The organism is Roseicyclus mahoneyensis, from assembly GCF_003148775.1.
Lineage (GTDB): Bacteria > Pseudomonadota > Alphaproteobacteria > Rhodobacterales > Rhodobacteraceae > Roseicyclus > Roseicyclus mahoneyensis.
Genome location: NZ_QGGW01000006.1, coordinates 54,609 through 261,910, shown reverse-complemented (window position 1 = coordinate 261,910; position 207,302 = coordinate 54,609). Strand labels below are relative to the sequence as shown.

The 207,302-nt window shown below is 66.1% G+C and carries 210 protein-coding genes, 1 tRNA gene and 1 riboswitch (1 of these 212 only partly in view); of the genes, 113 read left to right on the top strand and 98 right to left on the bottom strand.

The features are described 5' to 3' along the window. Positions 1–94: 94 nt before the first annotated feature. From C7455_RS13775 to C7455_RS13765, 3 genes are read right to left on the bottom strand one after another with little or no spacing between them, the layout of a single operon-like run. Entirely contained in the window at positions 95–934 is an 840-nt protein-coding gene (locus C7455_RS13775) for a sulfite exporter TauE/SafE family protein (protein ID WP_109669146.1), read from the bottom strand. A gap of 1 nt (position 935) precedes the next feature. Further along, complete coding sequence (locus C7455_RS13770) at positions 936–1,805, bottom strand: NAD(P)-dependent oxidoreductase (protein WP_109669144.1); 870 nt, start codon at positions 1,803–1,805, stop codon at positions 936–938. 20 nt (positions 1,806–1,825) lie between these two features. After that, entirely contained in the window at positions 1,826–2,524 is a 699-nt protein-coding gene (locus C7455_RS13765; protein ID WP_109669197.1) for a fumarylacetoacetate hydrolase family protein, read from the bottom strand. A 224-nt stretch (positions 2,525–2,748) separates the two neighbouring features. Between C7455_RS13765 and C7455_RS13760 the strand changes: the two genes are divergently transcribed. From C7455_RS13760 to C7455_RS13745, 4 genes are read left to right on the top strand one after another with little or no spacing between them, the layout of a single operon-like run. After that, positions 2,749–3,777: an ABC transporter substrate-binding protein gene (locus tag C7455_RS13760; protein WP_109669195.1), complete on the top strand. Its 1,029-nt coding sequence runs from the start codon at positions 2,749–2,751 to the stop codon at positions 3,775–3,777. 2 nt (positions 3,778–3,779) lie between these two features. Further along, a complete protein-coding gene (locus C7455_RS13755) occupies positions 3,780–4,595 on the top strand; it encodes an ABC transporter ATP-binding protein (protein ID WP_109669142.1) in 816 nt (271 codons plus the stop codon). Beyond that, a complete protein-coding gene (locus tag C7455_RS13750; RefSeq protein ID WP_109669140.1) occupies positions 4,592–5,449 on the top strand; it encodes an ABC transporter permease in 858 nt (285 codons plus the stop codon). Before C7455_RS13755 ends, C7455_RS13750 begins: the two co-directional genes overlap by 4 nt. Position 5,450: 1 nt before the next feature. Continuing rightward, entirely contained in the window at positions 5,451–6,182 is a 732-nt protein-coding gene (locus C7455_RS13745) for a GntR family transcriptional regulator (RefSeq protein WP_109669139.1), read from the top strand. Here C7455_RS13745 and C7455_RS13740 read toward each other — a convergent pair. From C7455_RS13740 to C7455_RS13715, 6 genes are read right to left on the bottom strand one after another with little or no spacing between them, the layout of a single operon-like run. After that, entirely contained in the window at positions 6,179–7,798 is a 1,620-nt protein-coding gene (locus C7455_RS13740; RefSeq protein ID WP_109669137.1) for an FGGY-family carbohydrate kinase, read from the bottom strand. The two genes, C7455_RS13745 and C7455_RS13740, sit on opposite strands and share 4 nt — an antisense overlap. Further along, the gene (locus tag C7455_RS13735; RefSeq protein WP_109669135.1) at positions 7,786–8,514 is read right to left on the bottom strand and encodes an SDR family oxidoreductase; all 729 of its coding nucleotides are present in this window, start codon (positions 8,512–8,514) and stop codon (positions 7,786–7,788) included. The genes C7455_RS13740 and C7455_RS13735 overlap by 13 nt, the downstream gene beginning before the upstream one ends. Next, a complete protein-coding gene (locus tag C7455_RS13730; RefSeq protein ID WP_245904331.1) occupies positions 8,511–9,344 on the bottom strand; it encodes a sugar phosphate isomerase/epimerase family protein in 834 nt (277 codons plus the stop codon). Before C7455_RS13730 ends, C7455_RS13735 begins: the two co-directional genes overlap by 4 nt. 32 nt (positions 9,345–9,376) lie before the next feature. Continuing rightward, the gene (locus tag C7455_RS13725; RefSeq protein WP_109669132.1) at positions 9,377–10,153 is read right to left on the bottom strand and encodes an SDR family NAD(P)-dependent oxidoreductase; all 777 of its coding nucleotides are present in this window, start codon (positions 10,151–10,153) and stop codon (positions 9,377–9,379) included. Next, positions 10,150–10,701 carry an SIS domain-containing protein gene (locus C7455_RS13720; protein ID WP_109669131.1) on the bottom strand — a complete coding sequence of 184 codons (552 nt, stop codon included), beginning with the start codon at positions 10,699–10,701 and terminating at the stop codon, positions 10,150–10,152. Before C7455_RS13720 ends, C7455_RS13725 begins: the two co-directional genes overlap by 4 nt. Before the next feature lie 2 nt (positions 10,702–10,703). After that, positions 10,704–11,747 (bottom strand): NAD(P)-dependent alcohol dehydrogenase, encoded by a 1,044-nt coding sequence (locus C7455_RS13715; RefSeq protein ID WP_109669129.1) that lies wholly within the window; start codon positions 11,745–11,747, stop codon positions 10,704–10,706. Positions 11,748–11,898: 151 nt separating this feature from the next. Between C7455_RS13715 and xylB the strand changes: the two genes are divergently transcribed. Further along, positions 11,899–13,335, top strand: coding sequence for a xylulokinase (gene xylB, locus C7455_RS13710; protein ID WP_109669128.1), 1,437 nt, complete (start codon positions 11,899–11,901; stop codon positions 13,333–13,335). Here xylB and C7455_RS13705 read toward each other — a convergent pair. The 4 genes from C7455_RS13705 to C7455_RS13690 all read right to left on the bottom strand — a co-directional run bounded on the left by C7455_RS13705 (position 13,320) and on the right by C7455_RS13690 (position 17,481). Continuing rightward, on the bottom strand, positions 13,320–14,300 hold the full coding sequence (locus tag C7455_RS13705) for a sugar-binding transcriptional regulator (protein WP_109669126.1): 981 nt from the start codon (positions 14,298–14,300) through the stop codon (positions 13,320–13,322). The genes xylB and C7455_RS13705 overlap by 16 nt on opposite strands. Positions 14,301–14,372: 72 nt before the next feature. Beyond that, positions 14,373–15,194: a carbohydrate ABC transporter permease gene (locus C7455_RS13700; protein WP_109669125.1), complete on the bottom strand. Its 822-nt coding sequence runs from the start codon at positions 15,192–15,194 to the stop codon at positions 14,373–14,375. A gap of 4 nt (positions 15,195–15,198) precedes the next feature. Beyond that, the gene (locus C7455_RS13695; RefSeq protein ID WP_109669123.1) at positions 15,199–16,065 is read right to left on the bottom strand and encodes a carbohydrate ABC transporter permease; all 867 of its coding nucleotides are present in this window, start codon (positions 16,063–16,065) and stop codon (positions 15,199–15,201) included. Positions 16,066–16,137: 72 nt separating this feature from the next. Next, on the bottom strand, positions 16,138–17,481 hold the full coding sequence (locus tag C7455_RS13690) for an ABC transporter substrate-binding protein (protein WP_109669122.1): 1,344 nt from the start codon (positions 17,479–17,481) through the stop codon (positions 16,138–16,140). Between the two features lie 150 nt (positions 17,482–17,631). Between C7455_RS13690 and C7455_RS13685 the strand changes: the two genes are divergently transcribed. Then, positions 17,632–18,657 carry an ABC transporter ATP-binding protein gene (locus C7455_RS13685; protein WP_109669120.1) on the top strand — a complete coding sequence of 342 codons (1,026 nt, stop codon included), beginning with the start codon at positions 17,632–17,634 and terminating at the stop codon, positions 18,655–18,657. 11 nt (positions 18,658–18,668) lie between these two features. Further along, positions 18,669–19,376 carry an HAD family hydrolase gene (locus C7455_RS13680; protein ID WP_170119081.1) on the top strand — a complete coding sequence of 236 codons (708 nt, stop codon included), beginning with the start codon at positions 18,669–18,671 and terminating at the stop codon, positions 19,374–19,376. A 10-nt stretch (positions 19,377–19,386) separates the two neighbouring features. Here the strand turns inward: C7455_RS13680 and C7455_RS13675 are convergent, their stop codons facing one another. Then, positions 19,387–20,565, bottom strand: a complete 1,179-nt coding sequence (locus tag C7455_RS13675; RefSeq protein ID WP_109669194.1) for a lytic murein transglycosylase — start codon at positions 20,563–20,565, stop codon at positions 19,387–19,389. A 72-nt stretch (positions 20,566–20,637) separates the two neighbouring features. After that, positions 20,638–21,186 carry a CGNR zinc finger domain-containing protein gene (locus C7455_RS20375; RefSeq protein WP_109669116.1) on the bottom strand — a complete coding sequence of 183 codons (549 nt, stop codon included), beginning with the start codon at positions 21,184–21,186 and terminating at the stop codon, positions 20,638–20,640. 210 nt (positions 21,187–21,396) lie between these two features. On the opposite strand from C7455_RS20375, the gene C7455_RS13665 reads away from it, so the two are divergent. From C7455_RS13665 to C7455_RS13650, 4 genes are all read left to right on the top strand, one after another. Further along, positions 21,397–21,747, top strand: coding sequence for a hypothetical protein (locus C7455_RS13665; RefSeq protein ID WP_109669114.1), 351 nt, complete (start codon positions 21,397–21,399; stop codon positions 21,745–21,747). 154 nt (positions 21,748–21,901) lie between these two features. Beyond that, complete coding sequence (dgcN, locus tag C7455_RS13660) at positions 21,902–22,903, top strand: N-acetyltransferase DgcN (RefSeq protein WP_109669113.1); 1,002 nt, start codon at positions 21,902–21,904, stop codon at positions 22,901–22,903. Continuing rightward, positions 22,900–23,862 carry an N-acetyl-D-Glu racemase DgcA gene (gene dgcA / locus C7455_RS13655; RefSeq protein WP_109669111.1) on the top strand — a complete coding sequence of 321 codons (963 nt, stop codon included), beginning with the start codon at positions 22,900–22,902 and terminating at the stop codon, positions 23,860–23,862. Before dgcN ends, dgcA begins: the two co-directional genes overlap by 4 nt. Before the next feature lie 7 nt (positions 23,863–23,869). Beyond that, positions 23,870–24,724, top strand: coding sequence for a D-amino-acid transaminase (locus tag C7455_RS13650; RefSeq protein WP_109669110.1), 855 nt, complete (start codon positions 23,870–23,872; stop codon positions 24,722–24,724). A 92-nt stretch (positions 24,725–24,816) separates the two neighbouring features. Here C7455_RS13650 and C7455_RS13645 read toward each other — a convergent pair whose 3' ends face one another. The 3 genes from C7455_RS13645 to C7455_RS13635 all read right to left on the bottom strand — a co-directional run bounded on the left by C7455_RS13645 (position 24,817) and on the right by C7455_RS13635 (position 30,172). Continuing rightward, on the bottom strand, positions 24,817–27,873 hold the full coding sequence (locus C7455_RS13645; protein WP_109669108.1) for a calcium-binding protein: 3,057 nt from the start codon (positions 27,871–27,873) through the stop codon (positions 24,817–24,819). Between the two features lie 237 nt (positions 27,874–28,110). Next, complete coding sequence (locus tag C7455_RS13640; RefSeq protein WP_109669106.1) at positions 28,111–29,796, bottom strand: DUF6504 family protein; 1,686 nt, start codon at positions 29,794–29,796, stop codon at positions 28,111–28,113. 88 nt (positions 29,797–29,884) lie between these two features. Next, a complete protein-coding gene (locus C7455_RS13635; protein ID WP_109669104.1) occupies positions 29,885–30,172 on the bottom strand; it encodes a YggT family protein in 288 nt (95 codons plus the stop codon). 197 nt (positions 30,173–30,369) lie between these two features. Between C7455_RS13635 and C7455_RS13630 the strand changes: the two genes are divergently transcribed. From C7455_RS13630 to C7455_RS13615, 4 genes are all read left to right on the top strand, one after another. After that, positions 30,370–30,936: an acyl-CoA thioesterase gene (locus C7455_RS13630; protein WP_109669103.1), complete on the top strand. Its 567-nt coding sequence runs from the start codon at positions 30,370–30,372 to the stop codon at positions 30,934–30,936. Positions 30,937–30,954: 18 nt separating this feature from the next. Then, positions 30,955–32,358, top strand: coding sequence for an MFS transporter (locus C7455_RS13625; protein ID WP_109669101.1), 1,404 nt, complete (start codon positions 30,955–30,957; stop codon positions 32,356–32,358). Then, positions 32,355–33,278, top strand: a complete 924-nt coding sequence (gene mepA, locus C7455_RS13620; protein WP_109669099.1) for a penicillin-insensitive murein endopeptidase — start codon at positions 32,355–32,357, stop codon at positions 33,276–33,278. The genes C7455_RS13625 and mepA overlap by 4 nt, the downstream gene beginning before the upstream one ends. Before the next feature lie 137 nt (positions 33,279–33,415). Next, positions 33,416–34,015: an outer membrane protein gene (locus C7455_RS13615; RefSeq protein ID WP_170119080.1), complete on the top strand. Its 600-nt coding sequence runs from the start codon at positions 33,416–33,418 to the stop codon at positions 34,013–34,015. Between the two features lie 61 nt (positions 34,016–34,076). Here C7455_RS13615 and C7455_RS13610 read toward each other — a convergent pair whose 3' ends face one another. Then, complete coding sequence (locus tag C7455_RS13610) at positions 34,077–34,919, bottom strand: LOG family protein (RefSeq protein WP_109669096.1); 843 nt, start codon at positions 34,917–34,919, stop codon at positions 34,077–34,079. Positions 34,920–35,037: 118 nt separating this feature from the next. On the opposite strand from C7455_RS13610, the gene dapD reads away from it, so the two are divergent. Next, on the top strand, positions 35,038–35,865 hold the full coding sequence (gene dapD, locus C7455_RS13605; protein ID WP_109669094.1) for a 2,3,4,5-tetrahydropyridine-2,6-dicarboxylate N-succinyltransferase: 828 nt from the start codon (positions 35,038–35,040) through the stop codon (positions 35,863–35,865). Between the two features lie 42 nt (positions 35,866–35,907). On the opposite strand, the gene C7455_RS13600 is transcribed toward dapD, so the two are convergent. The 3 genes from C7455_RS13600 to dapE form a co-directional block, all read right to left on the bottom strand. Beyond that, on the bottom strand, positions 35,908–37,296 hold the full coding sequence (locus C7455_RS13600) for a lytic murein transglycosylase (protein ID WP_245904330.1): 1,389 nt from the start codon (positions 37,294–37,296) through the stop codon (positions 35,908–35,910). Between the two features lie 129 nt (positions 37,297–37,425). Then, on the bottom strand, positions 37,426–39,684 hold the full coding sequence (gene rnr, locus C7455_RS13595) for a ribonuclease R (protein ID WP_109669092.1): 2,259 nt from the start codon (positions 39,682–39,684) through the stop codon (positions 37,426–37,428). A 141-nt stretch (positions 39,685–39,825) separates the two neighbouring features. Then, positions 39,826–40,977, bottom strand: a complete 1,152-nt coding sequence (gene dapE, locus C7455_RS13590) for a succinyl-diaminopimelate desuccinylase (RefSeq protein ID WP_109669090.1) — start codon at positions 40,975–40,977, stop codon at positions 39,826–39,828. 269 nt (positions 40,978–41,246) lie between these two features. On the opposite strand from dapE, the gene C7455_RS13585 reads away from it, so the two are divergent. Both C7455_RS13585 and C7455_RS13580 read left to right on the top strand, forming a co-directional pair. Then, entirely contained in the window at positions 41,247–42,830 is a 1,584-nt protein-coding gene (locus tag C7455_RS13585) for a Hint domain-containing protein (RefSeq protein WP_109669191.1), read from the top strand. Continuing rightward, a complete protein-coding gene (locus C7455_RS13580) occupies positions 42,830–43,921 on the top strand; it encodes a Hint domain-containing protein (protein ID WP_109669088.1) in 1,092 nt (363 codons plus the stop codon). Before C7455_RS13585 ends, C7455_RS13580 begins: the two co-directional genes overlap by 1 nt. A 7-nt stretch (positions 43,922–43,928) precedes the next feature. On the opposite strand, the gene C7455_RS13575 is transcribed toward C7455_RS13580, so the two are convergent. Then, positions 43,929–44,261 (bottom strand): hypothetical protein, encoded by a 333-nt coding sequence (locus tag C7455_RS13575; protein ID WP_109669086.1) that lies wholly within the window; start codon positions 44,259–44,261, stop codon positions 43,929–43,931. A 104-nt stretch (positions 44,262–44,365) separates the two neighbouring features. Here C7455_RS13575 and C7455_RS13570 point away from each other — a divergent pair, with 104 nt between their 5' ends. Both C7455_RS13570 and C7455_RS13565 read left to right on the top strand, forming a co-directional pair. Further along, on the top strand, positions 44,366–44,956 hold the full coding sequence (locus C7455_RS13570; protein WP_109669084.1) for a Crp/Fnr family transcriptional regulator: 591 nt from the start codon (positions 44,366–44,368) through the stop codon (positions 44,954–44,956). Positions 44,957–45,024: 68 nt separating this feature from the next. Then, positions 45,025–45,216 (top strand): YgaP family membrane protein, encoded by a 192-nt coding sequence (locus C7455_RS13565; protein ID WP_109669082.1) that lies wholly within the window; start codon positions 45,025–45,027, stop codon positions 45,214–45,216. A 51-nt stretch (positions 45,217–45,267) separates the two neighbouring features. Here the strand turns inward: C7455_RS13565 and msrA are convergent, their stop codons facing one another. Continuing rightward, positions 45,268–45,948, bottom strand: coding sequence for a peptide-methionine (S)-S-oxide reductase MsrA (msrA, locus tag C7455_RS13560; RefSeq protein ID WP_109669080.1), 681 nt, complete (start codon positions 45,946–45,948; stop codon positions 45,268–45,270). A 148-nt stretch (positions 45,949–46,096) separates the two neighbouring features. Between msrA and C7455_RS13555 the strand changes: the two genes are divergently transcribed. The 8 genes from C7455_RS13555 (at position 46,097) to C7455_RS13520 (ending at position 53,586) form a co-directional block, all read left to right on the top strand. After that, positions 46,097–46,804 (top strand): sulfotransferase-like domain-containing protein, encoded by a 708-nt coding sequence (locus C7455_RS13555; protein WP_109669078.1) that lies wholly within the window; start codon positions 46,097–46,099, stop codon positions 46,802–46,804. A gap of 58 nt (positions 46,805–46,862) precedes the next feature. Further along, a complete protein-coding gene (locus tag C7455_RS13550; protein ID WP_109669076.1) occupies positions 46,863–48,677 on the top strand; it encodes an adenine deaminase in 1,815 nt (604 codons plus the stop codon). Beyond that, positions 48,674–49,447, top strand: a complete 774-nt coding sequence (locus C7455_RS13545) for a hypothetical protein (RefSeq protein WP_109669074.1) — start codon at positions 48,674–48,676, stop codon at positions 49,445–49,447. The genes C7455_RS13550 and C7455_RS13545 overlap by 4 nt, the downstream gene beginning before the upstream one ends. Continuing rightward, complete coding sequence (locus C7455_RS13540; protein WP_109669072.1) at positions 49,444–50,928, top strand: AMP nucleosidase; 1,485 nt, start codon at positions 49,444–49,446, stop codon at positions 50,926–50,928. The genes C7455_RS13545 and C7455_RS13540 overlap by 4 nt, the downstream gene beginning before the upstream one ends. A 134-nt stretch (positions 50,929–51,062) precedes the next feature. Continuing rightward, positions 51,063–51,353: an HU family DNA-binding protein gene (locus tag C7455_RS13535; RefSeq protein ID WP_109669070.1), complete on the top strand. Its 291-nt coding sequence runs from the start codon at positions 51,063–51,065 to the stop codon at positions 51,351–51,353. A gap of 161 nt (positions 51,354–51,514) precedes the next feature. After that, a complete protein-coding gene (locus C7455_RS13530; RefSeq protein WP_109669068.1) occupies positions 51,515–52,387 on the top strand; it encodes a DMT family transporter in 873 nt (290 codons plus the stop codon). Positions 52,388–52,450: 63 nt separating this feature from the next. Continuing rightward, positions 52,451–53,164: a cytochrome c biogenesis CcdA family protein gene (locus C7455_RS13525; RefSeq protein ID WP_109669066.1), complete on the top strand. Its 714-nt coding sequence runs from the start codon at positions 52,451–52,453 to the stop codon at positions 53,162–53,164. A gap of 20 nt (positions 53,165–53,184) precedes the next feature. Continuing rightward, positions 53,185–53,586 carry a thioredoxin family protein gene (locus C7455_RS13520; RefSeq protein ID WP_109669189.1) on the top strand — a complete coding sequence of 134 codons (402 nt, stop codon included), beginning with the start codon at positions 53,185–53,187 and terminating at the stop codon, positions 53,584–53,586. Between the two features lie 11 nt (positions 53,587–53,597). On the opposite strand, the gene C7455_RS13515 is transcribed toward C7455_RS13520, so the two are convergent. Both C7455_RS13515 and C7455_RS13510 read right to left on the bottom strand, forming a co-directional pair. Then, positions 53,598–53,936 carry a DUF2794 domain-containing protein gene (locus tag C7455_RS13515; protein ID WP_109669187.1) on the bottom strand — a complete coding sequence of 113 codons (339 nt, stop codon included), beginning with the start codon at positions 53,934–53,936 and terminating at the stop codon, positions 53,598–53,600. A 103-nt stretch (positions 53,937–54,039) separates the two neighbouring features. Next, a complete protein-coding gene (locus tag C7455_RS13510) occupies positions 54,040–54,909 on the bottom strand; it encodes a branched-chain amino acid aminotransferase (protein WP_109669186.1) in 870 nt (289 codons plus the stop codon). A gap of 192 nt (positions 54,910–55,101) precedes the next feature. Here C7455_RS13510 and C7455_RS13505 point away from each other — a divergent pair, with 192 nt between their 5' ends. From C7455_RS13505 to dxs, 6 genes are read left to right on the top strand one after another with little or no spacing between them, the layout of a single operon-like run. Continuing rightward, on the top strand, positions 55,102–55,617 hold the full coding sequence (locus C7455_RS13505; RefSeq protein WP_245904329.1) for a MarR family winged helix-turn-helix transcriptional regulator: 516 nt from the start codon (positions 55,102–55,104) through the stop codon (positions 55,615–55,617). Next, on the top strand, positions 55,614–56,327 hold the full coding sequence (locus tag C7455_RS13500; RefSeq protein WP_109669064.1) for a response regulator: 714 nt from the start codon (positions 55,614–55,616) through the stop codon (positions 56,325–56,327). The genes C7455_RS13505 and C7455_RS13500 overlap by 4 nt, the downstream gene beginning before the upstream one ends. 16 nt (positions 56,328–56,343) lie before the next feature. Further along, positions 56,344–57,276, top strand: coding sequence for a histone deacetylase family protein (locus C7455_RS13495; protein WP_109669062.1), 933 nt, complete (start codon positions 56,344–56,346; stop codon positions 57,274–57,276). Then, a complete protein-coding gene (locus C7455_RS13490; protein WP_109669060.1) occupies positions 57,273–57,518 on the top strand; it encodes an exodeoxyribonuclease VII small subunit in 246 nt (81 codons plus the stop codon). Before C7455_RS13495 ends, C7455_RS13490 begins: the two co-directional genes overlap by 4 nt. Positions 57,519–57,521: 3 nt before the next feature. Beyond that, a complete protein-coding gene (locus tag C7455_RS13485) occupies positions 57,522–58,388 on the top strand; it encodes a polyprenyl synthetase family protein (RefSeq protein WP_425450646.1) in 867 nt (288 codons plus the stop codon). Positions 58,389–58,419: 31 nt separating this feature from the next. Next, the gene (gene dxs, locus C7455_RS13480) at positions 58,420–60,339 is read left to right on the top strand and encodes a 1-deoxy-D-xylulose-5-phosphate synthase (protein WP_109669058.1); all 1,920 of its coding nucleotides are present in this window, start codon (positions 58,420–58,422) and stop codon (positions 60,337–60,339) included. A 48-nt stretch (positions 60,340–60,387) separates the two neighbouring features. On the opposite strand, the gene C7455_RS13475 is transcribed toward dxs, so the two are convergent. From C7455_RS13475 to hslO, 9 genes are all read right to left on the bottom strand, one after another. Then, positions 60,388–61,176, bottom strand: a complete 789-nt coding sequence (locus tag C7455_RS13475) for an ion transporter (protein WP_109669057.1) — start codon at positions 61,174–61,176, stop codon at positions 60,388–60,390. Between the two features lie 12 nt (positions 61,177–61,188). Beyond that, entirely contained in the window at positions 61,189–62,421 is a 1,233-nt protein-coding gene (locus tag C7455_RS13470) for a class I SAM-dependent RNA methyltransferase (protein WP_109669055.1), read from the bottom strand. Beyond that, positions 62,418–62,840, bottom strand: coding sequence for a VOC family protein (locus C7455_RS13465; RefSeq protein ID WP_109669053.1), 423 nt, complete (start codon positions 62,838–62,840; stop codon positions 62,418–62,420). The genes C7455_RS13470 and C7455_RS13465 overlap by 4 nt, the downstream gene beginning before the upstream one ends. A gap of 54 nt (positions 62,841–62,894) precedes the next feature. Then, positions 62,895–64,757, bottom strand: coding sequence for an ABC transporter ATP-binding protein (locus C7455_RS13460; RefSeq protein ID WP_109669051.1), 1,863 nt, complete (start codon positions 64,755–64,757; stop codon positions 62,895–62,897). Next, entirely contained in the window at positions 64,754–66,607 is a 1,854-nt protein-coding gene (locus C7455_RS13455; RefSeq protein WP_109669049.1) for an ABC transporter ATP-binding protein, read from the bottom strand. The genes C7455_RS13460 and C7455_RS13455 overlap by 4 nt, the downstream gene beginning before the upstream one ends. 40 nt (positions 66,608–66,647) lie before the next feature. Further along, positions 66,648–66,776, bottom strand: coding sequence for a hypothetical protein (locus tag C7455_RS20610; RefSeq protein ID WP_281269415.1), 129 nt, complete (start codon positions 66,774–66,776; stop codon positions 66,648–66,650). 92 nt (positions 66,777–66,868) lie between these two features. Next, positions 66,869–68,020, bottom strand: a complete 1,152-nt coding sequence (locus tag C7455_RS13450) for a CCA tRNA nucleotidyltransferase (RefSeq protein WP_109669047.1) — start codon at positions 68,018–68,020, stop codon at positions 66,869–66,871. Continuing rightward, positions 68,017–68,610 carry a CoA pyrophosphatase gene (locus C7455_RS13445; protein ID WP_109669045.1) on the bottom strand — a complete coding sequence of 198 codons (594 nt, stop codon included), beginning with the start codon at positions 68,608–68,610 and terminating at the stop codon, positions 68,017–68,019. The genes C7455_RS13450 and C7455_RS13445 overlap by 4 nt, the downstream gene beginning before the upstream one ends. Beyond that, positions 68,594–69,610 carry an Hsp33 family molecular chaperone HslO gene (gene hslO / locus C7455_RS13440; protein WP_109669181.1) on the bottom strand — a complete coding sequence of 339 codons (1,017 nt, stop codon included), beginning with the start codon at positions 69,608–69,610 and terminating at the stop codon, positions 68,594–68,596. The genes C7455_RS13445 and hslO overlap by 17 nt, the downstream gene beginning before the upstream one ends. Positions 69,611–69,757: 147 nt before the next feature. On the opposite strand from hslO, the gene C7455_RS13435 reads away from it, so the two are divergent. After that, on the top strand, positions 69,758–71,008 hold the full coding sequence (locus tag C7455_RS13435) for a glycosyltransferase family 4 protein (protein WP_109669043.1): 1,251 nt from the start codon (positions 69,758–69,760) through the stop codon (positions 71,006–71,008). 7 nt (positions 71,009–71,015) lie between these two features. On the opposite strand, the gene C7455_RS13430 is transcribed toward C7455_RS13435, so the two are convergent. Further along, on the bottom strand, positions 71,016–72,107 hold the full coding sequence (locus C7455_RS13430; protein WP_245904328.1) for a polysaccharide biosynthesis/export family protein: 1,092 nt from the start codon (positions 72,105–72,107) through the stop codon (positions 71,016–71,018). 249 nt (positions 72,108–72,356) lie between these two features. Here C7455_RS13430 and galE point away from each other — a divergent pair, with 249 nt between their 5' ends. From galE to C7455_RS13415, 3 genes are read left to right on the top strand one after another with little or no spacing between them, the layout of a single operon-like run. Then, entirely contained in the window at positions 72,357–73,370 is a 1,014-nt protein-coding gene (galE, locus tag C7455_RS13425) for a UDP-glucose 4-epimerase GalE (RefSeq protein WP_109669180.1), read from the top strand. Then, positions 73,367–74,383 (top strand): NAD-dependent epimerase/dehydratase family protein, encoded by a 1,017-nt coding sequence (locus C7455_RS13420; protein ID WP_109669040.1) that lies wholly within the window; start codon positions 73,367–73,369, stop codon positions 74,381–74,383. Before galE ends, C7455_RS13420 begins: the two co-directional genes overlap by 4 nt. A gap of 1 nt (position 74,384) precedes the next feature. Next, the gene (locus tag C7455_RS13415) at positions 74,385–74,780 is read left to right on the top strand and encodes a (R)-mandelonitrile lyase (protein WP_109669038.1); all 396 of its coding nucleotides are present in this window, start codon (positions 74,385–74,387) and stop codon (positions 74,778–74,780) included. A gap of 6 nt (positions 74,781–74,786) precedes the next feature. Here the strand turns inward: C7455_RS13415 and C7455_RS13410 are convergent, their stop codons facing one another. Continuing rightward, complete coding sequence (locus tag C7455_RS13410; protein ID WP_109669036.1) at positions 74,787–75,752, bottom strand: KpsF/GutQ family sugar-phosphate isomerase; 966 nt, start codon at positions 75,750–75,752, stop codon at positions 74,787–74,789. A 96-nt stretch (positions 75,753–75,848) separates the two neighbouring features. Here C7455_RS13410 and C7455_RS13405 point away from each other — a divergent pair, with 96 nt between their 5' ends. Continuing rightward, positions 75,849–76,298, top strand: a complete 450-nt coding sequence (locus C7455_RS13405) for an NUDIX hydrolase (RefSeq protein WP_109669035.1) — start codon at positions 75,849–75,851, stop codon at positions 76,296–76,298. Here the strand turns inward: C7455_RS13405 and C7455_RS13400 are convergent. After that, positions 76,295–77,218, bottom strand: coding sequence for a ribokinase (locus tag C7455_RS13400; protein ID WP_109669033.1), 924 nt, complete (start codon positions 77,216–77,218; stop codon positions 76,295–76,297). The two genes, C7455_RS13405 and C7455_RS13400, sit on opposite strands and share 4 nt — an antisense overlap. Before the next feature lie 128 nt (positions 77,219–77,346). Between C7455_RS13400 and C7455_RS13395 the strand changes: the two genes are divergently transcribed. The 10 genes from C7455_RS13395 (at position 77,347) to C7455_RS13350 (ending at position 88,147) form a co-directional block, all read left to right on the top strand. After that, positions 77,347–78,861 (top strand): class I adenylate-forming enzyme family protein, encoded by a 1,515-nt coding sequence (locus C7455_RS13395; protein WP_109669031.1) that lies wholly within the window; start codon positions 77,347–77,349, stop codon positions 78,859–78,861. Between the two features lie 152 nt (positions 78,862–79,013). After that, on the top strand, positions 79,014–79,829 hold the full coding sequence (locus C7455_RS13390; RefSeq protein WP_109669029.1) for a S49 family peptidase: 816 nt from the start codon (positions 79,014–79,016) through the stop codon (positions 79,827–79,829). After that, positions 79,826–80,020: a hypothetical protein gene (locus C7455_RS13385; RefSeq protein ID WP_109669028.1), complete on the top strand. Its 195-nt coding sequence runs from the start codon at positions 79,826–79,828 to the stop codon at positions 80,018–80,020. Before C7455_RS13390 ends, C7455_RS13385 begins: the two co-directional genes overlap by 4 nt. A gap of 7 nt (positions 80,021–80,027) precedes the next feature. Then, entirely contained in the window at positions 80,028–80,984 is a 957-nt protein-coding gene (locus C7455_RS13380) for a calcium/sodium antiporter (RefSeq protein WP_109669178.1), read from the top strand. A gap of 11 nt (positions 80,985–80,995) precedes the next feature. Continuing rightward, the gene (locus tag C7455_RS13375; protein ID WP_109669026.1) at positions 80,996–81,772 is read left to right on the top strand and encodes an SDR family oxidoreductase; all 777 of its coding nucleotides are present in this window, start codon (positions 80,996–80,998) and stop codon (positions 81,770–81,772) included. Between the two features lie 300 nt (positions 81,773–82,072). Further along, positions 82,073–83,941, top strand: a complete 1,869-nt coding sequence (gene uvrC / locus C7455_RS13370; protein WP_109669024.1) for an excinuclease ABC subunit UvrC — start codon at positions 82,073–82,075, stop codon at positions 83,939–83,941. 456 nt (positions 83,942–84,397) lie between these two features. Next, positions 84,398–86,728 carry a calcium-binding protein gene (locus tag C7455_RS13365; protein WP_109669022.1) on the top strand — a complete coding sequence of 777 codons (2,331 nt, stop codon included), beginning with the start codon at positions 84,398–84,400 and terminating at the stop codon, positions 86,726–86,728. Between the two features lie 39 nt (positions 86,729–86,767). Continuing rightward, on the top strand, positions 86,768–87,433 hold the full coding sequence (gene pgsA / locus C7455_RS13360) for a CDP-diacylglycerol--glycerol-3-phosphate 3-phosphatidyltransferase (protein WP_109669021.1): 666 nt from the start codon (positions 86,768–86,770) through the stop codon (positions 87,431–87,433). Beyond that, positions 87,430–87,681 (top strand): molybdopterin converting factor subunit 1, encoded by a 252-nt coding sequence (gene moaD / locus C7455_RS13355; RefSeq protein ID WP_109669019.1) that lies wholly within the window; start codon positions 87,430–87,432, stop codon positions 87,679–87,681. Before pgsA ends, moaD begins: the two co-directional genes overlap by 4 nt. 10 nt (positions 87,682–87,691) lie before the next feature. After that, complete coding sequence (locus tag C7455_RS13350) at positions 87,692–88,147, top strand: molybdenum cofactor biosynthesis protein MoaE (RefSeq protein WP_109669176.1); 456 nt, start codon at positions 87,692–87,694, stop codon at positions 88,145–88,147. Between the two features lie 111 nt (positions 88,148–88,258). On the opposite strand, the gene C7455_RS13345 is transcribed toward C7455_RS13350, so the two are convergent. From C7455_RS13345 to ubiA, 3 genes are all read right to left on the bottom strand, one after another. Next, positions 88,259–88,591: a hypothetical protein gene (locus C7455_RS13345; protein ID WP_109669017.1), complete on the bottom strand. Its 333-nt coding sequence runs from the start codon at positions 88,589–88,591 to the stop codon at positions 88,259–88,261. Then, a complete protein-coding gene (locus C7455_RS13340; RefSeq protein WP_109669016.1) occupies positions 88,588–90,561 on the bottom strand; it encodes an OmpA family protein in 1,974 nt (657 codons plus the stop codon). Before C7455_RS13340 ends, C7455_RS13345 begins: the two co-directional genes overlap by 4 nt. Before the next feature lie 68 nt (positions 90,562–90,629). Continuing rightward, entirely contained in the window at positions 90,630–91,592 is a 963-nt protein-coding gene (gene ubiA / locus C7455_RS13335) for a 4-hydroxybenzoate octaprenyltransferase (protein ID WP_109669014.1), read from the bottom strand. 12 nt (positions 91,593–91,604) lie between these two features. Here ubiA and C7455_RS13330 point away from each other — a divergent pair, with 12 nt between their 5' ends. Genes C7455_RS13330 through C7455_RS13320 form a run of 3 tightly spaced genes read left to right on the top strand, consistent with a single transcriptional unit; the run spans position 91,605 to position 94,304 of the window. After that, entirely contained in the window at positions 91,605–92,360 is a 756-nt protein-coding gene (locus tag C7455_RS13330) for a 16S rRNA (uracil(1498)-N(3))-methyltransferase (protein ID WP_109669012.1), read from the top strand. Next, positions 92,357–92,878 carry a hypothetical protein gene (locus C7455_RS13325; RefSeq protein ID WP_109669010.1) on the top strand — a complete coding sequence of 174 codons (522 nt, stop codon included), beginning with the start codon at positions 92,357–92,359 and terminating at the stop codon, positions 92,876–92,878. The genes C7455_RS13330 and C7455_RS13325 overlap by 4 nt, the downstream gene beginning before the upstream one ends. 55 nt (positions 92,879–92,933) lie before the next feature. Further along, positions 92,934–94,304 carry a glutamate--cysteine ligase gene (locus tag C7455_RS13320; RefSeq protein ID WP_109669009.1) on the top strand — a complete coding sequence of 457 codons (1,371 nt, stop codon included), beginning with the start codon at positions 92,934–92,936 and terminating at the stop codon, positions 94,302–94,304. 39 nt (positions 94,305–94,343) lie between these two features. Here C7455_RS13320 and C7455_RS13315 read toward each other — a convergent pair whose 3' ends face one another. The 10 genes from C7455_RS13315 to C7455_RS13270 form a co-directional block, all read right to left on the bottom strand. After that, complete coding sequence (locus C7455_RS13315) at positions 94,344–95,015, bottom strand: DUF805 domain-containing protein (RefSeq protein WP_109669007.1); 672 nt, start codon at positions 95,013–95,015, stop codon at positions 94,344–94,346. Between the two features lie 160 nt (positions 95,016–95,175). Next, complete coding sequence (locus tag C7455_RS13310) at positions 95,176–95,550, bottom strand: DUF805 domain-containing protein (protein ID WP_109669005.1); 375 nt, start codon at positions 95,548–95,550, stop codon at positions 95,176–95,178. Between the two features lie 148 nt (positions 95,551–95,698). Beyond that, positions 95,699–96,313, bottom strand: a complete 615-nt coding sequence (gene plsY / locus C7455_RS13305; protein ID WP_170119082.1) for a glycerol-3-phosphate 1-O-acyltransferase PlsY — start codon at positions 96,311–96,313, stop codon at positions 95,699–95,701. Beyond that, positions 96,313–97,596: a dihydroorotase gene (gene pyrC, locus C7455_RS13300; protein ID WP_109669001.1), complete on the bottom strand. Its 1,284-nt coding sequence runs from the start codon at positions 97,594–97,596 to the stop codon at positions 96,313–96,315. Before pyrC ends, plsY begins: the two co-directional genes overlap by 1 nt. Next, complete coding sequence (locus tag C7455_RS13295; protein ID WP_109669000.1) at positions 97,593–98,219, bottom strand: hypothetical protein; 627 nt, start codon at positions 98,217–98,219, stop codon at positions 97,593–97,595. Before C7455_RS13295 ends, pyrC begins: the two co-directional genes overlap by 4 nt. Next, positions 98,216–98,668 carry a hypothetical protein gene (locus C7455_RS13290; protein ID WP_109668998.1) on the bottom strand — a complete coding sequence of 151 codons (453 nt, stop codon included), beginning with the start codon at positions 98,666–98,668 and terminating at the stop codon, positions 98,216–98,218. Before C7455_RS13290 ends, C7455_RS13295 begins: the two co-directional genes overlap by 4 nt. Next, positions 98,668–99,171 carry a hypothetical protein gene (locus C7455_RS13285; protein WP_109668996.1) on the bottom strand — a complete coding sequence of 168 codons (504 nt, stop codon included), beginning with the start codon at positions 99,169–99,171 and terminating at the stop codon, positions 98,668–98,670. The genes C7455_RS13290 and C7455_RS13285 overlap by 1 nt, the downstream gene beginning before the upstream one ends. After that, positions 99,168–99,707 (bottom strand): hypothetical protein, encoded by a 540-nt coding sequence (locus C7455_RS13280; protein WP_109668995.1) that lies wholly within the window; start codon positions 99,705–99,707, stop codon positions 99,168–99,170. Before C7455_RS13280 ends, C7455_RS13285 begins: the two co-directional genes overlap by 4 nt. Then, the gene (locus C7455_RS13275) at positions 99,704–100,654 is read right to left on the bottom strand and encodes an aspartate carbamoyltransferase catalytic subunit (protein ID WP_109668993.1); all 951 of its coding nucleotides are present in this window, start codon (positions 100,652–100,654) and stop codon (positions 99,704–99,706) included. The genes C7455_RS13280 and C7455_RS13275 overlap by 4 nt, the downstream gene beginning before the upstream one ends. Before the next feature lie 63 nt (positions 100,655–100,717). Continuing rightward, positions 100,718–101,170: a hypothetical protein gene (locus C7455_RS13270; RefSeq protein ID WP_109668991.1), complete on the bottom strand. Its 453-nt coding sequence runs from the start codon at positions 101,168–101,170 to the stop codon at positions 100,718–100,720. A 55-nt stretch (positions 101,171–101,225) separates the two neighbouring features. Here C7455_RS13270 and C7455_RS13265 point away from each other — a divergent pair, with 55 nt between their 5' ends. The 5 genes from C7455_RS13265 (at position 101,226) to C7455_RS13245 (ending at position 108,120) form a co-directional block, all read left to right on the top strand. Next, a complete protein-coding gene (locus C7455_RS13265; protein ID WP_109668989.1) occupies positions 101,226–102,026 on the top strand; it encodes a uracil-DNA glycosylase in 801 nt (266 codons plus the stop codon). Continuing rightward, the gene (locus tag C7455_RS13260; protein WP_109668987.1) at positions 102,023–102,643 is read left to right on the top strand and encodes a LysE family translocator; all 621 of its coding nucleotides are present in this window, start codon (positions 102,023–102,025) and stop codon (positions 102,641–102,643) included. Before C7455_RS13265 ends, C7455_RS13260 begins: the two co-directional genes overlap by 4 nt. Beyond that, positions 102,640–103,182 (top strand): molybdenum cofactor biosynthesis protein B, encoded by a 543-nt coding sequence (gene moaB, locus C7455_RS13255; protein ID WP_109668985.1) that lies wholly within the window; start codon positions 102,640–102,642, stop codon positions 103,180–103,182. Before C7455_RS13260 ends, moaB begins: the two co-directional genes overlap by 4 nt. Positions 103,183–103,276: 94 nt before the next feature. Then, the gene (locus tag C7455_RS13250; protein WP_109668983.1) at positions 103,277–104,734 is read left to right on the top strand and encodes an efflux RND transporter periplasmic adaptor subunit; all 1,458 of its coding nucleotides are present in this window, start codon (positions 103,277–103,279) and stop codon (positions 104,732–104,734) included. A 2-nt stretch (positions 104,735–104,736) separates the two neighbouring features. After that, positions 104,737–108,120, top strand: a complete 3,384-nt coding sequence (locus tag C7455_RS13245) for an efflux RND transporter permease subunit (protein ID WP_109668981.1) — start codon at positions 104,737–104,739, stop codon at positions 108,118–108,120. Between the two features lie 9 nt (positions 108,121–108,129). On the opposite strand, the gene C7455_RS13240 is transcribed toward C7455_RS13245, so the two are convergent. Then, complete coding sequence (locus C7455_RS13240; protein WP_109668979.1) at positions 108,130–108,951, bottom strand: protein-disulfide reductase DsbD domain-containing protein; 822 nt, start codon at positions 108,949–108,951, stop codon at positions 108,130–108,132. A gap of 119 nt (positions 108,952–109,070) precedes the next feature. On the opposite strand from C7455_RS13240, the gene C7455_RS13235 reads away from it, so the two are divergent. Further along, positions 109,071–109,649 (top strand): YqgE/AlgH family protein, encoded by a 579-nt coding sequence (locus tag C7455_RS13235; RefSeq protein ID WP_109668978.1) that lies wholly within the window; start codon positions 109,071–109,073, stop codon positions 109,647–109,649. Between the two features lie 60 nt (positions 109,650–109,709). Then, positions 109,710–110,345, top strand: a complete 636-nt coding sequence (locus C7455_RS13230; protein WP_109668976.1) for an NAD(P)-dependent oxidoreductase — start codon at positions 109,710–109,712, stop codon at positions 110,343–110,345. A gap of 47 nt (positions 110,346–110,392) precedes the next feature. On the opposite strand, the gene C7455_RS13225 is transcribed toward C7455_RS13230, so the two are convergent. Next, positions 110,393–111,547 carry an alkane 1-monooxygenase gene (locus C7455_RS13225; protein WP_425450645.1) on the bottom strand — a complete coding sequence of 385 codons (1,155 nt, stop codon included), beginning with the start codon at positions 111,545–111,547 and terminating at the stop codon, positions 110,393–110,395. A gap of 30 nt (positions 111,548–111,577) precedes the next feature. Continuing rightward, complete coding sequence (gene mutY, locus C7455_RS13220) at positions 111,578–112,651, bottom strand: A/G-specific adenine glycosylase (protein ID WP_109668974.1); 1,074 nt, start codon at positions 112,649–112,651, stop codon at positions 111,578–111,580. A gap of 83 nt (positions 112,652–112,734) precedes the next feature. Between mutY and C7455_RS13215 the strand changes: the two genes are divergently transcribed. From C7455_RS13215 to C7455_RS13205, 3 genes are read left to right on the top strand one after another with little or no spacing between them, the layout of a single operon-like run. Then, positions 112,735–113,265, top strand: coding sequence for a DUF721 domain-containing protein (locus C7455_RS13215; protein ID WP_109668973.1), 531 nt, complete (start codon positions 112,735–112,737; stop codon positions 113,263–113,265). A gap of 15 nt (positions 113,266–113,280) precedes the next feature. After that, positions 113,281–113,958 (top strand): DsbA family protein, encoded by a 678-nt coding sequence (locus C7455_RS13210; RefSeq protein WP_109668971.1) that lies wholly within the window; start codon positions 113,281–113,283, stop codon positions 113,956–113,958. After that, a complete protein-coding gene (locus C7455_RS13205; protein ID WP_109668970.1) occupies positions 113,955–115,088 on the top strand; it encodes a CaiB/BaiF CoA transferase family protein in 1,134 nt (377 codons plus the stop codon). The genes C7455_RS13210 and C7455_RS13205 overlap by 4 nt, the downstream gene beginning before the upstream one ends. Before the next feature lie 16 nt (positions 115,089–115,104). On the opposite strand, the gene lpxK is transcribed toward C7455_RS13205, so the two are convergent. The 5 genes from lpxK to C7455_RS13180 all read right to left on the bottom strand — a co-directional run bounded on the left by lpxK (position 115,105) and on the right by C7455_RS13180 (position 121,540). Further along, on the bottom strand, positions 115,105–116,103 hold the full coding sequence (lpxK, locus tag C7455_RS13200) for a tetraacyldisaccharide 4'-kinase (protein ID WP_109668968.1): 999 nt from the start codon (positions 116,101–116,103) through the stop codon (positions 115,105–115,107). Beyond that, entirely contained in the window at positions 116,103–117,413 is a 1,311-nt protein-coding gene (locus C7455_RS13195) for a 3-deoxy-D-manno-octulosonic acid transferase (protein ID WP_245904327.1), read from the bottom strand. The genes lpxK and C7455_RS13195 overlap by 1 nt, the downstream gene beginning before the upstream one ends. Positions 117,414–117,819: 406 nt before the next feature. Continuing rightward, positions 117,820–118,605: a 3'(2'),5'-bisphosphate nucleotidase CysQ gene (locus C7455_RS13190; protein WP_245904326.1), complete on the bottom strand. Its 786-nt coding sequence runs from the start codon at positions 118,603–118,605 to the stop codon at positions 117,820–117,822. Continuing rightward, positions 118,592–119,938, bottom strand: coding sequence for a TldD/PmbA family protein (locus tag C7455_RS13185; protein ID WP_109668965.1), 1,347 nt, complete (start codon positions 119,936–119,938; stop codon positions 118,592–118,594). The genes C7455_RS13190 and C7455_RS13185 overlap by 14 nt, the downstream gene beginning before the upstream one ends. Positions 119,939–120,058: 120 nt before the next feature. Next, on the bottom strand, positions 120,059–121,540 hold the full coding sequence (locus tag C7455_RS13180) for a DUF2125 domain-containing protein (RefSeq protein WP_170119079.1): 1,482 nt from the start codon (positions 121,538–121,540) through the stop codon (positions 120,059–120,061). A gap of 224 nt (positions 121,541–121,764) precedes the next feature. Here C7455_RS13180 and C7455_RS13175 point away from each other — a divergent pair, with 224 nt between their 5' ends. Then, a complete protein-coding gene (locus tag C7455_RS13175) occupies positions 121,765–122,523 on the top strand; it encodes an SDR family oxidoreductase (protein ID WP_109668961.1) in 759 nt (252 codons plus the stop codon). Then, positions 122,520–123,146: an enoyl-CoA hydratase/isomerase family protein gene (locus C7455_RS13170; protein WP_109668959.1), complete on the top strand. Its 627-nt coding sequence runs from the start codon at positions 122,520–122,522 to the stop codon at positions 123,144–123,146. The genes C7455_RS13175 and C7455_RS13170 overlap by 4 nt, the downstream gene beginning before the upstream one ends. Here the strand turns inward: C7455_RS13170 and C7455_RS13165 are convergent. Further along, entirely contained in the window at positions 123,143–123,448 is a 306-nt protein-coding gene (locus tag C7455_RS13165; protein ID WP_109668957.1) for an HNH endonuclease family protein, read from the bottom strand. The genes C7455_RS13170 and C7455_RS13165 overlap by 4 nt on opposite strands. Between C7455_RS13165 and C7455_RS13160 the strand changes: the two genes are divergently transcribed. After that, positions 123,447–124,661 carry a TIGR03862 family flavoprotein gene (locus C7455_RS13160; protein ID WP_109669171.1) on the top strand — a complete coding sequence of 405 codons (1,215 nt, stop codon included), beginning with the start codon at positions 123,447–123,449 and terminating at the stop codon, positions 124,659–124,661. The genes C7455_RS13165 and C7455_RS13160 overlap by 2 nt on opposite strands. Before the next feature lie 124 nt (positions 124,662–124,785). Here the strand turns inward: C7455_RS13160 and C7455_RS13155 are convergent, their stop codons facing one another. The 5 genes from C7455_RS13155 to C7455_RS13135 all read right to left on the bottom strand — a co-directional run bounded on the left by C7455_RS13155 (position 124,786) and on the right by C7455_RS13135 (position 130,090). Then, a complete protein-coding gene (locus C7455_RS13155; protein WP_245904325.1) occupies positions 124,786–125,385 on the bottom strand; it encodes a glutathione S-transferase family protein in 600 nt (199 codons plus the stop codon). Then, entirely contained in the window at positions 125,382–126,413 is a 1,032-nt protein-coding gene (locus tag C7455_RS13150; RefSeq protein WP_109668953.1) for a DNA polymerase III subunit delta, read from the bottom strand. Before C7455_RS13150 ends, C7455_RS13155 begins: the two co-directional genes overlap by 4 nt. Next, on the bottom strand, positions 126,410–126,901 hold the full coding sequence (lptE, locus tag C7455_RS13145; RefSeq protein ID WP_109668951.1) for an LPS assembly lipoprotein LptE: 492 nt from the start codon (positions 126,899–126,901) through the stop codon (positions 126,410–126,412). Before lptE ends, C7455_RS13150 begins: the two co-directional genes overlap by 4 nt. Further along, positions 126,888–129,452, bottom strand: coding sequence for a leucine--tRNA ligase (gene leuS, locus C7455_RS13140; RefSeq protein ID WP_109668949.1), 2,565 nt, complete (start codon positions 129,450–129,452; stop codon positions 126,888–126,890). Before leuS ends, lptE begins: the two co-directional genes overlap by 14 nt. A gap of 107 nt (positions 129,453–129,559) precedes the next feature. Beyond that, positions 129,560–130,090, bottom strand: a complete 531-nt coding sequence (locus C7455_RS13135; protein ID WP_170119078.1) for a DUF3576 domain-containing protein — start codon at positions 130,088–130,090, stop codon at positions 129,560–129,562. A gap of 250 nt (positions 130,091–130,340) precedes the next feature. On the opposite strand from C7455_RS13135, the gene C7455_RS13130 reads away from it, so the two are divergent. Beyond that, a complete protein-coding gene (locus C7455_RS13130) occupies positions 130,341–131,324 on the top strand; it encodes a porin (protein ID WP_109668947.1) in 984 nt (327 codons plus the stop codon). A gap of 492 nt (positions 131,325–131,816) precedes the next feature. Here C7455_RS13130 and C7455_RS13125 read toward each other — a convergent pair. Further along, a tRNA-Lys gene (locus C7455_RS13125) sits at positions 131,817–131,892 on the bottom strand. 109 nt (positions 131,893–132,001) lie between these two features. Between C7455_RS13125 and dapF the strand changes: the two genes are divergently transcribed. From dapF to C7455_RS13080, 9 genes are all read left to right on the top strand, one after another. Next, positions 132,002–132,838 (top strand): diaminopimelate epimerase, encoded by an 837-nt coding sequence (dapF, locus tag C7455_RS13120; RefSeq protein ID WP_109668945.1) that lies wholly within the window; start codon positions 132,002–132,004, stop codon positions 132,836–132,838. After that, complete coding sequence (gene mtaB, locus C7455_RS13115) at positions 132,838–134,088, top strand: tRNA (N(6)-L-threonylcarbamoyladenosine(37)-C(2))-methylthiotransferase MtaB (RefSeq protein WP_109668943.1); 1,251 nt, start codon at positions 132,838–132,840, stop codon at positions 134,086–134,088. The genes dapF and mtaB overlap by 1 nt, the downstream gene beginning before the upstream one ends. 44 nt (positions 134,089–134,132) lie before the next feature. Then, positions 134,133–134,786 (top strand): FMN-binding negative transcriptional regulator, encoded by a 654-nt coding sequence (locus tag C7455_RS13110; RefSeq protein ID WP_109668941.1) that lies wholly within the window; start codon positions 134,133–134,135, stop codon positions 134,784–134,786. Between the two features lie 31 nt (positions 134,787–134,817). Continuing rightward, complete coding sequence (locus C7455_RS13105) at positions 134,818–135,099, top strand: hypothetical protein (RefSeq protein ID WP_109668939.1); 282 nt, start codon at positions 134,818–134,820, stop codon at positions 135,097–135,099. Further along, positions 135,096–135,701 carry a glutathione S-transferase gene (locus C7455_RS13100; RefSeq protein ID WP_109668937.1) on the top strand — a complete coding sequence of 202 codons (606 nt, stop codon included), beginning with the start codon at positions 135,096–135,098 and terminating at the stop codon, positions 135,699–135,701. The genes C7455_RS13105 and C7455_RS13100 overlap by 4 nt, the downstream gene beginning before the upstream one ends. 7 nt (positions 135,702–135,708) lie before the next feature. Beyond that, entirely contained in the window at positions 135,709–136,137 is a 429-nt protein-coding gene (locus C7455_RS13095; RefSeq protein ID WP_109668936.1) for a GNAT family N-acetyltransferase, read from the top strand. Between the two features lie 271 nt (positions 136,138–136,408). After that, entirely contained in the window at positions 136,409–136,984 is a 576-nt protein-coding gene (gene petA, locus C7455_RS13090; protein WP_109668934.1) for a ubiquinol-cytochrome c reductase iron-sulfur subunit, read from the top strand. 18 nt (positions 136,985–137,002) lie between these two features. Next, complete coding sequence (locus tag C7455_RS13085) at positions 137,003–138,358, top strand: cytochrome b (protein ID WP_109668932.1); 1,356 nt, start codon at positions 137,003–137,005, stop codon at positions 138,356–138,358. A gap of 16 nt (positions 138,359–138,374) precedes the next feature. Beyond that, entirely contained in the window at positions 138,375–139,190 is an 816-nt protein-coding gene (locus C7455_RS13080) for a cytochrome c1 (protein WP_109668930.1), read from the top strand. 97 nt (positions 139,191–139,287) lie between these two features. On the opposite strand, the gene C7455_RS13075 is transcribed toward C7455_RS13080, so the two are convergent. The 3 genes from C7455_RS13075 to thiB are packed head-to-tail and all read right to left on the bottom strand — an operon-like array spanning position 139,288 to position 142,485. Beyond that, the gene (locus tag C7455_RS13075) at positions 139,288–139,977 is read right to left on the bottom strand and encodes a thiamine ABC transporter ATP-binding protein (RefSeq protein WP_109668928.1); all 690 of its coding nucleotides are present in this window, start codon (positions 139,975–139,977) and stop codon (positions 139,288–139,290) included. Then, positions 139,961–141,529, bottom strand: a complete 1,569-nt coding sequence (locus C7455_RS13070; RefSeq protein ID WP_109668926.1) for an ABC transporter permease family protein — start codon at positions 141,527–141,529, stop codon at positions 139,961–139,963. The genes C7455_RS13075 and C7455_RS13070 overlap by 17 nt, the downstream gene beginning before the upstream one ends. Then, positions 141,505–142,485, bottom strand: a complete 981-nt coding sequence (thiB, locus tag C7455_RS13065) for a thiamine ABC transporter substrate binding subunit (protein ID WP_109668924.1) — start codon at positions 142,483–142,485, stop codon at positions 141,505–141,507. Before thiB ends, C7455_RS13070 begins: the two co-directional genes overlap by 25 nt. A gap of 45 nt (positions 142,486–142,530) precedes the next feature. Then, a riboswitch (TPP riboswitch) is annotated at positions 142,531–142,640 on the bottom strand. A gap of 94 nt (positions 142,641–142,734) precedes the next feature. Here thiB and aroC point away from each other — a divergent pair. Both aroC and C7455_RS13055 read left to right on the top strand, forming a co-directional pair. Continuing rightward, on the top strand, positions 142,735–143,835 hold the full coding sequence (gene aroC, locus C7455_RS13060) for a chorismate synthase (RefSeq protein WP_109668922.1): 1,101 nt from the start codon (positions 142,735–142,737) through the stop codon (positions 143,833–143,835). 246 nt (positions 143,836–144,081) lie between these two features. Further along, positions 144,082–144,732, top strand: a complete 651-nt coding sequence (locus C7455_RS13055; protein WP_146199999.1) for a hypothetical protein — start codon at positions 144,082–144,084, stop codon at positions 144,730–144,732. 18 nt (positions 144,733–144,750) lie between these two features. On the opposite strand, the gene C7455_RS13050 is transcribed toward C7455_RS13055, so the two are convergent. From C7455_RS13050 to C7455_RS13040, 3 genes are all read right to left on the bottom strand, one after another. Then, positions 144,751–145,599 carry a C40 family peptidase gene (locus C7455_RS13050; protein ID WP_109668918.1) on the bottom strand — a complete coding sequence of 283 codons (849 nt, stop codon included), beginning with the start codon at positions 145,597–145,599 and terminating at the stop codon, positions 144,751–144,753. Then, the gene (locus C7455_RS13045) at positions 145,596–146,987 is read right to left on the bottom strand and encodes a leucyl aminopeptidase family protein (protein ID WP_109669168.1); all 1,392 of its coding nucleotides are present in this window, start codon (positions 146,985–146,987) and stop codon (positions 145,596–145,598) included. The genes C7455_RS13050 and C7455_RS13045 overlap by 4 nt, the downstream gene beginning before the upstream one ends. A gap of 63 nt (positions 146,988–147,050) precedes the next feature. Beyond that, positions 147,051–147,434 carry a hypothetical protein gene (locus C7455_RS13040; protein WP_109668916.1) on the bottom strand — a complete coding sequence of 128 codons (384 nt, stop codon included), beginning with the start codon at positions 147,432–147,434 and terminating at the stop codon, positions 147,051–147,053. A gap of 148 nt (positions 147,435–147,582) precedes the next feature. On the opposite strand from C7455_RS13040, the gene C7455_RS13035 reads away from it, so the two are divergent. From C7455_RS13035 to C7455_RS13025, 3 genes are all read left to right on the top strand, one after another. Further along, positions 147,583–148,233 (top strand): carbonic anhydrase, encoded by a 651-nt coding sequence (locus C7455_RS13035; RefSeq protein ID WP_109668914.1) that lies wholly within the window; start codon positions 147,583–147,585, stop codon positions 148,231–148,233. 63 nt (positions 148,234–148,296) lie between these two features. Continuing rightward, entirely contained in the window at positions 148,297–149,274 is a 978-nt protein-coding gene (locus C7455_RS13030; protein WP_109668912.1) for a sodium-dependent bicarbonate transport family permease, read from the top strand. A gap of 3 nt (positions 149,275–149,277) precedes the next feature. Continuing rightward, positions 149,278–149,589 (top strand): P-II family nitrogen regulator, encoded by a 312-nt coding sequence (locus tag C7455_RS13025; protein WP_109668911.1) that lies wholly within the window; start codon positions 149,278–149,280, stop codon positions 149,587–149,589. A gap of 58 nt (positions 149,590–149,647) precedes the next feature. Here C7455_RS13025 and C7455_RS13020 read toward each other — a convergent pair whose 3' ends face one another. Together C7455_RS13020 and C7455_RS13015 are read right to left on the bottom strand one after the other, a co-directional pair. After that, entirely contained in the window at positions 149,648–151,300 is a 1,653-nt protein-coding gene (locus tag C7455_RS13020) for a DUF4139 domain-containing protein (RefSeq protein ID WP_109668909.1), read from the bottom strand. 179 nt (positions 151,301–151,479) lie between these two features. Then, on the bottom strand, positions 151,480–152,502 hold the full coding sequence (locus tag C7455_RS13015) for an aspartate-semialdehyde dehydrogenase (RefSeq protein WP_109668907.1): 1,023 nt from the start codon (positions 152,500–152,502) through the stop codon (positions 151,480–151,482). 331 nt (positions 152,503–152,833) lie between these two features. Here C7455_RS13015 and C7455_RS13010 point away from each other — a divergent pair, with 331 nt between their 5' ends. Further along, positions 152,834–154,129 carry a DEAD/DEAH box helicase gene (locus C7455_RS13010; RefSeq protein WP_109668905.1) on the top strand — a complete coding sequence of 432 codons (1,296 nt, stop codon included), beginning with the start codon at positions 152,834–152,836 and terminating at the stop codon, positions 154,127–154,129. An 11-nt stretch (positions 154,130–154,140) separates the two neighbouring features. Here the strand turns inward: C7455_RS13010 and C7455_RS13005 are convergent, their stop codons facing one another. Further along, positions 154,141–155,316: an MFS transporter gene (locus C7455_RS13005; protein ID WP_109668903.1), complete on the bottom strand. Its 1,176-nt coding sequence runs from the start codon at positions 155,314–155,316 to the stop codon at positions 154,141–154,143. A 185-nt stretch (positions 155,317–155,501) separates the two neighbouring features. On the opposite strand from C7455_RS13005, the gene C7455_RS13000 reads away from it, so the two are divergent. Beyond that, positions 155,502–156,518 (top strand): extracellular solute-binding protein, encoded by a 1,017-nt coding sequence (locus tag C7455_RS13000; protein ID WP_109668901.1) that lies wholly within the window; start codon positions 155,502–155,504, stop codon positions 156,516–156,518. A gap of 51 nt (positions 156,519–156,569) precedes the next feature. Here C7455_RS13000 and C7455_RS12995 read toward each other — a convergent pair whose 3' ends face one another. Then, positions 156,570–158,285 (bottom strand): ABC transporter permease, encoded by a 1,716-nt coding sequence (locus C7455_RS12995; RefSeq protein ID WP_170119077.1) that lies wholly within the window; start codon positions 158,283–158,285, stop codon positions 156,570–156,572. Positions 158,286–158,403: 118 nt separating this feature from the next. Here C7455_RS12995 and C7455_RS12990 point away from each other — a divergent pair, with 118 nt between their 5' ends. From C7455_RS12990 to C7455_RS12955, 8 genes are all read left to right on the top strand, one after another. Continuing rightward, complete coding sequence (locus tag C7455_RS12990; RefSeq protein WP_109668898.1) at positions 158,404–159,243, top strand: arsenate reductase/protein-tyrosine-phosphatase family protein; 840 nt, start codon at positions 158,404–158,406, stop codon at positions 159,241–159,243. Continuing rightward, complete coding sequence (locus tag C7455_RS12985) at positions 159,240–160,238, top strand: ArsJ-associated glyceraldehyde-3-phosphate dehydrogenase (RefSeq protein WP_109668896.1); 999 nt, start codon at positions 159,240–159,242, stop codon at positions 160,236–160,238. The genes C7455_RS12990 and C7455_RS12985 overlap by 4 nt, the downstream gene beginning before the upstream one ends. Next, positions 160,235–161,497: an organoarsenical effux MFS transporter ArsJ gene (gene arsJ, locus C7455_RS12980; RefSeq protein WP_109668894.1), complete on the top strand. Its 1,263-nt coding sequence runs from the start codon at positions 160,235–160,237 to the stop codon at positions 161,495–161,497. Before C7455_RS12985 ends, arsJ begins: the two co-directional genes overlap by 4 nt. Before the next feature lie 66 nt (positions 161,498–161,563). Continuing rightward, positions 161,564–162,397, top strand: coding sequence for an OmpA/MotB family protein (locus tag C7455_RS12975; protein WP_109668892.1), 834 nt, complete (start codon positions 161,564–161,566; stop codon positions 162,395–162,397). Positions 162,398–162,500: 103 nt separating this feature from the next. After that, positions 162,501–163,802: a flagellar hook protein FlgE gene (locus C7455_RS12970; RefSeq protein WP_109668890.1), complete on the top strand. Its 1,302-nt coding sequence runs from the start codon at positions 162,501–162,503 to the stop codon at positions 163,800–163,802. Positions 163,803–163,829: 27 nt separating this feature from the next. Beyond that, positions 163,830–165,293: a flagellar hook-associated protein FlgK gene (flgK, locus tag C7455_RS12965; RefSeq protein WP_109668888.1), complete on the top strand. Its 1,464-nt coding sequence runs from the start codon at positions 163,830–163,832 to the stop codon at positions 165,291–165,293. Continuing rightward, the gene (locus tag C7455_RS12960) at positions 165,290–166,300 is read left to right on the top strand and encodes a flagellin (protein WP_109668886.1); all 1,011 of its coding nucleotides are present in this window, start codon (positions 165,290–165,292) and stop codon (positions 166,298–166,300) included. Before flgK ends, C7455_RS12960 begins: the two co-directional genes overlap by 4 nt. Further along, complete coding sequence (locus C7455_RS12955) at positions 166,297–167,403, top strand: flagellar basal body P-ring protein FlgI (RefSeq protein ID WP_109668885.1); 1,107 nt, start codon at positions 166,297–166,299, stop codon at positions 167,401–167,403. Before C7455_RS12960 ends, C7455_RS12955 begins: the two co-directional genes overlap by 4 nt. A gap of 163 nt (positions 167,404–167,566) precedes the next feature. Here the strand turns inward: C7455_RS12955 and C7455_RS12950 are convergent, their stop codons facing one another. Genes C7455_RS12950 through fliF form a run of 5 tightly spaced genes read right to left on the bottom strand, consistent with a single transcriptional unit; the run spans position 167,567 to position 171,341 of the window. Then, complete coding sequence (locus C7455_RS12950; protein WP_109668883.1) at positions 167,567–168,025, bottom strand: hypothetical protein; 459 nt, start codon at positions 168,023–168,025, stop codon at positions 167,567–167,569. Positions 168,026–168,042: 17 nt separating this feature from the next. Next, positions 168,043–168,771 (bottom strand): flagellar type III secretion system pore protein FliP, encoded by a 729-nt coding sequence (gene fliP, locus C7455_RS12945; RefSeq protein ID WP_109668881.1) that lies wholly within the window; start codon positions 168,769–168,771, stop codon positions 168,043–168,045. Beyond that, the gene (locus C7455_RS12940; protein ID WP_109668879.1) at positions 168,758–169,039 is read right to left on the bottom strand and encodes a FliM/FliN family flagellar motor switch protein; all 282 of its coding nucleotides are present in this window, start codon (positions 169,037–169,039) and stop codon (positions 168,758–168,760) included. Before C7455_RS12940 ends, fliP begins: the two co-directional genes overlap by 14 nt. Then, entirely contained in the window at positions 169,039–169,659 is a 621-nt protein-coding gene (locus tag C7455_RS12935; protein ID WP_109668877.1) for a hypothetical protein, read from the bottom strand. The genes C7455_RS12940 and C7455_RS12935 overlap by 1 nt, the downstream gene beginning before the upstream one ends. Continuing rightward, positions 169,656–171,341, bottom strand: a complete 1,686-nt coding sequence (gene fliF, locus C7455_RS12930) for a flagellar basal-body MS-ring/collar protein FliF (RefSeq protein WP_281269414.1) — start codon at positions 171,339–171,341, stop codon at positions 169,656–169,658. The genes C7455_RS12935 and fliF overlap by 4 nt, the downstream gene beginning before the upstream one ends. Positions 171,342–171,458: 117 nt before the next feature. Between fliF and C7455_RS12925 the strand changes: the two genes are divergently transcribed. From C7455_RS12925 to C7455_RS12880, 10 genes are read left to right on the top strand one after another with little or no spacing between them, the layout of a single operon-like run. Next, entirely contained in the window at positions 171,459–171,956 is a 498-nt protein-coding gene (locus C7455_RS12925) for a flagellar basal body-associated FliL family protein (RefSeq protein ID WP_109668873.1), read from the top strand. Further along, a complete protein-coding gene (locus tag C7455_RS12920) occupies positions 171,957–172,430 on the top strand; it encodes a DUF6468 domain-containing protein (RefSeq protein WP_109668871.1) in 474 nt (157 codons plus the stop codon). 3 nt (positions 172,431–172,433) lie between these two features. Next, positions 172,434–173,075 (top strand): MotE family protein, encoded by a 642-nt coding sequence (locus C7455_RS12915; RefSeq protein ID WP_109668869.1) that lies wholly within the window; start codon positions 172,434–172,436, stop codon positions 173,073–173,075. Positions 173,076–173,120: 45 nt separating this feature from the next. Then, complete coding sequence (gene motA, locus C7455_RS12910) at positions 173,121–173,993, top strand: flagellar motor stator protein MotA (RefSeq protein WP_109669166.1); 873 nt, start codon at positions 173,121–173,123, stop codon at positions 173,991–173,993. Further along, a complete protein-coding gene (locus tag C7455_RS12905) occupies positions 173,990–176,131 on the top strand; it encodes a hypothetical protein (protein WP_109668867.1) in 2,142 nt (713 codons plus the stop codon). The genes motA and C7455_RS12905 overlap by 4 nt, the downstream gene beginning before the upstream one ends. Continuing rightward, complete coding sequence (locus tag C7455_RS12900; RefSeq protein ID WP_146199998.1) at positions 176,128–176,835, top strand: lysozyme family protein; 708 nt, start codon at positions 176,128–176,130, stop codon at positions 176,833–176,835. Before C7455_RS12905 ends, C7455_RS12900 begins: the two co-directional genes overlap by 4 nt. Beyond that, on the top strand, positions 176,836–178,914 hold the full coding sequence (gene flhA, locus C7455_RS12895) for a flagellar biosynthesis protein FlhA (protein WP_109668863.1): 2,079 nt from the start codon (positions 176,836–176,838) through the stop codon (positions 178,912–178,914). Further along, entirely contained in the window at positions 178,911–179,684 is a 774-nt protein-coding gene (locus C7455_RS12890) for a flagellar biosynthetic protein FliR (RefSeq protein ID WP_109668861.1), read from the top strand. Before flhA ends, C7455_RS12890 begins: the two co-directional genes overlap by 4 nt. Then, on the top strand, positions 179,684–180,772 hold the full coding sequence (locus C7455_RS12885) for an EscU/YscU/HrcU family type III secretion system export apparatus switch protein (protein WP_109668859.1): 1,089 nt from the start codon (positions 179,684–179,686) through the stop codon (positions 180,770–180,772). Before C7455_RS12890 ends, C7455_RS12885 begins: the two co-directional genes overlap by 1 nt. Then, positions 180,769–181,119 carry a hypothetical protein gene (locus C7455_RS12880; RefSeq protein ID WP_109668857.1) on the top strand — a complete coding sequence of 117 codons (351 nt, stop codon included), beginning with the start codon at positions 180,769–180,771 and terminating at the stop codon, positions 181,117–181,119. The genes C7455_RS12885 and C7455_RS12880 overlap by 4 nt, the downstream gene beginning before the upstream one ends. 15 nt (positions 181,120–181,134) lie before the next feature. Here the strand turns inward: C7455_RS12880 and C7455_RS12875 are convergent, their stop codons facing one another. Genes C7455_RS12875 through C7455_RS12835 form a run of 9 tightly spaced genes read right to left on the bottom strand, consistent with a single transcriptional unit; the run spans position 181,135 to position 185,697 of the window. Continuing rightward, positions 181,135–181,656, bottom strand: a complete 522-nt coding sequence (locus C7455_RS12875) for a flagellar basal body-associated FliL family protein (RefSeq protein WP_109668855.1) — start codon at positions 181,654–181,656, stop codon at positions 181,135–181,137. 8 nt (positions 181,657–181,664) lie between these two features. Further along, the gene (flgH, locus tag C7455_RS12870; RefSeq protein WP_109668854.1) at positions 181,665–182,402 is read right to left on the bottom strand and encodes a flagellar basal body L-ring protein FlgH; all 738 of its coding nucleotides are present in this window, start codon (positions 182,400–182,402) and stop codon (positions 181,665–181,667) included. Continuing rightward, positions 182,399–182,836, bottom strand: coding sequence for a flagellar basal body P-ring formation chaperone FlgA (gene flgA, locus C7455_RS12865; RefSeq protein WP_245904324.1), 438 nt, complete (start codon positions 182,834–182,836; stop codon positions 182,399–182,401). The genes flgH and flgA overlap by 4 nt, the downstream gene beginning before the upstream one ends. Then, a complete protein-coding gene (gene flgG, locus C7455_RS12860) occupies positions 182,836–183,621 on the bottom strand; it encodes a flagellar basal-body rod protein FlgG (RefSeq protein ID WP_109668852.1) in 786 nt (261 codons plus the stop codon). Before flgG ends, flgA begins: the two co-directional genes overlap by 1 nt. Before the next feature lie 13 nt (positions 183,622–183,634). Further along, positions 183,635–184,357 (bottom strand): flagellar hook-basal body complex protein, encoded by a 723-nt coding sequence (locus C7455_RS12855; protein ID WP_109669163.1) that lies wholly within the window; start codon positions 184,355–184,357, stop codon positions 183,635–183,637. A 5-nt stretch (positions 184,358–184,362) separates the two neighbouring features. Then, complete coding sequence (locus C7455_RS12850) at positions 184,363–184,629, bottom strand: flagellar biosynthetic protein FliQ (RefSeq protein WP_109668850.1); 267 nt, start codon at positions 184,627–184,629, stop codon at positions 184,363–184,365. Beyond that, entirely contained in the window at positions 184,629–184,919 is a 291-nt protein-coding gene (fliE, locus tag C7455_RS12845) for a flagellar hook-basal body complex protein FliE (RefSeq protein WP_109668848.1), read from the bottom strand. The genes C7455_RS12850 and fliE overlap by 1 nt, the downstream gene beginning before the upstream one ends. A gap of 16 nt (positions 184,920–184,935) precedes the next feature. Next, entirely contained in the window at positions 184,936–185,328 is a 393-nt protein-coding gene (gene flgC, locus C7455_RS12840) for a flagellar basal body rod protein FlgC (protein WP_109668847.1), read from the bottom strand. Positions 185,329–185,346: 18 nt separating this feature from the next. Beyond that, complete coding sequence (locus C7455_RS12835) at positions 185,347–185,697, bottom strand: FlgB family protein (RefSeq protein ID WP_211315488.1); 351 nt, start codon at positions 185,695–185,697, stop codon at positions 185,347–185,349. A 99-nt stretch (positions 185,698–185,796) separates the two neighbouring features. Between C7455_RS12835 and C7455_RS12830 the strand changes: the two genes are divergently transcribed. Beyond that, a complete protein-coding gene (locus C7455_RS12830) occupies positions 185,797–187,188 on the top strand; it encodes a FliI/YscN family ATPase (protein WP_109668845.1) in 1,392 nt (463 codons plus the stop codon). Between the two features lie 3 nt (positions 187,189–187,191). On the opposite strand, the gene C7455_RS12825 is transcribed toward C7455_RS12830, so the two are convergent. The 6 genes from C7455_RS12825 to C7455_RS12800 form a co-directional block, all read right to left on the bottom strand. Then, positions 187,192–187,989 carry a DUF1217 domain-containing protein gene (locus C7455_RS12825; protein WP_109668843.1) on the bottom strand — a complete coding sequence of 266 codons (798 nt, stop codon included), beginning with the start codon at positions 187,987–187,989 and terminating at the stop codon, positions 187,192–187,194. Continuing rightward, entirely contained in the window at positions 187,986–188,390 is a 405-nt protein-coding gene (flbT, locus tag C7455_RS12820) for a flagellar biosynthesis repressor FlbT (RefSeq protein ID WP_109668841.1), read from the bottom strand. Before flbT ends, C7455_RS12825 begins: the two co-directional genes overlap by 4 nt. Beyond that, a complete protein-coding gene (gene flaF, locus C7455_RS12815; RefSeq protein ID WP_109668839.1) occupies positions 188,387–188,761 on the bottom strand; it encodes a flagellar biosynthesis regulator FlaF in 375 nt (124 codons plus the stop codon). The genes flbT and flaF overlap by 4 nt, the downstream gene beginning before the upstream one ends. An 86-nt stretch (positions 188,762–188,847) precedes the next feature. Beyond that, positions 188,848–190,395, bottom strand: coding sequence for a flagellin N-terminal helical domain-containing protein (locus C7455_RS12810; RefSeq protein ID WP_109668837.1), 1,548 nt, complete (start codon positions 190,393–190,395; stop codon positions 188,848–188,850). A 219-nt stretch (positions 190,396–190,614) separates the two neighbouring features. Next, positions 190,615–190,953 carry a hypothetical protein gene (locus C7455_RS12805; RefSeq protein WP_109668835.1) on the bottom strand — a complete coding sequence of 113 codons (339 nt, stop codon included), beginning with the start codon at positions 190,951–190,953 and terminating at the stop codon, positions 190,615–190,617. Further along, positions 190,950–191,264 (bottom strand): rod-binding protein, encoded by a 315-nt coding sequence (locus C7455_RS12800; protein ID WP_109669160.1) that lies wholly within the window; start codon positions 191,262–191,264, stop codon positions 190,950–190,952. Before C7455_RS12800 ends, C7455_RS12805 begins: the two co-directional genes overlap by 4 nt. A 1,537-nt stretch (positions 191,265–192,801) precedes the next feature. On the opposite strand from C7455_RS12800, the gene fliK reads away from it, so the two are divergent. Further along, on the top strand, positions 192,802–193,287 hold the full coding sequence (fliK, locus tag C7455_RS20165) for a flagellar hook-length control protein FliK (protein WP_170119076.1): 486 nt from the start codon (positions 192,802–192,804) through the stop codon (positions 193,285–193,287). A gap of 19 nt (positions 193,288–193,306) precedes the next feature. Then, positions 193,307–193,972 carry a flagellar hook capping FlgD N-terminal domain-containing protein gene (locus C7455_RS12790; RefSeq protein WP_170119075.1) on the top strand — a complete coding sequence of 222 codons (666 nt, stop codon included), beginning with the start codon at positions 193,307–193,309 and terminating at the stop codon, positions 193,970–193,972. A gap of 7 nt (positions 193,973–193,979) precedes the next feature. On the opposite strand, the gene ubiB is transcribed toward C7455_RS12790, so the two are convergent. Then, positions 193,980–195,509: a 2-polyprenylphenol 6-hydroxylase gene (gene ubiB, locus C7455_RS12785; protein ID WP_109668829.1), complete on the bottom strand. Its 1,530-nt coding sequence runs from the start codon at positions 195,507–195,509 to the stop codon at positions 193,980–193,982. A gap of 1 nt (position 195,510) precedes the next feature. Beyond that, positions 195,511–196,266, bottom strand: a complete 756-nt coding sequence (gene ubiE, locus C7455_RS12780; protein WP_109668827.1) for a bifunctional demethylmenaquinone methyltransferase/2-methoxy-6-polyprenyl-1,4-benzoquinol methylase UbiE — start codon at positions 196,264–196,266, stop codon at positions 195,511–195,513. Positions 196,267–196,353: 87 nt separating this feature from the next. On the opposite strand from ubiE, the gene mutM reads away from it, so the two are divergent. The 10 genes from mutM to csgH form a co-directional block, all read left to right on the top strand. After that, positions 196,354–197,220, top strand: a complete 867-nt coding sequence (gene mutM, locus C7455_RS12775; RefSeq protein WP_109668825.1) for a bifunctional DNA-formamidopyrimidine glycosylase/DNA-(apurinic or apyrimidinic site) lyase — start codon at positions 196,354–196,356, stop codon at positions 197,218–197,220. A gap of 77 nt (positions 197,221–197,297) precedes the next feature. Beyond that, entirely contained in the window at positions 197,298–198,074 is a 777-nt protein-coding gene (locus tag C7455_RS12770; protein WP_109668823.1) for an enoyl-CoA hydratase, read from the top strand. Between the two features lie 175 nt (positions 198,075–198,249). Then, positions 198,250–198,516, top strand: a complete 267-nt coding sequence (gene rpsT, locus C7455_RS12765; protein ID WP_109668821.1) for a 30S ribosomal protein S20 — start codon at positions 198,250–198,252, stop codon at positions 198,514–198,516. A 602-nt stretch (positions 198,517–199,118) separates the two neighbouring features. After that, positions 199,119–200,531 carry a chromosomal replication initiator protein DnaA gene (dnaA, locus tag C7455_RS12760; protein WP_245904323.1) on the top strand — a complete coding sequence of 471 codons (1,413 nt, stop codon included), beginning with the start codon at positions 199,119–199,121 and terminating at the stop codon, positions 200,529–200,531. A gap of 136 nt (positions 200,532–200,667) precedes the next feature. Then, a complete protein-coding gene (dnaN, locus tag C7455_RS12755) occupies positions 200,668–201,786 on the top strand; it encodes a DNA polymerase III subunit beta (protein WP_109668817.1) in 1,119 nt (372 codons plus the stop codon). A 67-nt stretch (positions 201,787–201,853) separates the two neighbouring features. Then, entirely contained in the window at positions 201,854–202,963 is a 1,110-nt protein-coding gene (gene recF / locus C7455_RS12750; RefSeq protein WP_109668815.1) for a DNA replication/repair protein RecF, read from the top strand. After that, positions 202,960–203,580: a LysE family translocator gene (locus C7455_RS12745; RefSeq protein ID WP_109668813.1), complete on the top strand. Its 621-nt coding sequence runs from the start codon at positions 202,960–202,962 to the stop codon at positions 203,578–203,580. The genes recF and C7455_RS12745 overlap by 4 nt, the downstream gene beginning before the upstream one ends. Positions 203,581–203,695: 115 nt before the next feature. Beyond that, positions 203,696–206,113: a DNA topoisomerase (ATP-hydrolyzing) subunit B gene (gene gyrB / locus C7455_RS12740; protein ID WP_109668811.1), complete on the top strand. Its 2,418-nt coding sequence runs from the start codon at positions 203,696–203,698 to the stop codon at positions 206,111–206,113. Positions 206,114–206,532: 419 nt separating this feature from the next. Continuing rightward, a complete protein-coding gene (locus C7455_RS12735) occupies positions 206,533–206,970 on the top strand; it encodes a curlin (protein ID WP_109668809.1) in 438 nt (145 codons plus the stop codon). A gap of 71 nt (positions 206,971–207,041) precedes the next feature. Then, a protein-coding gene (csgH, locus tag C7455_RS12730; protein ID WP_146199997.1) for a curli-like amyloid fiber formation chaperone CsgH crosses the window boundary here: on the top strand, positions 207,042–207,302 show its 5' portion. 111 nt of this gene lie beyond the right edge of the window; the window shows 261 of its 372 coding nt (coding positions 1–261); its start codon is at positions 207,042–207,044; the stop codon falls past the right edge of the window.

Genomic DNA, 207,302 nt, shown 5'->3' with positions numbered 1-207,302 from the left:
GCCGCACGGTCGAGATCTGCGAGAAACACGAACGCCCCGTCGCCACTTGGGCGGAGGCGCGCCAGATCCTTGGGCTGAGGGTGCCGGTGGCGGTCTAGGTCGCCCCGAACACCAACGCGTAGACGAAGCGCAGCGCCACGAGCGCAAGGAAACTGCCGAAAGCGATCTCGAGGCTGCGGCGCGACATCTTGTGGGCCAAGGCCACGCCCAGCCGCGTTGTAAGCAGCGAGGTCGGGATGGTCAGCGCGAATGCTGCCCCCGACACGAAGCCCAGCGATGTCGGCGGCAACCCGTCCTGCCCCAGACCGGCCAGAATGTAGCCTATGGTTCCCGGGATCGCGATCAGCACGCCCACACCCGCCGAGGTGGAAATCGCCCGGTGGATCGGTACGCCATGCAGCGTCAGGTAAAGGTTCGACACCGCCCCGCCGCCGATGCCCATGATCGCCGAGACCAGCCCGATGACCGCGCCCGCCGCGCGCATCGCCCAACGACCCGGCAGCGTCTCGGCCAACTGCCAGCCCTTGCCGCCGGTCAATAGTTTGGTGGCGTTGATCGTGGCGACGATCACGAACACGATCTGGAACACCGCCGGCGGCGCAAAGCGCGCGATGACCGCGCCAAGGCTGACACCCACAAGGATCGGCAAGGCCCAGATGCGCAACGTGTCCATGTCGAGCGTTCCGCGCTTGCGGTGGCCCAGTGCGGAATTGACCGAGATCGGGATGATGACCGCCAGCGACGTGCCGACGGCCAACGGCATCGCGATCTCGGCCGGGTAGCCCAGAACCCTGAAGATCTCGAAGAATACCGGGACAGATATTGCCCCGCCGCCGACGCCGAAGAGGCCCGCCAGAAAGCCGATCGACGCACCAGCCAAGGCCAGCGCGCCGATCAGGGTCAGAAGTGTTGCGGGATCGCTGAGGATCTCCACCTCAGCGCTTGCCCAGAAGGTGGCGGGTCAGGCTGGACCCATCGAACCGGCCAAGCCCGGCGTCCTGTGCCGTACGGTAGCTGTCCAGCGCGCCTCGGGCCAGCGGCAGGGTTTGCCCCATGCTTTCGGCCTGTTTCAGAGCAAGGGCGAGGTCCTTTGCCAATCCTGCGATGTCAAACGTTCCGGGCTGGTCTGTCCCGTTCAGTGTGTCGATCACAACTTGTGCGCGGTTCTTGAGCACATTCGGCCCGCCGGAACTGTCCGCCAAAAGCGACACGGCAAGGTCTGCGGGAATGCCCGCCCCGGCGACCATCGCCAACGCCTCGGCCAATGTGGACCAGTAGACGGCAAGCGGCAGGTTCACGGCCAGCTTCATTGCCGCCCCGTTGCCTGCGGGCCCCATGTGTTCGACGCGCTTGCACAGCTGGTCGAGCACCGGTTTCGCGCGGGCAAATGCGGCATCCGACCCGCCTGCCATGCCCAGAAGCTGCCCCTTGAGCGCCGGGGCGACCGTGCCGCCCACCGGGCAATCGACGAAATCGGCCCCAGCCGCCGTGACACGGGCGGCCATAGCGCGGGTTTCCTCGGGCAGAAGCGTGGACAGGTCCACGACCAGCTTGCCCGCGATGCCTGCGGCGATCAGGGCATCGACGACCGCTCCCACCGCCGCCGCATCGGTCAGCGAGACAAGGATCACGTCGCAGCCTGCCAACGCCGCCACATCGGCGGCGACGCTCGCCCCCGTCTCGGCCGCGGCCTTGGTCCGGTCGGCCGTCCGGTTCCAGACGGTCACGGCATGGCCGCATTCGATAAGACGTTTCGCATAGGCCGTGCCCATGCGCCCCGTTCCTGCAATCGCGATCCCTGTCATCTTGTTCCCCTTTCCGCCGCTCAGGCCGCAGGCCCGCCGATCCGCACCTGCATCGGCTCCAGCCCGTCGACCGAGCAATCCAGCACATCGCCCGTTACCACGGCACCCACACCCGCGGGCGTTCCGGTCATGATGATGTCGCCGGCCTTCAATTCATGCTGCTGTGACAGTTTGGCGATGATCTCGTCGATCTTCCAGATCAGTAGCGAGATGTCGGCATCCTGTTTGGTCTGCCCGTTCACCTTGAGGCGCACATGGCCCGTGGTCATCACGCCGGTATCCTCGACCCGCGTGACCGGACCGACCGGCGCGGACTGATCGAAGGATTTCGTGATCTCCCACGGCAGGCCCTTTTCCAGCGCGGCGGCCTGATGGTCGCGCCGCGTCATGTCGAGACCCACGGCGTAACCGAAGATATGGCCCGACGCCTCGGCCTCGGGGATGTTGTAGCCGCCCGACTTCAGCGCCACGACCAGTTCGCACTCGTAATGAAAGTTGTTGGTGAAGACCGGATAGGGGATCTCGCCGCCGTTTTTCACCAGCGCGTCGGCAGGTTTCATGAAGATGACCGGCGGGTCACGCTCGTCGGCGTTCATCTCGATGATGTGGGCGACGTAGTTCTTGCCGATGCAGTAGATGCGGCGCACCGGAAACTTTTCGTCGGAGCCGGTGATATCGAGATGGGCCTGCGGCGGCGGGGTGACGGCAAAAGCGACCATGTTGAAAATCCTCAGATTGGGGCGACCAGGCTGCGCGACGGTGCGCCGGGCCGAGTCAGGACAGCCCAGCATTTAGCGGTTCGCCCCTCAGATCAAGATATGAAACGACCCTAAAGATCATTTCATATATTATTTTGCCATGCAGTAAGAATCATATAGGGTGACAAAAGGCCCTCAGATGCCTCGTGCCGCAGGGTCAACCAAGACATATGGGAGGAGACAACATGACCACTCGGACACTGTCCCGCCGGACGTTCGGCCAGCTTGCGGTCGGCGGTTTCGCAGCCGCGACGCTGGGCGCACCGTCGATCCTGCGCGCGCAGACTGCCATCACTTTTGCCGTACCCAACCCTTCGGCACTGACCTGGCTGCCCTACTGGGTTGCGGTCGGCGAAGGCTATTTCGCGGAAGAAGGCCTCGATCTGCGGCTTGAGGCGATCGACGGATCGTCGGCGGTCTTGCAGGCGATGACGGCCGGGCAGGCGCAGATCGGCGCACCGGGGCCGGGGCCGACGCTGGGCGCACGCGCCCGTGGCGTGGATGTGAAATTCATCTACAATCTTTATCCCAAGTCGGTCTTCGGCATCCTCGTCAAGGACGAGAGCACGTTCCAGACGCCCTCCGACCTTGCCGGCAGCGTGATCGGCGTGGGCACGGCGGATGGCGCGGAGGTGTCTTTCACCAGTGCGATCATGGCCGATCTGGGCATGGCACCGGGCACCGATTTCACCTACCTGCCCATCGGCGACGGCGGCACGGCAGCGGTGGCCTTCTTGCGCGATGACGTGGCCGCCTATGCCGGCGCCGTGTCGGATGCGGCGATCCTTGCGTCGCGGGGCATGAACCTGCGGGAAATCACGCCCGAGGCCTATCTGGGCTTTTTCGGCAACGGCATTGCCATGCTTGAAAGCCAGATTGCCGCCATGCCCGACCTTGCGCCGAAATTCGGCCGGGCGCTGGTGCGCGGCACTCGGTTCGCGATGGACCCGGCGAACAAGGACACCTGTCTGGCGCATTGCGCCACCGGCAACCCGCAAGAAGGCGAACAGGATTATGCCGCGTCGCTCTTCGACGGTGTGATGAACCGGATGACGCCGACCGACGCCTTCATGCCGCAGGGCTTTGGCTACCAGCCGCCCGAGCATTGGCAGGCGATCCACGACAGCGCCGTCGCCTCGGGCGCGCTGTCTGCCCCGCTCGACGATCTGTCGGCCACCTACACGAACGAGTTCGTGGCCGGTTGGAACGCCTGAGGATGCCGGTTGAAACCCGCCAATTGAAATCCGTCCCGGCCGCGTCTCAGACGCGGCCGGTCTACCAGATCGCGCGGCTGTCCAAGACCTATGCCCGCAACCAGCTGGTGGCGCTGTCGGATGTCCATCTGACGATCAACAAGGGCGAATTCGTCTCGGTCGTGGGGTCCTCGGGTTGCGGAAAATCGACGCTTCTCAAGATCATGGCCGGCCTTATGCCGCCGACCACGGGCCGCGTCGTGCTGGAAGGCGAGCCAGTCGTGGGGCCAAGGCGCGACATCGGGATGATGTTCCAGCAAGCGACTCTCCTACCGTGGAAAACCACGATCGAGAACATCTTGCTGCCCATCGAGATGCGCGACGGCCGCGCCGCCGCCCGCGATGCGCGCGACCGTGCCATGGACCTGCTGACGCTGGTGGGCTTGGGCGATTTCGCCAATGTCTATCCCGGCGAATTGTCGGGCGGCATGGCGCAACGCGCCTCGATCTGCCGGATGCTGGTCAGCGATCCGGCGATGCTGCTGCTGGATGAGCCGTTTTCGGCGCTCGACGAATTGACCCGCGATTTCATGAACATGGAGTTGCAGCGGATCTGTTCGGAACGCCACGCCACCGCGTTCCTTGTGACCCATTCGCTGGCCGAGGCGGTATTCTTGTCAGACCGCATTCTTGTGATGAAGGCCCGCCCCGGCCGCATTGTCGAGGATATCCGCATCGACCTGCCGCGTCCCCGGACGCTCGAGATGATCAACACGCCCGAGTTCGGCGAAATCGTCGCCCATATCCGCGACCTGCTTGGACGGGAGGCCTATTCATGACCGACGCGACACAACAGGACACCGACACCGACGCCGACACGATCTGGGTCGAACACGAGGCACTGATCGACCGTATCCCGCGTTGGGTGGCGATGACGCTGCTGTTCATCGTGGTCGTGGGTATCTGGGATCTGGCGACACGTCTGGAATGGGTGTCGCGGATCATCCTGCCCACGCCGGGCGAAACGCTCGATGACCTGATCTTCGTGGGTCGGAATCTGGCATCCGGCGGCTATATGCTAGAGGCGCTCTGGACCACGACGCGGACGGTCTTTTATGCCTTTGCCATCGCCATCGGCATCGGCTTTTCACTGGGCGTTCTGGTCGGAGAGACGAAATTCGGCGAGCGTGCTGTGATGCCTTATCTGGTCGCCATCGACACCATGCCCAAGGTGGCTTTTGCCCCGTTGTTCATCGCATGGCTCGGGTTCGACATCGCCTCCAAGGTGGCGCTGGCGGCCTTCATCGCGACCTTTCCCATCGTGGTCGCGACGGCTGCGGGCCTTTATGCCGCGTCCGAGAATGAACGCATGCTTTTCAAATCCATCGGTGCCACCCGGATGCAGACGCTGGTGCGGCTCAAGCTTCCCAACGGGCTGCCCTACATCTTCACCGGCCTCAAGATTGCCGCCGTCGGCGTCATGGCAGGGGCGATCACCGGGGAATTCCTTGGTGGCGGCAGCGGGTTCGGCGCGCTGATCCGGCAATCGGCCAGCCAGCTTGACACGCCGCGCGTTTTCTCGCTGATCCTCTATCTCAGCCTTCTGGGGCTCGCGCTCTATTTCATGGTGGTCTTCTTGCAGCGACGTCTTGTCTTCTGGAACAAGTCCCAAACCCCCGGCGGGATCGGCTGACATGGGCGGTGCCTCTGTCTCCGTTTCCGGTGTGCGTAACCTGTCGGAACAGGCCTATGACCAGATCCGGCGCGACATCTTGCAAGGCGATCTCTTTCCCGGTGACAAGCTGACGATCGAGGGGATGTCGGAGCGCTACGGGATCGGCGCGGTCCCCGTGCGCGAGGCGCTGAACCGTCTGTCGTCCGAGGGGCTGGTGGAACGGCGCAGCCATCGTGGCTTCAACGTGATGCCGATTTCCATGGCTGAGCTGGAAGAGCTGGTGAAAACGCGGATCTGGCTGGAAACGCTGGCCCTGACCGAGTCGATGAAGAACCATGACGAGGCATGGGAGGAACAGCTGGTGGTCAGTTTCCACCGGCTGGCCCGCACCCAGCGCCTGTTGCCCGACGACAGCAGCCGCGAGACCAGCGAGGAGTGGGAAGCCCGGCACAAGGATTTCCACATGCTGCTTCTGGCGCGTTGCGGGTCTTCGTGGCTCTTGGATTTCTGTTCCACGCTGATGGATCAGGCGGTGCGCTACCGCAACCTGTCGATGAACACCAACCCCAACAAGGCACGGCGCGAAGGGGCTGCGGCCGAACACAGCGCGATCCTTGATGCCGTGCTCGACCATGACACGGCGCGGGCCTGCGCGTTGCTGGCGGACCATTACGCGGTCACGCTGGACAGCCTGCGCACGGTTCTGGTGACCGATGCCGGGGCCGAGGCCATCGGGACGCCGGAGGTCTAGGCGTCCCGGGCGGCCTCACGGGCGAGCGCCTGAAACCGTTCGAACAGGTCGAACCGGCGGGCATGCCATTGTGCGGTGTCTGGCGCGGGGTCATGGCGTCGCGCGCAACTCGACATCGTCGCCATCGCGGATCCGCCATCGGGAAAGAGCCCTGCCGCCATCGCGCCCAGAATGGCGGAGCCGAGCAACACGGGTTCTTCGGTCTGGGGTGCTTCGACCGGAATGCCGGTCGCGTCGGCAAGAATCTGGCGCACCAGATCGCTGCGGCCCGCACCGCCGCTGATGACGATGGACTCGATCATGGCGCCCGCGCGGGCCTGTGTTTCGATGATCTGGCGCAGCCCGTAAGCCAACCCCAGAAGGCCAGCAAGATAGAGATCGACAAGGCTGTCGATGCTGTCCTCCATCCCCAGCCCGGCGACGACGGCGCGCGTCATGGGATCGGCAAAGGGGGCGCGATTTCCAAGGAATTCGGGCACAACATGCAAGCGGGCGGCGCGGCGCAAGATCACCTCGGGCGTGTCGCCCCCGGCCATCGCCCGACGCGCCAGCCAGTCGGGCAGGGACAGGCCATTGGCCTTTGCGGCGGCGGTGGCCTCAAGGCTGGCGGGATGGTGGCGCAAGAGATGCGCGATGGCTGCCCCCGCCGCCGATTGGCCGCCCTCGTTAAGCCACATGCCCGGCACCATCGCCGAAAAATATGGACCCCAGACGCCGGGCACAAAGACCGGATCGCGGGTGGTGGTCATGGTGCAAGACGATGTGCCGAAGACATAGGCCATCCGCTTCTCGGATGTCGCGCCCGGCGCGCCCACGGTGCCAAGGCCCCCCGCATGCGCGTCGATCAGGCCCGCTGCCACGCAGGTTCCCACAGGCAAGCCCATGTCGGCCGCCGCCTCGGGCGTCAGCCCTGCGCCCAAGGCTGTTCCGGCATCGACGATCTCGGTCCCGATCCGGGCAAAACCGTCCTCGGCCAGATCGCCCAGACCAACATCGCGAAAGAACCCCGCGCTCCAGCCGCCATCCTTTAGCACATAGGTCCATTTGCAGGTCACGGTGCAGATCGACCGCGCCAGCGAGCCGGTCGCACGCCAGGTCAGGAAATCGGTCAGATCAAGGAACTGCCAAGCGCGGCCGTAGCTGTCGGGGTTCTGTTCCTTGAGCCACAAGAGCTTGGGCGTCTGCATCTCGGGCGAGATGACGCCGCCGACATAGCGCAGCACGCCGTGCCCGCCCGCGTTGATCCGCGCGGCCTGATCCAATGCGCGGTGATCCATCCAGACGATGATGTCGCGCGCGGGGGCGCCACCGGGGCTGACCGGCAGGGGCGCGCCGCCCGGACCCAGCACCACGAGCGAACAGGTCGCGTCGAACCCGATGCCCGCCACGGTCGCAGGGTCGATGCCCGCCGCCGCCACGGCGCCGCGCGTGGCCGTGCAGACCGCTGCCCAGATCTCGGTCGAGCATTGTTCGACCCGGTGTCCGTCGCCATGGAACACGGTGATGTCCTGTTTGGCGGTGCCCAGAAGCTGCCCCTCAAGGTCGAATACACCGGCCCGCGCGCTGCCGGTTCCGACATCGACGCCGATGACATGGGCACCGCTCACAGGTCGCACCCGTGCGGCAGGATCGTGAGATCGCGGATCACCACGCCTTCGGGTCGGGTCAGCATGAAGAGCACGGCGTCCGCCACCTCGCGCGCCTCCATCAAGCTGCGGCTGGCCAGCGCCTCGTCCATCTTGGCCTTTGGCCAGTCATCCAGAAGGGCCGTGATGACCGGACCAGGCAGCACCGCGCCCATGCGCACATTGTGCGGGATCAGTTGACGCCGCGTGGAATGGACGAAGGCCTGCACGGCGAATTTCGAGGCGGTGTAGATCGGTTCCCACACCACCGGCACGACACCCGCGATGGAGGAGGTGAAGATCACGTCGCCGGATTTCTGCGCCACCAGATGCGGCAGCACGGCGTGGACAGACCGGAAGGCGGCGTTGACGTTGAGGGTCAGTACCCTGTCCCATTGGTCGGGGTCACCGTCGGTCACCGGGCCGCCGACATAGGCGCCTGCATTGGCGTGGAAGATGTCGAGCCGCCCGGTGCAGGCCAGCAGGCGCGGCAGCATCGCCGATACGGCCGCCCCGTCCAGCAGGTCGAGCGTCACGGCATGCGCGCCCGGACCCATTTCGGCGGTCAGAGCTGCAAGCGCCCCGGCATTGCGGTCGATCAAGATGACCTCGGCCCCCTCAGTCAGCATCGCCCGCGCGCAGGCAAGGCCGATGCCAGACGCCGCGCCCGTGATCGCCGCCGTCTTGCCTTGCAACCGCTCCGTCATGCCGCGCCTCTTTCCCGTTCGATCAGCCCGTATTGCCGCGCCTTGTTGCGCAAAAAGGGCAGGCCGCGCCCGATCACCTCCTCGGCGCTGTCGGCCACGGGCCGCCAGACCGACAGGCCATGGGCGATCTCCGGCGGCATGTTGACGAAGCTTTCCATCGCCAGCCCGCCCTCGAACCCGATGGCGGCCAGCGCGCCGAAAATCTCGTCCCAGTCGCAGGTCCCCTCGCCCGGCGTGCCCCGGTCCGATTCCGACAGGTGGATGTAGCGCAGGTGGTCGCGCCCCGCGATGATGCCGTTGGCGGCACCCTTTTCCTCGATGTTCATGTGGTAGGTATCAAGGTGCAGGAACAGGTTGTCGGCCCCCACCCTTTCGATCATCGCGACCCCTTGGGCGGCGGTGTTGATCAGGTGCGTCTCGTAGCGGTTCACCGGCTCTATCCCGAAGGCCAGACCATGCCCCCGCGCGATGCGCGCCGCGGCGTCGATCACGCGGGCGACGTTGTCCAACTCCGCCGTCGTCGGCGGCAGGCCAGACCGCTCTCCGATGCCGCCATAGGTCACGCCGGTCAGCGCCAGCGCGCCAAGACCCGCGCAGCGATCCAACGCCAGCGTCAGGAACGCGATCGCGCCGTCAGGGTTGTGCGACGCCCAGACGGCTTGCGGCAGGCCCAGCGAACAGACGGCAGGCAGGCCCGCCTGTTCCAGCAGACGACGGCCCAGCGCGGCATCGGTGGAGCTTGGGTCAAGCAGCGCGATTTCCAGAAAATCCATGCCCGATGCCTTGGCCGCCGCAATCGCGCGCGCGGCCCCTTCCGCATCCCAGCGCATGGTCCACATGCTGGTGTGAACGCCAAAGCCCTTCATATGCTGGAATACCCCCCTTCGATCATCACGATCTCGCCGTTCATCAGATCCGAAGCGGGCGAGGCGAGGTAGAGCGCCAGATCCGCAATCTCGACCGGGTCTCCGAAACGGCCCAGCGGCGTGCGGGCGATGAACGGATCGCGGCGGTCGGGCGCGGACCAGAGCTTTTGCCCCATCTCGGTCAGGACGACCGTGGGACAGATGGCGTTGACCTGCACATTATGCGGCGCGGCCTCGACCATCAGGGATTTGGTCAGCGCGTTCAGCCCGCCCTTGGAGGTGGCGTAGGCCGCGTGATCTTGCAGCGCGATTACCCCGGTCTGCGACGAGATGTTGATGATCTTGCCCATGCGCCGCGCCATCATGCCGGGCAACAGGGCCTGCGCCAGCACGAAGGGTGCCGTCAGGTTCACGGCGAGCGTGCGGGTCCAATCGTCAAGGCTGTAGCCCACCACCGGGCCGGTCAGCGCGATGCCTGCGGAATTGACCAGAATGTCGATCCGGGGCGCTGCCTCCAGCGCGTGGGTGGCGATGGCTTGGGTCTCACCCGTATCGGCAAGATCGCCAGTGATGGGCGTGAAGCTGCGCCCTTTGGCCGTCACCCGTGCGCCGGTTTCGGCCAATCGCACCGCATCGCGCCCCTGTCCGACGATATCGGCGCCCGCATCGGCAAAGACCGCCGCGATGGCCTGCCCGATGCCTGACGACGCGCCGGTGATCAGCGCGGTGCGCCCCGTCAGGCTGAAACGCCGGGTCCAGTCGGGCAGGGTCATTCAAGGTTCGTGTGATTGGCGCGCATCGCCTCGGGCGTGATGCCCAGACGGTCCCGCAGGTCGAGCACAAGCAGTTCGAAGACCAGAAACATCAGCGCCTCATAGAGCGAGCCCATCGGCAGGATCGAGGTGGTGGCTGTGCCCTGATCGGCGGCCATGGTCTGCGCCGGGATGTGCAAGACCAGATCGGCGGCTTGCGGCACCGTCCCGCCCGGTTCGGCCGTTACGCAGATCACCCGTGCGCCCGCGCCTTGTGCCACGCCGACCAGCGCCGCGACTGTCGAAAACTCGCCCGGCCCCGCGCTGACCATCAGGATATCGCCCGCAGCCAAGGGCGGTGTGGTCATGTCCCCCACCACATGCGCGTCACAGCCAAGATGATAGAGGCGCATCGCCAGCGCCTTCATCATCAGCCCTTCGCGCCCGACACCGTAGCAGGCGATGCGGCCAGCCTGCGCCAATGCCTCGGCCACCGGGCCAAGCTGCGCCAGTACGTCAGGCGCAAGGCCGGGGCGCAGTTCGCTCAGCAGGCGGTCGGCGAGGTCCATGATCACGCGCGCCCCATGGTGATCTGGATTTTCACATCCGTCGGCCGCGCCTCGACCGCGCGGTCGAAGGCCTTGATGCTGTCCTCGAAGGTGAATGTCTCTGAAATCAGCGGCTTGAGGTCGATCTTGCCCGATCCCACCAGCGCGATGGCGCGATCATACATATTGGCGTAGCGGAACACGGTTTCCATCCGGATTTCCTTGGACTGCGCCAGCACCAGATCGACCGGCACCGGGTCGACCGGCATGCCGACCCAGACCACGCAGCCCGCGGGTGCCACGGCCTGCAGCGCTGTGTTGACCGAGGCCGCAGCGCCCGCGCATTCAAACACCACATCGGCGCCCCAGCCTCCGGTGTCGGCCCGGATGCGCGTTGCCGCATCCTCGCGCGTCACGTTGACGGGGATGATGTTGCCATATTGTGCGGCCACACCCAGCTTCGCATCGACCAGATCGCTGATGTAGACCCGCGCGCAGCCCCCCGCCAAGGCGGCCAGCGCGGTCAGGATGCCGATGGGGCCCGCGCCCGTCACCAGCGCCACATCGCCCGGCTTGATCCGCGCGCGCGTCGCCGCCTGCAGCCCGATGGCCAAGGGTTCGACCATCGCGCCCTCGGCAAAGCTGACGCTGTCGGGCAAGCGGTAAGTAAAGGCCGCCGGATGCACAACATGCGGCGTCAAGCAGCCGTGGATCGGCGGCGTGGCCCAGAACCGCACCGAAGGGTCGACGTTGTAGACCCCCAGCTTGGAGGCGCGCGAGGTCGTGTCAGGAATGCCCGGCTCCATGCAGACGCGGTCGCCGACCGACAGGTCGTGGACGCCCGGTCCGCATTCCACCACCACCCCCGCGGCCTCATGGCCCAGCACCATTGGCGCTTCGACCACGAAGGGGCCGATGCGTCCGTGGGTGTAGTAATGCACGTCGCTGCCGCAGATTCCGACCGTGTCGATGGCGATGCGCACCGCGCCTTCACCCGGTGTCTGGGGCAGGTCGATGTCGCGCAGCGAAAGCCGGCGGGTCTCTTCCAATACGAGGGCGCGTGCCATGTTGCGCTGTGCCTTGCCTGTTGTATCCCGCTGCGCGGCTTGCGACGGTAGAGTCGCGGTTGAGCCCGCCGCTGGATTGATCCATAAGTATCGGCAAGATTACAAATGTAATCCTCTAGGTCAAGCGCGGCGGCGGCAGGGAGAGACGGCAATGTTCCTCGGAATCGATCTGGGCACCTCGGGGGCCAAGCTTCTGGTGACCGACGACCGGCAATCCGTCGTGGCCGAGGCGCATGCCCCGGTCGCCAGCCGAAAGCTGCCCGCGCCGTGGTCGGAACAAGACCCGCAGGACTGGATCGCCGCCATCGAACAGGCGTTGTCGCAGATCGTGGGCGCGCATCCGGGGCTTCTGGGACAGGTCAGGGGCATCGGGTTGTCGGGGCACATGCATGGCGCGGTGCTGCTCGATGCCGCCGACAATGTCTTGCGCCCCTGCATCATGTGGAACGACGGGCGCGCGGCGCAGGAATGCGCCGACCTGACCGCGAGGGCTGATTTCGAGGGGGTTGGCGGCAACCTTGTCATGGCAGGCTTCACGGCGCCGAAACTGCTGTGGGTGCAGCGCCATGAGCCGGAGATGTTTCGCAAGATTTCCTGCGTTCTGCTGCCCAAGGATTACGTCCGCCTCTGGTTGACGGGCGACCACGTGGCCGAGATGTCGGATGCGGCCGGGACGCTCTGGCTGGATGTTGGGGGCCGCGCATGGTCACCGGCCTTGCTGGAGGCAACGGGCCTGACCGAGGCGCAGATGCCCCGATTGGTCGAAGGCACCGAGGCCAGCAGCCGGCTTCGTGCTGAGCTGTGCCGGTCATGGGGCTTTGCGCCCGACACCATCGTCGCGGGCGGCGCGGGCGACAATGCGGCTGCGGCCTGCGGCATGGGCATCGTCGAGGATGGGGCCTTTGTTTCGCTCGGCACGTCAGGCGTGGTCTTTGCGCCGACCAAGACATTCCGGCCCAATACGAAACAGGGCGTCCATTCCTTTTGCCACGCAGTGCCCGGCACATGGCACCAGATGGGGGTGATCCTGGCGGCAGCAAGTTGTCTGGACTGGCTGGCGCGGATCATGGGGCGCGATGTGGCCGCGATGCTGACCCTGCTGCCCGAGCGGATCGACGGCCCGTCGCCGGTACGATTTCTGCCTTACCTGACGGGCGTGCGCACACCGCACAACGACCCGATGGCGCAGGCATCGTTCCATGGCATGACAGCGCAGACGGATGGCGCCGATCTGGTTCAGGCGGTGCTTGAGGGCGTGGGTTTCGCGCTCAAGGATTGCGTCGATGCCTTGGCGGCAGCGGGGACGACGATTGATCAGGCCTATGCGGTGGGCGGCGGATCACGCGCGCGCATTTGGCTGCAGATCATCGCCGATATCTGCGACGTGACGCTTTTGATCCCTGAACGCGGCGAATATGGTGCGGCCTTTGGCGCGGCGCGGCTGGCGCAGGCGGCGGTGGCGGGGGGCTATGATCCGTCGCTTTTCGGCAAGCCTGCCGTGGCGCAGGTGATCCAGCCCGATGCAGGGCGCAGCGCGGCCTATGCCGAGGCGCACCGCCAATGGCGTAGGCTTTACGCCGACGCCTGACCGCAGGAGGCCAGCACAGCCTCGGCTGTCGCTTCGTCCGTGACAAGCGTATCGACGAACCCTGCCCGCAGCGCGGCGCAAATCACCGGCACCTTGTGCGCCCCGCCCGCGGCAAGGATCACGTTGGGAATGGCGCGCAGATCATCCAGCGTCAGGCCCACGAGCCGACGGTTGATGTCGTGATCGACGAGCCGCCCTTCGGCATCGAGGATATGGCCGATGATGTCGCCCACGCCCCCCAGCGCCACCAGTTCGGCAAGGTCGACATCGCGCGGCAGCGCATCGCGGACCAGCAGCGAACTGCTCAGGTCGCCCGCCGCCAGCGCCACCGCATCGCAGCCGCGCAGTTTCTCAAGCCCTTCAACGATCACATCCTGTTCCATGAACATCCGTCGGCTGGCAGCACTGCCCGCGTAGACAGGTGCGACAAAGAAACTGTGCTGGGCGTTGCACAGATCGGCCAGCCGCGTCGTGATCTCGTAGCCGTTCACATCAGACCCGCGCAAGATGCCGCCCATCACCGACACGATCTCCAGATCGGGCCGGTTGATCGGCTGCATGTGCCGCGTCGCAAGGTTGAGTGTATTGCCCCAGGACATGCCGAAGCGGCGCATCGCGGGGTCCTGCAACAACCCGCCCAGATGCCCCCCCAGCCCGGCACTGACCAGCGGCGTGACCGCGGACGGTTTTTCCGGGCTTGGCACCACCACCGCGCGCGTCAGGCCGAAACGGTCGGCCAGTCGCCATTCCAGTTCGGCGCTGGCCGCATAGATGCTGTCGATCGATACCCGCAAGATGCCGCGTTGGCGCAAGTCGCTCAGGCCCTTGTTCACCCGCAGACGGGTCAGGCCGAACCGCTCGGCGGCCTCGGCCTGCGTCAGCCCCTCGATCTCGCAGGCATAGGCCAGCCGGACCAGAAGCTGTTCCTCGACGTCGATCTGTTCGGTCTTGATGCTGCGCGACATGCGGCTCCCGCTACTGGCTCAGGCCGTGATGTAGAACGCCGCGCGACATGGCAACCGTCAAGGCCCGGCAGGTTATTTCACCGCCCCCATGGTCAAGCCACGCACCAGTTGCTTGGAGGCAAGCAGCGCGAAGATCAGCACCGGAATGACGATCAGCGTCGAGGTGGCCATGATCTTGCCGTAGGGCAGGTTATAGCCTTCCATGAAGGATACGGCCATCGCGGGCGCCGTTCGGGCCTCGCTGCGCGTCAGGATCAGGCCGAACATCAATTCGTTCCACGAAAAGATGAAGGAAAAGATCGCCGAGACCGCGACGCCCGGCATCGCCAGCGGCAGACAGATGCGCGTCATGATGGTGAATTGCGACGCGCCCTCCATCCGGGCGGCCTCGTCCAGCTCATAGGGGATGCCGCGGATCTGGTCGGTCACGATCCAGATCACGATGGGCAGGTTGAAGGTCAGGTAGATCAGCACCAGCGTGATATGCCGGTCGAGCAGATCGAGATTCCGCGCAATCAGGAAGAAGGGCAGCGCCAGCACGATGGGTGACACCATGCGGTTGGTGATGAACCAGAACCACAGATCCCTTTTGCCGCGAAACTCGAACCGCGCCAACGCGAAGGCGGCAGGCACCCCCAACACCAGCGCCAGCGCCGTGGTCGAGACGGCGATGATCAGCGAATTGATCAGCGACCGGCCGACCCCGTCTTCGAACAGGGCCTCGCGGTAGTTTTGCAGCGTGGGCTCGAAAATCCACGCGGGCGGGGCCTGCAGCGCCACGACCTGCGTTTTCAGCGATGTCGTGACCATCCAGTAGAAGGGAAAGACACAGATCACGATGATGGCCGCCAGCAGCAGAAGCTGGATGGCGTAGGACCGTTGGGTGCGGGTCATCGCCTCAGACCTCCTTGTAGAAGACGCGGATGTAGATGCGCGCCAGAACGATGGTGATCGCCAGCAAGATGATCGCCTGAGCGGATGCCAGCCCTTGGTCGAAGGCACGGAACCCCACGCGCTGGATCATCAGCGAGATGAACTCGGTCGAGGCGCCGGGTCCGCCCCGCGTCAGGGTAAAGACCATGTCGAAAAGTTTCAGCGTATCGGCGGTGCGCAAGATCAGAACCGCGACCAGGCCGGGCACCAGAAACGGCAACTGCACGTAGCGCAGGATGGTCCACCAGTTCTTGGTTTCCAGCCGCGCGGCCTCCTCCACCTCTCCGGGCACCATGGTCAGCCCCGCCAAAAGCACCAGCGCGACAAAGGGCGTCCACTGCCAGACATCCCAGAAGATGATCATGACAAAGGCATTGGTCGGGTCACCGATCCAGTTGATGTTGGCCCCGCCCATCAGTTGGTTCACCACACCGAAACGCTGGTTGAACATCACCTGACCCAGCAGCCCTACGACAGCATAGGTGGTCGCCATCGGTAGCACGAGGCTGAGGCGGCAGAGCGTTTTCACCAGCGTCAGCCCCGGCTGGTGCAGGACCAGCGCGATCCCAAGGCCAAGCGCCAGTTGCAGCGGCAACGAGGTGCCCAGCAGGAAGAACGTCCGCCCCATCGCCTGCCAGAAGGCCCCATCGGTCAGGACGGTCTGGTAATTGTCCAACCCGACAAAGCGGAACTGGCGCATCCGCGTGAGATTGAAGAAATGCAGCGAGGTCCAGGCCGCGTATATCAGCGGCGCGATGCCGATCAGCGCAAGCGCGATCACCGATGGCCCGATGAAGGCGAAGATCGTCTTTCGCGAGGTTCTGCCGCGCATGTCCTGTTCCCCTCCCCAAGGTGAAACGGGGCGGCGCATGGGCCGCCCCGATCCGTCATTTCATCCGCGCGCTTACTGCGCGAGGGGCTTGTCGCCGCTGTAGTAGCCAGATGCCTCGAGGATCGCCTCCATCCGGGTGCCGATCTCGGTCGCGCCTTGCTCGACGCTGACCTCGCCCAGCATCATCCTTGTGCCCCATTCCTGCACCACTTCCGAGATTTCCGGCCATTCGGCAAAGCGCGGGCGGAATTCCGGCACGCCCTCTGCCCAGCTTTCGACCAGCGCGGGGATGAAGGTGTAGGTTTCGGCCAGCGCCGGGTCGGCATAGGCCGATGCCCGCGCGGGCACGCCGCCACGCTGCAGGTATTCCACGGCATTGGCGGCCGAAGTGGCCCACTGGATGAACAGCCATGCGGCGGCCTGTTCGGCCTCATCGGCCTGTGCGGCCACGGCCAGCGAGAAGCCGCCCAGCGCCGGACGGCGCCCTGCGGGGCCGGTCGGCTCGGGTGCTACGCCCACGCAATCGACCACGCGCGAGGTTTCGGGATCGACGATCGAGGAGTAGAAGGCCGACCATTCCGTGATCATCGCCACTTCGCCCTGAGCGAAAGCGTTGACGGTTTCGGCATGGTCCCAGGCCACGATGCCATCGGGCATGAACTGCATAAGGTCCTGCCGGAAGTTGAGACCAGCCTGGCTTTCGGGGCTGAGCAGGTTCGAGCGGAAGTTTTCATCGAGGAAGGACCCGCCAAACGGCCAGAGCATCCGGGCAAAGCTATCGGCCGATTGCGTTTCGTTGCGCTTGGACTGTAGCGCAAAGGCGTATTGGCCATCGCCGGTCAGGGCGGGGCCATAGACATCCATCAGCTCCTGCCAGGTCTCGGGCGGACGGTCGAACCCGGCTTCTTCCAGCATGCAGCGGTTGTAGAACATCAGGCCGGAATAGTTGTCGAAGGGCAGGCCGTAGATCGTATCATCCCAGCCGCCAAATGCGTTCAGCACCAGCGGAAAGAAATCATCCATGTCGAGTGCCGGATCGACCAGTTCGGGGAACCGCGCCATGATGTCTTCGACCGGAACGATCCATTCGTTCTCGGCGAAGTTGCCGATCCACACGAGGTCGATCAGCGCGATATCCAGATCGCCGCCCGCCACGAAATCGCGGACCTGTTCGCCCAGCGCGTTCTCGTAGGGGTGGGTAACGATGTTGATGTTGATGCCCGTTTCCTCGGTGAAGGCGGGCAGCATTTCCTGGATGGCGTCATAGCCCGGGCGCAGCAGGAACACGACATCGACGGTCGTGCCGGCATAGGGCGCGGCGGCCTCGGCCAGACTCCAGGTGCTGGATTGGGCGTTTGCGGCGGTTGCGGTCGCAGCCACAAGCGCCGTAGTGCAGAGCATGGATTTCAGGTTCATTGGTATCCTCCCTAGTCGTGACAGCGTGGAAATCATTTGTCTCGACGTAAATACAAATGTATGAAATGGACGTAAAGTCAACACAAGTCTCGCAGCCGATACATATGTCCGCGACCTGCGGCGCGGCGCGGAACAGGGGAGAAGATCAGCGTGGCAACTGTCAACCTGAGCCAGATCAACAAGTTCTACGGCGCGACCCAGGCCCTGTTCGACGTATCGCTCGATATCGAGGATGGCGCGTTCGTCGTCTTTGTAGGGCCGTCAGGTTGTGGGAAATCCACGCTTCTGCGTGCCATCGCCGGACTGGAGGGGATCGACTCAGGCGCGGTGCGGATCGGCGAGGCTGACGTGACCGACACCGACCCCGCCGATCGCGGCGTGGCGATGGTGTTCCAGTCCTATGCGCTCTTCCCGCACATGACGGTGCGCCAGAACATGGAATTCGGGATGAAGGTGAACAAGGTCGATCCCGCCGAACGTACCCGCCGCATTGCCGAGGCCGCGCGCATCTTGCAACTTACCGACTACCTGGACCGCAAACCCTCGCAATTGTCGGGCGGCCAGCGCCAGCGCGTCGCCATCGGGCGCGCGATCGTGAAAAGCCCCAAGGTCTTCTTGTTCGACGAACCGCTTTCGAACCTCGACGCCAAGCTGCGGGTCCAGATGCGCGTAGAGCTTGAGGCGCTGCACAAGCAGTTGAACGCCACGATGATCTACGTCACCCATGATCAGGTCGAAGCGATGACCATGGCCGACAAGATCGTGGTCCTGAACGGCGGGCGCATCGAACAGGTGGGCGCGCCCATGGACCTGTATCATCGCCCCGCGACCAAGTTTGTGGCGGAATTCATCGGCTCGCCCGCGATGAACGTCTTCGCGCAGGCCCGGGTACCGGGGCTGCGGGGCCTGACGCTGGATGGTGCGACGGCCTACATCGGATGCAGGCCGGAGCATTTCATGATCCAGCCCGAAGGGACCGGGCATCTGGACGGCACGATCCTTGTGCGCGAGCAATTGGGTGGAGAGACGCTGCTTTACGCGTGCGTCTCCGACGACCTGACCCTCGTGGTGCGGACCGATGGCGATGACAGCACCGCGCCCGGAACGCGGATCGGGCTGGAAATTCCCGCACATCGGCTGCATCGCTTCGATGCCGACGGCCGGGCCCTGTCCTGACGGGGCCGCGCGTGACACAGCATCTGCAAAAGGCCGCACAGGAGACCGAGGTGCCAACGGTCGTGATCTTCGATTTCGACGGCGTTCTGGTCGACAGCGAGGTGATCTCGCTCAGCACGCTGCGCGACAGCCTGCAAGAATTCGGCGTCGCGATGACAGAGGCGCAAGTGCGCGAGACATTCCTCGGCGGCTCGATCCGGCAGATCAACGCCTTTTTGCAGACCGTCGCCAACCCGGCTTATCCGCCCGACCATTTCGAGCAGCGGTGGTACGCGCATCTTTTCGCCCGCTTCCGGGCCGAGTTGCGGCCGATGTCCGGAGCTCTGGCGCTGCTCGACCATCTCGATACGCGGGGCCATGGCTATTGCATCGCCTCCGGTGGGTCGATGGAACGGCTGGGCGTCGCGCTGGCGGTGACGGGGCTGGCGCCGCGCTTTGGCGACAGGGTCTACAGCGCAGACATGGTCGCGCGCGGAAAACCCGCGCCCGACATTTTTTTGCATGCGGCCCGAGAGATGGGGATCGCGCCCGAGCGCTGTCTGGTGATCGAGGATTCCCCCGCAGGCGCAAGTGCCGCCCATGCGGCGGGAATGCGCGCGCTGGGCTTCGTCGGTGGTGCCCACCTGCGCGGACGCACAGATGAACACCGCGACCTGCTCATGTCGCTGCATGTCGAAACCGTCATCGACGACCTAGGGGCGGTCCGCGACCTGCTTTAGCTTCGCTCCCTCACAGCGCGTTGAGCAGCTGTGTGGTGGGCCAGGCATCGGCGGGCAGACCCAGACGCTGCTGTTCCGCGCGCACAGCGGCGCGGGTGCCTGCGCCAAGGATGCCGTCGATCGCCCCAACGTTATGGCCGCGCGCCTGCAGGCGTTGCTGCAACACCCGCATCTGGTCGCCCGACAAGCCCGGATCGGGGTTGCGGGCGTCAAAGACCGGCGCGCCTTCAAGGCGGGTCGCGAAATAGGCGGCAGTCAGGACATAGGTAAAGCTCTGGTTCCATTCGAACAAAACGCTGAAGTTCGGATAGGCCATGAAGGCCGGCCCGTTGCGCCCCTGCGGCAGCACGACCGAGGCCTGCGAGCCCGGCATCGGCAAGGCCCCGCCCGCCCGGGCGCGCACGCCCGCCGCCTCCCAGTCGCTGACGCGGCGCGTGGTTTGCACGCCGGTCTGGAACCAGTCGAGGTCGTTTGGCACCGTGATTTCCACCAGCCATGGCTCGTTGGGTCGCCAGCCCAGCGAGGACAGGACATTCGCGCCCGACATCAACGCATCCGGGGCGGAGGTCTGCAGGTCCACACGTCCGTCGCCATCCCCGTCGATGCCATTTTCCACGATATCCTCGGGCAGCATCTGAACCATCCCGATCTCGCCCGCCCATGCGCCTTGGGTGTTCACCGGGTCGAAATCGCCGTTCCGGTACAGTTCCAGCGCGGCAAAGATCTGCGGTCGGAACAGTTGCGGGCGGCGGCAGTCATGGGCCAGCGTCACAAGGCTGTTGAGCGTGTTGTAATCGCCCTGAAAGGCACCGTAGTCAGTTTCAAAGGCCCAGAAGGCGAGCAAGATGCCCCGGCTCACGCCGAAACGGCGCTCGGCCTCGGAAAAGACGGCATTGAAACGCTCGGCATTACGACGGCCCGCGTCCATCCGGTTTTGCGAAATCAGGCGGCGGGCGAATTCGATGAACGGTTGCTGGAAGAACCCCTGCCTTCGGTCGGCATCCAGAGTGCGCTGGTCAAACCGCGCGCTGCGAAAGAAGGCATCGACCGTGCCCTGATCAAAGCCGCGCGACACGGCCTCGGACCGAAGGCCCTGCACGAACTGGCCGAAATCGCCGCCGCATTGCTGGGCGCTGGCGGCCGTCGTGGAAAGGCCGAGGGCGAGGGCCCCGGCGGTGAGAAAACGCATCATGTTAAAAACCCTGTTGGTGCGATATTGCACCCGAGAGTATCAAGGCTGAGCAATCCCGCAAGCGCGGCGTCAGAGACTGGTGCGCTGGCGGGCGCGAAAGGTCGCGGCCTTGACCTTGTTGCCGCAGCGCGCCATGGAACACCAGCGCCGCCCTTGCCCACGCCCGTGGTCGAGGAACAGATGCGTGCAGCGCTTGCATTCCCGGAGACGCTGCAGATCGTCGCGCCGCAAGAGGTCGAACAGCCCCAACGCCACATGATCATGCACCCCACCCAGCGGCCCCGGCATCAGGTCCAGCGCGCCTGCGCGAAAGGTGAAGCCGCAATCCTGCAGCGTCGACTTGATCGCCGTTTCCAGCGTCAGCGCCTCTTCGCGCCCCGGTCTGCGCCCCGCCGCCATCGCCGACAGGACGGCATAGGCCGCTTCGCGCAGTCCGATCAGTGCCGTCATCTGGGCAGTGCCCGGCAGGGCCGAACCGCGCGGCACCAAGCCGGCCGCGCCCAGCCCCTCGACCAGATCCGCACCGCCTGCAAAGCTGTTGTGCAAGCGGGTCTTTCCGTCGTCGATGACGGTGTTCACGAAACTCAGGGCCGGGTGGCCTGGATCGCCGGAAATCATCGAAAGCGCCTTGCACAGATCGGGATCATGCCGACGGGTGGTCGACCTTTAGGCGCCAAGATGGTGGTTTCCCCTGCGCGCGTCCAGTGCCGAACCTGATCCGCCGATGTGGCTGTTTCGTGACGGATGCAACTGCAGCATACTCAAATCATTGACTTAATCGGGCGATGTTCCATCTTTGCCTCGTAAGGTCCTTGGAGGGACATCCAGATGTCGAGCTTTCTGCCCCAGTCGGTCCGCGACGAACTTGCCGCCGCACAGAAACAGGCGCGCCGCCGTCGCGCAACGCGGCTCGTGCATGTGGGCGACGAGGCCTATCCGATCCTCGAGATGACGGATCGCGGGTTCTCCGTGGACGCCGAGGATGCACCTCACCTGCGTGGCTTGATCGACATCTATGATGGCCCCCGGCACTTGTATCAGGCGCTGATCGTCGCCTCGGAACAGGCGGGCGATCTGATGCGCTATGAATTCAAGCGCAACACAGCCGCCACGACACGGGCGCCGGTGGATTTCGAGACCACGGTCGAGATCCCGGTTGGTCTGCTGCCCTCGGCCTGATTGGCGCGGGAATTTCCCGCGTTTGGGCGCTCCCGCGCATATATCTTCGACAACTCCCGCAAGCTGGCGCGTGAAACGCGACCGTTCTGCAGGATGGGCGGGCTATCCTTCCTTCATCGAATCCCCGCAAACGTGACCGCCCGGAGGCGCCGCCATGATCGAGACCCCCTATCTGTTGTTCCTCGGCGATGCGCCCGACCAGTTGGCTGCCAAGGTGGCGCAAGGCATCCGCGACTGGCGTCCCGACAATTCCGTGGGCCAGTTCCGGATGGAGGGCTGCCGCGCCGATGTGCGCCTGCCCGACATGGATCTTGCCACAGCCAAGGCCGCGGGGGCGAAAACGTTGGTCATTGGCGTGGCGAACCGGGGCGGCGTGATCTCGGCCGCGTGGAAAAAGGTGCTGGTGCAGGCGCTGGAGGAAGGCTTCGATCTGGCCTCGGGCCTGCACAACCTCTTGCGCGATGAGGAAGACCTAGCAGCCGTAGCGCGCGCCACAGGCCGGCAGTTGCACGATGTGCGGGTGCCGTCGGTGAAATACCCCATCGCCAATGGCGTGAAGCGGACGGGCAAGCGCTGTCTCACCATCGGCACGGATTGTTCGGTGGGCAAGATGTACACCTCGCTCGCCGTTGATGCCGAGATGAAGGCGCGCGGGCTCAAGTCCAGTTTCCGGGCGACGGGGCAGACCGGCATTCTGGTGACAGGCAATGGTGTGCCGCTCGATGCGGTGATCGCGGATTTCATGGCGGGGTCGGTGGAATGGCTGACGCCCGACAATGATGCCGATCATTGGGATCATATCGAGGGGCAGGGCAGCCTGTTCCACGTCTCCTATTCCGGGGTCACCATGGCGCTGATCCATGGTGGCCAGCCTGATGCGATGATCTTGTGCCATGAACCCACGCGGGCGCATATGCGGGGCCTGCCGGGCTATGATCTGCCCAGCCTCGAGGCGGTGCGCGACATGGCGCTGCCGATCGCGCGCATCGCTAACCCAGCCTGTCAGATCGTGGGCGTGTCGATCAACACGTCCGGAATGGGCGAGGATGAGGCGCTGAGCTATCTGGAAGCGACCGAAAAGCGGATGGGCCTGCCCGCCTGCGACCCGTTCCGGCAGGGTGCGGCGAAACTGGCTGATGCACTGGCAGCGCTATGATCCGGGTCTGTGCCGACACCTTCCGGCTTGCGCAGGTCTTTACCATCTCGCGCGGGTCGCGGACCGAAGCCAAGGTGCTGACCGTCACCGTCACCCGCGATGGCATCACGGGCCGGGGTGAATGTGTGCCTTACGCCCGTTACGGCGAAACGCTGGACAGCGTGCGCGCCCAGATCGAGGGGCTGCCCGAAGGCGTCACCCGCGACGCCCTGCAAGCGGCCTTGCCCGCAGGGGCCGCGCGCAATGCGGTCGATTGCGCGCTGTGGGATCTGGAGGCCAAGCGCGCCATTACCCGCGTCTGGGATCTGGCGGGCCTGCCCGCACCGGGGCCGGTGATCACGGCCTACACCCTGTCGCTCGACACGCCCGACAACATGCGCGCGGCGGCGGCAAGACACGCACATCGCCCGCTGCTCAAGATCAAGCTGGGCACGCCCGACGACATGCCGAGGCTGGAGGCGGTGCGCGCCGGTGCGCCCGCCTCGCGCATTATCGTGGACGCGAACGAGGGCTGGACGGCGGAGGTCTATGCCGATCTCGCGCCCCATCTGCTGCGCCTTGGCGTCGAGATGGTGGAACAACCCCTGCCTGCCGGGGCCGACGACATGCTGGCCGAGATCGCGCGCCCGCTGCCCGTCTGCGCGGACGAATCCTGCCACGATCGGCACAGCCTGCCGGGCCTCAAGGGCAAATACGACATGGTCAACATCAAGCTCGACAAGACCGGCGGCCTGACCGAGGCGCTGGCGCTGAGGGAATTGGCGCAGGCCGAAGGCTACGCGGTCATGGTCGGCTGCATGGTGGGATCGTCGCTGGCGATGGCGCCTGCGGTGCTGGTGGCCCAAGGCGTGGCGATTGTCGATCTTGACGGGCCGCTTCTGCTGGCCGAAGACCGCGCAACGCCTTTGGACTATGACGCCGCCGGGGTACACCCGGCCCGGCCCGAACTTTGGGGATGAACCTGCAATGGCCCGTACTGTCTACGTGAACGGAGAGTACCTGCCCGAAACCGAGGCGAAAGTGTCGATCTTCGACCGCGGCTTTCTGTTCGCCGATGGCGTCTACGAGGTCACCAGCGTTCTGGACGGCAAGCTGATCGATTTCGCGGGCCATGCCAAACGCCTGCAGCGCTCGCTCGATGAATTGCAGATGGCCAATCCGGTGACCGAAGATGAGCTGCTGGGCATCCACCGCGAACTGGTGCGGCTCAACGACATCGACGAAGGCTTGATCTACCTGCAGATCACGCGCGGCGCCGCCGACCGCGACTTCGCCTTTCCCAAGGATCCCGTGCCGACCATCGTTCTGTTCACGCAGGCCAAACCGGGGCTGGCGCAGAACCCGATGGCCAAGACCGGCATGAAGGTGATTTCCATCGAGGATCAGCGCTGGGGCCGGCGCGACATCAAGACGGTGCAGTTGCTCTATCCCTCGCTGGGCAAGATGATGGCCAAGGCCGCAGGCGCCGATGATGCCTGGATGGTCGAGGATGGCCATGTGACCGAAGGCACGTCGAACAACGCCTATATCGTCAAGGGCAACACCATCATCACCCGCCATCTGGGCACCGAGATCCTGCACGGGATCACGCGGGTCGCCGTGCTGCGGTTCGCGCGCGAGGCACAGATGACGGTCGAGGAACGCCCCTTTACCGTCGATGAGGCGAAAGCGGCGGATGAGGCGTTCATCACCTCGGCGTCAAGCTTCGTGATGCCGGTGGTGGAGATGGACGGCGCGCCCATCGGGACGGGCAAACCGGGTCATGTCACGGCCCGGCTGCGTGAGATCTATCTGGACGAGATGCGCCGCGCGGCCATCTGAGGCACCGCGCGGGTCCTGGCAGTCTGGCCGCCCCCCCGGCGCGCCCCGTGGGCGGGTAGCCGCGATGAGGACAGGCCCCTTGGGCCGGGTCGTCAGGCGGGGCCGAAGGAGGCCTCGCCGAAGCCGACATCGATGCCGTCGCCCAGGGTTACGTTCAGCACCACCACAACGACGCGCCCGTCGACCACGACCTCGAGGCCGTTTGCGCTGTCGCGCTGCTCGATCTCGTAGGGGAAGACGCCACCCATGTCCTGGCCCACTTCGATCGTGATCATCAGGGTGTCGGCCTCGGGATCGAAATCGGTGATCACCGCCGGCTCATCGGTGTCCGGCCTTCCCAGCGGCAGCAGAACCTCGAACTGGTCGCTGCCGAGGCCGCCTATCATGGTGTCGCCGAGCTTGCCGAACAGCACGTCGTCGCCTGCCTCGCCCTGCATCAGCGCGGGTCCGTCGTTGCGCCCTTCGCCGTCGGGGGCATAGCTGTAGATCACGTCGTCACCCGCCCCGCCCAGCAGCGTCTCAGCCCCTAGTCCGATCAGGGTGTCGTTGCCATCGGTACCGCCCACAATCCCGCTTGTGGCTCCATCAGGGGCGACGGTCAGCCCCCAGCCGACAGGGCCGGTGATCCCGGGAAGCTGGACCACGACCTGGTTGTTTACGAGGACCTCGAGCGTGTCGCCATTCTGGCGCAGCGATCCTTCGTAAAGGCCGGCATCCTCGCCCTCACCGATGTAATAGGTGACATTCAGCTGATCGTTGGCGTTGTCGAAATCCGTGATCACGGTCGGGCCTATGCCGCCGGTTGTGCTGTGTACCTCAAAAAGGTCCGCGCCGTCGCCGCCTGTCAGGAGGTCGCCCGGTCCACCGATCAGGGTGTCATTGCCGTCACCGCCCTGCAAGATGCCGGGCGTTGTCACCGCCAGGGCTGTTGTGCTGCCGGTCATCTGGCCGATCAGCACATCGTCACCCGCGCCCCCGATCACTGTATCGGACCCCGTGCCCGTCAATGTATCGGCCCCATCTGTGCCGATAAGGGGCACAGGCTCGCTTGAGGCGTTATCGACGACAACGGTCAGCCCCCAGCCGATGTTCCCCGTGATCCCAGGGAGTTGGGCCACGACCTGATTGTTCACGAGAACCTCGAGCGTGTCGCCGTTCTGGCGCAGCGATCCTTCGTAGAGGCTGGCATCCTCGCCTTCAGCCACGAAATAGGTGACAGTCAACTGATCGTTGGCGTTGTCGAAATCCATGATCACGGTCGGGCCGCTCGCGCCGCTTGTGCTGACAACCTCAAAACTGTCCGCGCCCTCGCCGCCCGTCAGGATGTCACCGGGGCCGCCGATCAGCGTATCGTCGCCGTCACCACCCAGCAAGACGCCGGGCGCTGTCACCGACAGTTCCACGGTGTTGCCGGTGGCCTGGCCGATCAGCAGGTCGTTACCCGCGCCACCGATCAGCGTATCCGTGCCCAGACCCGACAAGGTGTCGTTGCCATCGGTTCCAGGGATGGGATCGACGCTCAGTCCGACCTGCGCCCTGAGCGCGTCGGTCAGGGCGACGTCGCGGAGCAGAACATGAACCTCGCCATCGAGCAGAACCTCGACATCCGTGCCATTGGCCGCGGCACGCAGATCGAGCCAAGGCGTGATAGCGCTGGCCGTGCCGGTTTGCGTATCGAGTGTCAGCCGATCCATGGCCGGGTCGAAGTCGGTGATGACCGCCGGGTTGGCGATGCTTCCGAAGGTGGTCAGCAGGGTTATGTCATCCGCCCCGGCCCCGCCCGTGATCGTGGCGTTCATGTCGCCGAAGATGGTGTCGTCTCCGTCACCCCCATCGATCACGGAGCCCAGCGTGCCGGCCGAGAAAGAGGTCACCGCGTAGATCAGGTCGTTGCCCGCACCGCCGAAGATGGTATCGCCACGGCCGTCGGTCTCGATCGTGTCATTGCCATCACCGCCCATCAGCATGTCATTGCCGTTGAAGTCGATCAGCAGGTCGTCGCCCGCGTCACCGCTCAGCGTGTCGTTGCCTAAATGGCCTTCGAGGGTGTCCTGACCGTCACCGCCCAGAAGCCGATCATTGCCGTTGCCACCCAGCAGAAGATCGTCGCCGTCCTGTCCTTCGATACGGTCATCGCCGTCGCCGCCCTCGATGCTGTCATCCCCGAGTCCGCCGAGGATCGTATCGTTGTCACCCCCGCCGAGCAGGGTGTCGTCGCCGTTGCCGCCGGTGATCCGGTCGTCGCCTGCGCCGCCATCCACATACATGCCGCCCGAGGACTGACTATTTTCGAGGTTGGCAAAGATCAGATCGTTGCCGCCATAGCCGAGGATCGTGTCGCCATAGCCGTCGGTCGACATCGTGTCGTCGCCCGCGCCGCCGATCAGCAGGTCGTTGCCGGTCAGGTCCTGGATGCTGTCGTTGCCGTCGCCGCCCAGAAGCGTGTCGTTGCCGACACCGCCGCCGCCGACGAGGGTATCGTCGCCCGCGCCACCGTCGAGGCGGTCGTCGCCAAAGCCGCCGTCGAGCGAGTCGTTGCCGGTTCCGCCGAAGAGAACGTCATTGTCGAACCCGCCATTCAACGTGTCGTTGCCCTGGCCTCCGATCAGGGTATCTTCGCCGTCGTCGCCGAAGATCTCGTCGTCGCCGAACCCGCCATCAAGGCTGTCATTGCCGAAGCCACCCGAGATCGCGTCATTCCCGGTACCCCCGACCAGCGTGTCGTCGCCCGCGCCACCGTTCATCGTGTCGTGGCCGCCGCCGCCATAGGCCTCGACCGTGCCCTCGAAACCGCCCACGACATCATCGCCCATGCCCAGATAGGCGAGCAGTGAGCCCTCGCCGGTCATGGTGATGGTGTCGTTGCCGTCGCGGCCAAAGATCGTGGCGTTGCCGCCGCCCTGCAGGTCTGCATAGTCGTCGCCTTCGCCAAGCCGGATCACGACGTCCTGCGGCGCGAAGGAGGTGACCGTATCGTTGCCGCCGAGGGTGTTGATGGTGGTGGCGGTGGTGTCTTCTAGCCTGAGGACGTCATCGTCGTCCGTGAGGGTCAGTTCGTCACTGTCTTCCGGGGGGGGGGTGTCATCGCCGCCGAGGAGAAAACTCAGGCCCAGGGCCGCAAACAGCAGTGGCAACACACCAAACAGCATGATTTTGACCCCCAGATCGTTACGATGGGCGCGCTGCCATTCTCGTGCCGCGCGGCCGAAATACTCATTTACGGAGCATTAACATTTTGATCTGTCTCAGTGCTCAGAGTCAAACTTTAGTTATATTTGTTCTGCCTTTAGATAGATTTACGTGTGAATTGTTTCTGATTTTTCGAACAATCTTAGGGCCTTTGGCCTGACCTTCACTGTCTGGTCAACGATCCGCGGCGGGTGGGCTCAGCCGAAATCGCCCTGCGCGAACCAACCGCCCGACATCGCGCCGCCATGGGCGTAAAAAAGCCAGATGCGCTGCCCCCCGGTTGTCGCGACTCGCCAGTAGTCGCGCACGCCTGATCGCCAGTTGGGATCATCCAGCCACCATTCCGGCGCGATGCGTTCGGGGCCATGGGCGGCCTGTGTCTCGAAGACACGGCCCCGCCAGCGAAAGTGCGCAGGCACATCGGGTGCGTCGGGTGCGGTGACGGGTTCCGGGCGGAAGAGCGTGAGCGGCCGGGGGCGTGTGTGGGCGGGCCAGTCGGGCGCGGGGGCGCTGTAGGCGGCGGCTTGGGTGGATTGGGTTTTCTCGGGGACATGACTGTCGGCGGGGTGTTCGCGGGTGATCCGGTCAAGGCCGACGCGGGCGCCGATCCGGGCGATCAGGTCGTCGAGCGCCTGACCGGCGCTGCGATCTGCGCGCGCCTCCTCCGCGACGGCCCAGCCGCCCTTGTGCTCGGTAGCGTGCAAGGGTTCGGTGACAGCTGCTACAAGGCGCAGCACGTCAAAGCCGAAGCCCGCGTCGATGCCACCCAGCTTCAGCTCGAACAAGGGACGCAGGCTGTCGGGGCGGTCGGCGGGGCGGGCCAGACCAATCTCGATGGCTTGTGTGCCACCCTCGGCGCGGATCATCTCGAGCCTCAGCCGCCGTGCGCCGCGCCCGCGCGCGCGCAGCTTGTCGCAGAGCGGCGGCAAAAGCCGGTCGAGACCGGCGAGGATATCGGCCTCAAGCCCGATGGGATCGGGCAGGGTCAGGCGCACGGCGAAATGGAGCGGCGCGCCCGCGGGCGAGATCGGTTCGGGTTCCACCCCCAGCGCCTGATCCAGACGGCGCACCAGATCCTGCCCGAAGCGGCGGGCGAGCCCCGCGCGCGGCATGCCGATCAGGTCGCCGATGCGGCGCAGGCCCAGCCGGGCAAGGCCCGCTGCGGTGTCGGGCGCGACGCGCAGCGCGGCGATGGGCAGGGGGGCAAGCGATTGCCGCAGGCCACCGGGCGGCGAGATGCGGGCGATGCTGCCTGCGCCGGTGCGGGGGGTGGGGGCGGGGCCACTCCGAACCCAATGGCGCTTTTCGGCGCGGGATCGTGTCGCACGCGCTTCTTGGTCGATGGCGTCGCCGCTGCGGGGCTGGGCCAGACCGCCGCCGCCCGCGTAGCGCGCCAGCGCCCAGGCCGCGCCCGGTGTGTCGGCGATGCCGGCCCGCACGCTCAGCCCCAGATCGGCGCAATCGTCATGGACCTGTGCGAACAGCGCCTCTTCCCCGCCGAACAGATGGGCGCAGCCGGTCAGGTCGATCATCAGCGATTCAAGCCCCTCCTCGGCCACCCAGGGGCTGAACCGGCCCGCCCAGCGGCGCAGCGCGCCAAGGCCTTGGGCCTCGCGGGTGGGATCATGGGGACGGGTGATGAGATCGGGGCACAGCGTCAGCGCCTCGGCCAGCGCCTGCCCGCGCGACAGGCCGCGGGCGCTGGCGGCATGGGTCAGCGATGTGATCTGGCGCAGGTTGCCCAGTTCGCCCACCACGGCGAGCGGGCTGTCTTCCAGGGCGGGTTCCAGACGCAGAAGGCGTTCGGCGGCCAGCCGTGGAAACCACAGCGACAGGATGCGGCGGTTGACCGGCCGGGCGGGGCGGGGTGTCGCGGTGGACATGGGCGTGGGCAGATCACGGAGTTCATGATTTGTTCCAAATCTAGCGCGAGCCATCGGCGGAGTCGAGTCCGGCCGCGGGCCGCGGCTGTCAGAGGAACATCGCCACGTTGTTGCGCAAGAGGATCTCGGTCACATAGAGCGCGAGGATCACGATCAGCGGCGCAAGGTCGAGCCCGCCCATCATCGGCAGCCGGCGGCGGATCGGGCCGTAGACCGGCTCCAGCATCCGGTTCAGACCGTCCCAGAGCTGCGCCACGATCGGCTGATTCAGGTTCAGGACGCCGAAATTGATCAGCCAGCTCATGATGATATGGGCGATGACGATGAAGAAGGCCACGTCGATCAGGAGCATCAGGATCTGGAAGATGGAGGTCATCGGCGGGGCGTCCTTGAGGTGTCTGCCCGTGCCAGATAGTCGGGCCGGGTGGCGGGTGCAAGCCGGGGTTGGGGGCTCTGCCCCCGCCGCGGCCCCTTGGGCCACGCCTCCCCCGGGATATTTTCGAAACAGAGAAGACGACTCAGTGACGTGGCGGCGCGCTTGACCGCGGCTGCGGGGTGCGGTCTGGCAAGGTCATGTATCCTTTCCTGCGCCTTGCCACCATCACCCTGTCCGAGCGGCGCAAGCCGGCCTTGGGGCTGTTCGACACGCACCACCTGCCGATGCGTTGCCTCCCGCAGGATCTGGACGGGTTCATGGAGATGAACAACGGTCGCATCCTGACGCTGTTCGATCTTGGCCGCTTTGCGCTGTCGATCCGGATCGGGCTGATGGATGTGCTGCGGCGGCAGCGCTGGGGGCTGGTCGTTGCCGGTTCCTCGGTGCGGTATCGCGCGCGGATCACCGGGCTGCAGCGCTTCGAGATGCGCACGCGGCTTGTGGGCTGGGACGCACGGTTTTTCTATATCGAACAGGGCATGTGGCGGGGCGAGACCTGCTGCAACCACGCCCTGTTGCGCACAGGCGTGACGCAAAAGGGGCGGCTGGCCCCGGTGGCCGATGTCGCGCAGGCGATGGGCCATGCCGCGCCGTCGCCCGCGCTGCCCGACTGGGTGCTGGCATGGGCCGAGGCGGATGGCCACAGGCCATGGCCGCCCATGGCCGACGCGCCCCATCAAGCCGGTAGACAAGCCGGGGGCTGATACCCGATGCTACGCGCCATGAGCGTGGCATCCCCTGAACCGGCATCCCTGTCGCCCGACGCCCTGCGCGCGGCGCGGCGGCGCATTCATGGCTGGTGGGCCTTTGACTGGGCAAGCCAGCCTTATTTCACGCTGTGCCTGACCTTTGTCTTCGGTCCCTATTTCGCTGCCGTCGCCACCGAAAGTTTCATGGCGCAGGGCTTGAGCGAACAGGTGGCCGACGCGCGCGCGCAGAGCCTGTGGTCGCTGGGGCAGACAGTGTCGGGGATCGTGATCGCGCTCTGCGCGCCGATCCTTGGGGCCTTTGCCGACAACACCGGGCGGCGGATGCCGTGGATCGTGCTGTTTTCGGCCTTCTATCTCATCGGCGCGACCTCGCTGTGGTTCATGGTGCCCGACGGCTCTTTCCTTGTGGGGGCGCTGATCGCCTTTGGCATCGGCCTGATCGGGGCGGAGTTCACCACGATCTTCACCAATTCCATGCTGCCCGAACTGGGCGATGACAGCGCCATCGGGCGGCTGTCGGGCACAGGCTTTGCCTGGGGTTATGTCGGCGGTGTGCTGGCGCTGTTCTTGATGCTGATCTTTTTCGCCGAGGGGGAAAGCGGGCGGACCTTCGTGGGGTTCGAGCCCGCGCTGGGCCTGAACCCCGAGATGCGGGAGGGGACGCGGTTCGTCGGGCCGTTCACGGCGGTCTGGTATGCGGTGTTCATGATCCCGTTCTTCTTGTGGGTGCGCGAGCCGCGCAGGCCAGCGACGCATCCAAGTTTCAAGGCGGCGTTGCAGGACCTGTGGGTCACGGTCAAAAGCCTGCCCCGACGCGTCAGCTTGTTCGCCTATCTCGGCTCGTCGATGTTCTACCGCGACGCGCTGAACGCGCTTTACGGGTTCGGCGGCACCTATGCGGTGCTGGTGCTGAACTGGTCGATCACGCAGGTCGGCATCTTCGGGATCATCGGCGCGGTGACGTCGGCCATCGCCACATGGCTGGGCGGCAAGGCCGACAGCGCGTTGGGGCCAAAGCCCGTCATCATCGGGTCGATCGTGACGCTGATCGTGGTCTGCGGTTTGGTGCTGGGCATGACGCGCGAAAGCCTCTGGGGCATCGCGCTGGCCCCGGGATCGGCAGTGCCCGACATCACCTTCTACATCTGCGGTGCGATCATCGGGGGCGCGGGTGGCGTGTTGCAGTCGGCGTCACGCTCGATGATGTGCCGCCATGCGCCGCCCGCGCGCCCGACCGAGGCGTTTGGCCTTTATGCGCTGTCGGGCAAGGCCACGGCCTTCATCGGGCCGGCGCTGATCGGGTTGACCACCTATGTTACGGAAAGCGCACGGTTGGGCATGGCGCCGTTGATCGGGCTGTTTGTTGTGGGCCTTGTCTTGTTGATCTGGGTCCGTGCAGAAGGGGAAACCGCATGAAGACGATACCGGCCATTGCGCTTGCCGGGCTGCTCTTGGCCATGGCCTGTTCGCCGGCGGGCGACCGAGGTCCGCGCGACAGCGGGTCGAGCCTGCCGCCGCTGACCGCGACCGTCTCCGGGCAGGAGGCGCGGCTGTTGTTCGGTGCCGAGCGGGTGGCTGCCGGGGGCGCGCCCGAGGTGTTCGGGGGCTATTCGCGGGGCTGCCTTGCGGGGGCGGAGCGTCTGCCCGAGACCGGGCCGACATGGGCCGCCATGCGGCTGAGCCGCAACCGCAACTGGGGCCATCCGGAGTTGCTGGACTATGTGCGCGACCTGTCGGCGCGTGTGGCGGCGGAAACCTCGTGGAACGGGCTTTACATCGGCGACATGTCGCAACCCCGTGGCGGGCCGATGCTGTCGGGCCATGTGAGCCACCAGTCCGGGCTGGATGTCGACATCTGGATGCTGCCGCCGACCCGGTTCGACCTGTCGGCCGCCGAGCGGGAAAACCTGTCGTCGATCTCGACCCGGTCGGCGGGTGGTGCGCGGGTGGGCGAGACCTGGACGCGTGAGCATATGGAGGTCATGCGGCTGGCCGCCAGCGACCCGCGGGTGGCGCGGATCTTTGTCTTTGCCGGTGCCAAGGTGTGGATGTGCGACAATGCCACCGGCGACCGGTCGTGGTTGCGCAACATCAGACCCGCAGCGGGCCACCACTACCATTTCCATGTGCGCCTGAATTGCCCGGCCGGGTCGCGTGATTGCGAAAACCAAGCCGCCCCCCCGCCCGGCGACGGCTGCGACGAGGCGCGGCAATGGGCGGCCAATATCCTCAATCCACCGCCGCCCGATCCTGACTACGTGCCGCCGCCGCCGCGTGGGCCGCTGACACTGGGTGAATTGCCCCGGCAATGTGCGGCCTTGCTCAGCGGCGGGTGAGGGCGGGATTTCCTGACCCGTCTGCCGCGGTTGCTACCGGTTTTACTTACTGGTGACAGACAAGGGCTTGGTAGATTGTTCGGGTTATCGGGTGCGATCCTGCGCCCACCGCCATGCAACGCATAACAGGTGACCCCATGTACAAGACCCTTCTTGCATCTGCCGCCATCCTTGCCGCCGCCCCCGCCTTTGCCGGTGGCACTGCCCCTGCCCCTGCGCCTGCCCCGGCACCTGTCATCGTGACCCCCACCTCTGTGGGGGTGGATTGGTCCGGCCCCTATATCGGTCTGCAATATGACATGATCGACGGCAGCGCCGTGGTCGGTGGCGGTTTCGACGGCGATGCCTTTGGTCTTTTCGGCGGATACCGCCACGATTTCGGCAGATTCGTTCTGGGTGGCGAGATCGACTATATGGTCGGATCGCTCGATTTCGCGGTGCCGCCTTTCAATGTCGATGTCGACGGCCTGCTGCGTGTCGGGATCGAGGCTGGCTATGATGCCGGACGCACGTTGATCTACGGCACCTTGGGTTATGTGGATCTGGACCTGAATATCGGTGGCATTTCGATCGGCGATGACGGTTTCTTTTACGGGATCGGGATCGATTACCTCGTGACCGACAACATCACCCTGGGTGCCGAGATCCTGCGTCATGAATTCAGCAACTTTGCCGGTGTCGCCGGAAGCAACCTCGACGTAACCACCTTCGGCATCAACATCGCCTACCGGTTCTAAGCCTTGCTTGGGGCGACGGGGGCGCGCCGCTGCCATGGCGCGCCCCTTGTCCGTTCGTGCCCTAGCGCCCCGGGATCGTGCCGCGCTTGCCGGTCAGGGTCCATCCGTCGATGGCGGCCACCGCATCCTCGGCGGTTTCGACAAAGCGGAAGAGGTCGAGATCGGCGCGCGAGATCGTGCCGGCCTCGGCCAGTCCGTCCCAGTTCACGATGCTGCGCCAGAACGCCTCGCCGAACAGCAGCACTGGCACTTGTTCCATCCGGCCGGTCTGGATCAGGGTCAGCGCCTCGAACAATTCGTCCAGCGTGCCGAAGCCGCCGGGAAAGACCGCGATGGCCTTGGCGCGCAGCAGGAAATGCATCTTGCGAATGCCGAAATAGTGGAAGTTGAAGCACAGCTCGGGCGTTACGTAATGGTTGGGTTCCTGTTCGTGCGGCAGCACGATGTTCAGGCCGATGGAACAGCCCCCGGCATCGGCGGCGCCACGGTTGCCCGCCTCCATCACGCCGGGGCCACCGCCGGTGATGATGACATTTTCGGTGCAATCGGTGGCGACCGAACGTTCGGTGATCAGTTTCGCAAAGCGCCGCGCCTCGTCGTAATAGTGGCTCATGTCGCGCAAGGCCGCGCTTTTGCCCGCCTGCGCATCCGGGTCGGGAATACGAGCGCCACCAAACAGCACCACGGTCGAGCGTATGCCGCGGGCGTCAAGCTCCAGTTGTGGTTTCAGCAGTTCCAGCTGCAACCGCACCGGGCGCAATTCGTCGCGCAACAAGAACTCGGGGTCGGCGAAGGCGAGGCGGTAGGCCGATGAGCGCGCCTGCGGCGTGTCCGGGGCGTGACGGGTCGATTCCAGATCCTGATCGGCGTGGCGAAAGGGGCCTTTGCGTGGGTCGTCCTTCATGGGCAGTCCTTTTGCGATCGGTTGCGATCAGACCTAGCTTGCGGGCGGCGCGATTGCCAGCCGCGGGTGTGCCCGCTAGAAGCGCCGGGACGTCCTTTGCCGCAGGAGATTGCCGCCCATGTCCAACGCCCGCCTGGAGACCGCCATCGAAGCCGCCTGGGAGGCGCGCGACCAGATCACCCCAGCGACCACGGGCCAGACCCGCGAGGCGATCGAGGAGACGCTGAGCGCGCTGGACAGCGGCAGCCTGAGGGTTGCCGAGCGGCAGGCCGACGGGCACTGGCATGTGAACCAGTGGGCGAAAAAGGCCGTGCTGCTGGGTTTCCGGCTCAAGGACATGGAGCTGCAGGGCGGATCGGCGCAGGGCGGGTCCTGGTGGGACAAGGTCGACAGCAAGTGGAAGGATTGGGGCGACACCCAGTGGAAGGCGGCGGGGTTCCGCGCCGTTCCCAACTGCGTGGTGCGCCGGTCGGCCTATATCGCGCCGGGCGTGGTGCTGATGCCGTCCTTCGTCAATCTTGGCGCCTATGTCGATAGCGGCACGATGGTGGACACTTGGGCCACGGTCGGGTCCTGCGCTCAGATCGGCAAGAACGTGCACCTTTCGGGCGGTGTCGGCATCGGCGGCGTGCTTGAGCCGATGCAGGCGGGCCCCACGATCATCGAGGACAATTGCTTCATCGGGGCGCGGTCCGAGGTGGTCGAGGGCGTGATCGTGCGCGAAGGCTCGGTTCTGGGGATGGGCGTGTTCATCGGCCAGTCGACCAAGATCGTGGATCGCGAAACCGGTGCGGTGATGTATGGCGAGGTGCCGGCGGGGTCGGTCGTGGTGGCGGGCTCGATGCCGTCGAAGAACGGGGTCCATCTCTATTGCGCCGTGATCGTGAAGCGGGTGGACGAGCGGACGCGATCGAAGACATCGATCAACGAATTGCTGCGGGATTGATGTCGGGGCGGTGCAAAGGGTGCGCCCCGAGGCGCACCTGACTCACCGCAGCCGCTCAAGCACTCTCAGCGATGCGTAGCCATCCGGCACCCAACCGACCGAAGCCTGAAAGCGGCGGACCGAGTCGATGGTCTGGGGCCCTATGATCCCGTCGACGCCGTAGCGGTGGAACCCGGCAGTAACCAGCCTTTGCTGCAATTCCTCCCGCTCGGCGCGGGTCAGCGCACGATCCTCGCGCGGCCACGAGCCACGGAACGCCTCCCCGCCGATGATCCGGTCAGACAGATGGCCTACGGCGATCACATAGGCGTCGGCGGGATTGTAGCGTTCGATCACATGGAAATTGTTGAAGATCACCAGCGCCACGCCGCGATGACCGGCGGGCAGCAAGATCGAGGCATCGCCATGGTCGGGGATCTGCCCGCCAGCCGCCAGCCGCACGCCTTGGGCATTCCAGAAGCTTGCGGGGCGCTTGACCTGTTCACCCGTCAGGCTGAAATCGAAACCTTGCGGCAGCACCACCTCCAGCCCCCAGGGCTGGCCTGTGGTCCAGCCGAAATGGCGCAGGTAATTGGCGGTGGAGGCGAGCGCATCGACCGGATCGTCGGACCAGATGTTGCGTCGCCCGTTGCCGTCGAAATCCACCGCATGTTCCAGATACGAGGTCGGCATGAACTGGGTGTGGCCCATCGCGCCGGCCCATGACCCGGTCATCTGGCGCGGGCTGACATCGCCCGCCTGCAAGATGCGCAGCGCCGCGATCAGCTGTTCCTCGAAGAAGTCCCGGCGGCGGCCGTCATAGGCCAGCGTCGCCATCGCCGCGATGATGTCGGTGTCGCCACGCATCGCACCATAGGCGGATTCAAGACCCCAGACGGCCACCACCACCTCGGCCTCGACCCCGTAGCGGCGTTCGATCTGCGTCAGGATATCCCGGTGCCGGGCCAACGCCGTCCGCCCGTTGGCGACTCGCGTCGCAGACACGGCACTGTCGAGGTAATCCCACAGCGCACGGGAGAACTCGGCCTGGTTGCGGTCACGCTCCAGCACGCGGGGCAGGACGGAGACGCCGGAAAAGGCTTGATCCAGCGTGGCCTGCCTTATCCCGGCACTGCGCGCGCGGGCCTGAAAGCCGCGCAGCCAGTCGGAAAATCCCTCCGTCGTGGGCGCGTCGGCGGCAGCGGTCGTGGCGGGGGGTGTCGCAGTCGGCAGGGTGGCTGTGAGGGCGCCACGCAATTGCGGGCGGATCGAGCGGGGCACGGCCAGCGGGCTGGCTTGCGTCGAGACGGTGACAACGCGCGGCAGGCTGTCCGCGCGCGGATCGGGCCGCATCTCGGGCCTGAGGGACGTGGCCGGAGGCAGGGCCATGACCATGGTCGGAACGGCAAGGACCAGTGCACCGGCCAGACGGACAAGACGGGATCGCCACATGTGATTTTCTGAAGCCCGATTATGCTCGATTTGAAAACAGTATACCGCAAATCCGGCGGCGGCGCAGCGTTTCATGCGGGTTTTACCCGCGTGCAAGCGTATCTTGGCCGAAACACTGTTAACAGAACCTCAACGCCCGCTGCGATTGCCCGGCGTTTTCTTGCGCAGGCCTGCGCGTTTTTTAGCCACCTGCCCGGCCTTGCGCCGGGGGCTGGTGCCGGGCCTGCCGCGCCGGACGGGGGTGTGCTTGCCGTCGATCTCGATCAGTTCGAGCGTCAGGCCACCTGTCACCGGAACCGCCTCGGCCAGCTTCACCGTCACGCGGTCGCCGATGCCGATGGTCAGGCCGGATTCCGAGCCCATCAGCGTCTGGCTGTCGGCATCATGGTGGAAATATTCGTTGCCAAGCGAGCGGATCGGCAACAGGCCATCGGCCCCCGTCTCGTCCAGTTTCACGAAAGCCCCGAACCGCGCGACGCCCGAGATGCGCCCGGTGAAGGTGCTGCCTACGCGGTCGGCGAGATAGGCCGCAAGGTAGCGGTCGACGGTGTCGCGTTCGGCCGCCATGGACCTGCGTTCGGTGCCGGAGATGTGTTTTGCGGTCTCGTCCAGATGCGCGGCGTCCTCAACGCTCAGCCCATCTTGCCCCCAGCCATGGGCGGCGATCAGCGCGCGGTGCACCACGAGATCCGAGTAGCGCCGGATCGGCGAGGTGAAATGGGCATAGGCCTTCAGCGCGAGGCCGAAATGGCCGAAATTTTGCGGAAAATAGTAGGCCTGCTGCATGGAGCGCAGGGTGGTGATGTTGATCAGCTCGTCGAAATCCGAGCCTTCGGCCTGCGCCAATAGCCGGTTCAGATGGCTCGTTTGCAGCACCTGGCCCTTGGCCAAGGTGAACCCGCTGGCGAGGGCAACCTCGCGCAGTGCCTCCAGCTTCTCGGGGGCGGGTTCCTCGTGGACGCGGAACAAAAGCGGCTGGCGGCGCGAGATCAATTCCTCGGCGGCGGCCACATTGGCCAGCACCATGAATTCCTCGATCAGGCGGTGGGCGTCGAGACGATCCTTGAAGGCGACGGACGTCACCTCGCCCTCCTCGCTCAGCTCGATCCGGCGTTCGGGCAGATCGAGATCGAGCGGTTGGCGGCGGGTGCGGGCCGCCGTCAGCGCGTCATAGGCGGCGTAAAGCGGGTGGATCACGTCGTCGACAAGCGGCGCGGTCTTGTCGTCGGGCTGGCCGTCTTGCGCGGCCTGCACCTGCGCATACTCCAGCGAGGCGATGGAGCGCATCATGCCGCGCACGAAACGGTGCGCGATCTTGGTGCCATCGGCGGAAATGACCATGCGCACGGCAAGGCAGGCACGCGGCACGCCTTCGTGGAGCGAACACAGGTCGCCCGACAGGCGGTCGGGCAGCATGGGCACGACGCAGTCGGGGAAATAGGTGGAATTGCCCCGCTTTTTCGCCTCGCGGTCCAGCGCCGATCCGGGGCGGACGTAATGGGCGACATCTGCGATGGCGACCCAGATGACATGGCCGCCCGGGTTTTTCGGGTCATCGTCGAGATGGGCGAGGACGGCATCGTCGCGGTCGCGGGCATCGGCCGGATCGATGGTGACAAGGGCCATGTCGCGCAGGTCGTCCCGGCCATCAGGGCCCGCCGGTGTCGCGGCATCGGCTTCTTCGATGGCGGCATCGGGGAAGGCATCGGGGATGGCGTGGTCGTGAATGGCGATCAGGCTGACCGCGCGGGGCGCGCCGGGGTCGCCAAGGCGCGTGACGATGCGCGCGCGCGGCAGGCCCATGCGACCCTTGGGGCCGACCTGTTCGGCTTCGACCAGCTCGCCGTCGCGCGCGCCATGCGTCTCGCCCGGGCGCACGGCCCAGTCGCGGTCGGCGCCCTTGGTGATCGGCACGATCCGCCCACCCTCGGCCCCCTTGCGGAACACGCCCAGCACGCGCAGCGGGTTGGTGCCGATGCGGCGGATCAGGCGGGCGACATACTGGTGATCCTCGCCCTCCACCTCTTGCATGCGGGCTAGTATCCGGTCGCCCTGACCCACGGCGGGATCGGTCGCGCGGGGGGAAAACAGGATCTTCGGCTCGGGACCTTCGCCCTGCCACTCCAGCGGGCGCGCGAAGATGTCGCCCAGATCGTCGGGGGCCAAAAGTTGCAGGACCGAAACGGGAGGCAGCTTGTCGGGGTCGCGGTAGGTCTTGCCCTGCTTTTCCACAAGCCCCTCGGCCTCCAGCTCCTTGAGGATGCGCTTGAGGTCGATGCGCTCGGCACCCTTGATGCCGAAGGCCTTGGCGATGTCGCGTTTGGACGTCGCGTGGGGGTTGTCGGCGATCCATGTGCGGATCTGGTCTTTGGAGGGGATCATGGCCATGGAATTGGCCTAGCATGGGGCGCGCTGGGCGTCATGGGGGAATTGGTCGGCGGAGGCGCGGGTTGTGGGTGCGGGAGCCTCCGGCGGGGATATTTTTGAAACGGAGAAGGGAAAGGGACGTGCTGCAAGCTTGACGCCGGATTAACGCGGTAGTGCGAAATACTCTGTCAACAGGCGGGTGTAGATCCGCTTGAGGTCTTGGATGTCTTGCACCCAGACGCGCTCGTCGACCTCGTGCATGCGATGGCCGACAAGGCCGAACTCGACGACCGGGCAGTGATCGCGGACGAAGCGGGCATCCGAGGTGCCGCCGGTGGTCGAGAGGGTGGGCGACTGGTTGGTTTCCTGCCCGATGGCGCGGCGCACGAGGTCAGACAGCGGGCCGGGGGGCGTCACGAAGGCCTCGCCGGAGATCTGGCTTTCCATCTGGATGGTTGTGCCTGTGGCCTCTGCAACGGCCTCGGCCTCGGCGCGGAGCCAGTCGGTAAGGCTGGCGCCAGAGTGGCGGTCGTTGAAACGGATGTTGACCGTCATCCGGGTGCGGGCAGGGATCACGTTGGAGGCCGCATTGCCGGTGTCGATGGTGGTGACGGAGATGGTGGAGGGGTCGAAATGGTCGGTGCCGTCGTCGAGACTGTGGGTGGAGAGGCGGTGGGCAAGGAAGGCCACGGCGGGCATTGGGTTCAACGCCTTGTGAAGATAGGCGGAATGGCCCTGCTTGCCGGTCACGGTGAACCGCGCGGTCATGGAGCCTCGGCGGCCGATCTTGACCATGTCGCCGATGGTTTCCACGGAGGTAGGCTCGCCCACGATGCAGATATCCATGCGTTCGCCATGGGCCTGCATCCAGTCGAGCAGCGCCAGCGTACCGTCGCGCCCGGGCCCTTCCTCGTCGCCGGTGATGGTCAGGAGGATGGCGCCGTCGGGGGGCGTCTTGGCGACAAAGTCGATGGCGGCGGCGGCAAAGGCCGCGACGCCCGATTTCATGTCGGTGGCACCGCGCCCGTAGAGCCAGCCGTTTTCCTCATGGGCAGAAAAGGGCGGATGGGTCCATGCAGCTTCGTCGCCCACAGGCACGACGTCGGTATGACCATTGAAGCCAAAGCTTCGGGCCGCCCCTCTTGCGCCCCAGCGCGCGAAGAGGTTGGGCGTGCCGTTGCGGTCGACGCGGGTGCAGGAGAAGCCAGCGGGTTCAAGGAGCGATTGCAGCAAGACCAGCGCACCGCCTTCCTCTGGGGTGACCGAGGGGCAGCGGACAAGGTCGGCGGTCAGGCGGGCGGGATCGGTGGGCATGTTTTGGCCTTCGGTGCAGTGTCTGAGGATGGGTAGCGCTGTGGCGATGAAGGCACAATGGGGCTGTGCGGCCGGTCCAGACTTATCAAACTGTTAACCTTGCAGCGTCTGGATGGTATCGTTCTTGCAAAGATAAAAGATGCCGGGGCAGGCAGCGGCTCGACCGCAACGATGCAGACCACCACGACCACCGGGCCGACATGCGCCCGGAGCGTGCATTCCGTGTCGCGCAGACCATGCACCCGGCCATTGGGCAAGGCGGGCAGGACATGGCAACGGGGCAAGAACTACCGATCAACACGGGCGCCACGGCGTTGCAGATGGCACAGACCATCTTCGGGCCGGGCGTGACGGTTCAGAGCGCGACCTATTCCGGCGATCCGCTGTCGTCGGGCACCTATAGCAATGGCGATGCGGTATCGGCCGCCGTGACGCCGGGCGACACCGGCGTGATCCTCAGCACCGGGTTCCTGCGCGACTTCACCCAAGCCAGCGGCGACCCGAACCGCAGCCCCAGCACCTCGGGCAACACGTCGGGTCAGGACAACAATACGTTGTTCAACGCGCTCGCGGGGCGTAGCACCTTCGATGCCTCGATCCTGACCACGCGGTTCGTGCCGACGACCGAGTTTCTGTCGATCCAGTTCACCTTCGCCTCGGAAGAATACCCGGAATACACCGGATCGATCTTCAACGATGTGGTGGGGATCTGGATCAACGGGCAGGTCGTCACGTCGCCCATCATGAACATCGCGCAGATCAATTCGGTCAACCAGACCCAGAACGCGACACTGTTTGTCGACAACACCGGCGATGCCCACAACACCGAGATGGACGGGTTTACCGTGACGCTGTCGGTGCTGATTCCGGTGAACATAGGGGTCAGCAACACGCTGATCATCGGTATCGCGGATGTCGCGGACAACCAGTACGATAGCGCGGTCCTGATCGCGGCGAATTCGGTGCAGGGCGTGTTCATCGCCAATGACGATGTCATTACGCTCAACGAGTTGCAGGTCGCTACCATCGACGTCCTGAGCAATGACGGCAACGGGGTTGGGGTGATGATCATCACCCATATCAATGGCATCGCCGTGAGCGTCGGGGATACGGTCACGCTGTCGAACGGGCACCAGATCACCTTGATGCCCGATGGCACGCTGCAGATCACGCCGCCCGCCAGCCTGACCAATCTGACCGGTCCGGTGACGGTCAATTTCACCTACACCGCCCAGAATGCTGCGGGCATCAGCGATACGGCCTTCGTCTCGGTGACCACGGTGCCCTGCTTTACCCCCGGCACGCGCATCCGAACCGAGCGGGGCGAGGTGCCGGTGGAGCTTTTGTCGGTTGGCGATCTGGTCCAGACGCGCGACAACGGGCTGCAGCCGATCCGCTGGATCGGGCAGAGGCAGGTCGCGGCCATTGGGCCACATGCGCCTGTGGCGATCGAGGCGGGAGTGTTCGGCAATCACGGCCGGCTTGTCGTGTCGCCGCAGCATCGTGTGTTGCTGACGCATTGGATGGCCGAGCTGATGTTCGGGGAGGACGAGGTGCTGGTCGCCGCCCGCGATCTGGTCAACGACTGCTCGGTGCGCGTCATCGAAGGCGGTGAAGTGACCTACATCCACCTCCTGTTCGACCAGCATCAGATCATCTGGTCCGAAGGGTTGCAGACCGAGAGCTTTCTGCCCGGCCCGCAGGTCATGTCGGATCTGGAGGATCGTGTACGGGCCGAGGTGCTGGCGCTGTTCCCCGCGATCGACACGGCAACGCATGCTGGCTATGGCCCGGCGGCGCGGGCGGCGCTGAAATCCTATGAGGCGCGGGTCTTGCGGCGATTGGCCAGCTGATGATCCCTGCGCTTTCGCAAGGTCTGGCGTCCGACGCATGGGTGAAACTTGCGCCCGCGCGCGATGACTGGGCGGCCATCTGGCAATCGGGCCAGCTCCTGCGGGGGTCCGGTTTCGTGCCGGATGTCTTGGCCCATGCGGAACTGACGCTGTGTCTGGAATTCACCTTGCCTCAGGTCGCGGCGCGCGTTCCTGTCCGGTTGTGGCAAGGCGCGGCAGAAACGGCGCGGGCGGTCGGGCTTTATGCCCTGCCGGACGGCGCCTTGCGGTTGGTGCATGGTGACATTGATCTTGTCACACCGCCCGATATGGCGCGGGCGGGCGAAACTCTGTCGCTCAGGTATCGGACCTGCGCGCGGGGGCGGGGTGATATCGCCGATTTCACCAACCATGACAGGCTGCAAAAGCATCGTTGCCGGTCGGGGCTGGCCCATGCCGCGCGGCTGGATGAATTGCTGCCCCGCGACAACCGGTTCTTGCAGACCTGTCACGTCGCGGCGATCGCGGAATTCGGGCTTGCGTCGAGCGACCTTCCGGCGCTTGCCGGCGGGGCGTTGGTGACGACAACGACAGGCGCGCGGCCGGTTGAAACGCTGACACCCGGCGACCTTCTGGTCAGTGCGACCGGTGAGACCTTGCCGTTGCGCTGGATCGAACGGCGGTCGCGGCTTTGCCTCGGCCGTCAGTCGCCGGTGCGCCTGCGCGCGCCCTATTTCGGGCTGAGCCATGACATCTGCGTCACGCCCGAAACGCGGGTGGTACGGTCGGGGCCTGCGGTCGAATATATCTTCGGCGAGGAACGCGTTCTGGCGCGCGCGGGCGACATGACCTCGAGCCCCGGCGCGCATCGGGACAATCAAAGACCTGTCCGGGCGTTCCATCACCTGATGTTCGATGATCACGCCTGCGTCATGGTCGACCGCTGCGGGGTGGAAACGGCCCTTCTGGCCGATGTCGTGGCCGTGGGCGACGCGGGGCAGCCGTGCAACTTGTCGCAGGCCGACCGCACGCCCTGCCTGCCGGTGCTGGACCGGGCCGGCGCGCAAGCGCTGGTCGCGGCCTCGGCCAAGGGGCGCAGGTCGCTGACCTGATCCGCCGTCAGTCGTAGAAGGCCGTCATCTGCGCCACGATCACGGAGTTTTCGTCCAGCGCGCGGTCCATCAGGGCGATTTCCTCGGGGTCGATTTCCTCACCCTCCGCCTCGCGTTCGGCGCGGGTGCCGTGGCCGCTGACGTCGAGCGGCGCAAGATCCGCCTGTTTCAGGACCGCCACGGTTTCGCGCACCGCCTCGGCCTCGTCGATGCCGGCGGCGTAGCACATCAGCGCCGCGCCGGTCGCCTTGTCGGGCAGGCCGTCGCCGGTCTTGCGGCCGACCTCGACAACAAGGGTAAAGACCTCGCGGGTCCGGGGGCTGGGGGTGTCGTCGGTCATGGCGCCTTCGATGCGCGGGCGGGCCCGGCCTGTCAAGCGGTGTTGACCGCGATGCGGACAGGCGAAACAGTTCGCCCGTGTCAGATCGTAAAGGGCCAGTGCAGATGATCCGCCGTTTTGCCGCCCGCACGGGCGATGTGCTGTTCCATCCCGGCGCGGCCTGCCCCGGCTTTCTGATCCTTGAACAAGGCACGATCCGGGTCACCCTGACGGCAGCAAACGGGCGCGAGGTGGTGCTCTATCGGGTGGCCGCAGGCACGGTTTGCCTGCAGACCTTCACCTGTCTGGTCAGCGGCGCGCATTACAGCGCCGAAGGCGTGGTGGAGGCCGATGTGGCGGGCGAAATCGTGCCGGCCGACCAGTTCCAGACCCGGCTGGCCAGCGACGATGCCTTTCGCACGCTGGTGTTCGACGGGGTGGCGCAGCGTTTCGCGGAATATCAGCGACTGGTCGAGGAGGTGGCGCTGACGGGCTTTGATGCGCGGCTGGCGCGCGTGTTGCTGCGGTTGGTCGATGCGGCGGGCTTTGTCGCCGCGACCCACGCGGCACTTGCGGCCGAAACCGCCTCGGGCCGCGCCTTTGTAAGCCGCAGGTTGGCCGAGTTCGCGCGGGCAGGTGTGGTGGAACAGGAAAAGGGCGGTGTGCGCATCCGTGACCGGAGCGGGTTGGAACGGATTGCCGCAGACAACCGGTGACAGTGTCACCGTGCGCAACAGCCCGTATGTGCCAGAGTGCTTCTATCAAAAAGGAAAGGACGCACATCATGCCCCGCAACGAAGGCACCATCGACCGCGCCTTGCGCATCATCGCAGGCCTCGTGCTGATCTCGCTCGTATTCATCGGGCCCCAGACCGCTTGGGGTTGGGTCGGCATCGTGCCGCTGGCCACCGGCCTCGTGGGTTTTTGCCCGCTCTACCGTCTGCTCGGGATCAATACCTGCGCACTGAAGTCCTGAGCCTGAACGGGGTCCTGTCCGCCACGCCATTGGCATGTTGGACAGGACCGTTCAGCCCGCGCCTTGGTGGATGAAGGGCGCATCCGCGCCCCAAAGCTGTTCGACGCGCGCATCGCGCCCACAGGCATTGCGGTAGAGGTCATAAGCCACCGATTTCCGTCGTGGCCCGAACCGGGTGAGGATCACGTCCTCGGACCGGTAGTAATCTTGATGATAGGCCTCGGCCGGATAGAACGGCGCGGCATTGCGTATTGGGGTCACGACCTGTCGGCCCAGATAACGGGAGGCTTGGGCCAGCGCTGCTTGCGCCGCTTGCCGTTCGGCTGCGGTTTCGACGAAGATGGCGGTGGTGTAGCTTTCGCCCCGGTCGCAAAACTGCCCGCCTGCATCCAGCGGGTCGATCGAGCGCAGGAAGAGATGCAAGAGCCGGTCATAAGGCAGGATGTCGGCGTCATAGGTGATTTCCACCACCTCCAGATGGCCGGTACCGCCCGCCACGACATCGCGGTAGGACGGGTTGGGCACCGATCCGCCCGCAAAGCCCGACACGACCTCGACCACGCCGGGCACGCGCTCGAAATCGCTTTCCACGCACCAGAAGCAACCGCCCGCGACGACGGCGGTGCGGATGTCTTGCGCCTGCGCGCGGCTGGTCTGGGCGGCGAGGGCTGCGACGATGCCAACGGTCAGGGCCAGCGCCTTGATCGGGGCGGAGTGGGGCAGGCGGGGCATGGCATGTCCTTTCGCGTGGGACGCAAGACAAAGCATAGCGGCAGGGCGCGCGGTGCAAGCAACCTGTGCGTGATCTCACGCAAGAGTGACCCCTTGCGCCTTCTGCGCTTGCCCGGCCTTATGCCCGGGCACCAGCGGGAGGGACGGGATGAAAATCGCGATGTGGTCGGGGCCGCGCAACCTGTCGACGGCGATGATGTATGCCTTTGCGGCGCGCGGCGATTGCGCGGTCTGGGACGAGCCGTTCTACGCGCCTTATCTGGCGGCGACGGGCGCCGATCACCCGATGGCCGCCGAGATCGTCGCGGCGCATGAAGCCGACCCCGCGCGGGTTGCCGCCGCCTGCGCCGGGCCGGTGCCGGGGGGGCAGGCGCATTGGTACATGAAGCACATGCCGCACCACATGATCGCGGGTTTCCCGCTGGACTGGGCGGGGGCTTGCGTCAATGTCCACCTCATTCGCCACCCGGCCCGCGTGATCGCAAGCTACGCCGAAAAGCGGGGCGAGATGACCTTGGAGGATATCGGCTTCTCGCAGCAACTGGCTTTGTGGCAGGCCTTGCCCGGGCCGGTGATCGACAGCGCTGACATCCGCACTGACCCTGCGCGCGCCTTGGGGATGCTGTGCGCCGAGATCGGCTTGCCGTTCCACGATGCGATGCTGCACTGGCCCGCGGGGCCGCGGAGTTATGACGGGGTCTGGGCGGCGCATTGGTACAATGCCGTCCATCGCTCCACCGGCTTTGCCGGGGCCGAGGGGCCGCTGCCCGAGGTGCCGGAGGAGCGCCGGGCGCTGCTCGACGGCGCGCTACCGATGTATGAAGCGATGCGGGCCCGCGCGCTGAGCTTCGCCTGAGGGGTCGCGTCACCCAACGGTTGCTTGCGAAGGGCGGCGCGATAGGGGAAATTGCGACATGGAACAGCGACATATCCCCCCGTTTCCGGCCTGGCCCGATGTGGCCTCTGATCTTGTGGCAACCGCGGCAGGGCGCGCGCCCGCCGATCTGGTGCTGATCGGCGCCCGCGTCGTGCTGGTGCAGACCCGCGAGGTGATTGAGGGTTGGCAGGTTGCCCTGCGCCATGGCCGGTTCGCCTATGTCGGGCCGGACGCCAGTCATTGCATCGGGCCTGACACCGAGATCGAGGATATCGGGGGGCGCTACCTGATCCCCGGCCTGTGCGACGGGCACATGCATATTGAATCCGGCATGCTGACGCCCGCCGAATTTGCCCGCGCGGTGATCCCGCATGGCACGACCTCCATGTTCACCGACCCGCATGAGATCGCCAATGTCTTTGGTCTGCGCGGGGTGCGGCTGATGCATGACGAGGCGCTGATGCAACCCGTCAACATCTGGACGCAGATGCCCTCGTGCGCGCCCTCCGCCCCCGGTCTGGAAACCACGGGCTACGAGATCGGGCCCGAGGATGTTGCCGACGCGATGGGCTGGCCCGGCATCATCGGGCTGGGCGAGATGATGAATTTTCCGGGCGTCGTGAATGGCAGCCAGCAGATGCTGGCCGAGATCGCCGAGACGCAGAAGGCGGGCAAGACTGTGGGCGGGCATTACGCTTCGCCCGATCTGGGGCCTGCGTTTCACGCCTATGTCGCGGGCGGGCCTGCGGATGATCATGAGGGCACCTGCGAGGATGACGCGGTTGCGCGGATGCGGCAAGGGATGCGGTCGATGATCCGGCTGGGGTCGGCGTGGTTCGACATCGAAAGCCAGATCACGGCGATCACCGAACGGGGGCTTGATCCGCGCAACATGATCTTGTGCACAGACGATTGCCATTCCGGCACGCTGGTGCACGAGGGGCACATGAACCGGGCGGTGCGGCACGCCATTGCCTGTGGCTGCGAGCCGTTGGTGGCGCTGCAGATGGCCACGATCAACACCGCCACCCATTTCGGTTTGGAGCGTGAGATCGGCCAGATCGCGCCGGGGCGGCGGGCGGACATGATCGTGACCTCGGACCTGAGTGCGCTACCCATCGAGCGGGTCTATGCGCGCGGTCGCAAGGTGGCCGAGGGCGGCGTTTGCCTTGCCGAGTGTCCGCATCTGGACTGGCCCGCCGACACGCGCGGATCGGTGCATCTGGGCAAGGTTTTGGAGGCCGCGGATTTCGAGATCGCCGCGCCCGCAAGCGCCGCCGAAGTGCGGGTGCGGGTGATCGGCGTCGTCGAAAATCAGGCGCCGACCGAGGCGCTGGAGGCTGTGCTGCCGGTGATGGCGGGTGTGATCGAAGGCCGCGACGGCGTCGCCCAGATCGCCTTGGTGGAACGGCACCGGGGCACCGGGCAGGTGGTGAACGCCTTCGTCTCGGGTTTCGGCTATGGGCCCGGCATGGCCATGGCCTCGACCGTGGCGCATGACAGCCACCACATGATCGTGGTGGGCACCGACCGCGCGATGATGGCACGCGCCGCCAACCGGCTGGCCGAGGTCGGTGGCGGTGTCACCGTCTGGAAGGACGGCGCGGAACTGGCGCTGGTCGAACTTCCCATCGCGGGCCTGATGTCGGACAGCCCGGCGGCCGAGGTGGCCGCCAAGGCACAAGCCATGGTCGCGGCGATGGAGGTCTGCGGCTGCACCCTCAACAACGCCTACATGCAACATTCGCTCTTGGCGCTGGTCGTCATTCCCAGTTTGCGTATTTCCGATCTGGGACTGGTGGATGTGACGCGCTTTGCCCTGACCGACCTGATCGTGGAGCCGCACGTATGACCCCCAGCTTCGCCGATGAGGTGCGCGCCCGCCTCCCTGCCGCGCTGCATCTGCCCGATGCCTTCGCCGCCGTCTTCGACTGGGCCGAGGCGCAGGGGCAAAGGGACGTGTTCCGGCGCGGCGACAGCGCCGATTTCGGCAGCCATTACCTGTCGATCTATCCGCCGGGCCAGATGGAGGCCGCAGGGGCCAGCTACGTCATCTTCAATTTCGAGGCCGGTCCACCCATCCATGCGCCAGGCGAGGCGATGCTGGCGCGGATCGCCACGGTGGCGAAGATTGCAGGCGATGGCGGGCGGCTGGGCTTCTGGTGTGACGCGGATGGTGTGCAGCAGATCGTCGTGTTCAACCATGGCATCCCTTACGTTTTGACCGCTGACCCGGTGGTGGCAGTGCAGTTCCTTGGCCTTGGCTATCCGGAGCCTGCTTGTCTGGAGGACCCGACCATTTCGCCCGAGGAAGAGATGGCCTTTCCGGGCGCGCCGCCGCTCATGTTGCCGCTGGGTTATCGCGACTTTCTGACGGCCCGGTTCGGTCGCCCGTTGCCCCGAACCGCCGCCGATCTGGGCCTCCGCATCCCCGCCTTCGACGACTCCGACCCGCTGCGCGATTGGATGGAGGCCGAAACCCAAGATCCCGACCCGTCCACGGTGCCGGGCCTGACCGCAGACAACCCCTTTGTCGTTTCCGCCGACCTTGCCGCCAAGCTGGGCCCCGAAGGGCTTGCGGCGATCAGGTCGGCCTATCCCTTTGTGAAGATCGAGACATGACCGTGGCAACCACCAGCATTTCCACCCCCGACCAAGGCCAGAGGACACAGGTGTTCACCGATGCCGACAAGGCCGTCGCGCATCTGCAGGCGCTCTACATCGAGGCGACCGAGTTCCTGCGCGACCGTTTCGCCAAGACGCTGCGCGACGGTGCTCCGGGCGATACGCGCTATCGCGCGTACTACCCGGAAATCCGGATCACGACCGCAACCTATGCGCTGACCGACAGCCGCCTGAGCTTTGGCCATGTGGCCGAGCCGGGCAGCTATTCTACAACGATCACGCGGCCCGACCTGTTCGGCAACTACCTGCGCCAGCAGATCGGCCTTTTGCTCAAGAACCACGGTGTGCCGGTCGAGATCGGGCCGTCCTTGACGCCCATCCCGGTGCATTTCGCGGTGGCGGGTGACAACGCCATCAGCGTGCCGCAGGAAGGGGCGGGCGATTTCACGCTGCGAGACGTGTTCGACGTGCCCGACCTTTCGACGACCCATGACGACATCGTCAATGGCCTGGGCTTTACCTACGAGGATGGCGCGCATCCCTTGGCGCCCTTTACCGCGCAGCGGGTGGATTATTCGCTGGCGCGGCTCGCGCATTACACCGCGACCGACCCGGTGCATTTCCAGAACCACGTCCTGTTTACCAACTACCAGTTCTACGTCGACGAGTTCGAGACCTATGCCCGCACCATGCTGGCCGACCCCGCCAGCGGCTACACGGCCTTCGTGGCGACCGGGAATGTCGAGATTGCCGACCCCGACACGCCCATCGCGCAGCCGCCCAAGATGCCGCAGATGCCGACCTATCATCTGAAACGGGCGGACGGGAACGGCATCACGCTGGTCAACATCGGCGTCGGGCCGTCGAACGCCAAGACCGCGACCGACCACATCGCGGTGCTGCGTCCGCATGCCTGGGTCATGGTGGGTCATTGCGCGGGGCTCAGGAATTCGCAGCGTCTGGGCGATTTCGTCCTCGCCCATGCCTATCTGCGCGAGGACAAGGTGCTGGATGATGACTTGCCGGTCTGGGTTCCCGTGCCCGCGCTGGCCGAGATCCAGGTGGCGCTGGAAAATGCGGTCGCGCATGTGACCGAGCTGGAAGGTTTCGAGCTGAAGCGGATCATGCGCACGGGCACGGTGGCCAGTCTTGACAACCGCAATTGGGAACTCCGCGACCAGACCGGGCCGGTGCAGCGCCTGTCGCAATCGCGCGCCATCGCGCTCGACATGGAAAGCGCCACGATCGCGGCCAACGGGTTCCGGTTCCGGGTGCCTTACGGGACGTTGTTGTGCGTGTCCGACAAGCCGCTGCACGGCGAATTGAAACTGCCGGGCATGGCCTCCGATTTTTACAAGACCCAAGTTGCGCGGCATCTTCTGATTGGAATCCGGGCCATGGAAACGCTCCGCGACATGCCCCTTGAGCGGCTGCACAGCCGGAAATTGCGCTCTTTCGAGGAGACGGCCTTTCTCTGAGGGGCGAAAAAACGCCACAAAGGCCATGTTTTTGGGCTTTTCATGCACACGAAGCGTTGTGTGGACCCACAATATTCGGTTAGTTTCCCGCCAACGGGCCCAAGGGCTCGGGCAGTCGTCAGGAGAATAAGACAATGGCACAAAAACCCATGACCAAAACCCAGCTTGTCGCGGCCATCGCCGAAGAGATGGGTGGGGACAAGAAAACCGCCGGGGCCGCGCTGGACGCCGTCACCGCCATCGTGACCAAGGAAGTCGCCGCAGGCGGCGCCGTCACCCTTCCGGGCATTGGCAAGGTCTATTGCCGCGAGCGCCCCGAGCGCATGGTCCGTAACCCCGCCACCGGCGAGACGATCAAGAAAGAAGCCGACAAGCAGGTCAAGGTGACCATTGCCAAGGCGCTCAAGGACAGCGTGAACGGCTGAGCCATCGGGCCCTTCAGGGTCCTACAGGCCGCGCGCCCGTACCGGCGTCGCGGCCTTTTTCTGCGCGCAGGCTTAGGGTGTGACCTGCGGCGCGACCCGGAATCGGCTTGCCCCGGCCCGGCGATCCGCGTTTTGTGACGCCGGGGACGGTAAGGCACATCATGGATATTCGCGCGCTGCTTGCTGGGCTGGTGTTCGCCCTCATCTGGTCGTCGGCCTTTGCCTCGGCCCGGATCATCGTCGAGGCCGCGCCGCCGCTGACCGCGCTGGCGCTGCGCTTCTTGATCTCCGGGGCGATCGGCGTGGGCATCGCGCTGGCCATGGGGCAGTCGATGCGCCTGTCTGCAGCACAATGGCGGGCGGTGGTGGTGTTCGGCATCTGCCAGAATGCGCTTTATCTCGGCCTCAACTTCGTTGCCATGCAGTGGATCGAGGCGTCGCTGGCCGCGATCATCGCCTCGACCATGCCGCTGCTGGTCGCCGCAGCATCCTGGGGGTTGTTTCGCGACCGGCTGCCGCCGCTGGGCTTGGCAGGGCTGGCGGCGGGGTTCTTTGGTGTCGGCCTCATCATGCTGCAACGCCTGTCGGGCGGGGCGGACGGGCTTGGCATCGCGCTGTGCCTGATCGGGGCAGTGGCGCTCAGCGTTGCCACGCTGGCCGTGCGGGTTGCCGCGCAGGGTGGCGGCAACCTGCTGATGATCGTGGGGTTGCAGATGTTGGTGGGCTCCGCCGCGCTGGTGCCTGTCGCCGCGCTGACCGAGACGCTCAGCGTGGCCTGGTCCACGCCGCTGGTGCTGGCCTTTGTGTACACGACCCTGATGCCAGGGCTTGTGGCGACGCTGATCTGGTTCTGGCTGGTGGGCCGCATCGGGGCAACGCGGGCCGCGACCTTTCACTTCCTCAACCCGGTTTTCGGGGTCGCCATCGCCGCCGTTCTGCTGGGCGAACGGCTGTCTTGGATCGACGGGCTGGGTGTGGCCATCGTGGCGGCGGGCATTCTGGCCGTGCAATTGTCGCGGGCCAAGGTCACCTGAGATCACGCCAAATCACGGGCATGTTTGATGACAGGCGCGCGCGGCTGATCCATCACTCGCGCCATGGACATCATCCTTGCATATGCCGCGGGCCTTCTGACGCTGATCAACCCCTGCGTGTTGCCGATCCTGCCGATCGTGCTGGCCGGTGCCTTGCAGGCCAGCCGCTTCGGCCCGCTGGCCTTGGCGGCGGGAATGGGGCTGGCCTTTGTCACGCTGGGGTTCGGCGTGATCGCGGCCGGCCATTTGGTCGGCCTGACCGAGGAGACGGTGGCCCGTGCGGGCGCCGTCCTTATGATCGGTTTCGGCCTTGTGCTGCTGGTGCCGCAGGCGCAGGCCCGGTTCGCTCTTGCCACCTCTGGCGTCGCCGCGCGCGCCGATACGGGGATGAACGAGCTGCCGCGCGACGGCTGGCAGGGGCAATTCCTTGGCGGCCTTTTGCTTGGCGCGGTCTGGAGCCCTTGCGTTGGCCCAACGCTGGGCGGTGCGATCTCGCTCGCCTCGCAGGGTGAGGATCTGCTTCGCGCCTTTGCCATCATGGCGGGGTTCGCCCTCGGGATCGGCACCGTCGTCGTGGCACTTGGCTACGGCGCGCGCGGGCTGATGCAGCGCCACATGGGGCGTCTCCGCCGCTTCGCTCAATCCTCGCGGCCTGTTCTGGGCGCGGTCTTCGTTTTCGTCGGTTTTGCCATCCTGATGCGCTGGCACCAGATGGCAGAAATCTGGCTGCTCGATCGGCTGCCGATTTGGCTGCAAGACCTGTCGGTCGCCCTCTAATCCCCATGGAGTTCCCCAAGATGCAAAGACGCCCCTTTCTGATCGGTGCCGCGGCGCTGGCCCTGACGCCGTTGGCCCGCCCTGCTGCCGCAATGGTCGACTACACCCCCGGGCTTGTCGATCAGCGGTTGGCCAATGGCGAGACCTTGCTGGTGGATTTCTGGGCCAGCTGGTGCAGTACCTGCCGCGCGCAGGAACGTGTGATCGAGGGGTTGCGGGCTGCAAACCCCGCCTATGACGCGGCAATGGGTTTCGTACGGGTAGATTGGGACCAGCATGGCGATGGCGATCTGTCGCGCCGTCTCAACATCCCGCGCCGCTCGACGCTGGTGGTGTTGCGCGGCGATCGGGAACTGGGCCGCATCGTGGCCGGCACGCGCGAGCCGGACATAAGGGCACTGCTGAATCTGGGGCTGGCCTGACCTGCCGGCCCTCAGGGGTCGACCACGCGGATCAGCTTGCGTTCCAGCACGCGCAGCACGGTCTTGAGGTCATGGCCGCGCTTGAGGATCTGCCCGTCCATTCCGATCACGCAATACATGCCCTGACGCTCGCGCAGCTTGGGCCGCTTTTCGATCCGATAGAGCGGGTATTCGGCGGTGCGGCGAAAGATGGCAAAGATCGCCACGTCAGACAGATGGGAAATCCCGTAGTCGCGCCATTCGCCAGCCGCCACCATGCGACCGTAAAGGGTCAGGATAACGCCCAGTTCCCGGCGGTCGAAAGCAACCTGTTCCGTGCGTGCGGCGGGCCCCATGGGCTGGACATGCATCACCATTCGTTGATTGTGGGCGCGCTGGCCGCGGAAATCAAGCGCGGAACGCAAAACGGCCCCGCTATGTGACGGGGCCGTTTTCCTGTCGATGAGTTGACCGTCAGGCGCGAACCAGCGTCTCGTAGGCCTCGGACATGTGCCGCGTCAGGCTACCCACCTCGAAATTGTAATCGCCGATCTGGCCCACCGGCGTGACTTCGGCGGCGGTGCCGGTCAGCCAGCATTGCTCGAAGCTTTCCAGCTCCTCGGGCATGATGTGGCGTTCATGCACGGTGATCTGACGCTCAAGCAGCATGCCGATGACGGTCTGCCGGGTGATGCCGTTCAGGAAGCAATCGGGTTTGGGCGTGTGCACCTCGCCGTCCTTGACGAAGAAGATGTTGGCCCCCGTCGCCTCGGCCACATAGCCGCGATAGTCGAACATCATGGCGTCCGAGCAACCCTTTGCCTCGGCCGCGTGCTTGGACATGGTGGCGATCATGTAGAGGCCCGCCGCCTTTGCCGCAAAGGGCGCGGTTTCGGGTGCGGGGCGGCGCCATTTGGCGATGTCGAGCTTGGCGCCCTTGGTCTTGGCGTCGCCGTAGTAATTGCCCCAGCTCCAGGCCGCGATGGCCAGATGGACCGGGTTGCGCTTGGACGACACGCCCATGTCTTCGCCCGACCCGCGCCAGGCAACCGGGCGGACATAGGCATCGGTCAGCCCGTTGGCCTGCATCACTTCGTATTTCGCGGCTTCGATCTCGTCCACCGTCCACGGGATCTGCATGTCGATCATCTCGGCAGAAGCCAGCAGGCGGGCGGAATGCTTGCGGGACTCAAAAATGGTGCCGTTATACGCCCGCTCGCCCTCGAACACGGAGGAGGCGTAATGCATCGCATGGGTCAGGATGTGCACATTGGCCGACCGCCAATCCACCAGCTTGCCATCCATCCAGATCTTGCCGTCACGGTCGTCATAGCCACCGGCCATCTCGCTGATCCTCGTCCAGTTGACCGGCTCTTCCAACCGGTTGGTTTTCGAATGTTGCGTGAATTACGTCCGATACGGACATAAAGTTGCGCAAAACGCCCTCTTCGCTAGCAATTGATTCTTGGAAAGTCAACAAGGCTGACTTAAACTGGATTCAAATCCCGAATGGGACAGGACGGGAGGGACAATCTGATGGCGGATCGCAATCTCGCGAATGCGATGGGACGTGGCGAAAGCCTCCTCTTCCTGACGGACGATCAGTTGCGCCGCGGGATCGAGGCGATGTTCTTTGCCTATCGCGGCTTTACCGCAGACCCCGACCGGATCTTGCAGGAATACGGCTATGGGCGCGCGCATCACCGGGCGATCCATTTCATCAACCGCTCGCCCGGCACCACCGTCAACAACCTATTGTCGATCCTTGGCGTCACCAAACAGTCGCTCAACCGGGTCTTGCGCACGCTGGTCGAGGATGGGCTCGTCGACAGCCGCGTCGGTGTGCGCGACAAGCGCGAGCGTCATCTCTTCCTGACGCCCAAGGGTGCCGATCTGGAACGTGCCCTGTCCGAGGCGCAGCGCAACCGCATGCGCGATGCGTTCCGTGCCGCGGGGCCCGACGCGGTGTCGGGCTTTCGCGCGGTGCTGGAACAGATGATGGACCCCGACATGCGGCGCCATTACATCGACGGCGGGGATGGCCCGCGATGACGGTCGATATCGGCGCCCATCTGCTGATCGTGGATGACGATGAACGCATCCGCGGCCTGTTGCAGAAATTCCTGATCCGTCACGGCTTCATGGCGACGGTTGCGCGCGACGCAGGCCAGGCGCGGCGGTTGTTGATGGGCCTGTCCTTTGACCTGATCGTGCTCGACGTGATGATGCCCGGCGAGGATGGGCTGAGCCTGTGCCGCGCCATCCGCGACAGCCATGCGACCCCGATCCTGCTGCTGACGGCGCGGGGCGAGACCGGCGACCGCATCACCGGGCTGGAAGCAGGGGCCGATGACTACCTTGCCAAGCCCTTCGAGCCCAAGGAATTACTGCTCAGGATCAATGCCATCCTGCGTCGGATGCCCAAACCCGCGGCCGAGGCAGAGGTGCCGCAGGTTCTGCACCTCGGGCCGATCCGCTATGACCTCGAACGCGGCGAGATGTGGCGCGGCGCGGACCCAGTGCGCCTGACCGCGACCGAGGCAGCCTTGATGCGCATTTTCACCGGAGGTCCGCACAAGGCCTTCAGCCGTGGCGATCTGGTGACGCTTCTGAACCGCGACAAGATCGGTGGCGAACAGGTGCAGGAACGCGCGGTGGATGTGCAGATCACCCGCCTGCGCCGCAAGATCGAGACCAACCCGAAACAGCCGCGCTATTTGCAGACCGTGCGCGGAGCGGGTTACATGCTGGCACCGGACTGATACGGGAGCCGTCTCCATGACCCTACTTGTCGAAAACCCTGCGGGGCTGGACCATCTGACGCCCCCCGGCCATCCAGAACGGGTCGAGCGGCTGCAAGAAATCAACGCTGCGCTCTCGGCGCCCGAATTCGACGGGCTGACCCGGATGCTGGCACCCATGGCAGATGAGGCTGCGCTGCTGCTGGGTCATCCGCAGGACTACGTCGACGCTGTGCGCCGCCAGATCCCCGACAGCGGGATGCACGGCCTTGACCCCGACACATGGGCGAGCCCCGGCACGTGGGAGGCCGCCTTGCGCGGTGTCGGCGGATGCATTGCCGCCGTCGACGCGGTTGTGAGTGGCGGTGCCAAAAACGCCTTTGTCGCCACCCGCCCGCCCGGTCATCACGCCGAAAAGGCCCGCGCCATGGGCTTTTGCCTGTTCTCGAATGTCGCTATCGCCGCCCGGCACGCGCTTGAGGTGCATGGGCTATACCGCGTCGCGGTCGTGGATTTCGACGTGCATCACGGCAATGGTACGCAAGACGTGCTGTGGAACGAACCCCGCGCGCTCTTCGTCTCGTCGCACCAGATGCCGCTATACCCCGGCACGGGGGCGGCCAGTGAGCGCGGCGGGTCCAACAACGTCTTGAACCTGCCGCTTGCGCCCGGATCGGGTGGCGCAGAGATGCGTCGCGCCTATGAGACCCACGCCTTTCCCCGTCTTGCGGAGTGGCAGCCCGAGTTGATCCTGATCTCGGCGGGCTTCGATGCCCATGCCGGTGATCCGCTGGCGAACCTGATGTGGACGGAGGAGGATTTCGCCTGGATCACCCGGGGCCTGTGCGACATCGCGGACGAGGTTTGCGGCGGGCGCGTGGTCTCGACTCTCGAAGGGGGGTATGATTTGCCCGCGCTGGCGGCCTCGGTCGCGGTGCATCTGACGGAATTGAAGGAGCGAGGCGCATGAGCGAGGGCAAACCGATCGGCGAGATGAGCTTTGAGGAGGCCATCCGCGAGTTGGAACAGGTCGTGACCGCGCTTGATCGCGGCGATGTGGCGCTGGAGGACTCCATCAAGCTCTACGAACGCGGCGCGGCGCTGAAAGCCCGTTGCGAGGCCAAGCTGAAGGAGGCCGAGGAAAAGGTCGCGCAGATCACGCTAGACGCCAACGGCCAACCTACGGGCACCACCCCGGTCGAAGGTCTGTGACAGGTGTTCACGGCGGCGCTCGACACGGCCCAGCGGGCCATCTCGGACTTTCTTGAACAAGAACTGGCCCGCCTCGGGGATGACCGCGTGGCCGCAGGCATGCGCTACGCCACCAATGGCGGCAAACGGTTGCGCGGCTTTCTCGCCCTTGAAAGCGCCTCGCTGTTCGACGTTCCGCCTGCGCAGGCGCTGTTCGCTGCGGGGGCTGTGGAATGCCTGCACGCCTACAGCCTTGTGCATGACGACCTGCCCTGCATGGATGATGACGATTTGCGCCGCGGCCAGCCCACCGTCCATGTGAAATGGGACGAGGCGACCGCCGTTCTGGTCGGCGACGCGCTGCAGACCTTCGCCTTTGAATGTCTCGCCGATCCCCGCGCGGGCAGCGCAGACCAGCGCATCGACCTCGTCGCCACCCTCGCCCGGGCCAGCGGCGCGCAAGGCATGGTGCTGGGTCAGGCGCAGGATATCGCGGCTGAGACCGCCGCCACCCCCCTCACCCTGCCGCAGGTGCAGGAGTTGCAGCGCAACAAGACCGGCCACCTGATCGAATGGCCCGCGCTGGCGGGGGCCATTCTGGGCGGTGCCGATCCCACGCCATTGCGCCAATACGCCCGCGCCATCGGTGTCGCCTTCCAGATCGCCGATGACATCCTCGACGTCACGGGCGATGCCGCTACCGCGGGCAAGGCGCTGCAAAAGGATGCGGCGGCGGGCAAGGCCACCTTTGTCTCGCTGCTCGGTCTCGACGGTGCCCGGGCCGAGGCGCAGGCGCTGGTCGACACGGCCGAGGCCGCGCTAGCGCCCTACGGCAATAAGGCGCATAACCTTGCCGCTCTCGCCCGCTACATCATCGCGCGCGACAAGTAACGCCTCAGCCCGGCCCAAGGAGGCCAAGCCAGTGACCACCCGCCCCACCACCCCGCTCCTCGACCGCGTGACCTCGCCCGCCGATCTGAAGCGCTTCACCGACGCCGAGCTGCGCCGCCTTGCAGACGAACTGCGCGCGGAAACCATCTGGTCGGTCAGCCAGACCGGCGGCCATTTCGGCGCGGGCCTTGGCGTGGTGGAAATGACCGTGGCCATCCACGCCGTCTTCGACACGCCGCGCGACAAGCTGATCTGGGATGTCAGCCACCAGAGCTACCCCCACAAGATCCTGACCGGACGGCGCGACCGCATGGGCACAATCCGGCAAAAGGACGGGTTGTCGGGCTTCACCAAACGCTCGGAATCGCCCTATGATCCGTTCGGCGCGGCACATTCTTCTACAAGTATTTCCGCAGCACTCGGCTTCGCTGTCGCCCGCGACCTCGGCGGCGACTGCCCAACCGGCCATGGCGATGCCATCGCGGTGATAGGCGACGGCGCACTGTCGGGCGGCATGGCCTATGAGGCGATGAACAACGCGGGCCATCTGGGCAAGCGCCTGATCGTCATCCTCAACGACAACGAGATGTCCATCGCGCCACCCACCGGCGCCATGTCCTCCTACCTCTCCCGGCTCTACGCAGGTGCGCCGTTTCAGGAACTGAAGGCGGCGGCCAAGGGCGCAGTCTCGCTCCTCCCCGAACCGTTTCAGGAAGGCGCGCGCCGCGCCAAGGAACTGCTCAAGGCCGCGACCGTAGGCGGAACCCTGTTCGAGGAATTGGGCTTTTCCTATGTCGGCCCCATCGACGGCCACGACATGGACCAGCTTCTCGCCATCCTGCGCACCGTCAAGGCGCGCGCCGACGGCCCCATGCTGATCCACGCCATCACGAAAAAGGGCAAGGGGTACGCCGAACACCGCGCAGACCGGGGCCATGCCACCGCGAAATTCGACATTCGCACCGGCGAACAGGCCAAGGCCCCGGCCAATGCTCCTTCCTATACAAAAGTCTTCGCCCAGACCCTGATCGCCGAGGCCGAGCGCGACCCAAAGATCGTCGCCGTCACCGCCGCCATGCCCGATGGCACCGGGCTTGACCTTTTCGCCGAACGCTTCCCGGGCCGCACCTTCGATGTCGGCATCGCCGAACAGCATGCCGTCACCTTCTGCGCGGGCATGGCGGCGGGCGGGCTCAAGCCCTTTGCCGCGATCTATTCCACCTTCCTGCAGCGCGGCTATGATCAGGTCGTGCACGACGTTGCGATCCAGCGCCTGCCGGTCCGCTTCGCCATCGACCGCGCGGGGCTTGTAGGGGCCGATGGCGCGACCCATGCGGGCAGCTACGACATCGCCTTTCTGTGCAACCTGCCCGGCTTCGTCGTCATGGCCGCCGCCGATGAGGCGGACCTCCGCCATATGATCGTGACCGCACTTGCCATCGACGACCGCCCGTCCGCCTTCCGCTTCCCGCGCGGCGAGGGTGTGGGCGTCGACCTGCCCGAGCGTGGAGAGGTGCTGGAGATCGGCCGCGGCCGCCTGATCACGCAAGGCAACCGCGTCGCCATCCTGAACTTCGGTGCGCGGCTGAAAGAGGTGCGCGAGGCCGCCGAGGCACTCGCCCAGCGCGGCATCACCCCCACCATCGCCGACGCCCGCTTCGCCAAACCCCTCGACCGCGACCTGATCCTGCAGTTGGCCCGCCACCACGAGGCCCTCATCACGCTGGAAGAAGGCGCGGTGGGCGGCTTCGGCTCCCATGTCGCGCATCTCTTGGCCGAGGAGGGCGTGTTCGACACCGGACTCAAGTTCCGCTCCATGGTCCTGCCCGACATTTTCATCGATCAGGCCAGCCAGACGGATATGTATGCCGTGGCCAAGATGAACGCCTCCGACATCGAGGCCAAGGTGCTGGATGTGCTGGGCGTGGCGAGGTTGGAGAAGCGAGCGTAGGGTGGGCGATCTGCCCGCCCCGAATGTCAGGTGGGCAGATTGCCCACCCTACTTCAGCCGCTCCTCGATCTGCCTGAGCCGTTCCAGCACCTCGTCGCGGTAGGCATCGGTCGCGGCGTTGCTTTCCTCGGCGTGGGCGTCTTGCATTGAATTCACCACCAGACCCACGATCAGGTTCACCACCGCGAAAGTCGTGACCATGATGAAGGGCACGAAGAACGCCCAAGCATATGGATAGACCTCCAGCACCGGGCGAACGATGCCCATCGACCAACTCTCCAGCGTCATGATCTGGAACAGCGTGTAGAGCGACGCGCCGATCGAGCCAAACCATTCGGGGAAGCTGCCCGCGAACAGCTTGGTCGCCATCACCGCGCCGATGTAGAAGATGATGGACATCAGCAAGAAAACCGAGCCCATTCCCGGCAGCGCGGTCAAGAGCCCCTCGACCACCCGGCGCAGGGACGGGACCGTCGAAATGATCCTGAGCACCCGCAAGATGCGCAGCGCCCGCAGCACCGACAGACCTTGCGCACCCGGCACCAGCGCGATGCCGACGATGATGAAGTCGAAGATGTTCCACCCCGACCGGAAGAACCTTGGCCCGAGCGCCACCAGTTTCAGCACCAGTTCGACCACAAAGATCGCAAGACACGCCTGATCGAGTGCAAGGATGAGGGGACCGGCTGCCGCCATCACCGTCGGCGAGGTTTCCAGCCCGAGGATCACGGCATTGAACAAGATCACGCCGATGATCGTGTTACGCACCACAGGGCGTTCCAGCCATGCGGCCAGACCGGCGCGGAAGCCCGCGTCTTGGGAAATCGTGTCGCTCATTCTGGCCCTCGGTCAGTTTCCGCTCAGATGGGGCAGCGACAGGCTGGCTGCAAGCTCCACATGCGGGGACCAGCGAAATTGGTCGACCGGTTGCACCCAATTCAGGCGGTAGCCTGCCTGCACGAGCAGCGCGGCGTCACGGGCGAAGGTCACGGGGTTGCATGACACCGTGGCGATGCGGGCGACCTGTGCCTCGGCCAGTGCGCGGGTCTGCGCCTCGGCCCCTGCGCGCGGCGGGTCGATGACGATGCCGTCGAAGCGCGCCAGCTCCTCGGGCAACAGCGGGCGGCGGAACAGGTCGCGCGTCTCGGCGGTCACGGATTTGAGACCTTGCGCATGTCGGGCGGCCAGCAACAGGGCGCCGGTCAGGGTCTCGTCGCCTTCGACGGCGTGCACAGGGGTGTGGGTTGCCAAGGGCAGGGCGAAGGTGCCGCAGCCGGCGAATAGGTCGGCGATGCGGGTCGAACCCTCCAGCGCCGCGGTCACGGCAGCACGCAGGGCGGCTTCGCCCTCGGGCGTGGCCTGTAGGAAGGCCCCGGGGGGCGGGGCGATCGTGACCGGACCGAACCGGAGGGTCGGAGCATGGTCGGCATAGACAGGCTCGTCGCCCCATGTCAGCCGCGCGATCTTGTCCCGGAACCGCGGCAGGGTTGCCTGCAGAGGTCCGTCCAGCGGCTTGCCGCCCGTCACCGCGCAATCCACGCCTGTGTCAGTCAGGGTCAGCGCAAAGGACAGCGTGGCCGAGCGGGAGCCGCCGATCTGCGTGATCTCTGCCAACGTGGGGATCAGTGCGACCAGCGCGGGCGCCAGCACATGACATTCGGTCAGCGGTACGATCACATCGGACCGCCGCCCGTGAAACCCCACCAGCGCACCCTTTTTGGTCCGCCGCCCGGCCAGCGTCGCCCGCCGCCGCGACCGGGGGGGCGAGGTCAGGGTCGGGCGGATGTCGGTCGCAAGGTCATGGGCCGCCAGCGCCGTCTCGATGACCTGCGCTTTCCATGCGGCCACAAATGGATCGGCCGCATGCATCAGGGAACACCCCCCGCAGCTCCGGTAATGCGCGCACGGCGCGCGGACCCGGTCGGACGACGGCGTGACGATCCGCGGTGTCTCCATCCGGTCGCCCTCGACCACGCCCTCGACCAGTTCGCCGGGCAGAGTCAGGGGTACGAAGACCGGGCCCGGCGCGATGCCGTCACCTTGATGGCCGAGGCGGTGGATGGTCAGTTGCGTATCGGTCATGCGCTGGGAACCGCCGGGGAAAAGGCGTAGCCTTCGGGGGACAGGATCGTGCCTTCGCGCAGGCCGTGCGGCTTGTCGGTGGCGGTTTCCAGCACCATGTGCCCCGCGGCTTGCGCGCATGCAATGGCCGCGTCTGGGTCGATGCCGAAAAGGTAGATCTGCACGCCCCCGCCGCGCGGCGGGTTTTCCGGGATCAGGCCGGGCAAGGGGTGGCGCGCAAAGCTCGTGTCGGAGTGAAGCTGTAGCATCATCGCCCCATGGCGCAGGATTGCGAAATCGTCGGACAGGCGATGCGCCGACAGGCCGAAGACCCCGGACAGAAACGCCGCAAGTGCCCGCACATCACGCGTCAGCAGGTTCAGTCCGATGCCCGACAGGCTAAGACCCAGCGTGTCGGCGGAAACGGTTTCAAGATCCATGGCGCCCTCCCTTATGTCAGGAAAGCTGCCCTATCCCGAACTGCTTGGCCAGCCTCATTCAGCGGCGTCGGACAGGCCGATGAACCCGCCCGACTGCCGGTTCCAGTAGCGCGCATAGAGCCCGCCATTGGTCAGCAGGCTGTCATGTGTCCCGTCCTCGACGATGCGGCCCTGATCGAGCACCACGATCCGGTCCATCGCCGACAGGGTCGACAGGCGGTGGGCGATGGCGATGACGGTCTTGCCCTCCATCACGTCAAGCAGCGTGTCCTGTATCGCCGCCTCGACCTCTGAATCCAGCGCCGATGTCGCCTCGTCCAGCACCAGCACCGGCGCATCCTTAAGGAAGGCGCGGGCCAATGCGATGCGCTGCCTCTGCCCACCCGACAGCTTGACCCCGCGTTCGCCAAGATACGCGCCGTAGCCGCGCCGACCGCGGTGATCGATCAGTTTCTCGATGAACTCATGGGATTCGGCCCGCTTCGCCGCCGCATAGACCTCCTCCTCGGACGCGGCAGGGCGACCGTAGAGGATATTGTCAAAGGCCGAGCGGTTGAACATCGCGGTGTCTTGCGTGACCATCGCGATCTGGCGGCGCAGGCTGTCTTGCTTGATCGTGCGCACGTCGATGCCGTCCAGCGTGACGCGCCCCTGCTCGGTGTCGTAAAGCCTGAGCAGTAGCGCCACGAGGGTCGATTTGCCCGCACCTGACGCACCGACGATCCCGACCTTCTGACCGGGTTCCACCACGAGATCGATCCCGTCCACCCCGCCACCGGTTTCGCGGCCATAGGCGAAGCTGACGCCTTCAAAGGCGATCCGACCGGTCGAGGATGGCAGGTCCACCGCGCCTTTCGCATCGGTCAGGTCATGAGGCGGGGTGAGCGTGCGCATCCCGTCCTCGATCTCGCCGACGTTGGCGTAGATGCCCATCAGCGTGAAACTGACCCAGCCGGTCATCTGCGCGATCCGCATCGACACGGCGCCGGTCGCCGCGATCTCGCCTGCGGTGACCGTGCCCACCTGCCACAGCGCGACCGCCCCGAGCACCAGCGCCACGGGCAGAATGCCCGCCGTCGCCATCAGTGCGAAGCGGAAGCCGGTGGACAGATACCCGAAGTCGAGCGCGGCGTTGCGGTAGCCTTTCATGGCCTCGATGGCGGTCTCGTCCTCGTATTCGACATGGCCGAACAGCTTGACGGTCTTGATGTTGGTGATCGTGTCGACGATCTGGCCCGTCACATTCGCGCGCGCCGCCGCCCGTGTCTTGGACAGCACCCGGATGCGCGGCATGAACCAGCCGATCATCCACGCATAGCCAGCCGTCCAGACCAGCAGCATCAATCCGATGCGCCAGTCGATGGCCACCAGCATCACCACGGCTCCGACCAGTGTTGCGATGGCAAAGGCACCGGCGTTGATCACCTCGGTCACGACGTTCACGAGCGCGGTTGCCGTCTGCATCTGCTTTTGCGCGATCCGCCCGGCGAAGTCGTTGTCGAAAAAGCTGACAGCATGGCCCATAGACCAGCGGTGCAGGCGGGACTGGATCAGGGGCGCAAGGTTCGGGGGCAGCACGATGCCGTTGAAGGCCGCCGAGGCGCCGAAAAAGAAGGGGCGAAAGATCAGGTAGAAGCCGACATAGACGCCGATGAGCAGGGCGTGGTCGGCAAAGAAGGCCTCGGGCCCGGCGGTCAGCGCCGCGTCGATGACCACACCCAAGAGCCAGGCCGAGGCCACCTCCATCGCGCCGGCGATGGCGGAAAAGGCCGTGGCGACCCAGATCACCGGCCATGTCCCAGCCAGACACCAGCGCAGGAACGGCCAGAGCGCGCGGGGCGGCGCCCCTTCGGCAGGGGCGAAGCCGTCGATCAAATCGGCCAGCCACAGCAGGATCGGGCGGAACATGGTCGTCATTCCGCCGCCTCCGTTTCCGCGTCCGTGCCGATGAACCCGCCCGATTGCCGCGCCCAGAACCCGGCGTAAAGCCCGCCCTGCGCCAAAAGGTCGGCATGCGTGCCCTCTTCGGCGATATGACCGGCATCCAGCACCACGATGCGGTCCATCTGGGCGATGGTGGACAGCCGGTGGGCGATGGCGATCACGGTCTTGCCCTGCATGACGTTGTAGAGCGTGTCCTGGATCGCGGCCTCGACCTCGCTATCGAGCGCGCTGGTGGCCTCGTCCAGCACGAGGATGGGGGCGTCTTTCAAGATCACGCGGGCAAGCGTCACGCGCTGGCGTTGACCACCCGAGAGTTTCACCCCGCGCTCGCCCACATGGGCGTCATAGCCGCGGCGGCCCTGCGGGTCCTCGAGGGTGAGGATGAACTCATGCGCCTCGGCCCGCATTGCGGCGGCGATCATCTGGTCGTCGGTGGCGTCAGGGCGGCCGTAAAGGATGTTGTCGCGCACGGAGCGGTGCAGCAGGCTCGAGTCCTGTTGCACCATCCCGATCTCAAGGCGGAGGCTGTCTTGGGTGACGGTGCGGATATCCTGTCCGTCGATCAAGATGCGCCCATCCTCCACGTCGTAGAAGCGCAGGAGCAGCTTGACGAGGGTGGATTTGCCCGCGCCCGAGCGCCCGATCAGGCCCAGTTTCTCACCGGGTCGGACCGTCAGCGACAACCGGTCCAGCCCGCCCGCGCCGCGCCCGTAATGGTGGCTGACATCGTCGAACGTGACGGTGCCGCGGTCCATGACCAGCGGTTTGGCGCCGGGCGCATCGGTGAGGCGGAGGGGGTCGGTGATCGTCTCCATGCCCTCGGTCACGACGCCGAGCGAGCGGAACAGCGTGGAGACCGCCCACATGATCCAGCCGGTCATGGCGTTGAGCCGGAGCGTCAGCGCCGTGGCGGCGGCAACCGCACCCACCGAGGCGACACCGGTCGACCAGAGCCAGATCGCCCAGCCGACGACGGCCACGATCAGGAAGCCGTTGAGCGCTGTCAGCGCCACATCCATGATCGTGAACAGCCGCATCTCGCGGGCGAAGGTGTCGCGGGTCTGTTCGATGGCGTCTTTCGCGTAGTCGATCTCGCGGTCGTGGTGGGCGAAAAGCTTGACGGAATGGATGTTGGTGTAGCTGTCCACGACCCGGCCCGTGGTCATCGAGCGTGCATCGGCGCTGGCCTTGGAGGCGGGGCCGACGCGCGCGATGGTCCAGCGCAGGAGCACACCGTAAAGTGCGAACCAGACCAGCAGCGGGATCGCCAGGCGCGGGTCGGAGCCGGTCAGCAAGATGGCCGCGCCGATCAGGTAGGCGAGCGAGAAGGTGATCGCGTCGAAGATCTGGAAGATCGCGTCGCCCGCGCTGGTGGGGGTCTGCATGATGCGGTTGGCGATGCGGCCGGCGAAATCGTTTTCGAACCAGCCGACCGATTGGCGCAGCACCTGCCGATGCGCGCGCCAGCGGATCAGCGCGCCGAATTGCGGCAGGATGGCGTTGTTCAGGAGTGCGACCGACAGGCCCTGCAAAAGCGGGCGCAGCGTCAGGATGAAAATGGCGGCGGCGATCAGTTCCCAGCCATGGGCGGCGAGGATGGCGGCGGGATCGCCGCCCGACAACAGATCGACGACGCGGCCCATGTACCAGATCAGCCCGATCTCGATCACCGCGACGACGACCGACATCAGGGCCGTGATGGCGAAGACGGGCTTGAAGGGTTGAGAATAGGACCACAGGAACGGCCACAGCCGGCGCGGAGGCGCGTCGGTTTCAGGATAGGCCGCATAGGGATCGACCAGGTTTTCGAAAAAGCGGAACATCGGGGGCTCACAGTCCTGAGGCCGACATATAGTCCGGTGTTCAGGCAAAGACCATGACCGCCGACGCCACCGCCAGCGCGATGGCCCAGACCTTGGCATCGTCCCAATGGTACAGCATCGCCTCAAGGACGGTGAGGGCGCGCGCGGGGTGCGGCGCCCGGATTGTCAAGCAGGGCCGCGTGTCGGACGCTTGGGACGCCTCCGGCGGGCGTGTTTCTGAAACGAAGAAGGGCGGCGGTGCGCGTTAACCTTGTTGCAGGGTTAACGGGGCTGCGCCAGAAGGTCCTGACGGGTCAGGGTGAAATCCGATGCGATCCAGCGCGCCTCGAGGCTCTTGAGGGTCGCCCCTAGGGCCGGGCCCTGCAGGTCCGGCATGAGGTCGGCAGGCTTGACCGGAAAGACCGCTCCGGCACCCCGGACGATCGGGTCGCGCAGGGCGGGATCGGGCAGGGTTTCGAACTGCGCCGCGCGCAGCACCACGATGTCCCACGCCGTTCTGGCGCCGTGGGCGTAGGCCAGTGCGCCGGGCGGAACGGCGGAGGCCATGCCCTGACGCAAGCTTGCCAGACGGTCGCGTTCGGCTTTGGACAGGCGCAGGCGGTCTGGCACGTCATCGCCCCCCAAAGCGGCAAGGCGGCGGATCGGATCGGGCGCCGTATCCTCGAAGGCGACCAGAATGGGAACAAGGCGTGCATCGGCCCCCGGCAGGGTCTGCGCCAGCACGCCAGACTGGGCCATGGCAGCCACCGCGGGGGCGGGATCGGGGGCGGCGAGGAGTTTGAGCATCTCGGCGCCAACGCGCTCGCGCGACAGTCTGGCGATGCCGTCGGACAGGGCGGCGCAGGCGGCGAGCCCTTCGGCGTCGATTCCGCCTGCAGGGTCGGCGTACCATGCGTGGAAGCGGAAGAAGCGCAGGATGCGCAGGTAGTCTTCTGCGATTCGGTCAGCAGGTTGGCCGATGAAGCGCAAGCGGCGCGCCGCGAGGTCGGCGAGGCCCTCGCCATTGGGATCGAGGACGGTGCCATCGGCAGTTGCGTAAAGCGCGTTGATGGTGAAGTCACGGCGCGCGGCATCTTCCTCCAGACGGTCGGTGAAGGCGATGGTGGCCCGCCTGCCGTCGGTGGTCAGGTCGCGGCGCAGTGTCGTGATCTCGTAGGGGCGATGCGCCGACACCAGCGTGACGGTGCCATGATCAATGCCCGTAGGCACCGCCTTGATCCCTGCCGCCTTGGCTGCGGCCATCACGCCGCCCGGGTGGGCGTCGGTTGTGATGTCGATGTCGCGGACCTCCGTGCCGATCAACCCGTTGCGCACACAACCACCCACGAACCACGCATGATGGCCTGCGTCGGCGAGTGCGCCCATCACCGCCTGTGTGCCCGGGTCGATCATCCAGTCCGCAACGAGCTTCATGCCGTCACCCTGTCAGCCAGCGCCTTGAGCATGCGCGCAGTGGCGCCCCACGTGTAGTAGGGGCCGAAGGGCACGACATAGTAGCGGCGCCAGACCCCGCGCCAGCGCCGCCGCTCGATCCGATAGCGCGCCGGGTCGAGCAAAATGGGCAGAGGCACGCGGAAGACCTCGGCGACCTCGCCGGGTTCGGCTGTGGCGGCAAACTCTCGCTCGATCCGGGCAAGGATGGGGGTGATGGTGTAGCCGGTCACGGTCTCGTGGCTTGGCAGGTCGGTCAGCACGGTCACTTGGGCAGGGTCGAGGCCGATTTCCTCCTGCGCCTCGCGCAGGGCGGCGGCGGTCGGGTCCGCATCGCCGGGGTCGATCTTGCCGCCGGGAAAGGCGATCTGGCCGGGATGGTGCTTCAGATGCGAGGCGCGTTTGGTCAAGATCACCTCGTTACCGATCACACCGATGAGCACGGCGGCCGGTATCAGCACGCGCCCCTCGGGCAAGAAGGCATCGCGGTTCAGGTCATAGTCTGACGAAGGTCGTTGCGGCACCCGGTCCAGCGCCGCAAGCAACCGGTCGAGGTCAGTCGGCCCGGTCATCGCCCCCCTCCGGCGGAAGCTCGGCCTCGAAGCCCAACGATTTGGGGTCGAAGTCGTAATGCGCGCCGCAGAACTGGCAATCGGCGGTGACGCGGCCATCCTCGGTCGTCATGTGGCCGATGTCGCGCGCCGAATAGATCGACAAGGTGTTGCGCACCCGCTCGGCCGAACAGGTGCAGCCGAACTGCACCGGCAGGGCGTCATAGACGCGCGGGCCTTCCTCGTGGAACAGGCGCAGCAAAAGGTCGGTGGGGCCGATCGTGGGGCCGATCAACTCCAGTTCGTCGACGGTGTCGAGCAAGATGTTGGCGCGGTTCCAGTTCTCGCCCTCGTCCGCGTCAAGTAGGTCGGTGGCGGCGAGCAGGCCGTTCTCGCCCGATCCACCCTCGCCGCCCGCCATCAGCGGTGACGCCTTGGGCATATGTTGCAGCATCACGCCGCCCGCGCGCCAGCGCGCCGCCTGTCCCGGTTCTCGGCTGAGGCCATAGCTGAGCTGGAACCGCGTGGGGAGTTGTTCGGATTGCGCGAAATAGGCCTCGGCGCATGCCGACAGCGAGCCACCCGCCAAGGGTGTGATGCCCTGATACGGCGTGGTGCCCGCGCCCTGGTCGATCAGGATGGCGAAATAGCCCTTGCCGATCTGGCTGAAGGGGTGGCTGCCCGATACGAGCCGATCCTTGTCATAACCGGCATAGGCGCGGATGCGGGCGGGCGTGTCGGTGTCGGCGGGCGCGAAGAAATCGGTGGCGATCAGCCGGATCGGCCCATCGCCGCGCACCTGAAGCGAGAGCTTCCAGCGCAGCTTCATCGTCTGGCCGATCAGCGCGGTCAACAGCGCGGCCTCGGCCACCATCGCCTCCACTTCGGGCGGGTAGTCATGCTGTTCCAGCACCTGGTCGAGCGTGTGGTCAAGCCGTGCCACCCGGCCGCGGATGTCGGACAGGTCCAGCTGGAACGGCAAAACCGTGTCGTCCCATGCGATCTTGGTCGTCAGGGTCATGTTGGTCATCCTGAATTGCGGATTTTGGGTTTCATATAGGGGCGCGGTCTGCAATCCCAAATGCGCCCGCAAATCCACCATGGCTTGCCCGCCGCGCCGTCATCGTCGACACTGCCGGCAAACGACGGCAGATCGGACAGCAGGCAGATGAACATCCTTTTCGTGCACCAGAATTTCCCGGGCCAGTACCGCGAACTGTTCAAGTGGCTGGTGGCGCAGGGCGGGCACAAGATCGTGTTCCTTACCCAGCGCAAGGGTGTGCCGCAAATCGAAGGGGCGCATATCGTGACCTATGCGCCGCATCACGTCCCGGCGGACGCCGCCTATGCGCCGACCAAATACTGGGAGGAATGCGTCGGCAACGGATTGGGCGCAGGGTTTGCGGCGCAAAAACTGGCGGCCGATGGATTTCGCCCCGATGTGATCCTTGGCCATGTCGGGTGGGGGGAGCTGACCTTTTTCAAACAGGTCTGGCCAGATGCGCCGATCATCGGGTTTTTCGAGTACTACTTCCTCGCGAACGGCGGATCGATCGGTTTTGACCCGGAATTTCCGGCCTCGGAGCATGCGCCGTTCCTGATGCATGCGCGCAACGCAGTGAATTTCGCCAATATCCAGACCGTCGATCTGGGCCAGTCGCCCACATTGTTCCAGCGCGATACTTTCCCGGCCAGTTTTCAAGACAAAATCTATGTCGAACATGACGGCATCCGGACCGACCGGCTGGTGCCCAACCCCACGGCCTCTGTGCCCCTGGGCCGGTTGGGCAGGTCTGTCACGCGGCAAGACGAGATCTTCACCTACATGGCACGCAACATGGAACCGACGCGGGGGTTTCACAAGTTCATGCGTGCGCTGCCCCATATCCTTGCCGCAAGGCCCAACGCCCGCGCGCTGATCATCGGCGGCAACGAGGTCTCCTATGGCAAGGCCAGTCCCGAAAAGGGCGGCTACCGCGCCGAGATGGAGCGTGAGGTGGGTGACCGCGTGGATTGGAACCGCGTGCATTTCCTGGGCAAGGTGCCCTATGCCGCGTATCAGAAGATCATTCAGGTCAGCCGTTGCCACATCTACCTGACCGTGCCCTTCGTCCTGTCGTGGTCGAGCATGGAGGCGATGTCGATGGGGGCCACGATCGTCGCCTCGGACACGGCTCCGGTGCGCGAGGTGATGACGCATGGCGAAACCGCCATGCTGGTCGATTTCCACGATCACGAGGCGCTGGCCCGGCAGGTGATCGAAGTGCTGGAGCGCCCCGGCGATGTCGCACATCTGGGGCGCAACGCGCGGGCGCACATGGTCGAGCGTTACGATTTCATGACGCGATGCCTGCCCGCCCATGTGGCACGGATCAACAGCCTTGTCCCGCGCACCATGGCAATTTCCCCGCCAAGCTGAGCGTTTGTCAGTCAGCGAGGTTCGAGGTCTGGTTCGCAAGCCCGAAGACCGATCCGATCAGGCCAAAGATCGTCTGGGCCGACGTGATCGGGCTTTCGGTGACAAGCACCAGATCATCGCCGTGAAGGTGAAAGTTCCGCGCGCTGAACAGACCGTCCGCCGAAATCAGGTCAAGCGTGAAGACCACCCGCGATTGGGTCGGGCCGCGCCCGTCCGTGCGCACCGCGCTGGTCGGATACTCGCGCAAGATCAAGATGCCGCCCGGATTGCCCCTGCGGCTGTCGACGCCGCCGATGATCGCCATTGCGTCCAGTGCCGTCACCGTGTCTTGGGTGAACGCGTGCTGGTTTTGTTGGCCCGCGGCACCCAGCGACAGGAACCGGCGCCGGTCTTCCTCGACGATGACCTGATCGCCGCCGATCAGCAGAGTGTCGAGGCCGGGGTTGTCGTACAGCCGTTCGACCGACGTGCCGTATATATTGCCGCCCCTGCGCAGACGAATCTGCGGATTGGCGAGGCCGGCTTGAACTCCGCCTCCCGCTGCCAGCAGATTCAGCACTGTATAATTTCGGTCGGGCAGTGGGTAGGCTCCGGGCGCGGACACGCCGCCTACCAGATCGACGGAATTGGTGCGCCCTTCGACCAGCGTCAGCTGCACCTGCGCCGAGGGCACGACCATGTCGATCTCGTCTTGCAGATGTTCGCGGGCCAGCTGCAGTGTCAGGCCCGAAACCTGCGTGTTGCCGACATAGGGCACGAAAACCGACCCATCGGGCGCCACGGTCAGCGCCTGGATCTGGACCTGTCGCTGTCCGTTCGAGGACAGGAGCGAGTTTTCGTTGCTGTCCCAGATGGTGATTTCCAGCACATCGCCCGGCGCGATCACTTGTGTCCGCGCTCCGCCGCTGGCCGGAATCCAGTTCAGCCGCCGCTCACCGGTCTGCGGCCAGTCGGCAAGTTGTGCCAGAAGCGCACGGTCGACGGGATAGACGGCGAAATCGGCGATCTCGCCCTGGGCGACGGCGACGATCTCTCGCTCTACGGCAGCACCGCGCGGCAGCTGCTCGCAGCCCGCAAGCGCCATCGCAGCCGCAAGCATGAGGCCGAAGCCTCTTGATGGTGCACAGAACATCCAACCCCCAGGTCTGACGCATGTCTTGTTGGCGCCACGATAAGGCCCCGGATGACGCGGTCAATCTCGCACGGTCAGATTGCGCGAAACCGCGCGACTTCTTTGGCATGCGTGTCGGATCGGTCATGCTTTCGCATGGCGCGTGGGGCAACAGGGGTTGCATCGCCGCCGCGAAGCGTGATTGCGTCGCCACGATCAAAGGCGATGTGGCGTATCATGACCAGACGTGTACTCTTGACGGGCGGTGCCGGCTACATCGGGTCCCACACCTATGTGGCGCTGGTCGAGGCAGGCTACGACGTGCTGATTCTCGACAATTTCAGCAATGCGCGCCGCTCGGTGCGCGAACGGTTGGCCCGGATCACGGGGCGGCCTGTCACCATCGTCGAAGGCGACATCCGCGACGGCGCTGCATTGGCCCGGGTGTTTGGCGAACACGCGATCGACGCAGTGGTGCATTTCGCGGCGCTCAAGGCCGTGGGTGAGAGCATGGCGCGTCCGCTGGACTATTTCGACGTGAATGTCGGGGGGCTGACCGCGCTGTTGCGCGCGATGGACGGGGCGGGGTGCAGACGGCTGGTGTTCTCGTCTTCGGCTACGGTCTACGGTGTGCCCGACGTGACACCGACACCGGAAACAGCGCCCTTCAGGGCGATGAACCCGTATGGGCAGACCAAGATACTTGGTGAGCAGATGCTGGACTGGCTGGGGCGGTCGAACCCAGACTGGGCCGTCGGAGTGTTGCGGTACTTCAACCCGGCGGGCGCGCATGCCTCGGCCCTGATCGGTGAGGATCCGCACGACATTCCCAACAACCTCATGCCCTTCGTCGCCAAGGTAGCCCGGGGCGAGCTGGACCGGATCGCCGTCTTCGGCAATGACTATGATACGCCCGACGGGACTGGCGTGCGCGACTACATCCATGTCGAGGATCTGGCGCGTGGGCATGTGCTGTCGCTGGAAAAGCTGTTCGAGACCGGGCAGGGCCATTGCGTGAACCTTGGGACAGGCACGGGCCATTCGGTGCTGGAGGTGATCGCCGCCTACAAGCGAGCCTGCAACCGCGATCTGCCCTACACGATTGCCGAGCGCCGCCCGGGCGACGTGCCGACCGTTGTCGCCAGCGCCGACAAGGCCGCCGAGGTGCTGGGCTTTCGCACCGAGAAGACGCTGGACGAGATGTGCGCCAGTTCGTGGCGCTGGGTTTGCACCACCGAGGGTGACGCATGACACGGACGGCCCTCGTCACCGGATCGGCGGGCTTCATCGGCTACCATCTTTGTGCCCGGCTTTTGGCCGATGGCTGGCAGGTGATCGGCGTCGATGCGATGACCGATTACTATGATGTGCGCCTCAAGGAGCGGCGGCAGGCGATGCTGCTGCAAAACGCCGGCTTTCGCGTGGTCAACGACCGGATCGAGGCGCCGGGACTGCTGCATCGCCTGATGGACGATGTGCGGCCCGACGCAGTCATCCACCTCGCCGCCCAGGCGGGCGTGCGCTATTCGATCGACAACCCCGAAAGCTATGTCGAGGCGAACATTCTTGGCACTTTCCGCCTGCTCGAGGCGATGCGGGCCTTTCCGCCCGCTCACAGCCTTCTGGCCTCCACCTCCAGCGTTTATGGCGCGAACACCGATCTGCCTTACGCGGAAACGGCCAAGGCCGACACGCAGATGTCCTTTTACGCGGCCACCAAGAAGGCCAACGAGGCGATGGCGCACAGCTACGCCCATCTCTATGACCTGCCGACCACGATGTTCCGCTTCTTCACCGTCTACGGACCATGGGGACGGCCCGACATGGCGCTGTTCAAGTTCACCAAGGCGATCCTCGAGGGGCGGCCTATCGACGTCTACAACCACGGCGACATGCGGCGCGACTTTACCTATGTGGACGATCTGGTGCAGGGTATCATGGGCCTGATCGACGCGGTGCCCATCCGGCCAGAATCGCCCGAGGCAATCCTGCCGGGCGACAGCCTCAGCCCGGTCGCGCCCTGGCGGGTCGTGAATATCGGCAATTCCGACAGCGTGCCGCTGACCGACTTCATCGCCGCCATCGAGGCCGCGACGGGTCGAAAGGCGCAGCGCAATCTCATGGACATGCAACCGGGCGATGTGCCCGCAACCTGGGCCGATGCAGCGCTTCTGATGCGCCTGACCGGCTATCGTCCACAGACACGGGTGGCCGATGGCGTGACCCGCTTTGTCGAGTGGTATCGCACTTATTACGAGGTCTGAGATGAAACTGATCCCAAAGGCCGAGATCCCCACCGGCCCCGCCCCTGCCGCCTATTTCACCGGCGCCGTGATCATCGAACGGTTGCACGAATCCACGCCGCCCTCCCGCGCGGCGTCGGTGCGAGTGCATTTCCCGCCCGGCGCGCGCACCGCTTGGCATACGCATCCGCTGGGCCAGTTGCTGATCGTGACCGACGGCGAGGGTTGGGCCCAGACCGAGGGACAGCCGCGGCTGGTGCTCAGGCCGGGCGACGTGGTCTGGATCACGCCTGGCGAACGGCATTGGCACGGGGCGACGGCAGCGGCCGCAATGACCCATATCGCGGTGCAAGAAGCGGTCGATGGCGCCGCCGCCGACTGGCAAGAGCCTGTGAGTGACTCTGATTACCTCGGCTGACCGCCGTCAGGCGAGGCCCGCGCGCAGGCAATCGTGGATGTGCAGCAGGCCAACGGGCCGCATCGCAGCGTCTACCGCGAACAGCGCCGTGATGCGGTTGGCCGACATCACCGCCATCGCCTCGGCCGCCAGATCCTCGGGCGCGATGACACGGGGGCTGCGCGTGGCGACCTGACCGGCGGTCCGGTCCATCAGATGGGCGATGTTGCGCCTGAGGTCGCCATCCGAAATGACGCCCACCAGCCTGTCGTCCTGCACCACGCCCGCGATGCCAAAGCTCTTCTCGCTCATCACGATCAGCGCCTCGGGCATCGGCATGTCGGCGGCCACCAAGGGCAGCGCGTCGCCCTTGTGCATCAGCTGCGCCACCTTGGACAGCTGCGCGCCCAGCTTGCCGCCGGGGTGAAAGGTGCGGAACTGTTCAGGCAGGAACCCGCGCCGTTCCATCGTGGCGACCGCCAGCGCATCGCCCAAGGCAAGCGTCAGAGTGGTCGAGGTGGTGGGCGCCATGCCGATCACGCAGGCCTCGGGCGCCTGCGGCAGGACAAGCCGGTAATTGGCGGCCTGCATCAGCGTGCTGTCGGCCCGGCCGGATATCGCCACCATCGGAATGGCAAAGCGGGCCACATGGGCGACCATGTCGCGCAATTCCGCCGTCTCGCCGGAATTGGAGATCAGGATCGTCAGATCGCCCGGCATGACCATGCCAAGGTCGCCATGGCTCGCCTCGGCAGGATGGACAAAGGCCGAGGGCGTGCCGGTCGAGGCGAAGGTCGAACTGATCTTGCGCGCCACATGTCCCGATTTGCCGATGCCTGACAGGATCACGCGGCCCTTGGTGGCCAGAATCGCCTCGACGGCAGGGACGAAATCCTCGGGCAGGGCGTCGGCCATGGCGGTCACGGCCTCTCCCTCGGTGCGCAGGACACGGGCGGCGGTGGCGCGGATGGCGGCAATCTGGTCGTCGGTCATGACATCCCCCTAGCGCAAGGGGCGGGACTTGGCGAGAGGGGGGATTTCGCGGCGCGCGCGCCTCTGTCACAAGGAAGCACCTCAGTGGAGTGCCCCATGAACCGACGTTTCGGAACCCAGCCCGAACCGGGCCGTCCCTACACGCCCCGGCCCGGTGTCTATGCCGTGATCGCGGCGGGCGACGGCATCCTTGCCACCTTTCAGGAGGCCCCGCGCCCGGAACTGCAACTGCCCGGCGGCGGCATCGACCCCGGCGAACAGCCCCTGCGCGCGCTTCACCGCGAGGTGCTTGAAGAAACCGGCTATGCGATCCATTCGCCCCGGCGGCTCGGGATGTTCCACCGCTATACCTACATGCCTGAATACGACCTCTTCGCGCAAAAACAGTGCCACATCTATCTGGCCGAGCTTGGCCCCCGCCGCGGCAACCCGACCGAACCCGGCCACACGGCGGTCTTTTTGCCATGGGATGTAGCGGCCGAGCGTCTGGCCGTGTCGGGCGACCGGCATTTCCTGCGCCAAGTGATGGATCTGCACTGGCGCTAGCGTCCCAGCAGCGCCCCGACCTCGGCGCGCGCGGGCATAGACGCCGCGGTGCCGGGCTTCGTCACCGACAGGGCCGCGACAGCGGTGGCAAAGCGCAGCGCATCATCCAGCGGCTGCCCCTCTGCCAGCGCGGTCGCAAACCCGCCGTTGAACGCATCGCCTGCGCCCGTCGTGTCCACAGCCGGCCCCGCCTGCATCGGGGCCACGCCGCGCGCCCCATCCGCATCCACAACCACCGCGCCCGCGCCGCCCAATGTCACGATCACCGCGCGGCGCACGCCTTGCGCCAGCAACGCCTTTGCCGCCCGTGTCGCCGATGGCATGTCGGTCACGGTGATGCTGGTCAGCGCCTCGGCCTCGGTCTCGTTCGGGGTCAGGTAGTCGCACAGCGCCAGCATGCCGTCGGGCAAGGCCGTCGCAGGGGCGGGGTTGAGGATGGTCACGGCCCCGCCCGCTGCCGCGATCTGCAAGAAGCGCAGGGCCGCCGCCATGGGCTGTTCCAGTTGCGTCATCGCAACCTTCGCAGTTGCGATGGCCACCGCTTCGGCCTCCACATCGCTGACGCTGAGTGCCGCCGCAGCACCCGGGCTGATGACGATGGCGTTCCGGCCTTGGGTTTCCTCGATGAAGATGCCGGCGGCGCCGGTCGCGCGCGCCGCATCGGTGATCGCCATCGACCGCACGCCCGCCTCGGCCCAGACGGCGCGGCCCATCGCCCCGAAGGTGTCATCCCCGATCCGGGTCAAAAACCCCACGTCGCCCCCAGACTTGGCCGCCGCCACCGCCTGATTGGACCCTTTGCCGCCGGGGCCGAGGGTGAAACCCGTACCGATCAGCGTCTCGCCCAGTTTCGGCAGACGGTCGCAGCGAAAGGCGGCATCGGCGACGAAAACGCCAAGGATCACGATGTCTGGGGGCATGGGGCGCGCAGTCTCCGGCAGGGGTGTCGGCCTCCAGCCTACCGGCCCCCAGATCGTCCCGCCAGTGGCCCTTGCGCCAGATGGGATGGCGCGGAAGACTGGGACCCGATCAGGAGGGGGAGCAGCCCATGAACATCGCCCATTGGCTGGAGCGCAGCGCGCAGACAGCGCCCGACAGCCCGGCGCTGATGCGGGGCGGCGTTGTGGTAGAGAGCTATGGCGGCTTTCACGCCCGCGCCGCAGCCCTCGCCGGGGCGCTCATGGGCAGGGGGATCAAGCCGGGCGACAGGGTGGCGATCTTCGCCGGCAATAGCCCCGAGTATCTCATCGCCTTCTACGGCATATGGATGGCGGGCGCCGCCGCCGTTCCGATCAACGCCAAGCTTCACCCCAAGGAAGCGTCGTTCATCATGCAAGACAGCGGCGCGCGGCATGTCTTCGTGGGCGCGGGGCTTGCCCCTGATCTGACCGCCGAGGCCGAACTGCCCGCAACCGTGCTGGAAGCCGACGCCTTCGCCGCGATGACCCGCGGCGCGCCTGCCCCGGTAGCCGACCGCGGGCCAAGCGATCTGGCTTGGCTCTTTTACACCAGCGGCACCACGGGGCGGCCCAAGGGCGTCCGGATCACCCATGGCATGCTGGCCGCGACCTCGCTGTGTTATCCTGTCGACGTGGACCCCATCAGCGCCAAGGATGCCGCCCTTTACGCCGCCCCGATGAGCCATGGCGCGGGCATCTACGCGCCCATCCATGTGCGAATGGGCGCGCGTCACATCGTGCCGCCCTCGGGCGGGTTCGACGCGGGCGAGGTGCTGGACCTGTCCGCCGCCCATGGCCCGACCTCGATGTTCCTCGCGCCCACCATGGTCCGCCGCCTGACCGACGCTGCCAAAGCCAGCGGCATGCGCGGCGACGGCATCCGCACCATCGTCTATGGAGGCGGCCCGATGTATCGCGCCGATATCGAGGAGGCGGTGGATTGGTTCGGCCCGAAATTCGTGCAGATCTACGGGCAAGGCGAATGCCCCATGGCGATCACGGCCCTGTCGCGCGCCGATGTGGCAGACCGCGCCCACCCGCGCTGGGCAGCGCGCCTCGCTTCGGTCGGTCGCGCGCAAAGCCTTGTCGAGGTTGCAATAGGGGACGCTCAAGGTGCCACGCTGCCTGCGGGCGAGATCGGCGAGATCATGGTGCGCGGCGCCCCCGTCATGCCGGGCTACTGGCAGAACCCGCAGGCGACGGCGAAAACCCTCAAGGATGGCTGGCTGATGACCGGCGACATGGGGCATCTGGACCCCGACGGCTACCTGACGCTGGCCGATCGGTCCAAGGATGTGATCATCTCGGGCGGCAGCAACATCTACCCCCGCGAGGTGGAAGAGGTGCTGCTGACCCATCCGTCCGTCCACGAGGTATCCGTCGTCGGTCGCCCTTCGGCCGAATGGGGCGAAGAGGTGGTAGCCTTCGTCGTGCCCGCCCCCGGGGTGACGGTCGATCCGACGGCGCTCGACGCCCATTGCCTGAACCAGATCGCCCGGTTCAAGCGGCCCAAGGCCTATGTGACGGTGCAAGGCCTTCCCAAGAACAACTACGGCAAGATCCTCAAGACCGAATTGCGTCGCCGTCTGCAGGACGCGCCCTGACGCCAGCTTCTTCGTTTCGCAAATATCCCGGGGGGAGACGCCGCAGGCGGCGGGGGGCAGCGCCCCCCTGATCCGGTTCCGCCCGGGCACAATCGCTGCCAAACGCGTGCCGCGCCTTGTTCCGTCCCAAGACGCACTCTACATCGCATCGCATGAAGCGCTTCATTCCGTTCATCGCCAAGGACCCCGTGGTTTCGGTCGTCACGCTGTCGGGCGTCATCGCGGCCTCAAACCGCAGCGGCACGCTCAGTGACAGCGCGCTCGCCCCCGCGATCGAACGGGCCTTTGCCAAGGGCAAACCGGCAGCCGTGGCGCTGGTGCTGAATTCGCCCGGCGGCAGCCCCGCGCAATCCTCGCTCATCGCGGGGCGTATCCGGCGGCTGGCCGATGAGAAAAAGATCCCCGTCCACGCCTTCGTGGAGGATGTGGCGGCCTCGGGCGGTTATTGGCTGGCCTGCGCCGCCGATGACATCTGGATCGACGCCAGTTCTGTCGTTGGCTCCATCGGCGTGATCTCGGCGGGCTTCGGTCTGCACGAGGCGATCGCCCGGATCGGCGTGGAGCGGCGCGTCTACACCTCGGGCAAGGACAAATCGATGCTCGACCCGTTCCGCCCCGAACGCGCCGAGGATGTGGAACGGCTCAAGGGCATCCACAGGCAGATCCACGAGGCTTTCATCGCCCATGTGAAAGCCCGGCGCGGTGCGCGGCTGGTGGGCGGTGACGACCTGTTCACCGGCGAATTCTGGGTCGGTCAGCGCGGTGTCGATCTGGGGCTTGCCGATGGCCTCGGCCATATCGTCCCCAAGCTCAAGGAGCTTTATGGCGACAAGGTGCGGTTTCAGCGCTTTGGCCCCCGACGCGGATTGTTCCAGCGTTTCGGCGCCAGCCTATCGGCCGAACTGACCGGTGGGATCGAGGCCAGCATCGAGGATCGTGCCCTTTGGTCACGGTATGGTCTCACGTGATGCTCAAGATCGTCAGCCTGTTCCTGATCTTCATGGTTGTGCTGGCGATGTTCGGCCGGTTGCGGTGGCCCCGGATCGGAGGCAAGGGCGACCGGGCTGGCGGCTTGCCCAAGCCGCGGCTTTGCCCGGACTGTGGACGCTACAACCTGCGCGGCGGCCCATGCCGCCATTGCCACAAGGGACAAGGCTGACACCGTGATCCTTGAATTCGTCTATGCCGGCCTTGGACTGATCGTTCTTCTGCTGGCCGGCGACACCCTTGTGAAAGGGGCTGTGAATCTCAGCCTGCGGCTGGGTATTCCGGCGCTGATCGTCAGCCTGACGGTGGTGGCTTTCGGCACTTCGGCGCCAGAGTTGCTGATTTCCATCAAGGCGGTTCTTGACGGAGTTCCGGGGCTGGCGCTGGGCAATGTGATCGGGTCGAACACGGCCAATGTGCTGCTCATCCTTGGGATTCCGGCAATGATCTTTGGGATCGCGGCGGGCAGCGATACCAGCCGCAGTTTCCTGATCATGATCGCAGGCACGCTGCTGTTCATCGTGCTGGGGTTCCTTGGGCCCTATCATTGGTGGTCGGGCCTGATCCTCGTAGGGGCGCTTGCGCTGATCTTGATCGACAGCGCGCGGGCCGCGCAGGCGCATCGCCGCGCCGCAAACGGCGCCCCGGCCCCCGAGGAAGAGGAGGTGCTGGAAGAGGCCGACCCCGACATGCCGTGGTGGAAGATCGCGCTCTATCTGGTGCTGGGTCTGATCGGCCTGCCCCTTGGTGCGGACCTGCTGGTCGACAGTTCCATCGTGATCGCGCAAGCCTATGGCGTCAGCGAGACGGTCATCGGCCTGACGCTGGTGGCCGTCGGCACGTCGCTTCCGGAACTGGCCACGACCGTGATGGCGGCCTTGCGCAAGCATTCCGACGTAGCGATGGGCAATGTCATCGGGTCCAACATGTTCAACCTCTTGGGCATCATCGGCGTCGCGTCGCTGGTCGGACCCATCCCGGTCGATCCGGCGCTGTTGCGGCTGGACGTCTGGGTGATGCTGGCGGCCTCGCTGGTGCTGGCACCTTTCGTTTTCCTGCGCTGGTCGATGGGGCGGCTGGTTGGCGTGATCTTCACGTCGCTCTATGTCGCCTATCTCGTGATGCTGCTGGCATAAGGGGCGGGGTGATGACGGCATTGGTAACGGGCGCGGCGCGGCGTCTGGGGCGGGCGATGGCGCTGGAGCTGGCCCGTGCAGGGCAAGACGTGGCGATCCACTATTCCGGCAGCGCCGATGACGCCGCGCAGGTGGCGGCCGAGGTGCGCGCCATGGGCCGCCGCGCCGCGATGCTGCGGGCAGACCTGACCGTGGAGGCAGAGATGCAGGCGCTGGTGCCGCGCGCGGCCGAAGCGCTGGGTGCGCCGATCGTGGTGCTGGTCAACAACGCTTCGATCTTCGAGTATGACAACATGGCCACTGCCACCCGGGACAGCTGGGACCGGCATCTTGAATCGAACCTGCGCGCGCCCTTCGTGTTGACGCAGGCGCTGGCCGCGCAGGTGCCGGACCCGCTGCATGACGAGCGCGGCGAGCCGGTGGCGCAGGGCCTTGTCGTCAACATGATCGACCAGCGCGTTCTGAAGCCAACGCCGGAATTCATGACCTACACCATCGCCAAGATGGCGCTCTGGGCGCTGACCCGCACGTCGGCGCAGGCGCTGGCGCCGCGGGTGCGCGTCAATGCCATCGGCCCTGGCCCGACGCTTCAGGGCGCGCGCCAGTCGGCCGAGCATTTCGCAGGCCAGCGCGCGGCGACGATTCTGCAGCGCGGTTCGGATGCGCAGGGCATCTGCGACGCGCTGCGCTATTTCCTGACGGCGCGGGCGGTCACAGGGCAGTTGATCTGCGTGGACGGTGGCCAGCATCTTGCCTGGCAGACCCCCGATGTGCTGGGCGTCGAGTAAGGCACACCGGCTAGCCAACTTGACTTTTCCACCGGGCCGCGCCGTGTAAAGCTTTTGTTAAATCCGGGTAACATGGGTGTGACTGGCGGATTTTTGCAAAAAAATATTCTGATATAACAGTGCATTACATATGTGCCTAAAAACTGGGCAAACCATAGAACCAGCCCCAGAACAAGGAAAATTTCACCTCGCCCCGAAGTTCTCCGCAAGCTTATCCACAGGTTTGGTGGATACCTGACCTCTTGATCCGGCTCCCGATCCGTTGCAGCGAGTGGGGGAATCGAGAAAGATCCGCCATAGATGCCTGACACGTCCAGAACCAGCCCTGAAACCGGGCACGAGGTGATCCAAGGCTACCTCAAGACGCTCGACAATTCGCCGGGCGTCTACCGTATGCTCGATGAGCAATCGCGCGTTCTTTATGTGGGCAAAGCGCGTGCGCTGAAAAAGAGGGTGGCCAATTACGCCAAGCCCGGCGGCCACAGCCCCCGCATCGCGCGGATGATCCGCGAAACCGCCTCGATGATGTTCCTGACCACGCGCACGGAAACCGAGGCGCTGCTTCTGGAACAAAACCTCATCAAGCAGCTCAAGCCGCGCTACAACGTGCTGCTGCGCGACGACAAGTCGTTTCCCAACATCCTCGTCAGCCGCACCCACGCCTTTCCGCAGATCAAGAAGCATCGCGGCGCCAAGACGGAGAAAGGCGAATATTTCGGGCCCTTCGCCAGTGCGGGCGCGGTCAACCGCACGCTCAACCAGTTGCAGCGGGTGTTCTTGCTGCGCAATTGCACCGACGCGACCTTTGAATCCCGCACGCGGCCGTGCCTGCTCTACCAGATCAAGCGCTGTTCCGCGCCCTGCACCGGCTACATTACCTCCGCCGATTACGCGGCCTCCGTCTCCGACGCGATGCGCTTTCTCAAGGGTGACAGCACCGAATTGCAGGAACAGCTTGCCCGTCAGATGGCCGCCGCCTCCGAGGCGATGGAATTCGAACGCGCCGCGGCGCTGCGCGACCGGATCCGGGCGCTGACCAATGTGCAATCAGCCCAAGGCATCAACCCGCGCGGCGTGCGCGAGGCCGATGTGATCGCGCTCCATATGGAGGGTGGGCAGGCTTGCGTGCAGGTCTTCTTCATCCGCGCCAACCAGAATTGGGGCAACAAGGATTATTACCCCCGCATAGGCCCCGACATCGACGAGCCCGAGGTGCTGGAGGCGTTTCTGGGCCAGTTCTACGACCAGCAGGACCCGCCGCCGCAGATCATCCTGAGCCATCAGATCGAGAATGCCGACCTGATGATCGACGCGCTGAGCCAAAAGCTGGGCCGCAAGGTCGAGCTTCTCGTGCCCCAGCGCGGCGAAAAGGCCGAGTTGATCGACGGGGCCATGCGCAATGCCCGGGAAAGCCTGGCCCGACGCATGGCCGAAGGGCAGGCGCAGTCCAAGCTTCTGGCCGGGCTGGCCGACGCCTTTGATCTGGATGCCGCCCCGCGCCGGGTGGAGATCTATGACAACTCGCACATTCAGGGCGCGCATGCGGTTGGTGCGATGGTGGTGGCGGGGACCGACGGCTTCTTGAAATCGCAATACCGCAAGTTCAACATCCGGGGCGACGACCTGACCCCCGGCGACGATTTCGGCATGATGAAAGAGGTGCTGACCCGCCGCTTCCAGCGCCTGATCAAGGAAGACCCGGATCGGGAGAGCGAGGCCTGGCCCGACCTGCTGCTGATCGACGGCGGCGCCGGGCAGGTGTCGGCGGTGAAACAGATCATGGACGATCTGGGCATCGACGATGTGCCCTTCATCGGTGTCGCTAAGGGGATCGACCGCGACCTCGGCAAGGAGGAATTCCACCGCCCCGGCCAGCCGGTCATGGCGCTACAACGCAATGACCCGGTTCTCTATTTCATTCAGCGCCTGCGCGACGAGGCGCACCGCTTTGCTATTGGCGCGCACCGCGCCAAACGGTCGAAAGCCGTCAGCGCCACACCGCTCGACGACATCGCGGGCGTGGGCGCCACCCGCAAGCGCGCGCTTCTGGCCCATTTCGGCAGCGCCAAGGCCGTCAGCCGCGCCAACCTGTCGGATCTGACTGCGGTCGACGGGATCAACGAGGGGCTGGCCCAAAAGATCTACGACCACTTCCACGCCCGCGGCTGAGCGTCCGGCGATAAGGACGCGGCCGCCCCGAAGGCGCAGGCCCGCCCGGTTTGGGGGGGCCTTCTTGGCCAATCCACTCTTGCTTCGATCCTCCGTTACAATGCGCTGATGACGCGTGGGTCACTGCGCGATCGCAACACCCAAATCCTCCAAGCGATATGTATCGATAGATATTAATCGATCTTAGTCGACGCTGTCCGAAACGTTTCCCGACCTGACCTGACCTGATCCGCCCGGCATAATTCCGGTGTGCGACCGGCGTGCGTCTTGCGGAGCCTTGGTCCTGCCAATCCGAGATTGGCACAGCCTTTGCAGTCCATCCCCCGAGTTCGACCCTCGGCCTGACAGGCCCGGTTGCCACATGGTCCCCCGTTTTCGGGGCGGCAGGCAGGCAAACGGCGCCCGTGCAGCCCGGATCGAACTGCGCGTGAAACGTATCGCCAGAAGGGCACGACAATGGAATTGGCAATTCATAATCTCAGTCTGAAGAACTGGGCACCCAGCGGCGAGCATGTTTCGTCGACCTTGTTCCAGACCAATGTCGTGCAGACATCCAACACCGGATCGCCTTGGTTCGCCAACAGTGCCGACAATCCGCTCGGTGTACCGACCGAAGGAACGCAGACCGCGCTGGATCACTTCGGCATCGAGATGGTCCGCTTTCCGGGTGGGGAAACCAATGCCGTGTTTTCCAAAGGCATGATGATCGACGGTGCCTTGTCGCAAAACGTCGTCAACATGCTGACCTTTGCGATCAAGGAGGGTATCGCCGTCAACATGGTGGTTCCTGTGGAGACCCCTGCCGGGTTCAGCCGCGCCGCCTTCCTCGACCAGATGACGCAATTCGCCACCGCGCTGGAGACGGAGTTTCCGGGCGTCGTGCGCGCCTTCGAGCTTGGCAATGAGTACTGGGGCGGCCGGGTCGCCTTCGACAGTTCGCTGGAATTCGAATATGGCATGAACGCCGGTGAGGTCGCCGTTGCCCTGTCCGCCGGGATGCAGGTGGCAGGCTATGACGCGCAGGTGTTCTTGCAGGCCGCAGGCAATCTGCGCGGCAGTTTCGGCAATGACCTCGACAAGGCCAATGGCGATATTCAAGCCGGGTTCGATCGGGTGAACGGCGCCAAGGATGCGCTCGACGGCATCATCCGCAACTTCTACTGGCGCGATGCCGATCTGGACGGGTTCGACAACAGTTCGGGCATCTTCGCCGAGGACCGCGGCCTTGGGCAGAACCTGGATGGTGGCAAGAACAACTGGGAAGACTGGATTGGCCGCGACCTCGTGAAGATGGTTGGTGAATACAACATCAACAAGAACATCGCGCTGGGCGAGAAGGGTGTCGACATCGGTATCCACGGTGCTTCCTACATGTTGGAACATGTGGCCAACATGGTCGAGGCCGGGGTGGATCAGGCCTTTCTCTGGCCGATCACCCACAACACGCAAAACGCCCTGCTGTTTCGCGACGAGCAGGTGACGACCCAGACGGTGCACGGGTTGGAGATTTCCACGAACACGACCCGTGGCGCGATGATCGACCTGCTGCGCCAGACGGTGTCATCCCATGAGCTTGTCACGACCGACTGGTCCATCTCATCCGACCTGAAAAGCCCCTCGAACAGCGTCGAGGTCACCTTGTTCGAAGGCGAGGCCGGGGTCACTGCCAGCGGTCTGAACGAGCAGATCGCCTTCCTCTCGTCGCGGTCGGCGGAAACCATGCTGCTGGAGGTCGACCTGTCGGGCTTCGTGACGGAGTTTGACCAGTTGCGCGTGACGTCGATCTTTTACGAGGAAGCGGGCGGGAACATGCGGGACGCCATCGTATCCGAGATCACGCCGACCCGGATCGGGGATGACGCCGTATTCAGGATCCCGCTGCGGCCATTTGAAGTGATGCAGTTCATCTTTTCGTCCGAGCCGGCCGAAGAAGCGGTGCAAGTCGCCGCTGCTGCCATGACTATCGCGGTACTTCCGATCGAGGAACCGAGCCTGCCCGAGCTGCCGTCGACCCCCGAATTGCAGACGACCCCCGAGCTGCCAACTGCCCCCGGGCCGTTGACCACCCTGCAGCCGCTGCGTTTGCGCGGCACCGATCAGTCCGAAACGCTTTTGGGTGGACAGGGCGATGACGTGATCTTTGCGCTTGCTGGCAACGATCACATTGCCGCAGGCGCGGGGAATGATTTCGTGCGCGGTGGCGCCGGGCATGACCGGATCGAGGGCGGGCGTGGGGCGGATACTTTGTTCGGCGATCTGGGCCGGGACACGCTGCTGGGCGGCGCGCAAGGTGACTACCTCGATGGCGGCTATGGTGATGACGTCTTGAATGGCGGGTCGGGCAACGACACCCTGATCGGAGGTTTCGGAGCCGACCGTTTCGTGCACAGCGATTTTGACCGCGGCTTCGACATCATTCTCGATTTCGAGGTCGGTATCGACACGCTGAGCTTCGAAGGTACCGACCTTACCGGTCCTGAGGATCTGCGTCTGATCAGCTACACCCACGACACCAAGCCCTCGACGCTGATCCGGTTTCTCGACGCGGATGGTGCGGTCGACAAGTCGCTCGGCGGGATCGTCCTGAGCGGGGTCAAACCGTCCGATCTGGATCCCAAGAGCTTCGAGTTTCCTCCGGTCGAAGCCCCGATCCCCGAAGCCAGCGCCGTGTTGGAAGGGTTCGAGCATTTCCCCGAACTTCACTCTCTCCTGCTGGCCTACAAGGGCGAGCCGCAAGAGGTTCAAGAGGAGGATCTGGACGAGGATGCCTTTGCGCTGGCGGTTTGATCTATTCCCTCTGCCCCGCGCGCGCGTTACACCTTGTTCATGCGCTGGACCTTGCCAAACATCCTGACCGTCGCCCGGATGATCGCAGCCCCCATGGTGGGGCTGGTCTTTCTGGTCCTGCCTCGACCCTTTGCGGATTGGGTCGCGATGGTCCTGTTCCTGTCGGCCTCGCTCACCGACTATGTCGACGGCTACCTTGCCCGTGCCTGGAACCAGATCAGCCGCTTTGGCGCGATGCTGGACCCGATCGCCGACAAGGCGGTGGTGGTGATCGCACTGGCAGTTTTGCTGGGTGTCCATGGCATCACCGCCTGGACGCTGATCCCGGTCGTGGCCATCTTGTTCCGCGAGGTCTTCGTCTCGGGTCTACGGGAATTTCTTGGACATCAGGCCGGGACATTGAAGGTCACGCCGCTGGCGAAATGGAAAACCATGGTGCAGATGATTGCCATCACCATGCTGTTCGCATGGGGCCTGTTCGACCACTATTTCATCATGCAGACCTTCGGCATGAACGGGGCCATTGTGTCGGGCATCCTGAACGGCGACATTCCCGATAGCGTCGGGTTGATCTGGAAATACAACGGGCTCATGCTGACCTCATATGGCGGGCTGGTGCTGCTGTGGCTGGCGGCGGGGCTGACACTCGTCACCGGTCTGGACTATTTCCGCAAGGCGCTGCCCTTTCTAAGAGACCCGGCATGACATTGCAGATCCGCTATTTCGCCTGGATGCGCGAGCGAGTCGGCACCGCGACCGAGAGCATCGAGACAGAGGCCGCCACGGTGGCCGAGTTGATCGCCGAACTCAGCGCGCGAGACGAAGGCTATGCGTTGGCCTTTTCCGACATCGCCGCGATCCGGGCAGCGGTCGACCAGACCCTTGTCGACATGGATGCCAGCCTTGAGGGCGCGCGCGAGGTGGCGTTCTTTCCGCCGATGACCGGGGGTTAAGGCGATGGCCGTGCCGGTTCGGGTGCAACAGGACGCCTTCGACATGGGGGCAGAGCTGAACGCTTTTGCCTCACGGGTCACGGGGGCGGGGGCAGTGGTCAGCTTTTCGGGGATCACGCGCGATCTGGCGGGCGGTGGCCTGCAGGTGATGGAGATAGAGCATTTTCCCGGCATGACGGAAAAAGCGCTGGCCGACATCCGCGATCAGGCGATGGCCCGCTTCGGTCTGGTCGATGCGATGATCCTGCACCGCTTCGGCCGCCTCGGCCCCGCCGATCCGATCATGATGGTCGCCACCGCCGCGCGCCACCGCGCAGATGCCTTTGCGGGGGCTGAATTCCTGATGGACTACCTCAAATCCCGCGCGCCGTTCTGGAAGAAGGAAGTCACCGCCGGAGGCTCCGCTTGGGTCGCGGCCCGGGACGAGGACGAGGACGCGCTGGCACGCTGGCAGTCTCGGGCCTGACCGCGGCCTATCGTTGCGGTCCAGATACGCCGGTGTCGCGTCCCGGGTCCGGGCGACAATACCGATGGGCAAAGCCCCCAGCGCAGAGTGTCACCCGTGCGACTGCCCGTGTCATTCCTGCCGCTGGCTGATCCGCTCGATATAGACACGCATCTCTTCGGATTCATGCCGCGCCTCGCGCAGGCCATCCATTGCCGCGCGCAATTCCGCTTCTGTCTGGCTCAACTGCGCCGTCAGTTCCGCCTCGCGCTGCTGCAGGTAGGCGATGGCCTGATCGCGGGTTTCCTCGGCATCATGCAGCGCCTTCGCAAGCGCCTCCATCTCGTTGAGATCCGCGCTCGACACCTGGTTGAAGCGGGCCACCAGCCAATGCGCCAGCCATCCCAGCACAAAGGCCAGAAACAGGATGATGGCAATCACGATGATGAACTCGATCCGGTTCATTGGTTGTCTTCCTGTGTTTCCGCCTCGGCGGCCGCCTCGAGCACGCTGGCCGGGCGGGGGAGGGGCCGGGTCGTTGCCGTCATGGCCCCGTCGCCGGTTTCGTCGATCACCTCTTCGTCCTCTGCCGTGGCATCGCCATCCGCGCCGACAGTTCCCCCCGCCAGCAGCCGGAATTCGATGCGGCGGTTCTGCTCGCGGCCCTCTTCCGTCTCGTTCGAGGCGATGGGGCGGGTTTCGCCATAGCCCTGCGCGACAAGGTTGGACACCAGCACGTTGCGCGCCAGCAGGCCGTTCAGCACCGCATCGGCGCGCGACTGGCTGAGGTTGAGGTTCATCTCGTCTCGGCCTTGGCTGTCGGTATGGCCGCTGATTTCCATCCGGACATGGCGGCAATCGGGTAGCACTTGCGCGATCCGGTCCAGAACGCGCCCGGCCGCCTGGTTGATCTCGACCGAACCGGGATCGAAGGTGATCTTGCCCTCGGCCTGAATCTCCTGGATCCGCGCCACGCATTGTTCGGGGGTCAGTTGCGAGGCGACCGGATCGAGCGATTCCTCGTAGCTGACCTCCAGATCGAAGGCCGCCGCTTGCCCCAGTTCCTCGGTCAAAAGACGCGTCAGGTCCGAAATGGCTTCGGAATTGCCTGTCTGGCCGCGCAGCAGGAGCGTGTCGGGTTCCAGCGTCATGGTTCCGTCATGCAGCATCGACAGCGCTTGCAGCCCCGCCATGGCCCGGACCGACCAGCCTTCGGGCAGATCTTCGACCGACCGGGTTGCGATATCGGTCCGGGCCGCGCCGAACAGCGCGCGGGCATAGGCTTCTACCGAGCGGCCGACAGGTCCTTCGGGCAGGCGTCCGCGCAACCGCACCTGGCCGTCATCGGCCAGCGTGGCGATGAACCGAGCCGGCCCTGTACTGACGGTGCCACCGTCGGCCCGCTGTTCGGGCAAAATTCCCTGCAACGAGAAGACGCCCGGCAGGGCTGCACCCAACTCGCCAATGACCCTGTCGAATTCGTCCTGTCCGATCCCCTCCGCCGCGATGAAGGTCACGTCGGCATCGGAAAAGGCGATCGTTCCAGCACCCAAACTTGCCAGCGCCCTGATCCCGCTGATCACGGCGTCGGCCCATTGCGGCGATGGCACGCCCAGACCGATCTGGCAGGTCAAGAGCCCCTCGGCGCCGGCGGCCGCGGCGGCGGCGATGATCCGGTTTCGTGCCTCAAGCGTGTCGGCGGTGCAGGTCTCGAACCGCGCGCCTTCGGCGTCGATGGCAAAGCGCAGGACAAACGGCGTGACCACCGGGCGGGGCGCGGAGATGTCGAGGATGACTGTCACCCCCTGCGGCTGGCCCCGCTCCAGCGTCGCCAGAAAGCGCGCGCGTTGTTCAGCGCTTTCGCTGATCGCCTGCACTTCGACCCGATTGGCATAGACCGTCACCTTGGACCGGGGCAGTTCCTGCAGCGCGCGCAGCCCGTAGTCCAAGGCGATCGTCCATGTCTCGGGAACCGGGAAGTCCGCGGTTTCGACCAGATTGGCGACGTCGCCACCATTGGCGATCCCGGCGATGGCGGCATTGATCGGATCGAGCCCGGTTTCGGCAGGCACAAGGCCGATCACCTGAATGCCGGTGGGGGTGCGCAGCACGTCGACCGAGAACCGTGGCGGGGTGGCGGCATCGCGGCGGGCGATCTCGATCCGGTTGACCACGCGATCCGCGTCGATGATCGCTCCGGCCCGGCTGGCCGCCCGAAAGGCCGAAGCCTCGCTTGGGGCGGTGCCGTCCAGATAGACCTGAAGACCATTGGCCGACACCTCGGCCCAGCCCATGCCACCCTCATGCAGCACCTGCTCGATCGTCTCGACCGAGCGGTTCTCCATCGCCAGTGCAAGAAAGCCGGCGGTCACCACGGCAAGCGCCCCCGCCAGAGCGAAGGAGCCGGTCGCAATGAAGGTCTGGATGCGGATCATGTACCGTTTCGTCCGGGCCTGTCGAAAGGCGTTGCAGTCGGGTTACAGGCTTGGTGGACCGGGTTCAATCAGACCAGCGCCGCAGTGGCGAAAAACAGCGCAGGGATCAGGCCGGTGTCGCGGTTCGAGCGGAAGAGCCGCAAGCAGACCGCCCCGTCGTCGATATCGAGCCGTTGCAATTGCCACAACATGTGCCAGCCCATGCCCCAGATCCCCGCCAGCGCCAGCGCGAGCGCCAGAACCGACGCCTCGGACAGGGCCATCAGGACCGCGAGCCCCATCAGCAGCACGGTTGCCACAAGAAAGCCGCGCAGCCAGAGCTTGGTGTTGTCGGCAAACAGGCGGGCAGTGGATTTGACCCCGATCAGCGCGTCATCCTCGCGGTCCTGATGGGCGTAGATGGTGTCGTAGAACAGCGTCCATGAGATGCCCGCCAGGTAGAGCACGACAGCCGGCCAGCCGAGGCTGCCCGATTGCGCAGTCCACAAGAGCAGCGCGCCCCAGTTGAAGGCAAGGCCAAGGAACACCTGCGGCCACCAGGTGAATCGCTTGGCGAAGGGGTAGATGGCAACGGTGGCCAGCGAGGCGATGCCCAACAAGATGGCGTTGAGGTTGAAGGTGAGCAGGATCAGGAATGCGACCAGCGCTTGGGCCACCAGCCAGACAAGCGCCTGTTTCACGCTGACCTGACCCGACGGGATAGGGCGCGAGCGGGTGCGCGCGACCTGTCCGTCGATGTCGCGGTCGGTGATGTCGTTCCAGGTGCAGCCCGCACCGCGCATCAGGAAGGCCCCAAGGCCCGACCCTGCAAAGAGCCAGAGGTCGAAGGCACCGAGTCCGGACCCGCTGGAAGCCGCAGCAAGAAACAGCGCCCACCAGCAGGGCAAAAGCAGCAGCCATGTGCCGATGGGCCGGTCGGCGCGGCTCAGCCGCAGATAGGGGCGCGTGGTCGCGGGGGCCAGCCGGTCGACCCAGTTGCCGCGAACGGCATCCGCCACCTGCCCCTCTGGCGTTTCGCGGGCCTCGCTCATAGTCTGCCCCTCATGTCGGACCGTCCCAAGATACGCCTCTGTGTAGACCAGCCTTTGGGGGCGGGGCAAACGGTTGACCTGTCGCGGGATCACGCAAACTACCTGTTCAACGTCATGCGGCTGGGGCCGGGCGCCGAGGTGGCGCTGTTCAACGGGCGCGATGGCGAATGGCGTGGGCGCGTGGCCGCGGCGGGCAAGCGCGGCGGAAGCCTAGTGTGCGAAGGCCAGACCGCGCCGCTGATGCTGCCGCCGGACCTTTGGCTGCTGTTTGCGCCGATCAAGAAGGCGCGCACGGATTTCATCGTGGAAAAGGCGACCGAGATGGGCGTCGCGCGCATCTTGCCGGTTCAAACCGAATTCACCAATTCCGAACGCATCCGGCAGGACCGGTTGCAGGCCCATGCGGTGGAGGCGGCCGAGCAATGCGGCGGGACCTTCGTGCCCGAGGTCTGCGATCTGCAACGGCTTGAAACTGTGCTGGCGGACTGGCCGGAAGGGCGGCGGTTGATCCTGTGCGACGAGGGCCGAGCGGGACGATCCGCGACCTTGCCGGAGCTTGTCGCGGCCGAGGCTGCCCGGGAGGGGCAGGGCGCGGGCTGGGCCATCCTGATCGGGCCGGAGGGCGGGTTTTCGCAAGCCGAGCGGGCGCGGTTGCACGCATTGCCTTTCGTGGTGCCCATCGCCTTGGGGCCGCGCATCCTGCGCGCCGATACGGCGGCGGTCGCGGCGCTGACGCTTTTCCAGACCAGCTTGGGGGACTGGACATGAGCGGTTTTCTGCGCCCCGAGGTGGTGGCGCTGCTGGTGCGCTGGCGCGAGGTGATCGGGGCCTGTGCCGTCGTCGTGCTGGGCCTCTGGATCGCGGCCAGCCCCGGCCCTATCGTGCAGGGCTTCGGCTATGTGCTGGCGGTCGTGGCGGCGCTGGCGCTGATCCCGGCTGTGCGCCGTGCGCGCTTTGCGTCCGACGGGCAGGGGCCGGGCGTGGTGCAGGTGATCGAGGGGCGCATTCTCTACATGGGGCCGTTGACGGGCGGGGCGGTTTCGCTGGGCGACCTGACCGCGCTGGCCGTGCGGCGCGATCCCGACGGCACCGCCGCATGGCTTTTGACCGAACCGGGGCAAGTGTTGATGGTGCCTGTCGATGCCGCGGGGGCCGATGTGCTGTTCGATGCGTTCACCACCCTGCCCGGTCTGGGTGCCCAACGCCTGCTGGCGGCGCGGCAGGGATCGCGCAGTGGCGAACAGGTGCTGTGGCGGCGCGCGTCGCCTCTGGCCTTGACACGATAGAGCCCTCGGGCCACGTCTCGGCCGCGACACATCCCCGAACGCGAAAGAACCACCCATGTCCATCCCCCAGTCCGGCGGCGGCCCGATCGAGCATCAAGATCAGCTGGCCGAATACCTCGCCTCGGGCTGCAAGCCCAAGGAAGACTGGCGGATCGGCACCGAACATGAGAAGTTCGGCTATTGCCGCGACACGCTGAACCCGCTGCCCTATGACGGCGACCGCTCGATCAAGGCGGTGCTGGAAGGGTTGCAGGAGCGCTTCGCGTGGGAGCCGGTGCTGGAAGGCGGCACCATCATCGGCCTGACCAAGGATGGCGCGAATGTCAGTCTGGAACCCGGCGGACAGCTCGAACTGTCCGGCGCGCCGCTGGAGACCATCCACCAGACCTGCGACGAGGTGAACGAGCACCTGCGCGAGGTGCGCGAGGTCGCAGACCGCATCGGAGTGGAGTTCATCGGTCTGGGCGCCGCGCCGATCTGGCGGCACGAGGACATGCCGCTCATGCCCAAGGGGCGCTACAAGCTGATGGACGGCTACATGCAGACCGTCGGCACCATGGGCACCACGATGATGCGGCGCACCTGCACGGTGCAGGTGAACCTTGATTTCGGGTCCGAGGCGGACATGGTGCAGAAGATGCGCGTGGCGCTGGCCCTGCAACCGGTGGCGACCGCACTTTTCGCCAATTCGCCCTTTCTCGACGGCAAGCCCAACGGGCACAAGTCCTGGCGGGCCCGCGTCTGGCGCGACCTTGATCCCGCGCGCACCGGCATGCTGCCCTTCGTCTTCGAAAGCGGATTCGGGTTCGAGGCTTGGGTCGACTACGTCCTCGATGTGCCGATGTATTTCGTCTACCGCGACGGCAAATACATCAACGCGCTTGGCCAGTCCTTCCGCGATTTCCTGAAAGGGCAACTGCCTGCCCTGCCCGGTGAAATCCCCACGCTGAGCGACTGGGCCGATCACATGACAACCGTGTTCCCTGAGGCGCGGGTGAAAAAATACATCGAGATGCGCGGTGCCGATGGCGGCCCTTGGCGGCGCCTGTGCGCTTTGCCGGCGTTTTGGGTGGGGCTGATGTATGATCAGACCGCGCTGGATGCGGCCTGGGATCTGGTCAAGGGCTGGGATGCGGAAACGCGCGATGCGTTGCGCGTGGCAGCCTCGATCGACGGGTTGCAGGCGCGGGTCGGCGGCGTCGACATGCATGCGCTGGCGCGTGAGGTGGTGTCCATCGCCGAGGCGGGGCTGAAGGCCCGCGCGCGCCCCGGTGCCGATGGCCTGATCCCCGACGAGACGCATTTCCTCAACGCGCTGAAAGACAGCGTGGAAACGGGCCGGGTTCCCGCCGACGAATTGCTCGAGGCCTATCGCGGCGAATGGGCCGGTGATCTGAGCCGCATCTATGACGCCTACAAATACTGAGCCTTCAGGCCCGGCGGGCCTTGGGCTCAAATTGCTCCGTCAAACCCGGCGCGCTTTAGGCGCGACATTCTTGCGGTAATATTCTGCGATCTCGGCCCGGCGCGCGGCCTCGCGGGCGGCGCGCTCCTCGGGCTCAATGGCTTGCGCAAAGGCCGGGTGATCGGGCGTGCGGCGCTTGCGGCCTTTGATTGGATCGGGACCAAAGCGGTTCGTGCCTTGTGTGCCGGGCAGGCATAGCACCACGAGAAACCAGAGGCTTGCGATCACCGGCAAGCACAAGATCAAGAGCATCAGCGAGAGACCCGCTGCATTGCCCATGGCTGCCGCCACGATCCCGCCAGCAATCCCGGCCAGAACAGCCACGCCCAGCGGCATGAAGAAAAACCAACCGCTGCGGTTGGTGTCGTGCAGGCGGCGGACGGTCACCGCCAATTGCGGCAACCATGCGAACACGATGTAAGCGACGGCCGCATAGGCGGTGTAGGTGAGCATCTGGTCGCTTTCTTTCAACCAGGCGTTCAGGCGTACAGGGTCCTGCAGGGCCTCGATGAATTCTGGATCGCGCCACAACACGGCAATGAACCCGAATTGCACCGCCATACCGGCCAGCACGAGGAACAGGAAAAACCACCAGTATTCCGCGCGCCGCGCGCGGCCCGAGAAATTCAGGATGTTGATGTAGCAACTGATCACTGCCGAAATGGGACCCATGCGACCTTACCTTGCGTGCGCCTGCTTGCGCGGTGTGATCGCGGGGCAAAGCGGCAGAAGCGGGGCCAAGGTTTGAAAATACTGGGATCGGCTGCCCATAGACGACAAAAAAGCCCCGCGCGAACCTTGGTCCGGCGGGGCTTTGCGGTAGATCGTGCACTCAGGCGGCGGCGTAGCGCCCCGAGGCCAGAGGGTCGGAGCCGAAGCGGTTCGGACCTTCGGTGCCACGCTGCACGAACCAGTAGATGATCAAGATGAAGCCGAGCAGGGGGATGAACGCAACAAGGATCCACCACCCCGATTTGTCGAGGTCATGCATGCGGCGCACCGACACCGAAAGGGCCGGAAGAAGCAGGCCGAGCGCCCAGATGATCGACAAGGCCGGCACTCCGATGATGGCGGTGTCGATAATGTTGAGGATGATCGAGCCGATAAAGTTGAACAGCACGAACCACCAGTATTCCGAGCGCTGCGCGCGACCCGAGAAGGTGGCATATTTTCCGAGACAGGTGCGGACGGACGTCATGAAATCCATAGAATAATCCTCTTTTTGGTGTAGTCCGGGTTGATGCTGGCGACATGTCCTTTCGCCGGTGTGGCCAAAGGGTGCACGTCCGGTTCGGGGTGACGCAACGGAAAACATGCGTCGGTAAGGAAAACCGCCGCGCTCTGCCGCGTCTTGCTCAGGGCTTGGGCTTTTTCCCGATCCGCGGCTCCGTCCCGGCGATCAGCCGGCGGATATTGCCTGCATGGCGCAGGAAAATCAGGACGCCCAGCAGCACCAGAAGCGCCACCGCATCGCCCCGCCCAAGAGCCAGCGCCGCGACAGGGGCCAGCGCGGCGGCGACCAGCCCCGCCAGCGACGAGATGCGCGCCAGCGCAGCGACCACCACCCAGATCGCGCAAGCGGCAAGCCCCACGGGCCACGATAGCGCGAGGATCGTGCCAAAGAACGTCGCCACCCCTTTGCCGCCCTTGAATCGCAGGAACACCGGGTAGCAATGCCCGAGGAAGGCGGCGAAGCCCGCCAATTGCCCCGCATCCTCGGCCAGCGTCGCGCGCGCGACCAGCACCGCAAGGCCCGCCTTGCCCGCATCGAGGATCAGCGTCAGCGCTGCAGCCAGCTTGTTGCCGGTGCGCAAGACATTCGTCGCGCCGATATTGCCCGACCCGATCTGGCGCAGATCGCCCAGCCCCATCGCGCGTGTCACCACGATGCCGAAGGGCACCGATCCCAGCAGGTAGGCCAGCACCGCCGTCAGCGCCAGAAGCGCGGGCACCGTCTCGATTGCAGGGATCATATCGCCGTCTCCCGCGCGCGGTCATAAACCACGGCGCCATCCACCCATGTCCGCAGCACGCGGCCTTGCATCCGCTGACCGTCGAAGGGCGTGTTCTTGGATTTCGAATATAGCCCGAAGCGGTCGAGGATATAGGGCACATCCGGGTCGAAGAGCACCAGATCGGCGGGCGCGCCGGGCGAGAGACGCCCGCCCTCCAGCCCCAGCCGTCGGGCCGGGTTCAGCGCCAGCGCGCGGAACAGCGCGGGCAGGTCCAGCGCCTCGGCATGGACAAGGCGCAGGGCGGCGGGCAGCAGGGTTTCCAGCCCTACCGCGCCCGAAGCCGCGGCCTCGTAGGGCAGGCGCTTGCTTTCCTCGTCTTGCGGCGTGTGCATGGAGCAGATGATGTCGATCTTCCCGTCGCGGACGGCCTCGACCATGGCCTGCCGGTCGTCCTCGTCGCGCAAGGGTGGCTTGACCTTGAAGAAGGTGCGGTAGTCGCCGACGTCGAGCGCGTTCAGCGTCAGGTGATGGATCGAGATGCCGGCGGTCACGTCGAGGCCAGCGGCCTTGGCGCGGGCGAGGGCCGGAAGCGCGGCGGCAGTGGTGATCTGGTCGGCGTGGTAGCGCACGCCCGTCATCTCGACCAAGGCCAGATCCCGCTCCAGCCCCATGCGCTCGGCCATGGGCGAGACGGCGGGCAAGCCGCGGAGCGAGGCGAACTTGCCGCTCGTGACGGCGGCGCCTGCGCTCAGCCCCGGGTCTTGCGGGTGGCCCACGATCAGCGCGCCGAGCGAGCGGGCATAGGTCATGCAGCGCGACAGCACCTTCGGATCGGTGCAGACGGCATCGCCATCGGAAAAGGCCACGGCGCCCGCATCGAGCAGGAAGCCGATCTCGGTCATCTCGCGGCCGTGACGGGCGCGGGTCAGGGCGGCCATTGGCCGGACCTTGACGCCTGCATCCTGTTGCGCGCGGCGGGTGACGAATTCCAGCACCTCGGGTGTGTCGATGGGCGTGGCGGTGTCGGGCCGCGTGACCATGGTAGTCACACCCCCCGCCGCCGCCGAGCGGCCCGCCGTGCGGAAGCTTTCCTTGTGCCGCTCGCCCGGTTCGCCGATCTTGACGCCGATGTCTACGATGCCCGGCGCAAGACAGGCCCCGCCGCAGTCGATGCCGCCCGCGCGCGGGCCCGCGCCAGTCTCGGCGATGCGCCCGCCCTCGATGCGGAGCCAGCCCAGCGTCTCGGTCCCCGCCTCGGGGTCGATCAGGCGGGCGTTGCGGAGCAGCGCGTTGGTCATGGGGTCCCGTCCTCTTGCATGTCGCACGTGGCGGCAGTCGTGGCCGCCTGCCGATCCCGGATCATCCGCCAGACCTTGCGCGCCTCGGTGATATGGCGAAAGCCGGTCTTGACGGTCGTGCTGCCCCCCAGCCGGTTGCGAGATTTGTGCGGGCCGGGGGCGCGGCGCGGCATGTGGTGGGTCACGCTGCCGAAGTTCACGTCGCCGGGGCTGCCGTCGACCAGTTCCAACGCGGCCATGTCGGCGATCGGGTACCTGTCGAGCTTTCGTCGCCCGAAGATGTCGGTGGCGACGAAGGCATGGCGATCGGTCAGCGTGTACCATGTCCCCCGCCGCCGCCGCGCGTCCCAAAACAGATGGCCCACCAGCATGTAGAGGCCGATGGCCAGAAAGGGCAGCCCGCCGAGAGGGAAGAACAGGCGGAACAGGATCGGAGCGTCGATCGAGGCGACGATCCAGACGGCGACCGAGATCCAGACCGTCGAAAAGGCGGTGAAGATGATCCCGATGGGCAAGCGGCCGCTGATCATGTCGCGCCACACGATGTCGGGCACCGGCTGGCCCTGCCACAAGATCGTCTCGCCCGGCTCGAGGATGCCGTCCCAGCCCGATCCTTGCGTCATGGCCGCCCCCGTGCGGCATCGATCCGCGCCTTCACGGCCTGTGCATCGGCCTGATATTTCAGCAAGTGCTTGTCGCCCGCTACAGTCACGACCTGCACGGCGGAAAAGATCGTGTTGACCTGCGCGATGTTCTCCAGCGCGACGGCGCGCGGGCCGGGGCCCAGCAGGCGGCGGTCGGTCAGGTCCCAGCGCATCTTGGTCTCATCCGACGACAGGTAGAGCGACCGGACGCCGATGGCGAAGAGGCCGCCGACCGCGCCCGTCCAGACATGCTCGTTGCCGAGCGCCCAGAGGATGCCCATACCCGCCGCCATGGCGATGACGGCGAGCCACGCATTCTCGCGCCAATAGGTCGCGCGGTCGGGGGTGAAACTCGTCACGACCCGTTCGTCCGTCTCCAGCGGAGTTTGCGGGGTGAAGATGCTGCGCGTGGGCAAGTGGTCATCCATCACGTCACCAGTATCAGCACGATCAGGGCCAGAACCGCCAGCGCCCCAAGCACCCAGATCAGCGAACCGCGCCGCTTGGGCGCAGGGCGTAGTGTGGGGGCCGGATGGGGCATGGTCAGGACATCGGCCTTGGGCAACTCTGCCACATGATCCGCGCTCGCAAGCGGCACAGAGGCGATCAACGTGGCCTGCTTGCCCGGCGCGGGTTCCTCGGACAGGGCGCGTTCGGGCACCAAGAGGACATGGCCCTTGAGCGCGTTGATCTTGCGCTGGGCCTGCGGAGGGATTGCTTCGGGCGCGAAGGCCATGGTGATGTAATCGGACAGCGCCATGTCGCCCAGATCGCGGACGGGGAACAGCTCGATCTCTCCGGTGTCCACCTCGGCCCCAAGCCAATCGGTCAGGGGCGGCAGGTCGGGCGCCAACCCCTCGGCCCGCGTCAGGTGCGTGTGGCGCAGGTCGGGCGCAACTGTGACGGCGAAGATGTGGAGGGTGTCGGTCACGCGATGTCGCCCCGGATGATACGTTGGGCGAGGTCATAGACCGTCTTGGCATCATCAAGCGCCCGGAAGGTGAAGGACCGGTCCTCACCGCTCCAGAGCGTGAAGCTCAACAATAGCGCCAAGGGCGGGACCGTCGGTCCGAAGGTGACCCGTCCGTTTCGTCCGTCTTGAAACGACATCGTCAGGGTGTCGGTCAGCGGTTGTTGCCGAAAATATGCGTCGAAGGCCGACCTTGCGATCAGGGCGCGCTTGTTCGTCAGCGCATAGGCCGTCCGACTGCGGACATGGCGGTCGTACACGAAGCGCTCGATGAGAATGTAGAGACCTGCGAGCAGCAACAGGAACGGGATCGCGGAAAAACCGCCGGAGGAAGCAACGCGGCCGAAAAACATCAACGCGACGAAGGCTGTCCAGACCACTGCGAAGGGAATCAGGAACGCATCGATTTTGCGCAGCACCAACAACCGCGTCGAGGGCCGCCCCTCCCAGATCACGCGCTCGCCCGATGCCAAGTAGCTGGACCAGCCGTCGCTCATGGGGCCCCCTTCTCCCGCCGCTCCCGCAGGTTCTCGGCCAAAAGCTCCATCGCCGCCATCCGCACCGCGACGCCCATCTCGACCTGTTCCTGAATGACGGAGCGGTTGATGTCGTCCGCGATGGTCCCGTCGATCTCCACCCCTCGGTTCATCGGGCCGGGGTGCATCACGATGGCGTCAGACTTGGCGTGGGCCAGTTTCTCGGCGTTCAGCCCGAAGCGGTGGAAATATTCGCGCTCCGACGGGATGAAGGCACCGTCCATCCGTTCCTTCTGAAGCCGCAGCATCATCACCACGTCCGCGCCCTTCAGCCCCTCGGCCATGTCCCCATAGACCTCCACGCCCCATTCGGCGGCGCCTGCGGGGATCAGCGTGGGCGGGCCGATCAGGCGGATGCGGTTTTCCATCTTGCCCAGAAGGTGGATGTTGGACCGCGCGACGCGGCTGTGCGCGATGTCGCCGCAGATCGCGATGACAAGGCGGTGGATGCGCCCCTTGGCGCGTTTGATCGTCAGCGCATCGAGCAGCGCCTGCGTAGGGTGTTCATGCCGCCCGTCGCCCGCGTTCAACACGGCGCAATTCACCTTGTCGGCCAGCAGTTTCACCGCGCCGGAATGCGGGTGGCGGACAACCAGCAGATCGGGGTGCATCGCGTTCAGCGTCAGCGCGGTGTCGATCAGTGTCTCGCCCTTTTTGAGCGAGCTTGCCGCCATCGCCATGTTCATCACATCCGCGCCCAGCCGCTTGCCCGCGATCTCGAAGCTGGCTTGCGTGCGGGTGGAGGCCTCGAAGAACATGTTGATCTGCGTCAGGCCCTTGAGCGGCTGCCCGTGCTGCCGGCTGCCGCGCTCGGCCTCGGCATGCACATTGGCACGGTCGAGCAGCATCGTGATTTCAAGCGGGTGCAGATCCTCGATCCCCAACAGATGCGTCTGGCTGAATTTCATCGGTCCGCCCCGGGCTTGCGCGTTCCCCGCTTATAGGTGCGCGCAGGGCGGGGCGGCAAGGCATCAGACCCTGCGCAGATGCGCGTTGATGTCTTGCCCTTGCCTGTTCCGGTGGCGGGTGCGGTATAGAACCTTGGCGACCCAGCTCATGTAGCCGGTGGCCCAACTGCAATCGATCACGATACGGTCGGTCCAGACGCACCCCTCACCGTCCGGGGTGACGGTCAGGGTATGGTCCCATTGCCGGATCATCCAGCCGAACTCCCGGCTTTGGGCGGTGCGCGCCACCGGGTCGACGCGTTCGACATGCACCTGATAATTCGGGTTGCGCATGATGCCCCAGACCGTGACGTTGAGGGTGTAGGTCCGCCCCTCCTCCATCGACCCTTGCGGCATGTCCTTGTAGACGGCCACGCCGCGCGTCGCCTCGGCCATTGCTGCAAAGCAGATTGCGTCGGCAAAGACGGCGTCGGCCGAGCGGGAATAATGCGCGGAAACGGTCAGTTCGGTGGGCATGGCGGCACCCTGTCACCCCTTCCCCTTGGCGTCCAGCGGGCATAGCCTGCGCGTCATGGATGATCTGGGCTATCACGACGCTTTGGCGATGCTGGACTGGCAGATCGAGCTGGGGGCCGATGAGGCCATCCTCGATTCGCCCGTCGACCGCTTCGCGCTGGAGGAGGCGCAGGCCGCCCCCGTGCCAGCTCCTGTCGCGCGCCCAGCGACGCCGGCTGCCGCCGCGCCTGCTGTTGCAGCCCCTGCCGTCGATGCGACCGAGCTTGCCCGCCATTCCGCCGCCAGCGCCACGGACCTTCCGTCGCTCAGGTCCGCGATGGAGGGGTTCGGCCACTGCCCGCTCAGCCAGACGGCGACGCAACTGGTCTTTGCAGACGGCAACCCGGCCGCCCGCGTGATGATCGTGGGCGAGGCGCCGGGGCGCGAGGAGGATCAGCAGGGCCGCCCCTTCGTCGGACGGGCAGGGCAGTTGCTTGACCGGATGCTGTCGGCGATCGGGCTTGACCGTGCGTCGGACGATCCGGCGAATGCCGTCTACATCACCAACATGCTGCCCTGGCGTCCGCCGCAGAACCGCGACCCTTCACCGGAAGAGCTGTCGATGCTGGGCCCCTTCGTGCGTCGTCACATCGAATTGGCCGATCCGGATATCCTCGTGCTGATGGGAAACCACGCCTGTCAGGGCCTGACGGGACGCATGGGCATAACCCGGCTGCGTGGACAATGGACCGAGGTGATGGGCCGCCCTGCGATCCCGATGTTCCACCCCGCCTATCTGCTGCGCAAACCGCCCGAAAAGGCAAAGGCATGGGCGGATCTGCTGTCGCTCAAGGCGCGGCTCAGGGATTTGCCATGATCGACCCGATCCTGTTTCTGGCCTTCATCCCCGCCGCGCTGGCGCTGAACCTGACGCCCGGCGCCGACATGATGTTTTGTTTCGCCCAAGGTGCGCGCAGCGGACCGCGTGCGGCGCTGGCGGCCTCGGCGGGTATCTCGGCGGGGGCGCTGGTGCATGTGGCGCTGGCCGGGATGGGCCTTGGCGCTTTGGTCGTGGCCTTTCCGTGGGTTTTCGGGGCGATCCGCTGGATCGGGGCGGCCTATCTCGTCTGGTTGGCGTGGAAGACGTGGCACACGCCGTTGACCGAAGGGGGCGGCCATGTGCGCCCATCGTCGCGCGCCTTTCGGGACGGCCTCATCGTCAACCTCTCGAACCCCAAGGTCATCTTGTTCATCCTGGCCCTTGTGCCGCAGTTCATCGACCCGGCCCTGCCGGTGCTGCCACAGTTCCTGGCCTGTGGCGCGGTGCTGGCTGTCGGGGGCTTTGTGGTCAACGGGCTGGTCGGCGTCTTCTCGGGCCGGATCGGGCGGGTGCTTGTGCAATCGCCCCGCGCCGAGCGGGGATTGCGTGGCGCCAGTTCCACCATCTTCGCGGCCTTGGCCGCCCGCATCGGTTGGGAGGCCATAGGCCCATGAGCCGCATCGACGAAACCCGCCCCTTTCACCCCGTCCGCATTGCCGTTCTGGCGGTGTCGGACACCCGCAGCCTTGCCGAGGACAGATCGGGCGACGTGCTGGTCGAACGTCTGACCGGGGCAGGTCATGTCCTTGCCGCCCGCCATATCCTGCGCGACGACCGCGCGGCCATCGCCGACCAGTTGCGCGTTTGGGTAGCCGACCCCGGTATCGACGTGATCCTGACCACGGGCGGGACGGGCCTTACGGGGCGCGATGTGACCGTCGAGGCCCACCGCGACGTCTACGAGAAGGAGATCGAGGCCTTCGCCACTGTCTTCACCATCGTGTCCATGGCCAAGATCGGCACCTCTGCGGTGCAGAGCCGCGCCACGGGTGGTGTGGCGGGGGGCACCTATCTGTTCGCGCTGCCCGGATCGTCGGGCGCGTGCAAGGATGCCTGGGACGAGATCCTCAAGTTCCAGCTCGATTCCCGGCACCTTCCGTGCAATTTTGTGGAGATCATGCCGCGTCTCGACGAACATCTGCGACGGAAATGACGCGGCCCTGCGTGACAGCTTGGTGACCTTGTCACTTGGACCTGTCGCGCGCTGCCTCTACCTATGGTGCAGGCACCCATTGAGGCACTGACACATGCGATTTTTCCGCCGCGCCCTCGTCGGGCTGTTCCTGCTGGCCGTGACTGTCGGCCTGTTGGCGATGGCGGGCAACACCATCTATGGCGCGCTGGAAGCACGCTGGGCCGATACAGGCACGTCCCAACCCCAGCGCGAGCGCGTGTTTTCTGCCGAAGTCATGACCGTAACCGTCGGCACCGAAACCCCGGTTCTCACGGCCTTTGGTGAAGTCCGGTCGCGCCGCACGCTGGAATTGCGCGCGCCCGCCGAGGGGACGGTGATCGAGCTGGCCGAGGGGTTCGAGGAGGGCGGCGCGGTCACGGCAGGGCAGGTGCTGATGCGCATCGACCCGGCCGAGGCGCAATCATCCCGCGACACGGCGGCTGCCGACTTGCGCGATGCCGAGAACGAACTGGCCGAGGCTGTGGCAGCGCTGGATCTGGCGCGCGACGATGTCGCGGCGGCGCAGGCGCAGGCCGCGCTCAGGCAGCGCGCGCTTGACCGGCAGGTAGATCTACTGGGTCGCGGCGTGGGAAGTGCGGCGGCGGTGGACACCGCGGAGCTGGCCGCCGCCAGCGCCGATCAGGCCGTCCTGTCGCGGCGGCAGGCGCTGGCGCAGGCCGTGGCGCGGGTGGCCCAGTCGGAAACCGCGCTGGACCGTCGCCGCATCGCGCTGTCCGAGGCGGAGCGGCAGCTGGCCCAGACCGTGCTGCGCGCGGAATTCGACGGCATCTTGTCCGAGGTGAGCGTGGTCGCAGGCCGTCTGGTCAACCGCAACGAACAGGCGGCGCGCCTGATCGACCCCGAGGCGCTGGAGGTCGCGTTCCGCATCTCGACCGCGCATTATGCGCAGCTGGTCGGCGCGGACGGCATTTTGCCAGGGGCCAGGGTTGACGTGATCCTTGATGTCTTCGGGCTCGACCTGACGGCCGAGGCGGTGTTGACGCGCGAAAGCGGCTCGGTGGAGGCAGGGCAATCGGGCCGGTTGCTCTTTGCCCGGATCGACGCGCCCCGCGGCCTTCGCGTGGGCGATTTCGTTCGGGTCGAGGTGCAGGAACCGCCGCTTGAAAACGTTGCCCGCCTGCCTGCCGCGGCGCTGGGGTCGGACGGTCAGCTTCTGGCGCTGGGGGCAGAGGATCGGCTTGAGGCGGTGGCGGTCGATCTGTTGCGCAGACAAGGCGACGATGTGCTGGTGCGCGCCCCCGACCTTGACGGGCGCGAGATTGTGCTGGCGCGCACGCCGGTTCTCGGGGCGGGCATCCGGGTGAACCCGGTGCGACCCACCGGTGAACAGGCCGCGCCCGAGCCGCAGACCATTTTCCTCGACCCGGACCGCCGCGCGCGGCTGATCGCCTATGTCGAGGGAAATGGCTTCATCCCCGCCGATGTGCGGGCGCGCATGCTCGACCAGTTGCAACAAGACGCGGTGCCGGCCCAGATGGTCACGCGCCTTGAAAGCCGGATGGGCAGCTGATCATGCGCAGCCTTCCCCCCGGCGGTGCCGGCATCCTGAGCTATTTCACCCGTCATCGCACCGCCGCAAATCTGCTGCTCGTGATGATGGTCGTGGGGGGGCTTGCCGCCATCCCGCAGATGCGGGCGCAGTTCTTCCCCGATGTGATCTCGGACGATGTCACCATAACCGTCGCATGGGACGGCGCCGGGGCCGAGGATGTCGACGAGGCCATCGTCGCCGTGCTGGAACCCGTTCTACTGGCCGTGCCCGGCGTCGCGGGGTCCGAGGCGACCAGCCGCGAGGGGCGCGCAAGCCTCAGCCTCGAATTCGACCCGGGCTGGGACATGGCGCGCGCCGCCGACGAGGTGCAGGCGGCGCTGGACGCCGTGCGGGACCTGCCCGAGGATGCCGAGGACCCCGAGATCCGGCGCGGATCATGGTCGGACCGTGTGACTGATGTGGTGATCACCGGCCCCGTCGCGCCCGAGCAATTGGGCCGGTTCGCCGATGAATTCGTCGCCCGCCTGTTCGAGGTCGGCGTGACGCGTGCCACGATCCGGGGCGTCGCCGCCCCCCAGACCGTGGTCGAAGTGCCCTCGGCCGCGCTGGTGCGCCATGACGTGTCGATGGCGGAAATCGCCGCCGTCATCGCCGCCGCAGCCTCGACCGCGCCTGCGGGCGATGTGGACGGGGCCAATGCCCGGATCCGCACCGGATCGGCGCAACGCAGCGCTGCGGAAATCGCGGCACTTACGCTGCGCAGCACTGCCGATGGGTCGACCCTGACCATCGGCGACGTGGCCCTTGTGCGCAGCGAAGGCATCGACCGGGAACGCGCCTATTTCGTGGGCGAAAGCCCGGCGATCTCGGTCCGGGTCGACCGATCCGAGGATGGCGACGCCATCGCCATTCAGGCCCTTGTCGAACAGGTTGCGGCCGCGCTGCAGACCACCTTGCCCGCGGGCACCACCATCGAGTTGATCCGCACCCAGTCCGAGGCGATCTCCGGGCGGCTCAACATCTTGCTCGACAATGCGCTGACGGGGCTGTTGCTGGTGGTGGCGCTGCTTTTTTTGTTCCTGAACGCGCGCACGGCCTTCTGGGTGGCGGCGGGGATTCCCGTGGCACTGATCGCGGCCATCGGCTTGATGTGGGTGGCGGGGCTGACGATCAACATGATCTCGCTTTTCGCGCTGATCATCACGTTGGGCATCGTGGTCGATGACGCGATCGTGGTGGGCGAACACGCCGATTATCGCGCCCGCCATCTGGGCGAAAGCCCCGTGGTGGCGGCGGAAACCGCGGCCCGCCGCATGGCAGCGCCTGTGTTCTCGGCCACGATCACCACCGTGCTGGCCTTTGCCGCGCTGACCGTAATCGGGGGGCGCTTCGGCAGCATCATCGCCGATATCCCCTTCACCGTCATCGTGGTGCTGATCGCCAGCCTCGTGGAATGCTTCCTGATCTTGCCCAACCACATGGCCCATGCCTTGGCCCATTCGGCCAAGGAACATTGGTACGACTGGCCCTCGCGCGTGGTGAATCGCGGGTTCGACTGGGTCAAGGCGCGGCTGTTCCGCCCCGCGATGCGCCTTGTCATCGCCGCGCGATACCCGGTGCTGGCGGCGATGGTGTTGATCCTTGCCACGCAGGTGGCCAGCGTCATCCGGGGCGATGTGACATGGCGGTTCTTCAACGCGCCGGAACTGTCCTCGGTCTCGGGCAATTTCGCCATGCTCGACGGTGCCACGCGCGAGGACAGCATGGCCATGGTGCGCGAGATGCAGCGCGCGACCGAAGCCGTGGCCGCCCGCTACGAGGCCGAGCATGGCGTGAACCCGCTGGTCTATGTGTTGGCCGAAGTGGGTGGCAACACAGGCCCCGGCCTGAGCGGGGTCGACAACAAGGATGCCGACCTTCTGGGCTCCATCGCCATCGAGTTGATCGACGCCGACCTTCGCCCCTATTCCGCCTTCGCCTTCGTCTCCGACCTGCAAGACGAGGTGCGCCAACTGCCGATGAGCGAGGTGGTCAGCTTCCGTGGCTTTCGCGGTGGGCCGGGCGGCGATGCGATCGACGTGCAGATCTTTGGCGCCGATACCGCGACGCTCAAGGAGGCCGCCCTGTCGCTCCAGACCCAGTTGGCGCGGTTCCCCGAGGTCTCGGGGCTGCAAGACAGCATGGCCTTCGACCGGGAGGAATTGAGCCTCATGCTGACCCCGCAGGGCGAGGCGCTGGGCTTCGACATCGGGTCGCTGGGGCGTGTGCTGCGCGACCGTCTGGGCGGGATCGAGGCCGCGACCTATCCCGACGGACCGCGCACGGCGTCGATCCGGGTGGAACTGCCCGAGGGCGAACTGACCGCCGATTTCCTTGACCGGACACTGCTTCGGTCATCCTCGGGGCAATATGTGCCGCTGGCCGATATCGTGACGGTGACCGCGCGGCAGGGGTTTTCGTCGATCCAGCGCGAAAACGGCGTGCGGCTGATCTCGGTCACGGGCGATCTGTCCGAGGATGATCCGGCGCGCGCCACCGAGATCATGGCCGAGCTGTCGCAGGTCATCATCCCGCAGATCGAGGAACGCTATGGCGTGGCCACCCGACTGTCGGGTCTGGCCGAACAGGAGCGGGAATTCCTCAGCGATGCGATGACGGGGTTCTTGCTGTGCCTGATCGGCATCTATCTTGTGCTGGCATGGGTATTCGCCAGCTGGACGCGGCCCATGGTGGTGATGGCGATCATCCCCTTCGGTCTTGTGGGCGCGATCTACGGCCATATCCTTTGGGATGTTCCGCTGTCGATGTTCACCGTGGTGGGGCTGATCGGGATGACCGGGATCATCATCAACGATTCGATCGTGCTGGTGACCACCATCGATGAATACGCCGAGGAGCGCGGGCTTATCCCGGCCATCATCGACGGGGCCAGCGACCGGCTGCGCCCGGTGCTGCTGACCACGCTGACGACCGTTCTGGGCCTTGCGCCGCTGCTTTATGAGCGGTCACAAGATGCGCAATTCCTCAAGCCAACGGTCATCACGCTGGTCTATGGTCTGGGGTTCGGGATGGTCATCGTGTTGCTGGTCGTGCCCGCCATCGTCGCCATGCAGCAGGATTTCGGCAAGCAGATCACCGCGCTGCGCCGCGCGCTGGGGTCGATGTCGCGCCAGAAGGGGGTAGCGATGGGGATCGGCGGCTTGGGTCTGGCGCTTGCTGCGCTTTTCGCGGCGAGTTTGGGAAGCGCCATCGTGACCGGGTCGATGGCCGGGCCGCTTGCGGGCATCGGGCCGGGCATGGGCGCGGCCTTTGGCGTCTTTGTCGCGGGGGCAGCACTGATCTGCGTGATCGGCTGGCTGGTCGCGGCGGGCGCCATGGCGTTCAGGCAGCGGCGCGCGGCCTGACGGCGCATCTCAGCCGGTGCAGCCGTCCAGTTCCACCGCCATCCGGCTGCCGATCACGGTGATGCGCAGGTCGGACCGGTTCAGCGCAAAGGGCCCATGGTCGGCCGGCACGATGTCTGCCGTGCCGCTGACTGTGCCGCCCTCGCGCCGGGTGACCGCTTCCGAGACCCAGATGTCGGGGTGGCGGTGTTCCACCACGATGGTCTCGTCATTGCCGGTCGGGGGCAGCGATACCGATACCGTCACCTGTAAGCCGTCGGCAATCGGCTCCACCGAACAGGTGGCGCGCCCAGCGCCCGCCTCGGTCGCGGTCAGCGGACGTTCGGACAGCGCCGCCCCTATCTCGCGCACGCGGTCGGTGCCGGGGGGCAGGAGACCCGCCAGATCCAGCGTCACCGGCATGCAGACATCTTGACAGACGCCCAGGTCGATCTGCCCCGCGATCGACACCTCGCCGGTTTCGCTCAAGGCGAATTCAACCGGCAAGATCACGTCGTCATGGTAGCCGATGGACCGCATGCCGTTGGCAAAGAACACCTGTGGGCGTGGCCAGTGGATCGCCATGCCGCTCACGCCCTGCGCCTCGGTCAGGCTGATGACCGTCGGAACCCCGCCTTCGCCCGGCGCGCGCCAATAGGTCTTCCACCCCGGCGCCAGTGTGATGCGCACGGCGGCCATGTGATTCCCGTTGGGCAGTCGCCAGCCGGGCAGGAAGGTGACCTGCACGACATCGGCGGCGGTGCGCCCTTCGAACTGCGCCAACGCAGGCGCTGCCGTCAGCGGAACGGCACAAGCGACAAGGGTGGCAAGGAGGCGGCTGCGAAAGCTCATGATTGATCGGACGTAGGCAGTTGCGCGCAGTTTGGAAAGTCACGTTTTGGCGACGCCTGCGTGACCGTGTCGCCGGTGTCGCGCTTGATTGCATCGGGGCAAAGCCCCATCCTGTGCGCATGCCCAGTGCCCCGCCCCGCGAAGACCTGACCGCCAAGCTGCTGATCGCCATGCCCGACATGGGCGACCCGCGGTTTCATGGCAGTGTGGTGTTCCTTTGTGCCCATTCCGCCGATGGGGCGATGGGGTTGATCGTGAACAAGCCCATGCGCGACGTGCGCTTTGCCGACATGCTCGACCAGCTCGACATCCAGCGCGGTGCCGCCACGCCGAATATGCCGGTCTGCTATGGCGGGCCGGTCGAACTGCGTCGTGGGTTCGTGCTGCATTCCGCCGAGTATCGCGGTCGGCAAGACGACAGGTTGGACGTCGACGCGGGCTTTGCGATGACCGCCACCATCGACGTGCTGGAGGATCTGGCCCGCGGCGCCGGGCCGGACCGTGCCCTGATGGCGCTGGGCTATGCCGGCTGGGGCCCGGGACAGATCGAGGACGAGATCGGGCAAAACGGCTGGCTGACCGCCGATGCGACGCCCGATCTGGTCTTTGGCCCAAGGATGGAAGGGAAATGGGCGGCCGCGCTGGCCTCGCTCGGCATCTCGCCGCTGACGCTGTCCTCCGAGGCGGGGCGCGCCTGACGGGCGCGTCTTGGGCCTGTCACCGCGGCGCGCTATATTCGTGTCAAAGGAGGGACCGGCATGAAGATCACGGTCATCGGCGCAAGCCGCGGCATCGGCCGCAAGGTGGTGGATCACGCCTTGTCGCGCGGTCATGGGGTGCGGGCGCTGGCCCGCGGCGCCGACACGATGGGGATCGAGGCGGACGGGTTCGAGCCTGTCGCGGGTGATGCCACCGACCCCGTGGCGCTGGCCCGCGCCGTCGCGGGGGCCGATGCGGTGATCCTGACGCTGGGCGTGCCGCGCGACCTGCGCGCGCTCAGACGCACCACGCTGTTTTCCGATGCCACCAGCGCGCTGATCCCGGTGATGGAGGCGGCAGGCGTGCGCCGCCTTCTGGCGGTCACGGGTTTTGGCGCGGGCGACAGCGCGGCCAAGCTTTCGTCGCTGGAAAAGATCCCCTTCAAGCTGTTTCTGGGCCGCGCCTATGCCGACAAGGCCCTGCAGGAGGAAATGATCCGCGCCTCAAGCCTTGACTGGACCATCGTCCGCCCCGGCATCCTGAACGACAATGCGATGAGCAAGAAATACAAGGTTTTGGTGGAGCCCGAGACATGGCGCCAGGGCATCGTCAGCCGAGCCGATGTCGCGCATTTCCTCGTTCAGGCCGCCGAGGATGGCAGCCATATCGGCAAGACGCCCGCGATTCAGCGCTGAGCGCCCCGGGCGTCGCAGAGTGTGCTTTCAGGTGCACCTTCCGCCTGTCAGCGCGGTAGAGGGTTCAGCCCCTTGTTGTAGGGGTGCCAATCTGTGATCTCGGGGTAGTAGTGCTTGCGCCACGCCTTGACGCGGGGGTTCATGACCCGTTTCCACAGGGGCGGGATCATCGCCGCGATGGTCATTACCGGGTAGCCATAGGGCAGTTGCGGGGCGTCATCCTCGGGGTGGTTTTGCAGCAGCGGGAACCGTCGGTCGGGCTTGAAGTGATGGTCGGAATGGCGCTGCAGGTTGATCAAGAGCCAGTTCGACGCCTTGTGCGCCGCGTTCCACGAATGGCGCGGCAGGACGTGTTCGTATCTGCCGTCGCCAAGATGCTTGCGGGTCAGGCCGTAATGTTCGACATAATTGGTCAGTTCCAGCTGCCAGATGGCGACGGCGGCCTGAAAGGCGAAGAGCGCGACGCCGATCCAGCCGCCCAAGGCAAATGCCAGCACAAGACAGGTGCCCTGCAGCGTCCAATAGCGCCAGAACGGGTTTGTCAGGTCGGCCCACGGCTTGCCCTTGCGCGCCAGCATGGCCTTTTCGGCGGCAAAGGCGCTGATCAGGCTTTGACGCAGGACGCGGGGGAAAAAGCGATGGAACCCCTCGTTGTAGCGCGCCGTTACCGGGTCGCGGGCGGTGCCGACATGACGGTGATGGACCAGCAGGTGTTCGGACCGGAAATGGGAATACAGAACGGTGGCCAGCAGCAGGTCGGCCAGCCAGCGTTCGAGGCGGTTTTTCTGGTGCATCAGCTCGTGGCTGTAATTGATCCCGATCGTGCCCGAGATGATGCCGACGCCGAAGAAGAGGCCGAATTTCTCGCCCATGGACAGGTGATCCGCCCGGGTCGCGTACCAGATCAGCGCAAAGATCGTGATGACCTGCAGCGGGAACCAGATCAGCGTGATCAGGCGATACCAGCGCAGGTGGCCGTCAGGTGTGGCGGGGTCGGCGTTTTCCAGCTCCAGCCCCATCACGGCATCAAGCGCGGTAAACAGCCACCATGTCGAGAGCGGCATCAACAAAAGCCACCAGCCGCCTTGTGACGCGACAAGGGCGATCAGCGGAAACAGACCCAAGGACATCCAGAACGGAGCCGCGCGATTGATGCGGGCGATCTGTGCGGCGGGGATCATCGGAGCCTCATCTTGTTGCATCTGCAAGGATGGGACGCGGGGCGCATTCGGTCAATGCTCACGCCATGCGCCTGCCGCGACGTCCCATGCCTTGCGCATCACCGTAGGCAGGCTTGCGGGCCGAAATGTGGCACGAGGGTGAAACGCGCCGCGGTCCGGTGTCGCATCGAGCGTCACCTCGGCCAAGAGCACGCGCAGGCGCAGATGGAAATGGGTGAAGGTGTGGCGCACCTCCACCCCCGCGTCGTGCCAGCGGGCCGGGACCGGCGGGTTATCCTGCGGCGCGGTCTCGGCCCAGTCGGTGCCGGGCCAGCCCAGCATGCCGCCCAGAAGCCCGCGATCGGGCCGGGTTTCAAGCAGCACGGCACCATCCGCGCGCCGCGCAAGGTAGACGATGCCCAGCCGCGTCGGCTTGGCCTGTTTCGGGGTCTTGCGCGGCAGATCGGCGGCGATGCCCAGCGCGCGGGCGCGGCACAGCGTGATCAGCGGACAGATGCCGCAGGCCGGCGAGCGTGGCGTGCAGACGGTCGCGCCAAGGTCCATCACGGCCTGCGCGTAGCAGCCGGGCCGCATTCCCGGCGTCAGCCGCTCGGCCAGCGCCTTCAGCTCGGGCTTGGCGGCGGGCAGGGGCGTTTGCACCGCGAAAAGCCGCGCCAGCACACGCTCCACATTGCCGTCCATCACGCCCGCGGGCCGGTCAAAGGCGATGGCGGCGACGGCGGCGGCCGTATAGGGGCCGATGCCGGGCAGGGTGCGCAGCCCGTCCTCGGTATCGGGAAAGATGCCGCCGTGATCTGCGGCGACCGCGCGGGCGCATTTGAGCAGGTTGCGCGCGCGGGCGTAATAGCCAAGGCCCGCCCATTCGGCCATCACCTCGGCATCTTGCGCGGCAGCCAGCGCGGTGACGGTCGGCCAGCGCGCGGTGAAGCGGTGGAAATACTCCTTCACCGCCGCCACGGTCGTTTGTTGCAGCATGATCTCGGACAGCCAGACTCGGTAGGGATCGGGGCGTTCGCCATCGGCCAGCGCCTCGGGGCCCACGCGCCATGGCAGGGCGCGGGCGTGGCGGTCATACCACGGCAGCAGGGCGGCGCTGACCGCATCGTCGGTGTCGCTGTCACGCAAGGTTTATCTGCCTTCTCACCCGGCTGTTATTGGTTATCAGCGCGTAACCGCATAGATTGCCCGCAAGGACACGAAAGCAACCCATGTCGCGCAAGCCCGCCCCATCCCAACCCGAGCCGCCCCGTCGCCGCAAGCGCGGCTTCGAGACGGCGGGCGCATTGCTGGCCGGTGCGCTCAAGGCGCCCGCCGAAAAGCGCGGATTCGGCGAGGCCAAGCTCTTGACCCATTGGCCCGAGATCGTGGGCGAGGATGTCGCGGCCATCGCGCGGCCCGTCAAGATCACCTGGGGCCGGGGTTTTGGCGGCACGCTGGTCTTGCTGACGACCGGCGCGCATGCCCCTGTCCTTGAAATGCAGAAGGACCGCATCGCCGACCGTGTAAACGCCACCTATGGCTACCGTGCGGTCGCACATGTCCACATCACTCAGACCGCCCCCACCGGCTTTGCCGAGGGGCGGGTCGCCTTTCGCCCCGCTATCCCGAAGGCCCCGCCGCCACCCGATCCCGCAAGGCTTGCCCGCGCGATGGAGGGGATGGAGGGGATCGAGGACGCGCGCCTCAAAGAGGCCCTCGCGCGTCTGGCCCGCAACGTGCTAACCCCGCGAAACACTTAAGGAGAAGACTACCCCATGGATCGCAGGACCATTCTGATGGGCGCCGGTGCCGGTGTCATGGCCGCCGGAACCTATGCGCTGCTGCGCCCGGTGGGCGCGCCCGAACTGCCGCTTCTGCCGCAAGCGGCAAATGCGCAAGGGGCGGAAGCCTCGAGCGATCTCCCCGAAGTGGTCGAGATGGTGCTGGGCAGCCCCGATGCGCCCGTCGAGGTGATCGAATACGCCTCCTTCACCTGCCCGCACTGCGCGACCTTTCATCTCAACACCTTGCCGTTGATCAAGGCAAATTACATCGAAACGGGCCTTGTCCGTCTTGTCTCGCGCGAGGTCTATTTCGACCGCTTCGGCCTGTGGGCCGGGATGGTCGCGCGCTGCGCCGGGCCGGAGCGGTATTTCGGCGTCGTCGACCTGATCTACCAGCGTCAGGACGCCTGGCGGCAGGGCGCGCCCGGAGAGGTGGCCGAAAACCTGCGCCAGATCGGGCGCATCGCGGGCCTGTCGAACGAGCAGCTTGACGCCTGCCTGACCGATGCCGCCATGGCCGAGGCGATGATTGCCAATTACGAGGCGAACATGGCCGTGCATGACATCCCCGGTACGCCGCATTTCGTCATCGACGGCACGATGCATTCCAACATGAGCTACGAGGATTTCGCGGCCATCCTCGATGAACGGGTCGCCGCCGCGCAATGACGGCACCACTTTCGGGCGTTCGCGTTCTCGAACTGGCGCGCATCCTGGCCGGCCCCTGGGCCGGTCAGACCCTTGCCGATCTGGGCGCCGAGGTCATCAAGGTCGAGGCGCCCGAGGGCGATGATACCCGCCGCTGGGGCCCCCCATTCATCGCGCGCGAGGGCGACCGGTCGGCGGCCTATTTCCATTCCTGCAACCGGGGCAAGCGGTCGGTCACGGCCGATTTCCGCACCGATGAGGGGCGCGCGCGGGTTCTGGCGCTGGCCCGCGACGCCGACGTGCTGATCGAGAATTTCAAGCTGGGCGGTCTTGCGAAATACGGGCTGGATTACGAGAGCCTGCGCGCGATCAACCCGCGGCTTGTCTATTGCTCGATCACCGGCTTCGGGCAGACCGGGCCCTATGCGCACCGGGCGGGCTATGACTACATCATTCAGGGCATGTCCGGCCTGATGTCGGTCACCGGCGCGCCCGATGGCCAGCCGCAGAAGGTGGGCGTGGCCGTCACCGACATCTTCACCGGGCTCTATGCGTCCAACGCGATTCTTGCAGCACTGCACCTGCGCCAGACCACGGGGCGGGGGCAGCATGTCGACATGAGCCTGATGGATACCGCGGTGACCGTGATGGCCAATCAGGCCATGAACTACCTTTCGACGGGGGTGGCTCCTCAGCGTCTGGGAAATGCGCATCCGAACCTTGTTCCCTATCAGGTCTTCGACTGTTCCGATGGCTGGATCATCATCGCCGTGGGCAATGACGGGCAATACCGGCGGTTCTGCGCGCTGCTGGGCCTGCTGGGTCTGGCCGAGCACCCCGACTACCTGACCAATGCCGACCGCATCGCCCATCGCGACGCGCTGACCGAGGCGCTAACATTGGCTACCCGTGCGATGACCAAGGCCGATCTACTGGCCGCTTGCGAGGCGCAGGGGGTGCCAGCCGGGCCGATCAACGATCTGGCCGAGGTGTTCGCAGACCCGCAGGTGATCGCGCGCGGCACGCGGATTGAACCGGGCGGGGTGCCCGGCGTGCGCCCACCCTTCCGGTTTTCCGATGCTGATCTGGCGCTGGAGCGACCCGCGCCGAAACTGGGGCAAGATGACGGGGCGGGCTGGTCCGAGCGTTAGGGCGTCGCGGTGCGCCCTAAGGCGTGCCCCGCGCAGCCAAAACACGATCCAACCCCGCATCCACTGGCCCCCAATCCTCCAGACGCAAGCGCACGGGCACCGTCATCACCTGTGACCTGAGCGCAGGCGGGAGTCGCACGGCGTCCTTTTCCGTCGTCACCACCTGCGCGCCCATCGCACGCGCCTCGCGCAGCATGCGGGTCATCAGCGTGTCGCTGAGCGGCTGATGATCGCTCAGCGCATGGGTGGCGCGGATATCGGCGCCCATGGCGGCGAGCGTGCGAAAGAACTTCTCCGGATGGCCGATGCCGGCAAAGGCCAGCACCTTGAGGCTCTTGATCGGCAGGCCGGTTGGCAAGGGCTCCAGCCGTCCGGTCACAAGGGGCACGGGGACAGCCGCCCCCCAGCGGTCGGCAAAGCGGGCCTGTCCGGTCTCGTCCCCGATCGACAGCACCAGATCGGCGCGCGCCAGCCCCGCGCCGACCGGTTCGCGCAAGGGACCGGCCGGGATCACGCGGCCATTGCCAAAGCCGATATGGGCATCGACCACGATCACGGACAGGTCATGGGCAAGGCCCGGGTTCTGGAAGCCGTCATCCAACACGATGACCTGCGCCCCTGCCGCCACCGCCGACCGCGCGCCCTCTGCCCGATCTTGCGCCACCCATGTCGGCAGAAAGGCCGCCAGCAACAGCGGCTCATCCCCGGTCTGGGCGGCGCTGTGGCGGCGTTCATCGACCAAGACAGGCCCGGTCAGCGACCCGCCATGGCCGCGAGACACGGCGTGTGCCGCGACCCCCCGGTCGCGCAGGCGTTCGGCGAGCGCGATCACCGCAGGCGTCTTTCCGGTGCCGCCCGCGTTCAGATTGCCCACGCAGATCACCGGCACGCCCACCCGCACCCGCGGCCCTTGCGCCAGCCTGCGCCGCGTGGCCCCGGCATAGACCGTCCCGAGCGGCGACAGCAGCGCTGACACGAAACCCGGCTCGCGATGCCAGAACCCCGGCGCGCGCATCAGCCCCTCGCCCCGCGCCCGGCCTCTGCCGCGTCCAGCATGTCCAGCAGCACCGCCTTGGCGCGTTCAGTCACATCTGCACCGGAGGAAACGACCTCCCATGCGGCATGGGCCATGGCCGCGGCCCGGTCTGGCGACAGCAGGTCATCGACCGCCTCGGCCAAAGTCTGCGGCGCCGAGACCAGCCGCGCCGCACGCGCCTCGGTCAGGCGTTGGTAGATGTCGACGAAATTCGTCACATAGGGACCGTGCAGGATGGCCGAACCAAGCGAGGCGGGTTCGAACGGGTTATGCCCGCCGATGGGTTCCCATGAGCCGCCGACAAAGCTGACGGGCGCAAGGCGATACCACAGGCCCAGCTCGCCCATCGTGTCGGCCAGATAGACCGTCGTCTCGGCCTCGGGGCCTTCGCCGATGCTGCGCCGGGTATAGGCCCAGTCGCCGGCATCGAGGAGCGCCGCGATCTCGTTGCCCCGGTCAGGGTGGCGCGGCACAAGGATCAGCAAAAGCCGGGGGTTTGTGCGGATCGCAATCCTGTGCGCCTCCAGCACCATCTCCTCCTCGCCCGGATGGGTCGAGGCCGCGACCCAGACGGGTCGCCCGCCGATCTCGGCCCGCATTGTCTCCAACTCGGCGGGCTTGACCGGAAGGGCCGCGGCTCCTTCCTTGAGGGTGCCTGTCACCTCCATCCTGTCGATCGGCAGGCCAAGGCGGCGCAGGTAGATCTCGGTCAGGCTGTCTTGAACCAGCGCGCGGTCAAAGCGCTGCAGCAGGCTGCGCGCCATGCCGCGGAGGAACCGCCAGCGGTCGTGGCTGGCCTTGGACATGCGCGCATTGAGCAAGACCATGGGGATGGCGCGCGCCTTGGTCTCGCAGATCAGGGCGGGCCATAGCTCGCTTTCCGTCCAGACCGCGACATCGGGGCGCCAGTGGTCAAGGAACCGGCGCACGAAGGGGCGCGCATCGAGAGGCAGGTATTGGTGAAAGGCGCGCTCGGGCAGGCGGTCGGCCATCACGCCGGCCGAAGTGACGGTGCCGGTCGTGACAAGGATGGAAAGGTCGCTCCGATCCTCGATCAGATGCCGGATCAGTTCCAGCAGCGCGACCGATTCGCCGACGCTCGCGGCATGGAACCAGATCAGCGGACCAACGGGGCGCGCCCGACCCGCGATGCCCCGACGCTCATCGATGCGCGCGACGTCTTCCTTGCCCTCGGCCAACCGCTCGCGCAGCTTGCGTTCCGCAAAGCCTTTCCCGCCGCGGGCCGACCACGCCAGATACAGACCAAGGGCCATCGAACGGCTCATCATGTGCTGCCCTCAGCCACGACAACCGACACCGGCCGGACCGGGCGCGCCGGTTCTGCGCGCGGCGCGGCGCGAGGCAGTCACGGCTTCGGCCCGAGGGGAGGGGTGCGGGCGCTGCGTCAAGGTCATGTCCTTTGCAAGATCAAGGGGGCGGTGCGCGCGGCACCCTAGGGAATGGCGGGGCAGCGTCAAGCAACGCGGGTAGGGACAGCCTTACTCGCACGGATCGGCCGCTGCGCCTATCGTGGAGTCAGATGCCCCGACATTCCGGGGCGTATGAGACAGGTGGTATCGTCGCCATGACCCTTCGCCTCAGCCTCGTGGCCCTGATCTCGCTGTTGCTGGTGTCGCTGCTGGCCTCGCTGTCGGTGACCGCGGCACCTGCCCCGACCGAGGTCGCGGGCCCGCGCTAGACCCGGGCGCGCAGCAAGGCGCTGTGCACGCCCGCCGATCCTGCCAGAACGCCGGGCACCTTGGGCACATCCGCGTTAAAGCGCAGCACGGCCCCAGTTGCATCCGTGGCCAGCCCGCCCGCCTCGGCGATGATCAGCGACCCGGCGGCGATGTCCCATTCCCATGTCGGGCGAAAGGTCACCATGCCATCGAACCGCCCCTCGCCTACCAGCGCCATCCGGTAGGCCAGCGACGGGCGATAGGCGCGCGTCACCGGCGGCACACCTTGCGGCCAGTGTTCCGGCGAAAGGGTGTGTTTGGTCGCCAGCACTTCGGCGTCTTGCAGCGCGCAATCGTCTGCCGCGCGGATCGCCTGATCGTTCAGCGTCGCGCCATGGCCGCGCGCGGCGGCGTAAAGCTTGCCGCGGATCGGCAGGTAGACCACGGCGGCGACAACCACGCCGCCCTCGGCCACGGCGAGGGAATGGGAAAAGGCGGAACTGCCCTCTATGAAGGCCTGCGTGCCGTCGATGGGATCGACGATGAAGACACGCTCGGCCTTGAGGCGTTCGGGGGTGTCGGGCGTTTCCTCGGACAGCCAGCCGTAATCGGGCCGCGCGTCGCAAAGGCGGTCGCGCAGCATCTCGTCGACCGCCAGATCGGCCTCGGTCACCGGGCCCGCGCCATCGGGCTTGTCCCAGGTTTCGGGCTCGTCGCGGAAAAAGCGGGCGGCGATCCGGCCCGCGCCGCGCGCGGCCTCGACCAGAAGGGCAAGATCCTCCAGCGGATCAGGCACCGGCAAGGGTCAGCCCCTCGACCAGCAGCGATGGCACCACCCGGCTGAGATGCGGGCGCGCGTCGTTCGCGGGCCGGATCGTCATCAGCATGTCGCGCAGGTTGCCCGCCACGGTGCATTCGTTGACCGGATAGGTGATCTGCCCGTTCTCGACCCAGAACCCGGACGCGCCGCGCGAATAATCGCCCGTTGTGGCGTTGATGGAGGACCCGATCATCGAGGTGATGAGCAGGCCGGTCCCCATCTCGGCCAGCAACCCGGCAAGGTCGATGTCGCCTTGCGTCAGTGCGATGTTTCCGTTGCTGGGCGAGGGCGGCGCGGAGGTGCCGCGGCTGGCGTTCGCGGTCGAGGGCTGGCCCAGCTTGCGCCCTGTGGCCAGATCCAGTGTCCAGCCGGTCAGCACGCCATCCTCGACGATCAGGCGCCGCGCGGTCGGCAACCCCTCGCCATCGAAGGGCTTGGAGCCCGAGGTGCGCGGGCGGTGGGGGTCCTCGATCAGCGACAGGCCCTTTGGCAGCACCTGCGCGCCCATCAGATCGCGCGCCCAGCTTGCGCCGCGCGCAATGGCCGTGCCGTTTGTCGCCGCCAGCAGATGCCCGATCAGCCCCGAGGATATGCGTTCGTCAAAGACCACCGGATAGGTGCCCGTCGGCGGCTTGCGCGCACCCGCACGCGCCACGGTGCGTTCGCCCGCCAGACGCCCGATATCTTCGGGCGTCATCAGATCGGCGGCGTGGTTGCGCCCGTCACCGTAGTAATCGCGTTCCATCCCCAGCCCCTCGCCGGTGATCGCGACGCAGCCCAGCCCATGGTCGGACCGCTCGTAGCCGCCCGAAAACCCGTTGCTGGCCGCAATATGAACGCGGCGGCGGGAAAAGCCTGCCTCGGCCGATTGCACCTGGCTTACACCGCGCACGGCCAGCGCCGCCGCCTCGGCGCGGCGGGCGGCATCCTCGAGGTTCGCCGGGTCGGGATCGGCGGCAGGGTCCGACATGTCGAGCCACGCACCATCGCGGACGCGCCCCAGTTGCGAGGGGTCTGCCAGACCCACGGTCGGGTCCTCGGGGGCCAGACGGGCCATGGTCACGGCGCGCTCGGCCATTTCGCGCAAGGTGTCGGCCCGCGTGTCCGAGGCCGAGACGCAGGCCTGACGCCGCCCCATCAAAACGCGCAGCCCGATTTCAACCCCTTCCGAGCGTTCGGCCTGTTCCAGCTGGCCGCCCCGCACCGCGATGGACAGCGATGTTCCGTCAATGGCGATGGCGTCCGCTGCTTCGGCCCCGGCGCGGCTTGCAGCGTCGAGCAGGGCTTGGGTCAACGCGGCAAGGGTGTCGGACATGCGGGCGGCTTTCTGTTTTGTGTCTGCATCCGGACCTAGTGCTGTCGGGGTCCCGCCGCAAGGCATGCGAAACCCCGCCCGCGATCGCGCGACGGACGGGGTTCGCGGAAGGTCTGCCCGTTACTGCAGCGGCACGCCGTTGGCGGTGATGCCGCCGCCTTCGGTGAACTGGATCGTGGATTCCAGCGTGTCGGGCGTCGCACCGGGCCGGGCGAAGGCGCCCAGGAGGCCGCGCGCCATCGCCAGTTGCTCGATCGGCACCAGCCCCGAGGCCTGCAGCCGGTCAAGCAGCGCGTTGCCGCCAGACAGCTGCAGATCGACCGAACCGACCGGCATGGGCACCGGACCGGGGGCAAAGGTCGCACTGCCCGACCCCGATAGGGTGGCACCGCCGACCGAGACGCGCAATTCGTTCACGGTCATGTCCACAAGCTCCGCCGGGGATTGCCCGAACATCGCGGCGCCCGCGGCATCAGGGTGCAGCAAGTCGGTCAACACGCGAATATTGCCCGAGATATCGGCGATCACGGTGATCGGGTCGCGCGGAAAGCTGGCCGCCGGATCGGCCATCGCCCAGACACCGTCGCCAACGTCCACGTCCTGAAAGGCAAGCCGCGCGGCGACCGGCTGCGGGTCGGTCGCCGTGCCGAGCGGAACGCGCAGCGCGATTTCGGCACTGCCAACGCTGTATTCGATCGGCACCGGGGACCCGCCCCCGGCGAAGTAGCTGCTGCTGCCGGTCGTGGTGATCCGGTATTCCAGTGCGCTTTCCGAGAACACGGTGCGCAGGCTGCCACCTTCGTTCGAGGCGAAGGCGTTGAAGGCATCGGTCGGATGTTCGAAGGTCATCTCGAAACTGGCGCTGCCATAGGTGATGTCACCGTTGAGGTCGAAATCGGTCGGCATGATCTCGGGGTTGCTGGCCAGTTCGGCAAGGTTGCCCAACTGCCCCGACCCCGTCAGGCTGGTCGGCCCGAGCGCGAAGGTCAGTTTCAGCCGCCCCTCCTCGTCCGGGGGCGGCAGGATGTCGATGGCGCCCGCGATGCCCCCGATCTCGGAACTGGTGGTATAGGCGATGTTCTCGGGGTTCGTGCCATCGACCTGGTAGGTCGCGGTCAGGTCTTCAACCCCGATCGTCATGTCGATCGTGGGCTGGATCCCGTTGCCGCCCGTGATCGGCCCCTCCTCGAAGGTGATACGCGAGGCCGAATAGTCGTAGATGCGCGCGCCCACATCACCGCGTGCGGTCATGACGAGGTCGGGCATGATCATGTTCACGCCGATGTTGACCGGCGGATCACCGGGCAAGTCCGTGAAGCTGATCGTGATCGCGTAGACATCGGACATGTCGATGGCCACGCTGCCATCCGCGTTCTCGGTCATCACGATCTCGTCGACACGGCCAACGGTCGAAACCTCGCCATCCGAGAAGCTGGAACTGAAGCCCCGCAGCGTCAGGCTGCCGCTGGCTGGCACCACTTCGGCGGCCGTCATGGTCTGGCCAAGCGCGGTCGCCTGCGCCTGCCATTCGGCCCAAAGCTCTTCGGCTGTCACCGCCAGTGCGGGAGAGGCAAGTGAAAGGGCAATGGCGGAAATGGTCATGGAAAGAAGTTTGGGTCTGGGCATGAGATCCATCCGGGTCTGAAAAGGGCACAGCTGATAGCCGGATGTTCGCGGGGCGGGCAGGTCGGGTCAAGTGGGGATAGCCCGACATTGCCACTCCGGGCGATCCGGGGGCGATCCGGGGGCGATCCGGGGGCTGGCCGGTCGCGCCGGGGGGCGTTAGCACTGTGGACGAAACCGCAAAGACAGGGGAGACTTGAGCCATGACCGTCGATCTGAAGGGCAAGACCGTGGCGATCACGGGTGCCAGCCGGGGAATCGGCGCTGCTGCCGCACGGGCCTTTGCTGCGGCCGGGGCCAATGTCGTCTTGATGGCGCGCGACCGTGACGCCATCGCGGGGCTTGCAGGCGAGATCGGTCCAACAGCGCTGGCCGTGCCTTGCGACGTAAGCCGCTACTGGGAGGTCGAGACGGCACTGACAGCGGCGGTCACGACATTCGGCGGGCTCGATGTGCTGATCGGCAATGCCGGTGTCATCACGCCCATCGCTTCCATCATGGATGCCGATCCGGACGCCTGGGATCAGGCCATCGACATCAACCTCAAGGGCGTGTTCCACGGCGCCCGCGCGGCGGTGCCGCTGATGCTGTCCACGGGCGGCGGCACGATCATCACCGTCAGCTCGGGTGCTGCCGTCAACGCGTTGGAGGGCTGGAGCGCCTATTGTTCCTCCAAGGCCGGGGCCAAGATGTTCACCGCCTGCCTGCACAAGGAACTGGGCGGCAAGGGCATCCGGGCGCTGGGCCTGTCGCCGGGTACGGTGGCCACCGACATGCAGCGCGATATCAAGGCTTCGGGCGTCAACCCGGTCAGCCAGCTGGACTGGTCCGACCACATCCCGCCCGAATGGCCGGCGCAGGCGCTGGTCTGGATGTGCGGGCCTGATGCCGACCGCTGGCTGGGCAACGACATCTCGCTGCGCGATCCTGCTGTGCGCGCCGCCGTCGGGGTTGGCGGATGATCGAGTGCCAGACCGCGGACGGCCTCTGGACCGTCACGCTCAACCGGCCGGACAAGGCCAATTCGTTGACCGCCGCGATGCTGTCGCGGTTGGCCGAGATCGTGACGGAGGCCAGCCTCGATCCGCAGATCCGCGCGCTTATCGTGACAGGCGCGGGCGACAAGGTTTTTTCCGCCGGTGCCGATCTGGACGAAGCGCGGGCAGGGCTGGCTACCTCGCCCCTGTGGGAACAGGTGTCGGGCGCGATCGCGGGCTTGCCCTGCCTGACGATCGCGGCGCTCAACGGGACGCTGGCGGGCGGTGCCTTTGGCATGGCGCTGGCCTGCGATCTGCGCATTGCGGTGCCGCAGGCGCGGTTCTTCTACCCGGTGGCCAAGCTGGGCTTCTTGCCGCAACCCTCGGACCCGGGGCGGTTGGTGGCGCTGATGGGGCCCGCCCGCGCCAAGCTGCTGCTGCTGGGCGGGCAGAAACTGACCGCGGACGAGGCGCTGGGTTTTGGCCTGATCGACCGGATCACCTTGCCCGAGCACCTGATGGACCAGGCGCACGACATCGCAAGCGATGCGCTGGCGGGCAACCTGCCGGTGCTGCATCGGATCAAGGCGATGTGCGACGGGCGTTAGCGCCGTTTCCAGCCGCGCCGCCCGCCGGGGGTCTTGGAATGAAAGTCGGGCGGGCGTTTGGCCACCCAGTCGAAGAAGATAGCAAGGCGCGGATGGGCGCGCAGAGCATCGGGGGTGGTGTAGCTTCGGGCCAGTTCCGCCTCGGACAGGGTGGCGTGGATTTCATTGTGGCAGATCTGGTGCAACAGAACCGTGGGCCCGCCCTTGCCGCCGCGCAGTTTGGGGATCAGGTGATGCAGGCTTTGCTTGGCGCCGGGCGGGATCGGGCGCAGGCACAGGGGGCAGATGGGCAGGTCGGTCATGGCGGGTGAAGCTGGCGCGGGCGCAGCGGAGGGCAAGGGGGCGGAAGCGGTCGACGCGCTGGTGATCGGGTCGGGGCCCGCCGGGCTGATGGCGGCCGAGGTTCTGGCGCGCGCGGGGCGGTCGGTCGTGCTGGCCGAGGGCAAGCCATCGGTCGGGCGCAAGTTCCTGATGGCAGGGAAATCGGGGCTGAATCTGACCAAGGACGAGGATGCGGGGGCCTTTGTGTCGGCCTATGGCGGGGCGGCGGCGTGGCTTGCGCCGATGCTGGCGGAGATGGGGCCCGAGACGGTGAAGAACTGGGCCGAGGGATTGGGTCAGCCGGTGTTCACCGGATCGTCGGGGCGGGTTTTTCCGGTGGCGATGAAGGCCAGCCCGCTTTTGCGCGCGTGGATCAGGCGCGTCGGCGCGGAGGTGCGGACGGGCTGGCGTTGGCTTGGCCGGGACGGGGCGAACTGGGTCTTTGCGACGGCGCAGGGGGAACGTGCGCTGGCCCCGCGCGTGGTGGTGCTTGCGCTGGGCGGGGCAAGCTGGGCGCGGTTGGGGTCGGACGGGGCCTGGGCCGGCTTGCTGGTGGAGCACGGCGTCGAGATCGCGCCGTTCCGACCCGCGAACATGGGGTTCGTGGTGGCATGGTCGGTGCATATGCACCCGGTCTTCGGCCTGCCGGTCAAGGGCGTGGCGCTCCGCGACGGGGGCGGGCGCTGGCACCGCGGGGAATTCGTCGTCTCGGCCCGGGGTGTCGAGGGCGGCGGCATCTATGCGGTGGCGGCCGATGTGCGCGACGGGGCGTCCTTGATTGTCGATCTCCTGCCGGATCTTCCAATGGACGAGGTCGCACGGCGGATCGTGGCGCGGCCGGGCAAGCGGACGCTTGCCCAGCATCTGGAAAAGGCATTGAAGCTTGACCCGGTCAAGCGCGCGCTGCTGCAGGAATTCGGGCGGCCCCTGCCCGAGGGGATGGCTTTGGCGCGGTTGCTCAAAGGGCTGGAGATTCGCCATGCAGGCCCGCGTCCGATGGACGAGGCGATCTCGACCGCCGGGGGTGTCACACGCGGCGCGGTGGATGACGGGCTGATGCTGCGCGCTCTGCCGGGCGTGTTCGTCGCGGGCGAGATGCTGGACTGGGAAGCGCCGACGGGCGGCTATCTGATCACCGGCTGTCTGGCGACAGGGCTATGGGCCGGGCGGCATGCGGCAATGTGGGGGCGGTAGTGCGGGCATCGCCATTGTCACCCCGACCAATGGTGTTCCAATGCCGATCCCCAAGGGCTTTGGCTGTTCTTTCAGGATGTTTTGGAACCACAGAAGGGGGGCCGCGAGGTGGCGCGCTGCCCTGTCATGCCCCCATGGCGCGGTGAAAGGCGGGGCGGTCGCGCATCATGGCGATGTGGTCGCGCAGGCGCGGTTCCGTGATCGGGAATTTCGCGTTGATCGCCCAGCCGCCACAATGGGCCAGCAAGATGTCGGCGATGGTCATCGTGTCGCCCATCAGGAATGGGCCGTCCTCGGCCATGCGGGCTACAAGACTTCTCTGCGCGCGGGCAAACTCCCACTGCAGGCTGTCCTTGATCGCAGGCACGCGGTGTTCCTCGGGCAGGACGAAGCTGTGTTTTGCGGCCGTCCAAAGTGTCGCGTCGAACTCATCGAGGATCATGTGCGTGAGGCTGTCCTGCCGGGCGCGATCGAGCGTGCCGGGCGCAAAGGTCAGCGCCGCGTGACGGTCGGCGAGGTAGGTCATGATCGCCACCGAATCCGTGATCGGCACGCCATCGGCCACGAGCACCGGCACCTTGCCTGCGGGGCTGATGCGGGTGACCTCCTCGGAGCGGGGGGCGGCGTCGACATGCTCGTACTCCAGCCCCAGTTCTTCCAGCATCCACATCACGCGGAAAGCGCGGCTTCTGACCGCGCCGATCAGGGTGTAGCCCATGGTCATCGTCTCCCCCGTGCCGGCATCATGGCGAGCCGGATCAATGTGCGTTCCATCAGCGCCATCTGTGGCGCGCTCTGCGCCGAGCGCAAGGTCAGGTCGGTCTCGACCAGCAGGCTGAGCGCGGTTTCCAGCTTGTCGCGGCCCCAGCCCTGCGCCTGTTTCAGCATCCGGTCGCGGCGAGGGCCGAAGACCGGCGGGCGCTGCGCCTGAAGACCCGCGGCCGGGCCGCCGGGGTGGCAGGCGGCAGCGTGCAGCGCGCGGAAATGGCGGGTGGCCGCGATGCAAAGAGACACGGGCGTGACGCCTTGCCCGGAGAGTCGGGCGAGGATCGGGCCGATGCTGCCCTCGGCCGCCTCGGCGGTGGCGTTCAGCGCATCATCCAGCGCCGCCTCGAGCGTCAGGGGGGCGACGGCGGCGATGTCGGCGGGTCCCACGGGCGTGGTGTCACCGCGTTTGTAGAGGCCCAGTTTCTCGATCGTCTGGCGGAAATCGCCCGGCGGAAGCGCGCGTGACAGCGCCTCCAGATCGCCCATGGCGTCGCGGGGGATGTCGCGCAGGCCCGCCTCGGCCAGCAGCGCCTCGATCTCGGCGCGGCCCGGCGGTTCGTCGTAGATCGCGCAAGCGCGGGCGGACTTGTGCCCCTCGAAGAGCTTGCGCAGCGCCGAGGCGGCGGTGAGCTTGCCGGCGGCGACGATGATCTGCGCGTCGCCTGGGCGCCACTCCGCCAGCGCGGTGGCAAGGACAGGCGCCAGCCCGTCGGTCGCGCCTTCGACAAAGACAGCGCGGGGTCCGGGAAAGAAGCCCACGGCCTTGACCGCATCGAGAAGGGCGGCGGGGTCGCCGCGCAGATCGGCGGCGGCAAGGCGGGTCAGGCGCATTTCTTCTTCGGCGCCGTCGCCCAGCAGGCTCTTGAGCAGTTCCTGCCGACGCAGCGCCACACGCATCGCGTCATCGCCGAAGATCAGGCACCCCGCCGAGGCTGGATCGGGCTGGCGCACATAGACCGCGACGTCGCGGGGGGCGAGCTTCATGCCCAGGCGGCCGCGCCGGCCAGCAGGCGCGACACCAGTTGATCGGCCAGCGCCACCATCAGCCGGTCCTCGGCGTCGCGGCGGGCGGCCGCGGTCGAGACCGGCGAGCCGGTGGTCGAATAGGCGGTGAAGGTGGAGACCGAGCCTGCCTGCACCTGCGTGTCGGTGGCGGCCTCGGTCACGCGAAAGGACAGCGTACCGGCCAGGTTGATCCGTGTGATGGCATTGGTGCCGGTGATCGCCAGATCGCGTTGCGATCTCGTGATGTCCCAGGTCAGGACATGGGTCGGCGCAGTGGCGCGACCCAGCCGATCTTCAAGGCGTGCGACCAACACGAAGCCTTCGCGGGTGTCGGGCGGCTCGATCCGCAGTCGGTCACGCAGCGCGATCCCCGCGCCCTGCGGCCCATAGACCGGCGTGAAGCCGCAGGCCGCAAGCGGCAGCACGGCCAAAAGCCTCAAGAGGGTGCGGCGGTCAGACGACGACATTCACGATCCGGCCCGGGACGACGATGAGTTTCTTGGGCTGGCCCCCCGCCAGCGCCTTGACCACAGCGTCGTCGGCCAGCGCGAGTTTTTCAACCTCTTCCTTGACCATGTCGCGCGGCACGGTGATTTCCGAGCGACGCTTGCCGTTGATCTGGATCGGCAAGGTGACCGTGTCAGAGATCAGCATCGCCTCATCGGCCACGGGCCAGTGCGCCTTGGCGATCAGGGCCTCGCCCCCCAGCAGGGCCCAGATTTCCTCGGCCAGATGGGGGGTCATGGGCGACATGAGCTGCGCCAGCGTCAGGGCGGCCTGCCGTTTGGCTCCGGCTCCGGCGGTCGATTTCTGCAAGCTGTTGGTGAATGCGTAGAGCTTGGCGATGGCCGCGTTGAAGCCAAAGCTCTCGATGCCGTTGGTCACGTCAAAGATCGCCTTGTGCATCTCGCGCAAGAGCGCCTCGTCCGCCTCGTTCGGCGCGGCATCAGAGGTGGCGATGTCGCTGGCGATGCGGTGGACGCGGGCAAGGTGCTTGGCTGTCGCCTCGGCGCCGGAGGCTGTCCATTCCACGTCGCGCTCGGGCGGGCTGTCGGACAGCACGAACCAGCGCGCGGTGTCGGCACCGTATTGGGCGATGATGGCGACCGGGTCGACAACGTTGTTTTTCGATTTCGACATCTTGGCCGAGGGGATGATCTGCACCTCGCGCCCGTCCTTGAGGAAGCCGCGGCCGTCGCGCAGATCCACCTCCTCGGGGTAGTGGTAGACCGGGCGGCCGTTCGCGTCCTTCGTCTGGTATATCGCATGCGTCACCATCCCTTGCGTGAAGAGCGCGTCGAAGGGCTCGATGGCGGTCTCGGGCAGGTGGCCGCAAATCTGCATCGCCCGCGCGAAGAAGCGGGAATAGAGCAGGTGCAGAATCGCATGCTCGATGCCGCCGATATACTGGTCGACGTTCATCCAGTAGGCGGCCTCGGCCATGTCGGTAGGCGTCTTGGCATGGGGCGCGGTGAAGCGGGCGAAATACCACGACGAATCGACGAAGGTATCCATCGTGTCGGTTTCACGCTTCGCGGGTTTGCCACAGCGTGGACAGGTGCAGTCGCGCCACGTCGGGTGGCGATCCAGCGGGTTGCCTGGAATGTCGAGCGTCACGTCGCGCGGCAATTCGATCGGCAGGTTTTCCTTTTTCTCGGGTACGACGCCGCAATCCTCGCAATGCACCACGGGAATCGGGCAGCCCCAGTAGCGCTGGCGCGACAGGCCCCAATCGCGCAGGCGGAACTTGGTCACTCCTTGCCCGACGCCTTTTGCCTCGCAAAAGGCAATGGCGGCATCCACGGCCTGTTCGCCGGTCGCCTCTTCGGGCCAGTTGAAGGGCAACGTCCAGCGCACATTTTCGGGTTTGGGCGGGACATAGGCCGCGCCGCCGTCCTCGGGCAGCACATGATCGCCCGACAGCGGCACGAAGGTCGAGATGACGGGCAGGTCATATTTGCGCGCGAAATCGAGGTCGCGCTGGTCATGGGCCGGGCATCCGAAGATCGCGCCGGTGCCGTAATCCATCAAGATGAAATTGGCGATCCAGACCGGCAATTCCCACGCGGTGTCAAAGGGATGGCGCACGCGCAGGCCGGTGTCGAAGCCCAGCTTCTCGGCCTTTTCGATGGCCTCCTCGGTGGTGCCGCCCTTGCGCGCCTCGGCGCAGAAGGCGGCGACGGCGGGGTCATGGGCCTCAAGCTCTTTCGCGATGGGGTGGTCGGGCGAGATGCCGATGAAGCTTGCGCCCAGCAGCGTGTCGGGTCGCGTGGTGTAGACCTCGACCCGGTCGTGGGTTTTCGTCGGCGTGGCGAGGCCAAATGCGAATTGCAATCCGCGTGACCGGCCAATCCAGTTGGCCTGCATCAGCTTGACCTTGGCCGGCCAGTCGTCAAGCCCGTCCAGCGCATCCAGCAATTCGCCCGAGAAATCGGAGATCTTGAAGAACCATTGCGTCAGCTCGCGCCGTTCCACATCCGCGCCGGATCGCCAGCCTTTGCCGTCGATCACCTGCTCGTTGGCCAGAACCGTCATGTCGACCGGGTCCCAGTTCACCACCGCGTTCTTGCGGTAGACCAGACCCTTTTCGAGGAAATCGAGAAACAGCGCTTGCTGCTGACCGTAATATTCCACGTCGCAGGTGGCGAACATGCGCGTCCAGTCCAGCCCGAATCCCAGCGGCTTCATCTGCGCGACCATCGTGTCGATATTGGCATAGGTCCAGTCGGCGGGATGGCCGCCCGACGCAATCGCGGCGTTCTCGGCCGGCATCCCGAAGGCGTCGAAGCCCATCGGGTGCAGCACGTTGAACCCCTTGGCCAGCTTGTAGCGCGCGATCACGTCACCCATCGTGTAGTTGCGCACATGCCCGATATGGATGCGCCCCGACGGATAGGGAAACATCTCGAGCACATAGTATTTCGGGCGGTCCGCTGACCGTCTGGCGACGAAGGTGCCTGCCTCGGCCCAGGCCTGTTGCCATTTCGGTTCCAGCGTCGCGGGGTCGTAGCGGGACATGTGCGTTAGGTCCTTGTGGTCTTGGGGGCAGGTCGTGAAACGGGAAACGCCGGGCAAGGTGCGCCCGGCGTCGTGTTAGAATGGCAAGGCGCGGGCGTAAAGCCGCGTCAGAGGTTGCTGTCCCTGAGACGGATCTGGCGGGCACGGGTCAGAATCGCGTCTTCGATCTGGCGGGCGACATCACGGCTGACTGCACCGCCCCGGGATTGCACCGCGACGCGCAGGGATCGCGCCTCCAGTGCGGGATCCTGCACGTAGACGGTCGCGCGGTAGGCCTGGCTGCCGCCCGGCGGTGTGCCGAAGCCGAACTGAATGACCCCCGAAAACGGATCGGCCGCTTCGACCGGCATGAAATCGAGGATCTCGAGCGAGGCGTTCCAGAGGTAGCGGTTCACCTCGACGGTGTTGTTGGGGTCGTCGGCCGAGGAAAAGAGGTCGAAGATGGTGGAGCGTTCGGGATCAGGCAAGATGCCCTGCTCGATCAGATCCCGTTCCTGCGCGGCGTTTTGTGCGGCCCGGCGCTCGGGGGACGCACCGCCGAAAAGCCCGTCACCACCAAAGGGACCGCCGCCGCCGCACCCGGCCAGTACCGCTGCCACAGCGCAAATGCCAACCACCTTCGCCAGCCGCATATCCATCTGCCGGTCCCCGCAACTTCGTTATTTCTCGTGCTTTTGGTATAGGAGCCCCCCACAGCGGGCAAGGCCCTTTGCCCCGGTGCATGCCCACAACAAGACTGTGGCATGTCTGCACCATGGCGCGGACAAGACACGAAACGGGCGGCGGGCTTGCTTGCAATCGGGGTTCTGAGGAGGGAGACAAGGGCATACTCAATGCGGACCCCCCGTCTTGAGGTGCACCTTTGAATATCAACACGAGGGAAAAACCATGAAAAAGGTTCTCTTCGCTACGACTGCCCTGGTGGCCTTCGCTGGCGCCGCGGCCGCAGACGTCACCGTGACGGGTTCGGCCGAAATGGGTATTGCTGGCGGGACCGGTCTTGACGTCGCGTTCTTCCAGTCCGTCGACGTGCGTTTCGCACTCACCGGCCAGACCGACAACGGTCTGTCCTTCGGCGCGACCATCGACCTCGATGACGCGTCCGACCGGCCCCTCACGACCGGCCTTGGCGACATTTCCAGCGCCTTCGCTGACTTCACCGTGTTCGTTCGCGGCTCGTTCGGCACGCTGACCCTGGGCGACACCGACGGTGCGTTCGACTGGGCGATGACCGAAGTCAACGCCGGTTCGCCGGGCTCGATCAATGACGCTGAAACCGGCCACGGCGGCTTCAACGGCAACTCCGGCTACGACGGCGACCACAACGGTCAGATCCTGCGCTACGACTACACGGTCGGCGACTTCGGGTTCGCCCTGTCGGCTGAAGTGCAGGGCAACAACCCGTCCGCTTCGGCAAACACCGATGATGCCATCATCGGCCTCGGCTTCCGCTACGGCCTCGACTTCGGCGGCGGTCGCCTCAACCTCGGCCTCGGTTACCAGACCGGCGATCACGGCGGCGTTGGCATCTCCGACCTCATCGGTGTGTCGGCAAGCGTTGCGCTCGACTCGGGCCTGACGGCAACCGTCAACTACTCCGAAGGTGACCTGACCCTCGGCAGCCTCGACGAGACCCACATCGGCCTCGGCGTGAGCTACGAGTTCGACGCGATCACCCTGCACGCCAACTGGGGTCAGTTCGAGGAAGAAACCACGGGCAACACCAACGAAGGCTTCGGTCTGGCAGCTGCCTACGACCTCGGTGGTGGCGCTTCGATGCACCTCGGCTATGGCGACAGCGATTGCGGCGGCGCCGGCCCGTCGTGCACCGACGGTTCGCGTTGGTCGCTCGGCCTGGCAATGTCCTTCTGATCCATCCGGATCATCGGATACGGAAAGAGCGGGCCTTGCGCCCGCTCTTTTCTGTTTTTGTAAGGCGACACTGACGGTTGATGCCGTGTCGGGCGTCTGGTGTCTCCGTCCTTGCCCCCCAGCATTGCCCAGGGCGCGAAAGGTGGCCCCCGGCCGTCGGCGGGGGCGCAGTCCGTGGAGAACGGACCCTTCGAGCTTGCACGAAAATCCGGGGTCACCACAGGCCCGCGGTGGCCAGACCCACAGTGGCCAGAGCGGTCGAGACGCGACAGGTCAGGTCTTGCTGCTGCAGAACCTTTTGCGCAGCGCGCCCGCTGTCATCGGTCGGCCACATCCACGGCCGACAAACCACGCGCGCGCCCCAACCGGATCCGCACATTGCGCGCCAACCCTTAGGAGGGCGTAGGCGGGGGTAACTGATGATTCTCGATGTGCCGTCAACGGGACAACCCGCTGTTCCCCAACCCATATGCGCCAAAAAACAGGGGAAAATGGTGAGCCCGACAGGATTCGAACCTGTGACCAATTGATTAAAAGTCAACTGCTCTACCAACTGAGCTACGGGCCCACTCAGGGGTGCGTACCTACGGAGGGTCCGGAGACTCGTCAAGCCAAAAACCGGCGATTGCCGGGGCCGGGGATTTCCAAGTCGTCGCAGGCGGCGTATATGCGCGACCATGTCTGACATGCTGCCCCCTTCCGGCCTGCCTTTCCTGAAAATGCATGGGCTTGGCAATGACTTCGTGGTGATCGACGCGCGCGGAACCGACGCCGCCGTCACGCCTGCGCTCGCGCGTGCGCTGTCGGATCGTCACCGGGGCGTGGGCTTTGACCAGCTGGCGCTGATCGAGACCGGCACCGATGCCGATCTGCACCTCACCTTCTGGAACGCCGACGGCAGCCTGTCGTCGACCTGCGGCAACGCCACACGCTGCATCGCCGCGCGGGAACTGGCGCGGACGGGCAAGGCGGCGCTGACGCTCAGGACCGAACGCGGGGTTCTGCAGGCGCAAGATGCGGGGGGCGGCCTCACCTCGGTCAACATGGGCCAGCCCGTGCTGGACTGGCAGGGCGTGCCGCTGGCGCAAGATGTGGACCTGTTGCACCTGCCCATCCCCGGTGACCCGGTCGCCACCGGCATGGGCAACCCGCATTGCAGCTTCTTTGTCGTGGATGCCGAGGCGGTGGATCTGGCGACGATGGGCGCGCGGATGGAGCACCATCCGCTGTTCCCCGAGCGCACCAACGTGCAGTTCGCCCATCTGATCGGCCCTGACCACCTCCGGATGCGGGTCTGGGAACGGGGCACGGGGATCACGCTGGCCTCCGGGTCTTCCTCCTGCGCGGTCGCGGTGGCCGCCGCCCGCCGCGGGCTGACCGGGCGGCGCGTGACCATCACGCTCGATGGCGGCGATATCGCCATAGACTGGCGCGATGATGGCGTCTGGATGACCGGCCCGACCGCCACGGTCTTCGCGGGCACCCTCACCCCCGACTGGCTGGCAGGCGTCTGATGACCCCCGTCTTTCATACGCTGGGCTGTCGGCTGAACGCCTACGAGACCGAGGCGATGCGCGAGATGTCCGCCGCGGCGGGCCTTGGGCAAACGGTTGTCGTCAACACCTGCGCCGTGACGGCAGAGGCCGTGCGCAAGGCGCGCCAGGACATCCGCCGCCTGCGCCGCGCCCACCCCGACGCGACGCTGATCGTGACCGGCTGCGCCGCCCAGACCGAGCCCGAGACATTTGCCAAGATGCCCGAGGTCGACCGCGTCATCGGCAATACCGAGAAGATGCGCCCCGAGACATGGACCGCAATGGCCGCCGACCTCATCGGCGAGACCGAGCGCGTGCAGGTCGATGACATCATGTCGGTGCGCGAAACCGCTGCCCACCTGATCGACGGGTTCGGCTCCCGGTCGCGCGCCTATGTGCAGGTGCAAAACGGCTGCGACCACCGCTGCACGTTTTGCATCATCCCCTACGGCCGGGGCAATTCACGCAGCGTGCCCGCGGGTGTGGTGGTCGACCAGATCAAGCGGCTGGTGGATCGCGGCTACAACGAGGTGGTGCTGACCGGCGTCGACCTGACGAGTTGGGGCGCGGACCTGCCGGGCGCGCCGCGGCTGGGCGATCTGGTGATGCGCATCCTGCGGCTGGTGCCTGACCTGCCGCGTCTGCGCATCAGTTCCATCGACAGCATCGAGGTGGACCCGAACCTGATGCAGGCCATCGCCACCGAACCGCGGCTGATGCCCCATCTGCACCTCTCGCTCCAGCATGGCGATGACCTGATCCTGAAACGGATGAAGCGCCGACACTTGCGCGATGATGCCATCCGCTTTTGCGAGGAGGCACGGTGCCTGCGCCCCGACATGGTCTTTGGTGCCGATATCATCGCCGGCTTTCCGACCGAGTCCGATGTCGCCTTCAACAACTCGCTGAAGCTGGTCGAGGAGTGCCGTCTGACCTGGTTGCATGTCTTTCCCTATTCGCCCCGCAAGGGCACGCCGGCCGCGCGCATGCCGCAACTCGACGGCGCCACGATCAAGGACCGGGCCGCCCGATTGCGCGCCGCTGGTGAGACGCGACTGCGCGCGCATCTGAGCGCGCAGGTAGGGCAGATTCATCACATCTTGATGGAAAACGCCCGCATGGGCCGCACGGAACAGTTTACCGAAGTGGCATTCGACGCGGATCACACCGCAGGCAGAATCGTCACCGTCCGGATCGCCGGGCACGACGGTCGCCAGCTTACCGTCTGACCGCGCCAGCTTGGCGCGGCCTTTTCCATGTGAAGGGTCTTGTCATGCATCCGAACCCAGCCTTCCGCCAGGAACCGGAGTTTCTCAACATTTCTCTGGCGCGCAGGCGGGGCTTTGGCACGCTCTGCCTCAACGGCGACCCGGCGCCTCTGCTGTCCCATGTGCCGTTCTGGCTGAACGAGGCCGCGACCGAGGCGGAGTTGCACCTTGTGCGGTCCAACCCCATCGCGCGCGCTGTGACCGGCCCCACGCCTGCTGTGATCGCCGTCATGGGCCCTGACGGCTACATCTCGCCCGACTGGTACGGTGATCCGGCGCAGGTGCCGACGTGGAACTATGTCGCCGTCCATCTGCGTGGCCAGCTCCACCCCGCAGATCCGGGCGACATGCGCGAGCATCTCGACCGTGTCTCGGCGCAGTTCGAGGATCGGCTGGTGCCCAAGAAGCCATGGACCACGGCCAAGATGCCGCCCGAGACGCTGGACCGGATGATGCGCCAGATCCTGCCGTTCCGCTTTGTGGTCGAGCAGATCGACGGCACGTGGAAGCTGAACCAGAACAAGACCGACAGCGCGCGCGAAGCCGCCGCCGAGGCGGTGCGCTATTCGCCCATCGGACACGAGGTCGAAACGCTCTCGGCGCTGATGACGGGCGGCGTGCCGGAAATAGACAAGGGTGCGCTGATCACCTACATCTGAGGCCAGACATCGCCGCAAGGGAGGTTGCGCCTTGGCCATTCCGTTTACCCCGATCGCCGTTGCGGCGATCCGCTATGGCGCAGTTGCCGCCATTGCCTATGCCGCTGCCCGCCGCGCGCGCGCGCAGACCGTGCCCCCGGCCGCCGAAGCTGCCATGGACCGCATTCCTGCGGGCATCCGTGTCGGCCATGCGCCGGGTCAGATGAACGCGACCGCGCGCTGGACGCGCAGCATACGTCTGGGCACCACCGGACCGGGGGTCGAGATTGACCTCGGTGCCCTTGCCCGGCTGCGCCTGCGGAGGATCGCATGAGCGACGTTCTTCTGGGTTCGCCGCTGTCGCCTTTCGCGCGCAAGGCGCGCGTCGTCATCGCCGAACTGGGGATCACCGACATCCCCTTCGAACAGGTCGCCACTTCGCCCGTTAAAGGCGAGGACCGGATCAATGCCGCCAATCCCTTGGGCAAGATCCCCGCGCTGGTGCGTGATGAGGGCCCGACGCTTTATGACAGCCGGGTTATCACCCGCTACCTCGACGCGACGCGGGGCGGCACGCTCTACCCGGCCGCGCGGCTGTGGGAGGTCCTGACGCTCGAGGCGACCGCCGACGGGATGATGGAGGCCGCGGTGGGCATGATCTACGAAGAACGGTACCGCCCCGAGGAAATCCGCTTCGCGCCGTGGGTCGAGGGGCAATGGGGCAAGGTCAGCCGTGCGCTGGATGCCATCGAGGGGCAGTGGATGAGCCATCTGGCAGGCCCGCTCGACATGGGCCAGATCGCGGTGGGCTGTGCGCTGGGTTATCTGGACCTGCGCCATGCTGCGCGCGACTGGCGCGCCGGGCGTCCCGCACTGGCGGCATGGGAGGCCGGCTTCGCCACGCGCCCCGCAATGTCGGCAACAGCCCCGGCGTGATGCCCGCATGAAAATTGCGCGCGCAGAAACTGAGGCTGCGCGCGTGGCATGCTTTGCCGTGCGCCGCGCCGTCTTCATCGAGGAACAGGGCATTCCCGAGGCCGAGGAATGGGACGCCGCGGATGCGACCTGCACCCATTACCTTGCGGCGGGCGACGGCTGCCCGATGGGCACGGCCCGGCTGATCGCACGCGATGGCGAGGCTAAGATCGGTCGTGTCGCCGTGATGGCCGATGCGCGTGGCACTGGGCTTGGCCGGGCGCTGATGCTGCATGTGCTGGAAGATGCCCGCGCCGCGGGGTTCGGCACCGCAGTTCTGGAATCGCAAGTCTCGGTGATCGGTTTCTATGAAAGGCTGGGTTTTGTCGCGGAAGGTCCCGAATACGACGATGGATCGGGCATCTTGCACCGGCTGATGCGCTGTCCGCTGGCCTAAGCTGCGCGGCCCGAACGCAGGCCGTCTGTCCCGCCGCTCAATCCTTGCGGCAGTCGCCGTCGCCAACTTCGCCTCAGGGCTGCGCGGTTTTGTGTAAATCGCGACAGTGCTGCGACATTTCGGCGTAGATGCGCGCGTTTGTCCGCTGGACGCCTATAATCTTGAGGCATACATCCGACGCTATCCAGGCGCGGGGGCCGAGTCCCTGCGCCAGCTCTAGCTTTCGAGGTCCCGCCTTTTCCGGGCCCAGAACAAGGGGAGACGCGAAACCGTGTCACACGCCGAAGACCAAGGCGGCGATCGCCGCGATTTTCTCTACTACGCTACCGCCGGTGTCGGCGCCGTGGCCACGGGTGCCGCTGTCTGGCCGCTGGTGAACCAGATGAACCCGTCGGCCGATGTTCAGGCCGCCAGCCAGATGCGCGTCGACGTATCCGGCGTGACGGAAGGGACCCAGCTGACCGTTCTTTTCCTCGGCAAGCCGGTCTTCATCAGCCGCCGCACACCCGAGGCGATCGCCGAGGCGAGCACTGTCGAGCTGTCCGATCTTGTCGACCGTCAGGCGCGCAACCCCAACGTGGACGCGACCGAAGCGACCGACCTCAACCGCACGCTGCCCCCCTACGAGGGCGAGAACACCGGCGAATGGCTGGTTCAGATCGGCGTGTGTACACACCTTGGCTGCGTTCCCATCGGGGATGGTGCCGGTGACTTCAACGGTTGGTTCTGCCCGTGCCACGGCTCGCACTACGACGCCTCAGGCCGCATCCGTCGCGGGCCTGCGCCCGAAAACCTGCATATTCCCGTAGCGGCCTTCGTGGACGACTCCACGATCCTGCTCGGCTGACCCGGAGGAAACGCGCTCATGTCCGGAATTCCCCACGACCATTACGAACCGAACAGCAACGCTGAAAAGTGGCTGCACCGTCGGTTGCCCATCGTCGGCCTGATGTATGACACGCTGATGATTCCGACCCCCAAGAACCTCAACTGGATGTGGATCTGGGGCATCGTCCTGACCTTCACCCTGTTTTTGCAGATCATCACCGGCATCATCTTGGTGATGCACTACACGCCGCATGTCGACATGGCCTTTGCCTCGGTCGAACACATCATGCGCAACGTGAACGGTGGCTGGGCGATCCGCTACATCCACCAGAACGGCGCGTCTCTGTTCTTTGTCGCGGTCTATCTGCACATCTTCCGCGGTCTTTATTACGGGTCGTACAAGGCCCCGCGCGAGGTGACGTGGATCATCGGCATGCTGATCTACCTGATGATGATGGGCACCGCCTTCATGGGCTACGTTCTGCCCTGGGGTCAGATGTCGTTTTGGGGCGCGACCGTGATCACGGGTCTCTTCGGCGCCATCCCCTTCGTGGGCGAAGCGCTGCAGACTTGGCTGCTGGGCGGGCCGGCTGTGGACAATGCCACGCTGAACCGCTTCTTGTCGCTGCACTACCTGCTGCCCTTCGTGATCTTGGGCCTCGTGATCTTGCACATCTGGGCCTTCCACACGACCGGCAACAACAACCCCACCGGGGTCGAGGTGCGCCGCACGTCCAAGAAGGAAGCCGAGGCCGATACCCTGCCGTTCTGGCCCTATTTCGTGATCAAGGACCTGTTCGCGCTGGCCGTGATCCTTGCGGTGTTCTTCGCCATCGTCGGTTTCATGCCCAACTATCTTGGCCACCCCGACAACTACATCGAGGCCAACGCTCTGGTCACGCCCGCACATATCGTGCCCGAATGGTATTTCCTGCCCTTCTACGCGATCTTGCGCGCCTTCGACGGTGAGGTCTGGCTGGTCATCGCGGTCGATTTCCTGACCGCGGGGATCGTCGACGCAAAGTTCTTCGGCGTGATCGCGATGTTCGGCTCGATCGTGGTGCTGGCGCTGGTGCCGTGGCTTGACACCTCGTCGGTCCGGTCCGGCCGCTACCGCCCGATGTTCAAGTGGTGGTTCTGGATCTTCATCGTCAACTTCTTCGTCCTGATGTGGGCGGGGGCGATGCCGGCCGAAGGGATCTACCCCTATATCGCGCTGATCGGGTCCGCCTACTGGTTCGCCTATTTCCTCGTGATCCTTCCGCTTCTGGGCGTGATCGAGAAGCCGACGACCCCGCCGGCCACGATCGAGGAAGACTTCAAAGCGCACTACGGCAAAGACGGCAGTGGCCATGGCGGGATCACTTCCGCCGCGCCCACTCCGGCCGAGTGAGAGAAAGGATCTGAGGATGCTCAGGAAACTTGCCATCAGCACGGCCACGGCCGCCACGCTCGCCCTCTCCTCGGGGGCAGCGCTGGCCGCGGGCGGTGCGGGCTACGTCGAAGACTATGCCTTTTCCTTCGAGGGGCCTTTCGGGCGCTTCGATCAGGTGCAGTTGCAGCGCGGCCTGCAGGTCTACACGCAGGTCTGCATGGCCTGCCACGGCCTGCGCTACGTGCCGATCCGCACCCTCGCCGACGAGGGCGGACCGGGCTTCACCGAAGAGGAAGTGCGCGCCTACATCGAGCAGAACTACATCGAGGTCTATGACTCCGACCTGCAGGATTGGCGTGCCGCGACCCCCAACGACAACTTTCCGGCCAATACCTCGGCCGGGGCGCCGGATCTGAGCCTGATGACGAAGGCGCGGGCCGGGTTCAGCGGACCTTACGGTCTGGGCCTGAATCCGCTGTTCCGCGGCATGGGCGGTCCGGAATACCTCGCATCGCTTCTGACCCACTACACCGGGTCCGAACGCGAGGAATTCGGCGCGGTGCTCTACGGCAACGAAACCTTCCCCGGCGGCTACATCTCGATGGCCCCGCCGCTTTGGGAAGGTGCCGTGGAATACGGTGACGGCACCCCCGCCACCGAAGAGCAGATGGCGCTCGACGTGGCGGCCTTCCTGACCTGGGCGGCGGAACCGCATCTGATGGCGCGCAAGCAGATGGGCTTTACCGCCGTCATTCTGCTGGGGCTGTTGTCCGTTTTGCTCTACCTGTCCAACAAGCGCCTCTGGGCGCCGGTCAAGGCGCGCGTCAAGGGCTCACAGCCGGCCGAGTGAGGCTGATCACCCCCAAATCGGAAAACGCGCCCCACATCGGGCGCGTTTTTCGTTTCGGGGTGATCCGCAGCCTGCGCCCTCAGCCGCACCCTGCGGATCACAACCACGCACGCAGCGCCTCGGGCGGCGCATCGCGCAGCCCTCCCAGCGGCACATCCAGCACCTTGCGCCCGTCATCCAGCAGCCAGACCCGGTCGCAAAGCCGTTCCGCGTCGCGCAGGTCGTGGCAGGCCATCACCATGGTCAGGCCCCGCGCTGCGCTCAGGTCCGAGACCTGCGCCAGCATCTCGGTCTTGAGCCCAGGGTCGAGTGCGGCAAAGGGTTCATCCAGCAGCGCCAGCGGGCGGTCACGCAAAAGCATCCGCGCCAGCGCCACCCGCGCCTGTTGCCCGCCCGACAGCGCCGCGGGCCGCCGTGCGCCATAGCCCGCCAGACCCACCTGCGCGAGGCTTTCCTCGACCCGTTCCCGCTCGGCCCCGGACAAGCGCAGGGACGCCCGCAGACCCAGTGCGACATTCTCGAAGACATCCAGATGCGGGAAAAGGTTGCCATCCTGAAACAGGATCGACACTGGCCGGTCGGCCACCGCGGCTTGCGTGATGTCGCGCCCCTCCCACGCGACGCGCCCCGCATCCGGCCAGTCGAACCCCGCGATCAGCGACAGAAGCGTGCTTTTCCCGCTGCCGGACGGACCCAGCAGCGCCAGCCTTTCGCCCTTCGCCACCTTCCCCGACAGCGACAGGGTAAAGCCGTCTTGCGAGAAGCTCAGATCATCGAGTGTCAGCATCCATCCGCCCCCCACGGTCGAACAGCCAGAATAGACCCAGCGTCAGCGCCAAAAGCAGCACCGCCGCGCCTTGGGCGTCATCTGTCCGATAAGCGCCCATCAGGCGGTACATCTCCAGCGGCAAAGTGCCCTGCCCCGGCGTCGAAAACAGCGTGATGACCCCCAGATCACCCATCGAGAAGGCCGCAGCCAGCCCCGCGCCGAACCCCAGCGGGCGTTTGAGCCGAGGCAGGATGGCATGGCGCAGCCGGGCGGCCCCACGCAGCCCCAGCGCGTCGGCGAGACGGCCTTGCGTCGCTTCGGCCGCGGTGGCGGCCGGCACCAGCGCCCGCAGCAAGAAGGGCAGAGCCACCAGCGCGTTGACCAGCGCCGTGATCGGCAAGGCCAGCGCCACAGGGTTTGCCAACGGCCGGATCAGCACGAACAGCCCGGTACCGACGACCAGCGGAGAGACGGCGATGGTCAGAAAGGCCAGCGCCTCCACCAGACCGGGCCGGGTCAGCCGCGCGACCAGAAGGGCGATGGGCAGTGCCAGGGACAGGGCCAGAGCGGTGGAGGCCAAAGCCAGACCGATTGACCGCAGCGCCGCTTGCCACACGCCGACCGGCAGGTCTGCCAGTGCCGGCAGTCCTTGCAGCAGCACCGCCAGCAGTGGCAACAGCAAGAAGATGGCCGCCGTCCCGATGGCCAAGGTGTCGCCCAGCCGTGAGACAAGGCCGTCACCCGGCCAGCCCATGGGCGGGCGGTCCAGCCCCGCCCCGACCTCCTGCCCGCGGATCGCCCCAAAGGCGAGGGCAGCGGCGCCAAGGCAGATCGCCACCTGCACCAGCCCCAGAAGCGCCGCCCGCCCAAGATCGAAATCGAAGCGAAAGGCTTGATAGATCGCCAGCTCCACCGTGGTCGCCCCTGGCCCGCCGCCAAGGATCAGCGCAACGGCAAAACTGGTGGTGCAGATGAGAAAGATCAGCAGCGCGGCCCCGGGCAGGATCGCACGCAGCAATGGCCGCTCGAAATGGCGGCGCATGTCGGGCCCCGAGAATCCCAGCGCGGTGGCCAGCCGCATCCGTTCGGACGGGATGGCCTGCCAGCCTTGCAGCAGCAGGCGCACCGCCAGCGGCAGGTTCAGGAACACATGCGCCAGCACCACGCCCTGCAGCCCGTAGACATCGACCCGCCCAAGACCGATGCCCTGCAGCCCCGCATTGATCCAGCCCGCCCGACCGAAGACCGCCAGCAGTCCCAGAACCGCGACGATCACCGGCAAGAGGAAGGGCGCGCCCATCAGCGTCACCAGCGCCCGCCGCCCGGTAAAATCGCGCCGCGCCAGCGCGCGGGCCACGGGAATGGCCAGCGTCACGCTGACCGCCGCCGAAAGCACCGCTTGCAGCAAGGTGAACCGGACCGCCGCCCAATCCGCCGGGCCCAAGGCGGGCGGCCAGTCGGCGCGCAACATCACCGCCGCCAGCGGCCCCAGAACGCAGAGCGCGGCGAGCGCGGCAAAAGCCGCGCCCAGCCAATGTATCGGCGTCAGCGGGCGAGCGCGCGTTGCCATGTGGCGACCGCCTCATCCCGCACCGCCGCCGCCTCTTCGGGGGATAGCAGCAGCGCGCGCTCGGGCATGGTCAGACCCTCGAATCCGTCCGGCAGGGTGACGGCTGTGGCCGGATACATCCAGTTCGTCGTCGGGATCACATCCTGAAACCCGGGCGAGATCATGAATTCCATGAAGTCTCGCGCCAGATCGGGCACATCGGTTCTGGCAAGGATGCCTGCCACCTCGACCTGCATGTAATGCCCTTCCGAGAAGGCGGCGCTGGCAAAGCCCGCATCCTCCTCGGCGATCAGGTGATAGGCGGGGGAGGTGGTATAGCTCAGCACCATGTCGGCCTCCCCCTCGAGGAACAAGCCATAGGCCTCGGACCAGCCCGGCGTGACGGTGACGATATTGTCGGACAGCCCCTCCCAGATCTCGCCCGCGCGGTCGCCGTAAGCTGCCTGCACCCACATCAACAGCCCAAGCCCCGGCGTGGAGGAGCGCGGGTCCTGAATGACGATGGAGACATCCGAGGCCGCCAGCGCCTCCAGCGATGTGGGCGCATTCGTCAGATCCGTGCGATGGACAAAGGCGAAATAGCCCCAGTCGAAGGGCAGGAAATCGGCATCGTCCCACGCGATGGGCAGGGTCAGCCCCTCGGCCGCGATGCCATGGGGCCTGAAAAGACCCGTTTCCCGCGCGGCCGCCGTCAGGTTGGTGTCGAGGCCGAGGACCACGTCGGCCTCGGTTTGTGCGCCCTCCAGCCGGATGCGCGCGAGCAGCGCCGCGCCATCGCCCGCGCCCACGAATTGCAGGTCGCAGCCGCATTGCGCCTCGAACGCCTCTTCGATCGCCGGGCCGGGGCCCCAGTCGGATACGAAGCTGTCATAAGTATAGACTGTCAAAACGGGGGTCTGCGCAAAGGCTGCGCCCGCAAAAATGGACAGTCCCGTGGCGATGATGGTGTGTCTCATGTCTCACTCCTCCATGGCGACGGGCGAAGTGAAGCGTGGGGCGTGAACTGGCCCGCAAACCTTCCCTCCGCCGGTCCTAACCGGTTCAGGTTCAACGGGTTCGCGCATCAGTTTGCGCATCTCAGGCCAAAGACAGGCCACCCCGAGGTGTTCCAAGACGTAGCGCCCGGCTTTGCGGGGCGCAAGCGGCTTGGCATTTTCGCCGCAGGGCGCTAGGCCGTGGGCCGAACCATCAGGGATGCCCGCGCGATGAGCCTCAACACCTTCGGCCACCTGTTCCGCGTCACGACATGGGGCGAAAGCCACGGGCCCGCGCTGGGCGCGACCGTCGATGGCTGCCCGCCCGGCGTCCCGGTGACGGAAGAGGCGATCCAGCACTGGCTCGACCGGCGCAAGCCGGGGCAGAACAAGTATACGACCCAGCGCCGCGAAGCCGACGAGGTGGAAATCCTGTCGGGCGTGTTCGAGGGGTTGTCCACCGGCACCCCGATCCAGTTGATGATCCGCAACACCGACCAGCGGTCCAAGGATTATGGCGACATCGCCGAGAAATTCCGCCCCGGTCATGCCGATATCACCTATTGGCAGAAATACGGTATCCGCGACTATCGCGGCGGTGGGCGGTCCAGCGCGCGCGAAACCGCTGCACGGGTGGCCGCAGGCGGCGTGGCGCGGGCCGCGCTGGCGCAACTGGCGCCGGGGCTGACGATCACCGGCTACATGGTTCAGATGGGCCCTAACGGCATCAACCGTGAGCTATTTGACGCCGCTGAGATCGAGCGTAACCCCTTCTGGGTGCCCGACGCACAGGCGGCCGAGGATTGGGCGAGCTATCTCGACGGCTTGCGCAAATCCGGCGACAGTGTCGGCGCGGTGATCGAGGTTGTGGCCTCGGGCGTGCCCGCGGGCCTTGGCGCGCCGATCTACGGCAAGCTCGACACGGATCTGGCGGCGGCGATGATGTCGATCAATGCGGTCAAGGGCGTGGAGATCGGAGACGGCATGGCCGCCGCCGCGCTGACCGGCAGCCAGAACGCCGACGAGATTTCCATGGGTGAGGCCGGCCCGGTCTACGGCTCGAACCACGCGGGGGGAATCCTTGGCGGCATCTCGACCGGGCAGGATGTTGTCGTGCGCTTCGCGGTCAAGCCGACCTCTTCGATCCTCACGCCACGCAAGACCATTACCAAGTCCGGTGAAGAGACCGAGATCGTCACGAAGGGCCGCCACGACCCTTGCGTCGGCATCCGCGCCGTTCCGGTGGGCGAGGCGATGATGGCCTGCGTTTTGCTCGATCACCTGCTGCTGCATCGCGGGCAGGTTGGCGACAGGGGTGGCAAGATCGGCTGACGGTCGCCGTGCTGTGCCTTATTCCGCCTGAAACGCCAACAATCCTGCTACTTAGGTCATGATCGTCCTGCATCGCAAAACTGTGCTTTCAAAGCACCCCAAGCTTGCCCAGATTATGCCGCAATTGACCCCAATCATGGTTAAACTGGGGTAGAATTTGGATGTTTGCATATGGGGGGCTCCTTCCGTCCTTATGGCCGCCGGGGGATTGCCAGCCCCGATTGGGCCATGATCGCTGTCGGCCTGATGGCTCTTGCCCTGCTTGCAGGCGCCATGGTGCGCACCGGCACGCCCGCCGCACAGGCGCTGTTCGGCACGCAGGTCGGTGGCTTGCGGACCTTGTCCGAGACCGAAACGCTGGTCTTGTTCGAGGATCATGCTTCGGGCGTCGGTGATGATGCAGGCTGGTCTGCCGGCCTGCGAAATGACGATCATCCCGGTCTCGGGGCCATCTGGCTGGTCGAGCCTTCCGATGTCGTCCTGACGCGCGACATCGCTTTGCCCGAAGGCACGATTCGGGCCGTCCTCTCACTTGACCTGATCGCCATTGATGACTGGGCGCTTCAAGGTCTGAGCGTTGCGATCGGTGATCTAGAAGTTCTGCAGCACCGGTTCACCTCGCGTCCGGGTCTTGATCGGCCTGCTGCACCTGCCCCGATGAACGATGGAAGCCTTGCCCTGCGGGCGAGGCTTGACGGGCCGAGGGAACAGGGGTTCGCCGCGGGCGATCCTGCCCTTGCCGAAGAGCGTCTGCGCATCGAACTGTCCGTGCGTGAACCCGGCGACATCCTGACCGTGACGATCACGCCACTGGCGGCGCCGGGTCAGGCACCAGCGCCTGACGGCCCTTTGTGGGCGGTGGACAACCTGATCCTTGTCGCCGACAGCCAGCCCTAGCGCAGCCACTGGCGCGGGTCAGACGGCGCCGAGCCTCGGCAAGCGCCGGATCGAGGTGACATCCCCGAATTCCCGCGCCCCAATCCGCGCGACAGCCTCGTCGAGCGGCTCATAGGCCACGGCCATGTGGTGCGCATTGGCATGCAGCAGCATGATCTCGTTCGCCATGATGCCCACATGCCCCCGCCAGAATACCAGATCGCCGCGCTGCAAGGGGGCACTCTCGGGCAGCGGGTCGCCCAATGAAGCCTCTTGCTGGTCGCTGTCGCGCGGACAGTCGAGGCCGCAGGCCGCCAGCGCCGCCTGAACCAGCCCGGAACAGTCGATGCCCCAGCGGCTGCATCCGCCCCAAAGGTAAGGCGTGCCCAGAAACAGGTCAGCGATGCCCACAGGATCGGAAAACCGCGCCTTGACGGGCATCAGGTGTTGAGCCGGGATGTAATGGCCGGTCTGGATCCGGCAGAACCTGTCGCGCTCGCCGGTGACCTTGACGCGGCTGCCAAAGAACAGGGCCACATCGGGCGCGGTCTTGATGTCATGTTTGGGGTAAAGGTGGGTCGCGGGGGCCACGACCCAATGCGTCGCCTCCTCGGCCCCGGTCAGCGCGCCCGACAGGATGTAGCCGCAATAGCCGTCGCGCTCGGCCATGCCGAAGGAAAACCCCTCGTCGGTTTCCAGCGCAAGGAAGCGTTCGCCGAACAACAGCTGGCTGACGCGCGCACCGCGCGGTGTGTCGGTGATGTTGACCATGGGTTGCTGGACCATCATCCAGCGGCCCTTGACGAAGCGTTCGGCCTCCACCTCGCCCTCAAGCGAGACATGGGCCACGCGGCCGTTGCTGGGTGTCACGCGCGGGTCGAGCGTCATGGGGCAAGCCCGTCCACCAGCGCGCGGAAGATCGCGCGCGCCCCCATGCCGACGCCGCCCTTGGGCCGCGCGGGCGCGTTGGACGCGGACCATCCGTAGATGTCGAAGTGCGCGTATTTCGGCACGTCGGGCACGAAGCGGCGCAAGAACAGCGCGGCCGTGATCGACCCCGCCATGCCACCCGAGGGTGCGTTGTCCAGATCGGCGATGCCGGGTTCGATCATCGTCTCGTAAGGCGCATGGAAGGGCAGGCGCCAGACCGGGTCGGCGACCTGTGCGGCGGCTTGTGACAGCGCCGCGGCAAAACCTTCGTCATTGGTGAAGAAGGGCGCGAGATCGGGGCCCACGGCCACGCGCGCGGCCCCCGTCAGCGTCGCCATGGAGATCGTCAGATCGGCGGGCGTTTCATTGGCCAAGACAAGCGCATCGGCCAGCACCAGCCGCCCCTCGGCATCGGTGTTGTTGATCTCGACCGTCTTGCCGTTGCGCGCGGTGAAGATGTCGCCGGGGCGGAAGGCATTGCCCGCGACGGCGTTTTCCACCGCCGGAATCAGCACGCGCAGCGACAGATCAAGGCCCTCGGCCATGATCATCTGTGCCAGACCCAGAACCGTCGCGGCCCCGCCCATATCCTTTTTCATCAGGCCCATCGACGCGCCCGGCTTCAGGTTCAGGCCGCCGGTGTCGAAACACACGCCCTTGCCCACCAGCGTCAGGCTGCGTGCGCCGCTGCCCCAGCGCAGGTCGATCAGACGTGGCGCACGGGCCGCCGCCCGGCCGACGGTGTGGATCAGCGGGAAATTGCGGGCCAGCAGGTCCTCGCCTTCGATGACGTCGATTGCCGCGCCGAATTGTCCGGCCAGCGCACGCGCCGCGGCCTCCAGCGCGTCCGGGCCCATATCCTCGGCGGGGGTGTTGATCAGGTCGCGGGTCAGCGCCTCGGCGGCCGCGATGCGTTCCAGCCGGGCGGTGTCGACACCTGCGGGCGCTACAAGGCGGGCCTTTGGCAGGGTCTGCGCCCGGTAGCGGTCGAAGCGGTAGAGCGACAACAAATAGCCCAGTGCGATTTCCTCGCCCTCGGCCCCGTCAAGGGGGGTGGCCAAGGCATAGCTGGCCTCGGGCAGGGCGGCGATGGCCGCGCCGATGGCAAAGCGCTGCCTTGCGCGGTCCGCAGCCTTGCCGCGCCCGATCAAGATGCCATCGGGCCGGCCAACAGCGCCGGGAAGGGCGCAGACCTGCGCCAACCCGGCCGCGAACCCATGGTGCTGCGCCCATATGCGCTGCCCCTCGGGCAGGGCGGCCAAGACGGCGTCTAGCCCATCTGGTGCGACAAGGTGCAGCGCGATGGCATCGGCATCGGGGGCGGCGAAACGCAGGGTCTGGGTCATGTTGATCGGGCCTTGGCTGTTCGGGCCGCACACTAGCGCCCGTCCCCGCCGCCGCAAGTGGCCTCAGCCCGAAAGATCCTCGAGGTCCCAGATCGCATGGATCGACCGGTCGCCCACACGGTTGAGCCGCGCCATCGTGGCCGCCAACGCCGTGGGATCGCCAGCGTCCAGACAATGGAGGACGCTGCGCGCGACGCGGGCCAGTGTCGCCATGCCGATCAGATGCGCATCACGCACCAACGCCGCCAGAACCTCCTCGAGGTGACCGGCGTCGCCATGTCGGCCGAGGCGCGCCACCTCGTCGAGCAAGGTAGCCAGTCGGTCGAGGGCATGGGCAACCTCGGCCTCGGCCCGCAACTCGCCCAGCGCGTCGCATAGTTTTTCCAATTGGCCGGGGTTGAACCGCGCAGGCTCCCCCAGCGGAAGGTCGACGACTCCCGCCTTCATCTTTCGCTCCACGTTCCACCCCACCACGGGCAGGCGCAAGGATCAGGGAATGGTCTGAAGAAAGGCTTAGGCTGGTGACAAGAAGAACCTCCAATTTGCGCTCAATCCGGGTTATTCAACCGGGACGTGAGAGACACAAAGGATCGACATGCACCGTGTGAAGTCCCTGCCCGATTATCTGCTCGACCGCTACAAGGACTGGAAAACGCACGAGTTTCCGGGGAACCGTGACCTGTTCCGCAGGCTTGCCATCCAAGGGCAGACGCCGCGCGCCATGGTGATCGCCTGTTGCGACAGCCGTGTCGCCATCGAGGCGGTCTTCGGCCAGCAGGTCGGCGAGGTATTCGTGCACCGCAACATCGCCAATCTGGTGCCGCCCTGCACGCCGGACGGCAAGCACCACGGCACGGCGGCGGCGGTGGAGTTTGCCGTCAAGTTCCTGAAGGTCAGCCACATCATCGTCATGGGCCATTCCAATTGCGGCGGGGTGCGCGGCTGTCTGGCGATGTGCGCGGGGGAGGCCCCGGAATTCGAGCAGCGCGAAAGCTTCATCGGGCGCTGGCTGGATGTGTTGCGCCCCGGCGTGGCCCGGATCGCCGACATCGAGGTGCCCGAGGATCGGCAGACCGCGCTGGAGAAGGAAGGGATCGAGGTCAGTCTGGCCAACCTGCTGGGCTATCCCTTTGTCGCCAAGGCCGTGGATGCGGGGCAGATCACGCTGCATGGGCTTTGGACAGATCTGGCCGAGATGGATCTGGAAACCTTTGACGGCGCGGTGCGGCATTTCGTGCGGGGCTGAGCTTTACCGCGCAGGCATCTGCCCTTAAACGGGTCCGACGGCGGTGCGAACGGGGGTTACTCCATGGATGGGATTCTGGCTCTGGCGGCCAGCAATCTGCTGTCGCCGATCATCTTGTTTTTTGCGCTGGGCCTGCTGGCGGCCTTTGCGCGGTCGGACCTGTCGATCCCCGAGGCCATCGCCAAGGGCATGTCGATCTATCTGCTCTTCGCCATCGGCTTCAAGGGCGGGGCGAGCGTCGCTGATCACGGCATCGACGCGACGCTGATCCTGTCGCTGGTGGCGGGGCTGATCTTGTCCTTTGCAATACCTATGATTGCCTTTGGGCTCCTCAGGGTCATGACCCGGCTGGACGTGACCGATGCGGCGGCAGTGGCGGCGCATTACGGTTCGATCTCCATCGTCACCTTCGTCGCAGCGACCTCGGTCATCGGCTCGGCCGGCCTGAGTTCCGAGGGCTACATGGTTGCCGTCGCCGCGGTGATGGAGGCACCCGCCATCTTGTCGGCGCTGTGGCTGATCGCGCGCTACGGCAAATCCGCAGGGATGGAGGAGGGGTTGATGCGGGAAATCCTGCTCAACGGGTCCATCGTGCTGCTGGTGGGGTCTTTCCTGATCGGCTGGATCACAGGGGCCGAGGGGATGGCGATGGTCGCCCCCTTCATCGTCGCGCCGTTTCAAGGCGTGCTGTGCCTGTTCTTGCTCGACATGGGGTTGGTCGCGGGCCGCGGCCTGCGCGAGGCGCGGTCGGTGCTGACGCCGGGCGTGTTCCTCTTCGGGGTCATCATGCCGCCGATCGGGGCGGTCTTGGGCCTTGGCGCAGGGCTGCTGTTGGGCCTGTCCACGGGGGGCGTGGTGTTGTTCATGACGCTCTGCGCTTCGGCCAGCTATATTGCGGTGCCAGCCGCCATGCGCGTGGCGCTGCCCGAGGCGAACCCATCGGTCTACCTGACGCTGTCCTTGGGCGTCACCTTTCCCTTCAACCTGACGGTTGGCATCCCGCTCTACCTTGCGGTCGCCAGCCTCGTGACCGGAGCCTGAGATATGCAGACCCATGAGGCGAAACGGGTCGAGATCACCATCGAGGCGGTGATGGAGACGCGGCTGACCAATGCGCTGGTGAAGGCAGGGGTGACGGGCTTCACCGTGCTGCCGGTGCTGGGCGGATCGGGCCGGTCCGGGCAATGGAGCCGTGAGGGGCAGGTGAGCCGGGCGCGCGGGATGGTCTGCGTGGTCTGCATCATCCGGCCCGAGCGGCTGGACGCGCTGCTGGACGCGGCATTTGCCGTGGTGGAGCGGCATATCGGGGTGGTCAGCGTCACCGATTGCGAAGTGCTCAGGGCCGAACGGTTCTAGGCATTGCGACCGCCTCGGTATGTGCCAGGGCGGTCGCGGGCCATCTTGCCCGGGTGTGTTACGGCCACCACGTCAGGATCTGTCCTTCGGGCCAGGCAAGCCGGACCTGCATGTCGACCAGAACCGTTTCACGCGGGGCGACCGTCAGGTCCCACGCATGCACCCCCCGCAGATCATCGATGTCGCGGGCGTCGGACGCGGGCGAAAGCGTCAGGTCCAACTCCAGATCTTCCTGTTCGGCAAAGGGGGTGGCGTAAATCAGGCGCACTTGTTCGGCGCTGCCGGAGGTGTTTTCGACCCCGAAGGAGATGGATCTTTCTTGGGTGGTCGAACTGGTGAACAGGCCCCTGTTGCCCTCGGCCAAGGAGCGGTCGATCCAGATCAGGCGCAGGTGGTCGAGCGGGCCGAAGGCCATTTCGAACTCCGCCCCGTCGGCGATCAGGCCAATCATGTCCTCGCCGATCAGGGCGCCGTCGCGGAAGAAGGCCGTGTAGCCGGGCAGGATCGGCTCACCGGTGTCGTTGCGGCCCATCGCGATGAGGAAGGCGGTTTGATCACTGCGCGGGATGGCGCGCGCCTCGGTCTCGGTCTCGAGGGCGAGGGTGTCGAAGGGCAGCATGGCCTGCCCGCTCGGCCCGATGCTGACCGGGCTTGTGTAAGCGTAGTTGAGCGACAGGCCCTCGGTCTGCGGGGTTGCCAAGGTGGCGACCATCGCGGGTTCCATGACCGGGGTTGGCAAGGCATCGGCGAAGCGCGCCTCGTTCTGGGCCAGCGCACCGATCCCGGCGTTGATCGGGGGGGCGGGTTCCGCGATGCGTGCGGGTGTCGGGAAGACGCCGGAAGGCTGGCGCTGGCGGCTCGGCTCGGAGGTGGAGAAGGTCATCGCGACATCTTGCCAGCGCGCTGCGCCTGAGGTGTAGACGGCGATGAACCGCTCCACGGTCAGGGCGCCGCTTTCGCTGTCGAGGTGGATTTCGTAACCCGGTTCCCAACCAGCGCCATAGCTGAGGTAGTCGACGGTGATCTCGGCCTCGGTTTCGGTCGGAGAAATGACCGCGATCTCGATCACGTCGATGGCGGCGCCGAGGGGGCGCAGGCGTGCAAGATCCGCTGTGGCGGCGGCGAGGTCGGCCTGCCGGTCTGTCAGCGCCTCGGCCAGATCACGGCGGGCGATCTGGGCGGCGAGGGTTTCAGCCTGAACGCGGGCGGTTTCCGCCCCGAGCGTCGCCAGAAGCTGCGGTAGGGTGGCGGGGTCGGTGGGCATGGTCGCACCCTCGGGGCCGCCGCGGGCCAGAGCGGAGAGGTAGGAGAGTTGCGCCTCGAGCGCGCGCAAGCCGGCGTCGGCGGCGGTCAGGTCGTCTTGCGCCTGCTGAACGGCATCCCGTGCGCCCTCGACCGCGGCGCGGGCTGCAGCCTGTTGAGGGTCATCCAGCGCCCCTTCGGCGATCACATGCCCCGAAAGCTGCTGTGGCGCGCCGAGGGTGAGGCCCTCGGGGCCTGACACCTCGATCCGTTCGGCTTGGGCGGCGTCGGGCATGGCGATGAGCAGGCGGTGGGTGCCGGGCGGAACGCTGACGCGGCCGCGCCGGGTGATTTCGGCGCCGGAGAGGAAGACGGTCGCCTCGGCGATATCGGCGCGGATTACGATGTCATCTGCCAGCGCCGCGGTGCTGGTCATGAGGGCGGCGGTAAGGGAAAGGGCGAAACGCATCGTCTGATGCTCCTTGGTGGTGGCGGTCCCGCATCATGGGTGCGCCCTGACGCGCCGCCGCACAATGGGGGGAATCCGGAACGAGGAGACGGTGGCGGGGGATTGCCGAAGGGCGCAACGGAAAACGGCCGGTCGGGGGAAGCCCTGACCGGCCGTCTGTGTGGTCGTGACAGGCGCCCTCAGCCCTTTTTCAGGACCCGGTTGCCCAGCGTTTCCGCGATCTGTACCGCGTTCAGCGCCGCGCCCTTGCGCAGGTTGTCGGACACGCACCAAAGGTTGATGCCGTTGTCGATCGTGCTGTCCTGACGGATGCGGCTGATGAAGGTGGCGTAATCGCCGACACATTCGACGGGGGTGACGTAGCCGCCATCCTCACGTTTGTCGATCACCATGACCCCCGGCGCTTCGCGCAGGATATCGCGGGCTTCATCCTCGTCGAGGAAGTTCTCGAACTCGATGTTGATCGCCTCGGAATGGCCGACGAAGACGGGCACGCGCACGCAGGTCGCCGTGACCTTGATGCGGGTATCGAGGATCTTCTTGGTTTCCGCGACCATCTTCCACTCCTCCTTGGTCTCGCCGCTGTCGAGGAACTTGTCGATATGCGGGATGACGTTGAAGGCGATCTGCTTGGTGAACTTCTTGGGCGCGCGTTCCTGACCCGGCACATACATGCCCTTGGTCTGATCCCACAGCTCGTCCATGCCTTCCTTGCCTGCGCCCGACACGGATTGATAGGTCGAGACAACGACACGCTTGATGGTGGCGCGGTCATGCAGCGGCTTGAGCGCCACAACCATCTGCGCGGTGGAACAGTTCGGATTGGCGATGATGTTCTTTTTGGAATAGCCCAGCACGGCCTCGGGGTTTACCTCTGGCACCACCAGCGGCACGTCGGGGTCGTAGCGGTAGAGCGACGAGTTGTCGATCACCACGCAGCCCGCCTTGGCGGCGCGGGGCGCGTAGATCGCCGTCGCCTCGGAGCCGACCGCAAACAGGGCGATATCCCAGCCGGTGAAGTCGAAGGTGTCGAGATCCTTGGTCTTGAGGGTCCTGTCGCCAAAGCTGCATTCGCTGCCCAGCGATTTGCGGCTGGCCAGTGCCACGATCTCGTCCACGGGAAATTCCCGTTCGGCGAGGATGTTCAGCATTTCGCGGCCCACGTTGCCCGTGGCCCCAGCGACGACGACTCGGTATCCCATAGTCCTTGATCCTTCGGGGTAATGGATGGATGGGCCATAAAGGAAGCATGGCGAAAGGAAAAGGGTCGCAAGGCTTGACTTGTGCGGCCCAAACCCGCATGTGCCCTTCATGTCGCCGCGCTGCCGCGTGAGCAGCCGGGGCACGGGCATGATCCGACGAGGGTCTGCCCGCGCACCTGACGGCGCCAGCTGAATTCCCCCAGGTCCCACTCACGCAGGGTTCTGACGATCGTGCCGATGAGCGGCCCGGTCGCACCCTCGATTGCCGTGCGCAAAGCGTGTGGCACACTTGTGGCGCTTGCGTTGAACGCGGCGCCCGGAAGGATACAATTTGTTCGATTTCGACATGCTTGGCCTGAACAAGGTTCTGCTCAACGCGCTCAAGGCCGGCGGCTTTGACACCCCCACCCCGATCCAGAACCAGGCGATTCCGCTGGCGATGGACGGTCACGACATTCTGGGTCTTGCACAGACGGGCACCGGCAAGACGCTGGCTTTCGGTCTGCCGCTGATCGCCCATCTGATGGAAGAAGATACCCGCCCCCAGACGCGGACGGCGCGGGCGCTGATCCTTGCACCGACGCGCGAACTGGTGAACCAGATCTCGGACGCGCTGCGGGTCTTCACGATCAACACGCCCATCAAGATAGCAACGGTCGTCGGCGGCCAGTCGATCAACCGTCAGATCGGCGTGATGGCGCGCGGCACCGACATTCTGGTGGCCACGCCGGGCCGTTTGATCGACCTGATGGATCGCGGCGCGGTCGATCTGCGCCAAGCCCGTCATCTGGTGCTGGACGAGGCCGACCAGATGCTCGACCTCGGCTTCATCCACGCGCTGCGCCGCATCGCGCCAAAGCTGGGCACGCCGCGCCAGACCATGCTGTTCTCGGCCACCATGCCAAAGCAGATGGAAGAGCTGTCGCGCGCCTATCTGACCAACCCGCGCAAGGTGCAGGTCTCGCCCCCGGGCAAGGCCGCCGACAAGGTGACGCAATCGGTGCGCTACATGGAAAAGGGCGACAAGCCCAAGGTGTTGCGCGAAATTCTGCAGCGTGACCCCACGGCGCTGACGCTGGTCTTTGCCCGCACCAAGCATGGCGCGGAAAAGCTGATGACCGGGCTGGTGGCCGATGGCTTCAACGCGGCCTCTATCCACGGCAACAAGAGCCAGGGACAGCGGGATCGCGCCATAAATGGCTTCCGCGATGGCAAGATCAACATTTTGGTCGCCACCGATGTGGCCGCGCGCGGGATCGATATTCCGGGCGTTGCCTATGTGATCAACTATGAGCTGCCCGACACGCCCGACAACTACGTCCACCGGATCGGCCGCACCGCGCGCGCCGGACGAGAGGGTGAGGCCATCGCGTTTTGCTGCGCCGAAGAAGTCGACCTGCTGGTGCAGATCGAAAAGGTGATGAAGGCGGAGATCCCCGTCGCCTCTGGCACGCGCCCCCGCGCGGTCAAGATGGTCAAGCCGCAGCGCGGTGGTGGCGGCGGTAACGCCGGTGCCGGTGCCGGTCGTGGCCGTGGGCCGGGGCAGGGCGCAAAGCCCGCCGGCAGGCCCTTTGCCAACGCTGCCCCCAAGGGGCGTCGCCCCCGCCGCAGCACCCGCGCGGCGTAACCACACGGACCCTAGCCGGTGCTGTCCTTCGACCACAGGTAGACGGACAGCCCGGCGAGGATCGCCAGACCGATGAGTCCGAACAGCGCGCCATAGGCCTCGGCGGGCGCGCGCGTTTGTTCCAGCGCGGCAAAGGTCGGCGCCGTGGCGAATTGCATCACGCCCGCCCCACCCATCCCGAACAGGTTGAGCAGCGTCACCCCCCGCCCCGTCAGGTGCGGCGGGCAAAAGCTGCGCCCGTGGCTGATGGCGATGGGGTAGGACGCCCCCAGAACGCCGATGGCTGCAAAGAGCGCGATGGCCTGCCAGAGGCCCGTCGGCGGCACCACCCAGAAACTCAACAGCAGCAGCGCGACCGCAGCATTGCCCACAAGAATGGGCAGCTTGCGGCTGCCCAGCCAGCGATCCGCCGGGCCATAGAGGAAATTGCCCGCCACCATCGCAAGCCCCATCACCAGCGTCGCAGTGCCGATCTGCGCCAGATCCGCGCTGAACCGGTCGCTGATGTAGGGGCTGATCCAAAGCCCGCGCAAACCGGCGGCGGGGGCGTAGCAAATGAACATCATCGCAAGGATCGGCCACAGGACAGGCATCTTGAGCAGGTCAATCAACGACCCGTTCGCCTCGCCCTCGGGCTTGGCGGGGTCGCGCACCAGAACTGCGATGGCCACCGCAATGAGGGCTGTGAGGACCGCGAAACTGCCCACGGTCGCGCGCCAGCCGAATGTGTCGATCAGCAAGGCCAGAGGCGCCGCCGACAAGATGTTGCCCAACGACGAGACCCCCACCGTCACGCCCGCCAGTGTGCCGAAGACGGCTGGCGCGAACTGGCGGGCAAAGATGAAATAGGTTGCCATCAGGATCGGCGCGCAGCCGATGCCGATCAACACCATCGCCACCGTGATCGCCCCCGGCCCCTGCGCCAGTGCAAAGACCGCAGCGCCCCCCGCGCCCCCGATCCCGAACAGGACCGAGGCCGTGCGCCGTGGCCCGAGCGTGTCGAGCGCCCAGCCGACCGGCAATTGCATCAGTGCGAAAGCCGCGAACCAAAGGCCCGAGGCGCGGGCGAGATCGCCGGTCGTGGCGCCGATCTCGGCCTCCAGCACCGGTGAGAGCACTGCCAGAAAGGCGCGGTAGAACTGACTCAGCATGTAGGCAACGACAAGAAACGCGATCCCGGCGCGCATGGTGTATCCTTCTCTCCCGCTTCGGCGCGCGACCCTGCACCGCCCGAACTGCCGCGACAAGCGCGCGCGGTTTCCGATCTTTTTTGTCAGGAATATTGACTCGGAGTTTGGGATAGGTTTCAAAGCACTCGACCTAGCTGAGTGTTTCAGTCAGGTATCCGACCGGACATCCAGGGAGACATTCCATGAACCGCACCCTTGCCGCCCTTTTGGGCACCGCGATCGCTGCCTCGGCGCTGACCGCGGCGCAGGCCCAAGAGCTCAACATCTATTCCTCGCGTCATTACGACAATGACGAAATCCTGTTCCAAGGCTTCACCGATGCCACCGGCATCGCCGTGAACCGGATCGAGGGCGAGGCTGACGAACTGATCGCCCGCATGCGGGCCGAAGGCGCCAACAGCCCCGCTGACATCTTTTTGACCGTCGATGCGGGCCGGATCTGGCTGGCCGATCAGGCCGATCTGCTTCAGCCTGTCGAGTCGGACGTGCTGAATGCGCGCATCCCCGTGCATTTGCGCCACCCCGATGGCCATTGGTTCGGCATCTCGCAGCGCGCGCGCGTCATCTTCTACAACCGCGAGACGGTCGAGAACCCGCCGTTGACTTATGAAGACCTGGCCGATCCGCAATATGCCGGGATGGTCTGCGCGCGATCGGGCAGCAACATCTACAACCTGTCGCTGATGTCCTCGATCATTGACGCCAATGGTGAAGCGGCGGCCCGGGAATGGGCGGCGGCCGTGCGTGGCAACATGGCGCGCGATCCGGCCGGCGGCGATACAGACCAGATCCGCGCCATCGTGTCGGGAGAATGCGACATCGCGCTGGCAAACAGCTATTATTTCCTGCGTGCGCTGGATGGTGGCGTCGACGGTCTTTCTGGGTCGACCGACATGATCGGTTGGGTGCATCCCAACCAATCCGACCGTGGCACGCATGTGAATGTGGCCGCAGCCGGCGTGGCGGTGAACGCGCCCAACCGGGACGAGGCCGTGGCCTTCCTCGAATACCTGACCACCGCAGAGGCGCAGGCCTTTTTTGCCAACATGAACAACGAATACGCCGCCGTACCTGGCGTCGGCCTTGCGCCGAACCCGGCCAGCCTTGGCTTGTTCCGGTCCGATGACCTGAACCTTGCCGTTCTGGGCGAGAACCAGCCGCTGGCGCAAACGATCTTCAACGAGGTCGGCTGGGAATGATCCACGCGCTTGCGTGACCGTGGCGGGCGCCCCTCAAAGGGCGCCCGTTTTCTATTCGGCGGCGCGACCGTCGACATCGGGGACGAATTGGCGTTCGGTCGTCGTCTCGCGCCCCAGACCGCGGCAGAGCAGGATGACGGGCAAAAGCCCCACCGCCGCGATCACCAGCGAGGGAACCGCCGCCTCGGCCAGCCGTTCATCGGCGGCCAGCCGGTGGGCCTGCACCGCCAGCGTGTCGAAGTTGAAGGGCCGCAAGATGAGCGTGGCGGGCAATTCCTTCATCACGTCGACAAAGACGATCAGCAGGGCCGTCATCAGCGATGGCCGCAGGATCGGCAGGTGCACCCCCCGCAGCATGGTGCGCGGCGTGCGCCCCAAGGTGCGGGCAACGGCGTCGATATTGGGGTTGATCGTCGACAGCCCTGCGTCATAGGCCGAGAGCGCGGCGGCCATGAAGCGGATCATGTAGGCCGCCACCAGCAGCCAGATCGACCCTGTCAGCAAGAGGCCCGTGCTGATCCCGAAGCTCTCGCGCATGAAGGCGTCGAGCGCGTTGTCGAAGGTCGCAAAGGGGACCATCAGCCCGACCGCGATCACGCCGCCCGGCACCGCGTAGCCGATGGCGGAAATGCGCATCGCCAGCCGCGCCCCCGGTGTCGGGTTCAGCCGGGCGTTGAAGCCAAGGATTACGGCGGCACTGACCGTCACGACGGCCGCGATGGCGGCCAGCGTCAACGAGTTCTGCAAGAACGCGAGATAGCGCGGCGTGAACAGAAGCTGACCCGAATCCCACCCCATCGACAGCAAGAGGCCCGCGGGTAATCCGAAGCCCAAAAGGACGGGTAAGGCGCAGAACACGATTGCGCCGAACGCCCTGATCCCCGTCAGGGAGATCGGCTGCATGGCCTCGAACCTGCGGCCCGCGCCGTGATGGCGTTGCTGCGCCCGTTGTGCCCGTTCGATCCACGCGAGCGTCAGGGCCACGACCAGGAGGCACAGGGCCAGCTGCGCCGCACCCGTGCGGTCGTAGTAGGAAAACCAGCTTTGGTAGATGCCGGTGGCGAAGGTCTGGACGTTGAAATACGAGACCGTTCCGAAATCTGCGAGGGTTTCCATCAGGGCCAGAAGCACGCCGCCGGCGATGGCGGGACGCGCGATCGGCAGCGACACACGGAAGAACGCACCCCAGGGGGTTTGGCCCAGCGTCCGGGCCGCGATATAGGCGGTTGCAGATTGCTGCAGGAAGGCCGCCCGAGCCAACAGGTAGACATAAGGGTACAGCACCAGCGTCAGCATCAGCGCCGCGCCCCCCAACGACCGGATCTGTGGGAACCAGTAGTCGCGTGGGCCCCAGCCGGTCAGGTCGCGCAGCGTGGTCTGGACCCAGCCCGGATGCGACAGGAAATCTGTGTAGGCATAGGCCAGCACATAGGCCGGAAAGGCCAGCGGCAGCGCCAGAGCGATCTCGAACAGCCGCCGGCCGGGGAACCGTGTGGCGGTGATCAGCCATGCGGCGCCTGTGCCGATGATGGCTGTGCCCGTCCCGACCATCACGATCAGCTGAAGGGTCGTGCCGACGTAGCGGGGCAGCACCGTCTGCGCGAGGCTGCTCAGCGTGTCGAGGCCGCCGGTCAGGGCCGCCAGCGCCACGGCCGCCATCGGCAACAGGCACAGGCCCGCAGCCAGCCATGCCAGCGCGGACAGGCGGCGTGGATGGTGGGAAGGGTACTTTTGGGCCATGGGCAGGGGTGTGTTCCGGGCAGTCATTCAATCCGACACCTTTTGTCGGGATTTCCCGTGAATGCAAGCAACCGGGCGGATGGTGGGCCGCTCTGTCGCAAAAGCTTCACTTGAGCGGGTCAAATATTTCGGTACTTCGAGAATTATGGAAATAAGCCTCACTTGCCGATTCGCAGCCCTGAGCCATCCCGCCCGGTTGGATGTCGTGCAGCTCTTGATCCGCCGCTACCCCGACAAGGTGCCTGCCGGAGAGATCGCCGAGATCCTCGGACTGAAGCCCAACACGCTCAGCACCTATCTGGCCGATCTGGTACAGACGGGGCTGATCACCCGCACCCGCCAAGGCACGTCGCTGCGCTATGCCGCGGACATGGCCGGCCTGCGGGACATGACCGACACCCTGTTACGCAATTGTTGCCGAGGGCGGGCAGACCTGTGTGCGCCCGTGGCCTTTCCTGACCTCACCGGAGATCGATCCATGCCCGACCGCCGCTACCACGTCCTGTTCATCTGCACCGGAAATTCCGCCCGGTCGATCTTTGCCGAAACGATCCTGCGCGACATCGAGGGCGACCGGTTCGAGGTGTTCTCGGCCGGGACCAGCCCGCAGTCGGCACTGAACCCGATGGCCGTCGAGATGTTGCGTGCCAAGGGCCACGATACATCCGGCCTGCGCGCCAAGAACGTGACCGAGTTCCAGGGTGAGGATGCGCCTGAGTTCGATTTCATCTTCACAGTTTGCGACCGCGCCGCGAACGAGGCCTGCCCGCCCTGGCCGGGTCAACCGATGTCGGCCCATTGGAGCACCCCCGACCCGGTCAAGGCGACAGGCACCGAAGCAGAGCGGATGCTGGCCTTTCAGCACGCCTACGGCATGTTGCGCAACCGCATCGCGGCATTCACCGCGCTTCCGCTTCACACCCTTGACCGTATTTCGCTGCAGCATGCGCTGGACGGCATCGCCACGGGGGAAACGGCGCAATGACGACCTATGCGCTGAACGGGCTGGGCCGGATCGGCAAGCTGGCGTTGCGACCCTTGCTGGAACGCGGGGCCAAGATCGCATGGGTGAACGACGCAATTGGGGATGCGGCGATGCACGCGCATCTGTTGGAATTCGACACGGTGCACGGGCGTTGGCGGGCGGATATCACCAGCGACGAGGGCAGCATCACCATCGACGGGGTACGCTTGCCGGTGCTGAACGAGCGCGACCCGGCGAAGCTGCCGCTGGATGGCGTCGACGTGGTCATCGACTGCACAGGCGTGTTCAAGACGGCGGCCAAGATCGCACCCTATTTCGATGCGGGCGTGAAGCGCGTTGTGGTCAGCGCCCCGGTCAAGGACGGGGGGGCCGCGAACATCGTCTATGGCGTCAACCATGACATCTACGACCCCGCGCAGCACCGCATCGTCACGGCGGCCAGTTGCACGACCAATTGCCTCGCCCCGGTGGTCAAGGTGATCCACGAGGCGATCGGCATCAAGCACGGCTCGATCACGACGATCCATGATGTGACCAATACGCAGACCATCGTGGACCGCCCCGCCAAGGATCTGCGGCGCGCGCGGTCGGCGCTGAATTCGCTGATCCCGACGACGACCGGCAGCGCCACGGCGATCACGCTGATCTACCCCGAACTCAAGGGCAAGCTGAACGGCCATGCCGTGCGGGTGCCGCTGCTCAACGCTTCGCTGACCGATTGCGTTTTCGAGGTGGCGCGTGCGACGACGGCGGAGGAGGTGAACGCGCTGTTCAAGGCCGCGGCCGAAGGTCCGTTGCAGGGCATCCTTGGCTACGAGGAACGGCCGTTGGTCAGCGCCGATTACACCAACGACACGCGGTCGGGCATCGTCGATGCTCCCTCCACCATGGTGGTCAACGGCACGCAGGTGAAGATCTACGCCTGGTATGACAACGAGATGGGCTATGCCCACCGGCTGGTCGATGTGGCCCTGATGGTCGGTGCGGCCCCATGACCGACACCGCAGGGCGCCCCGAGGGCTTTGCTGCCTATATAGCGGTCACGGCGGCCTATTGGGCCTTCATGCTGACCGATGGCGCCCTGCGGATGCTGGTTTTGCTGCATTTCCACACGCTGGGGTTTTCCCCGGTGCAACTGGCCTATCTGTTCATCTTGTATGAGATCGCGGGCATCGTGACGAACCTCAGCGCCGGTTGGATCGCTGCGCGCTTTGGTCTGACCGCGACGCTTTATGCCGGGCTTGGTATCCAGATCGTGGCCCTTCTGGCGCTGGCGCAGCTTGACCCCGCCTGGGGCCTGACCGCCTCGGTCGTCTTCGTCATGTGCGTGCAGGGGCTGTCGGGGGTGGCCAAGGACCTGGCCAAGATGTCGTCGAAATCGGCGGTCAAGGTGCTGGCGCCCGCGGGCGACGGGTCGCTGTTTCGCTGGGTGGCCGTGCTGACCGGCTCGAAGAACGCGGTCAAGGGGGTGGGCTTCCTGTTGGGGGCGGCGATGCTGGCCTTGGCGGGTTTCGTGCCGTCGGTTCTTGCGATGGCGGCCGTGCTGGCTGTGATCTTGGCGGTGATCGTGCTGCGCATGCCCTCTGGCCTTCCGACGGGGCGCAAGGGGGCGAAGTTTTCCGAGGTCTTTTCCAAGTCCGCCAACGTGAACTGGCTGTCGGCGGCGCGGGTCTTCTTGTTCGGAGCGCGCGACGTGTGGTTCGTCGTCGGCATCCCGATCTATTTCTACGCGGTCTTGTCGGATGGCACGGTCGCGGGCAACCGCGTCGCTTTTTTCACCATCGGCACCTTCATGGCGGTCTGGATCATCCTTTACGGCGCCGTGCAGGCCAGTGCGCCGCGCCTGTTGCGGGCCAGAGCGCGGGGCGAGGCGGTGCTGGTGCGCGAAGCCTGGACATGGGCCGCCGCGCTGGCCGTTTTGCCCGCGGCCCTGGCAATCTTGGTCTGGTGGGCCGGTGCGCCCGCCACATGGCTGACCGCAACGCTGATCGCGGGGCTGCTGGCCTTTGGCGCGGTCTTTGCGATCAATTCCGCCCTGCACTCCTACCTGATCCTTGCCTTCACCAAGGCTGAACGGGTCACGATGGACGTGGGCTTTTACTACATGGCCAACGCCGCCGGGCGCTTGCTGGGCACGTTGATGTCGGGACTGTCCTACCAGATCGGCGGGCTGCCCGCCTGTCTGGGTACGGCTGCCGTCATGCTGCTTCTCAGCGCGGTTCTTGCGCAGCGGCTGCAACCGGCGACACCCTGAGCGCGCGTTAGGCGGCTGTTCATGTTCGGGATGCTACGGCTTGCCCATACATCCCGCGGACCAGCCATGACCGAGAACACGACACGCCCGATCATCATAAAGCGCAAGAAGGTCATCGCCGGCGGCGGCCATCACGGTGGCGCGTGGAAGGTGGCCTATGCCGATTTCGTCACGGCGATGATGGCCTTTTTCATGCTGATGTGGCTGCTCAACGCGACCACCGAGCAACAGCGCAAGGGCATAGCCGATTACTTTTCGCCCACCATCCCGATCACCCGCATCTCGGGCGGGGGCGACGGCGCCTTCGGCGGCGATAGCCCGTTTTCTGAAAACACCATCGCCCAGAACGGCACCGGGGCGACCAACCTGCGCCCGACCGAGGGGCGCGAAAGCCTCGGCCTGTCGGGCACCGACCACGACGCCGCCGCGCGGGAGGAGGAAAGTGCCGAGCTTGCCGCCCTGGCCGAGGCCCTGACCGGCGACAGCGTGATGTCGGAGAACATGCTGGCCCATGTGCAAACCCGCCTGACCGACGAAGGTCTGGTGATCGAGATCTTCTCGCGCCCCGGTCTGCCGCTGTTCGACCCCGATACCGGGACCCCCGCGCCTTGGCTGTCTGATCTGGCCGCCGTCATGGCAAGCCTGTTCGGCACCGTGATCAATGCCATCGCGATCGAGGGGCATGTCGCCGCCGAGCCGATCGTGGTGGCCAGCGAAACCCGCTGGCGTGCCTCGACCGACCGGGCGCAGGTGTTCCGCGCCCTGCTGGAACGCGCTGAACTGCCCCCGCGCCGGATCGTCCGCGTGACTGGTCACGCCGATCGTGAACCCGCAACCGAGAACCCGATGGCGCTGCGCAACGAGCGGCTGGAGATCATTCTTCTGCGCGGAGACATCTAGGGGGCGCAGGGAAACTCGGTCGAATTTGATCTGTTAGGACCGTCTTAATCGCGCGCCGCCCATGGTTGGCCCCAAATCCTGATGCAGCAGAAAGGCGCATGAGATGACGATTTCTTCCTCGCTCAATTCCGGGGTCGCGGGCCTTCAGGTGAATGCCAGCCGCCTTGCCACCATCGCCGACAACATCGCCAATTCCGGCACCTACGGCTACAAGCGCGTGGTCGCGGATTTCCATTCGCTCGTCATCATGCAAAGCGACGGCACCTATTCGGCGGGCGGTGTGCGCGCCTCCACCTCGCGCATGATCGACCAGCGCGGTACGCTGGTGACCACCAACAACCCCACCGATCTTGCCATCGGCGGGCGCGGCATGCTGCCGGTGACCAGTGCCGCCGCGCTCAACGGGCCGGGCAATGACCTGCCGGTGCGGCTGATGACCACCGGGTCCTTCCGCCCCGATGCCGAAGGTATCTTGCGCACCCAGACCGGCGAAGTGCTGATGGGTTGGCCCGCCAATGCCGATGGGACCATTCCGAACTTTCCAAGAGATACGTTCGACGGGTTGCAGCCCGTGGTGATCAACACCAACCAGTTCGCGGGCGATCCCACGACCTTCATGGAGCTGTCGGTCAATCTTCCCGCGACCTCGACCGATGCCACGGGGGATGGTCAGCCCTTCGTGATGTCGGCGGAATATTTCGACAATCTCGGCACTTCCCAATACCTTGAGATCACCTTCAGCCCTACCGTTCCCGCCACGGGCATGAGCCACACCTGGACGATGGAAGTGCGCGACAGCGCCTCGGGCGGGGCTGTGATCGGTGAGTATACGGTCACCTTCGACGATGCGCGCGGCAATGGCGGCAACCTGGATACCGTCACGGTCGTGTCCGGCGGCGCCTATGATCCCGCGACCGGCGCGGTCGGCCTGACCGTGGCCGGTGGCCCTCTCGAGCTGCGCATCGGCAGGCCCGGCGTGGCCGGGGGCCTGACGCAGCTTTCCGACACCTTCGCGCGTGCGCCCGTGGTCAAGAACGGGTCGCCCGTGGGCGATCTCAGCCGGGTGGAGGTGGATGCCAACGGGTTCTTGCATGCCATCTACGACAGCGGCATCACCCGCGTGATCTACCAGATCCCCGTGGTCGACGTGCCCAACCTCAACGGGCTGACGACCGGTGACAACCAGACCTATTCGATCTCGCCCGACAGCGGTCAGTTCTTCTTGTGGAACGCAGGCGATGGCCCGACCGGCGAGATCGTCGGCTACGCGCGAGAGGAATCGGCGACCGACGTGGCGGCGGAATTGACCCAGCTGATCCAGACCCAGCGGGCCTATTCCTCAAACGCCAAGATCATCCAGACCGTGGACGAGATGTTGCAAGAAACCACCAACATCAAGCGCTGATCCGCGCCTCCGGCGGGACCCTGAGCCATGAGCATTTCCAGCGCCCTTTCCAATGCCCTGTCCGGTCTGACGGTATCTTCTCGGGCCGCCGACATCGTGTCGTCAAACATCGCCAATGCGATGACGGACGGCTACGGCGTGCGCAGCCTCAACATCTCTGCCCGGGCCTTCGGCGACATGGGCGCCGGGGCTTTCGTCACCGGCGTGACCCGGAGCGAGGATGCGGTCCTGATCGGCCAGCGCCGCCTGACCGAGGCGGAACTGGCCTTTCGCAACGCTCAAGGCGGCTACCTGACTCGGCTCGAGGCGCTGATCGGAACGCCCGACATGGCCGGCAGCCTTGCCGCGCGCAGCGCCGGCTTCGAGGCGGCGCTGGCCTCCGCCGCCGCAAACCCGCAGGCGCAGGTGCGGCTGGCCGGTGCCGTCGATGCCGCCACAGCGCTGGCCGGAACGCTCAACACCATCTCCGACGGCATACAGGCAGAACGCCTGCGCGCCGAGGGGGGCATCGCCACCGCTGTCGCGCGGATCAACGGCGCGCTTGATCAGCTGGCGACGCTGAATACCCGCATCCGGCAAGACACCAGTGGCGGCCGCGATGTCTCGGCGCTGCTCGATGCGCAGGCGCAGATCGTCAACGACATCGCGCCCTTGATCCCGTTGCACAGCCGCCGTGACCAGATGGGCGCGCTGCAGCTGTTCAGCGCCGATGGCCAGCCGCTGCTCGATGGTCGCCCTGCCGTGCTGTCCTTCACGCCTGTGACGGTGATGGAGGCAGACATGACCCGCGACAGCGGCGCGTTGAGCGGTCTTGCCCTCAACGGGCGCGCGCTTGCGATGTCGGGCGCTCAACCGGCGCTGGGCGGCGGGCACCTCTCGGCGCTTTTCGCCTTGCGCGATGACTGGGGCGTCGGCGCGCAGGCCTCGGTCGATGCCGTCGCCCGCGATCTGGCCGGACGCTTCGATGCCGCAGGCCTTGACCCGACCCTCGCCCCCGGTCAGCCGGGCCTGTTCACCGATGCGGGAGCCGTGGCTGACTCGGCCAACGAGGTCGGTCTGGCAAGCCGATTGCGCGTCAACGCCGCCGTCCGCCCCGAGGAAGGCGGCGCGCTGTGGCGGTTGCGCGACGGTCTGGGCGCCTCGACAGAGGGCCCGGTGGGACATGCGAGCTTCCTGCAGGCCCAACGCGACGCTCTGGGCGCGCGCGACCTGACCGTCTCTGGCGGGTTCTCCGCCACCGCGCGGAGCTTTGCCGGGCTGGTGGCCGATCACCTGTCCGGTGTGGGCATGGCGCGGCAATCGGCCGAAACGATGCAATCCCATACCGCCGCACGCTTTGGCGCCCTGCGGCAGGAGGAGCTGGCCCAAGGGGTCGATACCGATGCCGAGATGCAGCGCCTGCTCCAGATCGAACAGATGTTCGCCGCCAATGCCCGCGTCGTATCCGCCGCGCAGGAGATGATCGACCAGTTGATAAGGATGGGCCGATGAGCCTGAACGGGATCGGGGACGCGGCGCAATTCCACCGCCTGCGACAGGATGGAACCCGCCTTCAGCAGGAGTTGCAGCGCCTGACCGGCGAGCTCAGCACCGGGCGTCAGGCCGATCCGGGGCGCGCCACGGGGGGCGATTTTTCGACACTTGCCGAACTGGGCCGGTCGCTGCGGTTGCAGACCGCTTTCGCGCAATCCATCGCCGAAGCCGGGATCGATGCCAACGGGCGGCAGGCGGCCCTTGAACGGATCGAGGCCGAGATCGACGGTTTCGCGCCTCATATCCTTGGCTTTGCGACGGGGGGCAGCCTGGAGGACATGGCGCTTTCGCTGGCCGATGCGCCGGAACGGTTCTTGCAGACAGTCGCGGCCCTGAACACCAGCAGTGCCGGCAAATCCCTTTTCGCGGGTGATGCCCCGGATCGGCCGGCGCTGATCTCGGGCGGGTCCATGCTCGCTCAAGTGCGCCTCTTGGCCGATGCGGCCGCCACCGGGGCCGACCTGATCGCCGCGGTCGAGGATTGGTTCCTGAACCCCGGTGGCGGTTTCGACACGCTGGCCTGGCAGGGCGGTGCCGGGCCCGGCGCGCCCGCAATTCTGGGCGAGGCGCAGGCCGAACAGACCGGCATCACCGCGCGCGATCCAGCCCTGCGCGAGGTTCTGGCAGGGCTGGCCCTTGCCGCCCTTGCCGCCGAGGGCCGAGGGCCCGGCGCCGAGAGTGAGCGGCGCACCGTGGTGAGCGCCGCGGCCGCGCGGTTGGAGCGGGGCGAGGATGCGCTGATCCGCCTGCGCTCCGATCTGGGTGCATCGCAGGCCCGGATCGAGGACGCCCGCGTGGCCAGTGAGGCGGCGCGCGCCAGCATCGAGATCGAGCAGGCGCGCCTGACCGGCAGCGATCCCTACCGGGCCGCGACCGATCTGCAGGCCGTCCAGACCCGGCTGGAACAACTCTATATCCTGACCGCGCGCCTGTCGCGCCTGACCCTGTCGGAGTATCTCAGATGATCCGTATCGCCATGACGCTGCTCGTCGGCCTGATGCTCCTGCCGCAAGCGGCGCTTTCCACGCCTGTCCGCATCAAGGATCTGGTCGAATTCGACGGGGTCCGGGGCAACGATCTGGTGGGCTATGGTCTTGTGGTCGGTCTGAACGGCACCGGCGACGGCTTGCGCAACGCCCCTTTCACCGAAGAGATCATGGTCAACATCCTTGAACGGCTGGGCGTCAACGTGACCGGCGAACAGTTCCGGCCGCAGAATGTAGCGGCTGTGATCGTGACGGCGACATTGCCCCCTTTCGCCCGGCAGGGAAGCCAGATCGACATCACCGTCTCCGCCATCGGCGATGCCGACAGCCTGCTCGGCGGCACGCTGGTGATGACGCCCCTGACCGCCGCCGATGGCGAGATCTATGCCGTCGCCCAAGGCTCGGTCATTGCCGGCGGCGCCTCGGTGGAGGGAGATGGCGCCACCATCGTGCAGGGCGTGCCCACGGCCGGGACCGTTCCCTCGGGCGCCCGGATCGAGCGCGAGGTGGATTTCGAGCTTGCCGATCTCACAACCGTCCGGCTTGCCCTGCGCAACCCGGATTTCACCACCGCTGCCCGGATCGAGCAGGTCATCAACGCCGATTTCGGCCGCTCGGTGGCCGCGATGCTGGATGCGGGCACGGTCCTGCTCGACATCGACGCGACGCGGGCCCCTTCAGCGGCACATGCCTTGATGCGGGTGGAAAACCTGCGGGTCGAGCCCGAACGGCGCGCGCGCGTCGTGGTCGATCAGCGCTCGGGCACCATTGTTATGGGCGAAGATGTGCGCATCAGCACGGTCGCCGTAGCCCAGGGCAACCTGACCCTCAGGATCGAGGAACGGCCCATCGCGGTGCAACCCAACCCCTTTGCCGAAGGCGAAACGGTGATCGTGCCGCGCACCGAGGTCGGGCTGGCCGAGGAGGAGACGACGGGCCTTGCCGAAGTACGCGAGGGCACAAGCCTGTCGGACGTGGTCGCGGCGTTGAACGCGCTGGGCGTGTCCCCGCGCGAGATGATCGACATCCTCAACGCGATTCAGGCGGCGGGTGCGCTGCATGCGGAGTTCATCGTGCGCTGAGCGAGGGCGCGCGCCCCGTCACTGGCACGCGCCGTTGTATCGGGCGTTGGCTATGCGGCTCTAGCGGATCTGTGAACAGGTGTTGGCGCCGCAGTTGGTCTGCACCGCTCTTGCAACTGTTGCGGTCTGTATCGGGCACATGCGCTCACCCCGCCCCCGCAGGTCAGGGTCTGCCGGGGCGGGCGCCTTGCTCGCTCATGCGCAACCTGTACATCACCGCGCGCGCCACCTGTCCGGGCAAGGCGCGCAGGACCGACACCCGGATCGCTTGAGTCTCGTGGCGCAGAATATGGGCGATGACCGCGGGATGTTCCGCCGCCAGATCCTCGCCCGCCGCCAGCACCGGCACGCGCGGACCGGCGGGGCGGGGCGGGATCGTCGCCCGCGCCTGAGGTTGCGTTGGATTTCGGGGCGTGTCCGCGATCCCTGTCCGGTCGCGCAGGTGCCGGATCAGCCGGTTCGTCTGCCAGGCCAGACGGTCGGCATCGGGTGCCCCCGGCGCGGCAAGGGTGCGATCCGCGCCAAGCCGCTGCGCCGTCGCCTCTCCAAACAGGGCGGCGATGGCCCGCAACTTGTCCTCGCGCGTGGCGGAGGCGTCGGGGGTGGTCGAGGCTTCGGTCATGGGCAGTGTCCTTTCCCTCAGAAATAGCTGCGCACCAGCGCGCCCGTCACCAGCGCCCAGCCGTCCGCGACCACGAAGAAGGCCAGCTTGAACGGCAGTGACACGATGGCAGGCGGCACCATCATCATCCCCATCGACATCAAGATGGCTGCGACCACGAGGTCGATGATGAGAAACGGCAAGAAGATCAGGAAGCCGATCTGAAAGGCGCGTTCCACCTCGCTCAGCATGAAGGCGGGGATCAGGATCGAGGCTTCGGGGTCGGCGATGTCGGTGATCCCGCGCAGGCCGGCGAGGCTTTGCAGTGTGTCCACATCGACCCGGTTCAGCATGAAACCGCGAAAGGGGCCATAGGCGGCGGGCAGGGCGGCCTCGGGCGGCAAGCTGCCGTCGATCAGTGGCCCGATGCCCAGGCTGTAGGCCTCCTGAAACACGGGGGCCATCACGAAATAGGTCAGGAACAGCGCAAGACTGACGATCAGCATGTTGGGCGGCGATTGCTGCAGCCCGATGGCCTGCCTGAGGATCGACAGGACGGTGACGATGAAGGGAAAGCAGGTGATCATGATCGCCAGCCCCGGCGCGAGGCTGAGCACGGTGATCAGCGCGATCAGCTGCACCGTGCGCGCGGTCAGCGACCCGCCTTCGCCAAGGTCGATCGTCAGGCCCTGCGCCGCGGCCATGCCGGGCAGGGCAATGGTGATGACCAAGACACCAAAGCCAAGTGCGGCGTCAGCCCCCCGCATGGCCCACCTCTGCAAGCCGGATGATCCGCACCGCAAGTTGCCCGGACCGGTCGCCGTCAAGTTCCACCAACTCGCCCTCTGCGATCATGCGGTCGCCGACATAGAGTGCGACCGGATCGTCGATCCGGCTGTCGAGCGTCAGCACCGCCTCGGGCGCCAGATCCATCACCTCGCGCAAGAGCGGCCGGGCGCGCCCGACCGAGACGCGGATTTCGATGGGAACCGCCTGCAGGGCTGCGGCGCGCAGCAGGGATTGCGGGTCGGACATCAGGCCACTCCTTTCCGGATGGGGGCAGGGGCCGGGATCTCGGCCTCCTGCGCGACGAAGCTGCGGATCGCCTCGGCCATGCGGTCGGCGGCGTCGGTCAGATCGATGTCGCGCCGTTCGGACCCGAAGCGGATCGAGACCTGCCCGTCGGCAAAGGCGGGCTCGGCCCGCAGGTCGAGGTCGAGACCGCCCATACCCGCAATCAGACGGTCCAGCGTCGCGAGAGCGGCAGGCGCAGCGAACAGCACCGCGCGCCCGCTGGCGGCGGTGGTGGCAATCGCGCGCAATTCGGCCACCACGGCGGGGGCCACGGCCTCGGCGGCGAGGCGCGGCAGGAGTTGCGCGGCCATATCCTCGAACAGCGGCCCGAGACAGGTCAGCACATCCTGACGCGCCTCGGCGTAAGTCAGGGTGATGTCTTGCAATCCGGCGGCAAGGTCCGCGCCGATCTTGCGATGGGCCTCGACCTCGGCGCGGGCGCAATCGTCCCAGCCATTGCGATACCCTTCGTCGAAAGCGGCAAGGGCGGCCTCCGGCTCGATGGGCGGCGCGGCTTGCCCGGCCGAAACAGGCGGCGGACCGAGAGCCGAAAAATCCTCGAGCGACAGCGTGCGGGTCATGGGCGGGCCCCTTCGTCTTCTTCCATCCAGCTGCGCAGGATCTCGATGGTTTCTTCCTCCCGCTCCTCGATCAGGCGGCGCAGGCGGTCGACGGGATCAGGCAGGCTTTCGACAGGATCGCCCCCGCGCGCGGCAGGCAAGGCGGCGGGAAGCGCGGGCAGGCCGGTGGCGGCAGTCTCCGCGCGCTCCATGGTCTGCGGGACGGCGCCGAGAGGTGCGGCAAGCGAGGGCAGGGGCGCCGGGCCTGCGGCAAGAACCGGTGCCGCCAGTGACCGGTCGTAGCCCGGCGCGGCACCGGGCAGGGCGGTGGCGAAGGCCATGGGGTCGGAGAGGGCCGCGACCGGTTCGCGCCGCAGCATCGGGCGCAGCAGGCCGAAGGCGATGAACAGCGCGGCGGCGGCGAGCACCAGCGTTTGCAGCACCCGGCCCAGATCAAGGCTCATCCGGTCGGCAAAGCCCGGCAGCACCAGATCGCCCGGCACCATCTCTTCGAAGGCCATCGACTGGATGGTGACCGAGTCTCCGCGATCCGCGGTATAGCCGATCGCCGATTGCACCAGCGCTTGCAGCGCCGCGATCTCTGCCTCGGGGCGGGGTTCGACCGTGGCGATGCCGTCGGTGCCGATGGTGCGCACGCCGTTGAGCAGGACCGCAACCGAAATCCGGCGGATGTCGCCGGGTTCGCGCGCGACCTCGCGCTGCAGTTCGGACATGTCGAAGGTCACGCGCTCGCGCGTCTCGGACCCTTCCGAGCTGCTGCTGCCCCCCGGCCCGGCATCGCCTTCGGGCAGGTTCGAGGCGACGGTCACGCCGCCCGACGCGGCATCGCGCGCCGTATTGGTCCGCTCGTCGGTCTCGGTGGCGATGGCTGTGCGGCTGTCGGGGTCGATGCGGCGTTCCACGATGGTTTCGCGCATGGTTTCCAGCTCGACATTGACCTGAACCACGGCATTGCCGGGCCCGACGCGCGCGGCCAGCAGACGCTCGATGTTGCGCCGCAGGCTTTCGGCGCGCGCGGCGGCATCGGCGGCAGGCGCCATGCTATCCGCACCGCCCAGAACCTGCCCGCTGTCGGCATCGAGGATCGTGACGTTTTCGGGCAGCAGACCCGGCACCGAGGAGGCCACGAGGTAGCGCAACGCCTGCGCATGCCCCGGTGCCAGCCCGCCCGCCGCAGGGCGCAGCGCGACCGAGGCAGTCACGTCGCGGGCGGGCTGGAACGGGTCGGCGCCAGGATTGGCGATATGGACACGCGCGGCGCGGATGCGCGGGCTCGAGATGATGGTGCGCGCAAGCTCTCCCTCCCGCGCGCGCCAATAGGCGGCATCGAACATCTGCGAGGTGGTGCCGAAGCCCGATAATCCGTCCAGCAACTCATACCCGGCCGCGCCATTGGCGGGCAGCCCCTCGCCCGCCAGCGACATGCGCAGAGCATCCCGTTCACGGCTGTCCACGAGGATCGTGTCGCCCTGCACCCGGTAGGCCACACCGCGCGCCTCGACGGCGGCCACGACATCGCTGGCCGCGGCAGGGTCGAGGCCAGCATAGAGCAGCTCATAGCTGGGCGCCGTCGCCAGACGGGTCAGGATCACGAGGATCACCGCAATCGCGGCAAGCCCCCCGATCAGAAAGCCGCGGCGGCGGCCATCCATGCCCCTCCAAAGCTCGGTCAGCGTGGTCACCACCTGCCTCATCCCCCTGCCGTTCTGGCCAGTCGGGATCGGTCTTAGGCGCTGGCCGATTAAGATTCGGTTAGTGCTGTGGCGCTAGAACGGGGTGAGATCAAACGGAGAACGCCCATGGCTGACGACAGCGCCGTCCAAGATGCGCCAAAGCGCAAGAAAGGGCTCTTGATTCCGCTTCTGATGGGACTTGTTCTTGCGATTGCCGGTGGCGCGGGCGGGTTCTGGGCGGTGACATCCGGGCCCCTCGCCCCTGATCCGCCGTCTGAAATCGCGGTGGACACGGCGCCGACCGAATCGCCCATGCCGCCCGTCGCTGTCAGCTTCGTGCCGTTGGAGACGCTGGTGATCTCGCTCGGGCCCGAGGAAACCAGCCGCCACCTGCTCTTCACCGCCGAGCTTGAGGTCGATCCGGCACATGCGGCCGAGGTCGCGCATCTGTCGCCGCGCGTGCTCGACGTGCTCAACAGCTATCTCCGCGTCATCTCGGTGGCGGAACTCAGCGATCCGGCCAGCCTTGCGCGGCTGCGCGCCCAGATGCTTCGCCGCATCCAGATCGTGACCGGCACGGGCCGGGTCCATGACCTTCTTGTCACGCAATTCGTGGTGAACTGAATGTCGAGCCAACTTTCCCTTGTCGCCGACCTGTTGATGATTGCTGCCTCCGCCGGGGCCGCGATCTATTGCCTGATCCTGTCGCGCCGCCTGTCGCGGCTGACCAGTTTCGACAAGGGGATCGGCGGGGCGATTGCCGTGCTCTCGGCGCAGGTCGACGAGATGCGGTCCGCGCTGGCCGAGGCCAAGGCCGGAACCGAGGGGGCAGGCCATCACCTGCGCGACCTTGTCCGGCAGGCGCAGGATATCTCGGGCGAGCTGGAACTGATGATCGCCGCCTGCCACGACTTCGCAGAGGAGGCTTTGGTGGTGCAAGGTGGCGCGGCCCCGGTCGCCGACCCGGTTTTCGCGCCGCCACCTGTCGATCCGCCCGCCCCCGCGCTGCCCGATCCGCCAGAGGCTGCGCCGATCGTCTTCGGCACCCGCCGTCAACCATCGCCCGAACCCGTGTTTCGCCGCCGCGCGCAGGCCTGAGCCATGACCGCTCAAGATCCCCGCCGCCAGACCCAGCGCAGACGATGGCGGCAACGCTTCTTGCTGACGGCGCTCGGCCTTCTCTTCGCGGTGTCGGCCGTGCTGCGCATTGGCTCGCTCGAGTTCGCCCGTGCGCAGGCCCCGGACACTGCGGATGCGGTGTCGGCCGCATCGCCCGCAGGGGCGGGTCCCGGACTCGCGGGACAGATGCAGTTGGCCCTCGCAGAGGTCGCGGCGCTGCGTGTGGCACTGCAGGACCGCGAGCTTGCCGTGGCCGACCGCGAGCGGGCCGTCGCCGCGGCGCAGACCCTGGTCGAGGAGCGGCTGGTTGAGCTTGAGGCGGCGGAGCAGCGCCTGCAGTCCCTGATCGCCACCTCGGACCGGGCGGCAGAGACGGATCTCGACCAACTGACCCGGGTCTACGAGACCATGCAGCCCGACATCGCCGCGGCCCTGTTCGAGCAGATGCCGCCCAGTTTCGCGGCCGGCTTTCTGGCCCGCATGACGCCTGCGGCCAGCGCAGCGCTGATGGCGGAGATGCCGCCCGATCGGGCCTATGCCGTGTCGGTGGTGCTTGCGACGCGCAACAGCTCGGCCCCGCGGCTCGATCCGTCATACCCCGCCCAGCCGGACACCGAACGTTAAGCCTTTTCGCCGAGCCTCGGCGCGCACAGCAGGAGAATCTTGCACATGATCGGCATGATCGGAATCGTCGTCGTCTTTGCCATGGTCTTCGGCGGCTATCTGGCTGCGGGCGGCAAGATGGGGATCATCCTGAAATCCCTGCCCTACGAGATGACGATGATCCTCGGCGCGGCTGCCGGGGCCTTCCTGATCGCCAATGACGGCGGCACGATCAAGCACACGATCAAGGACATCAAAAAGGTGTTCAAGGGTCCGCACTGGTCCGCCGCGGACTACCGTGACCTTCTGTGTCTTCTGTATGAACTGATCCGGCTCGCCCGTCAGAACGCCGTCGCGGTAGAGGAGCATATCGAGAACCCCGCCGGGTCCGAGATCTTTGGCCGCTACCCCAAGATCCAGTCCAACAAGGATGCCGTGGAACTGATCTGCGACACCTTGCGGTCGGCCTCGATGAACTACGACGATCCCCATCAGGTCGAAGAGGTGCTCGACAAGCGGATCGAAGGGCGCTTGCACCATGCGCTGCATTCTTCGCATGCGCTGCAGACGGTTGCCGACGGCCTGCCCGCTCTGGGCATCGTCGCCGCCGTTCTGGGGGTGATCAAGACCATGGCCTCGATCGATCAACCGCCCGAGATCCTGGGTGGGTTGATCGGTGGCGCGCTGGTTGGCACCTTTCTGGGCGTGTTTCTCGCCTATGGGTTCGTCGGCCCCTTCGCGTCCAAGGTCAAGGCCGCGGTCGAGGAGGATCATCAGTTCTACATGCTGATCCGCGAGGTGCTGGTGGCCAACCTGCACAACCATGCCACCAACATCTGCATCGAGGTCGGGCGCCAGAACACCCCCGGCCATGTCCGCCCCGGCTTCACCGACCTCGAAGAGGCGTTGCGTGGGCTCAAGACACCGGTCGCCGCATGATGCCATTTTTGCGCGCGTTGGCCTTTGCCTTGTCCGTGTTGACGCTGAACGCCCCGGTCGCGCTGGCGCAGACGATCGCCGTGCAATCGGGCGAGCATGACGGTTTCACCCGCCTCGTGCTGGATATCGGCGCCGACCGTGACTGGTCGCTGACCGGCACCGGCGAGACGCGGCTGTTGACGCTGGACCCGCCTGTCGCAGGGTTTGCCATCGGACGGGTCTTCGATCTGATCCCTCGTGACAGACTGTCGGCGTTGACCGCCGAGGAGGGGCTGGTGCTGTCTCTGGCCTGCGACTGCGACATCAGCGCCAGTCGTTACCAGAACCGCTATCTCGTGCTCGACATCGCCGCCTCTCCGGCGCGGTCCGCCGATCCCGCGCCGGAGGCCGAGTCCGACCCCGATCCACGGGCGCTTGACGCGGTCCAGCGGCAAGCAGCGGCGGAACGCCTGCCCGACCTGACCAGCCTGATGGCCGCACATCCGGCAAGACCGACCTTTTCACCGCCGTTGCCGCTCGCCCCCGAGCCGACAGCGCCCCCCGCCATCGACATGGCCGAGGCCGCGCGCATCATGTCCGAACAACTCGCGCGCGCCGCCGCCTCCGGCCTGCTGGAGGCGGCACCGGGTCGGCCGTTGACCGATGCCGATCCCGTGTTGACTGCGGCGATCGACGCGTCCGCCGCTCCAGCCCCGGCCCCCGCAGAGACGGCACCCGACATGCCGCCCCCCGCGCAAGAGCCTCGCCCGGGCGTTCCGCTGCGGGCGCAGACGGCGTTCGATATGGCGCAGACAGGCGGTGCCCTCCAAGGCCCCCAGCGCAACAACCTCACCTGCACGGGCGCTGCCCTGTCGATGCCGGACTGGTCCGACACCGCCGGTGTGGATCGCGGCCTCGGCGCCTTGCGTCTGGCGCTTTACGATGACCGCGACCAGTTGCAGCGCGATGCGGTGATCGCCCTTGCGCGGCATTACCTGTTCTACGGCTTCGGCGCCGAGGCGGCCTATTGGCTGGCGCAGATCGACGATGCCCCTGCCCAGCTCGCGGTCATCGCGGCGCTGGTCGACGATGCCGATGGCGCGCGGTTTCCGGCCGAGCCCGATCCGGTAATCTGCAGCGACGAGGAATTGCTCTGGCGCTATCTCGATGGCGGTCTCGAGGATCACCAGATGACGGCAGACCTCGCCGGTCGTCTGCAACGCGCGACTGCAGCCCTTCCAACCGGTCTGCGCGACCAGATCGCGCCTCGCATGGCCCGCCGCCTGGACGCCGATGGCGAGGGGCAGGCCGCGCGAAATCTGCGCGACATGCTCTTGCGCGGTGGCAGGGTGCCGGAGGCCGTGATGCTCCGGCTGGACCGCGACCTCGGGATTGTGCGCGCCGATGATCCGGCCTTGCCCGGTGCCATGGCGCTGGCGGTGCGCGACGACGGCGGGGATCCGGTAGGGGCCATGGCGCAGGCGCTGGCCTTCAACCGCGAGACCGGCGTGACCCCGCCGGCCGTCTGGCTGGTCGCGGGTGAGGCGCTGTTGCGGGAAAACGGAACCGGCCCCACGACCGCGGTGCTCTGGCGCGAACTGTTGCTGGCCCATGCGGAAACGGACGGGCTCGACCACGTCCTGACGCTGTTGTCCCAAGATCACGACCTGCCGCAGCAGGCCCTTGATGACGCCATGACCGCGCTGGTCGCGGACCGGTTGGCGGCGGGCGATACCGCAGCCCTCTTTGTCCTTGCACGGCTCCATGGCCCGACATGGCAGGCTACCGGATCTGAGGCCGGGCGCGCGCGGGTCGGGGCCATGGCCCATCTGCGCGATGCCGGTCTGCCCGAGGCGGCGGAGATGCTGCGCGCTGGTCAGCGTCTGTTGATCCTGCCTGCGCGGCCCGCACCACCCCCTGCGGCCGAGGATGCGCTCCGCCTCGCATGGGAAACCGGCGATTGGACCCGTGTCGCCGACATCGCTGCGGGCGCGCATCACCAGATCGCCCGGCGCATGATCACGCGCGACGGCCCGCCGCCGCCGATGCCAGACCTGCCCGCGTTGGCGGCCCGCGTCGCGGACAGCGCCACGCTCCGCCAAGAGGTCACCAGCCTGCTTGCCCTGCCTTATCCTACCCCGGTCGAGCAAGCCCCATGAGGTATCCCGGCCTTACCATGTTGCGCCGGGTCGCGGTCTTTTGTCTGACCATGGCGTTTGGCCAACCGGCCGCGGCTCAGGCGCATCTGTGCGATGCCGCGGCCGACCGCGCCGCCCGCGAGATCGGCGTGCCGCTGTCCGTCCTGCGCAGTCTCACCCGGGTCGAGACCGGTCGTGGGCAGGGCGATACGATCGAGCCTTGGCCCTGGACCTTGAACATGGGCGGCGACGGCCGTTGGCATGACAGCGAGGCATCAGCGCTTGCTGCGGCCCGGCAGGCCATTGCAGGGGGCAGACGCAACATCGACATCGGCTGTTTCCAGATCAACTATCATTGGCACGGCGCGGCCTTCGCGGATCCGTCCCGGATGCTCGACCCGGTGGAAAATGCGCGCTACGCCGCGCGTTTCTTGCGTGATCTGCATGCCGAACTGGGCGACTGGACGGCGGCCGCCGGTGCCTTTCATTCCCGCAACCCCGACCATGCGGCCCGCTACCTTGCACGCTACCGCGAGATCAGCGCGGCGCTTGGTCCTTCCACCGACACCGACATGGTGCGGCCGGGTCGGGAAGCACCGATCGGCCCGTCGCCTCTATCCTTCATGGCCCGGCCCTCGCTTCTGGCGACGGGCCGGGCCGGGTCTATGGCGGTCGCAAGCCCGGTGCGTACAACGCCCGCCCGTCCACTGTGGGAGGGGTTGTGAATGATCAATCCGCGCGCCCTGTTCCAGCCCACGGTCCTGTTCGCCTTGGCGCTTATGGCGATCATCGTCATGATGATCCTGCCCGTGCCCAGCTTCATCGTCGACATCGGGCTGGCCGCGTCCTTTGGCCTTGCGATCCTGATCTTCACCGTCACGCTCTTCATCGAGCGGCCGCTCGATTTCTCGTCCTTTCCGACGATCCTGCTGGCTTCGCTGATGCTGCGGCTCTCGCTCAACGTGTCCTCGACCAAGCTGATCATCGGGCAAGGCCATACCGGCGCAGATGCGGCGGGCGGCGTTATCGAGGGCTTTGCCATGTTCGTCATTGGCGGCAGCGTGGTCATGGGTCTCGTGATCTTCTGCGTCCTGCTGATCGTGAACTTCATCGTCATCAACAAGGGTGCCGCCCGCATGGCCGAGGTCGGCGCGCGGTTCGCGCTGGACGGGATGCCGGGCAAGCAGTTGGCCATCGACAGCGACATGGCGGCGGGCGCCATCGATCATGCCGAAGCCAAGGCGCGGCGCGAACGGGAACAGGCCGAAACCACGTTCTTCGGGTCGCTCGACGGCGCGTCGAAATTCGTCAAGGGCGATGCCATCGCCGGGCTTTTGATCACGCTGCTGAACCTTGTGGTCGGATTGATGGTCGGCACCTTGATGCACGACATGCCGCTTGCCGCTGCCTTCGAGACCTATGCGATCCTGACCATCGGCGACGGCCTCGTCAGCCAGATCCCGGCCGTGATCATCGCCATCGCCTCGGCGCTCTTGCTGGCGCGGGGCGGGGCCACCGGGTCGACCGACACGGCGCTCGTGGCGCAGCTGGGCCGCCACCCCGCGGCACTGGCGACTGTGGCGGTTCTGATGGCGCTGTTCGCGCTGATGCCGGGGCTGCCCTTCGTGCCTTTCATCATCGGAGCCGCGGCGCTGGCGGCTGCGGCGGTCCTGCGCCAAAGGACCCTCAAGGCCGAGGGGGATATCGCCGCAACCCCTCCGCCATCGCCTGCAACGGCGGAAGCGAAAATCGGCGACCTGCTGGATCTTGACGATATCCACGTGGAATTCGCCCCTGATCTGGTGTCTCTGGCGCTTGATCCGGCGACCGGCCTCGACGCGCGCATCCGCACCATGCGCGAACACGTCGCGCGGGGCTTTGGCATGATCTTGCCCGAGATGCGGCTGACCGACCGCCCGGATCTGCCTGCGGGCACCTATGCGATCCGCCTTCTGGGCGTGGAACATGCCCGCGCCTCGCTGCAACCGGGCAGGCTTCTGGCGCTGGCGGGCGACCGGCCCGAGGCCCTGCCACCGGGCGAGGATGTGAAAGAGCCGGTCTATGGCGCCCCGGCCCGCTGGATCGCCCCCGACACGCGGGAGGAGGCGAGCCTTCAGGGCCTGACCGTTGTCGCCCCGTCCGAGGTGCTGGCCACCCATCTGCTGGAGGTGCTCAAGCGCAATCTCGCGCGTCTTCTGACGCTCAAGACGTTGCAGCGCCAGCTCGATGCCTTTGTCACCCTGTCCGACAGCGCGCGCGGGGCCGAAAACCGGCGGCTGCTGGATGAACTGGTGCCCGACAAGGTGCCGCTCGACCTGCTGCACACGATCTTGCGCCTGCTGCTGGAGGAGCAGGTGTCGATCCGCAACCTGCCCCTGATACTCGAGGCGATTGCCGAGATGCGCGGCACCAAATCCCCGCCCGAGGTCATCTGCGAACATGTGCGCCAGCGGCTCGGGTTCCAGCTGATCGCCGAGCTGAAGCGCGCGGATGGAACGCTGCCGCTGATCCAGCTGTCGGGTGACTGGGAAGAGATCTTCCTGCGCCACCAGATCGGCGGCGACGCGGGCCTGCCCGAGATCGCCCTGCCGCCCGACGAGTTCAACGCGCTCGCCCGCTCGGTGGCCGACAAGGTCGCGGCGGCCAGCGAAAAGGGCACCTATGCCGGCATCGTCACGACGGCCCTCCGGCGCCGGTTCCTGCGCACCGTCTTGCATGCGCGGGGCATTCCCAACCCCGTCCTCTCCTTCGAAGAGATCGGGATCGAGGCGCGACCCGCGCTCGTCGGGCTGGCGGCGCCATGATGGCCGCGCTGGCAAGCCTTGCGGATGCCGCGCAGCTCTGGCTGGCCGCCAGCATGGCCGTTTTCCTTCGGATCGGGGCCTGTTTCCTTGTCCTGCCCGGTCTGGGCGAGGCGATGATCCCGGTCCGTGTCCGGCTGTGCGCGGCGCTGGCCTTCGCAACCATCGTCACCCCGGCCATCTTGCCCGACCTGCCGCCCATGCCCGACGCCATGCCGCCGCTGGCGTTCTTTCTGACCGAAGCCGTGGCGGGGCTGATCCTCGGTCTGGCGCTGCGTCTGACGGTCCATGCGCTGCAGATCGCGGGCAGCATCGCGGCGCAGGCCACGTCGCTGTCGCAGATCATGGGCGGCGCATCACCCGATCCGCAACCGGCGATGGGGGCGTTGTGGATGCTGGCGGGGATGACGCTGGCCGTGATGGCGGGCCTGCATGTGCATCTGGCCGAGGCCTTCTTGCGGTCTTACGCGATCTTGCCCATCGGCACCTTGCCACGTCCGCATGATCTTGGCGGCTGGGGCACGGATCGGGTCGCCGCAAGTTTCGGTCTGGCCTTGTCGCTCGCCGCGCCCTTCTTGCTCGCCTCGGTACTCTACAATGTGGCGCTCGGCGTGATCAACAAGGCCATGCCGCAGCTCATGGTGGCCTTCGTGGGCGCGCCTGCGATCACTTGGGGCGGTCTGTTCTTGATGCTGATCACGACGCCCTTCCTTCTGCCAGTCTGGTTCGAGGCGTTCCGCGCCGCGCTGGCCTATCCCCTTGGTCCGCCCTGATGTCCGAGGATCAATCCCCCTCGGACAAGCCCTATGACGCGACGCCCCACAAGCTTGAGGAGGCGCGGCGCAAGGGGCAGATCGTCCGGTCGACCGATCTCAACACGGCGGTCATCTATGGCGGGTTTCTCGCCTCGGCGGGTCTGCTGGCGCCTTGGGCTGCCGATGGTCTCGGGCGCTTGATGCAGGTGCTTCTGGGTCAGGCCGACCGCATCGCGCCCGAGCTTCTGGCTTTTGGCGGACCGGCGCTTGCGGCTGGTCTGATGATGACGCCGGTCACCGCGACGGCGGCCGCAGTTCTTGTGCCTGCGGTTTTGCTGATCGCGATCTTGCTCGCGCAGCGCGCTGTCTTGTTCACGCCCTCGAACCTTGCGCCGAAGCTCTCGCGCATTTCGCCTATGTCGAACGCCGTGCAGAAATTCGGACCCGAGGGTTTGTTCCAGTTCGCGAAATCTTCGGTCAAACTGGCGCTCGTCTCGGTCTTGCTGGCGGTCTACCTGATCGCGCGGGCCGATCCGATCCTGTCCACGCTCTACGCCGATCCGGGGCAGATCCTGCTTGCGCTGGGGCGGATGACCCTTGAGTTCCTCGCCGTGATCACCGTGCTTGCGCTGGCCATTGGTGCTGTCGATCGGCTGTGGGAAGGGGCTCAGCACCAGCGCAAGAACCGCATGAGCCGGCAGGAACTGATGGATGAGACCAAATCCTCTGAAGGCGATCCCCACATGAAGCAGCAGCGCCGCGGCAGGGCGCAGGCCATCGCGATGAACCAGATGCTGGCCGATGTGCCCAAGGCCGATGTCGTCGTGGTGAACCCGACCCATTTCGCGGTGGCGCTGCGGTGGGACAGGGCAGGGGGCGGCGTCCCGGTCTGTGTCGCCAAGGGGGTGGATGAAACCGCCCGCCGCATCCGCGAGATCGCGGCCGAGGCCGGGGTTCCGGTCTTTTCCGATCCGCCCACGGCGCGAAGCCTGCACGCGATGGTCGAGATCGGTGCGGCGATCCGCCCCGATCATTTCCGCGCGGTGGCCGCGGCAATCCGATTTGCCGATCTGATGCGCGTCAAGGCAAGGAGCGCCCGCCGATGACGCGCGCATTCGACAAGATGGCGGCGCTTGCCGCTTTGGCCGGGCTGGTGGCCGACCGTGCGCTGGCACCGGTCGCCGTAGCACAGGCGCGTCTGGCCGCCGCGCGCGCCAAGGCCGGCGCGTTGGCGCAGACCCGGGCGACGCTCGCCACCGATGCCGCCGATCCGCTGCAAGCCGCCCTGATGGCGCGGCAATCCGAACGGATGCGTCATCGCCACATCGCCGCGATGTCCGATCTGGCGCGTCTGCAGGCCGATCTCGAGCTTGCGAAAGAGGCTGCTCGCCCCGCCTATGGGCGCAAACTGGCGCTGGACCGCCTGCTGGCGCAGCGAAGGACGCACCGCTAGTGGCGCTATGCCGTGTCAGGCATCCTGACGGGTGATGTCGACGATCAAAACGTCGCGCATCGACGGCCCGAGGGTGCGGCGCGCGGCCTCGCGCAGGGCTTCGCGCAAAGGCCCCATTGCTTGGGCTTGCGTGAAGCTGCCGTCGAACCCGCCGGCATTGGCATGGGCGAACATCACCTGCAGGAAAGAATCGCGCAGCCGGGGTTCACGGTCGAACACCGCGCTGTTGGTGCCTGCATCCACCTCGATCGACAGTGACATGACGACCAGCGACCGCACTGCCCCGTTCCGGACAATGGGCACGACAAACTGGTTGTTCAGGCGCACATATTCCGTCAGCCCCGTGGCGCTGGCGACACTTTCGCCGGGGCTGGGCGTGGCGATCTGTGCAGGGTTTTCGGAGGCCGCCGCGTCACCTTCGGTGGTTTCCGCCGCAGGCGCGCCTCCGGCGTCGGAGGGCGCCATCAGCATCCCCGCCCCGACGCCTCCGGCGACCCCGACGAGCAGCAGCAAGATCGGCAAGATCAGGCGCAGCATGGCTACCCTCAGAACGGTAGAATGATGTCGGCGATCTGCTGGCCATAGCGCGGCTGCTGCATGTCGCTGATCTGGCCGCGCCCGCCGTAGGAGATGCGCGCGCCCGCGATGCGGTCATAGGTGATCTCGTTCTGGCGCGAGATGTCATCGGGCCGGACATAGCCCGTCACCAGCAACTCGCGGATCTCGAAATTCACCCGCACCTCCTGCGTTCCTTCGATCCGCAGGCTGCCGTTGCCCATCACTTCGGTGACGGTTGCGGCGATGCGCAGGGTCAATTCCTCGTTGCGGCGCACCGACCCAGACCCCGCAGATTGGCTGGAGCTGTTGGTGCCGACCGCATTCGCCATGCTCGCCCCGTCGGGCAGCCGTTCGTCTATGCGTTGCGGCAGGCCCAGGAGCTGCGGCAAGGACATGCTTTCCGAGCCGCTGCGCCCGCGTTCGGTCGCGTTGGAGATGGAGGCGCTGTCGTCGATCTCGATCACGACGGTCAAGATGTCGCCCCTGCGACCGGCGCGGCGATCCCCCAGCAGCGATTGCCGGTCGCCGCGCCAAAGCGAGGCCTGTTCGTGCCGGGCGGCAATGACCCGTTCGGCGGGCAGGGGTGTGGAATTCATGGCAAAGACCTCATTGCCGTTCACTGGCGACTGGAAGTCGGGCGCGCGACCCACATCGGCCAGCCGGCCGCATGCTGCCGCGCCGCATAGGGCGAGGATCAGGGACAGGCGAAACAGGGTACGGGTCATGGGTTGGGTCCTACAATGACTAATCCGGGGGCCGCGGCGGTCGCGGTCACGGTGTTGCGGGAAGCTAGGTTGAGCACACGCAGCGGCTCGCCTTGGGCGGCCCGGTCCAGCGCGCGACCTTCGGTGACCACCAAAAGGCCACCGTGGTGATAGCGCAGGGTGACGGATGCGTTGCGTTCGACGATGGCAGGCGGGCGCAGGTCGCCGGGGCGGATCGGGCGGCCCGCGTAGAGGTTCACGGCCGCCTCCATGCCGATGGCGTCGGCGAGATCGGCCAGCGCGCCGGGCGTTGTGCCCGCCACCAACGCCACGTCGCTGGGCATGATCAGCGTTTGCCCGCGGATCGTGCCCGCGGCGATCACCGTGTCGGCCCGCGCCGCCGATTGCAGTGCCGCCAGCATCAGCGCAAGGGCGGTGAACAGGATCCGGGTCATCATCGCACCTGCGTCGTCGCGCCGAGCATCTGGTCGGCAGCGGTGATGACCTTGGCGTTCAACTCGTAGCCACGCTGCGCCTGGATCAGATCAGTGATCTCGCGCACGGCATCGACCGAGCTTTCCTCGAGATAACCCTGCCTGAGTGTGCCCAACCCATCTTCGCCCGGATTGCTCTGGACCGGCGCGCCGGAGGCTGCGGTTTCGAGGAACAGGTTTGACCCCATCGCCTCGAGCCCGTGATCATTGCTGAAGCCCACAAGACTGATCTGGCCCAAAAGCTCCGCCTCGACCCGGTCGACGAAATAGGCATAGACCTCGCCATCGGCGTTTATCGAGATCTGGCGCGCATCGTCGGGAATGGTGATGCCGGGGCTGACCTCATGGCCGTCGGCGGTCACGATCAGCCCGTCGCCCGTGCGTTGCAGCGCGCCATCGCGGGTATAGGCCGATGCGCCCGAGGGCAGCGTGACCTCGAGCCAGCCGCGCCCTTCGATCGCCACGTCAAGCACGCCGCCCGAGGCACCCAATGCACCCTGTGCCATATTGATTGACACCGAAGACGGGCGCACGCCGAGGCCGACCTGCACGCCTGTCGGCACCACAGTGCCGTCCGAGGCGTTGATTGCGCCCGCGCGCACCATTTGCTGATAGTGCAGATCAGCGAAATCGGCGCGCCGCGCGCTGTAGCCCGTCGTGTTCATGTTGGCGAGGTTGTTGGCGATCACGTCGACGCGCAGCTGTTGCGCGCTCATCCCGGTCGCGGCAATGTCGAGGGCTCTCATGCGTCATCTCTTCTCATTGGCGCGCGCCGGCCGTGCGCAGGAAATCGCGGACGCGCTGATCCTCGGCATCAAGGAAACTCGCGCCCAGCTCATAGGCGCGCTGCACCTCGATCATCCGGGCGATCTGCACGATGGGGTCGACGTTCGACCGTTCGACCATTCCTTGTAGAAGAATGCCGCCCTGTGCCGGTTCCACACCGCTTTCGGCGGTAAACAGCACGCCCGCGCGGCGGGTCAGCTCAATGGGGTTCACCGGCTGCCACAACCCGATCTGCGTGACCGGCTGGCCATCGGCGCTGAGCGTGCCGTCCTGCGCGATGGTGATCGAGGCCGCATCGGGCGGCACGAACACCTGCGCGCCGCCTGCATCGAGCAGCATGTGCCCATCGGGCGTCGCCAGTTCGCCAAATGCCGTGCGCACGAAATTTCCGGCCCGCGTCAGCGCCTCGCCCTCGGGTGTCTGCACAAGAAAGAAGCCTTCGCCTTCGATGGCGACGTGAAAGGGCGACCCGGTCTGGTCGAGCGCGCCTTGCTGCGCCGAGATGGCGCGGCCCGTCGCATGGGCCATCGACAGGCTGTCGGTCTCGCCCTCCAGACGGCGGACATGTTCGGCGAAGACCACGCCTTCGGCCCGGTAGCCGGCGGTGGCCATGTTTGCGATGTTGTGGGCCACGACCTGCATTTCCGTCAGCAGGCCGGATTGGCGGGTCAGCGTGGTATAGGTGGCGTTGTCCATCTGCGTCACATGCCTGCGATGATCGGGATCAGCGTGTTGGCGAAATAGCCGGTCAGCGTCGAGGTCATGAAGCTCATCGAGACCCAGAAGACGGCCAGGATCGCGGCCAGTTTCGGCACGAAGGTCAGCGTCATTTCCTGGATCGAGGTCAGCGCCTGGAACAGGCCCACGATGATGCCCGAGATCAGCGCCGCGACAAGGATAGGGGTGGAGATCAGCACCGCCGCCCAAAGCCCCTGACGCAGCGTGTCGAAGAAGATCATCTCGTCCATCAGACCGGCATCCTCAGGATTTCCTGGTAGGCCTCGACCACGCGGTCGCGGACGGTCACGGCGGTTTCCACGGCAAGTTCCGTCTGCGCGAGCGCGGTCACCAGCGCATGCGGATCGGCCCCCGTGGTCATGGCCGCGCGGGCCTGCGCCTCGCCTTGGGCGAGGGTCTGGGTAAAGCCCGTCACAGCGGCGGTGAAGGCGGCACCGGCCCCTTCGGCCTGCGGGGTGGGTTGGGCGGCGAGCCGCGATTGCGCATAGGCCTGCAGCGCCAGAGTGTTGCGGATATCCATGGTCTACCCCCCCCCGTCAGCGCCGCAGAAGATCGTTGAGCGATGACGACATCTGCCGCACCTGATCGAAGACGCGCAGATTGGCCTCGTAGCTCCGCTGCGCCTCGCGGGCGTCGGCCAGTTCGACCACAAGGTCGACATTCGAGCCCAGATAATGCCCGCTTTGATCGGCCATCGGGTGACCGGGGTCGAACACCTGCGGCAGGGCGCGCTGGTCAAGAGCTACCCGGCCGGGCTGGACGGCACCCTCGGGCGCGCCCGGGCCGCGCATCTCCTCGAAGCTGACGATCTTGCGGCGGTAGCCGGGCGTGTCGGCATTGGCGATGTTTTCGGACACATGGCGGATCCGGTCGGCCTGCGACCGCATGCCGGAGGCCGCGACACCGAGGGCGGAGCTGAAATCGGTCATCTCATTCTCCTATAAGACCTATCGCCCGATACTGGTGCGCAGGATCGACATGGCCGAGCCATAGACCTGCAAGGCGCGGGAATGGGCGCGCTGCGCCTCGATCCCGCGCAGCATTTCCAGTTCGAGAGAGACGGAATTTCCGTTGGGCGAGGCGGTGCCATTGGCGTCGATCGTCCGGACCGGCAGACCGTCGCGCGGGCCGCCACCCATCTGCATCTCGCGCCAGGTTTCGTCGAAGCTGCTGATGTCGCGCGCGCGGTAGCCGGGTGTGTCGGCATTGGCGATGTTCTGGGCCACCACGGCCTGCCTTGCCGCCGCGTGCTGGGCACGTGCGCTGGCAAGGGCAAAGATCTCGAGCCTGTCGAACATCGGGGCTTCTCCCACTTCGGCTACACGGATGCTTAACGGTGATTCCTTTAGAAACGGTAAGTGACGCCCCCGCGGCGCCACTGGCCGGAGGATTCGCCCATGCCCGATGATGTCTTCGATCCCTTGCGCGCGCGGCTGCGTGATATCCGGCCTGCGCGCAGTGTCGGGCAGATCACGGCGCTGGGCCGCGATCATGTGCGGGTAACGGGCCTTGACCGGATCGCCGCGTTGGGCGACCGGGTCCGGATCGGGGATGCCCTTGTGGGCGAGGTGCTGCGGATCGACGCGCAGGGCTGTACGGTGATGCCCGAAGGCGCGCCTGACGGCATACGGCTGGGCCAGCCGGTCACCCATCTGGGACCGGCCAGCCTGTCGCCGCATCCCGGCTGGCTGGGGCGTGTGATCGACCCCGACGGGCGGCCTCTGGACGAGCGGCCGCTGTTTCCCGGGCCTCGCGCCGTGCCGCTCTTGGCGCCGCCACCGCCTCCGGCGCAGCGTCGTGGTCTGGGGCAGCGGTTGCGCACCGGCTTCGCGGTCTTCGACACACTGCTGCCGATCGTGCGTGGGCAAAGGGTCGGCCTGTTCGCGGGCTCGGGCGTGGGCAAGTCACACCTGATCGCGGGTCTGGCGCAGGGCATCGCGGCCGATGTGGTCGTGATCGGCCTGATCGGCGAGCGCGGGCGCGAGGTGCGCGATTTCGTGGCCGAGACGCTTGGCGCGGGTGGGCTGGCGCGCGCTGTCGTTGTTGTCGCCACATCGGATCAGCCTGCCCTGACCCGCGCACGGGCGGCCTGGGCAATGATGAGCGTGGCGGAATATTTCCGCGACCGGGGGCTGCATGTGCTGGTTCTCGCCGACAGCATCACCCGCTTCGCCGAGGCGCAGCGCGAGGTCGCCGCCGCCGTGGGCGAGCCCTTCGGCCCATCAGGGTTTCCCGCCTCCATGGCACAGATGGTGATGGCGTTGGCCGAGCGCGCCGGGCCGGGTGGCGCGGGACAAGGCGATATCACTGCCGTGCTCTCGGTGCTTGTCGCAGGCTCCGACATGGAGGGGCCGGTTGCCGATGTGATGCGCGGCGTGCTCGATGGCCATGTCCTGCTCAGCCGCGACATCGCGGAACGCGGCCGCTATCCGGCCATCGACCTGCTGCGGTCGGTGTCGCGCGCATTGCCCGGTGCCGCCAGCGTGGAGGAAGGAAAACTGATCCAGCGGGCTCGCCAGCTCCTTGGCGCCCATGACCGGACCGAGATGATGATCCAGGCGGGTCTCTATGCGGCGGGCAGCGATCCGGTGACGGATGCGGCGATTGCGGTCTGGCCCGCGCTCGACGCCTTTGTCGCGGCACAGGGTGGTGCGATCCCCGAAGAGAGTTTCGTCCATCTGCGTGGAATTCTTGACGCCGTCGACCCCGATCGGCGCGGAACCCGTGCCGCGCGCGCCGTGTTCGAGGATCGCCCTGCGCCTGTCAGGGCGGCGCCCGGCAGCCCATGATTGTCACCGAATGGCGCCAAGCAGGATCAAGGCGGAATACCCCGGCGTCAGGGGTGACGGCCCTGCCGAAGCCTCGGTCCGCAAGGTGAAGCTTCGGATCAGACCCTCCACCCGGACGGGGTCCGTGAACTGGGTGAAGTCCGACGATCCCGACAGCCGCCGGGCGCCATCACGAAAGGCCTTGAGTTGCAGATCGAGATCGAGCGTTCCAATCGAGGCCGGCAGGCCAAAGGCTGTTTCAAACACCTTGCGCAGCGGTGGGTTGCCCAGAACGGACAGCCAGCTCGTCGTATCGGTCAGGCCGCGTGCGGCCAGTTCCGGCACTTCCCGTTGCGCGGCAAGCGCAAGACGCATGTCCGGGCTTTGCGACCCTACGGCACGCTCGAAATCCTGCCGGGTGGACCGGGCAAGGATGTTGTCCGCAAATCCGGGCAGCCGGTTGCGCGGTGGCAGGGGGCCGCCGAAGCCAAAGGCCTCGGCAAAGGCGCGGTATCGCTTGTCGGCCAACCGGTTGACGAGCGCCGTGTCTGCCGTGACGGGATCGGAAAGGACCTTTTGTATGAAAGCTCGGTTCGGCAAGTCGTCTTGCAGGCCGAACGCGCCAAGGGCCACGCGCAACAGTCGAAAATCCGACACCAGTCCAGCGGCGTCCGTGACCTGCCCGATCTTCTCTCGGAAATAGGCAACGTCACGGGTTCCGGCCGGGTCGCCCGCAAAGCGCGCAACCTGATTCTCGAGGCTGCCTGACAGGAACCGCCATCCTGCGTAGCCCGCGAGCGGTATGAGGGGCTGGAAACTCATGGCCCATGCGCCGCGATCAGGCGTTCCTCACGCGGCAGCAAGGTACGCAGGGCCTTGAGCGCGTGATAGACCTGATCTTGCGTCAGATGCTCGGTCGCACGGGCCAACTGGCTGCGGCTGTCGGGGTCTGTGAAGACCTGGCTCAATTGTTCCATGCCCCGAAGCAGCTGGCTCTTGGCTTCGGGCAGGTCGGCATCGCCAGAGAGAACCAGTTGCGCAATGTAGCACACCCTGCGCACTGGCGTTGTCACCTCTTCTGGGTGGATCGCGTCGCGCAGGCGCAGGATGCTGGCGTTGGGCGTCATGATCGCCAGTCGCGCGCGCCGGTCGCCGTTCTCGATGACGGCGCCATTGATCAGCACCCGTTCGCGCGGGCCGAGTTTGAGGACAAGCCCACTCATGCTGTGCCCGCCTCGCCTGCAAGGCCGCGCATCACGGCCCGGTTGACGTCGATGAGCCCCTGCAGCGCCGCAACATCGCGCAGCGCTGCGCGGCTTTGCACTAAGGAGAATTCCGCGAGGTAGAACAACTGCGCCCGAAGCCCTTGCGGCAGAGCGTTATCGGCCCCTGCGAGGTCCGTCGCGAGCGCCGTCCACAGGCGGCGATTGTCGTGAAGTGCGGCGGCCCGAAGCACCATCGGAGCGCTGGGTTCCGTGGCGCGCGCCAGCCGGGCGGTGATGGCTTCGAAGGCGGCGAGTTCACTGCCACGCGCGGTGCGCACCGGGGCGGCGGCCGCGCCATAGGCGGTCTGTGCAAGCAAGGTGGCGGTCACGGGGTCTGTCCTTCTGGAAACGGCGGCAAGGGGAGAGGTGAACGAGACCGGCCCGGGGCGCGCATGCCCCCCGGACCGAGATCAGATCAACGGAACAGCGCGAGGATGTTCTGCGGTGCCTGGTTGGCGATCGAAAGAGACTGCGTTGCCAGCTGCTGCTGCACCTGCAGGGCCTGCAACCGGGCAGACGCCTCTTCCATATTGGCATCGACGAGGGTGCCGATCCCGGCCTTGAGACTGTCGATCAGTTTCGAGACGAAGTTTGATTGCGTCTCGATCCGGCCCTCGGCCGAGCCGAAAGCCGCCGCCGCGTCGATCGAGTTCTGGATCAGCGTCTCGATATTGTCGAGCGCTGCATCCGCACCGGCATTCGTGCGGACATCGATATTGTCGAGGCCGAACAACCCGCCCGAGGCCGCGCCAGTTCCGGTATTGGCCACGAGGGTCAGCGTCTGCCCGCCGGTTTCGGCATCGTCCACGGCCAGCTGCCAGGAATTCGTGTCGCTGTTGAACTGGACCTGCGCGGTCAGACCCTCGACCCTTGCGGAATCGATGGCCGTCTTGAGGCCGCGTGCGACATCCTCCATCGTCTCGCCCTTGCCGGCGACATAGGTGAAGTTGTCGCTGCCAAGGTTGATCCGGAACCCGCGCCCCTCCTCCACGGCCGCCGAGGCCGAGAAATTGACTGACGTTGCCCGCTGGACAAGGCTTTGCTGCGCGTTGGCGTCGGCGCCGGGCACTGCGACACCGTTGATTTCCTCGGCGATCAAGTTGCCGGGCGTCCCGGCCGTGGCCGTGACATTGAGATCGCTGAAGGCGTTGGTGTTGCGCAGGATGATCTTTCCGGCGGTTCCGATATCGACACTCAGGCCTTCGATGCCACGGGCGTTGATCGCCGCGGCAAAGCCTTCCTGAATTTCGGCCGCAGTGGCATCCGCGTCGCTGGTAAAGCTGAATTCATTGCCGTCGATGGTGATGTTGTAGCTTTCGCTGTTGGCCGCGGTGATGCCGATCTGCAGCGAGGAGCCGGTTGTGGCCCTCATGGCGGCACTATTGGTCGTGCCGGTGCCGACGGTGGCGAAACCCGCCGAGTTCAGATCCGTTTCCGCCGTTCCGAAGGTCCCGGCCGCCGTGGACAGGTCCTGACGCGCAACGGTGATATTGGCGGCCGCAACGGTCCCGCTTCCGGACCGGTCGAGTGAGGAGAGGATGTTCATGTCCTCCGTGCCCTTGACCAGATTCAACCCGTTGAACTGGGCTGCGTTCACCACCGAGGTGATCTGGTCGCGCAGCGCCGCGATATCCGTCTGGATCTTGCCGCGATCGACGTTTTCTTCCTGGGCGGCGACGATCTTGCCCTTGATGTCGGTCAAGAGGTCGGTGACCGTTTCGGCGGCCGTCCGCGCGACGGCGACGGTGGATTCCCCAAGGCTGAGGCTGTCGGAGATCCCCTTGAAGCCCTTGACGTCGGATTCCATAACCTTGGAAATCGCCCAGACCGCAGAATTGTCCCGTGCCGAGGCCACGGATTTGCCGGTGGAGATCTCGCCTTGGGTCTTTTGCAGGTTGGAGTTCACGGATTTCAGGGTCTGCAACGCCACCATGGCGCTCGTGTTGGTCAGAATGCTGGACATGTTCGTCCCCTTTCTCGCTTCTTCATGGCGCGGATTCGGCGCCTGTCACGTCATGGGCCTGTGTCGGCCCTGCGAAGTGTCTTCTGACAATTGCAGCCCGTAGTTCGGGGCCACGCCACCCGCCTGGGTGCAGGGCAACCCTTCGACGCAAAGACTGAACAACCCGCTAATCGGAGCCGGTCTTTGCCTTGGATTTTAGAGGATCGTCGCGCGGGTCGCTCAGCCACGCGACAGGAGCCGCCCGCTCACTGCGGGGGGGCTCTGACGACCGAGCGCGTCGTAGGTGGACAGCGGCGCGCCAGGGGCGCTGGGCCGCAGGTCGCGGGCCTGTGCGAGGCCGCGTTGCGCCGCCACGATCAGACGTGCATTGCGTGCGGCAAGTGTCGCCACGCGTGCGAGCCCCTGTTCGGGGAGATCTTGCCGCGAGAGGCTTTGCAGCGCCTGCTCCAGCTTGTGGGGCATGCGCGCAAGCTGATCCAGGTCACCGGCCAGCAAAGCCTCATGCTGGGTGGTCAGCAGGGCCTCGATGGTGGCAAGCGATCGATCCGCGCGCGTCATGATTGCGCCCCGTCGGCTGCGGAACTGCGCGCGACCAGCGCCCGGAACAGTGCTTCCGCCAGCCCTATTCCGCCGCGATCGGTCAGGGCCCGGGCATGTTCGTCCCGCAGCAGAGATACGAATTGTTCTTCCCCGACGCCGCCCCCAAAGCTGTCGCGGCCCTCGCCGAAGCCTGCATGTTTGAGCATTTCCGCCAGAAAGCTGGCCTCAAGCTCGCGCGCGACAGCGCGCAGGGCTTCTGCCTCTTCCGTCGGCGGACTGGCCGGCGCCACGACGGCAAGACCGGCTTGGCCCGTAACTGTCGGCGTCATGGTGATCCCTCGAATTGAGACGATTTCGCGCAACCCTGCCATGCGAGCGTAAACAATTCGTAAGGGGGTTTGCGTCATGCCTGACAGCGCGAGCAGAATTGGACTCCGGATGGAAGACTTGACGCATCTGACCCCCAACGCGGCCTTTGTGCCCCCTGGCAAAAGGCCCCCGGCCTTGCCAACGAGCGCGACGGCGGCCTTTCGCGTCGAATTCGCATCGCCTTGGGATGTCCTCGGCCATCGGCAGGCCACGGATCACGGGTGGGGGGGGGACGGTGCACCGCAATCGATGGACGGGGTTACCTTCCCGATCGAGAGGGATCCGCATGGGCACGAGACTGAAAGCCACGGGCGCCGATCCTCTGGCCGGCCGTTGGCCGAAATCCCTACTCCTACTGTTGGCCCGTCCGAGGGTGTTGGCTCATCCGATGGTAGCGGATGGCCTGTCGCGCCCGTATCGGGCGGCCCGTTGCCGAATGAACCGGCGCTGGGCCCGCAGCCCATGTCGGTAGTGCCATTCGGCGATGGCGATGCGGCACTGATGGCGCCCTCGGCGGGTCTGCTGTTGCCGGAAGCCAGACACGCCGACTTGCTGCCGGCCGCGGCCCCGCAGCCTTCCGGCTTCGATGGTCTCTCCGGTGGCTTCGCCTATCCGGCACCGACCCGATCAGCCCCCCCGATCCCATTGGATAAGGACCGCGAAACCGCACCTGCTTTTCAAGCGACAGTGCCACCCGAGCTTGCTGTGGGGGCTGTCGAGAGTATGCCCTTGAATGAGATCGGGGACCTGCCGTTCAGCGCCGCGCCCGTCAATCTTGGGTCGGTGCCGGTCACCCTTAGGGATAGCTTGCCTGCACGTCGCGCAACGCCGGCGCAACCGATCACGGCACCCGCACCTCAGGCGCGACCGAGCACCGGCCTGCCGGGTGCCGCCATGTCAAGTGCAACCTTGCCCGCAGCGCTGCCGGCGATGCCGACTCCGGATCTGGAACACCCACCTGCGGAGTGGGGAGCGACCGCTTTGCACAAGCCGGTCGTTGATGAGTTCGGCAAGGTCGCGTCGCAGGGTCTTTCGGTCCCAAGACCTGCTGAGACCGGTCCAGCCGTTGCAACGACTGGGGAGCGATCCCTTGATCCAAGAGGTCACAACAGACCGACAATCGGACCGGTCGGTGCGAGCTTCCCGTTCTGGCCTTCGTCCGCTGGATTGACACCATCGGCAGACGAGCGTTTCGAACAAGCGCCTGTGATCCCTGCAAGGTCAGCGGTCTCGATGCAGGCAACAGATGGCCCCGACTTAGTCCCGCACGTGATGGTGCCGGCGCCGCCGCATGCTGAACAAGGTCCGGTCGCCCCCCCTGCCGCGCCGACCCCGATCCAGTCGCAAGCTCGGGGGGGCTTCGTCGTTGCGTTTGGCGCCTTGCGGGACGCAGGGTCGCCGCCGTCTGGCGCGACGGTGATGGCGGGCGTCGGCCATGAACACGTGGCATCAAGCCTCCACACCATCTTCGAAGACCCGGGAAATCTCCGCGGCGTCGTGGCGGTAGATGCTGGGCCCACGGTCGACATGGCCTTCGGCACCTCGGCCGCAGGCATGCCCGACAGGGGCGGGCCAGTCCCCGATCCCGCCCCGATCGCCCGTCAGGTCGCAAGGGCGGTGGTGGATGCATCGCGCGATCCGGGTGTTCCTCTCGATCTGACGCTGGATCCGCCGGAGCTTGGCCGCCTGCGACTTGGTTTTTCGGACGTCAACGGTGTGCTTACCGTCACCATCGCGGCAGAGCGGTCCGACACGGCCGATCTCATCCGCCGCCATGTCGCGCTGCTGGCGGAAGAATTCGCCCGCGCGGGTCTAGATGCGCCATCGGTCAGCATTTCCCACGGCGGTGCCGAACAGCGGTCGCGTGGTGGGTCTGTCACCCTGGCCGGGTCCGGCACCGAAGCAGCGTCCAGCCCCGATGCCCCTGCCCCAAGCGCTCGGGCCCGCCCCATGGGTGCGGCCGGGCTTGACCTGCGCCTTTGAACGTCAGCCAAGGACCCAAATGATGGATGTCTTTCCGACCACGACCCAAGCATCGGCCGCCCGCGCCGCGCCCGCCGCCGCGCCCAGCATGATCACCGCCGATTTCCAGACCTTCTTGCGTCTGCTGACCACGCAGATGCAGAATCAGGACCCGCTCAACCCGATGGAATCGACCGAGTTCGCCAGTCAACTAGCGCAATTTTCGGGCGTGGAACAACAGGTTCGCACCAATGACCTGCTGACCGGCCTTCAGGCCGGGCTCGCCACGCAGGGCATGGGCCAGTTGGGTGGCTGGATCGGGATGGAGGCCCGGGCCGAGATGCCGGTGAATTTCGAAGGCCAGACCGTGACGCTGGCCGGTGCGCCGAATGTCCTTGCAGATCGGATGGAACTGGTCGTGCGCGACGCACGGGGCTTGGTGGTGCAGCAGATCCCGGTGCCGCTCAGTGCCGACAGGTTCACGTGGGACGGCACCGACCTGTCGGGCAACACCGTGCCCGAAGGCGTTTACAGCTTCACCATCCAGAACTGGTCGGGCGAGGACATGATCGAGGAACGCGGCGCGATGGTCTATTCCATCATCGAGGAGGCGCAGCTTGTCGGTGGCGAGGTCTGGCTGACCATGGAAGGCGGGTTGAGCATTCCGGCGCAGACGGTCCTTGGCCTGCGCCGTGCGGCTTCCTGATGGACTTTCAGATCAAGGCGATCAGCGCCGCAAGCCCACCGCCCAGCACAAGGCCCGCCGCGCCATAGCCGATCCGCTCGGGCCATGGATTGCGCGGAGCGGGGCGTTGCGGGTTGGCCTGCGCCAACAGCGCCTGTTCTGCCAGTGCGGGCAGCCGGGGGCCAAAACGCGAGAGAACGCGCACGGTGTGCCACAGGTCGCGTACCACGGCCTTGGGGCCGACATGTTCGGTGATGTATTCCTCGACCACGGGGCGGGCAACGACCCAGATGTTGATGTCATTGTCGAGCGAGCGCGCCACGCCCTCGACCACCACCATGGTACGCTGGAGCAAGATCAGCTCGGTCCGGGTTTCCATTCCGAAACGTTCGGTCACTTCGAACAGGTAGGCCAGCAGGCGGGCCATGGAAATGCGGCTGGCATCCATGCCGAAGATCGGCTCGCCCACCGACCGCAGGGCTTGGGCGAATTCGTCGATGTCGCGGTCGGCCGGCACATAGCCCGCCTCGAAATGCACCTCGGCGACGCGGCGGTAATCCTTGCGGATGAAGCCCATCAAGATCTCGGCGTAGACGCGCCGCGTGTAGGCATCAAGCCGCCCCATGATCCCGAAATCCAAGGCCACGATATCGCCATTCGGCGCGACCTTGAGGTTGCCCTGATGCATATCGGCGTGAAAGAAACCGTCGCGCAGCGCATGGCGCAGGAACATCTGCAGAACGCGCGCGCCCAGGGCCTTGCGGTCGAAGCCCGCTGCGTCGATGGCGGCAAGGTCGGACATGGTGATGCCCTCGACCCAGCCCAGCGTCATCATGCGACGCGACGAAAGGAACCATTCGATTTCCGGCACGACAAAGCCTTCGTCGCGCTGCGTGTTGGCGTGGAACTCGCCGCAGGCCGAGGCCTCGATCCGCAGGTCCAGTTCCTGCATCACCACGCCTTCGAAATGCTCGATCACGGCGCGCGGGCGCAGTCGGCGCGAGGCAGGCGACAGCGTCTCGACCACCCAGGCGATCAGATAGAAGGCGTCGATATCCTTGCGAAAGGCGCGCTCGATGCCGGGGCGCAGGATCTTGACCGCCACGGAGCGCCCGTCGTGGGCGCGCCTCGCCTTGTGGACCTGCGCGATGGAGGCGGCGGCGACCGGTTCGGAAAACTCGGAAAACAGCGCCTCGACGGGCTTTTCCATCTCCTGCGCGACCACACGGCGCGCCTCGGAGAGCGGAAAGGGCGGGAGCTTGTCTTGCAGAACCTGCAATTGCAGCGCCATCTCGGGGCCGACCACATCGGGGCGCGTCGACAGGATCTGGCCGAACTTGATGTAAGCCGGGCCAAGGGCTGTCAGCGCGCGGGGCACCGGTGGCACCGAAGGGTCGCCGCGAAGGCCGAGCCATTTGAACGGCCAGCCTAGCACGCGCGCCGCCACCCTGATCGGGGCGGGCGCATCCACCGCTTCGAGCACGGCCTTCATCGCGCCCGTGCGCTCGAAAGTCGCGCCGGTGCGGATCAGCCGCCAGATGTTGTGGGGGCCCTTCACCTCAGATCTTCCACCCCGAATGCAGCGCCGCGATGCCAAGTGACAGGTTGCGGTAGCTGACCTGTTCGAAGCCCGCGGTGCGGATCATGGCCGCGAAGGTTTCCTGATCGGGAAAGCGGCGGATCGATTCGACGAGATATTGGTAGCTGTCGCGGTCACCCGCGATCAGCTGGCCCATACGGGGGATCACGTTGAAGGAATAGAGATCGTAGAGCTTTTGCAGCCCGTCATTGGGCAGTTGCGAAAACTCCAGCACCATCAGCCGCCCACCGGGGCGCAAGACGCGAAACGCCTCGGCCAGCGCATCGGGGATGCGGGTGACGTTGCGGATGCCGAAACTGATCGTGTAGCGGTCGAAACTGTTGTCCGCGAAGGGCAGCGCCATCGCATCGCCCACGATCCAGTCGAGCTTGTCGGCCAGTTGCGCGGCTTCTGCCCGTTTTTGTCCCTCGATCAGCATCGATTCGGTCAAGTCGAGCACGGTGGCCGTCGCGCCCGGCGCGCGGCCCAGAAAGCGAAAGGCCACATCGCCCGTGCCGCCCGCCACATCGAGCAGGCGCTGGCCGTCGCGGGGGGCCAGCCAATCCATCATCGCATCCTTCCAGACGCGGTGGATGCCCATGCTCATCACATCGTTCATGATGTCGTATTTCGAGGCGACATTGGTAAAGACGCCATGGACCATCCCGGCCTTCTGGTCCTCGGCGACCTCCTGGTAGCCGAAATGGGTGGTGCGACCGTCCTTGTCCTCGGGCATCAAGGCTTGTCCTTCTCGTTCCCACACCCTTGTTATAGGGCTTGCCAAGGGCGTTACACCCTCGCCCATATCCTAGGAAAGCCCGCTTTGCCCGAACTTCCAGAAGTCGAGACAGTCCGTCGCGGGTTGGCCCCGGTGCTGGAGGGCGCACGGATCGCCCGCGCGCGGGTCAACCGGCCTGATCTGCGCTGGCCTTTCCCCGACCGGATGGCCGAGCGGCTGACCGGGGCAAGGGTCGACCGGCTGAGGCGGCGGTCGAAATACATCCTTGCCGATCTCGACACCGGAGAGACGCTGATCGTGCATCTGGGCATGTCGGGGCGGATGATCGTCTCCGGCGGCGGCGAAGGGCGCGACATGCTGGCACAGTTCCACCACCTGCACCCGGCGCCGGAAAAGCACGACCATGTCATCTTGGATACCGATGCGGGCGCGCGCGTCACCTTCAACGATGCGCGGCGGTTCGGGGCGATGGACCTTTGCGCGACGGACGCTGTCGAGCGGCACAAGCTGATCGCGGGGATCGGGCCGGAGCCCTTGGGCAATGCCTTTAACGAGGCGCATCTGATCGCGGCCTTCCGCGGCAAGCGCACGCCGGTCAAGGCGGCGCTGCTGGATCAGGGTATCGTCGCGGGTCTGGGCAACATCTATGTCTGCGAGGCGTTGCATCGCGCAGGCATCTCGCCCCTGCGTCATGCGGGGCGGATCGGCGCGGCGCGGGTCGCGGCATTGGTGCCGATCATCCGCGCTGTGCTGGCCGAGGCGATCGAGGCGGGCGGATCATCCTTGCGCGATTACCGGCAGGCGGATGGGGAGTTGGGTTATTTCCAGCACAGCTTTCGCGCCTATGGCCGTGAGGGAGAACCCTGCCAAACCCCCGATTGCCAAGGGACAATCCACCGCAAGGTGCAGTCCGGGCGGTCGAGCTTCTATTGCCCGGCCTGTCAAAGATAGCTTGAAACCGCGCGCCGGGGTGCTAACCCTCGCCCCTTGAGCCCCGCGTGGCACCCACAGCCGGAGAGCTGGAAGACATGGCCTATGAGACCCTGATCGTCGAGATCGAAGATCACATCGCGCTCATCAAGCTCAACCGCCCCGATGCCCTGAACGCATTGAATTCCACCCTGCTGGGGGAATTGGCGAAGGCGCTGAAGTCAGCGGATGAGAATGACAAGGTGCGCTGCATCATCCTGACCGGCAGCGAAAAGGCCTTTGCGGCTGGCGCCGACATCAAGGAGATGGCCGAGAAAAGTTTCGTCGATGTCTTTGCCGAGGACATGTTCGGCACCGACGCGGAGCAGATGCTGCGGACCCGCAAGCCGATCATCGCCGCTGTGTCGGGCTATGCGCTGGGCGGGGGGTGCGAGCTGGCGATGATGTGCGATTTCATCATCGCTGCCGATACCGCGAAATTTGGCCAGCCCGAGATCAACCTGGGCGTCGTGGCGGGGATGGGTGGCACCCAACGCCTGACGCGCTTTGTGGGCAAGTCCAAGTCGATGGACATGCACCTGACCGGCCGGTTCATGACCGCCGAGGAGGCCGAGCGCTGTGGCCTCGTGTCCCGCGTCGTGCCCGCCAAGAAGCTGATGGACGAGGCGATGGCGGCAGCCACAAAGATCGCCGAGAAGTCCATGCTGGCCACGCTTGCCGTAAAGGAAGCGGTCAACCGCAGCTACGAGACGACGCTGCGCGAGGGGTTGCTGTTCGAACGGCGGCTGTTCCACAGCATGTTTGCGACCGAGGACCAGAAGGAGGGCATGGCCGCCTTCCTCGAAAAACGCGAGCCTCAGTTCCGCGACAAGTGACGGACAGGGTCGGCGAAGGTGTTTGCATCCCGCCTCGAAACCCGCTAAGGGGCGCGCCAGACATGCGTGTGAGGCCCGCCTAAGGCCAGAGTCGCCCGGTAGTGAACCCGGGGTCGGGATCTCCCGCGCTGAATCTATTTTGACGTGACCCGACCAGACGAAAGAGACACAAGCCATGGCCAATTCGCCCCAGTCCAAGAAACGCGCCCGCCAGGCGGACCGCCGCTTTGCCATCAACAAGGCACGCCGCTCGCGCATCCGCACCTTCCTGCGCAAAGTCGAGGAAGCCATCGCCGCAGGCGATCACGATGTTGCACAAGCAGCCCTCACAACAGCCCAGCCAGAGATGATGCGCGGCGTGACCAAGGGTGTGTTGCACAAGAACACCGTGGCACGGAAAATGTCGCGCCTGTCGTCCCGCGTGAAGGCCCTCAAGGCCTGAGAGCAAGCGGCAACGAACCTGCCATAAAGGCGCGCCCGTTCCACGGCGCGCCTTTTTTGATTTGAAAATGTCCTTAAGTCAGAAGCCTCTAACCGGGCACGTCAGATTCGATCCGCGTTCACGTATCTGTCAAGATTGAAGAGTCGTTGCAGGGGCCACGTCCCATCCGCTAGCTTGATCCAGCGATTCAGGCGCCTTGGGGGGCGGATTTGGGGAGCAGAGACGGCTTCGAATGATAAAGGCGACCCTCACGGGAACGCCGGTGCGCACAGCACGTGCGGTTCGAATGCAATCTTTGCTTAAGGCATGCGGGGCAGGCTTCGGCCGGAACCACGCCGCCTTTTTGCCTTGGGTTCGACCTGCGGATGCCGGACTAGCGGTCCATGACATGAGCCCGTATGCCCGTTGCCCTTGTGTGCATCGGACACTTCCGGTTTGTCTTGTGACCGTGGTGCGGCCCGCAACCACGGACGGGGGAGGGACAGCCTTCGTCGGCATCTAGCAGCCGGCCTTGATCGTTGTGATCCCAGGTTCTGGGAAGTGCGAGTGTATGTGGCCGTTGGCAGGCGGCGAGGAAAAAAAGAACGAGGATGGACCAAAAGATGACGCACGAGACGTGGGGGCAAGTCCGGGGGGAGCTGCTCAAATCGGTCGGAGAGAACAATTTTTCAGCCTGGATAGACCCCATCGTATTCGATCGTCTTGACGCCCGCACTGCACGTTTTCACGTGCCCACCAATTTCTTCGGGTCGTGGGTGTCGCAGAACTTCGGCGACGTCATCTTGCGTCACCTGATTTCGGCTGGTGTCGGGGTGGACCGCGTGGAATTCGCCGTGGGGGCGGACATGGCCAGCAGGGCCGTGAACCGCAACGATGCGCCCGCCAGCGTCATGCCGGCGTCCATCGGCAGCCCGCTTATCAATGGCACCAGCGCCCGGCCCGCATCGGCGGCCCATCGCACCGGAACCGAGGACTTGCCGGGAGCGACGTTGAACCCGGCCTACACCTTCGACAATTTCATCGTCGGCAAGCCAAACGAACTCGCCCATGCCGCCGCCCGCCGTGTCGCCGAAGGGCGTGACGTGACCTTCAACCCGCTGTTTCTTTACGGTGGTGTCGGACTGGGCAAGACGCATCTGATGCATGCCATCGCCTGGGACCTGCGGACGCGTTTCCCGCAGGCGCGCATCCTGTACCTCTCGGCGGAACAGTTCATGTACCGCTTCGTCCGGTCGCTGCGCGAGCAAGACACCATGACCTTCAAGCAGATCTTCCGCTCGGTCGATGTGCTGATGGTCGATGACGTGCAGTTCATCGCCGGCAAGACCTCGACGCAGGAGGAATTCTTCCACACGTTCAACGCGCTGGTGGAAGAGGGCAAGCAGATCATCATCTCGGGCGACCGCGCGCCGGTCGACATGGATGAGCTGGACGCGCGCATTGCCTCGCGGCTGCAATGCGGCCTTGTCGTCGACCTGCACCCGACGGACTATGAATTGCGCCTTGGCGTGTTGCAGCACAAGGCCGAACAGGCCATGGCGCGCAATCCGCAGATCAAGCTGGCTGATGGCGTTCTGCAATTCATGGCGCAACGCATTTCGACCAATATCCGTGTGGTCGAGGGCGCGTTAACCCGTCTGTTTGCCTTTGCCGATCTGGTCCGGCGCGAGATCACCATCGAGATGGTGCAAGATTGCCTCGCCGACATCTTGCGGTCGACCGACCGCAAGGTGACGCTGGATCAGATCATCAAGACCTGCTGCGAATACTACAAGATCCGGCAGGCCGACATCACCGGCACCAGCCGTGCACGCGCAGTCGCGCGACCGCGCCAGATGGCGATGTACCTGTCCAAGACACTGACCACCCGCAGCTACCCCGAGATCGCCCGCAAGCTGGGCGGGCGTGACCACACGACGGTTCTGTATGGCGTGCGCAAGATCGAGGAATTGATGAGCGTCGACAGCCAGATCGCCGAGGATGCCGAGATTTTGCGCCGGATGCTGGAGGCCTGAGGGCCCCACCCGGACGCCCCGGGGTCGGTGAGGGCTTGACGCCCGGGGCGGGCGCAGACACTGCTGTAAAAAACGGTTGTGCTGACGGGGCATGCGGCTAGTGTCGCAGCCCCCGCATCTTGTCGGAGCCAGGGTCATGAAACTGTCGATCGAGCGCGCCACGCTGTTGCGCGCTGTCTCTCAGGCGCAGTCGGTGGTCGAGCGCCGCAACACCATTCCGATCCTCGCCAATGTCCTGATCGAGGCCGAGGGCGACAGTGTCAGTTTCCGCGCCACCGATCTGGATATCGAGGTGGTCGACCGCGCTCCGGCCATGGTCGAGCGTGCGGGTGCCACGACCGTCTCGGCGGTCACGCTGCACGAGATCGTGCGCAAGCTGCCAGATGGGGCGCTGGTGACCTTGAGCGACGACAGCGCCTCGGGGCGACTGACGGTGCAGGCGGGGCGGTCGAACTTCCAGCTGGCGACCCTGCCCAAGGAAGATTTCCCGGTCATGACCTCGACCGAATACTCGGCGAATTTCGCTGCCCCGGCGCCAGTCTTGCGGCGGCTCTTCGACAAGTCGAAATTTGCCATCTCGACCGAAGAGACGCGCTATTATCTGAACGGCGTCTATTTTCATGTCGCCGAGGGCGACACCGGCCCGGTCCTGCGCGCGGTGGCGACCGACGGGCACCGGCTGGCACGGATCGACGCTTTGCTGCCGGATGGCGCGGCCGGCATGCCCGGCGTGATCGTGCCGCGCAAGACAGTGGGCGAGATGCGCAAGCTGCTCGATGATGACGATGCGCAGATCGCGGTGTCTGTGAGCGAGACCAAGATCCGCTTTGCCACGCCCGAGATCACGCTGACCTCCAAGGTAATCGACGGCACCTTCCCCGATTACGCCCGCGTCATCCCGACGGGCAACACCCGCCGGATGGAGGTGGATGCCGCTGATTTCGCCAAAGCCGTGGACCGCGTCGCCACCGTGTCTTCTGAACGGTCGCGCGCGGTGAAGCTGGCGCTGGACGAGGATAGGCTGGTTTTGTCGGTCAACGCGCCGGACGCTGGCAACGCCGAGGAAGAACTGGCCGTGGCCTATGGCGACGACCGGCTGGAGATCGGGTTCAACGCGAAATACCTGCTGGAAATCGCCAGTCAGGTAGACCGCGAAAACGCGGTCTTCCTGTTCTCAAGCCCCGGTGAGCCGACGCTGATGCGCGAAGGCAATGATACGACAGCGATCTATGTCGTGATGCCGATGCGGGTGTGAGCAGGCGCGCCGGTGTTTGTGATGCCTCCGGCGGGCATATTTTCGGAAAGATGAAGGAGCGGGTGCGATGAGCGCGGTTTTCGTCGCGTCCCTGACCCTGTCGCATTTCCGCAGCCACCGTCGCGCGCGGCTTGAGCTTGACGGGCGGCCGGTGGCCATCCACGGCCCCAATGGCGCGGGCAAGACCAACCTGATCGAAGCGGTATCGCTCCTGTCGCCCGGCCGCGGCCTGCGTCGTGCGGCGGCCGAAGACATCATCCGCCGCCCCGAAGCGATCGGCTGGAAGGTCGTGGCCGAGGTGGCGGGCGGCGGTCTGGGCCACGAGATCGAGTTGAGCGCCGAACCCGGACAGCCGCGCGGGACGCGGATCGACGGCAAGACCAGCCCCCAGACCGCGTTGGCGCGCCTCTTGCGCATCGTGTGGCTGGTGCCGTCGCAGGACCGTCTCTGGATCGAGGGGGCGGATGGGCGGCGGCGGTTGCTCGACCGTATCGCGCTGAGCTTTCTGCCAGACCATGCCGAGGCGGCGCTGGGCTATGAAAAGGCCATGCGCGACCGTAACCGCCTGCTCAAGGATCAGGTCACCGACGCGCGCTGGTACAACGCATTGGAACGCCAGATGGCCGAGACCGCTGCGATGATCACCACCAACCGGCGTGACGCGGTTGCCCGTATCCTCGCGGCGCAAGACGGGGCTGCCACGGCTTTTCCCGCCGCAGGCCTGACGCTCGAGACTGACGACCTGACCACGGCGGAGAGTTACGCCACCGCATTTGCTGATAGCCGCAGGCGCGACATGGCCGCAGGCCGGGCACTCGTGGGTCCGCACCGGGCGGACCTGGTCGCCACATATGTCGACAAGGGTATGCCCGCCGCGCAATGTTCGACCGGCGAGCAAAAGGCGCTGCTTGTCTCGCTGATCCTCGCCAATGCGCGCGCGCTGAAGGCGGAGACTGGGGCCGCACCGCTGGTATTGCTGGACGAGGTCGCGGCCCATCTGGACGCAGGCCGCCGTGCCGCGCTGTTCGATGAGATCTGCGCCTTGGGCGCGCAGGCTTGGATGACAGGGACGGGCCCGGAGCTCTTCATCGAATTGGGGCCGCGCGCGCAATATGTGGCGGTCGCCGATCACGGTGGGGCGAGCGAGGCCCGGATTGTCGACGCGAGTGTTCCATGACCGTCACCTTCGACCAACTGGCGCTTTACGCCGCCGCCATGGCGGGGCTCTGGGTCATTCCGGGCCCGGTCTGGGTCGCGCTGACGGCGCGCGCGCTGTCGGGCGGCATGGCGGGTGCCTGGCCGCTGGCGGTGGGCGTGGCGTTGGGCGATCTGATCTGGCCGCTTTGCGCGATCCTGGGGCTGGCCTGGGTGCTGTCGCTCTATGGCGACGCGTTGGCGGTGATGCGCTGGATCGCGGCGGGGGTGTTCATCGTGATGGGCCTCCTCCTGTTCCGCGCACCTGCCAAGACCCCCGGCACCGACAGCCGAATGACCCGCCCGGGCCTTTGGCCGGGGTTCTCGGTCGGTGTGGCGGCGGTGATCGGCAACCCCAAGGCGATCTTGTTCTACATGGGGTTCCTGCCCGGTTTCTTTGACCTGACGCGGGTCACGGCCCCCGATATTGCCGCGATCCTTGCGATTTCGGCGGTGGTGCCGCTGATCGGCAACCTTGGGCTTGCGCTGTTTCTCGACCGGGCGCGGCGGCTGTTGCAAAGCCCGCAGGCGATCCGCAGGCTCAACATCGGCTCGGGCGTGTTGCTGATCGGGGTGGGCGTGGCGATCCCCTTTGTCTGAAGGCGCAAGCGGTTCGGGGGCGGGTGTGTCTCAACGCCTAAATCTTGTGTCTGCGACGTGACATTCCCCGTCGCGGGGGGTATAAAATCGGCAACCAGAACAGGCAGACCACCCTATGGCAGACAACGCCCCCGCGCCGAATGAATATGGCGCCGATTCCATCAAGGTTCTCAAAGGCTTGGAGGCGGTTCGCAAGCGCCCAGGCATGTATATCGGTGATACCGACGATGGCTCGGGCCTGCATCACATGGTCTACGAGGTCGTCGACAACGGCATCGACGAGGCGCTGGGCGGCTATGCCGACGCGGTGACGGTCACGCTGCATGCTGATGACAGCGTTTCGGTGCGCGACAACGGGCGCGGTATTCCGGTCGGCATCCACGAGGGTGAGGGGGTTTCCGCCGCCGAGGTCATCATGACCCAGCTGCACGCAGGCGGCAAATTCGACCAGAATTCCTACAAGGTCTCGGGCGGTCTGCACGGCGTCGGCGTGTCGGTGGTCAACGCGCTGTCCGACTGGCTTGACCTGCGCATCTGGCGCGACGGCAAGGAGCATTACGCACGCTTCGAGGGTGGCTTTACCGTCAAATCGCTGGAAGTCGTGGGCGACAGCGGCGGCCAGACCGGCACCGAGGTGCGGTTTCTGGCCTCGACCACCACCTTCTCGAACCTCGAATACTCGTTCAAGACGCTCGAAAACCGGCTGCGCGAACTGGCCTTCCTGAACTCCGGCGTCAAGATCGTGCTGGAGGATCTGCGCCATGCGGAGCCGCAGCGGGTCGAGATGATCTACGAGGGCGGCGTGCGCGAATTCGTGCGCTACCTCGATCGGTCAAAGACCTCTGTCATGTCCGAGCCGATCTATGTGACCGGCGAAAAGGACGGCATCGGGGTCGAGGTCGCGATGTGGTGGAACGACAGCTACAACGAGATGGTGCTGCCGTTTACCAACAACATCCCGCAGCGCGATGGCGGCACGCATATGGCGGGCTTTCGCGGTGCGCTGACGCGGTCGATCAACACCTATGCGCAGTCGTCAGGCATCGCCAAGCGCGAGAAGGTGAATTTCACCGGTGACGACGCGCGCGAGGGGCTGACCTGCGTGTTGTCGGTCAAGGTGCCTGATCCGAAGTTTTCCAGCCAGACCAAGGACAAGCTTGTGTCGTCTGAAGTTCGGCCAGCGGTCGAGAACCTGATGAACGAAAAGCTGGGCGAGTGGTTCGAGGAACATCCGCAAGAGGCGCGGGTGATCGTCGGAAAGATCATCGAGGCGGCCTTGGCGCGCGAGGCAGCGCGCAAGGCGCGCGAGTTGACGCGGCGCAAGACGGCGATGGATGTCGCCAGCCTGCCCGGCAAGCTGGCCGATTGTCAGGAAAAGGACCCGGCGAAATCCGAGCTGTTCCTTGTCGAGGGCGACTCGGCCGGTGGGTCGGCCAAGCAAGGACGCTCGCGCCACAATCAGGCGGTGCTGCCGCTCCGTGGCAAGATCTTGAACGTGGAACGTGCGCGGTTCGACCGGATGCTCGGCAGTCAGGAGATCGGGACACTGATCACCGCGCTGGGCACGGGGATCGGGCGGGACGAGTTCAACATCGGCAAGCTGCGTTACCACAAGATCGTCATCATGACCGACGCCGACGTGGATGGCGCGCATATCCGCACGCTCTTGCTCACGTTCTTCTTCCGGCAGATGCCGCAGGTGATCGAGGGGGGCTTCCTCTACATCGCGCAGCCGCCGCTCTACAAGGTCAGCCGTGGCAAGTCCGAGGTCTATCTGAAGGATCAGGCCGCCCTCGAGGAATATCTGATCGCCCAAGGGATCGAAGGCGCGGTGCTGCGCCTGCCACAAGGCGAAGAGATCGCGGGTGCCGATCTGGCGCGTGTGGTCGAAGGCGCGCGGCAGTTCAAGCGCATCCTCGATGCCTTCCCCACCCATTACCCGCGCCACATCGTCGAGCAGGCGGCCATTGCAGGCGCGTTCGATCCTGGCCGGGCCGATGGCGACCTGCAGCGCGTGGCCGATGACGTGGCCAAGCGGCTGGATCAGGTGGCTCTGGAATATGAGCGCGGCTGGGCGGGACGGATCACGCAAGACCACGGCATTCGTCTGAGCCGCGTGCTGCGCGGGGTCGAGGAAATCCGCACGCTCGATGGCGCGGTTTTGCGGTCCGGCGAGGCGCGCAAGATCTCCGAGGTCAGCCGCGACAGCCGCGAGGTCTACCGCAACCCGGCCAAACTGGGCCGCAAGGACCGTGAGCAGTTGATCCACGGCCCGTCCGAGTTGTTGCAAGCGGTGCTGGACGAAGGCGCCAAGGGGCAGCAGATGCAGCGCTACAAGGGTCTGGGCGAGATGAACCCCGGCCAGCTGTGGGAAACCACGCTGGACCCCGAGGCGCGGACGCTTTTGCAGGTCAAGGTCGATGATCTGGCCGAGGCCGATGACATCTTCACCAAGCTGATGGGCGATGTGGTGGAGCCGCGGCGCGAGTTCATTCAGGCCAATGCGCTGAGCGTCGAGAATCTGGACTTCTGAGCAGCGCCCGTGGTGCGCCGTGACAGGCGCACCTTTCGCCCTTCGGGCCGCGGGTTGATTCGTTGCGCCCAGACCATTGACGCGATCCCTCCGACCAAAGGTAAGGGTGCCCTTACCATGGCCTCGTGCAGGCCGATAACATGGCGCTGACACACCGGCGACGGGCCGTTATCGCCGCCGCGACGGCCCGCGCAGACGGCGGCGTTGCGGAAAATAAAACCATATAAAATCAAATTCTTAATCCGATGACATCGGATAACATCCGGCTGTCATCGCCTGTCTTTTCGCGGAAATTGTCTGACATCGGGCACCTCGGCCAAGGTTTGGTCATCGGCTCACGGGGCACACACCCCAAGGGGCCGCACACACCGAACGACACATAGACCTGACCTGAACATTCAACCCAAAGGACCAAGACAATGACCATTTCCCTCTTCAAGACCGCCGCCGCCGCCACCGCGCTCGTCATCACCCTGTCGGCCCCGGCGCTGGCCACCTGCAACACCGCCTACACGGAACAGTGGGGCGGCGGGAACGGCATCGGCATCAACCAGAGCGGCTTCTGCAACGGCACGTCCGTCATTCAGAACGGTTGGGGCAACACCACGATCTCGACCACGGATGGCGCGTGGAACACCACGGCGGTCGGTCAGCAGGGCTGGAACAACCATGTGAACTCGACCCAGTCGGGCTGGGGCAACGCCAATGGCGTGGCACAGTTCGGGGCCAACAACACCGCCAATGTCCACAGCGGCGGTCACGGCAACGCGGTCGGCGTGATCCAGGTCGGCAACGGCAACTCGGCCACCGCCCAGTCCTACGGCAGCGGCAACGTCACCCTGATCATCCAGAACTGAGACAAGCGCCCCTCGGGGCGGGACAAATCCCGCCCTGTGCCCCTCCTCCGATCCCGGAAAGGACCGAGACCATGACCTTTGTTACCCCCAAGATGGCTCTTGGCACGGCGCTGACCGCCCTTGCCCTTGGCTGCACTGCCATCGCGGCCGACACCGCCGGGACGGCATCGGGCCCGCTGGCCTGCACGGTCGATGTGACCTCGCGCGGCGGCATGCTGACCGTCGAGGGTGTCGTCACGACCACCGAGGCCCTGTCGGGCAGCTACCACCTGCGTGTCGCCCGTGGCGGCATGCTGATGAACCAAGGCGGGCCCTTTGCGCTCCGCCCCGGT

Coding starts and splice junctions, on each gene's coding strand:
- C7455_RS13215 (WP_109668973.1), top strand. CDS start 112,735: ATGTCGCGCAAGCCCGCCCCATCCCAACCCGAGCCGCCCCGTCGCCGC.
- C7455_RS13230 (WP_109668976.1), top strand. CDS start 109,710: ATGAAGATCACGGTCATCGGCGCAAGCCGCGGCATCGGCCGCAAGGTG.
- dnaA (WP_245904323.1), top strand. CDS start 199,119: ATGACGCACGAGACGTGGGGGCAAGTCCGGGGGGAGCTGCTCAAATCG.
- C7455_RS13375 (WP_109669026.1), top strand. CDS start 80,996: ATGACGGCATTGGTAACGGGCGCGGCGCGGCGTCTGGGGCGGGCGATG.
- C7455_RS13565 (WP_109669082.1), top strand. CDS start 45,025: ATGCCCCGCAACGAAGGCACCATCGACCGCGCCTTGCGCATCATCGCA.
- flgG (WP_109668852.1), bottom strand. CDS start 183,621: ATGAGAGCCCTCGACATTGCCGCGACCGGGATGAGCGCGCAACAGCTG.
- C7455_RS13770 (WP_109669144.1), bottom strand. CDS start 1,805: ATGACAGGGATCGCGATTGCAGGAACGGGGCGCATGGGCACGGCCTAT.
- C7455_RS13630 (WP_109669103.1), top strand. CDS start 30,370: ATGTATCCTTTCCTGCGCCTTGCCACCATCACCCTGTCCGAGCGGCGC.
- C7455_RS13465 (WP_109669053.1), bottom strand. CDS start 62,840: ATGGATCTTGAAACCGTTTCCGCCGACACGCTGGGTCTTAGCCTGTCG.
- C7455_RS20375 (WP_109669116.1), bottom strand. CDS start 21,186: ATGATTTCCGGCGATCCAGGCCACCCGGCCCTGAGTTTCGTGAACACC.
- C7455_RS13040 (WP_109668916.1), bottom strand. CDS start 147,434: ATGAAGGCGGGAGTCGTCGACCTTCCGCTGGGGGAGCCTGCGCGGTTC.
- C7455_RS12935 (WP_109668877.1), bottom strand. CDS start 169,659: ATGACCCGCACGCTGTCGCTCGAGGATTTTTCGGCTCTCGGTCCGCCG.
- dgcA (WP_109669111.1), top strand. CDS start 22,900: ATGATCCGGGTCTGTGCCGACACCTTCCGGCTTGCGCAGGTCTTTACC.
- C7455_RS13475 (WP_109669057.1), bottom strand. CDS start 61,176: ATGAGCGACACGATTTCCCAAGACGCGGGCTTCCGCGCCGGTCTGGCC.
- fliE (WP_109668848.1), bottom strand. CDS start 184,919: ATGGATATCCGCAACACTCTGGCGCTGCAGGCCTATGCGCAATCGCGG.
- C7455_RS13095 (WP_109668936.1), top strand. CDS start 135,709: ATGAAAATTGCGCGCGCAGAAACTGAGGCTGCGCGCGTGGCATGCTTT.
- C7455_RS13295 (WP_109669000.1), bottom strand. CDS start 98,219: ATGACGCAAGGATCGGGCTGGGACGGCATCCTCGAGCCGGGCGAGACG.
- lptE (WP_109668951.1), bottom strand. CDS start 126,901: ATGTCGTCGTCTGACCGCCGCACCCTCTTGAGGCTTTTGGCCGTGCTG.
- C7455_RS13530 (WP_109669068.1), top strand. CDS start 51,515: ATGGATATTCGCGCGCTGCTTGCTGGGCTGGTGTTCGCCCTCATCTGG.
- hslO (WP_109669181.1), bottom strand. CDS start 69,610: ATGACCCTGACGACCAAGATCGCATGGGACGACACGGTTTTGCCGTTC.
- C7455_RS13435 (WP_109669043.1), top strand. CDS start 69,758: ATGAACATCCTTTTCGTGCACCAGAATTTCCCGGGCCAGTACCGCGAA.
- arsJ (WP_109668894.1), top strand. CDS start 160,235: ATGACCGACACCGCAGGGCGCCCCGAGGGCTTTGCTGCCTATATAGCG.
- C7455_RS12975 (WP_109668892.1), top strand. CDS start 161,564: ATGACCGAGAACACGACACGCCCGATCATCATAAAGCGCAAGAAGGTC.
- rpsT (WP_109668821.1), top strand. CDS start 198,250: ATGGCCAATTCGCCCCAGTCCAAGAAACGCGCCCGCCAGGCGGACCGC.
- C7455_RS13390 (WP_109669029.1), top strand. CDS start 79,014: ATGAAGCGCTTCATTCCGTTCATCGCCAAGGACCCCGTGGTTTCGGTC.
- C7455_RS13155 (WP_245904325.1), bottom strand. CDS start 125,385: ATGACCATGGGCTACACCCTGATCGGCGCGGTCAGAAGCCGCGCTTTC.
- flgC (WP_109668847.1), bottom strand. CDS start 185,328: ATGACCGATTTCAGCTCCGCCCTCGGTGTCGCGGCCTCCGGCATGCGG.
- C7455_RS13745 (WP_109669139.1), top strand. CDS start 5,451: ATGGGCGGTGCCTCTGTCTCCGTTTCCGGTGTGCGTAACCTGTCGGAA.
- C7455_RS13535 (WP_109669070.1), top strand. CDS start 51,063: ATGGCACAAAAACCCATGACCAAAACCCAGCTTGTCGCGGCCATCGCC.
- msrA (WP_109669080.1), bottom strand. CDS start 45,948: ATGCCCCGCCTGCCCCACTCCGCCCCGATCAAGGCGCTGGCCCTGACC.
- leuS (WP_109668949.1), bottom strand. CDS start 129,452: ATGTCCCGCTACGACCCCGCGACGCTGGAACCGAAATGGCAACAGGCC.
- C7455_RS13580 (WP_109669088.1), top strand. CDS start 42,830: ATGATCCCTGCGCTTTCGCAAGGTCTGGCGTCCGACGCATGGGTGAAA.
- mepA (WP_109669099.1), top strand. CDS start 32,355: ATGAAGACGATACCGGCCATTGCGCTTGCCGGGCTGCTCTTGGCCATG.
- C7455_RS13715 (WP_109669129.1), bottom strand. CDS start 11,747: ATGGCACGCGCCCTCGTATTGGAAGAGACCCGCCGGCTTTCGCTGCGC.
- xylB (WP_109669128.1), top strand. CDS start 11,899: ATGTTCCTCGGAATCGATCTGGGCACCTCGGGGGCCAAGCTTCTGGTG.
- C7455_RS13700 (WP_109669125.1), bottom strand. CDS start 15,194: ATGACCCGCACCCAACGGTCCTACGCCATCCAGCTTCTGCTGCTGGCG.
- C7455_RS12770 (WP_109668823.1), top strand. CDS start 197,298: ATGGCCTATGAGACCCTGATCGTCGAGATCGAAGATCACATCGCGCTC.
- C7455_RS13085 (WP_109668932.1), top strand. CDS start 137,003: ATGTCCGGAATTCCCCACGACCATTACGAACCGAACAGCAACGCTGAA.
- C7455_RS13270 (WP_109668991.1), bottom strand. CDS start 101,170: ATGCCCACCGAACTGACCGTTTCCGCGCATTATTCCCGCTCGGCCGAC.
- C7455_RS13160 (WP_109669171.1), top strand. CDS start 123,447: ATGGCGGGTGAAGCTGGCGCGGGCGCAGCGGAGGGCAAGGGGGCGGAA.
- C7455_RS13570 (WP_109669084.1), top strand. CDS start 44,366: ATGATCCGCCGTTTTGCCGCCCGCACGGGCGATGTGCTGTTCCATCCC.
- C7455_RS12900 (WP_146199998.1), top strand. CDS start 176,128: ATGAGGTATCCCGGCCTTACCATGTTGCGCCGGGTCGCGGTCTTTTGT.
- C7455_RS13470 (WP_109669055.1), bottom strand. CDS start 62,421: ATGACCGATACGCAACTGACCATCCACCGCCTCGGCCATCAAGGTGAC.
- C7455_RS13410 (WP_109669036.1), bottom strand. CDS start 75,752: ATGACCGACGACCAGATTGCCGCCATCCGCGCCACCGCCGCCCGTGTC.
- C7455_RS13365 (WP_109669022.1), top strand. CDS start 84,398: ATGGAATTGGCAATTCATAATCTCAGTCTGAAGAACTGGGCACCCAGC.
- C7455_RS13600 (WP_245904330.1), bottom strand. CDS start 37,296: ATGTGGCGATCCCGTCTTGTCCGTCTGGCCGGTGCACTGGTCCTTGCC.
- C7455_RS13735 (WP_109669135.1), bottom strand. CDS start 8,514: ATGACGGAGCGGTTGCAAGGCAAGACGGCGGCGATCACGGGCGCGGCG.
- C7455_RS13555 (WP_109669078.1), top strand. CDS start 46,097: ATGAAAATCGCGATGTGGTCGGGGCCGCGCAACCTGTCGACGGCGATG.
- C7455_RS13250 (WP_109668983.1), top strand. CDS start 103,277: ATGCGATTTTTCCGCCGCGCCCTCGTCGGGCTGTTCCTGCTGGCCGTG.
- C7455_RS13615 (WP_170119080.1), top strand. CDS start 33,416: ATGTACAAGACCCTTCTTGCATCTGCCGCCATCCTTGCCGCCGCCCCC.
- C7455_RS13235 (WP_109668978.1), top strand. CDS start 109,071: ATGCCCAGTGCCCCGCCCCGCGAAGACCTGACCGCCAAGCTGCTGATC.
- fliP (WP_109668881.1), bottom strand. CDS start 168,771: ATGCGGGGGGCTGACGCCGCACTTGGCTTTGGTGTCTTGGTCATCACC.
- C7455_RS13645 (WP_109669108.1), bottom strand. CDS start 27,873: ATGCTGTTTGGTGTGTTGCCACTGCTGTTTGCGGCCCTGGGCCTGAGT.
- C7455_RS13260 (WP_109668987.1), top strand. CDS start 102,023: ATGATCGACCCGATCCTGTTTCTGGCCTTCATCCCCGCCGCGCTGGCG.
- C7455_RS13075 (WP_109668928.1), bottom strand. CDS start 139,977: ATGCTGACACTCGATGATCTGAGCTTCTCGCAAGACGGCTTTACCCTG.
- moaB (WP_109668985.1), top strand. CDS start 102,640: ATGAGCCGCATCGACGAAACCCGCCCCTTTCACCCCGTCCGCATTGCC.
- C7455_RS13510 (WP_109669186.1), bottom strand. CDS start 54,909: ATGGCCGGTGGCTATGACGACCGTGACGGCAAGATCTGGATGGATGGC.
- C7455_RS12890 (WP_109668861.1), top strand. CDS start 178,911: ATGATGGCCGCGCTGGCAAGCCTTGCGGATGCCGCGCAGCTCTGGCTG.
- C7455_RS13625 (WP_109669101.1), top strand. CDS start 30,955: ATGAGCGTGGCATCCCCTGAACCGGCATCCCTGTCGCCCGACGCCCTG.
- C7455_RS13290 (WP_109668998.1), bottom strand. CDS start 98,668: ATGGATGACCACTTGCCCACGCGCAGCATCTTCACCCCGCAAACTCCG.
- gyrB (WP_109668811.1), top strand. CDS start 203,696: ATGGCAGACAACGCCCCCGCGCCGAATGAATATGGCGCCGATTCCATC.
- C7455_RS12830 (WP_109668845.1), top strand. CDS start 185,797: ATGCCCGATGATGTCTTCGATCCCTTGCGCGCGCGGCTGCGTGATATC.
- aroC (WP_109668922.1), top strand. CDS start 142,735: ATGAGCCTCAACACCTTCGGCCACCTGTTCCGCGTCACGACATGGGGC.
- C7455_RS13170 (WP_109668959.1), top strand. CDS start 122,520: ATGATCGAGTGCCAGACCGCGGACGGCCTCTGGACCGTCACGCTCAAC.
- dnaN (WP_109668817.1), top strand. CDS start 200,668: ATGAAACTGTCGATCGAGCGCGCCACGCTGTTGCGCGCTGTCTCTCAG.
- uvrC (WP_109669024.1), top strand. CDS start 82,073: ATGCCTGACACGTCCAGAACCAGCCCTGAAACCGGGCACGAGGTGATC.
- C7455_RS13275 (WP_109668993.1), bottom strand. CDS start 100,654: ATGAAATTCAGCCAGACGCATCTGTTGGGGATCGAGGATCTGCACCCG.
- C7455_RS13500 (WP_109669064.1), top strand. CDS start 55,614: ATGACGGTCGATATCGGCGCCCATCTGCTGATCGTGGATGACGATGAA.
- flbT (WP_109668841.1), bottom strand. CDS start 188,390: ATGAGTGGGCTTGTCCTCAAACTCGGCCCGCGCGAACGGGTGCTGATC.
- C7455_RS13755 (WP_109669142.1), top strand. CDS start 3,780: ATGCCGGTTGAAACCCGCCAATTGAAATCCGTCCCGGCCGCGTCTCAG.
- galE (WP_109669180.1), top strand. CDS start 72,357: ATGACCAGACGTGTACTCTTGACGGGCGGTGCCGGCTACATCGGGTCC.
- mtaB (WP_109668943.1), top strand. CDS start 132,838: ATGACCCCCGTCTTTCATACGCTGGGCTGTCGGCTGAACGCCTACGAG.
- C7455_RS13135 (WP_170119078.1), bottom strand. CDS start 130,090: ATGGATATGCGGCTGGCGAAGGTGGTTGGCATTTGCGCTGTGGCAGCG.
- C7455_RS13315 (WP_109669007.1), bottom strand. CDS start 95,015: ATGGGTCCCATTTCGGCAGTGATCAGTTGCTACATCAACATCCTGAAT.
- C7455_RS12885 (WP_109668859.1), top strand. CDS start 179,684: ATGTCCGAGGATCAATCCCCCTCGGACAAGCCCTATGACGCGACGCCC.
- flgH (WP_109668854.1), bottom strand. CDS start 182,402: ATGACCCGTACCCTGTTTCGCCTGTCCCTGATCCTCGCCCTATGCGGC.
- C7455_RS13730 (WP_245904331.1), bottom strand. CDS start 9,344: ATGCGCTGGGATGCGGAAGGGGCCGCGCGCGCGATTGCGGCGGCCAAG.
- C7455_RS13520 (WP_109669189.1), top strand. CDS start 53,185: ATGCAAAGACGCCCCTTTCTGATCGGTGCCGCGGCGCTGGCCCTGACG.
- C7455_RS13205 (WP_109668970.1), top strand. CDS start 113,955: ATGACGGCACCACTTTCGGGCGTTCGCGTTCTCGAACTGGCGCGCATC.
- C7455_RS13100 (WP_109668937.1), top strand. CDS start 135,096: ATGAGCGACGTTCTTCTGGGTTCGCCGCTGTCGCCTTTCGCGCGCAAG.
- C7455_RS12915 (WP_109668869.1), top strand. CDS start 172,434: ATGACCGCTCAAGATCCCCGCCGCCAGACCCAGCGCAGACGATGGCGG.
- dapF (WP_109668945.1), top strand. CDS start 132,002: ATGTCTGACATGCTGCCCCCTTCCGGCCTGCCTTTCCTGAAAATGCAT.
- C7455_RS13540 (WP_109669072.1), top strand. CDS start 49,444: ATGACCGTGGCAACCACCAGCATTTCCACCCCCGACCAAGGCCAGAGG.
- C7455_RS13005 (WP_109668903.1), bottom strand. CDS start 155,316: ATGCGCGCCGGGATCGCGTTTCTTGTCGTTGCCTACATGCTGAGTCAG.
- C7455_RS12810 (WP_109668837.1), bottom strand. CDS start 190,395: ATGTCCAGCATTCTGACCAACACGAGCGCCATGGTGGCGTTGCAGACC.
- C7455_RS13725 (WP_109669132.1), bottom strand. CDS start 10,153: ATGACCCTGCCCGACTGGACCCGGCGTTTCAGCCTGACGGGGCGCACC.
- C7455_RS12800 (WP_109669160.1), bottom strand. CDS start 191,264: ATGACGCCGACAGTTACGGGCCAAGCCGGTCTTGCCGTCGTGGCGCCG.
- C7455_RS13130 (WP_109668947.1), top strand. CDS start 130,341: ATGAAAAAGGTTCTCTTCGCTACGACTGCCCTGGTGGCCTTCGCTGGC.
- C7455_RS13765 (WP_109669197.1), bottom strand. CDS start 2,524: ATGGTCGCTTTTGCCGTCACCCCGCCGCCGCAGGCCCATCTCGATATC.
- C7455_RS13490 (WP_109669060.1), top strand. CDS start 57,273: ATGAGCGAGGGCAAACCGATCGGCGAGATGAGCTTTGAGGAGGCCATC.
- C7455_RS12985 (WP_109668896.1), top strand. CDS start 159,240: ATGACGACCTATGCGCTGAACGGGCTGGGCCGGATCGGCAAGCTGGCG.
- C7455_RS13045 (WP_109669168.1), bottom strand. CDS start 146,987: ATGACCCAGACCCTGCGTTTCGCCGCCCCCGATGCCGATGCCATCGCG.
- ubiA (WP_109669014.1), bottom strand. CDS start 91,592: ATGAGCGAGGCCCGCGAAACGCCAGAGGGGCAGGTGGCGGATGCCGTT.
- C7455_RS13525 (WP_109669066.1), top strand. CDS start 52,451: ATGGACATCATCCTTGCATATGCCGCGGGCCTTCTGACGCTGATCAAC.
- C7455_RS12835 (WP_211315488.1), bottom strand. CDS start 185,697: ATGTTCGACAGGCTCGAGATCTTTGCCCTTGCCAGCGCACGTGCCCAG.
- C7455_RS13575 (WP_109669086.1), bottom strand. CDS start 44,261: ATGACCGACGACACCCCCAGCCCCCGGACCCGCGAGGTCTTTACCCTT.
- C7455_RS13225 (WP_425450645.1), bottom strand. CDS start 111,547: ATGCAACAAGATGAGGCTCCGATGATCCCCGCCGCACAGATCGCCCGC.
- C7455_RS13400 (WP_109669033.1), bottom strand. CDS start 77,218: ATGCCCCCAGACATCGTGATCCTTGGCGTTTTCGTCGCCGATGCCGCC.
- C7455_RS12970 (WP_109668890.1), top strand. CDS start 162,501: ATGACGATTTCTTCCTCGCTCAATTCCGGGGTCGCGGGCCTTCAGGTG.
- C7455_RS13635 (WP_109669104.1), bottom strand. CDS start 30,172: ATGACCTCCATCTTCCAGATCCTGATGCTCCTGATCGACGTGGCCTTC.
- C7455_RS13000 (WP_109668901.1), top strand. CDS start 155,502: ATGAACCGCACCCTTGCCGCCCTTTTGGGCACCGCGATCGCTGCCTCG.
- C7455_RS13760 (WP_109669195.1), top strand. CDS start 2,749: ATGACCACTCGGACACTGTCCCGCCGGACGTTCGGCCAGCTTGCGGTC.
- C7455_RS12850 (WP_109668850.1), bottom strand. CDS start 184,629: ATGGACGAGATGATCTTCTTCGACACGCTGCGTCAGGGGCTTTGGGCG.
- C7455_RS13240 (WP_109668979.1), bottom strand. CDS start 108,951: ATGAGCTTTCGCAGCCGCCTCCTTGCCACCCTTGTCGCTTGTGCCGTT.
- C7455_RS13515 (WP_109669187.1), bottom strand. CDS start 53,936: ATGCATGTCCAGCCCATGGGGCCCGCCGCACGCACGGAACAGGTTGCT.
- pgsA (WP_109669021.1), top strand. CDS start 86,768: ATGCGCTGGACCTTGCCAAACATCCTGACCGTCGCCCGGATGATCGCA.
- C7455_RS13345 (WP_109669017.1), bottom strand. CDS start 88,591: ATGAACCGGATCGAGTTCATCATCGTGATTGCCATCATCCTGTTTCTG.
- C7455_RS13675 (WP_109669194.1), bottom strand. CDS start 20,565: ATGCGTTTTCTCACCGCCGGGGCCCTCGCCCTCGGCCTTTCCACGACG.
- C7455_RS13110 (WP_109668941.1), top strand. CDS start 134,133: ATGCATCCGAACCCAGCCTTCCGCCAGGAACCGGAGTTTCTCAACATT.
- C7455_RS13070 (WP_109668926.1), bottom strand. CDS start 141,529: ATGGCAACGCGCGCTCGCCCGCTGACGCCGATACATTGGCTGGGCGCG.
- C7455_RS13210 (WP_109668971.1), top strand. CDS start 113,281: ATGGATCGCAGGACCATTCTGATGGGCGCCGGTGCCGGTGTCATGGCC.
- C7455_RS13025 (WP_109668911.1), top strand. CDS start 149,278: ATGCAGACCCATGAGGCGAAACGGGTCGAGATCACCATCGAGGCGGTG.
- recF (WP_109668815.1), top strand. CDS start 201,854: ATGAGCGCGGTTTTCGTCGCGTCCCTGACCCTGTCGCATTTCCGCAGC.
- C7455_RS13185 (WP_109668965.1), bottom strand. CDS start 119,938: ATGTCCGACACCCTTGCCGCGTTGACCCAAGCCCTGCTCGACGCTGCA.
- C7455_RS12990 (WP_109668898.1), top strand. CDS start 158,404: ATGGAAATAAGCCTCACTTGCCGATTCGCAGCCCTGAGCCATCCCGCC.
- C7455_RS13420 (WP_109669040.1), top strand. CDS start 73,367: ATGACACGGACGGCCCTCGTCACCGGATCGGCGGGCTTCATCGGCTAC.
- C7455_RS13245 (WP_109668981.1), top strand. CDS start 104,737: ATGCGCAGCCTTCCCCCCGGCGGTGCCGGCATCCTGAGCTATTTCACC.
- C7455_RS13020 (WP_109668909.1), bottom strand. CDS start 151,300: ATGCGTTTCGCCCTTTCCCTTACCGCCGCCCTCATGACCAGCACCGCG.
- C7455_RS12805 (WP_109668835.1), bottom strand. CDS start 190,953: ATGACGCGCGCGGATCGATCGCTTGCCACCATCGAGGCCCTGCTGACC.
- C7455_RS13610 (WP_109669096.1), bottom strand. CDS start 34,919: ATGAAGGACGACCCACGCAAAGGCCCCTTTCGCCACGCCGATCAGGAT.
- dapE (WP_109669090.1), bottom strand. CDS start 40,977: ATGCCCACCGATCCCGCCCGCCTGACCGCCGACCTTGTCCGCTGCCCC.
- C7455_RS12925 (WP_109668873.1), top strand. CDS start 171,459: ATGGCTGACGACAGCGCCGTCCAAGATGCGCCAAAGCGCAAGAAAGGG.
- C7455_RS13455 (WP_109669049.1), bottom strand. CDS start 66,607: ATGTTCCGCTTTTTCGAAAACCTGGTCGATCCCTATGCGGCCTATCCT.
- C7455_RS13330 (WP_109669012.1), top strand. CDS start 91,605: ATGTCGGACCGTCCCAAGATACGCCTCTGTGTAGACCAGCCTTTGGGG.
- C7455_RS13150 (WP_109668953.1), bottom strand. CDS start 126,413: ATGAAGCTCGCCCCCCGCGACGTCGCGGTCTATGTGCGCCAGCCCGAT.
- C7455_RS12745 (WP_109668813.1), top strand. CDS start 202,960: ATGACCGTCACCTTCGACCAACTGGCGCTTTACGCCGCCGCCATGGCG.
- C7455_RS13415 (WP_109669038.1), top strand. CDS start 74,385: ATGAAACTGATCCCAAAGGCCGAGATCCCCACCGGCCCCGCCCCTGCC.
- C7455_RS13495 (WP_109669062.1), top strand. CDS start 56,344: ATGACCCTACTTGTCGAAAACCCTGCGGGGCTGGACCATCTGACGCCC.
- ubiE (WP_109668827.1), bottom strand. CDS start 196,266: ATGCCCGAGGACAAGGACGGTCGCACCACCCATTTCGGCTACCAGGAG.
- C7455_RS13430 (WP_245904328.1), bottom strand. CDS start 72,107: ATGCTTGCGGCTGCGATGGCGCTTGCGGGCTGCGAGCAGCTGCCGCGC.
- C7455_RS13265 (WP_109668989.1), top strand. CDS start 101,226: ATGGATGATCTGGGCTATCACGACGCTTTGGCGATGCTGGACTGGCAG.
- C7455_RS13325 (WP_109669010.1), top strand. CDS start 92,357: ATGAGCGGTTTTCTGCGCCCCGAGGTGGTGGCGCTGCTGGTGCGCTGG.
- C7455_RS12735 (WP_109668809.1), top strand. CDS start 206,533: ATGACCATTTCCCTCTTCAAGACCGCCGCCGCCGCCACCGCGCTCGTC.
- C7455_RS13055 (WP_146199999.1), top strand. CDS start 144,082: ATGGCTCTTGCCCTGCTTGCAGGCGCCATGGTGCGCACCGGCACGCCC.
- C7455_RS13080 (WP_109668930.1), top strand. CDS start 138,375: ATGCTCAGGAAACTTGCCATCAGCACGGCCACGGCCGCCACGCTCGCC.
- C7455_RS12940 (WP_109668879.1), bottom strand. CDS start 169,039: ATGTCCGACCCGCAATCCCTGCTGCGCGCCGCAGCCCTGCAGGCGGTT.
- C7455_RS13585 (WP_109669191.1), top strand. CDS start 41,247: ATGGCAACGGGGCAAGAACTACCGATCAACACGGGCGCCACGGCGTTG.
- C7455_RS13320 (WP_109669009.1), top strand. CDS start 92,934: ATGTCCATCCCCCAGTCCGGCGGCGGCCCGATCGAGCATCAAGATCAG.
- dgcN (WP_109669113.1), top strand. CDS start 21,902: ATGATCGAGACCCCCTATCTGTTGTTCCTCGGCGATGCGCCCGACCAG.
- C7455_RS13460 (WP_109669051.1), bottom strand. CDS start 64,757: ATGACGACCATGTTCCGCCCGATCCTGCTGTGGCTGGCCGATTTGATC.
- C7455_RS13750 (WP_109669140.1), top strand. CDS start 4,592: ATGACCGACGCGACACAACAGGACACCGACACCGACGCCGACACGATC.
- C7455_RS13705 (WP_109669126.1), bottom strand. CDS start 14,300: ATGTCGCGCAGCATCAAGACCGAACAGATCGACGTCGAGGAACAGCTT.
- C7455_RS13180 (WP_170119079.1), bottom strand. CDS start 121,540: ATGACCATTTCCGCCATTGCCCTTTCACTTGCCTCTCCCGCACTGGCG.
- flgA (WP_245904324.1), bottom strand. CDS start 182,836: ATGACCCGGATCCTGTTCACCGCCCTTGCGCTGATGCTGGCGGCACTG.
- flhA (WP_109668863.1), top strand. CDS start 176,836: ATGATCAATCCGCGCGCCCTGTTCCAGCCCACGGTCCTGTTCGCCTTG.
- thiB (WP_109668924.1), bottom strand. CDS start 142,485: ATGAGACACACCATCATCGCCACGGGACTGTCCATTTTTGCGGGCGCA.
- C7455_RS13165 (WP_109668957.1), bottom strand. CDS start 123,448: ATGACCGACCTGCCCATCTGCCCCCTGTGCCTGCGCCCGATCCCGCCC.
- lpxK (WP_109668968.1), bottom strand. CDS start 116,103: ATGCGCGCGCCGGGGTTCTGGCATCGCGAGCCGGGTTTCGTGTCAGCG.
- moaD (WP_109669019.1), top strand. CDS start 87,430: ATGACATTGCAGATCCGCTATTTCGCCTGGATGCGCGAGCGAGTCGGC.
- rnr (WP_109669092.1), bottom strand. CDS start 39,684: ATGGCCATGATCCCCTCCAAAGACCAGATCCGCACATGGATCGCCGAC.
- C7455_RS13310 (WP_109669005.1), bottom strand. CDS start 95,550: ATGGATTTCATGACGTCCGTCCGCACCTGTCTCGGAAAATATGCCACC.
- C7455_RS12790 (WP_170119075.1), top strand. CDS start 193,307: ATGATGGATGTCTTTCCGACCACGACCCAAGCATCGGCCGCCCGCGCC.
- C7455_RS13545 (WP_109669074.1), top strand. CDS start 48,674: ATGACCCCCAGCTTCGCCGATGAGGTGCGCGCCCGCCTCCCTGCCGCG.
- C7455_RS13550 (WP_109669076.1), top strand. CDS start 46,863: ATGGAACAGCGACATATCCCCCCGTTTCCGGCCTGGCCCGATGTGGCC.
- pyrC (WP_109669001.1), bottom strand. CDS start 97,596: ATGACCAACGCGCTGCTCCGCAACGCCCGCCTGATCGACCCCGAGGCG.
- C7455_RS12995 (WP_170119077.1), bottom strand. CDS start 158,285: ATGACTGCCCGGAACACACCCCTGCCCATGGCCCAAAAGTACCCTTCC.
- C7455_RS12950 (WP_109668883.1), bottom strand. CDS start 168,025: ATGACCGAAGCCTCGACCACCCCCGACGCCTCCGCCACGCGCGAGGAC.
- C7455_RS13720 (WP_109669131.1), bottom strand. CDS start 10,701: ATGGACCTCGCCGACCGCCTGCTGAGCGAACTGCGCCCCGGCCTTGCG.
- C7455_RS13015 (WP_109668907.1), bottom strand. CDS start 152,502: ATGGGATACCGAGTCGTCGTCGCTGGGGCCACGGGCAACGTGGGCCGC.
- C7455_RS12880 (WP_109668857.1), top strand. CDS start 180,769: ATGACGCGCGCATTCGACAAGATGGCGGCGCTTGCCGCTTTGGCCGGG.
- C7455_RS13395 (WP_109669031.1), top strand. CDS start 77,347: ATGAACATCGCCCATTGGCTGGAGCGCAGCGCGCAGACAGCGCCCGAC.
- C7455_RS13340 (WP_109669016.1), bottom strand. CDS start 90,561: ATGATCCGCATCCAGACCTTCATTGCGACCGGCTCCTTCGCTCTGGCG.
- C7455_RS13690 (WP_109669122.1), bottom strand. CDS start 17,481: ATGAACCTGAAATCCATGCTCTGCACTACGGCGCTTGTGGCTGCGACC.
- C7455_RS12825 (WP_109668843.1), bottom strand. CDS start 187,989: ATGAGTTTCCAGCCCCTCATACCGCTCGCGGGCTACGCAGGATGGCGG.
- C7455_RS13445 (WP_109669045.1), bottom strand. CDS start 68,610: ATGACCGGGCCGACTGACCTCGACCGGTTGCTTGCGGCGCTGGACCGG.
- C7455_RS13405 (WP_109669035.1), top strand. CDS start 75,849: ATGAACCGACGTTTCGGAACCCAGCCCGAACCGGGCCGTCCCTACACG.
- C7455_RS13030 (WP_109668912.1), top strand. CDS start 148,297: ATGGATGGGATTCTGGCTCTGGCGGCCAGCAATCTGCTGTCGCCGATC.
- C7455_RS12875 (WP_109668855.1), bottom strand. CDS start 181,656: ATGCTGCGCCTGATCTTGCCGATCTTGCTGCTGCTCGTCGGGGTCGCC.
- C7455_RS13175 (WP_109668961.1), top strand. CDS start 121,765: ATGACCGTCGATCTGAAGGGCAAGACCGTGGCGATCACGGGTGCCAGC.
- C7455_RS12960 (WP_109668886.1), top strand. CDS start 165,290: ATGAGCCTGAACGGGATCGGGGACGCGGCGCAATTCCACCGCCTGCGA.
- C7455_RS12855 (WP_109669163.1), bottom strand. CDS start 184,357: ATGGACAACGCCACCTATACCACGCTGACCCGCCAATCCGGCCTGCTG.
- C7455_RS13195 (WP_245904327.1), bottom strand. CDS start 117,413: ATGATGAGCCGTTCGATGGCCCTTGGTCTGTATCTGGCGTGGTCGGCC.
- C7455_RS13035 (WP_109668914.1), top strand. CDS start 147,583: ATGCACCGTGTGAAGTCCCTGCCCGATTATCTGCTCGACCGCTACAAG.
- flgK (WP_109668888.1), top strand. CDS start 163,830: ATGAGCATTTCCAGCGCCCTTTCCAATGCCCTGTCCGGTCTGACGGTA.
- dapD (WP_109669094.1), top strand. CDS start 35,038: ATGTCCAACGCCCGCCTGGAGACCGCCATCGAAGCCGCCTGGGAGGCG.
- C7455_RS13505 (WP_245904329.1), top strand. CDS start 55,102: ATGGCGGATCGCAATCTCGCGAATGCGATGGGACGTGGCGAAAGCCTC.
- C7455_RS13665 (WP_109669114.1), top strand. CDS start 21,397: ATGTCGAGCTTTCTGCCCCAGTCGGTCCGCGACGAACTTGCCGCCGCA.
- C7455_RS13280 (WP_109668995.1), bottom strand. CDS start 99,707: ATGAGCGACGGCTGGTCCAGCTACTTGGCATCGGGCGAGCGCGTGATC.
- C7455_RS13450 (WP_109669047.1), bottom strand. CDS start 68,020: ATGAAGCTCGTTGCGGACTGGATGATCGACCCGGGCACACAGGCGGTG.
- C7455_RS12920 (WP_109668871.1), top strand. CDS start 171,957: ATGTCGAGCCAACTTTCCCTTGTCGCCGACCTGTTGATGATTGCTGCC.
- C7455_RS12955 (WP_109668885.1), top strand. CDS start 166,297: ATGATCCGTATCGCCATGACGCTGCTCGTCGGCCTGATGCTCCTGCCG.
- C7455_RS13695 (WP_109669123.1), bottom strand. CDS start 16,065: ATGCGCGGCAGAACCTCGCGAAAGACGATCTTCGCCTTCATCGGGCCA.
- C7455_RS12905 (WP_109668867.1), top strand. CDS start 173,990: ATGATGCCATTTTTGCGCGCGTTGGCCTTTGCCTTGTCCGTGTTGACG.
- motA (WP_109669166.1), top strand. CDS start 173,121: ATGATCGGCATGATCGGAATCGTCGTCGTCTTTGCCATGGTCTTCGGC.
- C7455_RS13650 (WP_109669110.1), top strand. CDS start 23,870: ATGGCCCGTACTGTCTACGTGAACGGAGAGTACCTGCCCGAAACCGAG.
- C7455_RS13640 (WP_109669106.1), bottom strand. CDS start 29,796: ATGTCCACCGCGACACCCCGCCCCGCCCGGCCGGTCAACCGCCGCATC.
- C7455_RS13050 (WP_109668918.1), bottom strand. CDS start 145,599: ATGACGCTCGACCCGCGCGTGACACCCAGCAACGGCCGCGTGGCCCAT.